Here is a 230,686-nt window from a genome sequence, read left to right as displayed (position 1 = left end):
CGGACGGGAGCTCGCCGAGCAGATGGTCGCCGCGCGGCCGTCCTTGCGGGTCCTGTTCACCTCCGGCTACGCCTACGATTCCCTGCATGCGCAGGGCCGCGCCACGATGGGCGCGCCGCTTCTGAGAAAGCCCTATCGCAAGGCCGAGCTCGCGCGCATGCTGCGCCGCTCTCTCGACACCGCCATCGATGCCGTGGGCGACCCGATCCCGACGCCCTACTCGGTGCAGGCCGATGTCGAGGGTTTTCTGCGCAGGCAGGCGGCTGAAGACAACGGCACGACGCGGTCGCGAAAGTAGGTCTCTCACCGAGAGCGGGATGAGTCTCGGTTGAATCCACGGGCGCCCCAGAACTCGGATCACCTCTCCCGTAGGGAGAGGTCGGATCGGCATCGTAAGATGCGATCCGGGTGAGGGGTTCAGGTCTCACTGAGTGCCGCGGCCCCTCACCCGGATTGCTGCGCAATCCGACCTCTCCCCGTCGGGGAGAGGTGAACCACGGACACCTGCCCAAGCCTCACCACGCTTCAGCTCATCCTTCGCCGCAGCGTTGCCGATGGCGTCTCGCCAAATTTTTCACGGTAGGCGCCGGCCATGCGGCCCAGATGCGTGAAGCCGAGATCGAAGGCGATCGCGGTGATGGAGGCATCGGGCGCGGCTTGCGCGAGCCGGGCGTGCAGGCCAGCGAGGCGCATGTCGAGGAGCATCTCCGAGATCGACACGCCGAAATGACGGCGGAAGCCGAGCTGGAGCGCGCGGATGCCGATCCCGGCGGCACCGGCGAGCTGCGCAAGGTCGAGCGGCTCGCCGGCATTGTCCGCAAGACGGTCGCGCGCTACGCGGAGCGCACGCGGCAGACGCTCGGCTTGCCCCGAGAACGTCCTGATCGCATCCGACAGGCCATGACGCTGGCCATTGAGGAGGTGATCGAGCAGCGCCTCCCGCCAGTCGGCCGTCGCGACAGGTGAAAGCCTGCCGGAGGGACCAAGACGTTCGGCGAGCGTCATCAGCCCGGCAAGGCTGGTCCGCAAGGCCTGCCCGGACGGCGCGTCCAGGTCGATCACGGGATCGAACTCGACCGTGCCTGCCACCCTCCCCGACAAAGCCGCGGCGCGCTGCTCGACCACGCGGCGGTCAAGCAACAGGATCACCTGGGCACAGTCGCTCCACATCATCCGGGTCGGGATCGTCGGCGACAGCAGCGACGCCGTCCGGTCCGGCACGGCATCGAATTCGCCGGCGCCGGCCCGAATGCGGGCGGTGCCCGTGAGCGGGACCTGCACGAGGAAGAAGCGCTCGAGGCAGCCGGGATCGATGCTGACCGATCCGCCATAGGCAACATAGTTGATGGAAAAGCCGTCGAATGCCGCGCAATTGTGCCGGGCGGAGAAGCCGGCCGCCCGCGCCTGTGCCGGCTTGAGATCATGCGGACAGAAGATGCGTCCGATCTGCTCGGCCGCCTCGTCGACATCATCAGTGGCGACGCGGGCGAAGTCCGCAAGCCGTTCTGCTGCGGACGCACTTGCGCTCATTTCCAGCACGGCTGCGGACATCGTCGACCACGCTTCGCCTCACGGAATTGCTTTAAGCCTATAATAGTTCCCCGGACGCGGAAAGGGCCGCTTCGCAAAATCGTCGTGCTGCATGGCAAAAGCTCCATCCGGATTCGTTTAGCGGATAGACAGGCAGCCGGTCGCTGGCCGAAGCTCCATCCTCGCCGGAATCCATGAGGAGCGAGCCATGACTGCACTCGAAAAGGGCATAACCGCTGTCGGCACTGGCTATGGCGGCAAGAGCTGGAACATCCTTGGCCAGGTCTATTTCCCCAAGGCCGTCACCGACTCCACCTTCGCGTTCGAGACCAACAGCGATCCCGGCCAGTTTGTGCCGGTGCACATCCATCCGACCCAGGACGAGTTCATCCTGGTGCAGGAAGGCACGCTTGATCTCAAGCTCGACGGCCAATGGGTCAAGGCCCATGCCGGCGACCTCGTGCGCATGCCGCGCGGCATTCCGCACGGCTATTTCAACAAATCCGACAAGCCGTGCCGCGCGCTGTTCTGGGTCTCGCCGATGCAGAAGCTGGAGGCGCTGTTCAACCAGCTCCACAATCTGACCGACCCAGCCGAAGTCGTGCGCATCTCGGCGCTGCACGAGGTCGACTTCCTGCCGCCCGAGGCCAACGACTAAAGCGCGATCGTCGCGCTTTAGTTGTTGTTTGAGCATGGTCTTTTCGGAAAACCGCTTCACACTTTTCCGGATCATGCTCGAGGCGGCCGCCTCACCGTTCACTTTCATCTGCTTGCAGGTCCGCCGGCCGCGCATCGCGGCCGAGCGTGGCCGCTTGCGCGCGAAACACCCTGATTGCGAGCAATCCCATGGTCAGTCCCAAGCATGTTTGCGTGATCGGCGCCGGAGTCTCCGGTCTTGCCGCCGCAAAGGCATTCTCCACCCGCGGCCACCGCGTCACCATTCTCGAGCGCAGCCCCGATCTCGGCGGCGTCTGGGAGCCGGCGCGTTCCTATCCTGACGTGCAGACCCAGAGCCCGAAGGATCTCTACCGCTACACCGATCGCGCCATGCCGGACGCCTATCCGGAATGGCCGACCGGGCCGCAGGTCCATGCCTATCTCGCCGATTACGCCAGGAGCTTCGGCCTCGACGGCATGCTGCGCCTCGACACCGAGGTCGCCGGCATGGCGCGCCGCGCCGACGGGAAGCCGGGCTGGACGCTCGCGCTGACGAACAAGGACGGCACGACGACGAACGAGGATTTCGATTTCGTCGCGGTCTGCACCGGGCAGTTCAACGAACCGCGCGAGCTGCATTGCCCGGGCGAGGACGGCTTCCTGGCGCAGGGCGGCCAGATCCTGCATTCGTCGAAATACAGCGATCCCGCGCTGGCGAAAGGACGCCGCGTCGTCGTGCTCGGCGGCTCGAAATCGGCGACCGACATCGCGGTGAACGCGGTGAAGTCAGGTGCACGCGAGGTCACCATCGTGATGCGTGAGCCGGTCTGGCGCATCCCTTATTTCATCGGCGGCCTCGTGAACTTCAAGCGCATCCTCTACATCCGCGCGCAGGAGGAGATGTTTCCGGGCTGGGGCATGAGCGCGATGGCGCGGCTCGCACACCGCATCGCAGCGCCGCTGGTCTGGGCGAACTGGCGCGGGCTGGAGAGCCTATTGAAGGCCCAGCTCAAGCTTGGCCGGTGCAAGATGGTGCCGAAAGAGCGGATCGAGGACGGCGTCAACTGCTCGGTGCCGATCGCAACGCCGGGCTTCTATCCGATGGTCGCGGACGGCCGCATCAAGGCGGTGTTCGGCACGTTCGATCATTACGAAGGCGACAGCATCGTGATGAGCGGCGGCGAGCGCATCAGTGCCGACGTCGCGGTGCTCGCGATCGGCTACAAGCTCGGCGTGCCGTTCCTGCCTGCAGCCTATCAACAGAAACTGGTCGACGCCGACGGGCAGTACCGGCTCTATCGGCTGATCGCCAACCCCGATCTGCCGGAGCTCGGTTTCGTCGGCTTCAACTCCTCGTTCTGCACCGTGCTCTGCGCCGACCTCGCCGCCAACTGGCTGGTGCGCTACGCCGACGGCCAGCTCGCCAACCAGCCGACGGCGCAACAGATGCGCGACAACATCGAGATGATGCTGCACTTCAAGCGCGTCGAGCGGCCGGCCGCCGGCGTCTATGGCGGCTTGTGCGTCGCGCCCTATCACTACCGCCATTTCGACGAGCTCATGGCCGATATCGGCGCCAAGAACCAGAGGCGCGGCGGGCTCGCCGGACACTTCCAGCCGCCGGATGCGGATGCCTATGCGAAGTTCCTGGCGACGGCGCCGGATTACCGGGCCACAGCGTAGGGTCGGACAACCCGGGCTGAGCGGGATTTGCAACTCGCCAGTCCGCGCGTTTGATGTTTACGATCCCCATGACCGACGAATCTCCGGCACATGGGAACCCGTCATGGGACTACGATGTCACGCCGCCGCAGCCATGGCGGTGCTTGGGCTGATCCTCACGACGTTTGCGGTCAGCCAGGCACAAACGCTTAACGCAAAGCAATCGGAGGCGCTTGCGACCTACGATCGCGCGCTCGGCGATTTCAAATCCATCCTGGCCGAGCGGCGCCGACAGATCGAGGCGAAGGAGCCGCTGCCGAATTTGCCGGGACAGGCGCTCTATCTGGCACGCGTCGCTGTCATCAGCAGCTACAAGGATCTCACCGACGCCATGCCGTCGCGGATCGGCAAGCCCAACAAGTTCGAGATTCCGCCGGCCTATTTCGATGCCGCGATCGAGCCGCTGGTCGACGAATACGCTGGGCTGTTCGAGATCATGGAGGCGCCGCCCGCCGGCGCGCAGAACTCGCCGACGCCGTTCAAGGACGTCGTCGATCTCGCGGTCGCGATTGCGCGCGCGAAGGGTCTTGCACCTGAACACGCCGAAGCTGCGGGCCGCATCAGCCTCGGGCTGTTCTTTGCGGAGACGAACGGCAAGCAGAACGTCCGCAACGGGCGCTCGAACACCTATATGGGCAGCTTTCAGACCGGCCCCTCCGAAGACCGCAACGGCCGCAGGAAATGGGAGGCGATCAAGGGAGAGATCGCGGCGGCCGATCCCGAATTGAACGCGCGCGACGACAGGGAAGAGGCGCGCGCCCGCGGCACCGATCACCGCTTCAACCACTGGACCAACGTGCGCGACGGCCTGATGAACGCGCATGCGGATGTCTTCCGGGAAATCCCGGGAATCGTGAAAACGCTGCCCGACCCGATCGACCAGATGAAGCTGTTCGAGCTGATCCAGATCGTCCCCACCCCGACGCGGTCCGCGCTCAAATCGGGCGATCTCCTGAACTACCGGGTGTCCAGCCCGACGATCATGAGGCACCTGCGCAACAACAGCATCTTCGCCTTTGGACAGGCCGACAGGTCGCGCAGCTCGGCAAGCTTCCGCGAGATCCTCGCTGCGATGTGGCTGTTCAACCGCAAGTTCGAGCGCGCGATGGCGAAATATGCGGAGATCAGGGCGCACTGAGCGACCGGTTGCAACCTGCCCTGCGCCGCCTGCCCTATTCGGTGCGGATCGGCGAGTCCTTCAGGCCGTTGTTGTCATAGGCCTTGCGCAAGGTGCCGTTCGTCGTGGCTTCCGTCATGAACTTCGTCACGAACGCCAATGCCTGGCTGTGGCCGAGCGGCACGGCGACGGCCGTCACCGTCTTCTTGAACGTCTCGTCCAGCACTTTTGCACCGGGAATCTTCTGCGCCATCTTGTTGAGCTGGTCCCGCGACAGCGCGAAGGCATCGATCTCGCCGCTCTTCAGGAGGCCGAAGATCTCGTCATAGGTCTGATAGCCCGTGACCTCGGCGTTCTTCAGATGCGCGATCGCGCCACGCATGGTGGTGGTGGCGTTGACGGCCGCGACCTTGATGCCGGGCTGGTCGAGCGAGGCGAAATTGGTCACGCTCGAACCAGGTTTGACGATGTAGGTGGCGTCCGCGACCTCGTAGATCGGGCCGAACATCATCCTGCTCTCGCGCTCGGGGTCCTTTGGCAGCCAGGTGACATCCCAGGTGCCTTTGCCCGCCGCGTCGGTGATCTGCCCGGAATTCTGGTGCACGACATATTCGACGGGAACGCCGAGCCGGGCCGCCATCTCCTTGCCGAGGTCCACCGGCACGCCGGCATAGCCGGCCTCCGTCTTGGTCGACCAGAACGCGCCGCCCGCCGGGCTGATTGCGATCGCGACCCGCAGCTTGCCGGTCGGTGCGATCTCGTCCTTCAGGCCATCGGCTAGCGCAGGCATGGCAACCGCCGCTGCAAGGAGGAGGCCGGCAAGGGCCGATTGAAGCGACGTGGGCATGTCATGTTCTCCTCACCTTTTCTTCTTGGCTTCTTCTCTTCGTCCCAGCCGCCTTGCTTCCGTCACACGGCCATTGACGCAATTCTGATCGATCGTGTGCACCGTGAAAAGCGGTTTGTCATGACAAACCTGTCAAAGGCCACACCGCCGTTTGCAGTGCAAGGCCGGTGACTGCCATGGCTATGGTGTTCCACGGCCGGATATTTGTTGGTAGCCTGCCGCACCGACAGACAGCAATCGGGGGCCACCGAATGACGCGCGCGAATCCCGCATCTCTCGCCCATCGCAACGAAGCGTGGAGACATGTCGGACGGGCGCTAGCCGCCGCGAGCGCCGTGATCGCGCTCGCCGGCTGCGAGGACAAGAACGCCTACGTGGCACCGCCGCCGCCCAAGGTGGACGTCGCAACACCGGTGCAGCGCCCGGTGACGCGCTATATCGAAGCCACCGGCAACACCGCCCCGATCAAGAGCGTCGACCTGGTTGCGCGCGTGCAGGGTTTTCTGCAATCGATCGACTATCAGGACGGGACTTTCGTCAAACAAGGGACCCAGCTCTTCACGATCGAGCCGGAGACCTACAAGCTCAAGGTCGAGCAGGCGAAGGCCGCGGAGGTCGGCGCGCAAGCCACGGTCAAGCAGGCCGAAGCCGATTTCAAGCGGCAGGTCGAGCTCGTGCAGCGCCAGGCGGTCTCGCAGTCCACCCTCGACACCTCGACATCGACCCGCGACAACGCTCAGGCCAATCTCCAGCAGGCCCAGGTCAATACGAGGCTCGCCGAGGTCAATTACGGCTACACCAAGGTGAGCGCGCCGTTCGACGGCATCGTCAGCGCCCACATGGTCTCGATCGGCGAGCTCGTCGGCGTCTCCTCCCCGACCCAGCTCGCCACCATCGTCGCGATGGACCCGATCTGGGTGAACTTCACCGTCAACGAGCAGGACGTCCTTCGCATTCGCGCCGAAGCGGCCCGCCGCGGGCTGACCGTCAACGACCTCAAACAGTTGCCGATCCAGGTCGGCCTCCAGACCGAAACCGGCTATCCGCACGAAGGTAAGCTCGACTACGTCTCGCCGACCCTCAATCAATCGACGGGCACGCTGGCGGTCCGCGGCCTCGTCCCCAACGACAAGCGGGTGCTGCTGCCCGGCTATTTCGTCCGCGTCCGCGTACCTTTCGACCAGGAGAAGGACGCGCTCCTCGTTCCCGACACCGCGCTCGGCAGCGACCAGGGCGGCCGCTATCTGCTGGTGGTCAACGGCGACAACGTCGTCGAGCAGCGCAAGGTGCAGATCGGCCCCGTCGACAACGGCCTGCGCGTGATCGAGGGCGGGTTGAAGCCGGAGGACCGCGTCGTGATCGCTGGGCTGCTCCGGGTGATCCCGGGCCAGAAGATCGACCCGCAGGTGACGAAGATCGGACAGCCGCAGGCGTCTGCCAAGTAGGAGCTGCCTGCCATGATCTCCAAATTCTTCATCGAGCGGCCGGTCCTCTCGAACGTCATCGCACTGCTGATGATCCTGATCGGCGGCGTCGCGCTGTTCAACCTCGCGATCGCGCAATATCCCGACGTGGTGCCGCCGACCGTGCAGGTGACCACGCGCTATCCCGGCGCCAGCGCCAAGACGGTGATCGACACCGTGGCGCTGCCGATCGAGCAACAGGTCAACGGCGTCGAGGACATGCTCTACATGCAGTCCTACAGCGGCTCCGACGGCACCTATACGCTGACCGTGACCTTCAAGATCGGCACCGACCTCAACTTCGCGCAGGTGCTGGTGCAGAACCGCGTCTCCAGCGCGCTGTCGCAATTGCCGCAGTCGGTGCAGAACCAGGGCGTCACCGTGCAGAAGCGATCGACCTCGATTCTGCTGTTCGTGACGCTGACCTCGCCGGACTCCCGGTATGACAGCCTGTATCTGAGCAACTACGCCACCATCAACATCCGCGACGAGCTCTCGCGCCTGCCTGGCGTCGGCAACGTCACAGTGTTCGGCGCCGGCCAGTATTCGATGCGGGTCTGGCTCGATCCCAACAAGCTGCAAGTCCGTGGCCTCGTGCCGCAGGACGTCATCAACGCAATCCAGCAGCAGAGCCAGCAGGTCTCGGCCGGCCAGGTCGGCGCGCCGCCGACGCCGCCGGGCCAGGCGTTCCAGTACACGCTCAACGTCAACGGACGGCTCGTCGACACCAGCCAGTTCGAGAACATCATCGTCAAGTCAGGCACCAGCGGCGACGTCACGCGGGTGCGCGACGTCGGCTGGGTCGAACTCGGCGCGCAGACCTACAGCCAGATCTTCTCGCTCAACAAGCAGCCCGCCGTCGGCATCGGCGTGTTCCAGTCGCCCGGCGCCAACGCGCTCCAGGTCGAGCAGGCCGTCGAGAAGAAGATGGCGGAGCTCGCCAAGCGTTTCCCGGAAGGCATCAAATACGACACGCCGTTCGACACCACCAAATTCGTCGAGGCCTCCGTCCACGAGGTCTACATGACGCTGATCGAGGCCGGCCTGCTGGTGCTGGTCGTGATCCTTGTTTTCTTGCAGGACTGGCGCGCGATGCTGGTGCCGGCAACGACCGTGCCGGTCACCATCATCGGCGCCTTCGCCGCGATGGCGGCGCTCGGCTTCACCATCAACATGTCGACGCTGTTCGCGATCGTGCTGGCGATCGGCATCGTCGTCGACGACGCCATCGTGGTGGTGGAAGGCGCCGCGCACAATATCGAGCAAGGCATGAACGGCCACGACGCCGCGATCAAGGCGATGGACCAGCTGTTCGCGCCGATCGTCGGCATCACGCTGGTGCTGATCTCGGTGTTCTTGCCGGCCTCGTTCCTCGCGGGCCTCACGGGCCGCATCTATTCGCAATTCGCGCTGGTGATCGCGGCGACCGCGCTGCTCTCCGCCATCAACGCGGCGACCTTGAAGCCGACGCAATGCGCGCTGTGGCTGCGGCCGGCGGTACCGCCGGAGCAGCGCAACTTCTTCTATCGCGGCTTCAACAGCGTCTATAACCGGGTCGAGCGCGGCTACACACGGCTGATCACCTTCCTGGTCAGGCACGCCACGGTGTCGGTCGCGGTGGCGCTGGTGCTGATCGGAATCGGCGGCTACGGCCTGTCGCGGGTGCCGACCGGCTTCCTGCCGATCGAGGACCAGGGCTATCTGATCGCCGCCATCCAACTGCCCGACGGTGCCTCGCTGGAACGGACCCAGAAGGTGCTCGACCGGGCCAGCGAGATCATCAAGGAGACGCCTGGAGTCCAGCAGGTCATCACCATTGCCGGCATCTCCGCGCTTGACAGCAGCGCAAGCCTTGCCAATGCCGGCGTCGCCTACATCATCCTGAAGGACTGGGAGGCGCGCAAAGGCCCCGGCGAGGATCTGCGCTCGCTGGTCTACGGGCTGAACGACAAGCTCGCTGTCATCATGGAGGCGCGCACCATCGTGCTGCCGCCGCCGCCGATCCAGGGCATCGGCAACGCCGCCGGCTTCTCGATGCAGGTCGAGCTGCGTGACGGCAACAGCGATTTCGCCAAGCTGCAGGCCATCACCGGTGCAATGGTCTCCAATGGCCAGAGCCAGAGCGCGCTGCAGCGCGTCCAGTCCTCGTTCCGCTCGTCGGTGCCGCAATTCAACGTCGAGATCGACCGCGTCAAGACCCAGACCTTGCACGTCACCACCGATCAGGTGTTCTCGGCACTGTCGACCTATCTCGGCTCGTCCTATGTCAACCAGTTCAACAAGTTCGGCCGCGTGTTCCAGGTCTACACGCAAGCCGATCCGGCCTTCCGCGTCACCGAGCGCGACATCGCCAACATGCAGGTGCGCAACTCCAACGGCGACATGATCCCGATCGGCACGGTCGCCACGATCACACCGGCCACCGGCCCGTCGCTGATCAGCCTCTACAACCTCTATCCATCCTCGACAATCATCGGCCTGCCGGCGCAGGGCTACTCCTCCGGCCAGTCGCTGAAGCTGATGGAAGAGATCGCGGACAAGACGCTGCCGCAGGGCACCGGATACGAATGGACCGCGATGTCCTATCAGGAGAAGGCGGTCTCGAACCAGATCTACTGGGTGTTCGGGCTTGCCATGCTGCTGGTCTATCTCGTGCTCGCCGGTCAGTATGAGAGCTGGTACGCGCCGATCTCGGTGATCCTGGCGGTGCCGCTGTCGCTGCTCGGGCCGATGCTGATCCTCAGCGGCCTCAAGATCGACAACAACCTCTATTGCCAGATCGGCCTGATCCTCTTGATCGCGCTGTCGGCCAAGAACGCCATCCTGATCGTGGAGGTCGGGCTCGAGCTGCACGGCCGCGACGGCAAGCCTGTGCTGGAATCCGCCATCGAGGCAGCCCGCGCCCGCTTCCGCCCGATCCTGATGACCTCGTTCGCCTTCATCCTCGGCGTGGTGCCGCTGGTGCTCGCGACCGGCGCCGGCGCCAGCGCCCGCAAGTCGATCGGCATCACCGTGTTCTCCGGCATGCTGGCCTCGACCTGCCTCGCGGTGCTGTTCGTGCCCGCCTTCTTCGTGGTGGTGCAGCGGTTCGAGAACTGGCGGGCGTCGAAGAAGGCGCCGAAGGTGCAGCCGGCCGTGGAGGTGAAGCCTTAGGCCTTCTCCACCGGCGCCTGTCGCGACTCGCCGCTCGACACCAGCAGCACCGAGACCTTCGACTGCCTGAGCACGGCATCGGCGACACCGCCGAAGGAGAGATGGTCGGCCTGGATACGGTCCACGCCCATGACCACGAGATCGACATCGGTGGTGTCGATCTCGCGCAGGATCGCGGCCTCCGGCGCCCGGTTCACCCGCAGCGTCGTGGTGATGTCGACGTCGTAGCGGGCGGCGAGATCGCTGGTTTCCTTCAGGATGCCTGCCTCCTGGCTGAGGCCCCGGGACGTGCCGCGCTGGGTTCCCTTGTCCCTCGTCGTCGCCACATAGATCACGCGGAGCGAGCCTGACGCGGCCTGCGCCAGCGCGACCGCGACCTCGGCGCCGCGCTTGGAGACGCCGCTGCCGGAGACCGGCACGAGAATGTTGAACATGTCGGGCACCGGCTGCTTCAGGTGCTTGCCCTTGGCCGCCACGATCACAAGCGGCCCTTCGAATCCCGCGGCGACCTCCTCGATCTTCCAGTCGAAGCGATCCTTGGTCGCTGCGACCCTGTCGACGCCGACGACCAGGAGATCAAAACCCTTCCGTGCCTCATCGGCAATGGCGTCCCTGAGCTCCGCCCGCCTCGCCCGGGTGATGACGTCGACGCTGCCGGCATCCGGATCGCCGCTTGCGGACACGGCTTCGGCCGCCTTCTTCACCACGGCTTCGTGGCTTTCCTCGTGGTGCCGGCCCTCCTCCTGCTCCTTCGCCCGCTTGCCCACATGCAGCACCGTCATCGGCAAGCCGCGCATGCCGGCGATCAGGCCGGCGATGTGCGCGGCAAAGGTGGCGTTGACGCTCTCGTCCACCGCCAGCAAGGGGCGTTCGAGATTGGCGATGAAACCGCGCTTGTCGAACTCCTCGCGCTCCAGCCGCTCCTTCTCCTCCTTGTTCATCGGCAGCCTTGCCAGTGCCGCGCGCAGCATCGGCGGCATCGCCATCGTCGTCACGATCGCCATGGTCACGATCATGGTGAACAGGTTCTGGCTGAGCACGCCGATCGAGAGGCCGATGGTGGCGATGATGACCTCGGTCGAGCCGCGCGCGTTCATGCCGCTCGCCAGCGCCAGCGACTCCCGATAGTTCAGACCGCCGACGGTGCCGCCGACGAAAGCGCCGCCGAACTTGCCGATGCTGGCGATGACGACGATGAGGCCGGTGAGCATCAGGAGATTGGGATCGCGCAGCACCGAGAGATCGGCGCTGAGACCCGCCAGACCGAAGAACACCGGCATGAAGAAGCTCGAGATCAGGCCGCGCAGGCGCTCGTCGATCTGCCGCGTCAGGATCGGGGACTCGCCGACCAGAATGCCGGCGACGAAGGCACCCAACACGGTGTGGACGCCGATCAGATGCGTGATCAGCGCCATCGCGCACATCAGCAGCAGAATGACGGTAACGACCGCCGCCGCGCTGACCATGTTGTCGTTGGCCCAGCGGATGAGCTGGAACACCAGCTTGCGGCCGATGGTGAAGCTGACGGCGAGGAAGGCGAGCGTGCCCAGCACGGCCTTCGCCACCGAGGCGATATCCAGCGTGCCGTGCGAGGCCAGGCTGAAGATGACGGCGATGATGATCCAGCCGATGGTGTCGTCGATGACGGCGGTCGCGACGATGATCTGGCCGACATTGCGGCGCATGAAGTTCATCTCGCGCACGACCACCGCGACGATCTTCACCGAGGAGATCGACAGCGCCGTGCCCATGAACAGCGAGGCCACAAGACGCGCTTGCGGATCGGGCAGCAGCGCATCAGGCAGAAACTCGCCGAGCGCGAAGCCGCAGGCAAAGGGCACGAGGATGCCGGCGATCGAAATGGCAATCGCGGCCTTGCCGACCTTCCTGACCAGCTTGAGGTCGGTCTCCATGCCCGTGAGTAGCAACAGCAGCAGGATGCCGAACTGGGCGATGCCGTCGATCATCGCCTTCTGCTCGGGCGTCTTGGGAAAGATCGCGTGCTGCGCCTCCGGCCAGATCCAGCCGAGCAGTGACGGCCCCAGGATGATGCCGGCGAGCAATTCGCCGATCACCGAGGGCTGGCCGATCCGCTGCATGATCTCGCCGAGGCCGCGGCCGACCGCGATCAGCAGCACGATCTGCACGACCAGCAGGAATTCGGACGGGCCGGCCGGTTTGCCGCCCTCGGCACCGGCCGCAATGGTCGTGAGGACAAGCGCCGCGGGGACGAGGCCGACCGGTCGGAGCAGGCGCCACTGCATGCAGATGTTTTTTCCCCTTCATCCGCGCCGGCAAAGGCGCCGGCGGCGATGGGAGTAGAACCCGCAGGAGGCGAAGGCAGTTCCCTGCCGTCGCGGCGAGCTCCGGGGGGAGGCTCCAACAAAAAAAACGCGAAAACAACCCCATGCACAGTAGAACGGCATTGACGGCGTTGAGTTTTTTCGGGTGCTCCGACGTTTGACTCGTCGGGCAAGACACCGGCAGAATGGCATCATGGGGGTATGTACGACGCCCCTCCTCGTCCCCCGTCATTGCGAGCGCAGCGAAGCAATCCAGAGTCCCTCCGCGGAGGCAGACTGGATTGCTTCGCTGCGCTCGCAATGACGAGGTTGAAGCAGCTGCGCGCATCTCTTCTGTCATTCCGGGGCGCGCCGACAGGCGCGAGCCCGGAATCCATCGGGCGGCAGAGGCTGCGGGTAAATGGATTCCGGGCTCGTCGCTGCGCGACGCCCCGGAATGACGATGCGGCGCGAGCCGTCCGCCTCACTGCCCTCACACCGCCTGCGGCGTCCGGATCTCGCGCGGCAGGATCAGCGCGGCGGCGATCGCGAGCAGGCAGAGCGCGGCGAAGGCGTGCAGCATGGTGACGAAGCCGCCCTGCTCGTAGAGCCAGGCGACCAGGCCGACAGAGGCACCCGCCGCGGTGAAGCCGACGAAATAGCGCACGGCATAGGCGCGCGAGCGCCATTCTTCCGTGGTGTATTTGCCGACCATGGCGTCGTTGACCGTGACCTGCCCGAACGCGCCCATGACGATGCCGATCGAGACCAGGATCAGCGGCAGATTGGACAGGCTCGCGGCAAGATACAGGAACGGCGCCAGCATGAAGGACAGCGGCAGCGCCACCGTCTTCAGCGAATAGCGGTCGAGCAGCCGGCCGATCGTGTACTGCGTCATCGCGCCGAACACGTAGACACCGGCCGCGATCACCCCGAGCAGCGCCGGGCTCTTGGTGAGGTCGGCAAGCCGCTCCGCGAACAGCTTCGGCAACGCGACGGTGACGGCATTGAACGTGGTCGAGATCGCGATCACGACGATCAACAGCGCCAGGATCACGCGCCACATGTCCTGCTTGGCGACGCGCGCCTGCGCCGCCGCTTGCTTCGAGCCCTTGCGGTCCTCGTGCACGACCATCATCGCAAACGCGATGCCGATCAGGATGGTGACGACGCCGGGAACGATGAAGGCAAAGCGCCAGCCGAGATACTGGCCGATCACGCCGGTGACCAGCGCGGACGAAGCAACGCCGAGATTACCCCAGACGCCATTCAGCCCCATCTCGCGACCGAGCCTGTCGGCATAGGACACGATCATGGCGGTGCCGACGGGATGGTAGATCGAGGCGAAGATACCGATCGCCAGCAGCGCCGCGCCGAGCTGCGCCGGGGTCTGCACGAAGCCGACCGCAATCATGGAGGCACCGATGCCGAGGAAGAAGATCAGCATCATGTGGCGGCGGCTCCAGCGGTCCCCGAGCCAGCCGGTCAGCAGCGAGCCTGCGCCGAAGGCGACGAAGCCCGGCGTCGCATAGGGCAGAAGTTCCGAATAGGCCATGCCGAGCGCCGGGCCCATGATGATCACGGCGGCGGCGAAGATCAGCATCGCATAATGGTCGATGAAATGGCCTGCGTTGACGAAACTGATGACCCGGCTGGGGCTGTTCATACGGAATCCTCTCCTGCTCCGAAATGAGTTATATGTCCTGGGCATGACGAGATGCTGCCAATGACTATCTTGGAAACGCCAATCCTCCGGGAGGTCCGGAGCAATCATCGCTCGCCCGCGGGCGTGCACCTGGTCGCCCGCGATTATCCCAAGGGCATGCGGATCGACCCGCACCTGCATCGCGAGGCGCAGCTGATCTATGCCGCGAAGGGCACGATGCAGGTGACGACACCAGGGGGACGCTGGCTGGTGCCGCCGGACCGGGCCGTCTGGGTGCCGGCCGGGCTCGAGCACGCCCTCGACCTGCTGGCCGATATCGAGATGCGCACGCTGTATTTCGACCTGTCCTGGCTGAAGCGCGAGCAGCGCTATGACGGCCTGACCAAGGAGTTCGTGGTGCGGGTGTCGCCGTTGCTCAATCAGGCGATCCTGGCGCTGTTCGATGCGCGCAACACGGAAGAGCGCACCGAGCTGCTGGTTCGCCTCGTCATGCTGGAATTGCACCAGGCCGAGGATTCCGCGACCTTCGTGCCGCTGCCGCGCGAGCCGCGCTGCCGGCGCGCCGCGATGATCGTGCTCGACGACCCCACCGGCCTGCACGACATCGACACGCTGGCGCGCGAGGTCGGAACCTCCGCGCGCACGCTGTCGCGGCTGTTCTCGACGGAGACGCAGCTGAGCTTCAAGAGCTGGTGCCAGCGCGCGCGGATCGCCGCGGCAATCCAGCGGCTGTCGACGGATGCGAACGTCTCGGTGAAGCAGCTCGCCACCCAGCTCGGCTATGCCAGCGTGCCGGCGTTCTCGGCCGCGTTCCGCCAGGTGACGGGGCGGACGCCGACGGAGTTCGCGGGGAAGGGCTGAGGCAAACGCGCCGTCATCCCGATGGCGACCGAGAGGTCGTCATGCCCGGGCTTGTCCCGGGCATCCCCGTTCTCTGTCCCGCTGGGCAAGGTCGTGGATGGCCGGGACAAGCCCGGCCATGACGATGCGGAAGCTGGAGTGCCTCAAGCTCACACGCGATCGCACCGCCGTTCGCGAGGCATGACAACGTTCCTGGAACGCATGGCACCACGAAACTTGCCAAATTCGCCTGCTTGATTGTGATCGGCTTCAGCCTAAATCCCGTGTAAGCTGCACCGCACAAACCGGTTTCGAAAGGCCCAGATGGCTAACGCCTTCTTCTCCGACCTGCTCGCCACGATCTCCGAGCGCGGCCGCACGCTGCTTCGCCGCGATTCCGCGGACACCAAACAGGACGCCGACGGGCTGATAGCGCTCTGCGGTGCGCTGCTGTCGGGCCGGGGCGAAGCCTCCGGCACAGCCATGGCGCGCGAGGTGCTCGATCTCTACCAGGACCTGGATGCGGCAGGACGCCGCGCCTTCTTCGAGGCGCTGGTGCGTGACTTCGGCCCCGATCGGGAACGCCTGTCCAAGGCGATCGAAAAATGGCGCGCCCAGCCGGCCGACGAGGATGCCAGCGCCCTGCATTTTGCATCGGAGCCGCGGCGGCAGGAGTTGATCCGCCGTCTCAACCGCGCGCCCGGCGGCACCGGCGACCTCGTCAACATGCGCGCGGATTTGCTCGGCATGATGAACGGGCACACCGATCTCGCCGCGCTCGATCGCGACGTCTCGCATCTGCTCTCTTCGTGGTTCAACAGGGGGTTTCTCGTGCTGCGCAGGATCGACTGGTCAACTCCGGCCAACATCCTCGAAAAGATCATCCGCTACGAAGCCGTGCACGAGATCAGCGACTGGGACGATCTGCGCCGCCGCATCGATCCGGTCGACCGCCGCTGCTACGCCTTCTTCCATCCCGCGATGGTGGACGAGCCCCTGATCTTCGTCGAGGTGGCGCTGACCGAAACGATCCCCGGCGCGATCGCGCCGCTGCTCGCGGTCGACCGCCAGCATCTGCCGATCGAGCGCGCGCGCACCGCCGTGTTCTATTCGATCTCCAACACCCAGCGGGGCCTCGGCGGCATCTCCTTCGGCAGCTTCCTGATCAAGCAGGTGGTCGAAGAGCTGCGCCGCGAGCTGCCCAGGCTGGACAATTTCGTGACGCTGTCGCCGGTGCCGGGCTTCATGCAGTGGGTGAAGCAGGACAAGGACCTGCCGCTGTCGGACGAGGACCGCGAGCTGCTGAAGCGCCTCGACGATCCGAAATGGTTCGAGAACCCCGAGACGACCGCACTGCTGCGCGGCGTGATCGAGCCGCTCGCGGCGCACTACTTCCTGAAGGCGCGCACGCCGAAGGGCAAGCTGATCGACTCCGTCGCCCGCTTCCATCTCGGCAACGGCGCACGGCTCGAGCGCATCAACTGGCTCGGCGACCTCTCGCCGAAGGGCGTGCGGGAATCGGCCGGCGTGATGGTCAACTATCTCTACCGCCTCGACGACATCGAGAAGAACCACGAAGCCTACGCCAATGACGGCGAAGTCGTGGCCTCGAGCGCGGTGAAGAAGCTGCTGAAGGGCGAAGGCCGGCGGCTGCTGGACATGCGGTTGTCGTAAGAGGACGTCCAACTCGCGCCACACCGTCATTGCGAGCGCAGCGAAGCAATCCAGACTGCCACCGCGGAAAGGTTCTGGATTGCTTCGCTGCGCTCGCAATGACGGAGAATGTGGCGGCACCTCGCGCCCCTCGACCGACCGTCCGCTGCGGGCTCGGGCGCCCGCAGACGACACTGCCCTCTCCACCGTCATTGCGAGGAGCTCGCGACAAAATTGCGGAGCAATTTTGCGCTGACGCTACGAAGCAATCCAGACCGTCTCCGCGGAAAGATCCTGGATTGCTTCGCTACGCTCGCAATGACGGAGTGTGTGGCGACGACCTGCGCCTGATTGCAGTTCGTCCGATAATCAGATCAGCGTGTCGTACAGATCGATCCACTCCGGATTGACGCTCTCGATGAGCGCGAGCTTCTTTGCCCGGCTGCCACCCTTGATCTGCTTCTCGCGCGTAATCGCGTCGATCATAGTCGCGTGCAGCTCGTACCAGACGAGGAGCTTGCAGGCGTATTTCGACGAGAAGCCCTTTATCAATCCCTCGCGATGCTCGAACGCGCGGCGCGGCGGATTGGACGTGACGCCTGTGTAGATCGTGCCATTGCGGCGGTTGGCGAACATGTAAACACAGGGCTGCTTCATGATCTTGCTCGACTAAGAGAGCTTTCACGATAACACAACCACGAGATGATTGCGAGCAGCGCCTGCGATTGGCGCGATAAAATTGCGAAGCTCTCTCCACCGTCATTGCGAGGAGCCCTCGCGACGAAGCAATCCAGGCTGCCGCCGCGGAGAGATTCTGGATTGCTTCGCTGCGCTCGCAAGGACGGAGAACGTTGCGACAGCTGAGGTCATCACGGCCTACGGATCAAGGCTCTGACATAAGACACTGCTCTCTCCACTGTCATTGCGAGGAGCCCTTGCGACGAAGCAATCCAGGCTGCCGCCGCGGAGAGATTCTGGATTGCTTCGCTGCGCTCGCAATGACGGAGCGTGTTGATGAAGCCGGGCTACTCCGCCAGCGCCTTCATCTCCTTGTAGAGATCCGACTTGCCCTCGAAGCCGATGCCTGAGAGCTCCGGCATGGTGATGTGGCCGTTCTCGACGCGGACGCCGTCGGGGAAGCCGCCATAGGGCTGGAACAGGTCGGGGTAGCTCTCGTTGCCGCCGAGGCCGAGGCCGGCGGCGATGTTGAGCGACATCTGGTGGCCGCCATGGGGGATGCAGCGGCTCGGCGACCAGCCATGGGTCTTCAGCACGTCGAGCGTGCGCTGGTATTCGCACAGGCCATAGGACAGCGCGCAGTCGAATTGCAGCCAGTCGCGGTCCGGGCGCATGCCGCCGTAGCGGATCAGGTTGCGGGCATCCTGGTGGCTGAACAGGTTTTCGCCTGTCGCCATCGGGCCGGGATAGAATTCGGCGAGCGCGGCCTGCAGCGCGTAGTCGAGGGGATCGCCGACCTCCTCGTACCAGAACAGCGGATAATCGCGCAGCATCTTGGCATAGGCGATGCCGGTCTCCAGGTTGAAGCGGCCGTTGGCATCGACCGCGAGCTGCGCGTCCTTGCCGATCTCCTCCAGCACCGCCTCGATGCGCATGCGATCCTCCTCGATCGGCGCGCCGCCGATCTTCATCTTCACGACGTTGTAGCCGCGGTCGAGATAGCCACGCATCTCGCCGCGCAGCATCGAGAGCCCCTTGCCGGGATAGTAGTAGCCGCCGGCGGCATAGACGAACACGCGCGGGTTGGCTTTGACGCCGTGACGTTCGGCGAGCAGGCGGAACAGCGGCTTGCCCGCGATCTTCGCCACCGCATCCCACACCGCCATGTCGATGGTGCCGACCGCGACCGAGCGCTCGCCGTGGCCGCCCGGCTTCTCGTTGATCATCATCGCGGCCCAGACCTTGTCGGGATCGAGATTGTCGCCGGCCTCGTTCAGAAGCTTCTTCGGATCGGCCTCCAGAATGCGCGAGGCGAAGCGCTCGCGGATCAGGCCGCCCTGCCCGTAGCGGCCGTTGGAATTGAAGCCGTAGCCGACGACCCGCTTGCCGTCGCGCACGACGTCAGTGACGACGGCAACGAGGCTCGTCGTCATCCTGGTGAAGTCGATATAGGCGTTGCGGATCGGCGAGGAGATCGGCTTGGTGATCTCGCGGACGTCGACGATGCGGACGGACATGATGGTTCAGCTTTCGGTGGTTATTTTCGTCATTGCGAGCGCAGCGAAGCAATCCAGACTGTCACTGCGGAAATAGTCTGGATTGCTTCGTCGCAAGGGCTCCTCGCAATGACGAGGAGAGAGTGTGCGCGCCGCGCTTACTTCTTATCCCTGAAATACGGCTCCACCGGTCCATGCACCTTGATGGTCAGCGGGTTGCCGTGGCGGTCCTTGGCGTTGCCGGCGGTGACGCGGACCCAGCCTTCGCTGATGCAGTACTCCTCGACATTGGTCTTCTCGATGCCCTTGAAGCGGATGCCGACGTCGCGCGCCAGGATGTCCGCGTTGTAATAGGGGCTGTTCGGATCGACCGACAGGCGGTCCGGAAATTCGTCGCTCATGATTGTCTCGCTCATAACAGGGTCTCGATTTGCTGCCGCAATCCTTCGGGCCGTGCGGTCGGCGCGTAGCGCGCGATCACCCGGCCGGCACGGTCCACCAGGAATTTGGTGAAATTCCATTTGATGGAGGCGCCCAACAGGCCGGATTGCTGGCGTTTCAGGTACTCATACAAGGGATGCGCATTGGCGCCGTTGACGTCGATCTTCTCGAACAGGGGAAAGGTGACGTCGTAATGGGTCGCGCAGAATTCCTGGATCTCGCTCGCCTGCCCCGGCTCCTGCGCGCCGAACTGGTTGCAGGGAAAGCCGAGCACCGCGAAGCCGCGCGGCGAGAGATCGCGGTAGAGATCCTCAAGGCCCCGATATTGCGGCGTGAAGCCGCATTTGCTCGCGGTGTTGACGATCAGGAGCACCTGCCCTTCGAACCGGCGCATGGGCACTTCCTCGCCGAGAAGCGAGTTGGCCTTGAAGTCGTAGATCGCGGACATCGCTAACCCACGGGATCGATCGGCGACGGCGGCACGCCGCCCGCCTCGATCGCTTCGCCGGCGAGCAGACACAGATCCTCGCGGTAACGGCCGGACACGATATGCACGCCGACCGGCGCCTTGCCGACGAGGCCGGTGGAGACGACGAGGCCCGGCAGGCCCATGAAGGGAATCGCGATCTGCGGCAATTGCGCCTCCCAAACGCGCTTGAAGGAGTCGTCGTCCTTGCAGTCGAGATGATCCGGGAACGGCAATTCGCCGGAGACCGGCGTCAGCAGCACGGCGTACGTCTCGAAGAACAGCATCCAGTCGCGGGTCAGCGTGGCGCGGCGGGTCAATGCCTTGGCGTAGCTGGCCTGATCCATTGGCGTGACCCTGCTGCGGTTGCCGCGCAGGCACGCCAGCGCACCGGGATCGCCCTCGCGCTCGGCCATTTCGAGCTGCGCCTCATAGCCGTCGCCGAGCCAAAGCTTGATCTGCCACTCGACCGCTTCGCGCATCGGCGGGGTGTTCTCGATCACATCGACCGTCCACCCCGCACGCTCGAGGCGCTTGCCGGCGTCAGCCACGGCAGCCTTCACCTCCGGAGTGGTCGCAAGGCCGTCCGGGTTGAGGCAGAGCGCGGCGCGCTTCGGCCGCGCGGGGCCTTCCAGCGGTGCCGGCACATACCAGGGGTCGCGGATGTCGCGGGCCGCCATGGCCGCGAGCGAAATCCTGATGTCGTTGACGGTGCGGGCCAGGGGTCCCGACACCGCCATGATCTGCGGGCCGATCGGGCGCTCCGGCAGCGCCGGATTGAAGGCGGGGATGCGGCCGAGGGTCGGGCGCAGGCCGTGCACGCCGCAGGCATAGGCGGGATAGCGGATCGAGCCGGCGATGTCGGTGCCATGGGCGATGTGGCCGATGCCGGCCGCGACCGCCGAGCCGGCGCCACCGGAGGAGCCGCCCGGCGTCAGCGCGGCATCGCGGGGGTTCCTGGTGTCGCCATGGACCAGATTGGTGGTGAACCAGCGATAGGAGAAGGCCGGGCAATTGGTGCGGCCGAGCAGGATGGCGCCCGCCTTCCGAAAGTTGGCGACCACCGGGTTGTCCTCGCGCGCGATCAGGTCGCGCTGGAGTTTCAAGCCGTTGGTGGTGGCAAAGCCCTCCTGGTCGACATTGGCCTTGATGGTGACGGGGACGCCGGCCAGCACGCCGGGGTCCTCGCCCCTGGCAATGGCGGCGTCGACGGCGTCGGCCTGCTTGAGCACGTCCTCCGGCCGGTGATCGATCACGGCGTTAAGCTTTGGATTGACGGCGTCCAGGCGGGCGAGGCCGGCCTTGGCCGCCTCCCTGGCGGACACCTTTTTGGCCTTGACGAGGGTGGCGAGGTCGGCGGCCGACAGGCGCCAGAGATCTTGCATGACTTGCTCCGTATGACCGGCGTCTTTTAGCGCCGGGAACGCGGCAAAGCCATGCGGATTTCGCAGGGGCGAAGGCGCCGTGGGCTCGGATCGCCGTCATTGCGAGCGCAGCGAAGCAATCCAGAATCGTTCCGCGGAGGGACTCTGGATTGCTTCGCTGCGCTCGCAATGACGTGGAGAGAGCGGCGGACCTCTCTAATGCCTGGTCGCGGACTGATCCGGCATGTCCAGCAGCGCCTCGGTGAAGGGAAACTCCAGCACGACCTCGCCGTCGACGTCGGTGACCTCGATGACCGCCTCCAGCAGCGCCGGCTGGGCCCCCTCCGATTTCAGGACCTCCAGGATCATCTGGCGGGCGACCTCCCAGGCACGGTCGGGATTGCGCAGATCCTCGCCGTCGGGATCCACGATCAATTCATCGCCGATGCGGGTGTTGAAGAAATATTTGGGCATCACCGAGATCCAGATTGGGTCGCTGTACCGGATTGAAAGCTGCACTGCACTCACAACTCCTTTATCAGGACAGGGGTCACGACCGAATGCGCCAGGCGCAAGGCAGCACCACCAGGAAGTATTGTTCCGACATCATTTTTACGATTTTTACGGCCGCAATACGCTCTCTTTGCAGCGCAACAATTCCGGCGGCCTACTACTTAGGTCGGGAAAATTTCACTGGCGAACTTTTCCCCCCGCAGTAGTTTAGCCCGTGGGCGGATACGTCCGAATTCACCAAAATCAAAATGGAGAGCCAAATGGCCTGGAAAGCCCCGAAGATCGTCGAAGTGCCCTGCGGCATGGAAATCAACATGTATGTGAGCGCCACCCGCAAGTGAGCGGTTGGTGAGCTTGCGTTCTGCGCAGGTGGTTCTTGCGGTCGAGCACTTTCGGTCACGATGCGTTTCCGGAAGATAGATTTTGTGTTGACCTGAGATCCACCTCGCGACGTTGCCTCCAGGAGACGGATCATGCTTCGCGTCGTCGTCCTGGGCGCCGGGGCCGGCGGCGGAGTGCCGCAATGGAATTGCGGCTGCGAAGGTTGCCGCGCGGCCCGTGCCATCGGTGATGAGCTTCAACGAACTCAGGCCTCGGTCGCCTTCAGCGGCGACGGCGAGCATTGGTTCCTGATCAACGCCTCTCCCGATCTTCGCCAGCAATTGAATGCCACGCCGCAACTGCACCCCAGGGCGGGCGCGCTGCGTCATACGCCGGTCGCGGGCGTGATCCTGACCAATGGCGAGGTGGATGCCGTGGCGGGGCTGCTGTCGATGCGCGAGGGCTCGCCCTTCACGGTCTATGCGCATGAGAAGGTGCTGGCGATCCTCAGCGCCAACAGCATCTTCAACGTGCTGAACGAGAAGACCGTGCGGCGCCAGCCGATCGCCATCAGCGAGACGTTCGAGCCGCGGCTGCCTGACGGTGCGCGGTCCGGAATCGAGGTGCTGCCCTTCGCGGTGCCGGGCAAGTCGGCCTGGTATCTGGAAGGCAAGGCGCATCCGGGCGGCGAGACCGGCGACGGCGATACGCTCGGCCTCAAGATCACCGACAAGACGACCGGCAAGTGCTTCTACTTCATCGCCGCCTGCGCCGAAGTGACCGACGCACTCAAGGCCGAGATCGACGGCGCCGCGCTGGTGTTCTTCGACGGCACGGTCTGGCAGGACGACGAGATGATCAAAGCCGGGCTCGGCCACAAGACCGGCAAGAGCATGGGGCATGTCGCGATGTCCGGCGACGACGGCGCGATCGCGCGGCTGGCCGATCTCGATATCGACAGGAAGCTGTTTCTGCATATCAATAACTCGAATCCGGCGCTGCTGCCCACCTCACCCGAGCGGAAAGCGGCCGAGCAGGCGGGCTGGCAGATACCCGCAGATGGAACGGAGATCGTGCTGTGAATGCCGCATCACTGACTGGAATGACCGCGCTCTCGATCGGCAAGGACATCAGGCTCAACTCGGCCGAGGAGTTGGAAGCGGCGCTGCGCCATATCGGCGCGACCCGCTATCACAGCCTGCATCCGTTCCACAAGCTGCTGCACGGCGGCAAGCTGAACAAGGGCCAGGTGCAGGCCTGGGCGCTGAACCGCTACTATTACCAGAGCACGATCCCGATCAAGGACGCGGTCGTGATCTCGCGCTTCCGCGACCGCGCCACGCGCCTGGAATGGCGCCACCGCATCGAGGACCATGACGGCAATGTCGGCTCCGAAGGCGGCATCGAGCGCTGGCTGAAGTTGACCGAAGGCCTCGGGCTCGACACCGCCTATGTGGAATCCACCGAAGGCATTCTCCCCGCCACGCGCTTCGCGGTGGAGGCCTATGTGCACTATTGCCGCGAGAAGAGCCCGCTGGAGGCGATCGCCTCCTCGCTGACGGAACTGTTCGCGCCGAGCATCCATGAAGAGCGCATCGCCGGCATGTTGCAGCATTACGACTTCGTCAACCCTGATATCATGAGCTACTTCAAGCGCCGCCTCACGCAGGCGCCGCGCGATGCCAATTTTGCGCTCGATTATGTCAGGACGCACGCGAGGACGCCGGAGGAGCGCGCCTCCGTGTGCAATGCGCTGATCTTCAAGACCAACGTGCTGTGGGTGCAGCTGGATGCGCTCCAACACGCCTATGTCGAGGGCCACATTCCGCCGGGCGCTTTCGTGCCCAAAGCGAGCTGAAGAGGAACTGAAATGGCCGGGCCGCGTCATATCAGCGTCAGCGAGACAAGCCGCCCCGTGCTGCCGCGGCATGCCAAGCTGAAATACGACGAGACGCGCAAAGTCTGGGTGATCCTGGCGCCGGAGCGCGTGCTGGCACCGGACGAGATCGCGGTCGAGGTCTTGCAGCTCTGCGATGGCGAGCGTAGCGTCGGCGACGTCTCCGACCAGTTGGCGGCGAAATACGCAGCGCCGCGCGAGGCGATCCTGACCGACGTCATCGTCATGCTCCAGGATCTCGCCGACAAGGGCTTCCTCACCGAGGCCCGGGAGAAGACGTCATGAGCGATGTGCTCGGCAATCCCACCGTTCCGCCCGAGGCAAACGACAGCCTCGCGGTGCTGGAGAAGCAGCGTTCGACGGCAGAGACCTTTGGCATTCCGCTCGCCGTGCTGCTCGAGATCACCCATCGCTGCCCGCTGCAATGTCCCTATTGCTCCAACCCGGTCGAGCTCGACCGCTCGGCTAAGGAGCTGACCACCGAGGAATGGAAGAAGGTGCTGAGCGAGCTCGCCGAGATCGGCGTGCTCCAGGTGCATTTCTCCGGCGGCGAGCCGACGGCACGGAAGGATCTCGTCGAGCTGGTCAAGCATGCCAGCGACGTCGGCCTCTACACCAACCTCATCACTTCGGCTGTGCTGCTGACGCGCGAGAGGCTGAGCGAGCTGGCGGATGCCGGGCTCTGTCACGTGCAGATCAGCTTCCAGGGCGTCGAAGAGGGCCCCGCCGATCGCGTCGCCGGGTACAGAGGCGGCCACCGCAAGAAGCTCGAAGTCGCGAAGTGGACGCGCGAGCTCGATCTGCCGCTCACCGTGAATGCGGTGATGCACCGGCAGAACCTGCACCAGCTCCCTGACATCATCCAGATGTCGATCGATCTCGACGCCGACCGGCTCGAGGTCGCCAACGTGCAATATTACGGCTGGGCGCTGAAGAACCGCGCCGCCTTGATGCCGACGGTGGCGCAGCTCGACGAGTGCACCCGCCTCGTCGAGGACGCACGGGAACGGCTCAAGGGCCGGCTTTCGATCGACTATGTCGTGCCGGACTATTATGCGCTGCGGCCGAAGAAGTGCATGGGCGGCTGGGGCCGGCAGTTCTTCAACATCTCGCCCGCCGGCAAGGTGCTGCCCTGCCACGCCGCCGAGAGCATCACCGGGCTCGACTTCGAATCCGTGCGCTCCAACCACTCGATCGCCTGGATCTGGCAGAACTCCGACGCCTTCAACCGCTATCGCGGCACCGGCTGGATGAAGGAACCGTGCAAGTCCTGCGAATTCCGCGAGATCGATTTCGGCGGCTGCCGCTGCCAGGCCTTCGCGCTGACCGGCGATGCCGCCAACACCGATCCGGCCTGCGCGCTGTCGCCGCTGCACGAGACCATCTTCAAGCAGGCCGAGCGCGAGGCCGAGGGCGGGACCAACCGCTTCCTCTACCGCAACTTTGCCGGTGGCACCCTGGAATCCGAGAATGGCGCCTGACGCCGACGCGGCCAGTTCAGTCAAACGCGCCGATCCCTTTGCGCCGTTGACCTCCGAGATGCTCGACGTCGGCGACGGCCACGAGCTCTATGTCGAGAGCGTCGGCCGCACTGAGGGCATTGCCGCGATCTACCTGCATGGCGGGCCCGGCAGCGGCTGCCAGCCCGATCATCGCCGCCTGTTCGATCCCGAGCGTTTCTGCGCCGTGCTGTTCGACCAGCGCGGCTGCGGCCGCAGCCGTCCCAAGGGCTCGCGCGAGCACAACACCACGGCGCACCTCGTCGCGGACATGGAGAAGATCCGCGAAAAGTTCGGCTTCGAACGCTGGATCGTGGTGGGCGGCTCCTGGGGCGCGACGCTGGCGCTGGCGTATGCAGAGGCGCATCCCGAACGCGTCTCCGGCATCGCGCTGCGCGCGACCTTCCTCGGCACGCGGGCGGAAGTCGAGACGGCGTTCAGCTCGCGCCTGTCGCAGTTCTATCCGGCGCTGCACGAGGATTTTCTCAGCGTGCTGCCGCCTGAGGATCGGGACCGGCCGGTGGACGCCTATTGGCGCCGCATCCTCGATGCCGATCCGGCCGTGCATGGACCGGCGGCGCGGGCCTGGCACGATACCGAGCGCGCCCTGTCCGAGCACAAGCCCGCAAGGACGCGGCTCGACCTCGCCGCGCTGAACGTCTGGCGTACATTGCCGGCGACGCCGTTCATGGAAGCGCATTACTTCGTCAACGACAGCTTCATGACCGCAAACCAGCTGCTGCAGAATGCGGGGAGGCTCGCCGGCATTCCCGGCATCATCGTGCAGGGCCGCTACGATCTGTTGTGTCCTCCTGAGACATCCGAGCGGCTGGCGAAAGTCTGGCCGGGTTCCGAGATGCGCATCGTGGAAGAAGCCGGGCATTCGCTCTATGATGCCGGCGTGAGAGACGCGGTCATGAAGTCGATCGCCGACCTCGCTTCCAAGGCCGCGCGATGAGAGGACAAGAAAAAAAATGCCACTCGCCGGGAAAGGCATGCTGCTGACGTCGATGAATATCGAGGCGGCCGATGAGGCCGATTTCAACCGCTGGTACGACCGCGAGCACCTGGAAGAGCGTGTCGCGATCGAGGGGTTCCTGGAAGCGCGGCGCTATGTCGCGCACGCCGCCAATCCCAGATATCTCTGCCTCTATTCGACCGCGACGCTCGACGTGCTCGACAGCCCCCCTTACAAGGCACGGCTCGCGAGCCCGACCGACTGGTCGCGGCAGACCATGGCGCGTTTCAAGGACATGCTCCGCGCCGTCGCGCGCATCACCATCAGCAACGGCACCGGACGCGGAGCTGCGCTCGGCGTGGTGCGGCTGCGGCCGACGCTCGACAATGCCGCGCCGTGGCGTGATGCACTGCAAGAAAAGCTGGCGCCGGAAAATCGCAACGGCATCATCTCGATGCATCTGCTCGAGAGCGAGCCGGAATTGTCGGGTGCAACGCCCGAGATTCCGGCGGTGCGCAACGAAGGTGCATGCGACTGGTTCGTGCTGATCGACGGCACGCATGTCGGCGCGGTCTCGGCCGTCATTGCCGAACGCTTCACCGGCCCCGCCGCATCGCCCTTCCCGCTTCCCGTCTCCGTCGGCACCTACAGCCTGATGTGGGACCTCGCGAAGAGCGATATCGCGCGCGGCTAGCGCGCACTGAGATTCGGCTCGGGCTTCACCTCTCCCCGGCGGGGAGAGGTCGGATTGCGCAGCAATCCGGGTGAGGGGCCGCAGCATTCGGTCAGACTGTAACCCCTCACCCGGATCGCATCTTTTCGATGCGATCCGACCTCTCCCTACGGGAGAGGTGAAGCCTCGGCTCGCATCGATACAACTAAACTCCATTCGAACTTCAGGACACTCGCACGCACCGCAGCATGTTGCACCGCCGCATTGTTGCGCGCGGCCGTTAATGCTGTGCGCGCGCAGCTCCCATGAAAGCGGGTGATCACCCAAATTTGCCGTTGTACTTCAGACCGGTTCTAATAAGCTAACTCAATGACGTCATTCAGAAACCAGATCGACGCGCGTTAGCGTTCGCCAAGCTCAAGAAAAGGCCGCGGGGTCTTTGGGCCTGCGCGGACAGGGTAGGAATGAAACCGACCGATATCGCGGCCCCCGACTACTTTCACAAAGTGGTCGATTGCCAGTGGGCCTGTCCTGCGCACACCCCGGTTCCCGAATACATCCGACTGATCGCACAAGGCCGCTACAGCGACGCCTACATGATCAATTGGCAATCGAACGTGTTTCCCGGAATTCTGGGACGCACCTGCGATCGTCCATGCGAGCCGGCGTGCCGCCGTGGACGCGTCGAGGAAACACCGGTCGCGATCTGCCGCCTCAAGCGCGTCGCAGCCGACTTCAAGGACGACATCAAGCACCGCCTGCCGAAGCCCTCGCCGAAGAACGGCAAGCGCGTCGCGCTGGTCGGCGGCGGTCCGGCCTCGCTGACGGTGGCGCGCGATCTGGCGCCGCTCGGCTATCACTGCACCGTGTTCGACGGCGATCCGGAGGCCGGCGGCATGATGCGCTCGCAGATCCCGAAGTTCCGCCTGCCCAATTCGGTGATCGACGAGGAGACCGGCTACATCCTGGGTCTCGGCGTCGACTTCAAGGGCGGTCACCGCATCGAGAGCATGAAGGCGCTGCTCGCGGAGAAATACGACGCGATCTTCGTCGGCTCCGGCGCGCCGCGCGGCCGCGAGCTCGACATTCCCGGCCGGAAAGAGGCCGCCGCCAACGTCCATATCGGCATCGACTGGCTGTCGTCGGTGTCGTTCGGCCACACCGACAAGATCGGCAAGCGCGTGATCGTGCTCGGCGGCGGCAACACCGCGATGGATTGCTGCCGCACGGCGCGCCGCCTCGGCGGCGAGGACGTCAAGGTGATCGTTCGCTCCGGCTTCGAGGAGATGAAGGCCTCGCCCTGGGAGAAGGAGGACGCCATCCACGAGGACATCCCGATCCTCAACTTCCTGGTCCCCGTCGCCTTCATCCACGCAGACGGCAAGCTCACCGGCATCACCTTCCAGAAGGTGAAGGCCGAATACGACGCCAAGGGCCGCCGCAACCTGGTGCCCTCGGGCGAGCCGGACCAGACCTTCGAATGCGACGACGTGCTGGTCGCGGTCGGCCAGGAGAACGCCTTTCCCTGGATCGAGCAGGACTGCGGCATCGAGTTCGACAAATGGCACATGCCCAAGGTCGATCCGAACACCTTCGTCTCGACCAACCCCAAGGTCTTCTTCGGCGGCGACGCCGCTTTCGGCCCGAAGAACATCATCTGGGCGGTGGCGCAGGGTCATGACGCCGCGCTGTCGATCCACAAGCTGCTGTCGGGCGAGGACATCACCGAGCGGCCGCTGCCTGAGGTGCATGTCTCCTCGCAGAAGATGGGCATCCACGAATGGAGCTATGACAACGACATCTCCGTCGACAAGCGCTTCAAGGTGCCGCATCGCGACAAGGTGATCGCGCTGAAGGACATCCGCACCGAGGTCGAGCTCGGCTACGACGTCAAGCTCGCGCTCGGCGAAGCCCATCGCTGCCTGAACTGCGACGTGCAGACGGTGTTCTCGACCTCGCTCTGCATCGAATGCGACGCCTGCGTCGACATCTGTCCGATGGACTGCATCACCTTCACGGAGAATGGCGAGGAAGCCGACCTGCGCCAGCGCCTGAAGGCGCCGTCGCTGCGTCCGGACCAGGACCTTTACGTGTCCTCCGATCTCAAGACCGGGCGCGTGATGGTGAAGGACGAGGATGTCTGCCTGCATTGCGGGCTGTGCGCCGAGCGTTGTCCCACCGGAGCCTGGGACATGCAGAAGTATTTGATCGATATGACTCACGCAGGTTCAGCATGTCCGACAAAAAGCCGATCAGCAGCGTAAACGACTTCGTCGTCCGCTTCGCCAACGTCAACGGATCGGGCTCGGCCAGCGCCAACGAGATGTTCGCGCGCGCGATCCTGCGCCATGGCGTGCCGGTGTCCCCGCGCAACATCTTCCCCTCCAACATCCAGGGCCTGCCGACCTGGTACGAGGTGCGGGTGACGGAAGCCGGCCATCTCGGCGCCCGCGGCGGCGTCGACATGATGGTGGCGATGAACCCGCAGACTTGGGACAAGGACGTCGCCGGCATCGAGCCCGGCGGCTACCTGTTCTACGATTCCACCAAGCCGATGCCGTCGACGAAATTCCGCGACGACATCACCGTGATCGGCGTGCCGCTCACCGCGATCACCAACTCGACCTACACCGATCCGCGCCAGCGCCAGCTGTTCAAGAACATCATCTATCTCGGCGCGCTGTCCGCGCTGCTCGACATGGACGCGAAGCTGATCGAGCAGCTGATCGGCGAGCAGTACAAGGGCAAGGAGAAGCTGCTCTCCTCCAACGTCCATGCGCTGCATCTCGGTCGCGACTGGGCGCTTCAGAACCTGAAATGCCCGATCGGGCTGCGGGTGAAGAAGTCCGACAAGGTCGGCGACAGCATCTTCATCGAGGGCAACAGCGCCGCCGCGCTCGGCGCCGTCTATGGCGGCGCCACCGTGTGCGCCTGGTATCCGATCACGCCGTCCTCGTCGGTGGCGGAAGCCTTCACCGCCCATTGCAAGAAGTACCGGCACGATCCTGAGACGGGCAAGGCGAAATACGCCATCGTGCAGGGCGAGGACGAGCTTGCCTCGATCGGCATCGTGATCGGCGCGTCCTGGAACGGCGCCCGCGCCTTCACCGCGACCTCCGGCCCCGGCATCTCCTTGATGACCGAGTTCATCGGCCTGTCATATTTTGCCGAGATCCCGGCCGTGATCATGAACATCCAGCGCGCCGGCCCCTCGACGGGCATGCCGACCCGCACCCAGCAATGCGACATCATCGCCTGCGCCTATGCCTCGCATGGCGACACCAAGCATGTGCTGCTGTTCCCGGAAGATCCGGCGGAGGCCTTCGAGTTCGCAGCCGCCGCCTTCGATCTCGCCGAGCGGCTCCAGACCACGATCTTCCTGATGCTCGACCTCGACATCGGCATGAACCACCGTCTCTGCCGTCCGCTGAAGTGGGACGATGCCCGGCAGTATGACCGCGGCAAGATCATGACCGCGGAGATGCTGGAGGAAGGCCGCGACTTCGGCCGCTATCTCGACGTCGACGGCGACGGCATCCCCTACCGCACCTATCCCGGCACGCATCCGACCAAGGGCTCCTACTTTACCCGCGGCACCTCGCGCGACCGCTATGCGCGCTACTCCGAGGAAGGCCCGGTCTATGCCGACAACATGCAGCGCCTGGTGCGCAAGTTCGAGACGGCGCAGGACCTCGTGCCGCGGCCGCTCCAGGCCAACGCGGAGCGGCCGACCAAATATGGCGTGATCTATTTCGGCTCGACCTCGCCGGCGATGGACGAGGCGATCGGCCTGCTGGAAGCGCGCGGCCACCAGCTCGATCGCCTGCGCATCCGCGCCTTCCCGTTCCATTCGAGCGTGGCGAGCTTCCTCGCCGAGCACGATTTCGTCTATGTGGTCGAGCAGAACCGCGACAGCCAGCTCCGCCAGCTCATCGTCAACGAGAACGGCATCGACCCGGTGCGGCTCGTGCCGATCGTGCATTATGACGGCTCGCCGATCACCGCCCGTTTCATCGCAAAAGCCATTGGCGACCACCAGGATCACCTCAAGGTGACCCCGCTCCGCAAGGCCGTGTCATGATTTGCGCGTCGCTCTCTCCGTCGTCATGTCCGGGCATAGCCGTCCGAAGGACGGCGTCGCTTCCGCTCGCCTATGCCCGGGCATCCACGCCTTTCTTCTTCCTGGCCAAGACGTGGATGGCCGGGTCAAGCCCGGCCATGACGGGCTTGGGATCGCAGGTGCTGTCATGACCTATATTGCCAAGCCGAAATTCCATCATCCGGGCCTCAAGAAGAACGAGCTCGGCTACACGCATCGCGACTACGAGGGCAAGATCTCGACGCTGTGCGCCGGCTGCGGCCACGATTCGATCACGGCCTCGATCATCGAGGCCTGCTACGAGCTGTCGATCGAGCCGCACCGGGTGGCGAAGATCTCCGGCATCGGCTGCTCGTCGAAGACGCCGGACTATTTCCTCGGCAATTCGCACGGCTTCAACTCCGTGCACGGCCGCATGCCCTCGGTGCTGACCGGGGCCAACCTCGCCAACCGCGACCTGATCTATCTCGGCGTGTCCGGCGACGGCGATTCCGCCTCGATCGGCTTCGGCCAGTTCGCGCATTCGATCCGGCGCGGCGTCAACATGACCTATATCGTCGAGAACAATGGCGTCTACGGCCTCACCAAGGGACAGTTCTCGGCGACCGCCGACCGCGGCTCGAAGTCCAAGAAGGGCGTGACCAACACCGACAACGCCATCGACCTCGTCGCGATCGCGCTGCAACTGGGCGCTACCTTCGTGGCGCGCTCGTTCTCCGGCGACAAGACCCAGCTCGTGCCGCTGATCGCGGCTGCGATCGGCCACAAGGGCGCATCCTTCATCGACGTCATCAGCCCCTGCATCGCCTTCAACAACCATGCCGGCTCGACCAAGAGCTTCGACTATGTCCGCGAGCACAACGACGCGGTGAACCGGCTCGACGTGCTGGTCGGCCGCGATCCGATCGCCGTCGACTACGCGCCGGGCACGGTGCAATTGGTCGAGCAGCATGACGGCAGCAAGATCGCGCTGCGCAAGATCGACGCGGACTACGATCCGCATGACCGGCTCGGCGCCCAGACCTTCCTCGCGAGGCACGCCGCCAAGGGGCAGATCGTCACCGGCCTGCTCTATGTCGACCCTGATGCGGAAGACCTGCACGCGCATCTCAACACGGTCGAGACGCCGCTCAACACCCTGGAAGCGGACACGCTCTGCCCGGGCTCGGCGGCGCTGGACAAGTTCAACGCCAGCCTGCGGTGATCACTTGCCGCGCTGAGGCGGCGTCCTGACGCGCACGGTGATCTTCTCCGACACGACGGGCGGCTCGAACGGATAGTGCTTCGCGTCGCCCAGCACCAGTTGAAGGGTATGGGTCCCGGGCGGAAGCTCGAGAAATGTTTCGGTCTGCCCTGCCCCGAAATGCAGATGCGACTTGTCCTGCGGGATCGGCTCCTTCGGATCGATGGGGTCGCTGACGTCGACCAGCAAATGATGATGGCCGGCGTTCTGGTAGTCGTCGCCGGCATGCGTCACGCCCATGTTGCGCAAGCCGAACCGGACCAGGAAACCGGCGCGCACCTTTTGCCCGTCATACGGGGTGATGAAATAGACCTTTGCGTCCTTTGGAGCAGCCTTACCCTGCGAGAAGGCCACGCCCGGGAGCAATGCGAGCACCGCCGACAACGCCACGCAGCGAAGGATTTGCATCAAATCTACTCCTGCACTCAAGGACTGAGCGCGACACGGAACCCATGCGTCGGATAACGAACGTTGGTATCGTAGCCGTCGCGGTTGGATGGCCGCACGTATCTCGAATCGTTCTTCCAGGAGCCCGAGCGCAGGACGTGCGAACTGCAGTCCCCACCGCCCCATGCCGAACCGTCATTGGGCGCGCCCTGATAAGTCCTGTGCCAGCAATCGGCGACCCACTGATCGACGCCGCCGCCCATGTCGTAGAGTCCAAATGGATTGGGTTTGAAGCTACCGACTTTCGCCGGCTGCTCGGCGGCTGCGTCACCGCAATCCTTGCACCCGGCCACGCCCGGCTGGAGCTTGTCGCCCCACCAATATTTGGTCTGCGTTCCGCCGCGCGCCGCATATTCCCATTCCGCTTCGCTCGGAAGCCGGTACGGCTTCTTCGTCGCCTGCGCGAGCCAGCCCGCATATTGCTGTGCATCGGCCCAGCTCACATTCGTGACGGGGGCGTCGTCCTTCCCGATCGCTGTAAAGCCACACGCCCTTGCAGCGGCGCATTCGTTCCACTGCTGCACCGTCACAGGGTATTTGCCGATCGAGAATGGCTTGATCGCGACCTGGTGAACAGGGCGTTCGGTCGGATCATCATTGCTTCCCATCGTGAAGCTGCCGCCGCGAATGGCGATCATGTCGGGCTCGCTGGCGGGCGTCGGCGATTGGCTGGGCGTCGGTGCCGGCGGCGCAGGTGAAGCCAACGAGGGCGACGGTTGCGGCGTCGGCACGGCCGCTTCGCGCGCCGGGGGCTGCTGGGCAGGAGATGCGACCGGAGAGACGGTCGGCGTGGCGGCCTGCTCGCTTCCCTTGCCGGGCGGCTGCGCCAGAAGATACCAGAGCACGCCGGCGGCGCTGACCAGCAATGTCAAGCCGAGGAGAAAGATCAAGGTATTCTCGCGCCGGCCCCGCGTCCCGCCGACGGCATCTGCGTCGGGCAGCACGCGATAGATGCGTACGGGATCGGTGATGTTCTTCACCTTGCGGTCGCCAAGGGCCTCGTAGCCGCACACCACCTTGTGCTTGATCTGCTCGTAGATCGCGCCCGAGATGTAGACCTGACCGGGCTCGGCAATGCCCTCGATACGCGTGGCGATGTTGACGCCATCGCCGTAAACGTCGTCCGGCTCGATGATGACATCACCGAGATTGACGCCAATTCGGTACTCGATCCGGGAAGCCTTCGGAAGCGAGGCATTGCGGCCGATGAGATTCTGCTGGATGACGATGCTGCAACGAACGGCCTCAACAGGGCTGTCGAAAATCGCGATGAAGCCATCGCCCGTCGTCTTCACCAGGTTTCCATGGTGCTCGACGATGCTGGGTTCGACGAGGTCCCGCTCGATCCGCTTGACGCGGACATGCGTGCCTTCCTCGTCGGCCTGCATCAAGCGGCTGTAGGAAGCGATGTCACCGACAATGATTGCTGCGAGACGACGAGGCATTGCGCCGTGCGAAGGCGGCTCGTTCTGATTCCCGGATCTGAAGTTGCGAATTTCGCCCATTGCGCGGGGACTCCACAAACTTGCACAGGCAGCCCCAGCCTACGACTTCGAGAAGCAGTCGTCTGTGAAGGCTATCACACTGACAAACTGGAACAATGTCGAAGGAGTCGTCGACATCGAGTTCCAGGGAGCGAGGACCTTGAACCCTTCTGGTCCAACCAGCGACTAAAGCACCGCTCGGAACATCCAAGCCACGCGGTGCTTCTCTCTCAGGGCGACGAAGTCCGCCACTGGTTCAGCCAAGACACATCGGGCTTTAATGGACAGGCTCGGGCTCAGCTGCGGCGCGACCCGAATATGCCAACCGGCCGGCCGTCCAGTATTGCTTGCAGGTCTCGAACAGCGTTTCGCCGTCCATGGTCAGACCGCCCGTGACGAGCACGCCGTCCGCGCCAATGGGCTTGTTCAGCAGCGACAAGACGCGCTTCAGAAAGCCGCCTTCGAACCGCTCGGCAAGAAGAGGATCGACCTGAAGAACGACGATCTTCTGGCTGCGATACCGAAAGATCGATATGTCCCTCACCGATCTCCACGAGATGGTGTCATCGGCGATCCTGGTGTCGCGAATGCCGATACGGGTGATGAAGAGGACCGGCTCCCTGGCGGAGATCAACGTCCAGAGCGTCTTGCAGGTGGCCAGGCCGAAAAACACGATGCCGAAATAGCTGAGCGCGATCTGGATCGTGGCGATGTCCTTGCCATAGTGCCAGCTGAATGCGAGCGCGCCGCACAGCAGCGTCGCCAGCAGGCCGGCTCCCAGCAACTGGAACAGCCGCGCAAGGGAATAGCCGATCGCAAGGTTGGGCAAGTTCTGACTTATGGACATTTTGACCGCCACCAGTCATCTGCAACAACCAGGGGTTTACCAACACCCCTCCTTCCAAATTGTTAAAGCGGGAACCTTGCGCGAGGCTGCCCGCAAGGTGTGCGGCCAGGAACGCTTGAACGCAACGCTTTCCGCCCGCGACTAACCGCCAATCGGCCCTGATCGTCCCGCCGCGGGCCGTCAACGGTTCACGCGTTCGGTGCGATCATGAAGCTTGCCCTCATCCTGCCGCCTGCCCTTGCCGCATTCACCGGCGTCGCCCACGCCGATGAGGCCGATAAAGTCCGGGAAACCACGAAAGCCGAAGCCGACGCCTTCACGGCCCGTATCTATGCGGGGGCGCCGGGCGACAAGGCCTATGTCTGCTTCGTTCGTCGCTATGATGCCGAACATCTGGCGCGGCATCCCAAGCAGAAGGTCGCGTCGATGAAGCTGCTGATGTCCGCGGAGACCGACAAGGAGGACAAGCAGCTTCACAATTCCTTCCGCCTGGGCTTCCGCTATCGCCATCGCAGCGGCGATTTCGACTCCAGCGGGTCGTGTGGCAGCCACGCGGTGCTTCTCACTCAGGGCGACGAGGTGCGCCTCGGCTGCGGCGTCGACTGCGAAGGCGGCGGTATCGAAGTGGCGCTGTCCAAGGACAACAAGTCCGCCATCATTCGGCTCGAACAGGTCAGGGTCTGGCAGAACAACAAGCCGGATGACGAGGCCGAGCAATCGCTGGTCGCCGGCGCCGACGACAAGATTTTCCGCCTCGACCGCACCGACAACAGCGAGTGCGCCTCGCTGGTGACCGACCGCAAGGAACTCGCCGCGCTCCGCCACAGGTGATATGTGTCCGGCAACATCAGGCGCAGCCGAGGGAGATCGCCATGAACCGCCGGAACATCCTGTGGAGCACCGTCTCGGCCCTGGGCGCGGCGTTTGGCGCCTCCGGCGCCAAGGCTGCGACGGAAGCCGGCACAGGCAACAAGCTCAAGGTGGTCTATCATCTCAGCGACGCCGAGAAGGTCAATTTCGTGCTCGGCAACATCCAGAACCACATCGACGGCGTCGGCGGTCCTGATCACGTCACGATCGCGCTGGTGATCCACGGACCCGCGCTGAAGGCGTTTCACGGGGCGCAGGCCAACCCCGATGTCAGCAAGCGCGTCGGCGAGTTCTCCAAGGACGGCGTCGAGCTCGCCGCCTGCGGCAATACGATGAAGGCGCAGAACGTCACGCTGACGGATCTGCTGCCGGGCTTCGTCAGCGCGGAGAAAGGCGGCGTGGTCCGCCTGGCCGAGCTGCAATCGCAGGGCTATCTCTATCTGCGGCCTTGAGGCACTGCGGTTGTGGCGAAAGAGCTGCGCCCCTCTCCCGCTTGCGGGGGAGGGCTGGGGTGGGGTGTCTCCGCGTCGAGAACCCCCCAAGAGGTGAAAGCCCTCACCCGGCGCATTGCGCCGACCTCTCCCGCAAGCAAGCGAGAGAGGTTAAGCCCGCAAGCCGCTTGACTTATCCATAACTCTGCGGTTATGAGTACATCCATAACTGAATGGTTATGGAAATCGCATGTCCGCCGCCCACGATGTCCTGTTCAGGACGCTCGCCGATCCGACCCGGCGGGCGATCTTCGAGCGATTGTGCCGCGAGGGCGAGCAGACGGTCGGGGCACTGACGGCGCGGTCCGGCGTTTCCCAGCCGGCGGTCTCGAAACATCTCGGCGCGCTGAAGCAGGCCGGCCTCGTGCGCGACCGCCACGAGGGACGCCAGACTCATTACAGCGCGCAGCCCGGTGCGCTCAATCCGCTGGTCGACTGGACCAGCCAGATGGCCGGGTTCTGGCAGAACCGGCTCGACGCACTCGACGATCTCCTGAAGAGGATGGACCAATGAACGAACCCGCGGCTGAGACCCGCTCCGCCGTCATCGAGCGCGAATTTGCCTTTCCGGCCGAGCGGATCTGGCGCGCGCTGACACAGCCGCATCTGATCGAGGAATGGCTGATGAAGAACGACTTCAAGCCGTCGGTCGGCCATCGCTTCAATCTTCGCGGCGAATGGGGCGGCGTGCTGGACTGCGAGGTGCTCACCATCGAGCCGCAGAAGACGCTCGCCTACACCTGGAATTTCGCGCATGAGGACGCGGCATTCGACTTGCGAAGCGTCGTCACCTTCACGCTGACACCGACAAGTGCAGGCACGCATCTGCGCGTCGAGCAGGCGGGCTTCAGCCCGACGCAGAAACAGGCCTATGGCGGCGCGCATGCCGGCTGGAAGCAGTTTCTCACCAAGCTGGACGAGCTGCTGGCGCGGCCGGATTGAGCCCGGCGGCGCGCATCCATTCCGATCATTTCAGAGGAGGTCTCGTTGAACATGTGGATTCGACAAATCCATCGCTGGCTGTCCATCGCCTTCACACTCGCCGTCATCGCGAACATCGTCGCGATGACCATGCAGATCCAGGCGGTGTGGATCGGCTTCCTGGCGCTCGTCCCGCTGATCCCGCTGCTTGCGACCGGGCTGTACTTGTTTGCGCTGCCCTATCTTGACCGGCGCAGCGGCATGCAGCGCGAGGCGAGGTCATGAAGAAGGCGGTCGCGGTGAAGAAGACCAGCACGAAGGACACGGACGGGGCGTCGGCGTCCAAATTGATCGACGGCAGGATCAAGGAGCTCGGCGACTGGCGCGGCGAGATGCTCGGGCGGATTCGCGCCCTGATCAAGGACGCCGACCCCGACGTGGTCGAGGAATGGAAGTGGCGCGGCGTTCCCGTGTGGGAGCACGACGGCATCATCTGCACCGGCGAGACCTACAAGGCCGTCGTGAAGCTGACCTTTGCCAAGGGGGCGGCGCTGGACGACCCGGCCGGCCTGTTCAATTCCAGCCTCGACGGCAATGTGCGGCGCGCGATCGACATCCGCGAAGGCGAGAAAATCAACGAGAAAGCGCTGAAGGCGCTCATCCGCGCGGCCGTGGCCCTGAATACGTCCAAGGCCAGGAAGCCGGCCAAGCGTTCGACTTAGGTACGATGGCCACGCCCCAGTAGACGAGAGCACTTTAAGTCGACGTAAATTCCTGGTGGCCGCCAGAGCAAGCGCGACGACCGCGCCGCGGTCTCCTCAGAGGCTCAGCAGCATCTCTGCCTGTCGAAATTGGCGCCGCGCACGCCGTCCTCATCCTGAGGGCCCGCCAAAGGCGGGTGTCTCGAAGGATGGGCCGCGGGCGAGCTATTCGCCACGTTGATGCTCAAGAGTTACCGGCGGCCTCAGGCCGCTGCCGGGATCGGGCGCGGGCTCACGACATATTCGCGCAGGACCTTGTCGTTGGCATCGACCTCGATCAGCGCGACGTCGTAGGTCCAGAGGTCCGCGAGATGCTGGAGCACCCGCTTGGCGTCGGTCTCGTTGAGCTGTGCGCCCTTGATGACGTGGTGATGCAGGATCAGCCGGCGGTCGCCGGAGAGATCGACGTCGACCACCTCGATATTGGCGTCGATGTAGCCGACATCGTGCTGCCGCGCCAGCTCGCGCCGCACGCGGCGGAAGCCGCGCTCGTCGTGGATGGCATCGACGCGGATGCCGGCACGCTCCTCGGGGTCGTCGTGCAGATGGAACATGCGCAGCTGCCGCATCAGCTTCGGGCTCAGGAACTGGCCGATGAAGCTCTCGTCGCGGTAGTTGGCCCAGACGTCGCGCAGCACGCCCATCACGTCGTTCTTGCCGGCGATGTCAGGGAACCATTCGCGGTCCTCGTCCGACGGGCTGGTGACGATGCGCTCGATGTCCTGCATCATGGCGAAGCCGAGCGCATAGGGATTGAAGCCGGAGAAGCGCGGATCGTCGAATTCGGGCTGGAACACCACATTGGTGTGCGATCCCAGGAATTCGAGGAAGTTGCCGTCGGTGATGCGGCCCTGCTGGTGCAGCTTGGTCATGATGCGATAGTGGACGTAGGTCGCCGTCCCCTCGTTCATCACCTTGGTCTGGCTCTGCGGATAGAAATATTGCGCAATGTGGCGGACGATGCGCAGCAATTCGCGCTGCCAGGGTGCCAGCCGCGGCGCGCTCTTCTCCAGGAAGTAGAGCAGGTTTTCCTGCGGCAGGCCGAGCAGCTTGCGGCGCCGCTCGACGCTGAGCGCGGAGCGGCTCTTGCTCTTCCCTGCCGGCACGGTGCGCCAGAGGTCGTTGAAGACCTCTTCCTCGTGCTGGCGGCGGCGCCCCGCCCGCTTCTCCTCGGCGCGCAGGTCGAGCTTCTTCTTGCCCGGGTAGCGGTCGATGCCGTGCGACATCAGCGCGTGCGCGGCATCGAGCGTACGCTCGACCTCGGCGCGGCCGTAGCGCTCCTCGCATTGCATGACGTAGTTCTTGGCGAAATCGAGATAGTCCAGGATGCCGTCGGCGTCGGTCCACTGCTTGAACAGATAGTTGTTCTTGAAGAAGTGATTGTGGCCGAAGGCGGCGTGCGCGATCACCAGCGTCTGCATCGTCGCCGTGTTCTCCTCCATCAGGTAGGAGATGCAGGGCGAGGAGTTGATCACGATCTCATAGGCGAGGCCCATCAGGCCCTTGCGGTAGGACGCCTCGTGATAGGCGAAGTGCTTGCCGAAGGACCAGTGCTTGTAGAACAGGGGCATGCCGACCGACGAGTAGGCATCCAGCATCTGCTCGGCGGTGATGACCTCGATCTGGTTCGGATAGACGTCGAGACCGAGATCGTTCGTCGCCACCTCCTCGCAAGCGTCGGTAATGCGCTGCAAGGTGTGGAAATCCCAATCCGCGCCTTCGAACAATCTTTCCGTCATGGAGCGGCTTTCTCCTGAGAGGTTTCGCGGCGCTGGAACAGGTCGTGGAACACCGGAAAGATCTCGCTGCGCTCGCTGACCTTGCGCATCGAGAGCGATGCGCCGCTGTTGCGCAGGCGCTCATACAGGGTCCAGAGCGAGGAGTCGGAGAGATCGAAGGCGCTGCCGCCGGACTCCCCGACTTCGAGATAGGCAAAGAACTGGCAGATCGGGAGGATCTTGTCGGTCAGCAGCATGCCGGTGAGCTCGCCGTCGGAATAGGAATTGTCGCCGTCGGAAGCCTGGGCGGCATAGATGTTCCAGTCCGACGGATTGAAGCGCTCGCGCACGATATCGTGCATCGCCTGGAGCGCGCTGGAGACCAGCGTGCCGCCCGAAGCCGGACCGTAGAAGAAGGTCTGCTCGTCGACCTCCTCGGCGCGGTCGGTGTGGCGGATGAAGACGATCTCGACATGCTTGTAGCGGCGCTTCAAGAACACATAGAGCAGCATGTAGAACCGCTTGGCGAGATCCTTCATGTGCTCGGACATCGAGCCGGAGACGTCCATCAGGCAGAACATCACGGCCTGCGCGACCGGCTTGGGCACCGTCTCGAAGCGGCGATAGCGGATGTCCAGCGGATCGATGAAGGGAATGCGCTTGGACTTCGCTTTCAGTCTTTCGAGCAGAGCGAGAAGTTCCGTGCGCTCATCCTCATCGGTGGACGCAGCGATCGCGGCTTCCAGCTCCTCGATCTCCTCCTTACGGGGGCGCTTGAGCGCGATACGGCGCGCAAGCGCGAGCCGGACAGTCCGGCTGACCGATATGTTGGCGGGCGAACCGGACGTGGTGTAGCCGGCGCGCTGGATGCCCTCGCTCTCGGTTTGCGCGATCTTGCGCTTGGCGAGATCGGGCAGCTCGAGATCGTCGAGAAAGAGATCGACGAATTCGTCGCGGCTGAGCACGAAGCGGAAGGCGTCCTCGCTGTCGCCCTCGCCGGGACCGGAATCCTTGGCGCTGCCCTGGCCGGAGCGCTGGAGATAATCGCCCTCGACGAACTTCTTGTTCCCGGGCAGCACCATGTCCCGCGTTCCGCCTTCACGGCGGAAACGCGGCTCGTGCATGCCGTCGAGCGGGATCGTGACCTCACCACCCTCCAGGACGTCCTTGATGTCGCGTTCCTGCGAGGTCTTCTTGACGGCGCCCTGCACCAGGGATTTGGCCCGACGCAAGAACCGCTGGCGGTTCTCAAGACTCTTGCCGCCTGGATTCAGGCGCCTGTCAATAATGTGAATGGCCACTTTCTCATCCGCCTCAACCGGCTTGCTTCACACGCATGTACCATTCGACCAGTCGGCGAACCTGACGCTCGGTGTAGCCGCGCTCCACCATGCGTGCGACGAACTCGCCGTGCTTCTTCTCCGTCTCGCCGTCCTTCTTCGACCCGAACGAGATGACCGGAAGCAGGTCCTCGACCTGGGAGAATATCCGCTTTTCGATCACATCGCGAATCTTCTCGTAGGAGGTCCAGGCCGGATTCTTGCCGGCATTCTGTGCTCTGGCCCGTAACGAGAACTTGACCACCTCGTTCCGGAAATCCTTCGGGTTGGCGATGCCGGCCGGCTTCTCGATCTTGGTCAGCTCCTGATTTAAGAGCTCGCGATCGAGCAACTGGCCGGTGTCGGGATCCTTGAAGTCCTGGTCCTCGATCCAGGCGTCGGCGTAGTCGACGTAGCGGTCGAACAGATTCTGGCCGTAATCCGAGTAGGACTCGAGATAAGCCTTCTGGATCTCGTTGCCGATGAACTCGGCATAGCGCGGCGCCAGATCCGCCTTGATGAATTCGAGGTAGCGCTTCTCGACTTCCTCGGGCAGCTGCTCGCGGCGAATCGACTGCTCCAGCGCGTACATCAGATGCACGGCGTCGGCGGCGACCTCCTGCGGATCGTGGTTGAAGGTCGCAGCCAGGATCTTGAAGGCGAAGCGGGTGGAGACGCCATCCATGCCCTCGTCGACACCGGCAGCATCGCGATATTCCTGGACGCTGCGCGCCTTGGGATCGGATTCCTTCAGGCTCTCGCCATCATACACCCGCATCTTGCCAAACAGCGTGGAATTCTCGTGCTTGCGCAGCCGCGACATCACTGAGAACCGTGCCATCGTTTCCAGCGTCGACGGCGCGCAAGGTGCCGAGGCAAGCTCGGAGCCCTGGATCAGCTTTTCATAGATCTTCTGCTCTTCGGTGACCCGCAGGACATAGGGCACCTTGATCACGCAGATGCGGTCGATGAAGGCCTCGTTGTTCTTGTTGGCCTTGAAGCTCGACCACTCCGCCTCGTTGGAGTGCGCGAGGATGATGCCGGTGAAGGGAATCGCACCGATGTTCTCGGTGCCAATGTAGTTGCCCTCCTGCGTCGCGGTCAGCAGCGGGTGCAACATCTTGATCGGGGCCTTGAACATCTCGACGAACTCGAGGATGCCCTGGTTGGCGCGGTTGAGACCGCCCGAATAGCTGTAGGCGTCGGGATCGTTCTGGGCGTAGGTCTCGAGCTTGCGGATGTCGACCTTGCCGACCAGCGACGAGATGTCCTGGTTGTTCTCGTCACCGGGCTCGGTCTTGGCGATCGCGATCTGGCGCAGCCGTGACGGCTGGATCTTGGCGACGCGGAATTGCGAGATGTCGCCGCCGAAGGCTTCGAGCCGCTTGTAGCACCACGGGCTCATCAACCCGGTGAGACGCCGGCGCGGAATGCCGTACTTCTCCTCCAGCATCGGCCCGAGCTGATCGGGATCGAACAGGCTGAGCGGGCTCTCGAACACGGGCGAGAGTTCGTCGCCGGCCTTGAGCACGTAGATCGGCTGCACTTCCATCAGCGACTTCAGCCGCTCGGCCAGCGAGGATTTGCCGCCACCGACCGGGCCAAGCAGATAGAGGATCTGCTTGCGCTCTTCGAGGCCTTGCGCGGCGTGACGGAAGAAACCGACGATGCGCTCGATGGTTTCTTCCATGCCGTAGAAGCCAGCAAAGGCCGGATAGGTGCGGATGGTGCGGTTCAAAAAAATACGGCCAAGGCGGGAATCCTTGGCCGTGTCAATCGTCTGGGGTTCGCCGATCGCTGCTAGCAGTCGTTCGGCCGCGTTCGCGTATTTCATGGGATCGCTTCGACACGATTCCAGATATTCCGCCATCGACATGTCGTGCTGGCTTCTCGCCTCGAACGACCGAGCGAAAGCGTTGAACAGAGAATCGTTGTACATGATCCCTCTCCGCGTGAGTTCCGCTACAAGCTGAAACGAAAGCAGTTACCGGACCGTTCCTCAGGCCATTTCGAATCAGCGTGAGCACATGACGATCATTGGACACCCGGGGGCCGACTCCACGCAACGCACAACGTAGGCAACCAGGTGAGTTACGAACAGGCACCTGCCTGTTATTTATGCGAATCTATGTATATTTTCGCTCATTTCCAGCAAATGTCACTCGGCCGCAACATCCGGGCATTACCGGGGATCAAGCCTATCCGGCGGTGCAGCATAGCCGTCAGCCGGCGGCAGCTTTGTGACGCTTGTACGGCCAAGCCTTGTGAGACCGAACCTGAGTCTGGCGCACCTTGATCGCGGTCCCGCCGCAATGCGGTGCGTGAGTAGCTGGCAGCATGACAGTCACGGCAGGCGCGCAGCAATGTGTCAAAATCGGTCGCCAGCCCGTCGGGGCGAATGACGATGCGGTCGTCCTGCGCGCCGCGCGACGTCGATCGGATCCCGGCGCGGATACGGGCGAGCTGCCGCTGCAAGGCCCGCGTCGGCGCCGGCAAGATCATCCTGTGGCCGCGCCGCTCCCCGGTCGAAACCTCCGCAATCGACTCCCGCAGCAGAAATTCATTGCCGATGCGACGATCGCGAATGCCATGGGGGGTGACGATCACCACCGGCCCGCGTTCGGCGGGGAGCATCCAGATCAGCCGGCTTGTGACCAGGCCGAACAGCGCGACGCCGGCATAGCCGACCGTCGTGTCGTAGTCGCCGAGGCCGTCCCACCAGTCGAAGGCAAGGCTGGCGCTGAGCAGGGTCATCGCAAAGCCCGACGCGACCAGCAGCCGCAGATACGTCGCGCATGGGTTGGTTTCGAGATCGTGGGCCGCGTCGATGCTTACGGCCGGCGCGACCGATTGCGGACCGCCGGCAACGGCGAGCGGTGGGCCGTCGGGATGCGCGTGCATGCTTTCCCCCAGCATGGTCATTCGCAACCGGGCGGCGAAGCATCTGGCGGATCGGAATCCGCTGATGGCACTCTTGTGCAGCGGCCGGCAGACGTTACGCAACAAGACCTCGGCCGAACCTCTCCGGCCAACGACTTTTCACGCAACAAAGCCACAGCCGCCTGGATCGCCATGATCGCGACGGAGTTACACCGAGGGTATGACGCCTATACCCTTGATTGGTTCCCTCCCGGGAGCATGTTAGCTAGAGGATAGCGCGTCAGGACCGGCGCGGAAACCCCTCGCCCGCAGGCTTGGAGATAAATAAGCATCATGAATCCCGTCAAAGAACTGGAAAAGCACGGACAGGCCGTCTGGCTGGACTTCCTGGCCCGTGGCTTCATCGCCAAGGGCGACCTCAAGCGGCTGATCGACACCGACGGCGTCAAGGGCGTCACCTCCAATCCGTCGATCTTCGAGAAGGCGATCGGCAGTTCGGACGAGTACGACGCTCCGATCGGCAAGGCGCTGAAGCGCGGCGACCGGAGCGTGGCCGACCTGTTCGAAACCGTCGCGGTGGAGGACATCCAGAATGCCGCCGACGTGCTGCGCCCGGTCTATGACCGCCTCAAGGGGGGCGACGGCTATGTCAGCCTGGAGGTCTCGCCCTATCTCGCGATGGACACCGCCGGCACGGTCGCCGAGGCGCGGCGGCTCTGGAAGGACGTCAACCGCAAGAATCTGATGGTGAAGGTGCCGGCGACACCGGAAGGCCTGCCGGCGATTGAGACGCTCATCGGCGAGGGCATCAGCATCAACATCACGCTACTGTTCTCCAGGGACGTCTACCTCCAGGTCGCGGAGGCCTACCTCGCCGGTCTCGAAAAGTACGTCGCCGGCGGCGGCGATCCGTCGCATGTCGCGAGCGTCGCGAGCTTCTTCGTCAGCCGCATCGATTCGGTGGTCGACAAGCAGCTCGACGAGAAGATCGCGCGCGCCAACGATCCCAGCGAGAAGGAACGGCTCGCCGCGCTCAAGGGCAAGGTCGCCATCGCCAACGCCAAGGTCGCCTACCAGGATTACAAGCGCCTGTTCTCCGGTCCCCGCTGGGAGAAGCTCGCCGCCAGGGGCGCCAAGCCGCAGCGCATGCTGTGGGCCTCGACCGGCACCAAGAACAAGGATTACAGCGACGTCCTCTATGTCGAGGAGCTGATCGGCCCCGACACCATCAACACCGTGCCGCCGGCGACGCTGGATGCGTTCCGCGACCACGGCAAGCCGCGCGACAGCCTGGAAGAGAATGTCGACGAGGCAAGGCGCGTGCTGGAAGAGCTGGAGCGCTCCGGCGTCTCGCTCGACGCGATCACCGAAGAGCTGGTCAAGGACGGCGTCAAGCTGTTCGCCGACGCCGCTGACAAGCTCTACGGCGCCGTCGCCCACAAGCGCGCCACCGTGCTCGGGCCCGCGCTCGACCGCCAGCAGCTCTCGCTCGGCGACGGGCTCGGCAAGGCGGTGGCCAAGAGCACCGAGGAATGGCGGGCGTCGGCCAAGATCCGCAGGCTGTGGCAGCGCGACAAGTCGGTCTGGACCGGGGCCGACGAGGACAAATGGCTCGGCTGGCTCGACAGCGCCGCCAAGGCCGACGTCGCCGACTACGAGGACTATGCCAGCCGCGTGAAGGGCCAGAAATTCTCCGATGCGGTCGTGCTCGGCATGGGCGGATCGAGCCTCGGGCCCGAGGTGCTGGCCGAGACCTTTGCGCGAAAGTCAGGCTTCCCGAAGCTGCATGTGCTCGATTCCACCGATCCCACCCAGGTGCGGGCGATGGAAGCGAAGATCGACATCGCCAACACGGTGTTCATCGTGTCCAGCAAGTCCGGCGGCACCACCGAGCCGAACGCGATGAAGGACTATTTCCACGAGCGTGTCGCGCAAGCCGTCGGGCCGAAGGTGAAGACCGGCCATCGCTTCATCGCGGTGACCGATCCCGGCTCGTCGCTGGAGAAGTCGGCCAAGAAGTTGAACTACGCCCGCATCTTCCATGGCGAGCCCTCGATCGGCGGCCGCTATTCGGTGCTCTCGCCGTTCGGCCTGGTGCCGGCGGCGACCGCGGGCGTCGACGTCAAGACCTTCGTCAAGCATGCGCTTGCGATGGCCCGCTCCTGCGGGCCGGACGTGCCGCCAAGTGAGAATCCCGGCGTGCAGCTCGGCCTTGCCATGGGCCTCGCCGGCCTCGAAGGCCGCGACAAGGTGACGATCCTGTCGTCGAAGAAGATCGCCGATTTCGGCGCCTGGGCCGAGCAGCTGATCGCGGAATCGACCGGCAAGGAAGGCAAGGGCCTGATCCCGATCGACGGCGAGCCGCTGGGCGACCCCGCGGCTTACGGCAACGACCGCTTCTTCATCGACATCCGCACCGAAGGCGAGGCGGACGCCGCCCATGACGAGAAGCTTGCCGCGATCGAAGCGGCCGGCCATCCCGTGGTGCGCATCGTCATGAAGTCGATCGACCATCTCGGCCAGGAGTTCTTCCGCTTCGAGATGGCAACGGCGGTGGCAGGCAGCATCCTCGGCATCAACCCGTTCGACCAGCCGGACGTGGAAGCGGCCAAGATCAAGACCCGCGAGCTCACCGCGTCGTTCGAGAAGACCGGCGCGCTGCCGGCGGAGCAGCCGGTGGTCAGCACCGACGAGGCCGATCTCTACACCGACGAGGCCAACGCCACGGCGCTGCGCGCCGCCGGCGCCAACGGCGACCTCACCTCTTGGCTGAAGGCGCATCTGTCCCGCTCCAATCATGGCGACTATGTCGCCCTGCTCGGCTACATCGCGCGCGACAAGACCACCATCGACGCACTTCAGGCGATGCGGCTCGAAGTGCGCGAGAAACGCCATGTCGCGACCTGCGCCGAGTTCGGGCCGCGCTTCCTGCACTCCACGGGGCAAGCCTACAAGGGCGGGCCGGACAGCGGCGTGTTCCTCCAGATCACCGCCGACGATGCCAAGGACCTGGCCGTGCCGGGCCAGAAGGCCAGCTTCGGCGTGATCAAGGCGGCGCAGGCGCGCGGCGATTTCGACGTGCTCACCGAGCGCGGGCGGCGCGCATTGCGCGTCCACCTGAAGGGCGGGCTCAAGAAAGGTCTCGCGGCGCTCAATGCGGCGCTTAACGACGCGCTGAATTAAGGGAATTTCTCAGATGCAACTCGGCATGATCGGCCTCGGCCGGATGGGCGGCAACATCGTTCGCCGGCTGATGCGCCACGGCCATTCGACCGTGGTCTATGACAAGGACGCCAAGGCCGTCGCCGGCCTTGCCGCAGACGGCGCGGTAGGCTCGGCGACGCTGGAGGAGTTCGTCGCGAAGCTCGAGCGGCCGCGCACCGCCTGGGTGATGCTGCCTGCGGGGCGCATCACCGAGACGACGATCGACACGATCGCGGGCGTGATGCAGGAAGGCGACGTCATCATCGACGGCGGCAACACCTTCTGGCAGGACGACGTCCGCCGCGCCAAGGCGCTGAAGGCGCGCGGCATCCACTATGTCGACGTCGGCACCTCTGGCGGCGTCTGGGGTCTCGACCGCGGCTATTGCATGATGATCGGCGGCGAGAAGCAGGTGGTCGACCGGCTCGATCCGATCTTCGCCGCGCTCGCGCCCGGTGCCGGCGACATTCCGCGCACGGAGGGACGTGAGGGGCGCGATCCCCGCATCGAGCAGGGCTACATCCACGCCGGCCCCGTCGGCGCCGGCCACTTCGTCAAGATGATCCACAACGGCATCGAATACGGCCTGATGCAGGCCTATGCCGAAGGGTTCGACATCCTCAAGAACGCCAACATCGATGCCTTGCCGGCGGATCATCGCTACGATTTCGACCTCGCCGACATTGCCGAGGTGTGGCGGCGCGGCAGCGTGATCCCGTCCTGGCTGCTCGACCTCACCTCGACCGCGCTCGCCGACAGCCCGGCATTGGCGGAATATTCCGGCTTCGTCGAGGATTCCGGCGAAGGCCGCTGGACCGTGAATGCGGCGATCGACGAGGCGGTGCCGGCCGAGGTCCTGACCGCGGCGCTCTACACACGTTTCCGTTCCCGCAAGGAACACACCTTTGCCGAAAAAATTCTTTCCGCGATGCGCGCGGGTTTCGGCGGCCACAAGGAGCCGAAGCAGCCGGGCGCTTCGAAGCCCAAGTAAGAGCAACAACGCGAAGGCCAATTGTTCGTGACAAAAGACCCGCAAGCCAAGCGCAAGCCGGAAAATTGCGCCTTCGTTATCTTTGGTGTCACCGGTGACCTCACTCATCGCCTTGTGATGCCCTCGCTGTACAATCTCGCCGCCGAGCACCTGTTACCGGAAAAGTTCTGTGTCGTCGGCGTGGCCCGCAAGGGCCAGTCGGATGACGAGCTGCGCGACAGCCTGTTGAAGGGCCTGCGCCAGTTCGCGACGCGGCCCGTGGACGACGATATCGCCCAGAAGCTGCTGCAATGCCTAACCTTCGTCGAAGCTGACCCGAAGGACCCGCCGTCCTTCGACCGCCTGCGCGAGCATCTGGATTCGCTGGAATGCGCGCAGGACACCGGCGGCAACCGGCTGTTCTATCTGGCAACGCCGCCCGCCGCGTTCGCGCCGACCGCGCGCGAGCTCGGCCGCACCGGTATGATGAAGGAGAACGGCGCCTGGCGGCGCCTCGTGATCGAAAAACCGTTCGGCACCGACCTCGCTTCGGCACGCGCGCTGAATGCCGAGCTGCTGAAGATCATGGACGAGCACCAGATCTACCGGATCGATCACTATCTCGGCAAGGAGACGGTGCAGAACATCCTGGTGCTGCGTTTTGCCAACGGCATGTTCGAGCCGATCTGGAATCGCAACCACATCGACCACATCCAGATCACGGTGGAGGAGAAGCTCGGCGTCGGCCATCGCGGCGGCTTCTACGACGCCACCGGCGCGCTGCGCGACATGGTGCCGAACCACCTGTTCCAGTTGATGTCGCTGGTCGCGATGGAGCCGCCTGCCCGGTTCGACGCGCATTCCGTACGCTCCGAGAAGGCCGACGTGCTGACGTCGATCCAGCAGCCAAGCCGGGAAGAGGCGCTGAAGAATTCGGTCCGCGCGCAATATCTGGCAGGCCGCATTGGCGACGACGAGATCACGGACTATCGCAAGGCCGCGGACGTCAAGCCCGGCAGCACCACCGAGACCTTTGTCGCCCTCAAGCTGATGATCGACAATTGGCGCTGGGCCGGCGTGCCGTTTTACTTGCGCACCGGCAAGGCGCTCGGCCACAAGCGCACCGAAGTCGCCATCAAGTTCAAGCAGGCGCCGCTGTCGATGTTTTCGGGCACGGACGTCGACCGCCTGTCGCAGAATTTCCTCACCATCGGCATTGCACCGACCGAGACCATCGAGCTGCAGTTCAATGCCAAGATCCCGGGGCCGAGCATCACCATCGACGGCGTCGAGATGAAGTTCCGCTACGGCGACTATTTCCGCGTCGATCCCTCGACCGGCTACGAGACGCTGATCTACGACTGCATGATCGGCGACAACATCCTGTTCCAGCGCGCCGACGGCATCGAGGCGGGATGGCAGGCGGTGCAGCCGTTCCTGGACGCCTGGAAGAGCGAGGGCACCAACGGCATCGAGACCTATGAAGCCGGCAGCGACGGCCCCGCCTGCGCCGACGAACTGCTCCGGCGCGACGGACGAAGCTGGCGGAAGTTTTCGTGATGGCGGCGGCCGGCCAGCCGGAGCTGATCGTCGCAGCCGACGCCGGGGCCCTTGCGCAAGCCGCGGCCGAACGGGTGATGGCGCGGATTGCGGCCAACGCGGGGCGAATCGCGATCTGCCTCACCGGCGGCTCCAGCCCGAAGAAGCTCTATCAGCTGCTCGGCGGCGATGCCTGGCGCGGAAAAATCCCGTGGGATCGCGTGCACTGGTTCATCGGCGACGAGCGCTTCGTGCCTGAGAGCGATCCCCTCAACAACATGGCGGTCGCGCGCGCGATCTTTCTCGATCGCAACGCGCCGTCCGGTCACATCCACCCGATCCCGACCGCGGCCGAAAGCCCGGACCAAAGCGCCGAGACCTATGCGCGCGAGCTGCAAGCCTTCTACGGTTCGGAAAGCCTTGATCCGGCCCGGCCGCTGTTCGACCTGGTTCTGATGGGCGCCGGCCCGGACGGTCACACCGCTTCGCTGTTTCCCGGCTCTCCCGAAATCGAGGAAATGCAGCGTTGGGTCGTCGGGGTGCCCAAGGCCAATGTGGCCCCCTTCGTGCCGCGGGTGTCGCTCACCCTGCCCGTCCTTGCGTCCTGCCGCGAAATGCTGTTCGAGATTGCGGGACATGACAAGCAGCCGATCTTGACGCGCCTCCTCAATGGCGAGACTCTGCCGGCTGTACGCGCGCGCTCGAATGGTGAGACCGTCTGGCTGGTCGACCAGGCCGCGCTTCCGGAGGAAATTCGTGGCGGGCGTTGAAGCTCCTTGTGCGTTGATCGTGATGGGCGTGTCGGGCTCGGGCAAGAGCACGGTTGCGGAGGCGCTCGGCGAGCGGCTCGGCTGGCGCTTCGAGGACGGCGACAGCTTTCATCCCGCCAGCAATGTCGAGAAGATGCGGGCCGGCCACCCGCTTACCGACGAGGACCGCTGGCCATGGCTCAACGCTATCGCCGACGAGATCGCGCGGGTCTGCGAAAAGGGCGAGCACGTCATCATCGCCTGCTCGGCGCTGAAGCACACCTATCGGGACGTGCTGCTGCGGGGGCGCGACGACGTCCGCTTCGTCTTCCTGAAGGGCACGAAGGAGCTGATCGCCGAACGGCTCGCGCACCGCAAGGGCCATTTCATGCCGCCCGAGCTGCTGACCAGCCAGTTCAACACGCTGGAAGCCCCGGAGGCGAGCGAGCACGTCATCACCGTCTCGATCGACGAAACCGTCGAGGCGATCGTGGACGGTGTCGTGCGGCAATTGAAACTGGGCGGCGCAATACCCAAGGTCATGAAAACCTAAGGCCGTGAAACCCAAGGTCCTGCCATGACGCAAATCTCTCTCGTGGTGTCCGACGTCGACGGCACGCTGCTGACCAAGGACAAGACGCTGACCGACCGCGCGAGGTTCGCGGTGCAGCGGCTGCACCAGGCCGGCATCGGCTTCACCATCACCTCCAGCCGTCCCGCCATCGGCATGCGCTTCCTGATCGAGCCGCTGGCGCTGTGGCTGCCAGTCGGCCCGTTCAACGGCTCCTCGATCGTCGACCCCGAGATGAAGCCGGTCGAGCAGCACCTCATCCCCGCAGCCGCCGCCGAACGGTGCTTGCAGATCCTCCGGGAGTTCGGCGCCGACATCTGGCTGTTCACCACCGACAAATGGCTGATCGACAACCCCAGCGGCAAATACGTCGCCCATGAGCAGCATACGATCCGCTCCGACCCGACCATCGTGACGGATTTCTCGCCGTACCTTGCGAGCGCCTGCAAGATCGTCGGCGCCAGCGCCGACGCCGCCGGGCTCGAGCGTTGCGAGAAGGCGATGCAGGAGGCGCTCGGCAGCGCGGCGACCGCGGTGCGCTCGCAGACCTATTATCTCGACATCACCCCGCCCGGCTTCAACAAGGGCACCTTCGTCGAGGCCATGGCGAGGCGCCTCGACATTACGACCGACGCGGTCGCCACCATCGGCGACATGCAGAACGACCTCGCGATGTTCCGCGTCAGCGGCGTCTCGATCGCCATGGGTAATGCCACGGACAACGTCAAGGACCAGGCCACCCACGTTACCGCAACCAACGAGCAGGACGGTTTTGCCGAGGCGATGGAGATGATTTTGAAATGGAATGGGGTTGGCTAGGGCTTGATGGCCTCAAATATCTCCGCCGGTCGAGGTTCACCTCTCCCCGACGGGGAGAGGTCGGATTGCGAAGCAATCCGGGTGAGGGGCCGCCGCATCCAGTAAGACTGTGACCCCTCACCCGGATCGCATCTTCGATGCGATCCGACCTCTCCCTACGGGAGAGGTGAAGTGCGTTCCTCGCTGCATCGGTGCAATATCCATTCGTTGCGCCTTACTTCGACCGCTGCACCGCCGGCTTCTCACTCTCCTGCCTTGCCGCCGACAGATTGTGCGCGGTGTTGATCAGCGCGATGTGGGTCAGCGCCTGCGGGAAATTGCCGGTCTGGCGACCCGCCACGGCGTCGTATTCCTCGGCCAACAGCCCGACGTCGTTGGCAAGGGCGGCCACACGGTCGAACAGCGCCTGCGCCATGCCGAGATTGCCTGACAGCACATGGGCATCGGCGAGCCAGAGGCTGCAGGCCAGGAACGCGCCCTCGATCGGCTGCTTTTCCCCGGACACCTCGCGCGGATCGTGCCGCAGCACGAAGCCGTCGCGCATGATGTGCTTCTCGACGGCCGCGATGGTGCCGCGGATGCGCGGGTCCTCCGCCGGCAGGAAGCCGACCGCCGGCAGCAGCAGCACGCTGGCGTCGAGCAGCTTTGAGCCGTAGGACGCGACGAAGGCGTTTTCCTCCGCGTCGAAACCATTGTTGCAGACGTCGCGATGAATGGCCTCGCGCAGCGCGCGCCAATGCAGCAGCGGCGCCTTGAAGCCGAAGGTCTCGGCGCTCTTGATGCCGCGGTCGAAGGCGACCCAGGTCATCACCTTGGAGAAGACGTAGTGCTTCGGCTCGCCGCGCCGCTCCCAGATGCCGTGGTCGGGCCGGTCCCAGACCTCGGCGAGATGATTGAGCACCGCGCATTCCAGCGCCCAGGTTGCCTCGTCATCGAGCTTGAGCCTGGCCATGCGCGACTGGTGGAATGCGTCGATCAGCTCGCCGTAGACGTCGAGCTGGAGCTGAGCATGCGCGGCATTGCCGACGCGGACCGGCTGGGCGCCCTCATAGCCGTCGAGCCAGCCCGCCTCCCATTCCAAGAGCCGGCGCTGGCCCCAGATGCCGTACATGATCTGCATGTTCGCCGGCGAGCCGGCGGCGGCGCGCAAGAGCCAATTGTGCCAGGCCAAGGCTTCCTCGGTGTAGCCCGAATTCATCAGCGCCAGCAGCGTGAAGGTGGCATCGCGCAGCCAGCAGAAGCGGTAGTCCCAGTTCCTGCTGCCGCCGAGCTTCTCGGGCAACGAGGTCGTGGGCGCCGCGACGATGCCGCCGGTCGGGCCGAAGGTCAGCGCCTTCAGCGTGATCAGCGAGCGCATGATGAGATCTTGATACTCGCCGTCCCGCGTGCAGCGGCTGCACCAGTCCTGCCAGAATTTTTCGGTCTCCTGGAGCGCGATCTCCGGATCGATCGGCTCGGGCGGATCGAGGTGCGAGGGGCCGTAGGTCAGCACGAACGGCACCGTCTCGCCGGCCTTCACCTCGAATTCGGCAACCGTCGTCAGGTCCTCGCCGCGGGTCTCGACCGGCGTGCGCAGCACCGTCATGTCCTGGCCGGCGACCGCCAGCAGCGAGCCGTCCTTGCAGCGGCGCACCCAGGGAATATCAATGCCAAAGCCGAAGCGGATCACGAGCTCCATCCGCAGCTTCACCGTGCCGCTGACGCCGCGCACCAGCCGCACGATGTCGGACGCCTTGCCGCGCGGCGGCATGAAGTCGATCAAGGCGACGGTGCCGCTCCTGGTCTCAAACAGCGTTTCGAGGATGAGGGTATGACCGAGATAGCGGCGCGAGATGCCGGTGACGTCTTCGGCCGGCGCGACCAGCCAGCGGCCGTTCTTGCGCGTGCCGACGATCGCGGCAAAACAGGCATCTGAATCGAAGGCGGGCCAGCACAGCCAGTCGATCGAGCCGTTGCGCCCGACCAGCGCCGCGGTCTCGCAGTCGCCGATCAGCGCATAGTCCTCGATCCTCTGAGACAATGTTGTACGAGCCTTGAAAAATCCCGGCTCCTCAACTCCCGCCGAGCAACGAACGTTCCCGCGTCGCGGCCTTCAAGGCCACGAGATCGACCCGGGATGCGATCTTGTCGAGCGCAACAGGAAGCCGCTGACGCCAGTTCGGATGCTCGTCGATCGTGCCGGGAATGTTGGGCTGGTCGATCACGCCGAGCAGGTCCTCGAGCGACACCGCGAGCAGCCGCGAGGGTGTACGCGACAGGAAGGCGAGCACCGAATAGAGATCGTTGGCGTTGATGCCGTTCTGGCGCAGTATCTCATCGAGCATGCCGAGCGCGTGCCAGCGGGCCTTGTCGTCCTCGCCGGGATCGAGCCCGAGCGACAGCTTCATCTTGAGATCGCTGAAGGAGCGCCAACCCGCATAGGTGCACAGGTCGTGCGTGTTCAGCGTCACCAGCGCGTTCGGCCGGTAATAGTCGATGTTGCGGAAGTGGCCGGCATCGTCGCGCTCGAACATCATGACGAGGTAGGACCAGATGCCGAAATCCTGCATGGTCTCGCGGAAACCTTCCGGCACCGTGCCGAGGTCCTCGCCGATCACGATGCATTTATGGGCCGTGCTCTCGCGCGCTACCGCGCCCAGCAGCGCCTCGAACGGCATCTGCACATAGGCGCCGTTGTCGGGCTTGAAGCCGCGCGGCACGAGATAAAGCCGCTTCAGCCCGAGCACGTGATCGATCCGGATGGCGCCGGCATGGCGCATCGAGGCAGCCAGCATGTCGGCGAACGGCACGAAGGATTGCGCTTCTAAGCCGCCGGCGTTGAATCCGGCCAGGCCCCAGTCCTGGCCGACCGTATTGAGCACGTCGGGCGGCGCGCCGACGGCGAGATGGCGGGAAATCGCCGTCTGCTCGTTCCAGGCATCGAAGCCGTTGGACTGCACGCCGACGGCAACGTCGAGATAGAGACCGACGCGCATGCCGAGCTGGCCGGCCAGCTCCTTGGCCGCATGCAACTGGCTATCGGCGGTCCATTGCACGAATTCGACGAACTCGACTTCGCGCTTGTCAGGCCCGTTGCGCAGCTCGGCGCATTTTGTCGCGTCCGGCTGCCGCCACTCCGGCGGCCATTCCCACCACGGCCCGGTGAAGCGATGCCGCAGCACCTCGAAGCAGGCAAAACGGGACAACAGCGGCGCGCGATCCGCGCGGAAGGCGTCGAACTGATTGCGGCGGACACCGCTCGCGCTTGTCACGAAACTGTTGAAGGCAGCGCGCAAGGCCAGCCATTTCAGCGCGGCCATATCCGCATATGGCACACGATCGCCTTCGCGCAGCCGCGCGGCGGTCGCAGCCGCGTCGGGGACGAGGTCAGCTGCAAATTCCGGGATGGCCTCGACGTCGATGTAGAGCGGATTGAGAAACAGCCGGCTGTTCGGCGAATAGGGGCTGCAATCGGCCGGGTGGTCGTCGAACAACACGTGCAGCGGATTGAGGCCGACGCCGTCGGCCCCCAGCTGTTTTGCGAGCCGAACGAGGTCGGCGAGGTCGGTGAAATCGCCGATGCCCCAGTTGCGGTCCGACCGGACGCTGTAGAGCTGCACGGCGAGCAGCCAGCCGCGGTCGAAATCACCACCGAAGGCGCGTTCGGGCGCCACGATCATCGGCACCTCTTCGGTCACGCCTTCGGCATCGGTCAACGTCAAGCGGTGATAGCCGAGCGGCAGGCCGGCGGGCCAGGCGATGACAGGCTCGCGTGTCTCGCCTCGCGCGATCACATTGCCGTTGCCGGCGATCTTCCATTGCAGCGGCGGCGCGCCGGCGGTCGCCAATTCCGTCCGCGGATGCCCCAGGGCGCGAACCACCACCGGCCCACTGACGAAGCGATAAACCCGCTTCTCCGGCAGGGCGTCGAGGATGGATTTGAGGGCCACGGGATCGGTGACCCGCAGCTTTCCGAGGGCGTCGACGAATTCGGACTGAACACCCTTGATCTGGGCTTGAGCTAAAAGATCCATTCGGCACGCAGCTTGCAGGCCATTGTTTGGGTTTGGCCGGGGGCATTGATTTTAGCGAGGTGGCGGAAGACGTTAGTTAGGGGTAACTCACAAACCGGGCCTGCCGTTCCCAGGGGGAACTAATGACACACAAGCGGCTTTCTATATAGGTATCAAGCGTAGGTTCCCGACAAGGGAAACGGGCCCTGCTTTCTTGTCAATGGCATCACCGTGAACAAGACAATTCAAACTGTCGAGAGTGCCGCAGCCGGCAGCGCTTTCCTCATCGAAGACGTCTATCCCTTGATTGACGGCGGCCGTTTCGCCGTGAAGCGGATCGCGGGCGAGCGCGTCGAGGTGTGGGCCGACATCTACCGCGACGGCGAGGCCGTGATCGGCGCCGCGCTGATCTGGCGTCGCGAGCAGGACCGGGAATGGCGGAGCGAGCCGATGATCCATCACGGCGATGACCGTTGGTCCGGCGCGTTCACGCCCGTCGAGCCCGGCCAATATGTCTACGCCATCGAAGCCTGGACCGACGAGTTCGCGACCTGGTCTCACGCGGTCGCGCGCAAGCAGCTGTCCGGCGCCGATGTCAGCCTCGACGCCATCGAGGGCGCCGGGCTCCTGACCAAGGCGCATGGCGCGCGGCAAGGCGCCGCGGCGGTGATCGTCAGACAATGCGAGGACTATCTTCAGACCGGCGAAGTCACCCCGCTGCTTTCAACCGAGCTCGGCAACGCCATGGCCGAGAGCCAGTCGCGACCCGACCTCACCCGCTCGCCGCCCTTCCCGCTGATCGCGGACCGCGGCGAGGCACGCTTTGGCGCCTGGTATCAGATGATGCCGCGCAGCCAGAGCCGGATCCCCGGCCGGCACGGCACGCTACGCGACTGCATCGCGCGCGTGCCCGATATCGCCGCGATGGGCTTTGACGTGCTCTACTTCACGCCGGTCCACCCGATCGGGCATGACAGGCGCAAGGGCCGCAACAACTCACCGGTCGCCACCGAGGGCGAACCCGGCTCGCCCTATGCGATCGGCGCCGCCGAGGGCGGACACGACGCGCTGCATCCCGAGCTCGGCACCATCGAGGATTTCCGCGCGCTGGTTGCGACCTGCCTGGAATATGGCCTCGAGCTCGCGCTCGATTTCGCCGTGCAATGCGCGCCGGACCATCCCTGGCTGACGCAGCATCCGGAATGGTTCAAGTGGCGGCCCGACCGTTCGGTGCGGACGGCGGATGGCCCCTATTCGGACATCGTCATCCCCGATTTCGCCTCCGTCGACCGGGCCGGGCTGTGGAATGCGTTCCGCGACGCCATGCTGTTCTGGATCGACCATGGTGTCACCATGTTCGCCATCGACAATCACGACACCGCGCCGCTTCCGTTCTGGGAGTGGCTGATCCGCGACATCCGCCGCCGGCATCCCGAGGTGATCCTGTTCTCCAAGACATTTGCACGACCGAAGCTGATGAAAGGCCTCGCCAAGCTCGGCTTCGCGCAGTCCTTCACCTATTTCCCCTGGCGCACCTCAAGGTGGGAGCTGGAGCAATATCTCGGCGAGCTGACGCGTTATCCCGAGCGCGACTTCTATCGCCCGAACCTGTTCGTGAACACGCCCGACCTGCTGCCCTATCATCTCCAGAGCGGCGAAGCCTGGGCCTTCAAGTCGCGGCTCGCGCTGGCCGCGACGCTGTCGGGCAATTACGGAATCTATAGCGGCTTTGAATTGCTCGAGCACGAAGCCGTCCCCGGCCACGAGGAATATCTCGATTCCGAGAAGTACCAGATCAAGCAGCGCGACTGGGACAAGCAAGGCAACATCAAGCCTTACATCACCGGGCTCAACCGCATCCGCAACGACAATGCGGCGCTCCAGCAGACGGCGAACTTGCGGTTTCTCGGCATCGAGGACGGCGAGACAATCGCCTTCGTCAAGGAAGCGACCGACCCGGCCAACACCGTCGTCGCCGCCATCGCACTCTCGCGCCATGTGCGCGAATTCTGGTTGCCGCTCGGCGACCTCACCATCGACGTCGGCGGCGAGCGCCGCCACGTCACTGCACTCGAAAACCTCCTCACCGGCGAACAGTCCCGCATCGAATGGGGCGGGATCAGGTTGCGTATCGATCCCGACCGCGATCCGGCGCTGCTGTTCCGCTGCCTGGCGTAAGGGCTCAACGCCATGAATGTTCTGTCCTCCGTCGACACCAAGAAGGCCGATGCTGCCGAGATCGTGGATGAGCTCTGGTACAAGGACGCCGTCATCTACCAGCTCCACGTCAAGGCGTTTGCGGACAGCAACCATGACGGCATCGGCGACTTCGCCGGCCTGACCGAGAAGCTGCCCTATCTCCAGGAGCTCGGCGTCACCGCGCTGTGGCTGCTGCCGTTCTATCCTTCGCCCGGGCGCGACGACGGCTACGACATCGCGGACTACGGCTCGGTCAATCCCGATTTCGGGACGATGAAGGACTTCAAGCGCTTCATCCAGGAAGCGCAGAAGCGCGGCTTGCGCGTCATCACCGAGCTCGTCGTCAACCACACCTCGGACCAGCACAAATGGTTCAAGCGTGCGCGCCGCAGCCATCCGGGCTCGAGCGCCCGCAACTGGTATGTCTGGAGCGACACCGACCAGAAATACCAGGGCACGCGCATCATCTTCACCGACACGGAGAAGTCGAACTGGACCTGGGATCACGAGGCCGGCGCCTTCTACTGGCACCGCTTCTTCTCGCACCAGCCGGACCTCAATTTCGACAATCCGCGCGTGGTCAGCGCCCTCATCCAGGTGATGAAGCGCTGGCTGGACGCCGGCGTCGACGGCTTCCGGCTGGATGCCATTCCCTATCTCTGCGAGCGCGAGGGCACCTCGAACGAGAACCTCCCGGAGACGCATGCGATCATCAAGCGCCTGCGCCAGGAATTGGATTCCTACTCCAAGGGCAAGCTGCTGCTGGCCGAGGCCAATCAATGGCCGGAGGACGTGCAGGAATATTTCGGCCGTGGCGACGAGTGCCACATGGCCTACCACTTCCCGCTGATGCCGCGCATCTACATGGCGATCGCGCAGGAGGACCGCTTCCCGATCACCGACATCCTGCGCCAGACGCCGGACATTCCGGCAAGCTGCCAATGGGCGCTGTTCCTGCGCAACCACGACGAGCTGACGCTGGAAATGGTCACCGACGTCGAGCGCGACTATCTCTGGACCACCTACGCCAACGACCCGCGCGCCCGCATCAATGTCGGCATCCGCCGGCGCCTCGCGCCGCTGATGGACAACGACCGCCGCAAGATCGAGCTGATGAACTCGCTCCTGCTGTCGTTCCCCGGCACGCCGATCATCTATTACGGCGACGAGATCGGCATGGGCGACAACATCTATCTCGGCGACCGCAACGGCGTGCGCACGCCGATGCAATGGAGCCCGGACCGCAACGGCGGCTTCTCGCGCTGCGACCCGGCCCGTCTCTATGCGCCGCTGATCATGGATCCGGTCTACGGCTATGAATCGGTGAACGTGGAGGCGCAGTCGCGCAGCCTGTCGTCGCTGCTCAGCGCCACCAAGCGGCTGATCTCGGTGCGCAAGTCGACGCTCGCCTTCGGCCGCGGCACCATGACCTTCATCCGCCCCGCCAACCGCGCCGTGCTGGCCTATGTCCGGCAATATCGCGACGAGGTGATCCTCTGCGTTGCCAACCTCTCGCGGGCAGCGCAGGCGACCGAGCTCGATCTGTCGCCGTGGAAGGACCGCATCCCGCAGGAGATGCTCGGCCGCACCCGCTTCCCGGCGATCGGCGAGCTGCCCTACATGATCACGCTGGGGCCGTACGGCTTCTACTGGTTCCAGCTCATGGAGCGCGACAAGTCCGCGCCGGTGACGCCGCGCGCCGTGCCGGAATTCGAAACACTGGTGGTGCCGGTCAACTCGACCTGGGTGTCGCTCGCCCGCGAGCGCGGCGTGTTCGAGCGCGACGTGCTGCCGGGATTCTTGTCGCGGACGCGGTGGTATCCCGAACACAATCCCAAGCACATCAAGCCGACGCTGACCTCGGCGGTGCCGTTCTGCGACATCGGCGACAACCGGCCCTGGATCGCGTTCTTCGAAGCGACACAGCACGACGTCGCCACGCGCTATGTCGTGCCGATGCAGATCGAGTGGGTGCGCTTCGACCGCGAGCGCTTCAATCCGAAGGCGCTCGCCGCCGTGCGCCAGGGTGCGCGCGAAGGCACGCTGCTCGACGTCGCGACCGATCAGATCTTCATCGGCCTGTTCCTGCGCAACCTGTCGCAGAACCTGGTGGTGGAAGAGAACAATCTGCGGCTCGAGTTCAAGGCGACCAGCCGGTTCGCCGATTATACCATCAAGGAGCCCGAACGCATCCGCGCGATCGAGCAGTCGAACAGCACCGCGCTGGTCGACAACCAATACGTCGCCAAGATCTATCGCCAGCTCGAAGGAGGCACCAATCCCGAGATCGAGATCGGCCACTACCTCACCGAGATCGCCCGCTTTGCCAATACGCCGGCGCTGCTCGGCAGCGTCGAACTGGTCGAGGGCGATCAGCGCAGCGCATTCGGCGTACTGCACGCCTATGTCGAGAACCAGGGCGACGGCTGGGCGGTGACCACGGGCTATCTCGACCGCTATATCGACGAGCAGCGCGTCTTGTCGGCGGGCGAAGCGCCGCGCGAGACCCAGGAGCAGGCGCCCTACCTGCACTTCATCGCGCAGATCGGCCGGCGCCTCGCCGAGCTGCATGTCGCGCTGGCCGCGGCAACGCCCGATGAACTCGCTCCGGAGCCCATCGGCTCCGCCCACGTCAAGCACTGGGTCTCCGACCTCAAGGCACGCGCCGAGCGGGTTTTCGAGCGACTGGCCGACAGCCGCGACGGCCTGCGGGAAGCGGACCGGCCGCTGATCGACCAGCTCACGGCAGTGCGCCCGAGCCTGCCCGACCGCCTGAATGCGCTCTTGCCATCCGACATCGACGGGTTGAACATCCGTCATCATGGCGACTTCCGGCTCGGGCAAATTCTGATCGTGAAGGACGATATTTTCATCATCGACTTCGACGGCGATCCGCGTCTGCCGCTGGCCGACAAGCGGCGCAAGGCGCCCGCCGCCCGCGACGTCGCCGGCCTGATCCGCTCGATCGATCTTTCGGTTAACGCGGCGCTTGACCGAGCCCTTTCAGGAGGTACCGACGAGCAGAGCCGGCTTGTAGCCGCGCTCGGCGAATGGCGCGCGCGCGCCGCCACCACCTTCCTGTCCGCCTATCGCGAGACCATGACCGATCGGCGGCTGTGGCCGGAAGCTCCGCAGTCCGCGGAAGGCCTGTTAACGTTTTTCCTGCTTGATCAAGCGTTCGACGAAGTAGAGTACGAGCTGTCCCACCGGCCTGAGGGGCTCCATGCGCCGCTGACCGGACTGCTTCGCATTCTGTCCAATGCCGAGAGCGAAGCCCATGCCTAAACTACCAGCCGAGGCCTACGCGATCATCGAGGGCCGCCACTCCGACCCCTTCCACTATCTCGGGCTGCATCCCGAGGGCGGCAAGAGCGTGGTGCGCGCGTTTCTGCCCGAGGCCTCCAATGTCGAGGCGGTCGGCGAGCACGGCGAGGTCGCTCGGCTCGACCGTGTCCACGACGCAGGCCTGTTCGTCGGCGCCTTGCCGAACGGCTCGAAGCACTACCAGCTGCGCGCCAAATTCGGCGACAGCGTCGTCGAGTTCGAGGACGCCTACCGCTTTCCGCCGATCCTGACCGATTTCGACCTCTATCTGCTCGGCGAAGGCACCCATCAGCGCCTCTACGACAAGCTCGGCGCGCATCCGATGCGGCTCGAAGGCATCGACGGCATCGGCTTCGTCGTGCTGGCGCCGAATGCGCGTCGCGTGTCGGTGGTCGGCGACTTCAATTTCTGGGACGGTCGGCGCCATCCCATGCGGGTGCGCGGTGCCGGCTATTGGGAATTGTTCATTCCGCATGCGAAGAACGGCGATCACTACAAGTTCGAGGTCATCGGTCCGCATGGCCATCTGCTGCCGCTGAAATCCGATCCGCTGGCGTTTGCGAGCGAGGTGCGGCCGAAGACGGCCTCCATCGTGTTCGACGAGGCGCACCTGCCGCGTCCGCGCCCGGCGCCTGATGGCATCAATGCGCTGTCGGCGCCGATGTCGATCTACGAGGTCCATCTCGGCTCGTGGCGGCGCAAGGGCGATAATGAATGGCTCACCTACCGTGAGCTGGCCGAGCAGCTGCCGGCCTATGCCCGCGACATGGGGTTTACCCATCTCGAATTCCTCCCCGTCAGCGAGCACCCGTTCGACGGCTCCTGGGGCTATCAGCCGACCGGCCTCTATGCACCGACCAGCCGGTTCGGCACGCCGGAGGATTTTGCCGCGCTGGTCGACGCCTGCCATCGCGAAGGCGTCGCCGTGCTGCTCGACTGGGTGCCCGGTCACTTCCCGGACGATCCGCACGGGCTCGGCAGCTTCGACGGCACCTCGCTCTACGAGCATGCCAACCCGCTCCAGGGCCGGCACCTCGACTGGGGCACGCTGATCTACAATTACGGCCGCACCGAAGTGACGAACTTCCTGGTGTCGAACGCGCTGTTCTGGCTGGAGCGCTACGCGATCGACGGCCTGCGTGTCGATGCCGTCGCGTCCATGCTCTATCTCGACTACAGCCGTCCGCCCGGCGCCTGGATTCCGAACCAGTATGGCGGACGGGAGAACATCGAGGCGATCGCGTTCCTGCGCCGCTTCAACACCGAACTGTTCGCCCGCTTTCCGCAGGCGACCACGGCGGCAGAAGAATCCACGGCGTGGCCGCAGGTCTCGCGCCCGGTCGAATTCGGCGGGCTCGGCTTCGGCTACAAGTGGAACATGGGCTGGATGCACGACACGCTGAACTACATCAGCAAGGATCCAATTCACCGCAAGCATCATCACGGCGAGATCCTGTTCGGCCTGCACTATGCCTTCTCGGAAAATTTCATCCTGCCGCTGTCGCATGACGAGGTCGTGCACGGCAAGCGCTCGATCCTCGGCCGCATGCCCGGCGACGAATGGCAGCGCTTTGCGAATCTGCGCGCCTATTACAGCTTCATGTTCGGCCATCCCGGCAAGAAGCTGCTGTTCATGGGCGCCGAGATCGCGCAAAGCCGCGAATGGAATCACGACCAGTCACTCGACTGGCACCTGCTCGAATACAAGTATCATTCCGGCATCCAGGCGCTGATCCGCGATCTCAACCGGCTCTATCGCGCGGTGCCGGCGCTGCACCAGATGGACTGCGACCAGGCCGGTTTCGAATGGCTGATCACCGATGACGCCAACCGCAACGTGTTCGCCTGGCTGCGCAAGGGGATCGACGAGCACGCGCGCTGTCTGGTGATCGTCAACTTCTCCCCCAACGTCTATCGCAACTATCGCGTTCGCGTGCCCTTTGCCGGCAAGTGGAAAGAGGTGTTCAACTCGGACTCCGCCCATTATGGCGGCAGCAATGTCGGGAACATCGGCGAGGTTCATGCCGTTGGCGGCAAGACGCCCGAACTCCGCCTCACCATCCCGCCGCTCGCCGCGATCTTCCTCGTTCCGGAAAGCTGACCGATGCGCCTGACTGCTGGATCGCCCGCACGCCTCGGCGCAAGCTGGGACGGACGCGGCACCAACTTCGCGCTGTTCTCGGCCAACGCACAGAAGGTCGAGCTCTGCCTGTTCGACACGCAGGGCCGCCGCGAGCTCGAGCGCATCGAATTGCCGGAAAGGACCGAGGACGTCTGGCACGGCTATCTCAACGACGTCTCGCCGGGCCAGCTCTATGGCTATCGCGTGCACGGGCCCTACGAGCCCGAGCACGGCCACCGCTTCAACGCCAACAAGCTGCTGCTCGATCCCTATGCCAAGCGGCTCGCCGGACGGCTGGTCTGGAGCGATGCGCATTTCGCCTACCGCACCGGCAGCCCGCGCGAGGACCTGTCCTTCGACCGGCGCGACAATGCGCGCGGCATGCCCAAGGCCGTCGTGGTCGACGAGACCTTCAACTGGGGCCGGCGCGAGATCCGCCCCAACATCGCCTGGGAAGACACCATCATCTACGAGGCGCACGTCAAGGGCCTGACGCAGAAGCGCGACGACGTCCCGCCGAATTTGCGCGGCACCTATGGCGGCCTATCCTCGCCGGCGATGATCGAGCATCTGAAGAGGCTCGGCGTCACCACGATCGAGCTGCTGCCGATCCACAGCTTCGTCGACGACCGCATATTGGTCGAGAAGAAGCTCGCCAATTACTGGGGCTACAACACGCTGTCCTTCTTCGCACCCGAGGCGCGCTACGCCCAGGACAACGCGCTCGACTCCTTCCGCACCACGGTCGCGCGCCTGCATGATGCCGGCATCGAGGTGATGCTCGACGTCGTCTACAATCACACCGCCGAGGGCAACCACCTCGGCCCGACGCTGTGCTATCGCGGCATCGACAACGCCTCCTATTACTGGCTGAACCGCGAGAACCCGCGCTATTACGACGATTTCACCGGCTGCGGCTCGTCGGTGAACCTCACCCGTCCGCGCGTGCTGCAAATGGTGATGGATTCCTTGCGCTACTGGGTCGAAGTCTGTCATGTCGACGGCTTCCGCTTCGATCTCGCCACCACGCTCGCACGCGGGCCGAATGGTTTTGATCGCGGCATCTCGTTCCTGACCGCGATCCGGCAGGATCCGGTGCTGGCAGCCGTCAAGCTCGTCGCCGAGCCCTGGGACCTCGGCCTCGGCGGCTACCAGGTCGGCGCGTTCCCCTCGCAATGGTCGGAGTGGAACGACCGCTATCGCAGCGCCATGCGCCGCTATTGGAGCGGCGAAGGCAGCCTGATCGGCGACATCTCCAGCCGCATGACGGCATCATCCGACCTGTTCAACCACGACGGCCGGCGGCCGCGCGCCAGCATCAACCACATCACCGTGCATGACGGTTTCACGCTGGCCGACCTCTTCAGCTACAACGAGAAGCACAACGAAGCCAATGGCGAGGACAATCGCGACGGCTCCAACGACAACCACAGCAACAATTGCGGTGTCGAAGGGCCGACCGACGATCCCGGGATTCTCGGCTTGCGCCGCCAGCTTCGCAAGAACGTGCTCGCCTGCCTGATGCTGGCACAGGGCGTTCCCCTGCTTCTCGCCGGCGACGAGGTCGGCAATTCGCAATCCGGCAACAACAACGCCTATTGCCAGGACAACGAGGTCGGCTGGGTCGGCTGGGGCAATCTCGGCAAGGACGGCGACGACATGGTCGATTTCGTCGCCGATCTCGCCGACATCCGCCGCCGCTTCTCGCAGCTTCGCAGCCATCGCTGGCTCGACGGCCGCCCCAAGGACGGCCTGTCTTACGGCGCATTGTGGCTGACGCCCGCCGGAGAGGAGATGACGGAGAACGACTGGAAATTCCCGGAAGGGCGGTTCCTCTCCTATGTGATGGGGCCGATGGAACCGGGCGGGGCCGCGATCTTTATCGTACTGAACGCCGCCCCCGAAGAAATCGCATTCAAATTGCCCAAGATGACCGAATACAAGAGCTGGCAGCAGATCCTCAACACGACCGATGCCAAGCTGAACACGATCGACTTCCCGCCAGGGAGCGACAGCAAGGCGCCGCCGCGCTCCGTGCTCGCCTTCGCGGGGGCGCTATGAGGCCATCCTTCGGCGCGAGGCCGACGAAGGACGGCGTGTCGTTCCGCCTGTGGGCTCCCGGCGCACGACGCGTCGATCTCCTGCTCGACCGAAGGCACGCGATGCAGCGCCGGCAGGACGGCTGGTATGTGGCTGAGATCGCCGGCCTGACCGCCGGCAGTCCCTACAAGTTCAGGATCGACGACGAGATCGACGTGCCCGATCCGGCCTCCGCCTTCCAGCCCGAGGACGTGTTCGGCCCGAGCGAGGTGATCGATCATGACGCCTTCGCCTGGCGCGCGCGCGACTGGCGTGGCCGTCCATGGGAAGAGACGGTGCTGATCGAGAGCCATGTCGGCACCTTCACGCGGGAGGGCACCTACCGCGCCATGATCGACAGGCTCGATCATCTCACAGCAACCGGCATCACGGCGCTTGAACTGATGCCGCTGGCCGATTTCGCCGGCCGCCGTGGCTGGGGCTATGACGGCGTGTTGTGGTATGCGCCCGACAGCGCCTATGGCCGTCCCGAGGACCTGAAGACGCTGATCGACGAGGCGCATCTGCGCGGGCTGATGGTGTTTCTCGACGTCGTCTACAATCATTTCGGCCCCGAAGGGAATTACCTCGGCCGCTATGCACCGAGCTTCTTCACCGACGCGCACACGCCCTGGGGCAGCGCCATCGACTATCGCGTGCCGCAGGCGCGGGCCTTTGCGGTCGAGAATGCGCTGTCCTGGCTCAGCGACTATCGTTTCGACGGCCTGCGGCTCGATGCCGCCAACCACATCATGGCAATGCCCGGCGAGCAGTCGATGCTGCAAGACCTCAGCGTCGCCGCCGGCGAGCTGGCCAAGGCCACGGGACGGCACATCCACCTCGTGCTGGAGAACGGCGACAACCGCGCCAGCCTGCTCGACGCCGCGCAGGAGCCGCCGAACGGCAAATATCGCGCGCAATGGAACGACGACTATCACCACGTCTGGCATGTGATGCTCACCGGCGAGCTCGCCGGTTATTACGCCGACTACCAGACGCCGCGGATGGATCTCGCACGCGCGCTCGCCTCGGGCTTCGTCTACCAGGGCGAGATCTCGGAGTTCTGGGGCAAGAAGCCGCGCGGCGAGCCGAGCCGCGAGCTGCCGCCGGCGACCTTCGTCAACTTCCTGCAAAACCACGACCAGATCGGCAACCGTCCGCTCGGCGACCGGCTCGAGAGCCTGGCATCACCGCGGCAGATCGAAGCCGCGCTCGCGGTCACGCTGCTGGCGCCGATGGTGCCGATGCTGTTTCAGGGCGAGGAATGGGGCTCGAAGGTCCCCTTCCCGTTCTTTTGCGACTTCCAGGGCGGGCTGGCCGACACCGTGCGCAAGGGACGCAGGCAGGAATATGCCTGGGCCTACGAGAAATACGGCGACGGGGTGCCCGACCCGCTGGATCCGGCAACACCATTGTCAGCCGTGCTCGATTGGAGCGACCGCACGCCGGAGCAGGATGCACGACTTGAGCTGGTGCGTGACCTGCTCGCGCTCCGCCGCAAGGAGATCATGCCGCGGCTGGCCGGCGCGAGCTTCGGCGACGCCGAGGCGGCCGATAGCGGCCTGCTCCGTGCGCATTGGCGCATGGGCGACGGCACGACGCTGCGCCTCGTCGCCAATCTCTCGGATCACGAGATCATGTCCACCGACAGCGCGGGCACGCCGATCTGGGGCGGCGCGGCCGGCGATCGGCTTCCGCCCTGGTCGGTGGTCTGGCGCCTCGGAGGTTGACATGCCTCCGGCCATTCCTCTCGCGACCTACCGGCTTCAGCTCACCGCCGATTTCGACTTCGACAAGGCTGCCGCGGTGGTGCCTTATCTCAAATCGCTCGGAATCACGCACCTCTATACCTCGCCGGTGATGAAGGCGCGCAAGGGCTCGACGCACGGCTACGACACCGTCGATCACAGCCAGTTCAATCCGGAGCTCGGCGGCGAGGCCGGCTTTGCGCGGCTGAGCGAGGCTCTCAGGCAGAACGACCTCGGCCTCATCATCGACTTCGTGCCGAACCATGTCGGCGTGCATTTTGCCGACAATCCCTGGTGGCTGGACGTGCTGGAATGGGGACCGACCTCGCCGCACGCGGTCGCCTTCGATATCGACTGGGATCTGCTGCCCCACCGCGCCCGCGGCGGCGTGCTGCTGCCGATCCTCGGTTCGTCCTATGGCGAGGCGCTGGAGCGCGGCGACATCGAGCTGCGCTACGATGCCGGGGAAGGCAGCCTGTCTGCCTGGTATTTCGAGCACCGCCTCCCGATCGCCCCGGAGCGCTATGGCGAAATGCTGCGGATTTTCGTGAAGGAAGCCGATGCCGCCGAGACGGAGGCCGGCAAGCGCCTGCTTTCGCTCGCGGCGCGCTACACCGGGCTGCGCCGCCCCAACCGCAAGGAAGCCCCTGGCTTCAAGGCGGAGCTGAAGGAGATTGCGGGCGCGGCCGACATCATCGCGCGCGGTCTCTCCGCCTATCGTGCGGCCAAGGATCGTCCGGCGCAGACGCTGGCGCTGCATCATCTGCTGGAACGGCAGCACTACAAGCTCGGCCACTGGCGGCTCGCCTCCAGCGACATCAACTACCGCCGCTTCTTCGACGTCAACGGGCTCGCCGGACTGCGTGTCGAGGACCCCGGCACATTCGCTGCCACGCACCGGCTGGTGAAACAGCTCGTTGCCGACGGCAAGCTGCACGGCATCCGTCTCGATCACATCGACGGCCTGCGCGATCCCGCCCAGTACTGCCAGCGGCTGCGCCGGCTGGTGCGCGACGCACAAGGAAACACCAAGCCGTTCTACACCGTGATCGAAAAGATCCTGTGCGAGCACGAGCGCCTGCCGCATTTCGCCGGCGTCCAGGGCACCACCGGCTATGAGTGGATGAACGTCATCACGCAAGTGCTGGTCGACGCCAAGGGGCTGGAAGCGCTGGACGAGACCTGGCGGCAAGTCAGCAATCGCCCACCGCGGCTTGCACCTTACGTCAAGGAGGCCAAGCGGCGGGTGCTGGAGACGCTGCTCACCAGCGAATTCATCGTGCTGACGCGCCTGCTCGCGCGCATCGCCAACGGGCATTACTCGACCCGCGACTTCTCGGCCGACAGCCTGCGGCAGGCGCTCGAGCTCTACGTGCTGCATTTCCCGGTCTATCGCACCTATCTCACGACAAGCGCGCCAGCCGCGCACGATCGCAAGCTGATCGACGACACCATCGTGCGTGCCCGTGCAGAGTGGTTCGCCGCCGACGAGGGCATTTTCGACTTCCTGCGCGATGCCCTGACCATGGACCTGCTCAAGCCAGGCCGGCCCCCGCACAGCGCCCCACGCGTGCGCCGCTTCGCGCTGAAGGTGCAGCAGTTCACCGGGCCGGTGATGGCGAAATCGCTGGAGGACACCGCGTTCTACCAATTCCACCGGCTGCTTGCGCTGAACGAGGTCGGCGGCGATCCCGCGAGCACCGGCCTCGCCATTCCCGCCTTCCACGAGGCCATGCGAGCGCGCGCCAGGGAGTGGCCGCAGGGGATGACGGCAAGCGCCACCCACGACACCAAGCGCGGCGAGGACGCCCGCGCCAGGATCGCAGCGATCAGCGAAATTCCCGGCGAATGGACCAGCGCGGTTTCACGCTGGAAAGTGCTGAACGCGCCGCACCTCGCGCTCCACGGCAATCTGCGCGCGCCATCGGCGACATTCGAATACATGCTCTACCAGACCCTGCTTGGCGCCTGGCCGCTCCAGGAGGCGATCGATGCTGGTTTCGTCGAGCGTATCCAGGCCTACGCGCTGAAGGCCGCGCGCGAGGGCAAGGAAGAGACGAGCTGGCTCAATCCCCACGAGATCTACGAGACCGGACTACGAGACTTCGTCGCGAAGATCCTCGATCCTGCGCAGTCGGGCGAATTCCTGGAGGCGCTGCAAACCCTGGCGCGCCGCGTCGCACTGCTCGGCGCGTTGAACTCGCTGAGCCAGCTCACCCTCAAGGCAACGCTGCCGGGCATCCCGGACTTCTACCAGGGCACCGAATTCTGGGATCTGTCGCTGGTCGATCCCGACAACCGCCGTCCGGTGGATTTTTCCGGGCGGGATACGGCGCTGGGTTCGCTATCCGGTCCGGACTGGAGCAGCCTGATCAAGGCCTGGCCGGATGGCCGCATCAAGCTGGCCTGGACGCGGCACCTCCTCAAGCTGCGCAACGAGCTCGCCGGCGTTTTTGCGCAAGGCGACTACCAGTCGCTGGAGGTCCATGGCGCGCACGCCGATCATGTGATCGCTTTCGCCCGTCGCCGCGACCGCACTGCGGCAATTGTGGTGGTTGGGCGGCTGTTCGCGCCATTCACGCAAGGCGGCCGGGAATGGCCCGCACTCGAAGGTTTTGACGCCACCATCGACATCACCGGCTACACCGCGCCGGGACTTGCGGGCAACGAACTGCCGGTCGTGCAGGCTTTCCGCGATTTTCCTGCGGCCGTCATCGAGGCCCGCACAGCGGGCGCCATCAGGTCTGCGCGGCAGCGCGTGCGCGCCTGAAAATCACTTTCCCTCGTCCTTGGTCAGCAGCAACTGCCCGCGCTTGCGGATGGTCGCCTGCGCCATCTCGGCAAAGCGCTGCAACAGCCAGGGCAGCACGACTTGCACCTTGACCTGGTCGTCGGCGACGTCGACCTGGCCGGTGGCAATCTGCCCGAGCGCGCGGATGCGAAAACTCATGCTGTCGCCGCTCCAGCGCTCCTCCTCGACCTGAATCACGGGAATGCTCGCCGCCGCGCGGCCAAGCCCGGTCTTGAGACGGCGCACCGCCTCCTCGCGGCCGAGACGATGCGGAATTGAAACGACAAGCGGTGCTGACATGGCCTTGCCCTGCGCTGATTGACTCTCGCTTCATCATGCCGGCCCGAGCGGCAAAGGTTCCAAGCGGGTCGGACCCATAGCCACGTTTCACAACTGGAACTTTAAAACCTGCGGCAAGTTGCCATCGCATCACGGGACAGGTGCAAGCGACCCTTTCGACAAAGGGCCGGAGGAGATTAGCATGTCTATCGGTACGATTATTCTGATCATTTTGGTCATCGCGCTGCTCGGCGGCTTCAGCGGCATCGGCGGCGGACCGTTCTACGGCACCGGTTATTACGGCGGCGGCGGCCTCGGGCTCGTCATCGTCATTCTGCTGATCCTGCTGCTGCTGGGACGGATCTAGCCAAGTCGGTCATTCCGGGGCGCGCGCAAGCGCGAACCCGGAATCTCGCGCCGCAAACCTCTGGATTCCGGGTCTGCGCTTCGCGCAGCCCGGAATGACGCTTACAGGAGCGACTACTTCATCTTCCCCGCGAGCTTCTTCATCGCGGCCTTGATCGACGCGGCCGCATCGTCATAGCCCTCCCATGCTTTCGAGCGCGCCAGCAGGCCTGGCACCGTCCGCACCGTATACCGCCTCGGATCGAGATCGCCCGTCACCTGCGCCCAGGTTACCGGCATCGACACGGTCGCGCCGTCGCGGGCGCGGGGCGATAGCGGCGCCACCGCCGTCGACAGGCGGTCATTGCGCAGGTAATCGAGAAAGATCTTTCCGTTGCGCAGCTTCTTGGACATGTTGAGCAGATAGCGCTCGGGATCGTCATCCGCCATCCACTGGCAGACACCTTGCGCGAACGCCTTGGCCTCCTTCCAGCTCACCTTGTCGCGCGCGCCGTGGTGCAGCGGCACCACCACGTGAATGCCCTTGCCGCCGGTGGTCTTGCAGAAGCTCTCCATGCCGACGTCAGTGAGCCGCTGCCGCATCTCCTTGGCCGCCTCGACGACGTCGGCGAAATCGACATCCGGCGCGGGGTCGAGATCGAATACCAACCGGCCCGGCGTGTCATAGGCATCAGGCGCGCAATTCCAGGGATGCAGCTCGAGGCCGCCGATCTGCGCGACCGCGGCAAGTCCCTCGACGCGATCGATCTGCAAATACGGCTTGCGATCGCCGGAAACCTTGGCGAGCTCGAGCAGGTTCGAGGTGCCCTGCATGGCATGGCGCTGGAAGAATGTCTCGCCGCCGATGCCGTCGGGCGCGCGCAGGATCGAGCAGGGGCGGCCTTTCAGGTGCGCGATCATCCAGCCGCCGACCGCCTCGAAATAGCGCGCCAGATCAAGCTTCGTAACTCCCTCGCCGTCGCCGCCATCCGGCCACAGCTCCTTGTCCGGCTTCGAGATCGTGACGCCCATGACCTCGGCGGCGCCGGCATCTTTCTTCTTTGCGGGCTTCACCGGAGCGCGCTTTCCGGCGGAAGGCCTGGCGAGCTCGGTATCGGCGGGCGTTTCCGCCTCGACCTCCTCGGCCGGCTTGTCCTGCCGCAGCCCCTTGAAAGCGGCCTGACGAATGTTGCCGTCGGCGGTGAAGCCGGCGAACTCGATTTCGGCGACGAGTTCAGGCTTCAGCCAGTGCACGTCCCGCGTCTTCTTCGGCGCGTTCTTGCCGCCGAACGGGTTGTCGTTCGACGCCGCCTCCTTCAGGAGCGGCATGATGCGCTTGACCTTGTCGGCGCCGAAACCGGTGCCGACGATGCCGACGAAGACGAGGTGATCGCCGCGATACACGCCGGCCATCAGCGAGCGGAATTTTCCCGCCGTCGTCTTCCAGCCGCCGATCACGACCTCATGGCCGGCCCGGCATTTTGCCTTGGTCCAGCTCTCCGTCCGTCCCGATCGGTACGGCGCGTCCAGCTTCTTCGACACCACGCCTTCAAGCTCGAGCTTGCAGGCCGATTGCAGCACGGCGTCGCCGCCGCTCTCGAAATGCTCGACATAGCGGATCTGGCTCGATTTCCGCTTGCGCTGCTCCAGCAGTTCCTTAAGCCGCGCCTTGCGCTCCCCGAGCGGAAGGCGACGATAGTCGCGGCCTTCAGCGAACAGGAGATCGAAGGCAAAGAAGATCAGGTCCTCGGTCTTGCCATCCGACAGCGCGGCCTGGAGCGAGGAGAAGTTCGGCGCGCCGTTGTGGTCGAGCGCGACGATCTCGCCGTCGATCATGGCCTCCGGCAGCGCGTTCGCCTCCTTCGCGATGGAGGCGAACTTGTCGGTCCAGTCGAGACCCTTGCGAGTCTTCAGCGTCGCCTTGCCGCCCTCGATGCGAAGCTGCACGCGGTAGCCGTCGAACTTGATCTCGTGGCACCAGGCGTCGCCGGCCGGCGGACGCTCGACCGGCGTGCAGAGCTGCGGCGCGACGAAATCCGGCATCTCCGAGACCGTTTTGGCATTCGTCGCGGTCGTGGCTCTCTTCCTTGGCGCCTTGCCGGCCTTCAACGCCGCGCGTGGCGCCGGCGCGACGGTCCGCCCCTTCGTCTCCTCGACGCGGTTGGACTGCCACACCGCATCGGCCTTGCTCTTGGCACCCTTCGCCAGCATGAACGGCTTTGGCGCGCGGCCCTTGCCTTCGGCGATCTGCGCCATTGCGCGGCCAGAGGCGACCGACTTGTCCTCGGCAAGGATGTCTTCGCCCTCGCTTGCATATTCGTCGCGATGCTTGATCAGCAGCCAGTTGGTGCGCTTGCCGCCATCGCGATCGTTGCGCATGCGGACCAGCACCCAGCTTCCGTGCAGCTTTTCGCCGTGCAGCGTGAACTTCAGGTCGCCCTTCTTGAAGCCGCGCTCGGGGTCCTCGGCCTCCCAGGTGCCGCGGTCCCACAGCATGACCGTGCCGCCGCCATATTGGCCTTCCGGAATGGTTCCTTCGAAATCGCCATAGTCGAGCGGATGGTCCTCGACCTCGACCGCCAGCCGCTTGTCATGCGGATCGAGCGAGGGCCCCTTCGTCACCGCCCAGGACTTGAACACGCCATCGAACTCGAGCCGGAAATCGTAGTGCAGCCGGGTGGCATCGTGCTTCTGGATCACGAAGCGTCGCTGCTTCGAGGAGGCTACCGCCGCCTCGCCGGAGGGCTCAGGGGTCTTCTCGAAGTCCCGCTTCTGTCGATAGGTGGAGAGTTTTCGCAGCACGACCGGTCCCGCATCTCTTTCGGCTTCAAGCCTATCACGGCAAAAGTCCCACCCGGAACCAAAACCCGACGGGCCGGTTGGAGTTCCAAAATGCCTTGAAAACGCTGGAGAATGGAATGGCCCCCCGCGCCTATTGGAAGGGAACGTTGAAGCTGTCGCTGGTCAGTTGCCCGGTCGTGCTCTATCCCGCAACGACCGCCGCCGAGAAGACCCGGTTTCACATGATCAACCGCGAGACCGGCAATCGCCTCAAGCAGCAAATGATCGATTCGGAAACCGGCGACGTCGTCGAGGATGGCGAGAAGGTCCGCGGCTACGAGCTGCGCAAGGGCAAATATGTCGAGGTCGAGAAGGAAGAGCTCGAGGCGGTCCAGATCGAGAGCAACCACACCATCGACATCGAGAGCTTCGTCCCCCGGGACGAGATCGACAGGCGCTACCTCAACCACCCCTATTACGTCGCCCCTGACGGCAAGGCCGCGCTCGACGCCTTCGCCGTGATCCGCGATGCCATGAAGGACGAGGAACGCGTGGCGCTCGCAAAAATCGTGCTTACCAACCGCGAGCACATCATCGCGATCGAGCCGCTCGGCAAGGGTCTGCTCGGCACCACGCTGCGCTACCCTTATGAGCTCCGCGACGAGGACCAGTTCTTCGACGACATCAAGAGCCCGAAGATCACCAAGGACATGGTCGAGCTCGCCGGTCACATCCTGCACACCAAGGCTGCGCATTTCGATCCGAGCAAGTTCAAGGACGAGTACGAGACCGCGCTGAAGGCCCTGGTGAAGCGGAAGGCGGGCGGCAAGACAATCGAGCTGCCGGAGCCGGAGGAGCGGCCGAGCAATGTCGTCAGCCTGATGGATGCGCTGAAGCAGAGCCTGAAGGGGCGCGGCGGGAAAAAGACGGCGGCGAAGTCCCATGCGCGCCGAGCGACGGGACGACAACGAGCCGCCAGGAAGACGCACCGGTCGCCGGCGCGGCATCGCAAGGCGGGCTGACTTTGCTCCGTCGTTGCGAGCGTAGCGAAGCAATCCAGAATCCCTCCGCGGAGATAATCTGGATTGCTTCGCTGCGCTCGCAATGACGATGCGGAAACAGGCTCGCGCCACAACCTCAGTCGCCATGGCCGGGCTTGACCCGGGTATCCACGTCTCTCCTCGCGAGCGGAAGCGCGTGGATGGCCGGGTCAAGCCCGGCCATGACGAGTGTAGCTCAAGCCAGCGCTCGATGCTGACGACGCGACCGCCTAATCCCCCGCCTTCAGCCGGTACCCGATCCCCGTCTCCGTCAGTACATATTGCGGACGTTCCGGATCGGCTTCGATCTTCTGGCGGAGCTGGCGGACATAGACGCGCAGATATTGCGCATCGGTCAGCTCGTCCCAGAGCTCCTTGAGCAGGAAGCGGTGGGTCAGCACCTTGCCGGCGTGCTGGACCAGCACGCGCAGGAGATCGTACTCCTTCGGCGACAGCTTGACCTCGCGCTCGCCGACCTTGACGATGCGGCGGACGAGATCGACGGAGAGATCGCCGGTGCGAAACACCGGGCGCTCGCCCTGGACCTGGAGCTGGTGCCGCAGCGCGGCGCGCAGGCGCGCCAGGAGTTCGTCCATGCCGAACGGCTTGGTCAGGTAGTCGTCGGCGCCGAGATCGAGCGCCTGCACCTTGCCCGCTTCGTCGCCCCGGCTCGACAGCACCACGATCGGCACAGCCTCGTTGCGGGCCCGGATGGTGCGGAGCAGCTCGTGCCCCTGGATGTCGGGCAGGCCGAGATCGAGGATGATCAGGGCAGGCTCCTCAGTGAGCTTCTCCAGCGCAATCTTGCCGTTTGACGCTTCCAGTATCTCATAGCCCTGCGTCGTCAGCCCCATCCGCAGCAATTTGCGGATCGGTGGTTCGTCGTCGATGACCAGAACCTTGATCGGGGCGGCACTCATGCGGCGGTATCCAATGCGTGGGTCTGCGCCGGAACGGGCAGACGGATGGTGATGACCGCGCCGCTCCGGTCGCTGCGGTTGGCGGCCGAGATCGTGCCATGCATTGCCTCGACGAAGCCACGGGAAATGGCGAGCCCGAGCCCGGTGCCGGGACGGACGTGATCGCCCTTCTGCACGCGATAGAACTTGTCGAACACGCTCTCGACCTCGTCCGGCGGAATACCGCTGCCCTCGTCAGCGATTTGGAGCACCACTTGATCTCGCTCGCGCTGGCTCTTGATGGAGATAGTCGTCTCTGCCGGCGAATACTTCGCGGCGTTGTCGAGGAGGTTGAACAGCACCTGCTCGAACAGCACCGCGTCGAGCTGGAGCATCGGCAGATCGGCGGCCAACACCAGCTCCACCTTGTGTGCGGTGAGGATCTTGGCTGCCCGACGGAGCGCGCTGCCGACGATCTCGCCGAGATCGTGCAGCGCCGTGTTGGGCACGATGGCGCCGGATTCGAGTTTCGTCATGTCGAGCAGATTGGCGATGAAACGGTTGAGCCGCTCGGATTCGTCGATCACGGTCGCCAGCAGGTCGCGCTTCTCGGTGTCGGACAAGGCGCCGGCCAGATCACGCATGGTGGAGGCCGCCCCCAACACGGAGGCGAGCGGCGTCTTCAGATCATGCGAGATCGAGGTCAGCAGCGCCGAGCGCAATCGCTCGGACTCGACGGTGCGCTTGACGCGGTCCATGTCCTCGACCAGCAGCACGCGCTCGATCGCGAGCGCGCCCTGGTCGACCAGCGCATCCAGCAGCCGGCGCTGGTCCGGCGTCAGCAGCGGCCCGGTGCGGTCGTTGTCGATGCCGATCACGCCGATCGGGCCGCGCCCGGTGCGCATCGGCAGGAACAGCCGCTTCGCGCCCGGCAGCGTGTCCGAGCCGCGGCCGGCCGGGCGATCGTTGCTCCAGGCCCAGTTGGCGGCGGCAAGGTCCGCCTGATCGAGCTGGTCCTCCGGCGGATAGCCGGACTTCACCGTCAGCAGCCCGTCCTCCGGCAGCAGCAGCACCACACGGACCTTCAGCATCAGCGCGATCTGATAGGCGGTCGCCCACAAGACGTCGTCGAGCGTTGCCGTGCCGGCGAGCTTCCGGCTGAACGCATAGAGCTGCTCGGTGGTCCTGATGCGGCCGATCGCGGCATCGGCCTGCGTCCGCACGCGTGCGGCGACGTTGGAAACGATCATCGCCACCACCATGAACAGCACGAAGGCGGCGACGTTGGTCGGGTCGGTGATCGTGAAGGTGTAGATCGGCGGCAGGAAGAAGAAATTATAAGACAGCGAGGCCGCGACGGTGGCAAGCAGCGATGGCCAAAGGCCATAGCGGACCGCGACCGCCACCACCGCCGTGAGCAGCACGAGGTCAACGTTCTCGATGCCGAACCGGGGCTGGATCAGCTCGGCGGCGCCGAGACCGATCAGCACGATGCCGAGCGCCTTCAGATACGGCAGCGGGACGAACGGCTCCGTCCGCGCCGCGGTCTGCACCGCGGTCTTGGGCGCCGCCTCACCAGGCACATCGTCGCCGGCGATGACATGAACCGTGATATTGCCGGCACGGCGCACCAGGTCATGCACGACGGAGCCACGCGTGATCTCGAACCAGCGCGAGCGCGTCGACTTGCCGATCACGATCTGGGTGACGTTGTTGCCTTGTGCGAAATTGACGACGTCGTCGGCGATGCGCCGGCCGACGGCGGGAATGGTCAAGGCTTCGCCACCGAGCGATTCCGCAAGCCGCAGCGTGTCCGCGAGCCGGTCCCGCTCGTCGTCGGACAATTGCAGGGAGCGCCGGGTCTCGATCGAGATCGCGGTGAACGGCGCATGCAGACGGTCGGCGAGCCGCTTGGTGTAACGCACGAGCCCGGCGGCGCGCGGGTCCTCGCTGACGCAGACGAGAATGCGCTCGCCCGCGGCCCAGGGGCCGGCGATGGCGTTCGCCTGCATGTGGGTGAGGAGCTGCTCGTCGACCCGTTCGGCAGTGCGGCGCAGCGCCAGTTCGCGCAGCGCGGTGAGATTGCCCGGCGAGAAGTAATGCTCCAGCGCCCGCTCGGCCTGCTTCGGGACGTAGACCTTGCCCTCCCTCAGCCGCTGGATCAGATCGTCGGGCGTGAGGTCGATCAGCTCGATCGCATCGGCGCGGTCGAAGATCGAATCCGGCACCGTCTCGCGCACCCGGACATGGGTGATCTGGGCGACGACGTCGTTCAGGCTTTCGATATGCTGGATGTTGACGGCGGTGTAGACGTCGATGCCGTGGGAGAGCAGCTCTTCGACGTCGAGATAGCGCTTGGGATGCCGGCTGCCGGCGGCGTTGGTGTGGGCGAGCTCGTCGACCAGCGCGATTTGCGGCCGTCGTGCGATCACGGCGTCGAGGTCCATCTCCTCGATCGTCTGGCCGCGGTAGTCGAGCCTCTTGCGCGGGACGACTTCGAGCCCCCGCACCAGCACCTCGGTTTCGGCACGGCCGTGGGTCTCGACGAAGCCGACCACGACGTCGATGCCGGCCTTGCGCTTGGCATGGGCGCTTTGCAGCATCTCGTAGGTCTTGCCGACGCCGGGGGCGGCGCCGACGAAAATCTTCAGCTTGCCGCTCGCGCTTTCCTCCCGGCGCGCTGTTTCCAGCAGCGCCTCGGGGGACGGACGTTGTTCGGGATCGCGGCGCTCTCGGACCATCAGGGCGGCTTGTTCATCCGTTGCATTCTCCGCCAGTCACTTCGCCTCTCCCCGCTTGCGGGGAGAGGAAGAAGAAGGCTTCGCCCACAACTATAATCATCCTGATGCCGCGAGCCTAGACCGCTACTTCGCGGCTGAGCGGTCGAGCGCGAGGTTCAACGCCAATACGTTAACGCGCGGTTCGCCAAGCAGGCCGAGCAGACGGCCCTGGACGCTGGAAGCCACAAGCTGCTTCACCGCGTCTTCCGGCAGATTCCGGGCCTTGGCAACGCGCGGCACCTGGAATTGCGCGGCCTCCGGCGAGATATCCGGGTCGAGGCCGCTGGCCGAGGTCGTGACGAGGTCGACCGGCACGGCCGCATTCGGATTCTCGCCCCTGAGCTTGTCCACGTCTTCCTTGAGCCGGTCGGCCAGCGCCTTGCTGGCCGGGCCGAGGTTGGAGCCGCCCGAGTTGGCGGCGTTGTAGGGCGCAGACACCGTCTTGGTCGAATCATTCGGGTCCGGCGCCAGCGTCGCCGAGGGGCGGCCGTGGAAGTACTTGTCCTCCTTGAACTCCTGCCCGATCAGGGCGGAGCCGACCACCTTGCCGTCCTTCTCGATCAGGCTGCCCTGCGCCTGCGCGGGGAAGATCGCGCCGGCAATGGCGGTCATGGCGAGCGGATAGGCCAGACCCGTGATGGCGGTGAGCACCAGCAAGAGGACGATGGCGGGGCGGATTTCTCTGAGCATGTTAAATCTCCAGTTATTTCGTCATTGCGAGCGAAGCGAAGCAATCCAGGGTCTTTCCGCGGAGGCAGTCTGGATTGCTTCGTCGCTTCGCTCCTCGCAATGACGTGGTTAGGCCAGGTGCAAGGCGACGACGACGAGGTCGATCGCCTTGATGCAGATGAACGGAATGACGATGCCGCCAAAGCCGTAGACCAGCAGGTTACGGCGGAGCAGTGCGCCGGCCCCGACCGCGCGGTAGGCGACGCCCTTCAGCGCGAGCGGGATCAGCGCGATGATAACAAGCGCGTTGAAGATGATCGCCGACAGGATGGCGCTCTGCGGGCTCGACAGGTTCATGACGTTGAGCACGTTGAGCTGCGGGTAGAACGCCAAAAACATCGCCGGGATGATCGCAAAGTATTTTGCGACGTCGTTGGCGATCGAGAAGGTCGTCAGTGCGCCGCGCGTCATCAGGAGCTGCTTGCCGATCTCGACAACCTCGATCAGCTTGGTCGGATTGGAGTCGAGGTCGACCATGTTGCCGGCCTCGCGGGCCGCCTGGGTGCCGGTGTTCATGGCGACGCCGACGTCGGCCTGCGCAAGCGCCGGCGCGTCATTGGTGCCGTCGCCGCACATCGCCACCAGCTTGCCCTTGGCCTGCTCGTCACGGATCAGCTTGAGCTTGTCCTCGGGGGTTGCCTGGGCCAGGAAGTCGTCGACGCCGGCCTCCGCCGCGATCGCCGCCGCCGTCATCGGATTGTCGCCGGTGATCATGATGGTGCGGATGCCCATGCGGCGCAGCTCGGCAAAACGCTCGCGGATGCCGCCCTTGACGATGTCCTTGAGCTGGATGACGCCGAGCAGCCTGCCGTCCCTGGCAACCGCAAGCGGAGTACCGCCCGCCTTGGCAATGTCGTCCGCAATGGTCTGGACCTCGCGTCCGAGATCCGACAACGCCGCCGGCTGGATGGCTCGGGCCGTGTTGCCGGAAGCAACCGCCAGCGGCGCACCGCCGCCGACGTAGTTGAGCATGGCATCGACCGCACCCTTGCGCACCGACGAGCCGCCGGCATTGACGCCGCTCATACGGGTCTGCGCCGTGAACGGGATGAAGGTCGCGCCGAGCTCGGCCATGTCGCGGCCGCGAATGCCATACTTCTCCTTCGCCAGCACGACGATGGAACGGCCCTCCGGCGTCTCATCGGCGAGCGAGGCGAGCTGGGCCGCGTCCGCCAGCTCCTGCTCGGTCACGCCGCGCACCGGACGGAACGCGGTCGCCTGGCGATTGCCGAGCGTAATCGTGCCCGTCTTGTCGAGCAGCAGCGTGTCGACGTCGCCGGCCGCCTCGACGGCGCGGCCCGACATCGCCAGCACGTTGAAGCGGACCAGGCGATCCATGCCGGCAATGCCGATCGCCGACAGCAGCGCACCGATCGTGGTCGGGATCAACGTCACGAACAGCGCGACCAGTACGATCACCGAGATCGAGCCGCCGGCATAAGCCGCATAGCTCGGAATGGTGACGGTGGCGAACACGAAGATGATGGTGAGGCCGGCAAGCAGGATGTTGAGCGCGATTTCGTTCGGCGTCTTCTGCCGCTCGGCGCCCTCGACCAGCTTGATCATGCGGTCGATGAAGGTCGAGCCCTGCGCGGCGGTGATGCGGACGCGGATCCAGTCGGACAGCACCTGCGTGCCGCCGGTGACCGCCGAGCGGTCACCGCCGGACTCGCGAATGACGGGCGCGGATTCGCCGGTGATGGCGGCCTCGTTGACGGAGGCAACGCCCTCGATCACCTCGCCGTCGGAGGGAATGGTGTCCCCCGCTTCGACCAGCACGATGTCGCCGACCTTCAGGCTGGTGCCCGGAACCAGCTTGAAGGCCTGGCCGGTGCCGGTGAGCAGCTTGGCCTGGCTCTCGGTACGGGTCTTGCGCAGCGACTCGGCCTGCGCCTTGCCCCGGCCTTCGGCGACCGCTTCGGCGAAGTTCGCGAACAGCACGGTGAACCAGAGCCAGAGGATGATCTGGAAGGTGAAGCCGAGATTCGCGCCACCCGTGACGAGGTCGCGCAGGAAGATCACGGTGGTGAGCGCGGCCACGACCTCGACCACGAACATCACGGGGTTCTTCACCATCAGCCGCGGGTCGAGCTTGGTGAAGGAGGCGCGGATCGCGGGCACCACGATCTTGGGATCGAGCATCGCCGACACGGCAGCACGTTTTTGCAGTTTCATCGTATCCATGGAGGTCACTCCAAACCAATCGGAAGATTGTCGATCAGAAGACTTGGCCGGCGTTCATCGCGAGGTGCTCGACGATGGGGCCGAGGGCGAGGGCTGGGAAGAACGTCAAGCCGCCGATGATCAGGATGACGCCGACGACGAGGCCGACGAACAGCCCGCCCGTAGTCGGGAAAGTGCCCGCCGACGGAGGGATCGATTTCTTGGCTGCCAGCGAGCCCGCGATCGCCATCGCCGGGACGATCATGAAGAAGCGGCCGACGAACATCGCGCTTGCCAGCGTGAGGTTGTAGAAGAAGGTGTTGCCGGTCAGACCCGCGAAGGCGGACCCGTTGTTGCCGGTCGCCGACGTGAAGGCATAGAGCACCTCGGTGAAACCGTGCGGGCCGGCATTCGCCATGGAGGCGACCGCCGCCGGATAGACCACGCCGACCGCGGTCCAGCCGAGGATCATCAGCGGCAACACCAGGATGGCCAGCATCGCCATCTTGACCTCGCGCGCCTCGATCTTCTTGCCGACATATTCCGGCGTGCGGCCGACCATGAGTCCCGCGACGAAGATCGCCAGGATGACGAACAGCAGCATCCCGTACATGCCCGCGCCGACCCCGCCGACGATGATTTCGCCGAGCTCGATGTTGATCAGGGGGATCATGCCACCGAGCGCGGTAAAGCTGTCATGCATGGCATTGACCGCACCGCAGGAGGCGGCTGTCGTGATCACCGCGAACAGCGCGGACGCGACGATGCCGAAGCGGACTTCCTTGCCTTCCATGTTGCCGCCGGTCAGGCCCAGCGCCTGGAGCGTCGAGGTGCCGCTCGCTTCCGCCCAATAAGTGATGGCGACGCCCGCGACGAACAGCACGCCCATCACGGCGAGGATCGCCCAGCCCTGGCGCTGGTTGCCGACCATGCGGCCGAACACGTTGGTGAGCGCGGCCCCGAGCGCGAAGATCGACAGCATCTGCACGAAGTTCGACAGCGCCGTCGGGTTCTCGAAGGGATGCGCGGCGTTGGCGTTGAAGAAGCCGCCGCCATTGGTGCCGAGCATCTTGATCGCGACCTGCGAGGCGACCGGGCCGACCGCGATGGTCTGCTTGGCGCCCTCGAGCGTCGTGGCCTCAATATAGTCGCCGAGCGTCTGCGGGATGCCCTGCCAGACCAGGAACAGCGTGTAGACGACGCAGATCGGCAGCAACACGTAGAGGGTACAGCGCGTCACGTCGACCCAGAAATTGCCGACCGTGCGCACCGAGGCGCGCGAGAAGCCGCGGATCAACGCGACCGCCAGCGCAATGCCGGTTGCCGCCGACAGGAAGTTCTGGTGCGTCAGGCCGAGCATCTGCACGAGATAAGACAGCGTGCTCTCGCCGCCGTAGTTCTGCCAGTTGGTGTTGGTGATGAAGGAGATCGCGGTATTGAAGGAGAGATCCTCGGCGACCGCCGCCTGTCCGGCCGGATTGAAGGGCAGCACGGCCTGGAGCCGCATCACGCCGTAGATGATCAGGAAGCCGCCGACATGGAACAGCAGCATGGCAACCGTGTAGGTCAGCCAATGCTGCTCGCGCCTCTCATCGACGCCGGAGATCCAATAGATCCCGGCTTCGATCGGACGCAGCACCGGTGACAGAAGCGTCCGCTCGCCGTTGAACACGCGCGTCATGTACCAGCCGAGCGGCTTGGTCAGCGCGACGATGATCGCGCAGAAAAGAATGATCTGGAGCCAACCGATCACAGTCATGGCATTAACCCTTCAGGCTTTGTGTCCGGCGCAACAGCGGCAGGAGCAGCGCGAGCAGGCCCGCGACGAGCGCAGCGTCGGCCAGCAGCAATTCGACAAGCAGCAGCACGGGTCAGAACCGCTCGGGCCGCAGCAGCGCGTAGGTGAGATACATCAGCAGGCCGAACGAGACGGCACCGGCGAGCGCATAATCGAAGATCATGGTGTGCTCCGTCACAGCCGTTCGCAGGCGTAGGTGTAGCCGATCGCAAGCGCGAAGAAGCCGAAGCCCAGCGCCAGCATCAGAATGTCCATCATGGGAATTCTCCTCGTTGCGCCCTTGTTTCCGGCGCAACCGCTTCTCAGACCTCCGGCGGGCGCGGGCGAGGAAACACAACGGATTTCCGCGGCGCCAGCCGGAACTTTTGACCGTGCTGAAGTGCCAGCACGGGCATAGGTTTTCGAGATGAGGGCTATGGCGAAGTTATAGGAATCTCATAAAGGGCGAGGAGACTCTGATGACGCGGCGCTCGCGAAGCGATTCTCACCGTCGTCCCGGACAAGCGCGCCCAAAGCGCGCGCCGATCCGGGCCCCATAACCACAGGGAGGAGTTGTCGTGCGGGCAAGTGACCACGAGTCTTCGCCAAACCTCTCCCTGTGGTTATGGGTCCCGGCCTTCGCCGGGACGACGGCGGAGGGGGCGTCACGCATTGCGTCCCCGCCCCCCGCACACTTATGAAATCCCTATATCTCCCGCCCCCTCCTCATCTCGTTTTCAAATGCCGCTTTGGCCATCTTGGAGACGCCGGCCGACTGACCGACGCCAACTCCAGGAGGCCTGACATGACCGCCGCTCTCCGACGCCTCGACCCACCTTCCCTCAGCCAGCGACTTCGCGCGGCACCGGCGATGACACGGCCGCTGATGCACGACGTCATCGATCACGCCTGCCGGCGCATCCCCTCGCTCGGCCAGAACGAACGCACCACGCGCATCATGCGCCTGATCGACGCTGAGGCCTGGGCCGACGCGGCGCTGGCGCTGATCGAGCTCGAGCTGCCGCTATGGCAGGTCCGCCGCATCGCCTATGACGAAGGCGAATGGCATTGTGCGCTCTCGCGCGAGCGTGAGCTGCCGGACTGGCTGGACGCTGCGGTCGAGGCACGCCACGCCGACCTTGCGCTGGCCTTGCTGTCGGCCTTCGTCGAGGTCCGGGCATTGGCCGTGGACGTGTCGCGGCCGAGCGTTCCCTCCGTTCGTCCCGTGCCGGATCCGCTTTACGAGCCGCTCGGCTGCGACAATTCCGGCTAGAGCAGCCTGACGGGTTCACACCTTGTCGCAAGCTCCGGACATGCCGCACAAGCTGAGCCCGGCGCGCGTGATCGCACGCTTCGCCGTCCGCATCGCGCTGCTCGCCGCCTTTGCCGCATTCGGTAGCGTCGGTTTCGGCCCAAGCCTTGCCGTTCTGCTCTGGATGTCGATCATCCTGTGCGCGCTCGCCGGCCTCGTCAGGCGCGAACCGCTATTCGGCGCTACCCTCAATCATTGGGACGAAGCCGCTGCATTCGGTGCGCTGTTCGCGCTGGTCCACATTGCCAATGATGTGACCTGAGCAGTCGGCTTTATGACCTTCCTATGAGATCGCCGCGCACCCGCCCTCGAAATCATATTCGCGAGACGGGATATTGAGCGCGCAGGCAGGGACATGCATCCCGCGCCGGCGTCGTTCAGAAGGAATACAGCCGTGAAACTCGTCGAACCTCCCTCGTGCACCTCCACCTCAACCATCGTCCTCATCGGCCGCAACCACCGGGGACAATGGGTCGCGCAGGAGCAGAACGGCCTCTATGGCGGCCTGTTCGTCAGCCGCGCCCAGGCCGTCAAATATGCGCTGTAATCTCCAACATCGCCCCCGATCTGTGCCGCACGATCTTCTCGCAGGTCAGGCAAGGCCGCTTGCAATCGGCACGTTACCTGCACAGGCGCCTCATCCCGCTCATCACCTGTCTCTCCAAGGACAGCCCGGCGGCGCTCAAGAGCGCGCTGAGCGTGCTGGGCCTGACGTCGCCGGCGACGAGGCTGCCGATCGTGCCGCTGGACGCAGCCGTGCAGCGGGAGGTGGTACGCGCCTTCGCCGCGATCGCCGACGAGGAGCTGATCGACCGCGTCGGCGCCTGACGTCTCGCGCAGTCGTTCGGATCTCGAATGCCGCCATCAGTCGAAGACCATCGGAGGCTTCTCGGCGCCTGGCAGCTGGCGATCCTGCGCTTTGCCGTGACGCTGAGCGACTCCGACAGGCACAATGTCGCCGCACTCGCGGTTGAACTCGATCGTCTCGGCGGCCGACGCAGCGGCGAGGACTCGCTGCACTTCTTCCGGCGCACCAGTTCCCATCTCTGCGCGGCCATCGACGGCCGGCAGCAAGACGCGGAGGCGACTTTGGACTGCTTCTGCAAGCAGATCGACCAACCACGGCTGCGGCTCGCTTTCGCGGCCGCCGTCGGGCTGGCGCGTTCGAAACCTGCGCGATCCAAACCGCAACCGAAACGCGACCAAAACCTCTTCAGAGGACTGCAGGCACGACCGGCGTCTTTATGACATTCCTATGCGGCGGCCTCGGCGATCATCTCGCAATCCTACCCAGCGATGGCCATCATGGAAGACAGATTGGAGCGGCCCCCGCGCCGCACCACAGACAAGGACTTCCAGGATGTCGATGCTGACACATAGCCTTGATCGGCCCTTTGATGGAACCGAACGGCTGCGGATCACGAAGGAGCGCAAGGCCCAGCTCAAGCGCCTGGCGCTCCGTGCACTGGCCGTGCTCTCGATGGGCAGCGTGCTCACTGCGCTCATCGCGCTGAGGACGGCAATCTATGTCTGGCATCTCCACGCCTGACCGGCGGGGCGGACATCATGACTTTGCAGATGTGTAAGGAGGCCGCCATGGCCGCAATCGCCCTTCAAGCCGTCCACCGCCGACCGACATCGGCGGCCGGAAGCGATCCTGTCACGGCGCTCAGGCCACTCGATCCGGACGTCGTCAGCGCCTCGATTCCGGCTTTCTTCATCGGTCGCAACAAGGCCGGGCTCTGGGTCGCGCGCGAGGCACGTGGACGCGTCGGCGGCCTGTTCCTGTTCAAGAGCTTGGCGGTGGATTTCGCCAACCGTCAGAGCGCGCCGGCGCGGTGCGCGCTGGTGTTTCCTGCCGAGACCTTCGAGCTCGACATCGAGAACCGCGGCAATCCCCTGATCGTGCTGGCGGGGGGAGCGAGGCAGCTTCTTGCGCGCGTGACCACGAGGCGGCGGACATGATCGAACTCAAGATCGCGATCCTGGTTGCGTTGATGGGTGCATTGCTGCTCGGCATGCGCATCGGCGCCGCGCCCGCCCCGGACAAGTAGCGTGCAGCTCCTCAAGGGAAATCTCGAGCACGCGGTCACCACGACCATCCTGACCATGACGCTGAGCCTGGTCTGGGGCGCGATCCTGACGATCGTGATCACGCTCGTCGCGCGGGGACTCGGCGTCTAGGCTCACCTCTCCGCTTCCGCCTCGATCAGGCGTGCCAGTTCCGCCGCCGTGACCTCGATCGGCCGGCCGCTGCGTTCGACGCGCGCCTGGATCAGCGCGCCCTGGAGCGCCGAGGTGCAGAGCACGGCAAGTGTCTCCGCCCGCGGCCTGGCAAACCCGTCCGCAATCAGCTTGTCACGAAGCAGCGCGATCCGCGCCGCATAGGCTTTGCGGCCGGCCTCAGATACCGCGCGCTCGCGCGGCGCCAGCTCGAGCAGGACGGTCGTGATCGGGCAGCCGTTGCGAAAGCCGGAGCCCTGCATCCACCCCGCCAGCAGCCGCGCATGGGCGCGCAGGAGTTCGCCGGCCGAGCCGCACTCGTCCGCGAGCTTCGCCACGGTTGCCGCCACGCGATGCCCCGCTTCCTCGACCGCCGCCACCGCGATCGAGGATTTTCCATCTGGAAAGTAGTGATAAAGCGACCCCTTCGGCGCGCCGCTGACGTCCACGATGTCGTTCAGGCCGGTGCGGGCAAAGCCCTGGCGGCGGAACAGCGTCACCGCCGCATTGATGATGGGCTGGCGGTGTTTTGGCACGGCCGGCATGGCGCCGTCCTCCGATCAGAAATTATATTGATTGGTCTACATCAGCCTCCGACAGTCAAGGCGTGACAATGACCGGGAGAGGCAAATGCCAAAGGCAGTGAGCTACGAGTTGAAGGACGGCGTCGCGCGGATCGAGCTCGACGACGGCAAGGTCAACGTGATGTCAGCCGCCATGCTGGGCGAGATCGGAGCCGCCTTCGACCGCGCCGAGACCGAAGCGGGGATCGTGGTGCTGCGCTCGACGCGGCCGGGCATCTTCTCCGCCGGCTTCGACCTGAAGGTGTTCGCCTCGGGCGATGCCGCCGGGAGCCTCGAGATGGTCCGGGCCGGTGCGGAGCTTGCGCTGCGGCTGATGTCGTTTCCGCATCCGACCGTCGGCGTGATGGAGGGCCATGCCTTTCCGATGGGGACGTTCCTGCTGCTCGCCTGCGACGTCAGGCTGGGCGCGCGGGGGCCGCATCGCATGGGCTTGAACGAGGTCGCGATCGGCATTGCGCCGCCGACCTTCGCCATCGAGCTCGCGCGCAGCCGCCTGCATCCGGCCTGGCTCAGCCGCACCACCACGCTGGGCGAAATGTACGAGCCCGAGGAGGCGCTGACGGCGGGTTTTCTCGATCGCGTGGTTGAGCCTGAGGCCATCGACAACGCCCTCGAGGGGATCATCGCGGCATTGCGCGCGATCCACAAGCCGTCGCATGCGACCGCGAAGAAGCGCCTGCGCCAGCCAGCCATGGATGCCATGCGGACGGCCATCGAACGTGAATTGACCATGGCTGCCTACGAGGCGAGCAGCCGTGCCCGCAAGGAGGTCGCGATGCCGGCTTGAGGCCACGTATCACGCGGAAAATACCCGGCCGATCTGGCGCAATTTCACGGAACCGTGTAGAGCGGTTTCATGAGCACAAGCAGCGTCAATGTCGTCGCCCACCCTCTGGTCCAGCACAAGCTCTCCCTGATGCGGGAGAAGGACCGCTCGACCAAGAGCTTTCGCGAGATCCTGAACGAGATCGGGATGCTGCTCGGCTATGAGGTGACGCGCGACCTGCCGCTGGAGCTGGTCGAGATCGAGACGCCGATCGCATCGATGCTGGCGCCGAAGATCGCCGGCAAGAAGCTCACGCTGGCGCCGATCCTGCGCGCCGGCGTCGGCTTCCTCGACGGCATGCTGGCGCTGATGCCCTCGGCGCGCATCGCCCATATCGGGCTCTACCGCGACCCCGAAACATTGCAGGCCGTGGAATATTACTTCAAGGCGCCGCAGGACCTGTCCGACCGCACCGTGATCCTGATGGACCCGATGTTGGCGACCGGCAACTCGGCCTGCGCCGGCGCATCCCTCCTCAAGAACCGCGGCGCCCGCGACATCCGTTTCGTCTGCCTCCTGGCCGCGCCCGAGGGCATCGCGCAGTTCCAGCGCGAGCATCCCGACGTGCCGATCTGGACCGCCGCAATCGACGAGCGGCTCAACGACCATGGCTACATCGTGCCGGGCCTGGGCGATGCCGGCGACCGGATGTTCGGCACCAAGTAGACAGTTTTGCGCGATCGGGTTACTCCGGGCGCCATGAGCTCCAACGAATTTTCGCTGCAATCGCTGATCTGCACCGAGGCCTCCGCCGATCCCGCCTTCGTGTTCGACGGCACGCCGGTCTCGCGCGCGGAATTCTCGGCAAAGATCGAGCAGACCGCGGCCTGGCTTGCTGCGCAGGGTGTCGGCAAGGGCGACGTCGTCGCGGTCTGGCTGGTCAACCGGATCGAATGGGTCGCGCTGCTGTTTGCCGCCGCCCGCCTCGGCGCGATCGTCGCCGCCGTCAATACGCGCTACCGTAGCGCGGAGGTCGCCCATCTGCTCCGCTTGTCCGGTGCCAGGCTGATGGTGGTCGAGGCAGCGTTCCGCACAATCGATTTTAGCGCTATCCTGGCTGATATCGCCAAGGACGAGGTGCCCGCGCTGCGACAGCTTGCGGTGGTCGGCGCGGACGCGATCCCGGCGCACTGGCCCTGTGTGCGGTTCGATGCGTTCGACAAGCCCTATCCGCCGGCCCCGCCCGCGCAGGGTGACGTCGACCTGCCCGTGCTGCTCTACACCACGTCAGGCACGACCAGGGGGCCAAAGCTGGTCGCGCATTCGCAGCGAACGCTGGCCGCGCACGCCGCCTCCGTCGCCACGGCGCTGAAACTCTCGCCGCAACGTCATGCGCTGCTGGCCATGCTGCCGTTCTGCGGCACTTTCGGCATGACGAGCCTGCTCGGCTTCATCGCAGCGGGCGCGACCATCCATGTGCTCGACGCTTTCGAGGCCGCGCCGGCGCTGAAGATCCTCGGCGACCATGAGATCACGCACGCCTTCGGCTCCGACGAGATGTTCCGCCGCATCCTCGCCCTCACCGACCTGGCCCGTCCCTTCCCCCGTGCCGAGGTGTTCGGCTTCGCCGCGTTCCAGCCCGGCTGGCGCGAGCTTGCCGCGGAGGCCGAAGCGCGCGGCATGCCGCTGCACGGCCTCTACGGTTCGAGCGAGGTACAGGCCCTGTTCTCGATCGCCCGCGCCAGCAACGCCTTCACTGACCGGATCGAGGGCGGCGGCTGGCCGATGTCGCCGGAAGCCAAGGTCCGCGTGCGCGACACCGAGACCGGCGAACTCGCGGCCCCCGGCGTTTCCGGCGAGATCGAGATCAGTGCACCGTCACGCTTCCTCGGCTACTTCAATAATCCCGACGCGACGCGCGATGCGATCACCGCGGACGGCTTTTTCCGCACCGGCGATATCGGCCGGCTGCGCGGCGACGGCTCCTTCGTCTACGAGACCCGCGCGGGCGACGCCATGCGGCTCGGCGGCTTCCTTGTCGCGCCCGGCGAGATCGAGGACGAGCTCAAGTCGTGCACAGGTGTTGCCGATGCCCAGGTCGTCGCGGTCAATCTGAAGGGAAACGCCCGCTGCGTCGCCTTCGTGATCCCCGCAGGAGAGCCGCCGCAGCAGGAAGCGCTGATCGCGCGCCTGCGCGAGCGGCTTGCCGGCTATAAGGTCCCGGCGCGGATCTATGTCGTGGAGGCCTTCCCCGTCACCGACAGCGCCAACGGGGTCAAGATCCAGCGCGCCCGGCTTCGGGCCATGGCAATGGAACGCATCGCCGCCGAATGAACCGACCCTATTTCAGATAGCTCGCAAGATTCAGGCTGAGGATCTTGCCGAGCGCCGAATAGGACGCGGTGAGTTGCGACTCGTAGGTCGAGAGCTCCGCCGTAATGGCGGCGACGTCGACGCTGGTGAGGTCGCTCGACAGCGTCTCGGCATAGCTCTTGTAGTCGCTCTGGCGGGCGCTCGCCGTCTCGATCGAGGACGCTGCGCTGGAAAGCTTCGCCTGCACGGCCGCCGTGTCGTCGAGCGCCGCGCTGGCAAGATCGAGCGCGCTGGAGATGTCCGCGGACGACAGCGAGGTGCTGTTGGCCACGAATTTCAGCACGCGCATCACCTCCTCGAACGCTGAATTGTCGGCGGTGACACCATAGGAGACGGTTTCACCGGCGGCGACGCGGACCGAGGCGATCTCGTCGTCGCCCTCGTAGTAGCCGGTGTCCGCCGTGGTGAGGGACCCCGTCCCCGACGAAAAGCTCGTGAGATCGACCGGCGCCGTGTCCGTCTTGCCGCCGGCAAAGACATATTGGCCGTCATACTGCGTGTTCATGATCGACCCCATCTCCTCCAGCATCTGCTGGGCGGAGGTGATCACCGAGTTCGTCTCGGTCGAGCTTCCGGTCGAGGCGGCGCTGAGCTGGAAACGAAGTTGAGTGATGATGTCGGTCATCGAACCGACCGCCGAATACATCACCTGCACCTTGCTGTCGGCGAGCGTCGCGGCATCGATATAGGATTGCGCGCGCGTCACCGAGACCTGGAGGTTGACGACGTGCTGGGCGTCCGAACCGTAGCCGCCGAGATCGCTCGAGACGATGCCCGACGATTCCTGGACCTGTTTCTCGGCCATGACCGCCTGCACGCGCAGCGCGTCGGAGATCATCTTGCTCGACTGCGCGAAGGTCGCGACCCGCATCGCCACCATGCCCTATTGCCCTCCTATGTCGACTGCACGGCGGAGAGCAGCGCCGAATACATCGAGTTGATGGCCTGGATCAGCGCGGAAGCTGCCGAATATTTGTTCTGAAGCGTGCTGAGCTTCGCCGATTCCTCGTCCAGGTTGACGCCCGACTGCGACGACAGCGAGTTCGCATAGGTCGACTGTGCGGTCTCCTTGGCGGTGTAGTTGGTGGAGGCCTGTGACGACTTGCTCGCGACATCGGACACGATGGCCGAGGCGTAATCGGCGAAGGAGCCGGTGGTGGCGGCGAGCCCACCGGTGGAGGAAAATGTCCGGGACTCCGTCAAGGCGTCGTAGAAGGCATTGACGACGGTGGCGGACCCCGACGACAGCACCGTGCTGCCGACCGTCAGGCTCGACGATGAGTCCAGCGTCGCGAGCTGAAGCTCGTTGGTTCCGGACAGGATCTTGCTGTTGACCGCGATATCCGACGCGCTCGTCCCCGTCACCAGATCGTTGAGACCGAAATACTCCGAAAACCCTTCGCCGGAGCTTCCCACCGAGCTGGTCATCTCGTTGATGGCAACGCCGTTGCCGGAGCCGGTCGCCGTGATCGAGAGATGGCCGTCGGAATCGACCGATGCGGAGAGTCCGGAGATGCCGTTGATTGCGGTGACGAGATCGCCGACCGTGGAATAGGACGAGAGGTCGAGATCGCCGTAGGAGACCAGATTGCCGCTCTGGTCGGTGGCGGCGATGCGCACCGTGCCGGTGGCGGAGAGCGCCGTGCTGCTGGTGACGGCAGTCGTACCGGTCAGGCTCGTTGGCGCCGGCACCGAAGAGGCGCTGTTCGAGACGCTGTTCATCGCCGAGGCGAGCTGCTGTGCGAGCTGGTCGAGCTGGGACTGCGCCGCCGGCAGGGTCTTGTCACGCAGCGTGACGAGCGCGCCGATGTCGCCGCCTGATATCTGGGAGGTGATATCGACGCCGTTTACCGTGATCGCGCTGAAGCCGCTCGACGACGAGCCGGCGGTGTAGGTCGTCGACGCCGTCACCTTGGCCGCGGCGGTATAGCTGATCGTGTGGGCGGAACTGTCGACCAGCGCCTGGCCTGTGGTATAGATCTGGAGATCGCCGTTCGACGCCGTGAAATAGCTGATGTTCATCTTGGAGGCGACGTCCTGGAGCGCGGTGTTGCGCTGGTCCTCCAGGTCGGCGGTCGACTGGCCGGCCGCCGCCGTCTGCTTGATCGCGGCGTTGAGATCCGCGATCTGCTCCAGATCCGCATTCACGTCGTCGATCGAGGACGAGATGTCCTGGTCGGCGTCGCTGCGGAGCTTCTGGATGCCGCTCGATGTCTCCCGCAACTGGCTCGCGACGTCGTCGAGCGCGCTGACGACGTTGGATTGCAGCGATGCGCTGCTCGGCGTGCTCGCCAGCGACGACAGTGCCGATTCCAGCGAGGCGATGCTGTTCGCGAGCGAGGTTCCTGTTGAGCTGCCGTCGCTGCTGCTGGTCGTGCCGTAGAGCTTTTCAAGCGAGGTCAGATAGGTGTTGGTCGTATCGGCCGATCCGAGGTCGGAGGTCGCCCCGACCAGCGACTTCAACAGCAGCTTGTCGACGCTCGAGCTGATGCCGGTCACGGTGACGCCGGTGCCGACACCGTTGGTGACGCTGCTCGACTGGTTCGCGGTCTTCGCCGTGTAGCCCGTCGTGTCGGCGTTCGAGATGTTCGACGACGTCACGCTGATCTGCACCGACGTGGCCGACAGCCCGCTGAAGGCGATCGATCGTGCGATATTGAGTGACACGGCGGGACCCTCGAATCGTCAGGCGCTGCGGCTGGTGCCGCTGGAGACGGGGCGCGCGGCGACCCGGCCGGAGGCGCCGTAGGGCGACACCGCCGCGATCTGCTCGCGGATCGCCTGCATGACGGCCTCGATCCGGCGGTTGCTGGCCTCGATCGCCGCGCGCAGGCGCACCAGATTTTCGTCCATCGCCGCGCGCAGCTTCAGGATCCGCTCCATGAGCTGCTCGCGCAGGATCCGGTCCGGTACGTTCAGGCTGGTCGCGCCCCCCGCGCACTCGGCAACTGTCCGTTCGAACATCTCCGCCAGACGATTCTTCTCGTCGACCTGCTTCAGGCGCGAGGCCGGCAGGCCCTTGGCGAGCTCCACATTCTCCTCGGCGACCAGCGCGGTCAGGACGTCGATGAGCGCGATCAGCGACTTGATCCGCGTGTCGCCATTTGCGGCGCTCGTCCTCGTGGCTTGGGCTACAGTCATGGTCATCGCCTTCTTCTAGTTATGCCGTTTGCCGCGGCTCGCCTGCGCGTTGCGCAGGTAAGCGGCGATCGCAGTCGTCCTGACGGTTGCCTGCCTCATTTCGCCCTCGACCTCCGCGCATTCCCGCAACAGGCCGAGGCGGGCCGTCTCGACGTCATCGATCAGTGCGAGCAATTGCTTGCGGTCGCGGCCCTTGAGGGTCGCGGCCCGCGCCACCAGCCGTCGCAGCCGACGCAGCAGCGCCTCTCCGACAGCCTTGGACTCTTCACTGCGCACCACTCACCTCATCGCCGAGATCAGGGTGTCGTACATCTTGTTGACGGTCGAGATGACCTGGGACGCAGCCGAATAGGCCTGCTGCGCCGAGATCATGCTCGAGAACTGGCTGGAGGTGTCGGTGGTCGAGGATTCCAGCTCGCTGCCGTAGATCGTGCCCGCGCCGTTCTCGCCGGAGGCCTGCAGCGCGGCGTTGCCCGACGTCACGGTCGCCGAATAGATCCCGTCGCTGGAGGCGGCGAGCCCGTTGGGATCGGCGAAGGTCGCCACCGCGATTTTGTAGATCGCGATGGTCTGACCGTTGGAATAGGTCGCGTCGACCACGCCGTCGTCGCCGATCGAGATGCTGGACAGCTTGCCGTAGGACAAACCATCCGAGTCGATGCTGGTGACGTTGACCGACGGCGTGGTCTCGCCGGACGCGTATTGCGTCAGACCGTCGGTCTTGCCGGCGGTGCCGAGATCCATGGTGATGGTGCTGTCGGCCGCACCGTCGGTCCAGCCGATGATCGAGACCGTTGCCGGGTCCGGGTTGGTGCTGGCCAGCGAGCCGTCGCTGTTGAAGGTGATGTCGATCGTGCCTGAGGCCGTACCCGTCGCGGTCGTCGTGTCCGAGGCCGAGGTCGGGTTGGCGAAGCTCGCGCTCCAGGTGTTGGTGCCGGTCTTGGACCAGGTGATCTGCATCGAATTCGCGGCGCCAAGCGAATCGTAGACGGTCATCGAGCTGGTATAGGTGTCGCCGGTCGCGGCGTCCGACGGCAGATTGGCGGCGACCGTGGTCTTGGTCGTGGCGCTGCCGCTGGTCGAGGCAACCTGGGTGTTGATGGCCTCGAGATTGCTCGCGGATTCGTTGCCGACAACTTTGCCGTCCGCGTCGGTGCGCCAGCCCTCGAGATAATAGCCGTTGTTCTGGAGATAGCCGGCATTGTCGGTGGTGAAGGCGCCGTTCCGGGTGTAGGCGGTGGTGCCGCCCGACTTGGCGTCGGTCACAACGAAGAAGCCGGAGCCCTGGATCGCGACGTCGGTGGCGTTGGAGGTCGCAGCCAGCAGGCCCTGCTGGGTGATGTTGGCGCGGCCCGAGACGGTGACGCCGCCCGAGGCATAAGAGGTCGTGTTGCTCGACGCCGTCACGAGCGCGTCGAACATCCCGGACGTCGTCTTGTAGGCGGTCGTGTCGGAATTGGCGATGTTGTCGCTGATCATCGACAGGGACTGGCTCTGCGCACTGAGCGCCGAGATCGCCGAGGATAATGCACCGCTGAGACTCATGATGAAACTCCGGAAGAAATCAGGATGTGACGCCGATGATGTTGGCGGCGCTGACGGAAATGCCGTTCACGGTAAGCGAGGGTGTCGAGGTCGAGGTGTCGATGCCGGTCACCGTGCCGGTGACGGTCGTGTAGTTGAGGACCGAATTGCCGATGGAATTCGTCGCGGTCACCGAGATCGTGTACTGACCGCCGTCGGAGAGCTGGTTTCCGCTGGAGTCCTTGCCGTCCCAGGTGAAGCTGTTCGATCCGGCATTGCCGGTCCCGGTGCCGGTCCACACTGTGTTGCCCGAGGAGTCCTGAATGCTGATCGAGACGTCGGAGGCGGCCGAGGACAGCGAGTAGCCGAAGGTCGCCGAGCCGTTGCTCAGTGTCGAGGTGTCCGTCTTCGCCTCGACGGTGTGGCCGATGTAGTTCACGGAATTCAGCGTCACGAGGCTGGAGAACGAGCTCGCAAGCGAATTGAGATTGGAGTTGATCGACTGCTGGGAGGTGAAATTCGCGTAGGAGGTGAGCTGATTGACGAGGTCGGTGGTCGAGGTCGCATCCAGCGGATTCTGGTTCTGGAGCTCGCTGACGAGCAGGCTCAGGAAATCGCTGGATGTCAGCGTCGAATTGGACGACGTGCTCGACGACGACGATGTCGTCGTGGTGGCGGTCGACGCAGAACTCGTTGCGGAAACGGTCATCAGAAACTCCGGCTTCCCCGCGCCGCCGGCGACGAGATGTCGGTCGGCGGCGCTTGAAATCTGTGTGCTGATGAAACGGGTGGGCGCGCGGATTCAGGCGGGGATTCACGCGCGCGAAAACGGCTTTCGACACGGCAAGATCTGCCGTGCGCGCTCTAGGTGATGCGATGGTCTCGAGTTGATCTGCTGCGGTGATCGAGCCCCGCTCCGAGACGTCGTCATGCCCGGGCTTGCCGTCTTCGCTAGAGCTTCGCCGGCCCACTACCGAGTAGCCCGGCGAAGCCTTTTGCCGAAGCCGGGTCCCGGGCATCCACGTTCTTTGTAGCGCGAAGCAAGACGTGGATGGCCGGGACAAGCCCGGCCATGACGATGTGGAAGCTTCATCGCCCCAAGCGCGATCGGAATATGCGAGGGTTGAAAAGGAAGCCCTTCAGCTCTCCGCCGTCTCGCCTTCCGTGCGCGGCTCGGCGGTGTCGCCTTTCATTTTCGCAGCGGCGGCGGCGATGCGGTCGGCGAGGCCTTTGGGAGCACGGACCGGGGGCGCGGCGAGCGCCTGGCGCAAGATGCGCGCCTCTTCCAGCAGGGCTTGCGCGGCCGACGAGTGCGCCAGCAGCTCCTCGGCGGGCACGCGCCGATCGTCGGGCCAGAGGGAGAGATCCTCGCCCAGCCGGTCGATCAGTTCCTCAAACTCGGTGACGTCCATCGCCCGCCGGTCTCGCCTCGGTCAGGCCGTCATAAAGCATTGCGGGCGACGCGGAAACTGGATTTCAGCGGCTTCGGGCGCCAAAAGCGCCCGCAGCACTACGGAAATCGGCCAAGACGACGGCGCCGCAACGCCCCTCCCCGCATTGCGGAGGAACAGGCCGCTTCAGCCCGTGCGGGCCGAATCGGCCGGCCCGGCCTTGCTGCTCCGCAACGTGGCATCGACGGACTCCCAGGCCTCCCGCAGCTCGGTCAGCCCGGCGATGATCCGCCGAAAACTCTCGCGGGCATGCGGCCGGCCGTAAGCCTTGAGGCTCGCCAGGATCAAAGCGTTGTAGGTCTGGAACATCTGTTCCGCCACCGCCCCGCCCCTGGTGAAATCGAGATTGTGGCTCAGCCCGCGCAGGATCGCGGTCGCCTTCATCAGGTGCTCGTGCCCCTCCTCGAAGCGCCGTCCCTCCTGGGCGTTCAGCGACTTCTGGAGGAAGGTGATCGTGCCGCCAAGCAGCATCGAGACCGCCTTGAGCGGCGGCACGCGCGTTGCCGTTCCCCGATAGGCCTGGTTGGCCATGTACGCCATCGGATTGTTCATCATCAGTCACTCGAGCTGGAATTGAGCAGGGCCTTGAGATAATCGAGCGTGCTGTTGGCGCTCTCGATCGCCGCCTGGTATTTCGCGTATTGCGTCTCGAGCTGCGACTGCAGCGTCGACGCCGCGCTGTTGATGTCATCCACCCTCTGCTGGAGCTCGTCGTCGCGGTTCGTCAGACTGGTAATCTGCGTTTGCAGTGCGCCGGTCGACGACGAGTAGTCCTTCGCGATCTGATAGAGCTGGGTTGCAATGCCCGAGGTCGACGTCACCGTGATCGATTGCGAGGTCGAGCCGCTATAGGTGAAGGCCATGCCGGCATAGATCGAGCCGGAAGCGCCGATGATCGTGGTGCCGCTGATCGTGAACAGCGACGAGTCGCCGCCGACCGACGCCGAGGTGAGGTTGCCGTCGGAATCGACCGCCAGATCCAGGGTGAAGGATTGCGGCAACGTTCCGGTATTGACGACGCTGAGCTGGCTCGACGACGTCGTGGTCTGCGCCGACAACAGCTTGGTGACGCCGCTCAGATTCGTGCTCAGGATGTCCGACAGCGTGCTGGTATCCAGCTCAAGTTCATTGCTTTCGTTGAAGGACAGGCCGAGATCGGCCATGGTCATGCCGCCCACGGTCGTGTTCAGGGCATTCTGGAGCGCATCCATGATGTTGCGCATGGTTCCGTCGCCGAACAGCACCGCGCTCGAGTCCGCGGTGCCGTCGGTCGTGGTCGCTTGCTGGGCGATCACCTCGTCGCGGAAGGCGTTGTAGTTGGTGACGAACGTCTCCAGCGTCGATTCGATCTGGCTGGTGTCGGTCTCGATACTGATATTCAGCGTCGCTCCGTCCGGCGTCTCCTGGAGCAGGCTGAAGGTGACCCCGCTCAGGATGTCCGAGATGTCGTTGGTGTCGCGGGTCATCGCGATGCCGTCGAGCGTGAATTCGGCGGCCTGCGCCTCCTGGAGCACGTCGGTGAAGCTCCCCGAACTGTCGGTCACGCCGAGCTTGTTCAGGATATCGTCGCCGGACGTGCTCGAATAAGTGATGTCGGCGGCATCCTCCGTGCCCGTCAGCACCATCTGGAACGAAGTGCTGGAGACCTGCACGATCGAGGCCTGGACGTTGGTCGTCGAGGTCTGGGCATTGATGGCATCGACGACGTCCTGAAGCGACATCGTGCTGGTGATGGTGATATCGGACGTGGTGCCGCCCTCCAGACCGATGGAAAACGTGCCGGAGTATCCGAGCTCGTCAGTCTGGCTCGATTGCGAGGTGCCGGAAACCTTTTGCGCGGCGGCGAGCTGACTGATCGTCAGCGTGTGGTCGCCGGTCGCGGCCCCGCTCTTGAGCGTCATGGAGAGCGCCGACGAGGCGCTCACGTCGCCGGTGGAACTGATGCTCGCCGCACGCGTCGCAAATGCGCTGGTGGACAGCGAGTTGACCACCGCGGTCGAAAGCGACGCCAACGCCGAATACAGCGTCTTCAGATCGCTCTGCAGCGTTTGATAGGCCGAGATCTTGGCCTCATTGTTCGTAATCGTGGTCGAGATCGTGTCCGCCTGCGCGGTCTTCGCGTCGACGGCGGATTGGATCAGCGCCGTCCAGTCGATGCTGCTCGAATTGGTGGTTCCACTCGTCGTGACCGACACGCCCGAGGAGCTCGTCGTACTTGTGCTGCTGGTGCTCGAACTGACGCTGGTCACTTTGCTCGGCCGTCCCTGACAGAGAGGGCCGGGCCGGCATCATGCCGGCCCGGTCAGTTGATCATCAGCCCAGCAGCTTGAGCAGGTACTGCGGCATCTGGTTGGCGGCGGCAAGCGCCGACACGGCAGCTTGGGTCTTCACCTCGGCCGAAGACAGCTTGGACTGCTCGGCGGCGATATCCACGTCCTTGATCGCGGAGTTTGCCGACTGGAGATTTTGCGTCTGGGTCGAGATCGAATCCGACGAGAAGTTGAACCGCGATTCCTGGGCGCCGATCGAGGCGCGCGCGGCGGAGACCGTGTCGATCGCGGTATCGAGGGCGTCGAGCGCCGATGTCGCACCGGACTGGGTGCTGACGTCGAGCGAGGTGACGGCGAGCGAGGACGCCGTCAGGCTGGTCAGCGTGATGGTGATCGTGTCGGAGCCGTCCGAGCCGACCAGCACGGACACGCCGGACGAGAACACGCTGGATCCGTCGAGCAGGCTCTGGCTGGAGTAGCGGGTGCCGGTCGCGATCGAGTCGATTTCGGAGTTGAGCTGCGAGAATTCCGACTGGATATAGGCGCGGCTGGAGTCGGTCGTGGTGCCCGAAGCGGATTCGGAGGCCAGCGACTTCATGCGCGCGAGAATGTCGGAGATGTTCGAGGCGCCGCCGTCGGCGGTCTGGAGGATCGCGGTGGCCTGCGAGGCGTTGGTCGCAGCCTGCTGGAGCGTGGTGACGTCCGAGGAAATGCGCGTCGAGATCGCAAGACCCGCGGCGTCGTCGGATGCCGAGGTGATGCGCGAGCCGCTCGACAGCTTCGAGAGCGAGCTGCTCTCCTGCGCGGAGTTGATGTTGAGATAGCGGACCGCCGCGTTGGCAGCGCTATTGGTATTGATTGCAGGCATTGGAAGCTCCTGTGCTGATGGGCAAGCGTGCCGCATCGTGGAAATCGACTTACGACGACGCGGACCGCAGCCCCGTCCGTTCGCTCAAACGGCGGAGCGCAGGCAGATCAGGCGCGAAAATTTTCGTGAGGCGATTTTTATGGTTAGCAGTCGGTAAACGCGGTGCGGATGTCGCGCTCGTGCTTGCGCAGGAGCTGGCGAAGCTGCTGGCGGCCGCGCTTGAGCAGCGACTCCACCGCGGCCACCGTGGTGTCCATCACCTGGGCGATCTCGCCGTTGCTCATGTTCTCGTGGTACGACAGGATCACCGCGATGCGCTGCTGCTCGGGCAGGCGCTGCATCGCGAGCTCCAGCATGCCGTTCAGCTCGTTGCGCTCGATGATTTCGACGGCGCCAGGCTGACCGTCGGCGACTTCCGGCACCGTCTCGACATTCTCGTTGCGCGGCTTGCGGCGCAGGTCGATGCAGCGGTTGGAGATGACGCGATAGAGCCAGGTCGAGAATTTGGCGCGGCCGTGCTGCCAGCGCCCGCGATGGCTCCAGATCTTGAGCATGGTGTCCTGCACCACGTCCTCGGCGTCCGCGGCGTTGCCGACGATGCGCAGCGCGATCGCGTAGGCGCGATCGATGTGACGCTCGACCAGCATGCGGAACGCGACTTCGTCGCCGGTCGCGAGCCTGTCCAGGAGTTCGCTGTCCTCGTCGAAGACGACATCGGCGGTATCAGGGGTGCTGTCCGGCGCGAGCGGCACCGACGGCATCACCGGCACGATTGCATCGACTGGCGCCGTCGTCGTGATCTCGGCCTCGGCGGGAGCCCAGACATCAGCAGCGTAACTCATCCCGCAACCTCCAACCCGCAATGCCGGCGGCGCACATGCCACACGGCTTCCAGGCGTTGAACGCGGGGCGAAAACAATCCAGGCGGAGAATTTTTGTTATTTTTCAAGATGTTAGCCGGTATCTTTTGCCGAGTATCGGGCAATAATTGCCGACTGCGCGCAACACGCGCGCGTCAAGCCTGCAATCATCACATCGTCTCGCGCCATGACGGATCATCCATCCTGAACAGATGTCGCTGAGAGAAAACGCTGACATTACGCGGCACTAGGTGACCAAACGCGACACGCGCGCAGCGCATCAAGAAGCGATTGTTTCCGAGTGTGAATGAACGCGAGACGACTTCCGCACTCGGCAATTTTTTCCGAATCACCTTTTTCGAACCTAACGATTTTTTTGAATCTGTCAGTCGCGACGAGTGCGATTTTGAATCGCGCATGAACTTTTTTCGCACGTGTGGCGCCTGACCTCGCGCGTACGCACGTTAATCGCTCTGATTGGCGGGGAATCTTGGCATGACGATCGCAACGGCCGGCGCAGAGCGCCGCGCGCAAATTGTTTCTGCCTGGTCGTTCGATGTTTTCGATACATTTCTGCTCCGAGCCTGCACGACGCCAGATGGCGTATTTGAAAGGACTTACGAGCTATCGGGCATTTCAAGAACTTGTCCGAATGTTTCTGCGAGTTTCGTTCAGCATCGCATTCAGGCCGAAGCGCGAGCGCGCAGGACCGCGAAGGACAAGCGCGGCACGAGCGAAGTTCACATCGACGAGGTCTATTCCTATTTTCCGTTCAACCTGTTCGGTCTCACGCGCCGCGATCTGAGTCTCCTGGTCGAATCAGAGTTCGCCGCGGAGATCGAGCTCTGCCGCGCCAATCCAGACATGTTTCGGCAATATATGGACATGAACCGCGCCGGCCACCGCGTCGGATTCATCTCCGACACCTATTGGGATTCCGACCGGCTGGCACGACTGCTGCGGGCCTGCCGCCCCGGACTGACCTGGGACTTTCTCTACGCCTCCTGCGACCACGGCAGCGGCAAGAGCGAGGCGCTGTTCGCAAAATACCTCGCTGACGAGGGCATCGATCCCAGCGCCTCCTTTCACGTCGGCGACAATGACAAGGCCGACATCAAGGGGGCCAAGCGCCACGGCATTCGCCCACGTTACTATCCGCAGGCCACGGCCCAGCTCGCCTCGAAATTTCGGCGCGAGACCGCGCTGTTCGAGCTGCTGTGCCAGGGCGCGCCGTCGCGGCTCGACCACGGCGCGCGCACCTTGCGGCGCATGGTCGCCGCGCGCAGCGCCGAGAGGTCGCCGGCCTTCCACCTGGGTGTCACGGTGCTCGGGCCGGTGCTGACGGCATTCGACGCCTTCGTCGCAAGGCGGTGCGAAGAGGTCGCAGGTCCCGGCAGGAAGGTTGCTCTCGGCTTCCTCGGCCGCGACGGCTTCCTGTCGCACCGGATCTGCCAGGACCTGCACGGTATGTCGTCGGCCTATGTCGAGATCAACCGCCGCGTCAGCCTGATCGCCTCGGCCGACACGATCCAGCCGCTCGTCGATCTCCTCAGCAAGGTCTTCAAGATCGACGCACCGACCTTCCGCGACATGGTGAAGATCATGCCGCCGAAGGTCGCGGCGTTCTTTGCCGGCTGTCGCGGCGGTATCGCCTCCGGCGAAGAGCTCGCAGAAGCGCTTCCCGGACTGATGGATCCGGCTGAAATCGTCGCGCTCGCCGCAGGCCTGCGGGCCCGGCTGCTCGTCTATCTCCGCCACGCCATCCCCGGCTTCGACGACTGTACCGACCTCGTGCTGGCCGATCTCGGCTATTCCGGCAGCGTGCAGAAGGCGCTGCGACGAGTCTTCGACCTGGAAGGCATCGATATCCGCCTCCACGGCGCCTATCTGATGTCGCTCGACGACGCCTTCGACGATCTCGCCGAGCAGGACAGCGCGAAGGGTTTTGTCTCCGACCTCGTGGTCACGCCGCATGTCAAGCGCATGCTGATCCGCAACGTGGCATTGCTGGAGCAGGCCTGCTGCTCCTCCGATGGCTCGGTGCGCGATTACGACGGCCGCGCAGTGCTGCGCGAGGTCAATCCGCGTCCCGCGGAGCAAATGGCGCTTGCCGCGGAGATCCAGGCCGGCGCGCTTGCCTTCGCGCAGAGCGCGGACGACGTCGCGCGCGACTATGGCCTCGATCCCTATGCCGCGCCCGAGGTCGCGGCGCGCTGGTGTGCAGCGACGCTGGCGCGGCTACTGCTGCTGCCCGACGATGACGAGCTGGCGCTGCTCGGCACGTTGAAGCACGACGTCAATCTCGGTACCGACGCGCTCGCGCCGCTGCTCGACGAACGGTTCGTGCGCGACCAGATCACCGCCCGCGGCCTCTCAGCCGCCTGCACCGCGGCCGCACCGCCGATGTGGCTCGCCGGCAGCTTTGCCGGCCTGTCACCCTCCTACGGCTATCTCTATGTCCTGTTCGGCGCCAACCGCTTGCCTGCCGACGTCTTTGAGGAACGGCCCTGTCGCCCGGTTCAGGTCGGCCTGTTCCGCGCGGGCGGCGATGCGGCGCTGGAGAGCGTGACCGTCCATCGCACCGGGCTCGGCGAGCTGCGCCTGCGCATTCCGCTGTCGCGCACCATGGGCATCGCCATGATCGCGCTGCCGCTGGCGAAATTCGCGCCCGAGGGCCTTCTTCACGGCGTCACTATGCAGCAGGGGGACGACGTACGCGATGCCGCCGAGAGCCAGGACGTCGTCGGCATCGCGGCCGAAAGGCTGGTCTATGCCGGGATACGGCAGAGCGGCGACCACTATTGCGCCGAGAGCGACGATGGCTGCCTGCTGATCCAGGTCGCCCCGATGACAGACGATGTCGCGGTCTACTCCGTCGCAATCACGCCGCTCGGCGCCGGCCCCAAATAGTGCGCCTGATCGCGCCGCTCGGGACGTTGAAGTCCAGGGGCTGGTGACGTGAGGGGCACGGAATTGACGGACGGGACGCACGCGAACCTTGATCGGCTGCTGCAATCCGGCGGCGTGAGGCTCGGCCGGGCCCAGCGCGACCGCCTGGGCTGGCTGGTCAACCAGTATGGCGCGCCGACGCTCGACGACGTCAGCGAAGGCCGGCGGAACGGTGTCATCATCCTCAAGGAACCGCCGAGCGGGGCTGTGGCCGAGCTGTTCTACCGCTCGCTCAATCCCGGCTGCGCCGTCGTCATTCCCTTCAGCGAGAATCCCGGCTTCGATTTCCTCAAGTCCAAGCTGACCGAGTTCGGCACCGTCGGCCCCTGCGGCGCGGACGGTCCGCACGAGATGTGGTGGGGCGGCATCGGCTGGTCGAAGTTCCTCACCGCGGCCGATACCTCGACCCTCCGGCCGCGGATCGTCTCCTGCTATCCGCGCGGCGGCGACGAGGCCGCGTCCCTCCGCCTCCGTCAGTCCCTCGAACGCTTGCGGCTCGATTGCCATATCGAACCGATCGAAACCCAGCTCGGCGACCGCATCCTCTGCTTCGAGAAGGCGGAGTTCATGATGCGGATGTGGAACAAGTATCGCGAGCCCCTGCTGTTCGTCGAGGCTGACGCCGTGCTGCGCGAGGCACCACTGCTGCCGTCGTTCCTCGGCTGCGACGTCGCCCTTCACAAGTGGAATCGCTGGGAGATGTCGGCGCGCACGCTCTATCTCGGCCGCACCAAGGGGGCAGAGATGCTCCTGGGCGTCTGGCAGCAACTCGCCGCGTCCTATCCCGCGATCTGGGAGGGCTATCTGCTCGACCAGGCCTGGAGCCTGACCTCGTCACAGGTGCCGCTCGACACCGTATGGCTGCCGCGCTCCTATCACGCGCTGAAGGGCGATCTCGGCGCAATGCGGGCCACGATCCTGCACGACCAGCAGACCACGACGCTGGAGCTTGGCCCCGATCCCGGCTTTGCTGGCGTCGTGCGCACCGCCCGTCGCGCCGGCCGCACCGGCGCCCGCGACGCCTTCATGGTGATGACCTCGAAAGCCGAGACCGGCAACGGCATTGCCGTGATCCTGCGCGACATCTCGGCCAGCGACGCGGGCGCGGTTGCCGCAACGGTGGAAGCCGTGACCGGCGCCTATGCCGCCGATTGCGGCGGCTACGGCCGGCTCGAGCTGTCGCTCTGCGCCTGGCAGGACGACGTCGGCGCCGCGCGCGAGGCCGCAGCGCAGGCCCGCTACCGCATCCTGGAAATCGCGCCGGGACAGCGCATCGCCAACGATTTCTTTGCCGCCCACGCCCCCGACGATGCGGTCATGACCGCGCGCCACCTCTTCCCCTGACGGACGATACATCATGCTCAAGACCATCATCCTGCTCACCGACACCGTGCAACAGCAGCAACCGCTCGCCAATCTGCTCCGCGAGCACAATCGCGAACTCACCTTCTGCTCGGCGCTGCGCGCATCGGACCTCAGCGCGATCGAACCGGACGTGCTGAGCGAAGCACGGCTGGTGTCCTTTGCCGCCGACGTCGCTGTCCCCGAAAAGTTCCTGCTCCGGCTCGGCTATGGTGCCTACAAGTTCTATGCCGCGCCGACGCAATATCCGGGTCTGCCGCCGGCGCCCGACGAGAGCGATGACGATCCGCGCTGCTACTCCGTGATCGCGCAGTCGATGACGATCTGGCCCGACTTCAAGAAGGTGGTTGGCCTCGAAACCGTGACGATCCCGGACGGCACCGTTCCTGCCGAGCGCGAGCGGCTGGTGTTCTCCCGCCTCGCACACCTGTTCTGGCAGATGTCGGGCATGATCGCCGGCGAGGCGGCGGACCTGCCCGGGATCATCGGATCCAGCGAAAGCCAGCGCCCGACGCTCGCTATGATGAACTGAGCTAGCGCGCGGGCCTGCGAAGCTGCGCCGAAAGCGCGTCGCGGTGCCCAGGTGCTGCGATCGCGATCATGCGGCGCGCGCGCTCGCCAAGGCCGCAGCCACGCAGCTCCGCAACGCCCCATTCGGTGACGATGGCATCGACATCGGCGCGAGGTGTCGTCACGGTCTCGACGTCAGCGACGATCCGGCTGGTCCCGTCGGAGGCCGTCGCCGGCAGCGCGATGATCGCCCTTCCGCCGAAAGAGGCGTTGGCGCCGCGCACGAAATCGAGCTGCCCGCCGATCGCGCCGATCGCGACGCCATTCAGCGTCTCGGAATTGACGGAGCCGTCGAGCCCGACCTGAAGCGCCGAATTGATCGCGACCAGCCGGTTGATCCGCGCCAGCACGTTCTGGCCATGCGTGTAGGACGCCGGCCGCACCGCCACCGCCTTGTTCTGATGCACGAAGCGATAGAGCCGCTGGGTCCCGATCACCTGGTTGGTGACGGTGATGCCGGCATCGATGCCCTTCTCCGCATTCGTCACCGCGCCGCGCTCGATCAGGTCGACGACGGCATCGTTGATCAGGCCGGAATGGATGCCGAGATTGCGCGCATGCGACTGCGAGGACAGGATCGCATCCGGAATACGGCCGACGCCGAACTGGAGCGTGCTGCCGTCGATGATCAGACCTGCCGCATGCGCGGCAATGCGCCGTGAAACGTCATCGAGCGGCGTCGAGGCCAATTCAACCGGCGGCCTGCGGGCCGCCACCCGAACATGGATCGGTACGTCCTTCGGCCATTCCGCGCCGAACGTGAATGGCGCATCCGGATTGATCTCGGCGATGACGAGGCGCGCGCCGCGCGCGGCATCGATGACGTAGTCGTTGGAGAGGCTGGCGCTGAGCCGCCCTTCCAGCTCCGCAAGCTGCACCAGAACAACATCGGCTTGATGGCGGCGCGCGGCAAAGTCGGCGCAAAAAGCGCTGTAATTGCTCGGGATCACGTCGAGCCGCCCCGCTTTCGCGAGCCGCCGCGAATTGCCGATCACGCCATAGCTCCGGAACGACACATGTCCCGCGCACGATGCCGAAAACGTCTCCGAGAACACTGGCCCGATCATCATGCGGAAAGGCGGAAGATGTGCCGCCTGCGCCATCAACGCTTCGGTCAGGGTGACCGGCTCCGCCGTCGCCTGTCCGCATACGACGAGATCGCCGGTCCGGATCAGGTCCGAAAAGTCGATCGTCGGCGTGTCCTCGGACATCGCTGCCTCAGTCCATCGGCGTGAGGCGCGTGGAGGACTCGGCGAGGAGCGTCCGCAGCTCCGTCTTCACGATCTTGCCATAGCTGTTCTTGGGCAGCTCGGCGGTGACGTAATAGTGCTTCGGCCGCTTGAAGCGGGCGATCCAGGCGTTGCACATCTGGTCGAGCTCGTCGCGCGTGACCGCCTTGCCCGCGACGGGCACGACGACGGCCACAACCTCCTCGCCCCATTCCGGATGCGGCCGGCCGATCACCGAGACCTCGGCGACGGCCTCATGCCGCAGCAGCACCTCCTCGACCTCGCGCGGATAGATATTGGTGCCGCCGGAGATGATGACGTCCTTGGACCGGTCCTTCAACGTGAGGAAGCCATCCGCATCGAACGCGCCCATGTCACCGGTGTAGAGCCAGCCGTCGCGCAGCGTGTTGGCGGTGGCCTCCGGATTCTGCCAGTAACCGGACATCACGGTATCGCCGCGCACGATGATCTCGCCGATCTCGTCGGCCGCAACGTCCCGCCCCGTCTCATCCACGGTGCGGACCTGCACCACGCCCTGCGCAATGCCGACCGAGGCGAGGCGCTCCTCGTGGCGCGGATGGCCGGTGTCGGCATGCATGGATTTCGGCAGGTAAGTGATGGTCATCGGCGTCTCGCCCTGACCGTAGATCTGCGCGAGCTTTGGCCCGAACACGGCAAGTGCCGCCTTGCAATCGGCGACATACATCGGGCCGCCGCCATAGATGATGGTCTTGAGCCCCGGTGCGGCCGCGCCGGAGGCCTCCGCCGCGACCGTCAGGCGCCGCACCATGGTCGGCGCGGCGAAGAAGGAGATGCCGTCGCGTTTGGCCGTCAGCTCCAGAATCTCGTCGGGCTCGAAGCGGCCGCTCTCCGGAATGATCTGCGCGCCCATGCCGAGCACATGCGGCACCATGTAGAGGCCGGAGCCGTGCGACATCGGTGCGGCGTGCAGCAGCGCCTCGCCCGGCACGATCGGATTGATCTCGGCCAGATAGTTCAGCGCCATGGCGAGCAGGTTGCGATGGCTCAGCACGGCGCCCTTGGGCCGGCCGGTGGTGCCGCTGGTGTAGAAGATCCAGGCGGGATCGGTGATCGCGACGTCGGCGATGGCGATGCCTTCCGCCTTCTCCAGGCCGCGATGCTCGGCCGAGCCGATCTCGACGATGCGCGGCTTGGCTGCACCGAGCGCCAGGGCTTCCGAAGCAACGCTTGCCATGTCCTCGGTCACGAACACCACGGCAGCGCCCGAATTGTCGAGGATGAACGCGACCTCGCGCGGATGCAGTTTTGCGTTGATGGGAACCGCAACCAGCCCGGCATGCCAGCAGGCATAGAGACAGGCGACATAATCAGGCACGTTCTTCATCAGCAGCGCGACTCGGTCGCCCCTGGCGAGGCCAAAGCGCTGTTGCAGCGACGCGGCCAGCGAGGCCACAGTTGCGGCGAGCCGGCCGTAATCGGCGACCGGCGTCAATCCCTTGAACAACGCCGGCGCGGATGCGTCGGCCTTGGCGGCACGCAGGAGATGATGAGCAAGGTTCATGGCGATCCTGCCAAATGGTCCGCGCGCGAAGACTAGTACGACTTCGCCAGTCCAAGCACCTTTTCCGCGATGAAGCTGAGCGCGAGCTGCGGGCTGACCGGGGCGATGCGCGGGATCAGGACTTCGCGCAGATAACGCTCGACGTGGAACTCCTTGGCATAGCCGAAACCGCCATGGGTCATCACCGCCTGCTCGCAGGCCGAGAAGCCGGCCTCGCCCGCCAGATATTTCGCGGCATTGGCCGCGGCGCCGCAGGGCATGCCCTTGTCGTATTGCCAGGCTGCCGACATCACCATCAACCAGGCCGCCTCGAGCTCGACCCAGTTCACCGCGAGCGGATGCTGGATGCCCTGGTTCTTGCCGATCGGGCGGTTGAAGACGACACGGGTCTTGGCGTATTCGGTCGCGCGCGCCAGCGCGAGCTTGCCGAGGCCGACGGCTTCCGCCGCGATCAGGATGCGCTCGGGGTTCATGCCTTCGAGGATGTACTGGAAGCCCTTGCCCTCTTCGCCGATGCGGTCCTCCATCGGGATCTCGAAATCCTCGAAGAACAGCTCGTTGGAATCGACGACCTTGCGGCCCATCTTCTCGATCTCGTGGACCTTGATCTTCTTGCGGTCGAAGTCGGTGTAGAACAGGCTGAGGCCGTGGGTGGGCGAGCGCACCTCTTCCAGCGGCGTGGTGCGCGCCAGCAGCAATATCTTGTGCGCGACCTGCGCGGTCGAAATCCACACCTTCTGGCCGTTGACGATGTAGCGGTCGTTCTTCGCCACGGCGCGGGTCTTGAGCTGGGTGGTGTTGAGGCCGGTATTGGGCTCGGTGACGGCGAAGCAGGCCTTCTCGCGGCCCTCGACCATCGGCGGCAGCATGCGCTTGCGCTGCTCCTCGGTGCCGAACACGACGACGGGATTGAGCCCGAACACGTTGATGTGCACGGCCGAGGCGCCCGACATGCCGGCGCCGGATTCGGCGATGGTGCGCATCATGATCGCGGCTTCGGTGATGCCGAGCCCTGAGCCGCCATAGGCCTCCGGCACGCAGATGCCGAGCCAGCCGGCGTCGGCCAGCGCCTTGTGGAAATCGTGCGGGAAGCCGCCGTCGTGGTCCTTCTTCAGCCAGTAGGCATCGGGAAAGTCTTCACAGATCTTGGCGATGGCGTCGCGAATGGCTTCCTGCTGATCGGTGAGCGCGAAATCCATGTTCTTGATCTCCTTATTGGGAGCAGCAATGGCTCCGATCCTAGCGCCCCATCTGCGAGGGCAGCCAGAGAATGATGCTCGGAAACGCCACCAGGATCGCGATCACGATCAGGTGCGCGATGAAATGCGGGAAAGTGCCGTGGAACACCTCTGCCACCGGCCGCTTGGCATAGCGGGCGACGATGAAGCAGTTCAGCCCGACCGGCGGCGTGATCATGCCGACCTCGGCGGTGACGATCTTGATCACGCCGAACCAGATCGGATCGAAGCCGAGCGTCTTGATCAGCGGCAGCACGATCGGCACGGTCAGCACCAGGATCGCGATCTGGTCCATGAACGAGCCGAGCACGATGTAGCCGCAAAGGATCAGCGTGATGATCACCCAGCGCGAGGTCGGCAAACTGCCGATCCAGGCGACGAGGTCCTGCGTGACGTGGGTGAGCGTGAAGAAATAGCCGAAGATCGAGGCGCCGACGAGGATCATGATGATCATGCAGGTGCCGTGGCAGGCCCGCAGCAGCGTCCGGTAGAGCGATGACGGCGTGATCTTGCCCTTGACGATCGCGAGCAGGAAGGCGCCGAACGCGCCGAAGGCGGAAGCCTCCGTCGGCGTGGCGACGCCGAGATAGATCGTGCCCGTCACGATCGAGAACAGCACCACCATCGGCGAGACTTGCCACAACAGCGCGAATTTTTCGCGCCACGGCACTGATTTCGCGGCGGGCGCGCGCGAAGGATCCTGCCAGACCAGGAAGTAGATCGTGGCCATGATGGTGATGGTGACGAGGATCGCGGGGATGATGCCGCTGATCAGGAGCTTGCCGATGTTCACCTCGGCGAGCAGGCCGAAGATGACGAGCGCGACGCTGGTCGGCAGCAGCATCGACAGCGTGCCTGATATCGCGACCACGCCGGCGGCCATCTTGGGCTCATAGCCCTGGCGGATCATCGCTGGCAAGCTGGTCGAGGACAGCGTCGCAGCCGAGGCGGTCGAGGTGCCGCAGATCGCGCCAAAACCTGCGCCGGCAAGTGTCGTCGCCATGCCGAGCCCGCCGGGAATGCGCCCGACCCAGGCCGACGCCGTCTTGAACAGATCGTCCGCGACGCCCGACAGCAGCACGAGGTCCGCCATCAGCAGGAACATCGGGATGGTGATCAGCTCGTAGGACGAGACAGTCGACAGCGGCGCGGTTTGCAGGATGCCGAACAATGTGCCCCATCCGCCGACCATCACGAGGCCGACCGAACCGGAGAAGGCCATGGCGAAGCCGACGGGCGTGCCGAGTGCCAGCAGGCCGAACAGCAGGGCGAGAACGATGAAAGGTGTCATGGATCCCTGCCGTTACTCAAAGCTTCGCGTTTCGCCGACGCCGGTCACCGGCGGCAGCGGATAGAGGTCGCGCCCGCTGACGAGGCTCAGCACATTGCCGGCGAGCTGGAGCGCCAGCCGCAGCACCAGCACGCCGCAGCCGAACGGCACCAGCGCGGCCGATATCCAGGTCGGCCAGGCGATCGCTCCGGCCAGCACGTCGTGCTGCTCGTAGTTCTCGAGCGCACGCTCGAACCCGACCTTGCAGATCAGGACGAACACGAACAGGCCGGCAAGCGCGGTGATAATCTCGGACAGTCGCCGTCCCGCCGGCGAGAAGCGCGACAGGAGGATATCGACGCCGACATGTGCATGCTCGCGCAAGCCGTCCGACAGCGTGAAGAAGAACACGCCGGCCAGAAGGTAGAGCCCGATCAGATCATAGGTGAAGGCAAACGGACGGTTCAGCGCGTAGCGCATGAACACGTCGGTCACCACCAGCAGCATGATCACGAAGAGGAACACCACCGCGATCACCGTCAGCGCGCGCTCCAGCGCGCCGAGCACATCTCCCGCCCGCTTGATCACCTCCAGCGCCTCCCTCTTTGATGTCGGATTACTTCGTGCCGCCGGCGCCGAGCAGACCTTCGAATTCCTTCAGCGCGGCAGAAGCCTGCTTGCCGCGGCTATCGAGACCCGCCGCCCATTCCTGGCCGACGCCCTTGAGCTTGTCCTTCATCTCGGTACGGGTGGCTTCCGGCAACGGATCGAAGCTTACGCCCTCATCCTGGAGATGCTTCCTGGTGGTCTCCGTTTCCTTGTCGACCTGGGCGCAGGCGGCCGGCTCGATCGCGTCGGAGGCTTCGTTCATCGCCTTCTTCACGTCATCAGGCAGCTTGTCCCAGACCGACTGGTTGATGGAATAGGCGACGATGAAGCTGCCGAAGCTGACGCCTTCGGTCGCGTGCTTGACCAGCTTGTCCAGACCATAGGCCACGACGCTTTCCATCGGGAACAGCAGGCCGTCCATGGTGCCGCGCGACAGCGATTCATACGCATCGGGCGCTGCCATGCGCACCGGCACGGCATTGAGCGCGCGCAACGTCAGATCCTGCGCACCGCCCGTGGTCCGCAGCTTCAGGCCTTGCATATCCTTCGGCGTCTCGACCTTGGTCTTTGCGGTCCACACCTGATAGGGCGGCAGCACCACGGCCATCAGCAGCCTGATCTTGTTGGGCGCATATTCCTGCTTGGCCAAAATGCCTTCGCGCGCGGTCTTCCAATAGGCGATTGTGCCCTGGCAGCTCGTCTCAAAAGCCCCCGGCAACTGCGCGACTTCCGACAGCGGCATCTTGTCGGAGACGTAGGACGGCCCGATGTAGCCGATGTCGACCACGCCGGACTGGGTCAACCGCAACATATCGGCGGCCTTGCCGATCTGCTGGTTCGGATAATAGGTGAAGGTTACCGCGCCATTGGTGCGCTTGGTGACGTCGTCCATCCAGGGCTTGAGCAGCAGGCGGACCAGATAGTGGCCGGCGGGGAAGCTATCGGCGACCTTCAGCTCCAGCGCCTGCGCCGGCAGCGTCGAGACCGGCAACGAGAGCGCGAACGCCGCGGCGGCCCAGACCTTGTTCTTCTTCATCTGCTTCTCCTTGACGCGTCCCCAAGCCGGAGGCGGCAGCCTGCCGCTGCCACCCGTCCGGCCCTCACTCCACTTCTCTTGCTTGAGGAAAATGTACATATACGTGAATTTAAATGTCAATTATATGAACTAAGCATAGGCCCATGCATCGCAGCTCAGGTTGATCGAATTGACACCCCAAGTTTATGAATTCTAACTCCACAAATATGAATACACCCAACGAGGCCCCATGGGACCGCTCGCCGGCTTCACCATTCTCGACCTGACCTCCGTCCTGATGGGCCCGTATGGCACCCAGGTGCTGGCGGACATGGGCGCCGAAATCATCAAGGTCGAAAGCCCCGAGGGTGACATCGTCCGCCAGATCGGTCCCGGCCGCACGCCCGGCATGGGCGGGATGTTTCTCAACGCCAATCGCGGCAAGCGCAGCATCGTCCTCGACCTCAAGAAAAAGGAAGGCCGCGACACGCTGCTGCGGCTGGCCAGGCGCGCCAACGCGCTCGTCTATAATGTGCGCCCGCAGGCCATGGCGCGGCTCGGCCTCGACTACGAAACGCTGGCTGCGGTCAATCCCGCCCTCGTCTATGTCGGCGCCTTCGGCTACGGCCAGTCCGGCCCCTACGCCGCAAAGCCCGCCTACGACGATCTGATCCAGGGCGCCGCGGCCATTCCGACGCTGCTCGCGGCCGCCGGCGACGGCACGCCGCGCTACGTCCCTGTGACCATCGCCGACCGCATCGTCGGGCTGATGATGGTCAACGCCATCATGGGCGGGCTGATGCACCAGCAGCGTACCGGCCAAGGCCAGCGCATCGACGTGCCGATGTTCGAGTCGATGACCGAGTTCGTGCTGATCGATCATCTTGGCGGTCTCACCTACGATCCTCCGCTCGACCATGGCGGCTATGTCCGCCTGCTCTCGCGCTATCGAAAACCGTACAAGACTAGCGACGGCTATCTCTGCGTCCTCATCTACAACGACAAGCACTGGCGCAGCTTCTTCGAGGCGATCGGCCGGCCGGAATTCCTGCAGCAGCCGCGCTTCGCCAACCACGCCGCGCGCACCGAGCATATCGACGAAATCTATGAGGAGATCGGTCATATCTTCCTCACCCGTACCACTGCGGAATGGCGCGAGCTGCTGGAGCGCGCGGACATTCCGGTGATGCCGATGCACACCCTGGAGACGATTCTGGACGATCCGCATCTCAACGCGATCGACTTCTTCAGGACGGTGGATCACCCCGTGGAAGGCCGCATCCGCCAGATGCGGGTGCCTTCGACCTGGAGTGTAACCCAGCCGGAGCCGGCCGGCCCGGCGCCGACGCTCGGCCAGCATGGCCGCGACATCTTGTGCGAAGCCGGCTTCTCGACCGAGGAGATCGAACGGCTCGCAGAGCAGAAAGCAGTTCACCTGGCAGCGCCGCCTTAAGCGCGGTGCGGGCCAAAGTCGCAACGACAGGGAGGAAATCGCGATGGCCGGACTTTATTTCGAGGACTTTTCCGTGGGCCAGGAGTTCAGGCATCCGCTGACCCGGACCGTCACGGAAATGGACAACACCATGTTCAGCCTGCTGACGCTCAACCCGCAACCGCTGCACATCGACGCGCATTTCGCCGAAAAGACCGAGTTCGGCCAGCGCATTTTCAACAGCCTTTACACCCTCGGCATTATGATCGGCATGACGGTCTATGATACGACCATGGGCACCACCGTCGCCAATCTCGGCATGACCGACGTCACCTTTCCGAAGCCGGTCTTCCATGGCGACACCTTGCGGGCGACGACGAAGGTGCTTTCGTTGCGGGAATCCAAATCGCGCCCGAAGGCGGGCATCGTCGAGTTCGAGCACCACGCCCTGAACCAGAACGACGAGATCGTCGGGAAATGCCGCCGCATGGCGATGATGCACAAGAGGCCGGTCTGATGCGTTCGATGCTGTTCGTGCCGGGGGATTCCCCGCGCAAATTCGAGAAAGCGAGCGAAGGCAAGGCCGACGCGCTGATCATCGATCTCGAGGATTCCGTCGTCGCCGAGAAGAAGGCGGAGGCGCGTGGGTTGACGCTCGCGATGCTGAAGGCGCGCAGCAAGCCGCATCAGCTCTATGTCCGCGTCAACGCGCTCGACACCGGCATGACGCTCGCCGATCTCGCCGCGGTGATGCCAGGCAGGCCCGACGGCATCGTGCTGCCGAAATCGCAAGGCGGCGACGACGTGCGGCAGGTCGCGACCTGGCTGGAAGCACTTGAGGCGGCGGCCGGCATCACGGTCGGCGCAACCCGCATCGTCTGCGTCGCGACGGAGACCGCCGGCTCGATCTTCGGGCTCGGCAGCTACAAGGGCTGCTCCCCTCGCCTCGCCGGCCTGATGTGGGGCGCGGAGGATCTTTCCGCCTCTTTGGGTGCCACAGAGAAGTCCTCGGGCGGCGTGTTCCACAGTCCCTACCGCCTCGCGCGCGATCTCTGCCTGATGGCAGCCGCCGCGGCCGAGGTCGCGCCGATCGACACCGTCTATACCGACATCGACAATTTGGCCGGCCTCGAGCAGGAAACGCGTGCGGCGCGGCGCGACGGGTTTTCGGCGAAGGCGCTGATTCACCCCAAGCATGTCGATGTCGTCAACGCGGCGTTCGAGCCGACGGAAGCCGAGCGTATCTGGGCGGAGAAGGTGATCGCGGCGTTCGCGGGCAATCCCGATTCCGGCACGCTGCGGCTCGACGGCCAGATGATCGACAAGCCGCATCTTCGCGCGGCGAAGAAGATCCTCGGCCAGCCGTAGATCAAGGGCAACGCGTCGCGACAGACGGGACCGGATCATGATCGTTCGCCAAGCCGCAAACGTCCTGGAGATCATGGAATTCTTCGCCCAGACGAGGAAGCCGGCGACGCTTGCGGAGATCGCCGATCATTTCGGCTGGCCGCGCTCGTCGACCTTCAACCTGCTCGCGACGCTCTCTGAGAAGGGCTATCTCTATGAGCCGCGACCGCGCGCCGGCTTCTATCCGACCCCGCGCTGGCTGGCGATGGCGCGGATGATCTCGGAGGTCGAGCCGCTGCCGCCCTGGACGCATACGCTGATTGCCGACCTCTCGGCCGAGACCGGCGAGACTGCGTCGATCGTGGCGCCTGCGGGCGTGATGGCCGTGTTCATCGACGTCGTCGAATCCCAGGCAGCGATCCGCTATTTCGCCACCATCGGCCACCGCGTGCCGATCCACGCGACCGCGAGCGGCCGCGCGCTGCTGTTGCAATATTCGCAGGAGGAGCGCGACTCCGTCTATCGCAAGATCGAGTTCAAGCAGTACGGTCCATCAACGCCGATCAGCATCGAGGCGGTGGAAGCCGAGCTGCGCAACTCGATCGAGCGCGGCTACTGCCAGAGCTTCGGCGACTACAGCCGCGATCTCGCCGGCGCTGCGATTCCACTCCCGATCGGCGACCGCAGGCTCTCCGTCGTCGTCGCCGGCCCTGAGTTCCGGATCGGGCCGAAGGTGGCCGAGGTGGCGGCGCTGATCGCGCGGACGGTCGACCGGCTGCGGCCGAAGACCACCGCGGCCTAAAGCCGAAGCTTCATTCGAATCCCTGAATGGGCGGCGCCGAAGTCTGCGCCGGCGCAGCGGGAGCAGCTTCAACAGGCTGCACCGCAGGCGCGGCTTGAGCCGGCGGATTGCCGGCCGCTCTCATTTGGCCGTTGGCATTCATCGCCTCACGTGCGCGCGGCGGAGCGCCGGTGGCGGCTGCGCGATACGCCTCGCGGCGCGGCGGCTGCCGATGCCTCGCCGAGCGTGAATCTCTCACGCCCCAGGACCGGGCGATTGCAGGTCCGGCGGTATAACCCACCACCGCGCCCGCGACGGCACCGATCGGCCCCAGCACAACCGCGCCTGAGACCGCTCCCAGCGCCGCAGCACCGGCGCGCTCTTGCGCGGCGGCGCTTGCAGGCACGCCAGCCAGCAGAACGACGGCAGTGATCAAAGCTTTGTTCATCGGAGCGTCTCCCTCACGGGAGATCACTCTTACTGAAATATGGCTGCAGAACGTTTGTTCGTTGCCAAACACGGGGCAATCGCCGATGGAACTCCGGCAATTCAAAGGCCGCCACCTTCAAATCGTGGCCCAGCGGAGGTCGCTCGGCACAACTACGGCGCGACCTTGTCGCTGGTAAAACCGTTACCGTCGAGCGCGCGACGCACCGTGCCGTCCGCCTTGGCTTCATCGAGGAAATGCGCGGTGATGATAATTCTTGGTCAGCGACGGATAGGGATGGTCGGCGACCTCGCCGACCGCGACGTTCTGGATCGCGTCCGTCGGTTTCTGGAAGAAGAACGGCGGCTCGCGGTTCGGATCCGAGCCGCGCTCGATCGCATGCGCCGCATAGTTGCGCCCGATGCAATAGATGCGGCGAACCTGGAACACTTGGGTCTCGCCGACGATCGGGATCGCGACCATCGGCACCGGGAAGATCGGCTTCGGTCCGGCCTGCGCTGCGGCCGGCGCAACTTCCGCGACGGAAGCGGCGGCTGCCGCCGCAGCAGTTGCGAGCACCTCGCGTCGCGTTGGTGAGGTCTTCTCCATGTTATTTGCTCCCTTTCGACTTCCTTGGGCAGCTTCAAGTGCGCCGATCCCGCTGATAATCGATATTCCGTATACCAGCAACGCTGGGCGGACACGACGCGGCAGCCTCTTATGCGGGACCAGGCAGCCGTGCAGCGTTGCATCCGCAGCCGGCTCACGGCTCCCTAGCATGGAACTTGCATAAATTCTGGGCGACATGGACGCCGCATGAACCTCATCAGTCTCGATATCCGCATGCTCCGGTCGCTGATCTCCGTGGTCGAGACCGGCAGCATCACCGAGACCGCGCGACGGCTGGGCCGCACCCAGCCGGCGATCACCCTGCAATTGCAGCGGCTGGAGGAATTGACCGGCAAGCAGCTGTTCGAACATGCCGGCCGCCGGCTGACGCTGACCGACGACGGCACAACGGTTCTCACCTACGCCAAATCCATCCTGAGACTGCACGACGAATTGATTTCGCAGCTGGCGTCGCAGGAGATCGAAGGCCAGGTGGTGCTCGGCACGCCCGATCTCTATGCGGCGTTCATGCTGCCCTCGATCCTCAGCGTGTTCCGAAAGTCCTTCCCGCGTGTGCAGGTCGAGCTCAATTGCGCGCTGTCGACGCCGCTGGTCGGCCTCGTCAAGCGCGGCGATGTCGACATTGCGCTGGTCACCCGCATGAACGATTTCACCGGCGGCCAGGTGGTGCGGCGCGAGCAGCTGGTCTGGATGACCGGCGAGCAATCCGCCGCGCACCAGGAACGCCCGATCCCGCTGGCGCTCTTGCCACCCGGCAACATCTATCGCGACTACGCCATCGACACGCTTGAACGGGCAAGCCTGCGCTGGCGCATCGCCTGTGTCAGCGAAAGCGTCGGCGGCCTGCAAGCCGCAGCCTTTGCCGGCATGGCCGTCACCGTGCTCGGCCGCAGCGCGCTGGTGCCTGCGATGCGCGAGATCGGTCCCAACGAGGGCCTGCCACCGCTACCGAAGATCGAGCTGCTGCTCTACAAATCCAGCGGCGCCACCTCGAAGGCGGCCACGGCGCTGCACGACTATCTCGCGCATTATCTGCGTCTCGACGAAGAGCTCAGCGGCCGCGGCGCGCCGATTGAGCTTTCCTGAAGTGTATCGCAGAGGTGGTCAAAAATACTCCGAAGCCGACCTCAACCGCATCCGACCCATCATGCGGCAGGCCGGACATTGCTCAGCGCCTGCGTTGACCTCCGCTTTTGACCCATTTCACAAGTAGGCCCTAGTCCAGCAGCGGCCCGGTGTGCTTTGATGCGTGGAGCAGGAACCGAGACGCAAGGGTAGCCTGATGTACATATTCATTCGAAAATACACCAAGGTTCGTTCGGTCGCGGATGCTGCCCGCCGCGCCAAAAGCGGCGTCGGTCAGATCCTGAGGGAGTCGCGCGGCTTCAGATCTTATTATGTGCTGGATGGGGGCGAAGGGGTTGGTGTCGCCGTGATGATATTTGAGGACCGCGAATGTGCCAATGCGGCGAACGATAAGGTGATGGAGTTCGTTCAGGCAAGCTTGCACGACCTCGATCTTGGGGATCCCGAAATCATCGCCGGAGAAGTTTTGGTGAATATAGACTCTGCTGCGTAGATGTTCGCAAGGCGCCTCACGCCTTGACGTGCGCCAGGCTCTGCTCGCGCAACGCCAGCTGTGGCCAGAACTTTGCCCAGGGCTGCGCCGCTTCGAACGCCGCGGCGATGCGGAAGATTGTCGGCTCGTCGAGCCAGGGCGCCACGATCTGAATGCCGATCGGCAGGCCGTCACGATCAAAACCGCAGGGCAGCGTCGCCGCCGGAAGGCCGGCGAGATTGATCGGCCAGGTGAAGGGCGACCAACCGAGATGCGGATCGACCTTGCTGCCGTCGATCGTGCCGACACCGATCTGGCCGGCCTCGAACGCGGTCACCGCAACCGTCGGTGTCACCAGCGCATCAACGCGCTCGAACAGCTTCACGAAAGCACCACGCGCCTGGCCACGACGATAGCCAGCCTCAATGTAGTCCGTGCCGCTATAATGCCGGCCGGCGCTGACAACGTCGCGATAATCGGCTTCGGAGCTTGCGAGATCGGCCGTGGTCTTGGTCGCAACCGCCGCCGCCTGCTCGGTAAACGCGATCGGCTTCAGCGTGTGTTCCAAGATGCCGGGATCGAGGCCCGGACCATCCATGGTGACCTGCGCGCCGCAGGAGTCGAGAATGGCGAGCGCCTTGTTGAACGCTGCGCGCACGTCGGGGCTGACCGCGGCATAGCCGAGATCGACACTGGCGCCGATGCGAATGCCGTTCAACGGCGCGGCGTTGGTGTCGAAGCGCCGCGGCGATACCGGCAGGCTCGCGGGATCGCGCAGATCGTAAGCAGCGATGATCTCCAGCGTCAGCGCAGCATCCGCAACCGTGCGCGTAATCGGTCCGGTATGGGCGAGCGAAGCCCAGGATGGCGGTGAGAAGCCGGGCGAACGCGGCACCAGGCCGAAGGTCGGCTTCAGCCCGAACACGCCGCAGAACGACGAGGGCACGCGGATCGAACCGACGCCGTCGGTGCCGATCGCGATCGGTCCGCAGCCGGCGGCAACGCCCGCCGCAGCGCCGCCACTCGATCCGCCGCTGGTGCGACCAGGATTCCAGGGATTACGCGTGGTGCCGGTAACGGGACTATCCGCTGTGAGCTTGTAGCCGGACTCGCAGGTCGTGGTCTTGCAGGTGATGATCGCACCGGATGCCCTCAGCGCCGAGACGACCGCGGCATCGACCTCGGGCACGAACGTCTTGTTCATCGGCGAGCCGGCATAGGCCGGCACGCCTGCGACGAAGACGAGATCCTTGATCGTGACCGGTACACCAGCGAGCGCCCCCTTGGCCTCGCCCGCACGCATCTCCCTGGTGAGACGGTCGGCATCCGCCCTCGCCTGCTCGTACATCGGCGTCACCACCGCGTTGCAGGCCTCGCTCGTCGCTTGAAGCGCGGCGATGGTGTCATCGACGACATCGCGCGGGGTGAACGCCTTGCGCCGGTAGCCGGCCATGATCTCGGTTGCAGAAAGCGCGCCAAGGCCAGTCGGCGCCGGCGGGAAGGCCGTTCGGCCGGAACCATCAGTCATCATCAACCCTAAGGAGCTAGCTGAGCGCCGCGTCGACGGCGCGCTTGGCCATGACCGTGACGAGATGCGCCCGGTAATCGGCTTCGGCATGGATGTCGGAGGTGAGACCGTCGGTGTCGATCTTGATCGCCGCGATTGCGGATGGATCAAAATTCTCCGATAGCGCCGCCTCCATCGGCGGCACCCGGAACACGCCTGGCCCAGCGCCGGTGACGGCGACGCGGACACCATCGGCGAATTTCGCGACGAACACGCCGACCAGCGCATAGCGTGACGCCGGTGCCTTGAATTTTGCGTAACCCGCCTTGAGCGGTACCGGGAAGCGGATCGCTGTGATGATCTCGCCGGGTTCAAGCGCCGTCTCGAACAGACCAAGGAAGAATTTGTCTGCTGCGATCTCGCGCGCGCTGGTGACAATGGTGGCACCGAGGCCAAGAACGCCAGCCGGATAGTCGGCCGCCGGATCGTTGTTGGCGACCGATCCACCGATCGTGCCGCGGCTGCGCACGGCGGGATCGCCGATCATCGAAGCCAGCGCCGCGAGCCCAGGAATTCTTGTCTGCACCAGCTTCGAGGCAGCGACGACCGCATGCGGCGTCATCGCGCCGATGGTGATGGTCGCACCATCGTCGGTGATACCCTTGAGGCTTCCGAGCTTCGACAGATCGACCAGCGCGACGGGGCTGGCCAGACGCTGCTTCAGCGTCGGGATCAGCGTCATGCCGCCGGCGACGACCTTGCTGTCCTCGATCGAGGTCAACAGTTTTGCCGCCTCGGGGATCTGGGCAGGTTGATGATAGGCAAACGGTTTCATTGTTGTCCTCCCTATTCCGCGGCGACCGGCAGCGACGCGTTCTGAAGCAGGCGCCAGATCCGGTTCGGCGTCGCCGGCATGTCGACATGGGTGACGCCAAGATGCGACAGCGCATCGACCACCGCATTGATGACGGCGGCCGGCGAGCCGATGGTGCCGACCTCGCCGCAGCCCTTCACGCCCATCGGCGTGTGCGTGCAGAGCGTAGAGTGGGTCGCGACCTTCATCATCGGCAGATGATCGGCCCGCGGCATGCAGTAGTCCATCAGCGAGCCCGACAGCAGCTGGCCCGAGCCTTCGTCGTAGACCGCGTTCTCGAACAGCGCCTGGCCGACACCCTGCACGATGCCGCCGTGCAACTGGCCTTCCACGATCATCGGGTTGATGACCGTGCCGACGTCGTCCACCGCCGTATAGTTCACGAGAGTCACCGTGCCCGTCTCCGGATCGACCTCGACCTCGGCGATGTGGCAGCCGCCGGGATAGGTGAAGTTGACGGGATCGTAATAAGCCTGCTCCTCCAGCCCCGGCTCCAGCACTTCGAGCGGATAATTGTGCGGCACATAGGCCGCGCCCGCGATCTCCTCGAATGTCTTGGCGCGGTCCGTGCCTGCGACCGAGAACTTGCCGGCCTCAAACTGGATATCCACCTCGGCGGCCTCGAGCAGATGAGCAGCGATCTTCTTGCCCTTGGCGATCACCTTGTCCGTCGCCTTGGACAGCGCGGCGCCCCCGACCACCAGGGAGCGCGAGCCGTAAGTGCCCATGCCGAACTGCACGCGATCGGTGTCGCCGAACACGATGTCGACATTCTCGAAGGCGACGCCGAGCTTGTCCGAGACGATCTGCGCGAACGTCGTCTCGTGGCCCTGGCCGTGATTGTGCGTGCCGATCATGACCGTCACCTGGCCGGTCGGATGCACGCGCACCGTGGCGCTCTCATAGAGACCGCCGCGCGCGCCTAGCCGTCCCGCGAAGCGCGAGGGCGCAAGGCCGCAGGCCTCGACATAGGTCGAGTAGCCGAGCCCGCGGAACTTGCCCTTGCGCGCCGATTCCGACTTGCGGATGCCAAAGTTCTTGACGTCGGCTGCGACCAGCGCACCGTCGAGGCAGCCCATCGGATCGCCGGAATCGTACTGCACCAGAACCGGCGTCTGATACGGATAGGCCTCCTTCGGGATCATGTTGCGGCGGCGGATCTCGACGCGATCGATCCCCATCTCGCTGGCAGCGACATCGACGATACGCTCCAGCACAAAGGTCGCCTCGGGCCGGCCTGCGCCGCGATAGGCGTCAACAGGCACGGTGTTGGTGAAGACCACCTTCACGTTGCAGTAGATCGCGGGCGTGGTGTAGACGCCGCCGAGCAAGGGGCCGTAGAGGTTGGTCGGGATGTTCGGCCCGAAGGTCGAGAGATAGCCGCCCATATTGGCCAGCGTGTTGACGCGGAAGGCCAGAAACTTTCCGGTTTCGTCCAGTGCGAGCTCGGCCTCGGTGACGTGATCGCGGCCGTGGCGGTCGGAGACGTAGCCCTCCGAGCGGCTCGCCACCCATTTGATCGGCCGCATCACGCGCTTGGCGGCCCAGGTGATGACGGCCTCTTCGCCGTAGTGGAACTGCTTGACGCCAAAGCCGCCGCCGACATCGGGCGCCACCACGCGCAGCTTGTGCTGCGGAATGTTCAGCACCAGCGCGCCCATCAGGAAGCGCACGACGTGCGGAAACTGACTGGTGGTCCACAGCGTGAACCGATCGGTGCCCGGCTCGTATTCGGCGATCGCCGCCCGCGGCTCCATCGGATTGCCGATCAGGCGGTTGTTGACGAGGCTGAGCTTTGCGACATGCGCCGCCTTCCGGAACGCGGTTTCGACCGCGGTCTTGTCGCCGAGCTCCCAATCGCAGCAGATATTGTTCGGCACGTCGTCGAACAGTTGCGGCGCACCGGGCCGCACCGCTTCAAGCACGCCGACGACCGAAGGCAGCACCTCGTAATCGATCTTCAAAAGCTCCGCCGCCGCATTGGCCTGTTCCGGCGTCTCGGCTATGACGAAGGCGACCATGTCGCCGACGAAACGCACCTTGTCCTGCGCGAGCATCGGAAATGGCGGCTCTTTCATGGGGACGCCCTTGGCGTCCGTGATGCCCCAACCGCAGGGCAGCGAGCCAAGTCCATCGTCGGCGACGTCATCCCCGGTCAGGACCGCAATGACACCCGACGAGGCGAGCGCTGCGGTCTTGTCGATGCCGCGCAGGACCGCGTGGCCATGCGGCGAGCGCACGAATACACCGGCGGTCATGCCGGGTCGCTTGATGTCGGAGACGTAATTGCCGCGTCCGGTCAAGAAGCGCAGGTCCTCCTTGCGCTTCGGTGAGGCGCCGATCCCGATCACATTGCCCATGGTCACTCTCCCTTGGCGACGTTCATGGCGGCAGCGCCGGCCATAACCGAGACGACGATGTTCTGGTATCCGGTGCAGCGGCAGATGTTGCCTTCGAGGCCGTGGCGGACGTCAGCCTCCGTCAGGTCCGGCTTCTCGGTGGCCAGTGCTACCGCAGTCATCAGCATGCCCGGCGTGCAGAAGCCACATTGCAGGCCGTGATGCTCGCGAAATGCCTCCTGCATGGGATGCATCCGGTTCGAACCGGGGGCGCCTTGCAGACCCTCGATGGTGAGCAGCGTCGCGCCGTCAAGGGCAGGCGCCAGCAGCGTGCAGCTCTTCACGGGAAGCCCGTTGAGGTGCACCACGCAGGCGCCGCACTGACTGGTATCGCAGCCGATATGGGTGCCGGTGAGGTTGAGCTGCTCGCGCAGGAGCTCGGCGACGAGCGTCGCCGGTTCGACGTCCACGATGGTGGGCCGGCCGTTGAGTGTGAAGGATATCTGCACGGTCATACTCCTGTGCGCGACGGGTCTCTAGGCGAGTGGAAGGGCGCTGCCGGTGGCCCATGTGGCCATCACGACATCGCCGACGGTGAAGGGATCCGCGAAGAAGGTCTTTTCCGGCACATAGGCCACGAACTCGTCGTCCGGCACGGTGTCGAGCATGACCTTGACAAAGTAGCCCTGGTATTCGATCGCGAGCACCCTGCTCGGCAGCGACGTGGTGCAGCCCGGCGGCAAGTCCTTGCCGGGTCGAACCAGCGCGACGTCGTCGCGGCGCACGGCGATATCGACCTTGTCACCAACACTGACAGTGGATCGTGCTTGAAGTGGCACCTCGATGCCATCAGGCGCGGCCTGGGCCAGCGTAAAGCTCGCACCGTTGACCTTTTCGACCCGTCCCGACAGCACGTTCTGTCCGCCCATGAATTCGGCGACATAGCGATCATGGGGGTGAGCGTAGACGTCGCGGGCGGCGCCTGCCTGCTTGATCTTGCCCTGCTCCATCACCACCACAAGATCGGCGAGCGCGATCGCCTCGAGCTGGGTATGGGTGACGTGGATGAAGGTGATGCCGAGTTCCTGCTGCATCCGCCTGAGCTCCTGGCGCATCTGCACGCGAAGCTGCTCGTCGAGCGCCGAAAGCGGCTCATCGAGCAGCAACACCCGCGGCTCGGTGATCGCGGCGCGCGCGAGCGCCACACGCTGCTGCTGGCCGCCGGAGAGCTGCGCCGGCAGGCGGTCGGCGAACTGCGTCAGCCGCACCTTCTCGATCATGGCATCCGCGGCACGCAGGCGGTCGGCCTTGGACATGCCGCGCACGCGCAGCGCAAAGGCGATGTTCTCGCGTACCGTGAGGTGCGGGAACAGCGCGTAGGATTGGAACATCATCGCGGTGCGCCGCTGCACCGGCGCGAGGCCAACGACATTCTGCCCGCCGATCACGATCTCACCTGCGGTCGGGTCTTCATGCCCGGCGATCATCCGCAAGATCGTGGTCTTGCCGCAACCGGAGGGACCGATGAAGCAGCAATAGGCGCCGTCGGCAATCTTGAGGTTGACGCCGTCGACCACGTAGGTCGCGCCGTCAAAGCTCTTGCAGACACCTGCCAGTTCGATATCGCCGCGATCGCTCTTCATTCCAAACTCAACCTTTTGCGCTGCTGCTGCGTTTCTTCTGGATCAACACGATGCTGCCGAGGCTTGCACCGATCACGACGAAGGAGACCACGGTCGTCACCGTGCCGAGCGCGTAAAGTGAGGGCGAAGTGACGTTCAGCGTCATGCTCCAGATTTCCAGCGGCAGCGTGTTCAACGAACCCGTCGTCTGCAGGCTGCGTGCGAACTCGTCGTAAGACAGCGTGAAACCGAACAGCGCGACCGCGACGAGGCCAGGCGCGAGCACCGGAATCATCACCAGCCGGACCGACTGCCAGCGGCTGGCCCCCAAGTCGTAGGCCGCCTCCTCCCAGACATGGTTGAAGCGCGACATCACAGCGAACATCACGAGCACGCCGAACGGCAGCGTCCAGGACAGCTGCGCGCCGAGCGCCGAGGTGTACCAGCTCGCGTTCAGCCCGAGCGCCTGGAACAGGAGCCCGGTACCGAGGCCGAGCACGAGGCCGGGCGCAACCAGGCTGCCGATCATCATGTAGAAGACGATGGTGTCGCCGCGAAAACGCTTGCGGAAGCCGAGGCCGGCCAGGAACGAGACCACCACCGTGATGATGGTGACGATGACCGCCAGCTTGATCGAACGGTCGAACGAGCCCTTGACGTCGCCGGTGCGCACCTGGGTGAAGAGATCGACGAACCAGTGCAGCGAGTGGCCCTTCATCGGAAACACAAGCCCACCCCGGATATCCTGGAACGACAGGATATAGATGCAGAACATCGGACCGTAGAGTGCGATCACGTAAAACGCGAACAGCGTCGCAAGGACATAAAACGTCCAGGCCCGCTGCCCGCGACTCGGCGCAATCGCCCTGGTCGTCGCGGGAGCGACCGTCTCGGGCATGTCGGCAAGAACAGCGCTCATTGCGTAATCTCCTGCCTGATGTCCACGGTGCGCAGGATCAGGGAGACGATCGCGACCAGCACCAGCGTCAGCAGCACGGCGCTCGCCGCGGCGGTCGGGTATTGCAGCACGCCGACGTCCTCGTAGAACGCGCTGACCACCGAGGCCGAGCCGCCGCCGGACATCACCTTGACCACGAAGAAGTCGCCCATCACGATCGACACCACGAAGATGGTACCGAGCGCGATGCCGCTCTTGGACATCGGCACGACAATCAGGCGCATGATGTCGAATCGGCTGGCGCCCGCGTCGATCGCGGCCTCGATCAGCTTCTTGTCGATCCGCGCCATGGAATTGAAGATCGGCACGATCATGAAGATCGTGAGCTGGTGGACATAGGCGATGACCACCGCGAGGTCGGAGAACAACAGCACCTCCAGCGGCTGGCGAATCACGCCCAGCGCCAGCAGCGCCTGATTGATCAGGCCTTCCTTGCCGAGCAGTGGAATCCACGAAATCATCCGGATGATGTTCGAGGTCCAGAACGGCACCGTGCACAGCAGGAATAGGCCGATCGCCAGCAACTGGTTACGGACGTGGAACACCAGGAAGTAAGCGACGAAGAAGCCGATGATCAGGGTGAAGATCCAGGTCAGCACCGTGAACTTGATGGTCGCCAGATACAGCTTCAGCGTCAGCGCCGAATGCAGCACCTCGACATAGCTTGCGAGTGTGAAGCCCGGCGTCAGCCCCCCGAAGCCGTCGGTCGCGAAGAAGCTCGCGGCCAGCACCACCAGGATCGGCGCCACGAAGAACGGCACGAGCACCAGGACCAGCGGCGAGACATAGAGCCAGCCGGCGAGATTTGCGCGTGACGGAGTTTGAGCTGGGCTCGAACTTGGCTGCATGTCGGCCTCGAAGTCGGTCTCTCGCACCGGCGCGGTTCACGCGCCGGCGCTCTTGTTACGTCAGGGAAAGCAGGTTTCAGGCCACCTTGAAGTCGTTCCAGCGCTTGTTCATGTAGGCGGCTTCGTCCATCAGCGTGTTCCAGCACGAGATGTTCTTGACGCGGTCGAGGAACGAGCCGCCGTCGCGCTTGGTGCCGGCCTTCTCCATGGGCACGCCATAGGGATCGTTGACCACCTCAGGCGCGGGCTGGCCCTCGTACCAGAACGCCCATTCGGCAGGGGTGAGGAATTTCTTCGCGGTCGACGGCACCGGGCTGTAATAGCCGTAGCGTGCGACGAAGCCGCCCTGCCAGCCCGACAGATACCAGTTGAGATATTCGTAGGCCGCATCGAGCTTCTTGCCGGAGAGATGCTTCATCAGGCCCATGCCGTTGCACCAGCCGCGATAGCCTTCCTTGCCGTTCTTGACGTTGACCGGCGCATAGACGCAGGGAATCTCCTTCACGCGGACCGCAGCGACCGCCGGCGACCACATCGACTGGATGACCACTTCGCCCGCCGCCATGAGCTGCACCGACTGGTCGAAGGTAGTCCAGGTCGCGCGGAACTGGCCCTGCTTCTTCAGCTCGATCAGCTTGTTGCAGGTGAAGTCGATCTCCTCTTTCGTCATGTTGCCTTTGTTGCCGTACTTGATCAGGCCCGCGCTTTCGAAGCAGAGCGCGGCGTCCATGATGCCGATCGCGGGCACGTCGAGGATCGCAGCCTTGCCCTTGAACTTCGGGTCGATCAGGTCCTTCCACTCGGTGACTTCATGGCCGACGAGATCGGGGCGATAGCCGATGGAGTCGGCGTTGTAGACCTGGGGCAGGAAGGTCGCCCATTCGGTGACGCCGTCGTGCAGGTCGGTCGAGTCGGGCTTGGAGATGTACATGGCCTCGTAGGGCGAGATGCCCTGGCGCGGGATCTTGTGGCCGTCGATCTCGCCCTTGGTGAAGATCGGCAGGATGTTGTCGAATTCCTTGATCTTCTTGACCTCGATGCCCTGGATCACGGCGCGCTTGGCGGCGAGCTTGGCCTGCCAGCCCTCGAGATCGGCAATATCGACCGTATTAGGCTGGCTTATGAAGCGATTGATCGCAGCGGAGGTGTCGAGGTTCTGCATCGTCACCTTGAAGCCGAGATCCTTGGCGGCCTGGTCGCCGATCGCCTTCACCACCGAGTAGGAGACGCCGACATGGCGCAGTTCGATGTCCTTGATCTCCTGCGCCCAGATGGTCGGGAAGCCGCGGATCGCGTCCGATCCTGCGGCGGCACCGGCGACCGCTGCCGCCCCCTTCAACAGCGTGCGGCGGCTCAGCTTTTTCTGCCGTACGTCCCTGGTCTCCGACGGATCGGCCGCGGATGTTCCCTTGTCCCTGTCAAGCATGGCAACCCTCGTTGGCTACAATGAACGCTCGCACCGGTCGCCATTGACCGGCTGCGGATGTGATCAGTTGCGCGTGAGGCTATGGGCGGGATTTTGCGAAGTAAAATTGGAAGTAAAAATTCGCGATATAAGGGGGGCTAATGGTTCGGGCGGCTGCATTTGCTTTTGGCAGCACGCATAAGAAGGCGTCAGGACGTGCATACAAGACGGCGAACGCAACGCGGCGGACATTTTCATGCAGCACGTGTGACAGGGCTTGCGCTGCTCGCTGCCGGAACATCGTGCGCGGCGCACGCCGGCGCCGTGTCGATCGCACCTGCGGGGCTGCAAGCGATCGGTATCATCGATCCCCGCTTTCAGTCCTACAACATCGAGATGGTGGAGGTGACCGGCGGGAGGTTCTGGAAGCCTTATCCGCAAGCGATGCGCGCGCCGGCCGACAAGGATCGCTACAGCTACAGACCTCCAATCGATCTCGGAAACACGCGTCTGCGCAAGCTCGCGGTGGCGTTGTCGCCGGCGTATCTGCGCGTGAGCGGCACCTGGGCCAATGCGACGTTCTTCGCCGACACCGAGAGTGCGCCGGCCGCGCCGCCATCGGGATTCAACGCGGTGCTAAGCCGCGCACAGTGGCGCGGCGTCGTCGACTTTGCGCGCGCGGTCGATGCGGAGATCGTCACCTCCTTTGCCATCAGCCCGGGCAGCCGCGATGCGGATGGCCTCTGGAGGCCGGATCAGGCGCAACGCCTGATCGACTATACGCGTTCGCTGAGCGGCCACATCGCCGCCGCCGAATTCATGAACGAGCCGACGCTCGCGGCAACGAACGGTGCGCCGCCTGGATACGATGCGAAGGCTTATGTCCGCGATGTCGGGATCTTTCACGAGTGGATACTACGCGCCGGGCCGGAGACGCTGATCGTCGGGCCAGGCTCGGTCGGCGACACAGCTTCCGCCAGCGGGTCCGGCCTCCGCACGCGCGACCTGCTCGCCGGCTCAGGCTCCGGTGTCGATCGCTTCTCCTATCATCACTACAACACGATCTCGCCGCGCTGCGGCGGCCGCGATGAACCCGCACGCGCGCTGTCCGAAGAATGGCTCGCCCGAACCGATTCCGCGCTATCGACTTACAAATCGCTGCGCGACGAATTCGCGCCGGACAAGCCGATCTGGCTGACGGAAACCGCGGACGCCGCTTGCGGCGGCAACCGCTGGGACAAGACTTTCCTCGATACGTTCCGCTATCTCGACCAGCTCGGACGCCTTGCCAAGGCTGGCGTTCAGGTGGTGATGCACAACACGCTGGCTGCGAGCGATTACGGATTGCTGGACGAGAAGACGTTCCGCCCGCGGCCCAATTATTGGGGCGCGCTGCTCTGGCATCGGTTGATGGGTACGACGGTGCTCGACGCAGGCGCAGCGATGGCGCCCGGCCTCCATGTCTACGCGCACTGTCATCCGTCGATGCGCGGCGCCGTGACCGTGCTCGCGATCAATATCTCGCGCAGCGCAGCGCGCACGATCGTGTTGCCGCTGCCCGCCGAGCGCTACACCTTGCAGGCCGCAAGGCTGGAAGGTGAAACCGTGCAACTGAACGGCAAGACGCTCGCGCTGACCGACGAGGATGGGCTGCCGCACCTCGCCGGGCGCACTACCGCGGCCGGCGCAGTGCACCTTGCACCTGAGACCGTCACTTTCCTCGCCATTCCGGGCGCCGCGAACGCCGCCTGCCGATGACGGCGCTTAATATTTGAGCGCGTCGCGCGCCGTCTCCGGCGCCATCAGGGTCGCTATGATCGTGATGATCGACAGCGCGATGATGTAGACCGACACCGCCCAATAGGAGCCGGCCCATGCGAGCAGCGCGGTTGCAATCAACGGCGAGAAGCCGCCGCTGAGCGCGGCCGCGACGTTGGCACCAAGCGATGCGCCGCTGTAGCGCACCTGGGTGCGGAACAGCTCCGGCATGAACGCGGCCTTCGGCCCGAACAGCAGCGCATGCGTCAGCGTCATCGTGACGACGAGCGCGAACGTGATCAGCGCCGGATCCCTGGTATCGAGGAACCAGAACAGCGGAAACGCCAGCGCCACCGAGAACACACCGCCGGCGAGATACAGCGCCTTGCGGCCGAAGATGTCGGACAGCCAGCCCGCAAGCGGCAGCGTGGCGAATTCGACGATCGCGGCATAGACCACCGCATCCAGGATCACCTGGCGCGGTAGGCCGAGCTTTGTCGTGGCGTAGACCACGGTGAAGACGGTGAGGAGGTAGGCGAGCCCGACTTCCGAAACCGTGATGCCGACCGCCAGCAGGAAGCTGCGCCAGTCGCGGCGCAGCACTTCCCACACCGGCTGCGCCAGCACCTCCTTGCGCTCGACCACCTCCTTGAAATGCGGCGTCTCCGCAAGCTTGAGCCGCACGATAAAGCCGACGCCGACGAGCACAATGCTGATCAGGAACGGCACGCGCCAGCCCCAGCTCAGGAAGTCGGCCTCAGGCAGCTTCGTCATCAGGGCGAAGATGCCGGTGGACGCAGCAACGCCGACAGGAAAGCCGATCTGCACCAGGCTGCCGTAGAAGCCGCGGCGATTGCCGGCATGTTCGATCACCATGACGACCGCGCCGCTCCATTCGCCGCCGAGCCCGATGCCCTGGACGAAGCGCAGGATGATGAGCAGGATCGGCGCCCACACGCCGATCTGGCTGTAGGTCGGCAGGCAGCCGATGAGGAAGGTGCCGAGCCCCATCGCGATCATGGTCGCGACCAGCATGGTCTTGCGGCCGAGCCGGTCGCCATAATGCCCGATGATCGCGCCACCGATCGGCCGTGCCACGAAGCCGACCGCATAGGTCGAGAACGCCGCGAGCGTACCGACGAAGGGATCGAAGCTCGGAAAGAACAGCTTGTTCAGCACCAGCGCCGCCGCCGTGCCGTAGATCAGGAAGTCGTACCACTCGATCGCGGTGCCGAGCGCGCTCGCCCACACCACATGCGCCGTCGTCGATCTCTCCGTCGCGCCGGAGACCCCCGTTGCTGCCGTCATGCCATGCCCCAAAGATTCCTGGGCGGCATCATGGCCAATCACGATGGCGGTTGCAACCTGCGGGGGTGTTGCTGCCGGTGATGACCACAGCGGGAAATGGTGGCGCGCAACTGTTTCAGCACCGTCATTGCGAGGAGCTCGCGACAAAATTGCGTAGCAATTTTGCGCTGATGCGACGAAGCAATCCAGACTGTCTTCGCGGAGAAAGTCTGGATTGCTTCGCTGCGCTCGCAATGACGGGTTTTGAAGCAGTTGCGGTTCCCGTCGTCCGCCAGCACAGCGGAACTTTCTGGGCTTTAATTCGCCATTGACAAACTCATTCGCTAATATCTAACTTATCGCCAACTTATGACCTGCCGCGCCAAGCGGCCCATAAAGAGAGGGAACGACGATGAGAGGGTTCTTGGCCTGCGCCATGCTCGCGGCCATGATTTCGGCTGCCGTGACGTCAACCGCGACCGCGCAGGTCTCCGACGATGCGGTGCGGATCGGCGTGCTGACGGATCTGTCGAGCTGGGGCCGTGACAACAGCGGGCCGGGGTCGGTCGAAGCCGCGAAAATGGCGGTCGAGGAATTCGGGCCGACCGTGCTCGGCAAGCCGATCGAGATCATCAGCGCCGACCACCAGATGAAGACCGACGTCGGCGTGCAGATCGTGCGCGGCTGGTTCGACAACGGCAAGGTCGACGCCGTGGTCGACATCCCCAATTCCGGCATTGCGATCGCCGTCCACAACATGGTGCGCGAGCGGGGCAAGATCGCCCTGCTCTCCGGTCCCGGCGCGAGCTCGCTGACGGACGAGCTGTGCAGCCCGAACACCGTGCATTTCACGTACGACACTTACGCCCTGTCGAAGGTGACCGCCTCCGCCGTGATCAAGGAGGGTGGAAAATCCTGGTACTTCATCACCGCCGACTACGCCTTCGGCCAGCAGCTCGAGAAGGACGCCACGCGCTTCATCAACGAGATGGGCGGCAAGGTGCTTGGTGGCGTGAAGCACCCGACCAATACCGCGGACTTCTCGTCCTTCGCCCTCCAGGCACAGAGCTCGAAATCCGACGTCGTCGCCTTCGCCAACGCCGGCCAGGACACGGACAACGCCATCAAGCAGTCCGGCGAGTTCGGCCTGGTCCAGGGCGGCCAGAAGCTCGTCGGCCTGTTGATGTTCGACACCGACGTGCACGCAATCGGCCTCAAGGCCGCGCAGGGCACCTACATGACCACGGCCGCGTACTGGAACATGGACGAGGCAACCCGCTCCTGGTCGAAGAAGTTCTACGAGCGCACCAAGGTGATGCCGACCATGATCCACACCGGCGTCTACGGCTCGGTGCTGCATTACCTGAAAGGCATCAAGGCGGCCGGCACCGACGATCCCGCCAAGGTGATGGCCAGGATGCGCGAGCTGCCGATCGAGGATATCTTCGTCCATGGCGGCAAGTTGCGCGAGGACGGCCGCGTCATCCGCGACATGTATCTGGCCAAGGTGAAGTCGCCCGAGCAGTCCAAGGAACCCTGGGACTACCTGGAGATCATCAAGACGGTGAAGGGCGAGGACGCCTTCCGTCCGGTCTCCGAGTCCAAATGTCCGCTGCTGAAGAAGTGAGGCCCGCATGACCGACAACGAGCGCAACGCAGTTGAGACTTACGAGTGCGATGTGCTCGTCGCCGGATCGGGCGCCTCCGGCATGTCGGCCGCGATCACCGCGCGCTATCGCGGCCTCGACGTGCTGATCGTCGAGAAGGAGCCGCGTTTCGGTGGCACCACCGCCCGTTCCGGCGGCTGGCTCTGGATCCCCGGCACCTCGCTGGCGAAGGCCTACGGCATCGTGGAGACCCCGGAACAGGCCCGCACATATCTGCGGCACGAGGCCGGCAATAATTTCGACGCCGCGCGCGTCGATGCGTTCCTGAGCGCCGGTCCCGAGGCGGTGGATTTCTTCACCTCCAAGACCGCCCTGCGCTTCGACATGCCGCTGGTGTTCCCGGACTATCACGCCGAAGCGCCCGGCGGCACGCAAGGCGGCCGCTCCATGGTGACGCGCCCGTTCGACGGCCGCGAGCTCGGCGAGCAGATCAAGACCCTCGGCATGCCGCTGCCGGAGCTCACTGTGTTCGGCATGATGTTGGGCTCCGGCAAGGAGATCATCCATTTCATGCGGGTGACGAAATCGCTGGCCTCCGCGGTCTATGTCGCAAAGCGCCTGTCGCGGCATCTGATGGACGTGCTGCGCTACGGCCGCGGCATGACGCTGACCAATGGCAATGCGCTAGCGGGACGGCTGGCGAAATCAGCGCTCGATCTCAAGATTCCGATGTGGCTGTCTTCTCCCGTGCGCGAGCTGACGGTCGAGAGTGGCATTGTCACCGGCGCCGTCGTCACCCGCAACGGGCGAGATATACGCATTCGCGCAAGGCAAGGCGTCGTGCTCGCCTGCGGCGGCTTTCCGCATGACGTCGAACGCCGCAGGAAAATGTTTCCGCATGCGCCGACCGGCAACGAGCACTATTCGCCGGGCCCCACCGGCAACACCGGCGACGGCTTGCGCCTTGCGGAAAGCGCCGGCGGACACGTCGAGGACCGTCTGCCGAATGCCGCGGCCTGGGTCCCGGTGTCGCTCACCACGCGGAAGGACGGCTCAAAGGGCGTGATGCCGCATTTCATCGACCGCGCCAAGCCCGGCGTAATCGCGGTGATGCGCGACGGCAGGCGGTTTGCCAATGAAGGCAATTCCTACCACGACTTCGTCCAGGCCATGGTCAAGGCGGCGAAACCCGGCGAGGAGATCGCGGCGTACCTCGTCTGCGATCACAAGACGCTGCGGAAGTACGGCCTCGGCTGCGTGCCGCCCTTCCCGATGCCAACGGGCCGTCACCTCAAGACCGGCTACCTCATGCGCGGCGACACGCTCGAAGCGCTCGCGGCCAGAGCTGGCATCGATGCCACGACCTTCGCCGAGACCGTCAAGCAGTTCAACGCGACGGCGCCGCTGGGGCACGATGCCGCTTTCGGCAAGGGCTCGAAGGCCTACAACCGCTACCAGGGCGATGCGCTGCACGGCCCCAATCCTTGCGTGGCCCCGATCGAGAATGGCCCGTTCTACGCCATCAAGATGGTCATCGGCGACCTCGGCACCTATGCCGGCATCGTCACCGATGAGAACGCGCGCGCGCTCGACGCCGAAGGCCAGGTCATTCCCGGGCTCTACGCCGCCGGCAACGACATGGCGAGCATCATGGGCGGCAATTATCCCGGCGCCGGCATCACCCTTGGGCCGGCGCTGACCTTCGGCTACATTGCCGGCCGTCATCTTGCCGACAGCGCCGCCAAGCGCAACGCGGCGTAAGCATACGCCAGGAGGCGCATGAAGAGAGAAAGCCGCGGCATCCAATCGATCGAGGTCGGCGGAGAACTGCTTCGCGCCCTCGCCCGCAGCGGCGAGCCGATGATGCTGCGCGATCTCGCGCGCGAGGCCGGCATGACGCCGGCCAAGGCGCATCCCTATCTCGCCAGTTTCTCGCGCATCGGGCTGATCGAGCAGGACGAGACCACCGGCCGCTACGAGATCGGCGCGCTGGCGCTGGAGCTCGGCCTCATCAGCCTGCGCCGCCTCTCCGGCGTGCGCATCGCCGGACCGAAGATCGCGGCGCTTGCGAGCCAGATCGGCCACGCGGTCTCGCTGGCCGTCTGGGGCACGCATGGTCCGACCGTGGTGCAGCTCGAAGAGCCGGGCCAGCCGGTGCACATCGTGATGCGGGCCGGCTCGGTGATGGCGCTGCTGGAGACCGCGACCGGCCGCGCCTTTGCGGCCTTCCTGCCGGAGAAGACGATCAATGCCGCGCTCGAAAGCGGCCTCGACCGTCACGGCGTCGGCTACAATCCGAAGCGGGCGGTGAAAGGCGCGAAGGTCGCCGACATGCTCGCTGAAGTCCGCAAGCACGGCCTCGCCCGCGCGCTCGGCGATCCCCTGCCCGGCGTCAATGCGTTCTCGGCACCGGTGTTCGATCACGCCGGCCATGTCGCGCTGGTCATCACCGCGATGGGACCGGAAGGCACGTTCGATGCGCGCTGGGACAGCCCGATCGCGCATGCCTTGCGCGACTGCGCCGGCGCGATCTCGAAGCGGCTCGGCTACGGGATCACGGTTGCGGCGGAGTGAGGCCTCGCGGCCCGACACAAACACCGCTGTCATGCCCCGCGAAGGCGGGGCATCCAGTACGCCGCGGCCTATCGATTCAATCACGACCGTCTCGGAGTACTGGATCGCCCGCCTTCGCGGGCGATGACAGCCAGTGTGAGGCGACTTCGCCCCCTACTTCTCCTTCACCGGCACCGTGTAGTTCAGGATCAGCCGGCCGCCATCCGGATAGATCGTCTGCCCCGTGATATAGGACGCATCGTCGCTGGCGAGGAACGCAACGACGGAGGCAACCTCGCTCGGCTCACCGCCGCGGCCGGCTGGCGTGCGTGACATCACGGTCTTGCGGGCATCCTCTGAGGTGTAGATGGAAGACGCCACCATGTCGGTCAGGATGGTGCCCGGCCCGACCGCCACGACGCGGATGTTGTGCGGGGCCAGCGCGACGGCAGCAACGGAAGTAAGCTGCTTCATGCCGCCCTTGGAGATGGCATAGGTCGCAAGCGTCGGGATCGCCAGCAGCGCATTGACCGAGGACATGTTGATGATGACCCCGCCGCCGCTGCCTTGCGCGATCATCTGCTTCGCCGCCGCTTGCACGCCGAAGAACGCGCCTTTCAGATTGATGGCGATGATGTCGTCAAAATCCTGCTCGGAGATATCAAGGATGTTCTGGTTGCGGGCGACGCCGGCATTGTTGACCATGATGTCGAGCCGCCCGAACTCTTTCACGGCGGTCGCAACGAGCTGGTCGACATCGGCACGCTTGGCGACGTCGCCGGGGACGGTGCGCAAGGCATCCGGCCGCCCAAGCTCGGCACCCGTCGCGGCGAGACCCTCGGCATCGACGTCCGAGATGACGACCTTGACGCCGTCGTCCAGGAGTCTCTTTGCGCAGGCCTTGCCGATGCCGCGCGCCGCGCCGGTGATGGCGGCGACCTTGCCGGATAGTTTCATCGTCTCACTCCAGAGTAGCTGCTTAGGCAGCAGGCTATCGCCGGATGAGATACCCGGCTCAGGCCGCTGCAAATCCGAGATGAGCACGGAACCGGTTCTTGATAAAGACGGCATCGCGCGAGGGCAGCGAGCGCGGCGGATTTTCCGCCAGAACCTTGATGACGAAGAGCCGAGGCCCCTCGCCCGGGGCAGCGATCTGCGCTGCGAGACGTTCCACCTCGGCGATCGTCCGCGCGATTCCGGTCGCGGCAAATCCGCAGGCCGTGGCAATCGCGGTGAGATCGACGCCGCGCCCGGTATGGCTTGCCTGCATCCCGGTCTCGCCGAAATGCTGATTGTCGATCACCACGATGTCGAGATTGCGCGGACGCGCGACGCCGATGGTGGCGAGACCGCCGAGGCCCATCAATTGCTCGCCGTCCCCGGTCAAGGCGAGGACGCGCGTGCCGGGCTGCGCCTGCGCCAGTCCAAGCCCGATCAGCGCGGCGCCGCCCATGGCGCCCCAGAGATAGAAATTGCCGTCGTGGTCGCCGACGGAATGAAGATCATAGGTCGGGGAGCCAAGGCCGGCGACGACCAGCGTGTCCTTGCGGTTCCTAAGAAGCGCGGCGACGGCGGCACGGCGATCGAGTTGAGACATATTGGACATCGACATCACCACTTCTTCTTGCCGATCAGGCGCTGCCCGATCAGCACTGCGATCTGCTGGTCGGCTTCATAGGCAAGCGCTGCGGCCGATTCGACCGTCTCGACCAGATCTTCCGGCGTCTCTGCGCGCATCACCTTCAGGCCGATCGCCTCCAGCGAGGGCTGCGTCGCCCGGCTCATCGGCACCTGCCAGGGATTGAACTCGGCCCATTCGCCGCGCATCGTCACCAGCATCAGGAGCGGAAAGCGGCCGATCGCCGAGAGCGAGAGCATGTTGATGCAATTTCCGACCCCGCTCGACTGCATCAGCAGCACGCTGCGCTGGCCGCCGAGCCAGGCGCCCGCGGCAATGGCGATGCCCTCCTCTTCCGTCGTCAGCACGTTGGTGGTGACGTCGCGGTCGGCCGAGAACAGGCGGATGAGCTGACTGTGGCCGGCATCCGGCACATAGGACATCTGCCTGACGTCAGCGGCCTTCAGAACGCGATAGAGCTCGCTCGGCCAGTCGTCGCTCGAGCGCGTTTCAAGATTGGGTTGAGGGCTGTGCACCGCGAGGTCTCCGTGAGATTCGGAAGGACGCTAGCGATATTCGCGCGCGAAGGCTCTGACCGTCTGGCACGATCAGATATCGAGGGATTGTATAGCTGCCGAGCCGCGAGCCACCGCCAGTCTCGACAGCGTCATGGCCGGGCTCGTCCCGGCCATCCACGCCTTGTCGCGCGGCACAAAGAACGTGGATGCCCGGGACAAGCCCGGGCATGACGACCTCTTGCAAATGTTCAAATACGATGACCCTGCCGCAAGCGGGGCGAGGTGAAGAGAACTTCAATTCGCCGCCGACCTCGCGGCCGGCATGTAGATCTGCGCGTAGCCTTCCTTGATCGCGGACGTGATGCGGTCGAGGCGGCGGTCGATGTGCTTCTCCAGCACGGAGACGCAAGCCTCTTCATTGCGCGCCTTCAATCCTTCGACGACGGCGCGGTGCTCGGCCTGCGTGTTGGAGCGGTTGGCGCGGTCCATGTCGATCCAGCGCACGAAGCGGATGCGGGCGTTGACGTTGCGCAAGACGCGCAGCATCTCGGCGTTGTTCGACATCGCCATCAGCCGCTCGTGAAAGGTCTCATCCAGCTCGACCAGCTCGACCGAGGAACGCTCGCCGGGATCAGGACCGGTCGCTTCGAGGAATTTCAAGAGCGCGTCGATGTCTTCATCTTTGGCACGCTTGACAGCGAGGCGGACCGAGGCGACCTCGATCGACTTGCGCAGCTCGTAGAGATCGAAGATCTCGTGCGCGTCGAGCTCGCGGCAGAAGAAGCCCTTGCCCGGCGTGAAGCGCAGGAAGCCTTCGGTGTTGAGACGGTTGAGCGCCTCGCGCAGCGGCGTACGGCTGACGCCGAGACGTTTTGCCAGCTCGCCTTCGTTGAGTCGTTCGCCCGGCTTGAACTCGTAGCTCACGGCCATCGCCTTGAGCTGTTCATAGACGCGATCGACGATACTATCGGAAGCCAGTTCCACGGTGCTCTTCATCAGCTGCATTCATGCCCGAACACAGCCCAATATACCGGGGCTGTGAAGATGATTGCAATGCAAAGGACAGCTTGGCAGCGTTTGTTCAGAGCTTTGCGACACCCGGAATCAGGCAAAGACGCGCGGGCGCAGTCCAGCATGAAACCAGGTGATCATGGAATAGATATCATAGACCGGCAGCCCGACCTCGGCCTGCAAGGCTGCCGCATAGGGCGGCATGTTGGTGCATTCGAGCACGATCGCCCCAACGTCGGGGTTCTTTGCGACGAGCAGCTTGCCCGCCTCGACCACGTCGCGCTCGGCCAAGCCGACGTCCATGTCGTCCTTCTCGGCCTTGATCAGGACGCGGAAGAATTCCTTGCCGTTCTCGGTGCCGACCAGCGGCGTGTCGAGCGGCACGCCGGCGCCTTCGAGATGGGCCGGCGTCAGGGTCGAGCCCGACACCGTGACGAGGCCGACGCGCTTGCCGGGCGGCAAGGTCGCCTGCACCCACGGCACCTGCATCAGCGATGAGGTGGCAACCGGCACGCCGACGGCCGCCGCGATCTCTCTCTGAAACAGCGAGAGGAAACCGCAATTGGTGGTGATGGCTTCCGCACCAAGCCGCACCAGATCCTTCGCCGCATCGATGAAGTCAGGCAGCAGGCCGGCCGCGCCCTTCAGCACCACCTTCTCCGGCGAGGCGCCGCTCACCACGCGATAGAGCACGGGGAATGGCCAGGTCGTGCCGTTGCCCATGTCGCCGGGAATGCGGGGAAAGCGCGCTTCCAGCATCAGGATGCCGAGCGGCGCGCCGTAGATGGCCTTGCCGCCACGGGCGATGCGGGAGGACGAGCTGGCAGAAGTGGTCATGGTGCGACCTCAGAGGAAGCGGGTGGGCGAAAACGGCGCGAGCGGAATCTCGGGCTGCTTGCCGCTCAGAAGCTGGGCGACGAGACGGCCGGTGCGGGCCGAACCGACCAGACCGACATGGCCGTGGCCGAAAGCATAGACGATGTCGCGCGAGACGCGCGCGTAACCGATGCAGGGACGTCCGTCCGGCATGCTGGGCCGATGACCGAACCAGGTCTTGATGCGCGAGGCCGGAATGTCCTTTGGCAGCTTTGGGAACATGCTGAAGAGATGATCGCGCAAGATCTCGGCGCGCTTCCAGTTCGGCGCGGCCTCGAGGCCGGCGATCTCGACGGTGCCGGCGGCACGCAGGCCCTTGTCGGTCCAGTTCACCACCATCTTGGCATCCGATGCCATCATCGAGCTGCGCGGACCCGATTCCGGATTCTCGATCATGACGTGATAACCGCGCTCGGTTTCGAGCGGCAGCGGATCGCCGACGGACGCGGTGATCTGCTTCGATCGGGCGCCGGCGGCGACCACCGCAGCATCGCAGGCAATCTCACCAGTCTCGGTGAGAACAGCGACGAGCTTGTCGCCGGAAAGCTTCAGCCCCGTCGCCTTGGCGCGCACGAGCTTCGCACCATTTGCCAGCGCGTGATTGGCCAGCGCAGCAACGTAAGCGCCGGGATCGCGGCAGCGGCCGGCCTCTTCTACCACCACGCCAAAGGTGTAGCGCGGATGCAGGTCCGGCTCGCGTTGCCGCATCTCGTCGGCATTGAGCTCCAGCCACTCGACGCCAACGCGCTTGCGCAGGCGCCAGCCGAGATCGTTGTCAAAGTTGCCGCGCGACGGGAAGACATGCATCACGCCGTTGCGCTCGACCAGTTCGCCGACACCGGCTTCTTCCGCAAGCTTCCGGTGCAGCAGCGGTGCATCCTTCAGGAGATCGCGCAGCGCGAAGGCGGTCTTCTCGACGCGCGCTTCGGTCCAGCCCGAGAGCAGGTACTTGATCAGCCAGGGCAAGGCCTTCGGCAAGTACGACCAGCGGATCGCGAGCGGGCCGAGCGGGTCCATCAGATAGCCCGGCACCTTCTTCCAGATGCCAGGCTCGGCCGGCGGGATCACCGAATGCGAGGAGAGCCAGCCGGCATTGCCGTAGCTCGCCGCCTGTTCGCCACCGGGCTCGCCCGCGTCGATCAACGTGACGCGGTGGCCCTCGCGCAGCGCCTCGATGGCGCTGATCACGCCGACCGCGCCGGCTCCGATGATGGCGACGTGACGGCCTTCGGGCATCGCTTATGCCTTTACCGACGGCACAAAATCCTTGCCGACCGAGATCGCGCGCGGATCGATGATGCAGTGGAGGATCGACGGCTTGCCCGACGCAAGTGCGCGCTCGAACGCCGGCGCAAACTCCTCGGTGCGCTCGACACGTTCGCCATGGCCGCCGAACGCCTTGGCGTACATCGCAAAGTCCGGGTTCTTGAGCTGGGTGCCGACGACGCGGCCGGGATAGTCGCGCTCCTGGTGCATGCGGATGGTGCCATATTGCGAATTGTCGACGACGATGACGACGAGCGGCGCGTCGTACTGCACGGCGGTCGCGAATTCCTGGCCGTTCATCAGGAAGCAGCCGTCGCCGGCAAAGGCAACGACGGTGCGATCCGGATATTGGCGTTTCGCGAGCACAGCCGCCGGCACGCCGTACCCCATCGAGCCCGAGGTCGGCGCGAGCTGGGACGCAAAACTGTGGAAGCGATGGTGGCGATGAATCCAGCCGGCATAATTGCCGGCGCCGTTGCAGACGATCGCGTCCTTCGGCAGCCGGTCGCGCAGCCAGGTCATGACCTGGCCGTACTGGAACGTGCCCGGCAGTTCGCGCGCCTTCTCGGTCCAGGCGAGGTAATCGGCATGCGCCTTGGCGGCCTCGCCCTTCCAGGCCACAGCGCCGGAGGGCTTCAGCGTCTCGACGGCGGCGGCGAACGCCGCGGGTGTCGCCTGGATCGCCAGCGCCGGCTGGTAGACGCGGCCGAGCTCTTCCGAGCCCGGATGCACATGGATCAGCTTCTGCTGCGGGGTGGGAATGTCGAGCAGCGTGTAGGACGAGGACGGCATCTCCGACATGCGGCCGCCGATGAGCAGAACGACATCGGCGCCGTCGATGCGCGCCTTCAGGCCCGGGCTCGGCCCGATGCCGAGATCGCCGGCATAATGCGAATGGTCGGCGTCGATCAGCGAGGCCCGGCGGAACGAGGTCGCCACCGGCAGGTCGAACCGCTCGGCAAAGCGCGCGATGCTCTTGGTCGCCTCATCGGTCCAGCGCGAGCCGCCGAGAATGACGAGCGGCGCCTTGGCACTCGCGAGCATGGCGCCGACGCGCTCGATATCCGATGGCGCGGGCCAGCTCACCGCCGGCTCGATGCGCATGGCATCGGCGACAGCGGCGGTCTCGGTCAGCATGTTCTCCGGCAGCGAGATCACCACGGGACCCGGACGGCCCTGCATGGCGACGCGGAAGGCGCGCGCGACCAGCTCCGGAATGCGGTCGGGGCGGTCGATCTCGACCGCCCATTTCGTCATGGTGCCGAACACCGCCTTGTAGTCGAGCTCCTGGAACGCCTCGCGCTCGCGCATGCCGGTGTCGACCTGGCCGACGAACAGGATCATCGGCGTCGAATCCTGCATCGCAATGTGGACGCCATGGCTGGCATTGGTCGCGCCGGGGCCGCGGGTGACGAAGCAGACGCCCGGCCGGCCCGTGAGCTTGCCATAGGCTTCCGCCATCATCGCGGCGCCGCCCTCGGCGCGGCAGATCATGACGTCGATCGGGCTGTCGTGCAGCGCGTCGAGCGCGGCCAGATAGCTCTCGCCCGGCACACAGGTGACGCGCTCGACGCCCTGGGCGACGAGCTGATCGATCAGGATCTGGCCCCCGGTGCGGGTGTTACGAATGGTCATGACGGCTCCCTGCAGGCTTTGGCGATGCGCTGGAGCGCCTCGCGAAAATTTCGTTCGGAGGTGGCGTAGGACAGGCCAACGGGAGGTGCAAGATCGAAAGGCTTCTCGCTCCCTGCGCAGGCGTCATGCCCGCCCCTGCTGTTTGCACTACCGCCCATTCGCCATGATGCGGCGGCAATGATCGAGCGCCGCGCCAATCAGGTTGTCGCTCGCCTCCGGCGTGCGGAACGCCGAATGCGCCGATAGCGTCACGTTCGGCAGCTTGGTCAGCGGATGGCCCGGGGGCAGCGGCTCGACGGTGAAGACGTCGAGGCCGGCATGGGCGATGTGGCCCGAGCGCAGTGCATCACACATCGCGTCCTCGTCGACCACGGCGCCGCGCGCGGTGTTGATCAGGATGGCGCCGGGGCGCATCTGCGCGATGCGCTCGCGCGACAGAAACCCCTTGGTGTCGTCGTTGAGGAGCAGATGCAGCGAGACGACGTGGCTGTCCGCGAGAAGCTTCTCCAGCGAGACGAATTCGACGCCGGCATGCATCTTCGGCGATCTGTTCCAGGCAATCACCTTCATGCCGCAGCCAAGCGCCATGCGCGCGGCTTCCGCCGCGATGCCGCCGAAGCCGATCAGGCCGAGCGTCTTGCCGGTGAGCTGCAGCGCGTCGCGGCGCAGCCAATTGCCCTCACGCATGCCGCGATCCATCTCGCCGAAGCTCTTTGCCGAGGCCCACATCAGGGCGATCGCGCATTCGGCGACGGCCGTGTCGCCGTAGCCCTTGATGGTGTGGACGGAGATGCCGCGCTGGCCAAGATCTTCCGGATTCATGTAGCTGCGCGCGCCGGTGCCGAGGAAGACGACGTGCTTCAAGGCAGGACATTTCGCGGCAATCGCCGTCGGCACCGCGGTATGGTCGACGATCATGATCTCGACGCCGTCAAGAAGGCCAGGCAGGTCGTCGGGAGTGATCGCGGGGTTGCGGTTGATGCCGATCGGAAGGCTGTCCGTACGCAGCAATTTCTCGGTGACCGCGGCAAGGGTGTCATTGGCATCGACGAAGAGCGCGCGCACGGGGCCTGTCTTTCCTGTCCAGTTCGAAATACCGTATTGCATTTTAAACTGAATACAGAAATAGTCCAGACGCCGGGTTCGAATGTCCAGAAGCGTCTGTCCAGGAGAACTGCCATGAATCGCAGGGATGCACTCACCACTGTCGCCCTCGCCGGAGCTGCGATCGCCGCAACCGGTTCGGCCAGGGCCGACACCGCGCCGGGCTCGACGCTCGAGCGGATCAAGAAGAGCGGCGTGCTGCGGATCGCCGTCATCGCCGGCCAGGATCCCTATTTCCACAAGGACCTCGCCACCAATCAATGGTCGGGCGCCTGCATCGACATGGCGAACGACATCGCCGCCAAGCTCGGTGCCAAGGTCGAGACGCTGGAATCGACCTGGGGCAACCAGATCCTGGATCTCCAGGCCGAGAAGATCGACCTTGCCTTCGCCGTGAACCCGACACCGGAGCGCTCACTGGTCATCGACTTTTCCACGCCCATCCTGGTGCACTCCTTCACCGTCATCACCAAGAAGGGTTTTGCCAAGCCGCAAACCTGGGCCGAGCTGAACAAGCCCGAGGTCAAGATCGCCGTCGACATCGGCTCGACCCACGAGACGATCGCGCGCCGCTATTGCCCCAAGGCGACGATCCTCGGCTTCAAGGAGCGCAACGAGGCGATCCTCGCCGTCGCGACCGGGCGCGCGGACTGCAACATTTCACTGGCGGTGCTTTCGGTCGCGACCTTGAAGAAGAATCCGACGCTCGGTGAGCTCGCGGTGCCGCGTCCGCTGCTCACGCTGCCGACCAACATGGGCATCCGCGCCGAAAGCGACCGGCGCTACAAGGACTTCCTCAGTGCCTTGGCCGACTACAACCGCTCGCTGGGCCAGACCCGCGAATGGATGCTGAAGGGCTTCGAAGCCGTAGGTCTCGGCGCGGACGACATTCCCGGCGAAGTGCAGTTCTGACGGCCAATCCACGATGGATGTCTGGGAGTTCGCGGCGCTCAAGCCGTACCGGAGCCCGCGTCGGCTTCATGAATGATGGCGTCATGGACGAGATCGACACGCCGGAGGAGACGATCCGCCAGCCGCGCAGCGAGCCGCTGAAGTCCTTCCTCAGCCGGTTTCACGAAACGCATTAGACTGCCGACCACGACCATCCCGAATCGGTGGGAAGAACCATGAAACTCCGCGGCGGCTTCACGAATTACGGCGAGACGATCGGCATCCTGATGCTCGATACCCGCTTCCCGCGCCCGCGCGGCGACATCGGCAACGCGCTCTCCTACGACTTCCCGGTGCGCTACAAGATCGTGCGCGGCGCGCACGCCACAAGGATCATGGGCGACCAGCCCGATCCGACCCTGATCGAGCCGTTCATCGCCGCGGCCCGCGAACTGGAAGCCGACGGCGTCAAAGCGATCACGACGACCTGCGGCTTCCTCGCGCCGTTCCAGAAGCAGCTCGCGGCTGCCGTGAACATCCCGGTCTTCACCTCGAGCCTGATCCAGGCGCCGCTGATCCATGCCATGCTGCCGCCCGGCAAGGTCATCGGCATCTTCACCGAACGCGGCCACCACATGAACGAAGGGCACTTCCGCGGCGTGGCTGGTCGCCGGACGAGATCGCGGTTCAGATCCAGGGCATGAAGCCCGATGCGCAGTTTCCCGCAACCTACATTCTCGGCCGCGAGGAGCTCGACACCGACGTCCTGCGCGCCGAGATGATCGAGATGACGCAAGCCTTCATGGCGTCCTGCAAGAACCCCGGCGCGATCCTGTTCGAGTGCACCAACATGTGCCCGTTCTCAAGCGACGTCGCCGAGGTGTCGGGCCTTCCGGTGTTCGACATCAACACGCTGATCAATTTCTTCTACCGCGCAGCCCATCCCGTGCCGTTCCTGCGCTGAACTTGTCGGGACGGCGCCGCGCCACGTTCAATCCCGCGAGACCCGCGGCGTTGACGGCGTGACGTTCGCCGGCGTGTGGAATTCGAGGCGCGCGCGGTTCTCCTCGCGCACGCCGCTATCGTCGCCGAACTCGACATAGTTTTGCGTCGCCTCAGCCCATTGCGGCCATGGCGTCGCCGGTGTGCCCGGGTTTCCCGTGCGCGCGAAAGCGACGAGCGTGTCCATCATGCGCTCGGACAGCGCGCGGTCGAACTCGGTCCAGACCCGCGTGGTACGAAACTTGTTGAAGGCATCCTGGGTGCCGAACCAATAGGGCACGTCGGAGGTGTGATAAGCACCGATCTTCCGCGGACTGTCGAAGAACTCGACGCCGGGCGCGAACGGATGCACACGCGAGAACATGTACATGTAGAACGGCGCCTTGCCGGTCTTCGTTTGCGCGACGGCCCAGTTGCGCGTGCCGATCTCGACCAGCCCCTCGCGCGCGGCGAGCAGGCCCATGGCTTTCGCCTCGTCGTCGGTCTTGGCGGGATAGAGCGCGAGGAAGCGGTCGGCCTGGTCGCCATAGAGTTTTCGCGCAGCAGCGATGTAGGCTTCGAGCGTTCCGGCGGTGCGCAAATCATTCGAGCTCTCGTCGCGCGTGAAGCCTGCGACGGTGGCGACATCGTTCTGCTTTCCGGTGGCGAAGATGTTCGGAACGGTGTCGGGCAGGACGTAGCCATCGACATCCGGCGTCACCGCGATCGTGCCGGCGCAGCCGAGCTGGCAGTCCTTCTGAATTGCAAGAATCTTGTCGGCCTGGATCAACCGCATCTCGGCGAGCGAGGACGCGCCGAGCGCCGACTGCACCTCGAGGCCGATCTTCTCGGCGGCCGGCAACGCCGGGAAGTTGAAGCGGTTGTCGAACATGCTGAGACTCATCGCGAAACCGCGATGGAACAGGCCCTTTGCCAGCGGGCTGGCCTCGAGCGCGGACACCGACATCGCGCCGGCCGACTGCCCGGTGATGGTGACGTTGTCAGGGTCGCCGCCGAACTCTGCGACATTGCGCTTGACCCATTGCAGAGCCGCGACCTGGTCCATCAGGCCGTAATTGCCGGAGGCGTGGTGCGGCGATTCCGCGGTCAGCTCGGGATGGGCGAGATTGCCCAAGATTCCGACGCGATAGTTGAAGCTGACGAAGATCGTGCCTTTCTTCGCGATGTTCTCGCCGTCATACATCGCCATGCCGCTGGAGCCGAGCGTGAAGCCGCCGCCATAGATCCAGACCACGACAGGCAGCTTCGCGCCCGGCCTCGCATCGGCGCTCGCCCAGATGTTCAGATAGAGGCAGTTCTCGCTTGTCGCCTCCTCGCCGAAATAATGATTGAGATTGTGCCGGCGCAGCACCTGGATGCACTCCGGTGCGAGCCGGTCGGCGTGATAGACTCCTTTCCACGCCTCGACCTTCTGTGGCGCACGCCAGCGGAGATCGCCGAGCGGTGGCGCGGCATAGGGAATGCCGAAATAGGCCTTCACGCCCGACGGCATCACCTTGCCCGAGACGGCGCCGCTGTCGATGCTGACGGGATCGCCGGGGACTGGCGTCGCGACGATCTGCGCCGGCACTGGCGAGGCCGCCAGCATCGCAAACATGCCGAGCAGCGAGACGATCGAAAGGGCAGAGCGCCGCCGAGCGCGCCCGGCATTCGTGTTCAACCTGCTCATCCGGCCTCCCTCATCTTCTTGTCGTTGGTGCTCGCGCTGAGCTCCGCCCAAAGGCGGAAGCGCACGCCTTCATTCAGAGGCACAATATGAAACGGCTGAGCGAAAATCGCGAGAGGCTCCTTAGCCAGCTCGAACCGTGGCCAGGCTTCCGCAACGTCAGGCACACCGGTCGTGACGAAGCGCAGCAAGTTTGCCTGAAACCGCGCGGCGACATCGATGTCACCAGGCGTCATCGGCCCGCCCTTTCGTTTCAGGATCGGACGATCGATGAAGTCAGGCAGATGCGCCCAGAGGCAGGCGTTGTCGGCGCCATGGGTCGGCCCCAGCGAGAGGAATGGCTCCAGCGTGGGGCGATGGTCGAACCGGCTCAGCCACACCGCGCCGCCAGCTGCGGCATGAAGCCGTGCAAGATCGGCCATGGGGCGATGCCAGAACGCATCCGACAGCAGCGCCTCGTACGGATCCTCGTCGATGCGCGCCGTGGCACGGTAACAGGCCAGCAGACGTTGCCAACCGGCATCGCCGAATGCGGCGCGCACTTGCCGTTCGGTGGTGCGGATCATCGCCGCCGGCGGCGTGCTCTTCAGGAACATCACCATCTCGTCGCGGCAGGAGCCGAGCCAGAGCGGAATGTCGCGCAAGGTCCCGTCGGCGAAGACATCACGCGGCTCGCGCGGGATCACGATGCCGTCGAGCACCGGGCCGAACACGGTGCCTGACTCGGTCTCGTCCGCAAGCCTGCGACTGACGCGCTCCACCGCCGCGAAGAGCTTTGGCAGCGGCAAAGAGGCAATCGCAGTTGGATCGTGCGCCAATTCGAGCTCGTCGAGCACGCGGCGTGCGACGTCGTCGGCATGATCGTCGCTCATGATGGTCCGCCCGGGCGCGCTGAGCGCGAGCGCGCGAATGAACTTGCCTTTGGCCTGCGGCAAGGTGGCGAGCGCGATCACCATGGAGGCGCCGGCCGACTGGCCGGACAGCGTGATCGCGTCCGGATCGCCGCCGAAATTCGCGATGTTGGCGCGCACCCAGTCGAGCGCGGCGAGCGCGTCCGACGTCGCAAGATTGTTCGCCTCGCCGCGCCCGTGGCGATGCAGTTGCAGGAAGCCGAGCGGCCCGAGCCGGTAGTTGATGGTGACGATCACCGCCGGACCGCGCGCCGCGAGGAATGCGCCGTCGTAGTCGGCGCCGCCGCCGGTGACGAAGGCGCCGCCATGGATGAAGACCAGCACCGGCAGAGGCCGATCGGCCTCTGCCGGCGTCCAGATGTTCAGGCTGAGACAGGCTGTCTCGTCCGCATGATCGAGATGGCCCGGCTGCGGCGCATAAGCACCGTAGTCCGTGCATCGACGCGGCTCCGTCCACGCTTTCGGCGGCCTTGCCTTGGCAAAGCGCGGCGCGGTTGCGAACGGCACGCCCTTGAAGGCACGCATACCGGCCTGCGCGGTGCCGATGACGGGGCCACTCGTGGTCTGAACTGCGCTGGTCAGCATGCGTGCCTCGTCTTCACTCAAGCGCGCCGCTTGCCGAGATCGGCGATGTCGACGGTGTGGGTTTCGCGCGCCGTCGCCGCGGCCGCTGCCGAGATCACGCAGCAACAGGCGACGAAGATCGCGACGGGGACCCAGCCGTTCGGCCCCTCGCCGACCAGGCTCGCGCTCACCAGCGGCGTAAAGCCGGCGGCGAGAAAGCCAAGCTGCGTGCCGATCGCGGTGCCGGAATAGCGCACGCGCGCCTCGAACATCTCGGCGTAGAACGACGGCCAGATCGCGTTCGGCGCGGCGTAGACGATGCCGGACAGGATCATCGCGGCGGCGAAGATCGCGATCGTGTTGCCTGACGTCACCAGCATGAAGTACGGGAACAGCAGCACCGCGCAGCCGAGCACGCCGCCGATGAACACCGGCTTGCGGCCGATCTTGTCGGCGAGCAAGGCCCATAGCGGCTGGGTGACCAGCGCCGTGACATTGCCGAGCACGCCGGCCCACAGCATGGTCGGGCGCGCGACGCCGAACTTGCTGGTGGCATAGCCGAGCGCGAACACGGCGGTCATCGTGCTCACGGTCGCGATCAGCGCGCAGACGATGACGCGCAGCACATCCGGCCAGTAGTCGCGCAGCAGGGCGACGACGGGGAAGCGCGCAACATGCGCCTTGTCCTTGATGTCTTCGAACACAGGCGTTTCCGGCATGGTCCGCCGCACCAGATAGGCGACGACCAGCACGACGAACGAGAGCAGGAACGGAATGCGCCAGCCCCAGCTCAGCAATTGATCCTCGGGCATGCTCGACACCGGGATGAACACGAGCGTCGCCAGGATCGCGCCGGCCTGGGTGCCACTGAGGGTCCAGCTCGTGAAGAAGGCGCGGTTGGAGTTGGCCGAATGCTCCAGCGTCAGCGAGTTGGCGCCGCTCTGCTCGCCGGCGGCGGAGAGGCCCTGCAACAGGCGCAGCAGCGTCAGGATGACGGGCGCGGCATTGCCGATTGCCTTGGCATCCGGCAACAGGCCGATCGCAAGCGTCGAGCCGCCCATCAACACCAGCGTGAACAGCAGCACCGTCTTGCGACCGATGCGATCGCCGAAATGGCCGAGGATGACAGCGCCGACCGGCCGCGCGATGTAGCCGATGCCGAAGCTCAGGAGCGCGAGCAGCGTTCCGGTCGAGGGATCGACATTGGCGAAGAACACTCTTGGAAAGATCAGCGCCGCCGCCGTGCCGTAGATGAAGAAGTCGTAGTATTCGAGCATGCTGCCGACGAAGCTGACGAGCGCGGCGCGCTTCGGCAGCTTGCCCGGCGTGGCCTCCGCTGCTGTTGGCGCGTGCAGTGATGCGGTTGACGTCAACGTCATTGCAAGTCCTCCCCATGTGTCCGGTGCGGCTCGCGTCAGGCAGTCCGCCCGCGCGTTTTCTGGTTCTGATTGCCGCAACCTTGGTTTGAGGCGATAATGTACGAACTAGTACGTTTATGCAATACGCATTGGATCAAGGCCCCGACGGGTGAAATTTGCCTTCACCTTCAAGGTGATCCGTGGAAACTGGCGGGAGAAACAGTGATGCTCGAGCGCATGCCGCCCCCATCGAAGCGCACCAACGACCCCGAGCGCACCAAGCGCGACATCCTCGAAGTGGCGATGGCCGAATTCGCCTCGGAGGGCTATTCCGGCGCCCGCGTCGATGCGATCGCGGCGCGAACGCGCACGTCGAAGCGGATGATCTATTACTATTTCGGCGGCAAGGAACAGCTCTACCTGGCGGTGCTGGAGGAAGCCTATCGCAGCATCCGCGCGCTGGAGGACCAGCTCGACATCGAAAGCTGCGATGCGCGCGAGGGCTTGCGCCGGCTGATCGAGGCGACCTTCGACCATGACGAGCGCAATCCGAACTTCATCCGCCTCGTCTCGATCGAGAACATCCACCACGGCAAGCACCTCAAGCAGAACCTGCAACTCCGCCAGCTCAACGCCAGCGTGATCGCGACGCTCGACGGCATCCTCAGGCGCGGCCGCGCCGAAGGCGCCTTCCGCGACGACGTCGACGCCATCGACCTGCACCTGGCCATCAGCTCCTACTGCTTCTTCCGCGTCGCCAACCGCCACACCTTCGGCGCCCTGTTCGACCGCGACCTCAGCGAGCCCAGGGTGCTGGCGAAGAGCCGGACGCAGATCGTGGAGATGATTTTGGCGTGGCTGGGGACGAAGGCCTAGCGACCGCCACACACGCGCTGTCATGCCCCGGCTTGACCGGGGCATCCAGTACGCCGCAGCCTATCGAGGAATCACTACGTCTCTGGAATACTGGATCACCCGCCTTCGCGGGTGATGACACCGAGAGCGGAGCAGCAGCCCCCTCACCCACTCCTCTTCTGCCGTGTGCTCGCCAGCAGCACCAGCATGAAGGAGGCCGCCGTCATCAGCGTCGAGATCGCGGCGATCGTCGGGTCGATCTCGTCGCGGAGCGCGGTGAACATGCGCTTGGTCAGCGGCTGGTACTGGCCGCCGGAGATGAACAGCGCGACGATGGTCTCGTCCATCGCCGAGATGAAGGCGAAGATGCCTCCGGCGACCACGCTGGACTTGATCTGCGGCAGCGTCACCGCGAAGAAGCTGCGCAGGCGGTTCATGCCGAGGCTGCGCGCCACCATCTCCTGCGCCGGATCGAAGCTCTGGAGCCCCGCGAGCACGGAAATGAGGACATATGGCAGGCCCAGCATCACGTTCGCCAGCACGAGGCCCGGCAGGGTCGCGACCAGGCCGACCTTGGCATAGACGAAGAAGATGCCGACGGCGGTAATGATGATCGGCACCACCAGCGGCAGCAGCAGCGCCATGTGGATGATCCGCATGATGCGCAGCTTCGACTGGCTGATGGCGTAGGCGGCGGCAACCCCGAGCGGCGTCGCGATGACCACGGTGAAAAACGCGACCGTCAGCGTCACCCGCGTCGCCTGCATCCAGGCCGGGTTGGCGAAATATTGCTGGTACCAGCGCAGCGAGAAGGACGGCGGCGGGAAGGTCAGGAAGCGCGCGCTGGAGAAGGAGATCGGCGCGATGATCAGCACCGGCAGGATCAGATAGACCAGCACCAGCGCGCTGATCACGTAGAGGACGATCCGGGCGGGGGACAATCGCGTCATTTCTGCCCCAACACGCGATCGAGCGAAATGAAGCGGCTGACGACGAGGAAGATCACGAGCACGCTGACGAGCAGCACCACCGCGACCGCACTGGCCGCGCCGAACTGGTTGTAGAGCTCGACATTGCGGCTCACCAGCATCGACACCATCACCGTGCGGCCGCCGCCGAGCAATTCCGGCGTGATGTAGAAGCCGAGGCAGAGCACGAACACCATGGTGCAGCCCGCGAGCACGCCCGGCAGCGACAGCGGCAGGAAGACGCGGACGAAGGTCAGCGACGGGCTGGCCCCCAGGCTGGCGCCGGCCTGCATCAGGTCGCCTGGAATCTTCTGCATGGTGGCGTAGAGCGGCAGCACCATGAACGGCAGCAGGATGTGCACGGTCGCCACCACCGTGCCGAACGTGTTGTGCACCAGTGCGAGCGGCTCGGAGATCACATCGAGGTAACGCAAAAGCTGGTTGATCACGCCGGTGCGCTGGAGCAGCGCCAGCCACGCATAGGCGCGGACCAGCACGCTGGTCCAGAACGGCAGCACGACCAGCGACAGGATGAGGATGCTCCAGCCTTTCGGCACGGCGTTGGCGAGGTACGCCACGGGATAGCCCAGCAGCAGCGCGATCAATGTGACCGCGAGGCTGATCTCGAAGGTCAGCGCAAAGCTGCGCCAGTAGATGTCTTCGGTGAAGACGCGGCGATAATTCTCCAGCGTGAAGCCGTCATGGTAGATCGACTGCCAGGCGAGCCAGCCGACCGGCAGCACGATCAGAGCCAGGATCACCAGCAGCGCCGGCGACACCAATGCCAGCATCAGGCCGTGCTCGCGGCGTTGATGCTTTTGGGAGGGATCTGGCACTGTTATCGTCAACGCTGCCTCGCTTCGCTTAGCTCTTCGTCTACTTCTGCATGAACGATGCCCAGCGCTTCTCGGCCGCTTCGCCGGCCGGCGACGACCACCAGGCATAGGACATCAGCGCCTGCTTGGCCGCATTGGCGGGCTCGCTCGGCAATTGCGCCGCGCGCTCGGCCTTGATCACGTTGGTCTCGAACGCCTTGGGATTGCCCGGACCGTAGTCGATATGCAGCGGCAGATTGGCCTGGTGCACGGGATCGACGGCCTCGTTGAGGAACTTCACCGCCGTCTCGAGATTGGGCGCACCCTTGAGGATGCAGAGCGAGGTGCTCTGAAGGATGCCCTGGTTGTAGGTGAAGGACACCTTTGCGCCTTCCTTGGCAACCGCGCTGACGCGGCCGTTCCAGGCCATCTCCATGTCGACTTCGCCGTCGTTGAGGAGCTGCGCCGACTGCGCGCCCGATGTCCACCATACCGTGATGTGCGGCTTGATCTCCTCAAGTTTCTTGAAGGCGCGATCGACGTCGAGCGGGTAGAGCTTATCGGGCGCGACGCCGTCGGCCATCAGCGCGGCTTCGAGCGTGGCGATGGGGTGATTACGCAGCGCGCGGCGGCCGGGGAATTTCTTGACGTCCCAGAAATCGACCCAGCTGTTCGGCGCGTCCTTCGGGAACGTCTTCTGGCTGTAGGCGAGCACGCTCGAATAGAACTCGTAGGACACCGAATAGGGACTGCGATAGGCCTCCGGCATCGCCGCGGCGTTCGGGATCTTCGAGAAGTCGAGCTTCTCGATCAGCCCCTGCTCGCCGCCGCGCAGGCAATAGCCCGTCGGCGTGTCGACGACATCCCAGATCGGCTTGCCGCTGCCGACCTGGGTCTTGATCGCGGGCCAGGCATCGGGAATGGAGTCCTGGTTGATGGTGATGCCGAGCTTCTTGGCGGAGGGATCAAGGATCGCCACCGTCTGCGCCTGCTGATAGGCGCCGCCTTGCGAGACGAAGGTGATCTGCTCGGCCGCGCTGGCCGCCGTGCCGCTAAACGCGATCGCGCCCAACAGGGCGTAGCCCAATCCAGAAGTCCGTTTCGTCGTCATCCTCGCCTCCTCCATCGCCAAAGAGATCTCACTGACCGATCGCATCGAGAAACTGATACCAGCCGGCGACCATGCGCACGGCGGGCTCGCGCAGCGGATAGAATGGAATCGCCCTCATCCGCTGCGCATCGAGCAGGCCGACGTCGGGCGCCTCGCCGCGCACGAAGGCGGCGAGGTAGCGCCCCATCAGGCTCGACATCGCAACGCCGGCGCCGTTGTAGCCCATCGAGAACAGCGTTCGGTCGTCGAGCCGGCCGATATGCGGCACCGAGTCCAGCGTCATGGCGACGAGGCCCGACCATTTGTAGGCGAGCGGCAGGTCGGCGAGATCAGGGAAGATGCCGACCATCGCCTTGCGCAAGGCGTCGAACGCGGCTTCGGAGTCCTCTTTGCCGAACGCGCCGCGGCCACCAAAAATGACGCGGTTGTCGACCATGCGGAACCAGCGCATCATGCGCTTGGTTTCGGTGTAGGTGCGCCCGGTCGGCATCAATTTTCCGGCGAGATTGCGCGGCAGTTTTTCCGTTGCGACCATGGCGCTGCGGAACGGGATCAGCGTGCGCTGCATGTGCGCGGTCGCGCTGGTGAGATCAGAATAGCTGTTGGTGGCGATGATGGCCTGCTTCGCGCGCACGGCGCCATTCGGCGTCTCCGCGACGATGCCGCCCTGCTCTCGCCTCAGCTTGAGCACCGGCGTCTCCTGGAAAATCGGGACACCGCGGCGTGCCACGCCATCGGCGAGGCCGCGCAGATAGTTCAGCGGATGAATGCCGCCAGAGCCGGGATTGAGCACGCCGCCGACGAAGACGTCCGAGCCGGTCTCCTCGCGCACCCCGCGCTTGTCGAGGATGCGGACCTCCACATCGCCCATCTCGCGCGTCATCCAGTTGGCTTCGTCGATCGCGGCCCTCAAGGTCGTCTCGTTGTGCGCGGCCTTGACCTGGCCGGCGCGCGTCAACGCGGCGCTGGCGATGCCGAACTCGGACACCAGCTCCTCGACGATGTCAGTGGATTCATGCGCGATCTCGTACATGCGCCGCGCCATGGCGCGGCCGTACGCGGCGTCGATCTCGCGAAACGACAGGCGGAACTTTGCGGTGATCACCCCGCCATTACGTCCGCTCGCGCCCCAGCCGGGGCGGTTGGCCTCGAGCACGACAGGGGCAAGCCCGCTCTTGGCGATGTGGTGAGCTGCGGAGAGGCCCGTATAGCCCGCACCGATGATCACCACGTCCGCCTGCAGCTCGCCCGACAGGACCGGAAACGCGCGCGCCGATTCCGCCGTGGCTTCCCACAGCGAATTGGCCGATGGCAGCGCGCTCCAGTCCCGTGTCATGCCGCCGCTCATGTGTTACGCCGCCGGGCCGATCGCCGCGTCGGCGAGTGCCTTCAGGGTCGGGAAATGGAAGTCCGGCTTGGTCAGCGTCTCCACCGCCGGCGTGCCGCCGAAGCCCGCGATGCCCTGGCGGCGCTCGATCCAGCACACCTTGTAGCCGAGCTTCCGCGCGATCCCGATGTCGTGGTACTGGCTCTGCGCGACGTGGAGGATGTCGGACTGCTTGTAGCCGAAGGCGGACTGGCGGCCCTTGTTGTAGGCGAAGAATTCCGGGTTCGGCTTGGCAACGCCCGTGTCATCCGCGCAGACGGTGTCGTCGAAGGGATTGCCGAGCGCGTGCGCGTAACAGGACAGCGCGACGCGGTCGGCATTGGTCATCGCCACCAGGCGGAATTTCGTACGCAGGCGCTTGAGCGCCTCGACCGAGTCCGCGAACGGCCCCCAGCGCAGCACCGAGAGCTGGAAGACGTCGCAGGACGCATCGTCAGAAGGCAATCCGAGCTCCTTGGCGAGATGGCGATAGACGTGGAACATCGCCTCGCTGGAGCGCTCGTAGTGCTTGTCGCGGCCGCGCTTGTAGGACTCGAAGATCTTGTCGTCGCTGAGCTCGGCCGGCGACTTGCCCGAGATTTTGCGTACCGCGGAAAGCACGCCGGTCTCGAAATCGATCAAGGTGCCGACGACGTCGAAGGTGAGGACCTTGAAATTGCTGAACGCGGCTTGGGACGACATTTTGGTCTCTTCTCTCGGTTGGACTAGACTGGATTCAGTCCCCCACCCTGGGGACGACGATGGTGTCCTCGGGATGAAGGGTGACGGTGAGGTTGCCGCCAAGCGGCGGGATGCGGCTGTAGGCCTGGTGGTAGCTCGGCTGGCGCAGGCTGAGCGCGATGCCGCCTTCAAGCGCCAGAAAAATGCGCAGGCTTTCGCCCTGGTAGACGATGTCGGTGACGGTGCCGCTGAGCCGGTTGCAAGCGGCATCCTGCGCGCCGTCGTCGATCAGCAGCTTCTCGCTGTGCACGGCCAGCATCAGGGCATCGCCGTCGGGAATGGCGCGGGCACTGCGCAACAGGGCGTTGCCGAGCGCGACGCGGGAGGCATCGACGCGGCGGACCGGCAACATCGTCGCCTCGCCGATGAAGCTTGCAACGAAGGAATCGGCGGGATGGTCGTGCAGGCGCGCCGGCTCGTCGATCTGGATCAACCGGCCGTCCTTCATCACGGCGACGCGGTCGCTCATGGTCAGCGCCTCGCGCTGGTCATGGGTGACGTAGATGATGGTGGCACCGATGCGCCGGTGCAGCGCGCGCAGCTCGATCTGCATGGATTCGCGGAGCTGCTTGTCGAGCGCGGAGAGCGGCTCGTCCATCAGGATCAGCCGCGGCTCGAAGATCATGGCGCGTGCGAGCGCCACGCGCTGGCGCTGGCCGCCGGAGAGCTGCGCGATGCCGCGCTCCTCGTAGCCGGCAAGGCCGACCATCGCCAGCGCGGCGCGCACCTTGTCGGGCCAGCTCGCCTTCGGCAGGTGGCGCGCGCGCAAGGGGAACGCGACGTTCTCGCCGACGCTCATATGCGGGAACAGCGCGTAGTTCTGGAACACGACGCCGATGTCGCGCTTGTGCGGCGGCATGTAAGTGACGTCGCGGCCGCCGAACAGGATGGTGCCTGACGACGGCAGGATGAAGCCGCCCAAAATGCCGAGCAGCGTGGTCTTGCCGGAACCGGACGGGCCGAGCAGCGAGACGAACTCACCGGCGCCGACATTGAGGGACACGTCGTCGAGGGCGCGAACCACGCCGTAGGCCTTGCTGGCGGACCTGATCTCGACGCTTTCCGCTCGCTTGTCCAACGATCGACCTCGCCATGTCCCTAGCTGGCATGCCTCACTGCACGCCATAAGCCTGCTTTATAGACAGAATTCTTGAGCACTCACGATCGAAGCGTGCGGCGCACCATCTCTTCTCTCGCAAGCCCTGTCTTTAGGCTGCCACGCCAATGACACCAGACTTGGCAAAACTCGGCAATTGCCAAATTCTCACCCAGCTCATAACATGGCGTTATGCCCGAGCTGCGCCGGATGCTGCCCTCCAGTAACGCCCTGTTCGTCTTCGACGCAGCGGCGCGCAATGGCAGCTTCACGGCTGCCGCCGCCGAATTGAACGTCACGCAACCGGCGGTGAGCCGGATGCTCGGACAGTTCGAGGAGCATCTCGGCGTCCGCCTGTTCGATCGCACGGCTGGCCGCGCGGTGCTCACCGAGGAAGGCGAGCTCTTGTATCGCCGCGTGCTCGAAGGCTTTCGCAGCATCGAGAGCGGACTCGTCGAGATCGAGCGGCGGCGCAAGGGCACCGAGACGGTGACGCTGTCGGTGTCCTCCGCCTTCACCACGCACTGGCTGATGCCGCGCATCGACAAGCTGCAGAAGCAATTTCCCCAGGTCGATCTGCGCTTCCAGCTGATCTCCGGCGCGCTGCGCGGGCCGGTGGAGAATGTCGATCTCGGCATGCGCTTCCGCGACCGCGACGAGCCGTCATCCGGCGGCACGCTGGTGATGAAGGAAGTGATGCTGCCGATGTGCAGCCCTGCCTATCTCGGCGCGACCGATCCCGCCGAGGGCAACACCATCATCCGCCTCGCCGAGACGCCCGGCGACTGGGCCGCGGATTACGCATCGCTTCTCACCGGGCGCCGCGGCGCGGCCAAGGCGCTGAGCTTCACCGACTATGCCGTCGTGATGCAGGCCGCGCTGCTCGGCCAGGGGATCGCGCTCGGCTGGCTGACGGTGGCCTCGCACTGGCTCTTGACCGGCGCGCTGGTGCCGGCCTCCGATACGCTCACCACCACGCGCCGCATCTGCGAATTCCTGCCGCCGCGCAACAGGCCGATGCGCCCCATCGCCACTGAAATCCGCGACTGGATCATCGCGCAGATGCGAAGCGAGATCGCGGCGATCGACAAGCTCTATCCGAAGCTGGGTGCAATGGAGGCGTGCTATTGAGCGGTGAAACGACAATCGCGCTTGAACATTCGCAATAGGTCGTCATGCCCGGGCTTGTCCCGGGCATCCACGTTCTTCGTGCCGCGGGCCAAGGCGTGGATGGCCGGGACAAGCCCGGCCATGACGCTGTAGCAACGTCAGCGCTTCCAACGAGATTGCGCCGCCCCTTGCGAGGGCATCACGCCTTCAACGATGCTCGATCGCCCTGATCGCGCCGCGGAGCTCGGCGAGGCCGCGCAGGCGGCCGATCGCGGTATAGCCGGGGTTGGTACGCTTGGCGGCAGCGAGATCGTCGAGCATGCGGTGGCCGTGATCGGGACGGAAGACGATCTGTTTGTCGGGCGCGCGGCGCGCGTTCTCCTTCAGCAGCGCCTTCAGCACCGCGACCATGTCGACATCACCGTCGAGATGGTCGGATTCGTAGAACGACAGGCCGTCGGCCTCGCGTTTGGTCGCACGCAGATGCGCAAACGCAATGCGCGGGCCGAAGCGCTCGGCCATATCAGGCAGGTTGTTCTCGGCGCGCACGCCGAGCGAGCCCGTGCACAGGCAGATGCCGTTGGCCTTCGACGGCACCGCGTCGAACAGCGCCTGGTAGTCGTCGGCGGTCGAGGCGACGCGCGGCAGGCCGAACAACGGACGTGGCGGATCGTCCGGATGCAGGGTCAGCGACACGCCGAGCTGCTCGGCAACGGGTGCGACCCGGCCCAGGAATTCGGCGAGATGCTGCCGCAGGATCGTTGGCGTGATGTCGCGATACTGCTCTAGCCGGTCGCGGAATTGCGGGATCGTCATCGGCTCGGTGGTCGAGCCGGGCAGCGCGCTGGCGATGACCATGACGAGATAGTCGATGTCGGCCTGGCTCATCTGGTCGAACAGCTTCTTGGCGCGCGCCTGCTGCTCTGGCGAATATTCCTGCGCGGCGGCCGGCCGCTTCAGGATGTGCAGCTCGAACGCTGCAAAGCGGTCCTGATCGAAGCGCATGGCGCGGGCGCCGTTCGGCAATTCCCATTCCAGATCGGTGCGGCACCAGTCCACCACGGGCATGAAATTGTAGCAGATGATCTTGATGCCGGAAGCAGCCACCGCCTCCAGGCTCGCGATCCACGCGTCGATGGACTTCGTCGCTTTGCCGCCAAGACGCTTGACATCGTCGGGGATCGGAATCGATTCCACCACCGACCAGGTCAGCTGCGAGCGACCGGGTTGGCCGTGCTCGATGAAGTTCTTGCGCTCCTCGACCGCCTTGCGCGTCCAGGCTTCCCCGATCGGCACCTGATGCAGCGCCGAGACGATATCGCTCGCGCCGGCCTGCCTGACGTCATCGAGCGAGACCGGATCATCCGGCCCGTACCAGCGCCATCCCTCTAGCATCATGGGTCTCTCCGATCAGTTCGCGGTCAGCACGACCTTGACGCTCTGCGAGCGGTCGAGCGCCAGCCGCAGCGCATCGGGCGCGGTCGAGAGCGGCCGCTCGGCGGTGACGAGCGACAGCACGTCGACGCTGCCGGCGCCGATCAGTTCCACCGCCGCCATGAACTCGAAGCCGAAGCGGAACGAGCCGCGCAGGTCGATCTCCTTCGCCATCACGGCGTTCGACGGGGTCGGGATCTGGCCGCCCGGCAGATTGCCGATCTGCACCACGACGCCGCCGCGCCTGACGATGCCGATCGCACTGGCAAGGCCGGCGGCCGTGCCCGAGACTTCGAACGCGACGTCGTAGGGGCGCGACGCGGCCTGCGCCTTCAGGCCCTCTTCCCCACCCGATACGTTCTCGACGTGAGAGGCGCCGAGCCGGGTCGCAAAGGCGAGCGGCGCCGGGGCGATGTCAGCCACCGTGACGTCGGCCATGCCGGCACGGTGCGCGGCGAGCATGGTCAGAAGCCCGATCGGGCCGGCGCCAAAGATGATGCCGCGCTTGCCCTCGATATTGCCGGCGCGCGCCACAGCGTGCAGGCAGACCGCGAGCGGCTCGGCGAGCGCTGCCGCCTGATAGGACACATGGTCGGGGATCTTCACGCACTGCGCGGGGATCGCGTCGAAGTAATTGGCAAAGCCGCCCTGCATGTGCGGCGTCTTCGACGCCGAGCCCATGAAATAGATGTTTTCGCAGAGGTTCGGCCGGCCCTCGCGGCAGGCGACGCAATCGCCGCACCAGCGCGACGGATTGACGGCGACGCGGTCGCCGACCTTCAGATTGGCTGCGGAACCCGAGATCTCCACGACCTCGCCGGAGATCTCATGTCCCAGCACCAGCGGCGACTTCACCACGAAATCGCCGGTCCGCGCGTGGCGGAAGTAATGCATGTCCGAGCCGCAGATGCCGCCGGCGCCGAAGCGGATGCGCACCATGCCTGACGCGAGCTTGTCGAGCGGATGCTCGATCATGCGCAGATCTTCGGGGCCGAACAGGGTTGCGGCGAGAGCAGTGGAGGTCATTTGGAAAGTCCCATGTATTTAGGCAGCCAGAGGGTCAGTTCGGGGATGTAGGTGATCGCGATCAGCGCGAGCATCAGCGGCACCAGCCAGGGCAGGATCGCCACCGTCGTGCGCTCGACCGAGAGCTTGGCCACGCGGGCGAGCACGAACAGCACCATCCCGAGCGGCGGATGCAGCAGGCCGATCATCAGGTTCAGCGTCATGATGAGGCCGAAATGAATGGGATCGATGCCGAGCTTGAGCACGATCGGCAACAGGATCGGCACCAGAATGGTGATCGCCGCCGTGGTGTCGATGAAGCAGCCGACGAACAGGATCAGGACGTTGGCAAGCGCCAGGAACACCCATTTGTTGTGGGTGATGCTGAGCATCCAGTCCGAGAGCATCTGGGCTGCCTGCGACACCGTCAGCAGCCAGGCGAAGATCGACGCAGCTGTCACGATGAACAGCACCGAGGCCGTGGTCTCGATGGTGTCGAAAGTCGCCTTCGCCACCGTCTTCAGCGTCATGGTGCGGTAGCGCACGAGCCCGAGGAACAGCGACCATATCACGGCGGCGACCGCAGCTTCGGTCGGCGTGAACCAGCCCAGCGTCATGCCGCCGATCAGGATCACCGGCGCCATCAGCGCCATCACCGCCGAGAAGTCGAAGTACCAGTCGATCGCGAGCAGCGCGCCGAGCCCGATGACGACCGCCATGTTGGTCGACATGCCGGCAACCACCATCAGCCAGATCGCGAGCGGGAAAGCGAGCACGATGGCGATCTCGAGCCCGGCCGAACCGAGCTGCGGCCAGGAGAACGGCGTATCGCTGCCCCATTTGTTCTTGTGCGCGAAATAGGTGACGGTGGCCATCATCAGAAGCGTCATGACGATGCCGGGAATGACGCCGCCCAGAAACAGCGCGCCGATCGAGACGTTCGCCATCATGCCGTAGATCACAAAGGGCAGCGACGGCGGGATGATCGGGCCGAGCGTCGCGGACGCCGCGGTGACGCCGACCGAGAACTCGGTGGAGTAGCCGTGGTCCTTCATCGCCTTGATCTCGATGGTGCCAAGACCGGCGGCGTCCGCGATCGCGGTGCCGGACATCCCGGAGAAGATCACCGAGCCGATGATGTTGACGTGACCGAGGCCGCCGCGCATCCAGCCGACCAACGCGACCGCGAACTTGTAGATGCGGCCGGTCACCCCGGCGATGTTCATGAGGTTGCCGGCCAGGATGAAGAACGGCACGGCGAGCAGCGGAAAGCTCTCGACGCCGGCGATCATGCGCTGCGCCAGCGTCACATCGGGCGTCACGCCGCTGACCAGGATGTAGAGCAGCGACGACGCGGCCATGGCGATCGCCACGGGAACGCCGAGCAGCATCAGAACGAGAAAGCCACCAAGCAACAGCAGCATGACCTTACCCTTCAAAACCGTCGTAGGCGCCGGGACATTCGAGGATCGAATAGCCCTGTCGCAAATGTTGCAGCGCCACCTGTACCGAGCGCACGAACATCAACACGAAGCCGGCCAGCACGGCGTAATAGACGTAGTCCTTGGGAAGATTGATGGTGGTCATGGACTCGTCGCCGATGATCTGGATGTAGACCCAGACCAGCTTGATGGCGTAGCCGAAGAAGGCGATCCGGATCAGGTCGATGACCGTCGACAGCGTGCGCGCCACGAGATGCGGTAGATAGCGGTAGATGAGATCGACCTGGATGTGCCGCGACAGCCTTACGCACATCGAGGCGCCGATGAAGACCACGCCGATCAGGCAGTAGGTCGCGATCTCCTCGGTCCACGCATAGCTGTCGTTGAGGACGTAGCGGGTGAAGAACTGGAGGAAGACGGCGAGCGCCATCACCCAGAAGATCGCCAGCGCCACCCAGTCCTCGAAAGCGTAGATGCCGAGATCGACCTTCGGCGTCGCCTCCTCCTCGAAGGTGTGGGCGATCTCGTCCGCGGTGATCTGCCGGTGTATTTCGGCGGTCGACATGGGGGTGCTCCTAGGGACCTGAACGTCGTTCCGGGGCGACGCGTCAGCGTCGAACCCGGAACCTCGAGATTCTCAGGTGCGCAATTGCGCACCGTAGTTCGGTCCTACGGACCGCCCGGGATGACAGTCGTTGTTATTTCACCGCCTGAATCCGTTCCCAATCCGCCTTGCGATAGCCAAACGTCTCGAACGCGACGTTCTTCAGCACGGTGTCGCGGAACTCGTTCTTGTCGACCTCGGTCACGGTCAGGCCCTTCTCCTTGAAGAAGGCGACCAGCTTGGCTTCGTTCTGCTTGATCTCCACGGTCGCCTTGGCGGCGGCCTCCTGAGCCACGTCGGTGAAGATCTTCTTGTCCTCGTCGCTCAGCTTCTTCCAGAGCGCGCCCGCCACCACCGTGTTGAGGTGGTCGACGATGTGGCCGGTCAGCACGATGTGCTTCTGCACCTCGTAGAACTTCTTGGCCTCGATCGTGGTCAGCGGATTCTCCTGCGCCTCGACGGTGCCGTTCTGCAGCGCGAGATAGACTTCGGCGAACGCGATCGGCGCGGTGTTGGCGCCGCAGGCGCGCGGCATCGCCAGATAGGCCGGAACGTCGGGCACGCGCATCTTCAGGCCCTTGAGGTCGGCGCAGCTCTTGATCGGCTTGTTCGACGAGGTCTGGCGCACGCCGTAATAGGTCACGGCGACGATGTGGTGGCCGCTCTTGTCCTCATAACCCTTGGCGAGCTCTTTGAAGATGTCGCTCTTGGTGTAGGCCAGGAGATGATCGGCATCGCGGAAAGTGTAGGGATAGTAGGTCACGCCGATCGGCGGGAAGCTCTTGGCCGCGAAGCTCGAGCCGGAGATGATGATGTCGACCGAGCCGAGCGAGAGGCCCTGGTTGATGTCGGCTTCCTTGCCGAGCTGGGACGCCGGATAGACATCGACCGCATAGCGTCCGTTGGTGCGCTTGCCGATCTCCTGCGCGGCCCAGACCGAAGCGGTATGGAACGGCTCAGAGGTCTCGTAGACATGGGCCCATTTGAGCTTGGTCTGCGCCATGCCGGCATGGGTCGTCGCACACATCGCCGCGGCCGAGACCGCGAGCATCATCGTCATCTTCTTCAACACTGACTTTTCCTCCATCGTTCAAGTCTGCTTCTTGTTTGCCCGCCTCCAAGAGGGATGCGGGCCGCCCAATCTCATCGCCGCCGCACGCTGCCGCTCTTGGCCTGTTCTTTGGCTTGTTTCTTGGCCTGCTTCTTCGGGGCCCGTTCTGGTTTTGCCGGCGTTGCCGGAGATCGTGCCGTCCGACCGCGTGCCGAGGACGATCCTGCCGCGGTCTCGGCGCCAAAATTCTGCGCAAAGCGCGCCTGCGAGCGCGCCAGATGATTGCGCATCGCCTCGCGCGCGGCGTCCGGATCATGCGCGGCGATCGCGTCGCGCACGGCGCGATGTTCGTCGAGCGCGGTGCGCCACGTGCCCGGGTTCTCAAAATAATGCGCAAGCTGAGCGAAATAGGGATTGAGGCGCTGGTCGAACAGCTCGCCGACCACGCGCACCAGAACGGCATTGCCAAGACTTCCGGCGATCGCGACATGGAACGCGCGGTCGTGGACCATCGAGGCTTCGCCGGGATGCTCGACATTCTCCATCGCGAGAAGGGACGCGTCGATGCGGGCGAGATCGTCCTTGGTCGCGACGCGCGCGGCCTGCTCGGCGATCGCGCTTTCCAGGAATTCGCGGGCGCGCAGGAGCTCGAACGGACCCTCGATGACGGAGGCGGTTGCGGGTGCCGCAACGGCGGCGGGCTCGATCACATAGATGCCGGACCCGACGCGGATGCGGAGGCGGCCTTCGACCTCGAGCGCGATCAGGGCTTCGCGCACCGTCGGCCGCGACACCTTGAGCTGTTCGGCGAGCTCGCGCTCGGTCGGCAAGCGGCTGCCGACCGCGTACTCGCCGCTGTCGATCAGGCTTCGCAATTGATCGGCGACCTGGCGATAGAGCCGTCTCGCCTCCACAGCTTCCAGCGGCACGCTGGCCTCCCCGAAAGGGTCCCGCAGGGAAGCATCGCCCCGGCGGCCCGCCAATTTTTGGAAAATTGGTCTTACCAATTGACCGGAGCATTGACCGAGCACGGGCGCCATGTCAAGCAGCGCCAAAGCAAAGGGGAGACGTCCATGCGCCTTAATTCAACGCGCCTTGGCCGCGCCAGTCTCGACCGGCTGCCACCTGGCATCCGCCGCCCGGCCTATGACCGTTCGCGTGTCACGCCCGGCATCGTGCATCTCGGCCTCGGGGCCTTTCATCGCGCACATCAGGCCGTCGTCATCGACGATTGCCTTGCCACCGGGGCCGCATCCTGGGGCATCGTCGGCGCGAGCCTGCGCAGTCCTGATACGCGCGACGCCCTCGCCCCGCAGGATCATCTCTATACAGTCGCCGTACGTGCTGCCGAAGGCACCGAGCACCGCGTCATCGGCGCACTGCTCGACAGCGTCGTCGCACGCGAGAACCCGGCGCGGCTGATCGAGCGGATGGCCGATCCCGCCATTCGCATCGTCTCGCTTACCGTCACCGAGAAAGGCTATTGCCACACGCCGCAGACCGGCGATCTCGACGAGCGGCACCCGGACGTCGTGCACGATCTGAACAATTTTGACGCGCCGCGCTCGGCGCCCGGCTTCATCGTGGCTGCACTGGCGCGCCGCCGGGCGCAGGGGCTTGCGCCCTTCACCGTGCTGTGCTGCGACAACCTTGCCGCCAACGGCCACACCGTGCAACGGATCGTGACGCAGTTCGCCGCGCTGCGCTCGAAGGATCTCGGCAAGTGGATCGCGGATACCGCAGCCTTTCCCTCGACCATGGTCGACCGCATCGTGCCGGAGACGACGGATGCCGACCGCGATGCGGTGTCATCGGCGCTGGGCTTTCGCGACGCCTGGCCCGTGATGACCGAGCCCTTCACGCAATGGGTGGTCGAGGACCGCTTCCCGGCGGGCCGGCCCGATCTTGCCGCCGCGGGCGTCGAGCTCGTCACCGACGTCAAGCCGTTCGAGCTGATGAAGCTGCGGCTGCTCAACGCCAGCCATTCCGCGCTCGCCTATCTCGGCTATCTCGCCGGCTACGAGACCATTGCCCACACCATGCAGGATCCGCATTTCGCGCGTCTCGCCGCGCAGGTGATGGAAGAGGCCGCGGTGACCCTGACGATGCCGGCGAGCACCGACCTTGCCGCCTATCGCGCCTCGTTGCTCAAGCGCTTTGCCAATCCGGCGCTGCATCATCGCACCTGGCAGATCGCGATGGACGGCTCGCAAAAGCTGCCGCAGCGCCTGCTCGGCGCGATGCGGGATCGCCTCGCCAAGAACCTGCCGGTCGCAACCCATGCGCTGGCGGTCGCCGGCTGGATGCGCTACGTCACCGCCCGCGACGAGCAGGGCCGCGCCATCGACGTGCGCGATCCGCTGGCCGGCGAGCTCGCGGCGCTGGCGCGCGAGGCGGGTCCCGTCGCCGAACGGCTCGCGCCCGCACTGCTCGGGGTCGAGAAGGTGTTCGGGCCGCTGGGTGCCGAGCCGCGCCTGCGCGAGGCCGTGACCGCGGCGCTCGGCCGTCTCTATAAGGATGGCGCGCGGCGGGCGGTGGAGACGCACGTTTCCGCGTGACGGCAATCCCGGACGTCGATGCTGCACTGCGGTCAAAATCGACGGAAGTCGCGCTTGATTTTTGCCTGTCCTTGGCCCACCCGAGAGCCATGGCAAAGGACAGCAAGGTCATCGCCGCGAACGCGGCCTTCTACGCCGCCTTTTCGTCGGGCGATTTCGCCGGCATGGAACGGATGTGGGCGGATGACGACGCCATTTCCTGCATCCACCCCGGCTGGCCGGCGATCATCGGGCGGGCCACCGTGATCGGGAGCTGGCGCGACATCCTGCAAAATCCGGAGCGGCCGCAGATCGTCTGCGCCGAACCGCAGGCCATCGTCGACGGCGACAGCGCGCGCGTGCTCTGCATCGAGATCGTCGACGGCACCGCTTTGGCCGCTGCCAACCATTTTCGCCGCGTCGGCGACGACTGGCGCCTGGTTCACCATCAGTCGAGCCCGATTGCGCAGATTGTCGAGCAGGCTGAAGACGATAGAACGAGTCACCGCGTCCACTGAAGGCGGCAGACACGCCGGCCCATTCTACTGTGCATGGGGTTGTTTTTCAGTTTTTTAGTTGGCGACCTCATCCCAGCCCCGACAGATCGTCCAGCACGACCCGCGCCGCCCTGAAATCATCGTCCCGGAAGAACATGCTGCGCGTGATCAGAACCGGGATGTTTGCCCGCGACGCCGCGATCAGGCCGTTGGCGGAATCCTCGATCGCGACGCAGTCGGAAGCCTCCAGCTTCAGCCGCGCCAGGACTTCGAGATAGACATCCGGCGCAGGCTTCTTGCAGCGGACGTCGTCACCGGCAACGATCGCATCGAAATCCGCGGTCCAGCGCATCCCCAGCGCCCGCGACAGCAGCGCATCGATGTTGCCGTGTGAGGTGGTGGTCGCGATCGCAAGCCGCTGGCCGCGCGCCTTCGCCGCGGTGAGAAGGTCCGTCACGCCCGGCCGCAGCGGGCAACAGCCCGTCTCGATCAGTTCGGCGTAATGCGCGGTCTTGACGCGGTGGAGTTCGGCGATGTCGGCATCTGACAATGGCGGCGCGATCTCTTGCCTTCCATGGTAAGCGCGAATGCGCTCCTTGCCGCCTGTCACCCGCAGCAGGTCCTTGTAGACGGCGCGGTCCCAATGCCAGTCGAGACCGTGGCGAACAAAGGCGCGGTTGAAGGCCTGCCGATGCAGTTCCTCCGTCTCGGCAAGGGTGCCATCGACATCGAAGATCAGCGCGGCCGCGCGCCGGATCAGTTCGCTGGCCTCAGTTGGCTCAATGGTGGCCGCTTCCGCCTGCATGATCGACCCTTCCCGCATGACGCCTCCGTGACGTGCGATCATCGCCTGCACTGGCAGGCGCGTAAAATTGCAATATCTTTTGCCGGACCCAAAAATCCCTTATGAGCGGGGGCGCGCCGGGGCGCGAACGGGAACTCCGACCTGCACGGGAGAGACATGCGGCTCTTCATTCTAGGCTTCGGCTACAGCGCCAGGCATTTCGTCCGCAGATTCGGCGGCGCCTTCTCGCACATCGCCGGCACGGTGCGCGATCCCGCGAAACGGGACGACCTTGCAGGCATCGAGGTGCATCCGTTTTCCGGGAGCCGTCCGGCCCGCGAGACGGCTGAACGTATCAGCGACGCCGATGTCCTTCTGGTATCGGTCCCGCCCGGCAGCGGCGGTGATCCCGCAATCGCGGCCTTCGCGGACGTGCTGGCGGCGGGCCGTCAGCGCAAGATCATCTACCTGTCCACGATCGGCGTATATGGCGATCACGCCGGTGCCTGGGTGGACGAAAGCACGCCGCCGCAGGCCGCCCTCGACCGCACACGCATGCGGCTCGCAGCGGAGCAGGCCTGGACGGATATGGGGCGGGGCGATGTCGCGATCCTGCGGCTTGCAGGCATCTACGGTCCCGGCCGCAACGCGCTGGTGACGCTGCGCACCGGAACGGCCCGGCGCATCATCAAGACCGGACAGATCTTCAACCGCATCCACGCCGACGACATCGCAAGCGCGATCATGGCCGCGGTTCATCACCAGGGCAGCGGCACCTGGAACGTCTGCGACGACGAGCCCGCACCGCCGCAGGACGTGATCGCCTATGCCGCGCAGCTCATGGGCGTTGCGCCGCCGCCTGAAGAGGCGTTCGAGACTGCCGAGATGTCCGCGATGGCGCGCAGCTTCTATGCCAGCAGCGCCCGTGTCTCCAACGCGAAATTGAAGCGCGAGCTCGGTGTCGCGCTGGCCCATCCGACCTACCGGCACGGCCTGGATGCGCTGTGGCACGCCGGCGAAGGACGATAGGTTCGGCTATCTCCGGCGCGCCCCAGACATGCCCTGCCCGCGCTTGACTTCGCTCCGGTGCGGTCGTGATCTGCGCATTCAGCGGGCCACTGCATAACGAGCTCGCCCTTGGGAGGATACAATGAAGAAGACGATCGCCATGATCGCGGCGGCGGCTGCCGTCATCACGTTCGGTGCGGCGCGCGCCGCACCGCTGCCCGAAGCCAACCCTGATGACGCCGGTTTCTCGAAACAGGGCCTTGCGCGGCTCGACAGTTTCTTCGCGCGCGAGATTGCCGCAAAGCGTGTGCCGGGTGCAGTCGTCGCGGTGGCGCGGGACGGCAAGCTCGTGCACTACAAGGCCTACGGCATGCTCGATCCGGACAAGGGCACGCCGATGCCTGTTGACGCGATCTTCGCGCTGGCCTCGATGACCAAGCCGATGGCAGCGGTCGCCGGCCTGACGCTGATGGAGCAGGGCCGGCTGCCGCTCCAGGCCAGGCTGTCCGATTACTATCCCGGCTTTGCCGACATGAAGGTCGGCGTGCCCCAGGCCGACGGCTCGCTCAAGCTCGAGCCACAGGCCTCGCCGATCTTCATCCACGATCTCTACCGGCATACGTCCGGATTGATGTATGGCGGCCGCCCGGACAGTTCGAGCCCGGTGGCGCGGCAATACCCTGACGGCGTCGCGCCGGCGATCGAAGGCGAGACCCAGGCCTTCATCGAGCGCATCACAAAGCTGCCGCTGGCGCATCAGCCCTCGACCGAGTTCGAATACGGCTTTTCGATCGACGTGCTCGGCGCCGTCGTGGAGAAGGTGAGCGAGCAGCGGCTCGGCGACTATCTCGCCGCCAATGTGTGGCAGCCGCTCGGCATGAAGGACGCGACCTTCCACCCGACCGACGCGCAGCGCCCTCGCCTCGCGCGCCCGTTCGCCAACGATCCGCTGACGGGGAAGCCGCAAGCCATCAAGCTGCTAGACACGCCGACCAGGTTCGACTGCGGCGGCGCCTGTTCGTTCGCGACGGTCGGCGACTACATCCGCTTCGGGCAGATGCTGCTCAACGGTGGCGAGCTCGACGGCCAGCGCATCCTCGGCCCGAAGACCGTGCATCACATGACGACCAACCATCTCGGCCCGGAGATCAAGAACAACGTGGCGAACGTCGAACCGCATCGCGCCGGCTTCGGCTTTGGCCTCGCGGTTGCGGTCCGCACCAGCGAAGGGCTGTCGTCGGTCCCCGGCAATCCCGGCGAGTTCACCTGGAACGGCGCGTTCGGGACGCAGTTCTTCTGCGATCCCAAGGAGCGTCTCGTCGTGGTGGTGGGAACGGCGGCGCCCGGGGAGCTCCGGAAATACTATCGCGAGCAGGTCCAAGACATCGTCTATGGCGCGATGGTGAAGTGACGTCAGCGCACTTTGATAGAGAAAGGGCGGCCGATCGGCCGCCCTTAGAATCCAGCGTCAGCTCAGGACGCCATTTTTCTTGAACCAGGCCTCGGCCTGCTTCCAGGCATCTTCCGCGGCGTCCTTGCGGTAGCTGCCGCGGTAGTCGGCATGGAAGCCGTGCGGCGCTTCGGGGTAGATCTTGAATTCAGCCGTCTTCTTGTTCTGCTCGAGCGCCGCCTTGAGCTGCTCGACCTGCGCAACGGGAATGCCGGTATCGGCGCCGCCATAGAGGCCGAGCACCGGCGCCTTCATCTCGGGTGCAAGCTGGAGCGGACTCTTCGGCCACAGCGGATTGGCGGGGTCGACCACCGTTCCATAGAAGGCGACACCCGCCTTGAGAGTGCCGCCGTGAGCGGCATACTCCCAGACGGTGCGCCCGCCCCGGCAGAAGCCGATGATGCCGAGCTTCGCAGTGTCGCCGCCCTGCGATCCCGCCCACGCCACCGTCGCATCGAGATCGGACAGCAGCTCGGCATCCGGCTTGGCATTCACGACCGGCAGCAGGTCCTTGATGTCGGTGATCTTGGTCAGGTCGGCGCCCTTGCGGAAGTAATAATCGGGCGCGACCGCGAATGCGCCGAGCTTGGCCAGGCGCCGCGTCACGTCCTTGATGTATTCGTGCAGGCCGAAGATCTCCATCGCCACGATGATCACCGGCGCCTTGGTGTTGCCGGCGGGGCGGGCGAAATAGGCAGGCATCTCCCCGGAGCCAACCTTGATCCTGGCGTCGCCGGCCTGGAGGCCGCTGGTGTCCGTCGTGATCACCTCGGCGCGGACTGGACCTGCCGCAAGCGTGTAGCCGGCGGCGACGGCCGCGGTGGCGCTCATGAATCCGCGGCGCGAGACCGGGGCAACTTTCGTCAGCCCGACGACGTCGGACGTCATGGTGGTTTCGAAGCTCATCGATCTGTCCCTTCCTGCTGCCCGTGGTGGTATCCCCGAGGGCGACGCATTCGCCAATAGTTGCCGGGGAAACGCAAATCACCAGCCTGCGAGCATACGGTCTTCAGGCTTGTCCCTGACGCTGCTCCCCCGTGCCCCGCATGAGCTGGATCGAGATGATGCCGCGGGCCGGCAATCGTCCGCGCGCAAGGCCACGCGCAAGCTTCCCGGATTTGATCGTGTGCCCGATTTAACCGCGTGGCTGCGCTGCGGCGCAACATCCATTAACCGAAAACGGGGGTTCTTCCGCCGCACCTCTCGCGGTCAGAAGTTGCCGACGCTCCGCCCCCTCGCCACTTCGAGACGCTTCGCCGCAACAAATGGGCTCCATGGTGGCCGCAACGACACATCATGTTGCCGGGATGTTGCGCACTATCGGAATCCCGCACGCGAGCCGCCGTCATTTGACTGAAATTTTCAGAAGAGTTGAGTCGCGCGGTTTACTCGAACTTTCTTTGTGACGCTCTAGTTCCACGGCCGGAAGTTCCATCTCCGGAAACGGAGAGCCCCTCTTCCAAGTGCGCCCCGCCGTCCGGGCCAAGGATCGCCCGAGAGTTTCATTCTCGTCCACCCAGATTGCGCTACCCGAAGGCTCAATTGAATAAAGCTTTATCCGACCTGGAAGTGAAATGAATCTGGCTCGCGAATCGATTGAACTGTTGGAGCAGGTCGCACGAATCCTCTGGTTCGAAGGCACCAAGCACGGCCTGCGCGACCGCGAGTGGATGGCGCTGCGCTTCCTCTCCCGCGCCAACCGGTTCTCCCGCACACCCTCGGCGCTCGCGAGCTACGTCGGCACCACGCGCGGCACCGCCTCGTTCATCATCGGTGAGCTCGAGCGGCTCGGCTATCTCGAACGAAAGCGCTCGGCCAAGGACAAGCGGTCGGTGATGCTGAGCGTCACGCAGCAGGGCAAGAAGTTCCTGGCGCGCGACCCCGTCAGCGTTCTCGTCGAGGCGATTGCCGTCCTCGACGACGAGGCCAAGATCCGCTTTCGCGACGCGCTCCGCCACGTGCTGGACCAGTCGGACGCGGCCGAGCAGCGGCACCATACCGACATCTGCAAGCGCTGCATCTTCCTCCGGGAAGATCGCACCACGGCGGACGGCAAGACGACGGTCGAGTTCAGCTGCCGCCTGTTTCGCGCGCCGATCGCGGAGCCGGAGGTCGATCTGCTATGCACCAGCTTCGAGCATCACCGCCAATAGAAGGCGCCGTCGATCAGGGCGTTGCCTTGCGCGACGAATAGATCACGCCCCCGCTGGATTCGACCACCAGGCGCCCGTTCTCGTTCCGGATCTCCTCGATGCGGCCAAGGCCGGGCACCTGCTGCCCCAGCACGGCCTCGATGACGCCGTTCGGGCTTTGCAGGATCGCAATCCCCTCATAGGCCTGGCGCACCGACCAGCCCTTGACCACCTTCCGCGGCACTGATGCGCGCTCGGAGGGAGGCACCGAGCCCGTGACCTCGGGCGCGGCGAGCGAAGCCATCATCGGCGCGGCCTGCGGCGACGGCTGCGATTGCGCCAAAGTCGGCGCCGGAGCCTGGGCCTGCGCCTGGGCGAGCTTGTCGAGCTTTACCGTCGAGGACGAGCTCACCCGCTCGATGCGGTCCAGATTCTCGGCAAACCTGCCGAAGCGATCATTGGTCGCCTTGCTCGATTGGTCGACCGCGGTGCGCAGGCCGTCGAGATTTTCGGACACGCCCGACACCTGCTTGCGCAGCTGGGCGACCGTCTCGCGCAGATTCCTGATCTCCGTATTGGCCGCGACATTGTTCTGGGCGGGCTGTGTGGTGAGATAGGCGATCACGCCGGTGCAGGCGCAGACCACCAGCACGGCGGCGACCGCCAACGTCGCGAGTGGCGCGACCCATGTCGGACGGGGCGGCGGCGGCTTGGCCACGATCATGGCCGGCTTGATCACGACCGGCGCAGGCTTGGGTATCGCCATCTTGTCGAGGCGCGCCTTGGCGCGAATGCGCTTCAGCCCCTCGAGCGCCTCTTTCGCCAACGCTTCGTCGCTCGCCGCAGCCGACGCACGCTTTGCGCTCGCGGCGGGCTTGGCCGTTTGCGTCGCGTTGTCCTTTGTATTGGCTGGCTTCGCCGCCGCGGAAACGTCAGCAGTCTCGTTGGGACGAGCTTTTCCATCGGACAACATGCAAGAATGCTCCGTTCGGTTCGATCTATCGAACGACGAATTTATTTGTCGAAGCTTGCCCGAGACGTGCGCATCGAAAACTTTTCATCGCGCCCGACGCGACGTCCCATGAGTCGAAAGCGTCACGCACGTGGCGAGAGTGCGACTCGAAAGACACACCCTCGCCAAGATTTCGCCAAGCTGGAGTCGCCTCGCCGTACATGAGTCGAATTGTCGCATGTGGAAAAACGGTGGAGAGAGTCAATCCGGGGTTGAAAACCCCTCCATGCGCCTACCCCGCAACACTACCCAAAATAGCTGTGATTATACGGGGATGCGGAACTATAGAACCGGCACGGTGCAAAACTAGTTCGGAATCCAAATCAACTGATGCGATTGAATATATCAAGAAACAACTCGAAACAAAACAACAGCATCAAACACACTTAGCAATCGCTTTGTTGCGCGCGCTTGATCGGAAATCGGCAATTGTTACGGTCCTACTCAAGTGATTCTCGCCAGTTGGCGAGGAGATCGGCAAAGTTCGGTAGCGTTCGGACGCGATAAGCAACTTGGCGCAACTGTTCTAGGTCGCTGTCTCAATCCGCTCCGCGAGGTGATCCGCAAGACACCCGCCGGGCCTCACGCAGTAAGCGTTCAGTATCGAGTCGAAGTAACAGGCCCGCGGAAAACGCAGGCACTGAATGCGTAGGGCTGCCCGCGAATATCCAAACCATAACAACGGTTCGCGGGATGGAAATATCGTCAAACAGCATGGTCGCCGAGCCGGGCATCACAACAACCCACCGGCCGCGACAAGTGCGAAACAGGGGCGAAAGACTGATGTATATTATCGTTGATGATCGCGAGAGCGTCACGAACAGCTATGTCGGAGGGCTCGTTCGCGAAGGCGTATCGTCGATCGGCTTCTCCTCCGGAGAATTCTGGGACTGGCTGCAATCTGCGAGTGAATCGGACCTGGCAGCGGTCGACGCCTTCCTCCTCGGGGATTGCGATGCCCGCGGAAGCCTGCCGCGGGCGATGCGCAAGCGCTCCTCGGCTCCCATCATCGCCATGAGCGGCCAGAAGATGCTCAAGAACACGCTGGAGCTGTTCGAATCGGGCGTCGACGACGTCGTGTACGTGCCGATTCACCTGCGCGAGATACTCGCCCGAACGGCCGCGATCGCGCGCCGCCGGGTGGGCGAGCTACCGAGACCCTGCGAGACCAGGATCCAGGTCTTCTTCAATGGACGCGACCCCGAGATCGCGGGCCACGCCCTCACCCTGCCCCGCCGCGAATTGCGCATTCTCGAATATATGGTCAGCAACCACGGCAAGTGGATCACCAAGACGCAGATCTTCAACGCGGTCTACGGCATCTTCGAGTCGACCTTCGACGAGAGCGTGATCGAGAGCCACGTCAGCAAACTGCGCAAGAAGCTCCGCGACCGCCTCGGCTTCGACGCAATCGTGGCCCGGCGCTACGTCGGATACCGCCTCAACATCCCCGCCGGCGAGACCGTCGACGTACCGATGCAGGATCTCGACGAGGTCGGTATCCTCCTCAACAGGGCGCATGCCGTCCCGGCGGCCTATCCAGCCGGAAACTGACGCGGCAGAGCGCTGCCGCGAAAACGACAACGGCCTCTGCGGAGCACCTTCGCAGAGGCCGTTGCACTTTCAGTGGCGGAGACGGCAGAACGCAGGCCTCGCGGCGCGAGGCGCCGCCATACCAAAGCGCGACGCGATCAGGCGCGCGCCTTGGATTCCTGGTCGAGCATGGTCCTCCCGGAAAGCCGCTTCGCGCTTGTCCGGACCGTGCTCTAGGGCTTCTGCTGGAATTCTTCCTTCGAGACGTAGTTGAAGTCCTCGACCAGGACGTCCTGGACGACGTCGGCCTGCATCCGCTCGTTGACGCGCTGCTTGATGCCCGTCGTGAGGATGGAGAGGTCGTAACGGGCGAGCTTCCTGAAATCGAGGCGGTCGTCGGCATAGATCCTGCGGAAGGCCTCGTCGACGACGAACGGCTCCGGCGGAACGTTGAGCTGGTGCATGGTCCGCGCCTCCACGGTGTAGACGAAGCGCGCGACGATGTAGCCCTGCACACTGCCGTTCTCGACCATGGGCACGCTCAGCGCCCGCGTCTTCTGGTATTGGAGCCCGTCGAGATATGCGTCCTTTGCCGGCAGCAGGCTGCCGTTTTCCTTCCAATAGGCCACGGCGTAGCTCGTGCCTGCCGTGAGGATGCAGACCCAGAGTCCGGCAAGCACGAGTCTGATCATTTTCCGTCCTGCGCTGCGCGACCGGTGTAGGTGCCGTCCGAATCGGCCTCCCTGATCGCCTTGACGATGATGGTCGCGACCTCGCGCACCGCGTCGTAGTGCATTTCGAGGATGGAACGATTCCGCTCGAGCTTCTCGCGCAACCGCTGGATCTCTTCGGTGATCTCGGCCTCGCTGCCGAGATGCATCCGCGCCCGCATCAGGCGGACGAACTCGAGCATGCTCCGGCTCTTGCGGGCGCTGAAGTCGTCGAAATCGATCTTCTTGCCCGTAGCGAGCGCAACCGTCTCCTCCTCGACGATACCCTCGAGCCGGCGGATCGCCGCCAGAAGGCCGCGCACCTCGTCCGCTCTCGCCGCCTCGGTGCCGTCGACCACCGCCTCGCCGCCGACATTCGGCAGCAGCACGGGCAACAGCGCATCGCCCGATGCTGCTTCGACCGTCATCGCCCCGGTATCCACGACCGGCTGCTCCATCACCAGGGCCGCCGCGCCTTCTTGTGCCTGCATTGAAAATTCACCCCTCAACTTCTGTCGCCCATTCCCGGATCATCATCCGGCCTTGCCCGTCACGTCCGGTCCCGCCGGATGCGCGCCGGCCAGCTGTCTCGCAATGCCGATGCCCTTGCCCTTGGCGAGCTGGTTGCCGAGCTGTTCCGCCAGCATCGACTTCCAGACGCTGCCGGCGGTCCCCTTGCCGAAGACTTCCTCGGATTCCTTCGGCAGCATCGTCTCGACGAAGGTCTGGAGGATGAACGCCTCGAACTTCCGATAGACGTCGCCGGACGCCGGCGCCTTGATCACCTGCACCGGCGCCCCATTCACCGCACCCGACTGCGCTTCGGAAACCTGCGCCGCGGATTGGTCGGCACTCGCCGCTGCGGCCTTGCCGGCCTCCGCGTCCATCGTGGCGGCGAAATCGGCGTCCGACGATTTCAGCGCATCGAGCTTGGCGGTCGCCGCGCGTTGCGTCACGGGGTCGGCGGCCTCGAGAACGTCGAGGACGAGGTCGGGTGTCGCTGTCACGATCATGTCTTGTTCCGGCTGGCTGGCCGTGGCGTCCACTCGCGCACGGTGAGGCTTGTTCCCGTCATCTCCTCGAGCGAGCGCTTTTCCGCCTCGCGAAGCTTGTCCGCGAGTGCCGCCTTGGCGACTTCCTCGAGCTGTTTCACACGCCGGCTCTCCGCACGAACCTGGTCGAGCTGCCGCGAAGCCTGCTCTTTCACGGCGCGCGCACCGACGCTCGTCCTGTTGAGGCGCCGCGCGATCGACTCGCTCGACGACCCCGCCGGCGGCTTCCCCTCGTTCAGCGCCCCGACCAGCCATTCCTGCTCGTCCTGCAAGCTGCGCTCCTGCTGCCGCAAGTGTACGAGCTGCCATTCGGACAGCCGGAGCTGGAGCTTCACGAGAGAGACCATCCGACCGAGCTTGTCTGCGCGCGACCTCATGACGGTCATTCCGCCAGCCAGGACGAGACGCCGAGCATGAATTGCGTCAAGAGCTCGTCGCTGGTGAGGTAGAGCAGCAGGAAGCCGCCGAACAGCACGAAGGGCACGGAGATGAAGTAGACGGGAATCGCCGGCGTCAGCTTGTTGATCAGGCCGACCGCCAAATTGACGATGACCGAATAGACGATGAACGGGCTGGTGATCCGCAGCGTCAGCACGAACGCTTCCGACAGGCGGCCGACGAGCTGGTCGAGCGCCATGCTGCCGCCGAGCCTGTCGCCGGGATGCCAGACGTCGTAGGAGTTCATCAGCCCGCGCAGCACCTGCCAGTGCTGGTCGGTCATGAAGAACAGCGTGGTGACGGACGCCATGATCAGCGGCACCAGGGCCGGCGCCGGATCGGTGTCGCCGATCGGCGTGCCCGGGATGTTGCTCAGCCCGATCGCACTGGCCATCACGGTCGCCATGGTCTGGAGCGCGAGGAAGAACACGCGCCCGCCGAGGCCGATGACGCTTCCGACCAGGATCTCGGAGCCGATCAGGAGTGCCAGCGTCAGCGGCGCCGCGTTGTCCGTCAGAGGTTTCAGGACCGCGATCAGGATCGGCGTCAATGCAAACGTCGTGACAAGCGCGATGAACAGGCGGACCTGGGCGGGAACGTTGACGCTGGAATAGCCGGGCACGAACATCAGGCAGGCACCGATGCGGCAAAACACGATGAACGTCACCAACACGCTGTCGGCGAGGTTGCTGATCACGATATGGCTCCGAGCGCCCTGATCTCGGCGCTGCGCGCCACCTCCACATGCGACAGGACCGGCAGTGTCGGGAACACCCGTTCCAGGATCATCCGGACATAGGGACGGGCTTCCGGGGTCACCGCCAGCACCACGCTGGTGCCGTTCTCGGTGAACTTGCGGATCGCGGCGCTGGCTTCCGTCGCGAACTGCTCGATCAGGCGCGGATCGGCGTCAAATTCGACGACGTCCCCCTTGGGGTCGCGCTTCAGGCTCTGGTGGAAGGCGAGATCCCAGCGATTGCCGAGGCGGACCACGTTGAGCACTCCGTTGTCGGAGAGGTCGCCGCAGATCTGCTGGGCAAGACGCGTGCGGACATGTTCTGCGACCTGTTCGGAGCGCCGCACATGGGGCGCGATCTCGGCGATCGCCTCGAGGATCAGATGAAGATTGCGGATCGACACGCGCTCGGCCAGCAGGATCTTCAGGATCGACAGCAGGCCCGAATAGGAGATCTGTGACGGGCAGAGATCCTCGATCAGGCGCTTATATTCGGGATCGAGCCGGTCGAGTAGCGCGCGCATGTCCTTGTAGGACAGGAGCTGGGCGAGGTTCGCCCTGATCACCTCGCTCAGATGCGTGAGCAGCACCGACAGATTGTCGACCGGCTTGCAGCCCTGCCGCCTGACTTCGTCGGTGAAGGCTTCCGTCACCCACAGCGCCTTCATGCCGAAGGCGGGTTCGATCACCTCCTCGCCGGGCACGTCCGGCTTACCGTCCTTGTCGACCAACACCAGCACCTCGCCGAGCCTGAGCTCGCCATGCGCGACGCGGGTGTCGTGGATCCGGATCTGGTATCCCTTGGGATCGATCGACAGGTTGTCGGTGAGCTTGATCTCGGGAACGACGAAGCCGTACTGCTTGGCAAACTTCTTGCGGATCTTGGCCACGCGATGGGCAAGCTCGGTGCGCGAGCCCAACAGATGGACCGAAAGGTGGCCGCCGAGCGCCAGCTCGATCTCCGCGGTCTTGAGCGATTCCTTGACGGATTCCTTGGCCTCGGCCTGGGTGCGTTCGTCGGCCTTGCGCGCATCCTCTTTCCGCTCCCGCGCCGCCTGCCGCCTGGGCAGCGTGTAACCGACGAAGGCCATGACGCCGCCGAGCAGCACGAATGGCGCCATCGGCAGCCCCGGCATGAGGGCGAGCACGAACATCATCAATGCGGCGGCCGACACGGCGCGCGGATAGCCGCTGAGCTGCCGCAGCACGGCCTGCTCCGCCGAGCCCCTGGTGCCGCCCTTGGAGACCAGCAGGCCCGCCGACAGCGACACGATCAGCGCCGGCATCTGCGACACCAGACCGTCGCCGACGGAGAGCTTCGTATAGACGTCGGCGGCGCGCGACAGCGTCAGCCCGTGATGGGTGACGCCGATGATGATGCCGCCGAAGATGTTGATCGCGGTGATGATCAGGCCGGCGATGGCATCGCCGCGGACGAACTTCGAGGCACCGTCCATGGCGCCGAAGAATGCGCTCTCCTCTTCGAGCTCGCGGCGCCGGCGCTGGGCTTCCTTGTCATCGATGAGGCCCGCCGACAGGTCCGCGTCGATCGCCATCTGCTTGCCGGGGATGGCGTCCAGGGTGAAGCGGGCGCCGACTTCCGCGATACGGGTCGCGCCCTTGGTGATCACCACGAAATTCACCGTGACCAGGATCGCGAAGATGATCAGGCCGATGACGAAGTCGCCGCCCATGACGAATTTCGAGAAGCCGGCGACGACGTGGCCCGCGGCCTGCTCGCCCTCCCCGCCGCGCGACAGGATCAGGCGGGTGGTCGCGACGTTGAGCGCCAGCCGCAGGATCGTTGCGATCAGCAGCACGGTCGGGAAGGCGGAGAAGTCGAGCGGCCGCTGGATCCACAGCGCGACCATCAGGATCAGCGCCGACAGCGCGATCGAGAAGGCGAGGCCGAGATCGATCAGGATCGGCGGTATCGGCAGGAACAGGATCGTGAGCATGGCCACGATGCCGCCCGCAAAAAAGGCATCCGCCCCGAGTCGTCGCGGGTTTGGCAGGCTAGCAGCTAACGTATCGGCCATGGGTCACCGGCAGAGGGTCCGCCCGGTAATCTGCCGCGTAAAGCTTACGCGAGGGTGGTGGCCGGGGCCTCGCGGCTCAGAAGCCGCGCTCGATATGCGAATAGACCATCTCGGTGAAGGTGGAGAGATGCGCACCGATGAAGGAGCCGGAGATGGCGACGACCACGAGAATGACGATGATCTTCGGAACGAAGGTCAGCGTGACCTCCTGGATCTGGGTCAAGGCCTGGATCAGTGCAATGATGGTGCCGACCAGCATCGCCGCCCCGACAGCAGGCCCGGAGGCGACGATGATGGTCCAGATCGCCGCCTGGACGATGTCAAGGGCGTCCCGCTCGTTCATGACTGGCTGATCGTGAGCCCTGGCCCGACCGCGACTTTCGTGCCGTTCTCGAGGGTCGCGACGGAACCGTCGCTGTTGATGGAGATCGACTTGACCTTGCCGGAGAAGGTCGCACCGGTCGAGTCGGTGAAGCTGACGGTCTTTCCGATCAGCCCGTCGGCCTGCGACAGCGATTGCGAAGACAGCAGCGCATCCAGCTTGGTGTTGGTCTGCATGGCCTGCTCGACCGTCGAGAGCTGGGCGAACTGGCTCATATATTGCGAGGTATCCATCGGATTGGTCGGATCCTGGTTCTTCATCTCGGCGACGAGAAGCTGAAGAAAGGTATTGTAGTCGACGCTGTTGCTCGACGTGGACGTCGTAGAGCTGGTCGAACTGGACGACGTGCTGGTGCTGTCGGTCGCGCTGGTGACGTTCATGTAGCCTCTCCGCTGTCAGGCAGCCTCGAATGGGATGTTGGTGGCGACGCCGGCCAGGATGGCCTGCTCCACCGGGAACAGCGCCCGGATCCGCTTGAGCGCCTCGAAGTAACGGGTTGCCACGACCATCTCGTCGATCGCGACAAGCCCTTCCAGCATCTCGCGGCTTTCGCACACCGCGACCAGGGCCGCGTGGTGCTGGCCGTAGAGCGCCGCGGCATCGCGGACATCGGTCGGGTTCATCAGCATGAGCTGGACGATGAAATAGAGCTGCCGCATCGCCGTGGTGGCGTCGGAGGCCTGCATGATCTGCCCTTCGAGCAGAAACATCACGTCGTTGACGAGCTCGACGGAGACCTTGCGGTCCACGCGCAGCACTGCCCCGTTGATGTAGATCCGTTCGCCCGCCCGCAAGGAGATCTTCATTAAAGAGCGTCTCGGATCAGGCGGTTGATTTCGATGAGCTGCGTCACGTCGCTCGACCTCTCTTCGCGAAGGCGATCCGCCTCCTTGACGACCCACAAGCCAATCGAGATGATGTCGGCGCGCAGCTTGTCCGGGAGTCCGTTTTCCGGGTGCGCGAGATCCTCGATGAAGATCGTCCACAGCCGGCGCACATAGAGCAGGCTCTCGACCAGATCCTCGAAACTGAAGCGCCCCTTCTGGATCCGCTCGAGCCGGTCGATGCCGAGGCTGAGCGCCTGTCGCTCGCGGCCTCTGGCCTCATAGCCGCTCTCGTCAACGACCGCTTCATAGGCTTCAAACGTCATGCGGACCACTCTGCGCAGGAAACTGGATAACAAGACAAAGGGTGCGAACCTTGCAAATGAGCTTGGCTCAGAGGTAGTTGATGAGGCTGATCTTCTGGAGCTGCGAGGTCAGCGCCAGCGCCGTCTGGATCTGGGTCTGCAGGGTGTTGACCCGGACCGCGGCTTCCGCCGGATCGACCTTCTCCATACCGACGATCTGATTGTTGAGAATGTCCTGCTGCGCCTTGAGCTTGTCGGTTGCGGAGGTGAGCCGCTGCTGGACCGTGCCGACGCTGCCGCCGAGCGTAGCAAGATCCGTGATGGCGTTACCAACGAGGCCGATGGCCTTGTCAACGACGACCTGGAACGTCTCTTGGCTCAGTTTCGCGTTCCCGAGATCCGCCATCATGGTGTAGGCTTCGGCGAGCCTGCGGAAGCCGGTCTGGTTGGCGCTAACGGACGTATCGGCGATCTCGGTCGTGGAAATACGGCTTTGCATGACCTGGTCGGTGGCCGATGACCAGTTGGTGTTCCAGGCCGGGCTCGCGAACTCTGCGTCGAAGGTGGTGTTGAGAAAGGTCTGCATCTGGGCCGGGGTAATGCTGCTGACGCTCGCTGAGGATTGCGAGAAGCCGAAGGCCGCAAGGAAATCGGCGTCGACCTGGTTCTTGCTGGCCGAGCCCGCGGTGTAGGCCGTGATCGGCGTGTTCTGCGTGTTGATGCCCGAGAAAAGATACGAGCCGTTGTAGGAGACGTTCAGCGCGCCGATCAGATCCTGGAGGTTGGAGGACGCAGGCGGCAGAATGACCCGCCCGCCGCCGTCGGTGCTGCGGGCCGCGATCAGGTCCTTGAGGAAGTCCGTTGCGGTCGTGGTGAGCTGGGTGATCCGGTTTTGCGTCGTGTCGAGGCGTCCCGAGACGAGCCCGTTGGTATCGACGAGCTGATCGGCGAAGCTCCAGTCCGCCCGCAGGGTGAGGTCGCCTCCCGTCGTGGCACCAAGCTCGAGGCCAACATCGGCGAAGCGGCTGGTGGTGGCCTCCTTCGACGCCTTGCTCAGCGCAGCCTGGTTGTTCGTGATCGAGGACCTCAACGACGACGACAGCATCAAGGTCGAGATGTAGTTCGCGCTCATCATGGCTTAATTCCCCACGGCGGCCAGCAGGCTCTGCAACATTTCGTCGACGGTCGAGATGATCTTCGACGAGGCCGAATAGGTGCGCTCGACCTGAAGCATCAAGGACATCTCGTCGTCCATGTTGACGCCGCTGACGTTGGACAGCGCCGCGGTGCTGCGGTCGAGCAGCGTTTTCTGGTAGGTGACGTTGGAGTCCGCGGTCTTGCGCTGGTTTTCGATCCAGCTCGTCGACGACGACGCGAAGTCGATCAAGCTGCCACTCGGCTTGCCTTGCGTGGTTGCATCGAACGGCTGCGACGCATCCATGCCGCCGATGAGCTGCTGCAACCGGGTCGAGTAGCCGCCGTTCCCGGCGGTGTTGTATTGGTATGCAACGTTACCGCTGATCGCGCCGTCGCGCAGCAGATTTGGGTTGCCGCCCTGTGCCGGATCGACCGATGCCGCGACACTGATCAGCCCGGCCAGGCCGACCGAGACGGTGGCGCTCGCCGGCATCGCCGGCGCGCCGGGATAAGTGAAGAGGCCGGGCACGTCCGGCAGCGCCGCGGCGGACTGATCACTCTCCCTGAATGTATTGATCAGGCCGCGCGCGATTTCGTCGAGCTGACTCTGATAGGTGACCGCGTCCTGGTCGCGCAGCTGAGCGAGGCCCGCGAGCTTGCCCGACTTCAGCGGCATCACGGAATTGGCGCCGGTCACCGGCACGCCGTCGATATAGACCGCATTGCCCGTGGTGCCGGCCGTGTAGACGTTGGTCGCCGTGAAGCTGACCGTTCGCGCCGTCTTGTCGAACAGCACGACGCCGCTGTCGGTGTAGAGCGCCGCGTCGCCGTTAGGTCGGAGCGACATGGAGACGCCGAGCTCCTGCGACAACTGCGAGACAATGCTGTCGCGCTGATCGAGATAGTCGGTGATGTCGTCGCCGGAGATCGTCCCTTTCACGATCTCGGTGTTCACGGTCTGGAACTGGGAGAGCAGCTGATTGATGTTTTGAACCGACGTTTTCATGTCGGCATCCGCGCCCTCACGAACCGACTGAACGGTCAGGGTCGCCTGATTGAGCGCGGTCGCCATGTCCTTGGCGGACGTGACCGCCGCCTGCGCCAGCGTAGTATTGTCCGGAGCGTTGGCATATTGCTGGAGCGCCTGCTTCAGCGCATTGAGCTGCGCCGTCGGCGACTGGTCGAGCTCCGGATCGTCCACCGTGGCAGATGCAATCTTCTGGAGCCCGTCATAGATCGCGTTCTGCTTGGCCGACGACGAGGTCGCGACCAAGACGTTGTTGTAGAGACCCGAGCTGGCGGCACGCTGGATCGCCGCCACATAGACGCCGGCCCCGGGGAGATTGTCCAGCACGGCGATCTTGCGCGAATAGCCGGCGGTGCCGGCGCCGGCGATGTTGCGCGAGATGGTCGACGACTGGATGCCCGACGCCATGAGCGAAGCGCGGGCGGAGTCGAGAGCGGCGGTAAGGGACATGATTTGCTCTGGCCCGGGATGAGCGCTTGAGGATTCAGCGCTTCAGGTTGACGACGACGTCCAGAAGGTCGGAGCCGGTCTGGAACGTTTTCGAGTTCGCCGTGAAGCCGCGCTGCGCCTCGATCATCCCGGTGAGCTCGTCCGCGAGATCGACGTTGGAATCTTCCAGGGCGCTGGACTGGATCGTACCGAGCCCGCCGGTGCCGGCATTCGCGGCCTGCGCATTGCCGGAATTCATGTTGGTCGAAAAGACGTTGCCTGGCTCAGGCGTCAGATTGTCCGGGCTCGCGACGTCGGCGAGCATGATCGTGTAGAGCGTCAGTTGCTGCCCGTTCTTGAGGGTGGCTGTCACGTGACCCGCCTCGTCGACATTGACCTTGTCGATGGCCGCGGGAACGCTGCCATTGACGGTGGCCTTGAAGCTGAAGTCGGTGCCGACCTGCGTCATGTTCGACAGGTCCATGGTCAGTGCCGCGCCGCCGGGGACGGTTACGGTGAGACCCGTCGGGCTCGCGGCGGCCAGCGCACCTTTTCCGGTCGCCGTGGTATCGAAGGTGAAAGTGGTGGCGGCAGCGAGCGAGGTAGCCGTCGCGGAGTCATAGACCTGAACCTGCCAGGTGTCCGAGCCGGCCGCCGTCGCAGTGTGGGACATATAGACGTCAAGCGTAACGGCCTGGCCGATATTGTTGTAGGCCACGATCGAGCTTTTGGATGAATATGACGCCGGACCCGGCGGACCGGCAATGACAGCCGCTGTCGGATCCAGATTGCCGGTCGTGAGCGTTCCCGCCGTCGACGGCACGGGCACCTGCGAGACCTGCGCGACGTTCACGATCTGCATTCCCGCGAGGCTGTTCTGCGAGAAATTGGTCACGAGGCCGGGCTGTCCCAGAAGGTAGAAGCCCGCCGCGTTGACCAGATTGCCCTGGGCGTCCGGTACGAACGAGCCGGCTCGCGTCAGAAACTGCTCCGTATTGTTGGCGTTCGACACCACGAAGAAGCCGTTGCCCTGGACGGCGAGGTCCGTGGTCGACGTGGTGAACTGCGTATGTCCCTGGTCGCTGATGGCGTAGCGAACGGTCGTCTCGACGGCGCCGGAATCGTAATTGCCCGAACCGCTCTTCAGGATCAGCGAGGAGAATTCGGTGGAGGCCCGCTTGTAACCGGTCGTGTTGACGTTCGCGATGTTGTCCGAGACCGTCGACAGCTTGTTGGACTGTGCAGACATGCCCGAAACGCCGGTGCGCATAACACCATACAGGCTCATAAATTGGGCTCCTTTGGTAGGTTGCAACTACAATGAGGGTTCTTGCTTGCGCGGGGCTGATGATCGGGAACCATGCACAACTTCATGTTGTCAGGTTGTCTTCGGCTGACAGAAGGAGCGTGCCTTGTCGGTCCACGCGCCGAAGCCGCTCGAGACGAGATGGGCGACGATGTGACAGACATAGCGCTTCTGCGCCGGCTGGTTGTTCGGGCCTGCGTTGTAGCGGGCGACCGCCATGGTCCAGCTTCCCTCGCGCTGCTTCAGTTCTTTCAGGAAGCGCGCGGCGTAGTCGACGTTCCGGGCAGGATCGAACATCACCCGCACCGAGGCGAACTTGTCGCCGTGATAATAGTGGTTGATCTGCATGCAGCCGAGGTCGATCAGTTTGATGCCCTTGCTTCGCATCGCCTCGAAATTCGCGATCGCATCGTTCATGTCCTTGGCGAACACGGTCTGGCCGTCGGCGCCGAGCGCGTAAGGATGGAGCGCGCCGCGCCGTCCGGTCTCGGTGAGGCCGACCGCATAGAGAATGCCGAGCGGAATCCCGTGCTGCTGGGCCGCGCGCGCCATCTCGCGCTCGCAGGGGCGCGCGCTGTCGGCGGCCGCCTCGGCGGCGCCCGCGTTACAGATAAACAGGGCCGCGACGAATCTGCGGCGCCACGTCCTGGTCATGACGCGTCTCCTGGTTGGACTGGCGCTCCTGCCGGGCCTGTCTCGCATCGCCGTCCGATTGTCCCGACGACGTGCCGGCGCCGTCGAACGAGCCTTGCGACTGTGACGAGGGCTGTTGCTGGCCCGAGAGCTGCGGCTGCGACTGGCCGGAGCCGCTCTGGAATCCGTCCAGCGAGCCGTGCTGGACGGGGGCGACGTCGGCGACGTAGCCGGCCGACTGCATCAGCTCGCGGATCGAGTCGCGCTGCTGGTCCAGCATCTGGCTCGTGTCCTTGCGTTCGGCCGCGAGATGGATGGAGACCTCCGAGCCGACGAGGCGGAGGCGCACGGTGACATTGCCGAGCGCCGGTGGCTCGAGGTTGACGGTCAGAATCTTGAGCGGCTGGTCCGGCGCATTGGTCTGGGACGTCGCGAGATCGGGTGCCACGGACGCCGCCGGTGCCGAGGATTCCTTCAGCTCGGCGACCACCGCGTTGGCGACCTGTTGCGGCGCGTTGAACTGCGCCGGGGGCAGGTGGGTCTCCTGCTGGACCACGGTGACCTTGGTCGCCTCGGGCAATGCGTCCCGGGCCGAAGCCTTGACGGCGCGTTCGACATTGGCCGTGACGGCCTCGAAGCCCGGCGCCGCGGGCATAGCCTTTGACGAACTCTCGTTGCCCTGCGGCGCGGTTGCCGCCGCCTGCGCAGCCGCGGCCTGTGAGCGCGTGCCTGTCGGGCCGGCAGAGGGCGGCGCGGAATCGGCGGTGGCGACCTTCGCCATGCCCGTAGCCTGAACCTCGCCCTTTGTCGTGGAGGAGCGCTCGTCGCGCGCCGACGCGTCCTTCCTGTCTCCCGCCGGTGACTGCACCTGCAGCTTCACGGCCGGCACGGCGGCGAGCTCCTGTCCGACGATCGCAGGAATGCTCGGCCGGCTCGAAACGTCCGCCTTCGCGGCCTGGTCGACCGGATTTTGCGTCTCCGACGACTGGTCGGTCTTCTGGTCGGACGACTTGTGACTGGACTTGGTCTCGTCGGCCGCCTCGGTGCGTTCGTGCACCGCCTCGTCCTCCCCGGCCGGATGCACCAGGTGCGTGCGCAGCGTTCCGGCCTTCACGGTCGTATCGCCGCCCTCATCTTTGAGCGCCCGCTTGGCCAGGTTCGAGACGGTGTGGAGCAGATCGTTGAACGACGAATCCGCCTGCGATTTCGTTCCGGCGCTCTTCGTCGAGCGCGACGTCCCGCGCATATTGAGGCTCTCGGCGAGCCCCGAAAAAACCTGTCCGGCGGTTCCGCTGAGCTTGGTCATGGGCGGCGATCCCTGGTGAGAAGTTCGAGTTCGCCGAGCTCCTTCCGCGCACGCGCGAGAGTCGCCGTCGATGCGGCGAGATCGAGACGCGCCGGCGTGGCCGGAGGCTTGTCGGCGGTGGCGGCAGGTCCGCCCGCGAACGGTTTGTGGACATCGAGCGCGAGCTGGACCGTTGCATTCAGCAGGGGAACGTCGCGCTCGGGCAGCTTCGACCGGTCGAGCGCCTTCAGCTCGGCGAGACCGCCGTCATATTCGTCGATGAGCACCCGCGAGGCGCCACGGAAGAAATGTGCACGCTCGCGCTCCGCCGAGGCATCGGCGCTGAGCGCCAGCGCCCGCTCGCCGGCGAGCCGGGTCACGGCCATCCGTCCACGGACCATGGCACTGCGCGCGATGACGAGATAGAGCTTGAGGCGGCTACTGCGATCGATCTGCTCCAGCATGGTGACGATGCGCGCAAAGCGGCGCTCGTCGAGGGCGAGGCTCGATTGCGTCAGGCCCGTGGAGAAGCGCTGCCAGAAATCGCCGGCATAGATCGAGTTGCGGTAATGGCGGATATAGGCCAGCGTCAGGAACTCGAACTTGTCGAAATCCTCGGCCTGCCCGACCAGCAGGATCTCGCGCCGCAGCGCCGCCTCCTCCACCAGCGTGCCGGGCAGGAGCAGGCGCGCGTCGTCCAGACGCTCGATCGCGAGCGAGGCCTCGGTGCGTGCGAACAGCGCGCCCTGGACCAGCGCGACCTGTCCGCCCAGACCCGACGGAATCGTCCTGGGCTTGACGTCCTTGAGCAGCTCGCGCGCTTCGTCCTGGCGGCCCTCGACATAGGCGAGCGCGCCGTCGAACAGCCGTCCGTCGACGTTCATCTTGTCGCGCGGCAGCTTGCGGACCAGTTGCGGGGCGCCGCCGCTGAGCAGATAGATGACGACGGCCTGGCTGTTCTGCGGATTGCTCCACACGCTCGCATCGGCGGCGAGAAATTTCTCGCCGATCTGCCGGATCAGCGCGATGTGGCCGCCATGCGCCGCGGTGTCGCCGTTGGCGATGCCGTCCTGCACGGCCTGCAATGCGCGCACGAGCTCATAGGGTTCGCCCGATGTCGACGCCGGAGCCGGCGCCGGATCGGCCAGCGCGCGTGCCGCCGCGAACGGCAGCAGCACCAGCAGGGCGGCACGGAGGAGCGGCCTGATCAAGGGCGCTTCTCCCTGATTAGGATCTCGATCCGGCGGTTCTGCGCGGCCGCCGGGTCGTTCGGAAGTTTCGGCCGCCGGTCGGCGTAGCCTTCGACATGCTCGATCCGCTGCGCATCGACGCCGGAGCGGACCAGCATGTAATAGGCCATCTGCGCACGCGCGGTCGACAGCCGCCAATTGTCGTAAGTTTCCGACTTGTACGGCCGATTGTCGGTATGGCCGCGGACGATGATCATGCCCTGGCGTTTCATCAGCAGCGGCCCGATCTTGTCGATCACGCGGATGAGCTCGGGCCGCGGTTCGGCCGAGCCGACCGCGAACATGCCGAAGCTCGCATCGTCGGTCAGGCTGACCAGCAGACCTTCCTCGACCTGACGCACCTCGGCGACCGGTCCCGCACCCGCCTTGATGTCCGACAGCGCATCCGCGATCGCGGACTGAAGCTGCTTGACGGTCGGCTGCTGCGTTTGCGCGGCGTCGCGCGGTTCGGAATCCTTCGACGTATCGCCGGGACGCCCTTGCGCAGCGGCGCTGGCCTGAGCACCCGGCTGCGCGTTCGCCTGCGCGCTGCCGTCGCGCGAAGTCGGCGACGGCGCAGGCCCCGGCGGCAGCAGGGGCGACAGGCTTGCGGACGACGCATCGGCGTTCGGCGCCACGCTTCCGCCGGCATCATCCGCTTTGGCTCGGCGCGCCTGCGGCTCGCCCTGGCCCGTCCCGGTCGCGTTGTCGCGCGCGGACGCATTCGGCTTGGGCTCGCTCTCGATGAAGCGATCCGAATCCTTGGACGCCTGCGGCGCCAGCTTCCAATAGCCGGGATCAAAGGGATCGCGGTAGGCGTCGCCGCCCTTGAAGCCATCCTCTTCCGCGGACGTCAGCGCGCCGGCGCGGCGCTGGCCCGAGGCCTGGTTCGCGCTATTGGCGATCTCGGCAAGCGTCGCATAGGGATCGCGGAACAGCACCTTCTCTTCGTAGAAGGGCGGTTTCTCGGCGGTCGGGGAGTCACCGCGCCGCTCCTCGCTCGGCCCAGCCGGTTGACGCTTGCCGTCCTGGCCATCGAACGAAGTCGGCTCCTTCTTGGAGAGATCCTTGAGACCCTTCGGGGCTGGTGCGTTCTCCGCGAGCTTGATCGGGTTGAAATAGCTCGCAACCACCTGCTTCTGGTCCTGGTTGAGCGCGTTGAGCAGCCACATGACCAGAAAGAACGCCATCATCGCGGTCATGAAGTCCGCATAGGCGATCTTCCATACCCCACCGTGATGCGCCTCCTCGGCGAAGGCGCTGCGCCGGCGGACGATCACGAGCTCTTGCTTGACCTCCTCCATGGCGGGCTACCGGCGCGCCTCGTTCAGGCGCTCGCTCCAGGCCGCGATCTTCGTCTCGATCACGGTCTGGTCGGCTACGACGCGGACCTCGAAAGTCTCGGCGGCCTCGTACTCGATACCCGTTCGCCGGGCCTTCTCGAGCTGCGTCTTCACCAGGTCAAGCAATTCGCTCGGTCCGGTGATCTTGAACACCGGCACCGGCGAATTGCCGGTCAGCGCCGCGATGTGTTCGACCAGCGACCCGATCGCCTTGTCGCGGACCGCATCGGCGAGGAACGGCAGCAATATTCGGGCAACGGAGCTCGCAATGTTGGTCTCGATCTCGCGGCAAGCCGTCTCGAAACCGCTCACGATCGCGACCGCCTGCTGGTCGGACCATTTGGCCCGCTCCTCGCCGAGCCGGATCGCGCTGCGCACCCGTTCCTCGGCAACCCTGGCATCGCCTTCCGCAACGCCGGCGGCATGGCCGCGCCGATAGGCATCGTCCAGCAGATTGACCGGCGGGGCTTCCGTCGCGGGCGCCGGAGGCGGCGACTGAAGCTGCGGCTGCGAATGGGCCGGAGGCTGCGGTTGAGGTTGCGGCTCGCGCCGGACCTCCTTCTGCCTGGTCAGCACGTCCGCGATCTTGGGCGGCGGAGGCGGCGGCGGCGACTTGACCCGGCCGTTCGCGTCGAACTGCGTCAGGAGTTTTCCGATTGCCGCGTTCATGCCGCCTCCTCGCGTCGCATCCAGTCTTTAAGGATCGCTGCTGCCTGCATCTGATCGAGCCGGACGATCTGCTCCAGCCGCTTCTGCGGCGTGCGCTGCATCTTGCCTTCGAGGTCCTCGACGAGGTTGAGCTCGGGGTCCTGACTCTCGGCCAATGCGAGGGCCGTGGCAGCTTCGAGCTCGGCAGCCTCCGCCGCCTCGGTCTGCTCCTGCGCCGCGCGGTGGGTCAGAATGCCGTTGACCGCGGGGCGAAGGCCGAACCAGACCAGCATCGACGCCACGGCCAGGATCGTCACCGCGTTGATGACGCTGCCGAGCTGCTTGTTGATCATCTCGACGAAGCTGATCGGCGGCACCGGCGCGAGCTCGCGCGAGCCTTCGATGAAGTCGACGGCCGTGACCTGGATCTGGTCGCCGCGCTGCTTGTCCAGTCCGCCGGCGGTCGCCGCGAGCTGGCTGATCTCGGCGAGCTTGCTGTCGACGATGGCCTGGTTGCTCTTGTCGCCGAGATCGGCGACGAGGCGCGCGCGGTTGACCAGCACGGCGATGAAGAGCTTCTTGACCGAATAGCCGTCGCTCACCGTCGTCGTGGTCTTGGACGACACCTCGAAGTTGGTGACGTCCTCGCGGCGGGTCTTGTCTTCGCTGGAGTTCTTGGTACCGCCGCCGTTGACCTGCTGGTCGGGAAGGTTCTGCTGCACCGTGGTCGGCGTCGAACGGTCCGCGTTCTGCGACGACTCCTTCTCGCGCACGTTACGGACGGAACGCTCGGCGCGGCTCTCGGGATCGTAGACGGTCTCGTTGACCTGCCGCTTGTCGGTGGAGAGCTGCGGCGCGACGCTGACCTCGAAATTGTCGAGGCCCAGATACGGCGTCAGCGCCTTGCGGATGTTCTCCTGCACCATCCCGCCGACCGTCTTCTGGAGGCTCGCCATCTTGGTCGGGGCAGCGGTGGCTTCGTCCTCCTCGGCCAGCAGCATCGAACCGTCGGCGTCCAGCACCGTCACCTTGTCACGGCTCATGCCGGGGATGGCGGCCGCGACGAGATGACGGATCGACTGCGCCGTGCGCGCCTCGATCGCGCCGTCGGTGCGCAGCACGACCGAGGCCGAAGGCGGCTGTTGCGTCGCGCGGAACGAGCCGCGCACCGGCATCACGATATGCACCCGCGCCGCCTTCACACCCTTCATCAACTGCACCGTGCGCGCGATCTCGCCTTCGAGCGCGCGCAGCTTCGTGACTTCCTGCATGAACGAGGTCAGGCCGAGCGAGCCGATCTTGTCGAACAGCTCGTAGCCGGAATTGGCGCTGGTCGGCAGCCCCTTCTCGGCGAGCAGCATCCGCGCCTGCATGGTCTGGCTCGGGCGCACCGAGACCGCGTCTCCGGCCGTATTGACGTCGAAGGCAATATTCTGCTCGCGCAGCGCCGCGCCCATGCGCGTCACGTCTTCGCGGGAGAGGCCGGTATAGAGCGTTTCGAATTCAGGCCGGCTCAGATAATAGGCGCCGCCGACGACGGTAACGAGAACGGCAAAGCCGATCAGTCCCAAGGCCATCAGGCGTCGCGGCCCAAGCTCCAGCAGATTGTTGAGCAGTTGCTGTATCTGCGCACGACTGAGCATATGACCTCGTACCAATGCGAACATATGGGACACTCCGCTGCCAACCTTGTCTGAAGGTTGCGCGAGAACGCGAATGTGTCGGTTCGCAGGCGAGGCGTTGCAATTTTACAGGAGACCGAGTGACGCAATCGCGCGTATCGGCAACAGGTGCACGGCCGGACGCATCGCAGCGCGATCGGCTACGGCGTGTTGCTTGAAATCTGGCGTCAGGAGATCGATTGCGGGCACGTCGTGTGCCGCCATATCCGCCGTTCATGGCGGAGACCGTGCTCCCGAGGGAGCACGGTCGTTTTCGAAGCCGCGACTTAGCGGAACAGCGTCAGGATGCTCTGGCTGTTCTGGTTGGCGATCGAGAGCGCCTGCACACCGAGCTGCTGCTGGGTCTGTAGCGCCTGCAGTCGCGTCGATTCCGCATTCATGTCGGCGTCGACGAGCTGGCCGACACCGCGGTCGACGGAGTCCATCAAGGTCTTGACGAATTCCGTGTTGGTCGCGATGCGGTTCTTGACGGCACCGAGATTGGCGGCGGCCGATGCCACCGAGTTGATCGCGGTGGTGACCTGCGTGATGTAGCTATTGAGCGTGGTCTGGTCAGTCGCCGAGTCGGTGAGCGCGCTGATGCTGATCGTGTCGATCGCCGCAGCGGTTGAGCCGGTGCCGACCACCGTATCCAGGATGCCGGTCTTGGTTGCGCCGCCGGTGGTGTAGAGCGCGTAATTGGCGGTCGTCACGGTGATGGAGCCGATGGTGGGCGTACCGCCGACACGCGAGTACGACGACACGAGGTTGAAGCTCGTCGGCGTGGCCGTGGACGAGGTCGAGGTGTCGATGCTCAGCCAGTTGATTCCGTTGAACGTCGCCGAGCCGGCCTTGAGCTTCATGTCCTGCTGGATCTGGGTGATGTCAGCCTGGATCTTGGTGCGGTCGATGCCGGCGGTCTTGGCTTCGACAAGCAGCGCCTGGAGCTTGGTCAGGCCGGAGCTGCTATCGCCGATGACCGAGGTCAGGGCGGTATATTCGGTGTCGACGGTCGCGGCCGACAGACCGAGCGAGTCGGAGACCGCAGAGAGCGCGGCGTTGTCGGAGCGCATCGACGTCGCGATCGACCAATAGGCGGCGTTGTCCGAAGCGGTCGAGACGCGCTGGCCGGTCGAGATCCGGTTCTGCGTGGTCGCGAGCTGCGTGCTGACGTTGCGGAGGGTCTGCAGCGCGGTCATTGCAGACGAGTTGGTAAGCAGACTTGAACCCATTTTGATGTCCCTTTGAAGATTGAATTGAGTTTTGGGGACATACCGGGCTTGCACCGGTACGACAGGGCGGCGTCATGCCTTTGGGCCGCGGAAATGCGGGTGAGGGGCCCAACCTGTCGTAGCGGAGAGGTTACCCGCCGAAGCTTGTGCGAGGCTTGTGGCTCTGTGACCCGGCTGCAACAGCTCGGCAGGATCATGGCGTGGACGCGGCGTCACGCCAGACATGAAAAGGGCCGCGCTTCACGAGAAGCGCGGCCCCCCGGATGAGTTGAGGTTTAGCGGAACAGCGACAGGATGCTCTGGCTGCTGTTGTTGGCGATCGAGAGCGCCTGCACACCGAGCTGCTGCTGGACCTGGAGGGCCGCCAGGCGGGTGGACTCCTGGTTCATGTCGGCGTCGACGAGCTGGCCGATACCGCGGTCCACGGAGTCCATCAGGGACTTGACGAATTCCGTGTTGGTCGAGATGCGGTTCTTGACGGCACCGAGATTGGCGGCGGCCGATGCCACCGAGTTGATTGCGGTGGTGACCTGCGCGATGTAGCCATCGAGCGTGGTCTGATCAGCCGCCGAGTCGGTCAGCGCGCCGATGCTGATCGTGTCGATCGACGCAGCGGTCGAGCCGGTGCCGGTCACCGTGTCCAGGATGCCGGTCTTGGTTGCGCCGCCGGTGGTATAGAGCGCGTAATTGGCGGTCGTCACCGTGATGGAGCCGATGGTGGGCGTACCGCCGACGCGCGAGTACGACGACACGAGGTTGAAGCTCGTCGGCGTGGCCGTGGACGAGGTCGAGGTGTCGATGCTCAGCCAGTTGATGCCGTTGAAGGTCGCCGCACCGGCTGTAGACTTCAGCTGCTGCTGGATCTGCGTGACGTCTGCCTGGATCTTGGTGCGATCCACACCGGCGGTCTTGGCTTCGACCAGCAGTGCCTGGAGCTTGGTCAGACCGGAGGTGCTATCGCCGATAGCCGTGTTCAGAGCGGTGTATTCGGTGTCGACGGTCGCGGCCGACAGACCGAGCGAGTCGGAGACCGCCGAGAGCGCGGCGTTGTCGGAGCGCATCGACGTCGCGATCGACCAGTAGGCGGCGTTGTCCGAAGCGGTCGAGACGCGCTGGCCGGTCGAGATGCGGTTCTGCGTGGTGGAGAGCTGCGAGCTGACAGACCGGAGGGTCTGGAGCGCGGTCATGGCGGTCGAGTTCGTAAGCAGGCTTGACATTGCGAATGTCCCTATATGTACGCGTTACATTTCACGAGGGGACATACCGGGCTTGCACCGGTACGGAGGGGCGGCATCATGCCTTTGGACTGATGTGGGTGGGGTCCAACCCGCCGTGACGCATTGCTAGCACGTCGAATCTTGCGCCGAGATTAAGATCGGCTTGAATTTCGCAGCAATATCAGATGGTTAACATTACCCTCCGCTAACCATAGACCAGCACTTCTCGCTAACCATAACCGGCCGGCCGGCAATCGCGGCTCTTACGAGAACGACCGTACCAGTCCGGAGGCCAGCAGATTCCAGCCGTCGATCAGCACGAAGAACAGCATCTTGAACGGCAGCGCGAGGATCGTCGGCGGCATCATCATCATGCCCATCGACATGGTCAGCGTCGCCACGATCATGTCGATGACGAGGAACGGCAGCATGATGAGGAATCCGATCTCGAACGAACGCCTGAGCTCGGAGATCATGAAGGCCGGAATGATGACGCGCAAATCGATGCGCTTGTCGTCGAACTTCTTGCGGAAGCTCTCCGCGGCGAGCGCCTCGAAGGTCTGGAGATCCTTGTCGCGGACATGCGCCAGCATGAACTCGCGGAACGGATCGGTGATCTTCAGATAAGCCTCTTCCTCCGAGATCTCGTTCTTCATGAGAGGCTGGACGCCGGTCTCCCAGGCGCGGTCGAAGGTCGGCGCCATCACGTAGAACGTCATGAATAGCGCGAGGCTGACCAGCACCAGATTGGCTGGCGTGGTCTGGAGGCCGAGGCCGGAGCGCAGGAACGACAGCGCCACCGCAAACCGCGTGAAGCTCGTCACCATGATGAGTAGTCCCGGCGCCACCGACAGCACCGTGATCAGCGCCATCAGCTGGATGATGCGGCCGCTGGTCGAGCCGTTTCCGGGCGGCAGCAGCGAGTTGAGGTCCGGAATCTGGGCGAACGCCATCTCGGACGGCACCGCCAGAATCAACGCGAGCAGCAGGACTCTCAATTTCACTGGATCACCAACGTCTCAATGATCAATTCGCGCACCTTGCCCGATGAGCGGACATTGGCGCGTTCGGCGAGGTCGTCGCGCAGATGCTGGAGCCCGCGCGATCCCTCGAACTGCGTGACCGAGGCCGACCGCAGATAGGTGACGATGTCTTCGCTGATATGGGCGGCCAGGATGCCGGCGTCCTCGTCGCTCATGCTCTCGGTCACCATGGAGGCCTCGACACGGGCCCAGTTGTTGGCGGGCGCGCCGAGATTGGTCACGATCGGGGACAGTTTTCGAAGCCGCGCGCTGCCGGTGTAGCTCGACGCAAGCGGCGGCGGCGTGGCGCTCTTCTTCGCGTCGGCGACGCGCTCGGCGGCCGCAAACAGATGCAGGCCGGCAAGGGCACCGGCACCGATCGCGACCAGGGTCAGCGCCACGATGGCGGCAATCAGGCGCATCACGTCCCCTGCCCTCGCGACGCGGCCCGGCCGGCGCGAACCTCAGAACGGTGCCACGGCGTCATAGATCCGATGTCCCCATCCAGGCTGCTGCACGTCCGACAGATTTCCGCGACCACCATAGGATACACGCGCCTCCGCGATCTTCTCGTAGGAGATCGTGTTGGTGCGCGAGATATCGCGCGGACGCACGATGCCGCCGACATTGAGCACGCGCATCTCGGTGTTGACCTTGAATTCCTGCGAGCCGCTGATCATCATATTGCCGTTCGGCAACACGTCGGTGACGATGGCGGCGATGGACAGCTTGATGTCCTCGGTGCGGTCGATCTGGCCGTTGCCCTTGATCTGGGTGTTGGTGCTGAGGTTGGCGGTGGTCTGGCCCTTGTCGGCCCATCCTGCGACGTCCATCAGCCAGTCGAGCCCGAACTTGATCTGCGAATCGCGCGAGCGGCCGGTCTTGTTGTCGAGCTTGGCCTTGTCCTGCATCGAGATGATCACCGTCACGACGTCGCCGGTGCGCCTGGCACGGGGATCGCGGTAGAGATCGGTGCCGTCGTCCCAGGTTGAGCGATAGCTGACCGGCGTGCGCATGCGCGGCGTCACCGGGATCGGGTCGGCCTGCGTCCTCAGGCCGCTCCCGACCGGCGACAATCGCGGACCGGTCAGGACTTCCGCCGGATCACCGACGCATCCGGCAAGCATCAAGAGCGGCAGGATGAGGATCAGATTCTTCATCTATTTGGTCTTTCCGTCATCCACGCGGCGCATTCCGCCGAGCAGGTCGGCGAGGTGCGCGGCGCGCGCCGTATCCATCTCGTTGAAGATCGCGCTCGAGCTCCTCGGGCTGAGCTTGGCGAGCACGGCGGCGGCGGTCTCGTCCGCCATGCCGGCGATCTGGGTGGCGGCAGCATCCGGCTTCATGCGCGAGTAGATCTCGACGACCTGCGCCTCGGCCTTCTTCAGGAAGTCGTCGCGCAGCGCCATCCACTTCTCGTATTCGGCGCGTTTGGCCTCGACCTCGGCGATCCGCTCGCGGAGCTGGGTCTCGGCCTTCTCCAGCTCCTTGAGCTGCCAGGCCAATCTCGCATCCACGGCGGGATCAGCCACGTTGCTGCAGAACAGGGCGATCTCGTTGTCCGCGGCCGCAGCGGCCTGCGGCGGTGCGGGCTTTGGCGGCGCCGTGACACTGCCGGACTTGGCCGGACGTACGGGCGCGGGTGCAGGCGCTGGCGCCGCTGCCGGTGCAGCCGTCTCGGAAGCCGGCACCGCACCGGTGATCGCCGGTCCGCCATCTTCGGCCGCCCACGCGGTCGCCCGGATGGACGCGTTGTCGCCCGGGATCGGCGTGCGCGGCTTCTGCGGTCCGGGTGCGCGGGCGCGCGCGAAGGAGAGCAGGTTGAGCGGCTTCGACGACTTGGCCTCGTCCAGCGCCAGCACGGGCGAGGCGCCCGCGAGCGCCGCGGCCGCGACCAGGAGGAGGAGTTTGGCTTTGTGATCCAGCTTCAGCATCGGGCCGCGTGCGATTCTCGGTCGAGACCTCAGCATTGAGCGACCAAGCTTGCACGACGCTTATGCATCATTGGACGATGACATCGGCCTGGAGCGCACCGGCCGTCTTGATCGCCTGGAGGATCGCGATGATGCCTGATGGCTTGAGGCCGATCTGGTTCAGCCCGCGCACCAGGCGCTGGAGATCGACGCCGCTCAGGATCGCCACCTGCGATCCGGCCTCGTTGGCCTCGACCACGGTCTGCGGAACGACCACCGTCTGCCCGCGCGAGAACGGCGCCGGCTGCGACACCACGGGCATCTCCGTGACGCGGACCGTCAGATTGCCGTGCGTCACCGCAACCGTCGATATCCGCACGTCCCGTCCGATCACCACCGTGCCGGTGCGCTCGTTGATCACCACCCGCGCCGGCGTGTCCGGCTCGACCGTCAGCTCGCCGATTTCGGCGAGGAAGCGGACCGGACCGATATGGCGCGGCTTCGACAAGACGATGGTGCGGTAGTCGCGCTCGAAGGCGATCTGCGCGCGATAGCGGCCGCCGGCGTAGCGGTTGATCGCGTCGAGGATGCGCGTTGCCGTGACGAAGTCCGGGTTCTTGAGCTCCAGCACCAGGAATTCCATCTCGTGGAGGCTTCCCTGCACCTCTCGCTCGACCAGCGCGCCGTTCGGAATGCGGCCCGCGGTCGGGGTGCCCTGGCTGACGTTCTGCGCCTGGCCTCCCACGCTGTAGCCGGCGACCGTGACCGCGCCTTGTGCCACCGCATAGACCGCGCCGTCCGCCGCGCGCAGCGAGGTCATCACCAGCGTGCCGCCGAGCAGCGAGGTCGCATCGCCGAGCGACGACACCGTCACGTCCATCCGCTCGCCCGCCCCGATCGAAGGTTGCAGGTCCGCGGTCACCATCACGGCCGCGACGTTGCGCGTGCGCAGGGTGGTCGGACGCGCGGGGTTGGTGGTGCTCGTGGTCTCGTTCCTGACATTGATGCCCATGTTCTCGAGCATCGATTGCAGGGACTGCTCCGTGAACGGAGCATTGCGAAGCGTGTCGCCGGTGCCGTTCAGACCGATGACGAGGCCGTAGCCGACGATCTGGTTTTCGCGCAGTCCCTTGATGTCCGCGATGTCCTTGATGCGGACGGCGGCCTGGGCGCTGGCGGCGGAAACGATAAGGACGAGCGCAAGCAGGAGCCTGGTCATGATCCGTCCACGACCTTGACGGTGCCGTCCGGCTGGACGACGCCCCTGATGATCACGCCGGTGTCGGTGTTTCGCACAGGGATCAGCGCGCCGGCGGCGCCGGATTGCATCGCCGAGCCGTAGGTGACGATCGACAGGCCGCTGTCTTCGACGACGACCTTGACCATGGCGCCGCGGGCGACGGTCCAGGGATCTTCCACCGAGTTGGTCGGGATGGGCTGGCCCGGCAGCAGTGCGCGCCGGGCCATGCGGCCGACCAGGACCTGTCGTCCTTCGATGAACATGGCGACGCCGAGCAGGTTCGGCGCGAAGGCGCGCTCCGTGATCATGTCGTCCCGGATCAGCTCGCCGGCGCGGATCGACACGGCCGGCACGGGAAGCCGCTTCTCCTCGGCCGCAGCGACGCGCGCCGAGACGAGAACCAGCAGCACGGCGGCCAACCCGCGCACGATCAGGCCCACCCTGTTCAACATGGACACACCGGAACTAGCGAAGGCCCTTCGATACGGTCGAGGCCATTTCATCCGAGGCCTGGATGACCTTGGCATTCATTTCGTAGGCGCGCTGCGCCGATATCAGCTCGGTGATTTCCTTGACGGGATCGACGTTCGAGGCCTCGAGGTATTTCTGGTTGATCTTGCCGTAGCCGGCATCGCCCGGCAGTCCGACGACCGGCGTGCCGGACGCCGTGGTCTCGCGATAGAGATTACTGCCCAGCGGCTCGAGGCCCGCCTCGTTGGCGAAGTTGGCGAGGTTGAGCTGACCGATCTGACGCGCGTTGACTTCGGTGTCCAGCTTGGCGAACACCTGTCCGGTCTGGTTGACCGTGACCTCGACCGTCCCCTGCGGGATCGTGATCGCGGGATCCAGCAGGTAGCCGTCGGTGGTGACGAGCTGGCTGTTGGCATTGGTGTTGAACGAACCCGCGCGGGTGTATTGCACCTCGTTGTTCGGGCCCAGCACCTGGAACCAGCCGCGGCCGTTGATCGCGAGGTCGTAGGGATTGCCGGTCTGGGTGAGTGCGCCCTGGATGTGCAGCTTGCGGATCGCCGCCGACTTGACGCCGAGGCCGAGATTGGCGCCTTCCGGGATCGGCGACGAGCCGTTGACGTTCGCGACGCCCTGCATGCGGTCCATCTGGTAGAACAGATCGGTGAACTCCGCGCGTGCCCGCTTGTACGACGTCGAGTTGATGTTGGCGATGTTGTTGGCGATGACTTCGATATTGGTCTGCTGGGCATTCATGCCCGTGGCCGCAATGGCAAGCGATTTCACAATGTGACTCCTTCAGATCAAATCGACATACGAACGACTTCTTGGTAGGCCTGCACGACCTTGTCGCGAACCGCGACCGCCGTCTGCAAGGCCTGCTCGGCCGACATCAGCGCCTCGACGACGCGCCGCGTCGATTCCTTGCCCTGCATCGCCGAGATCGACGCCGCCTCGCCCGCCTTCAGCGTGCCGATCGCGTCCGTCGTCACCTGCTTCATCACCGAATCGAAGCCGACGTCGCCGCCGGACTGGATCGCGGTCGGCGCCGCGGGCGAGATCGCCTGCGTCTCGGTTGCGCGGCTCGCCGCCTGGCCTGCGGAGATCGCCGTGGACGAAATTGCCTCAAGCATTGTCAGCTCCTCAGAAGGTCGATGGTCATGCCCAGCATCGACCTCACCTGTTTCACGACCTGGAGATTGGCCTCATAGGACCGGTTGACTTCCCGCATGTCGGCCATCTCGATCATCATGTTGACGTTCGGCAGCTTGACGTAGCCGGACTTGTCGGCGGCGGGATGCCCCGGATCGTACTCGACGCGGTACGGCGTGGTGTCGACGCCGACCTCCTTGACTTTCGCGAGCTGCGCGCCCGAGGCGCGGTCAAGCGCGGCGTCGAAGGTGATCGTCTTGCGCTGATACGGATCGGCGCCGGCGGTCCGCCCCGTCGACGTCGCGTTGGCGAGGTTTTCCGAGACGATGCGCATGCGCGTCGACTGCGCTTCGAGCCCCGAACTCGCGACCGTCAGGGAGGCGCTCAGTGAGTCCAGCATGTCAATTCACCTCAGGTCTTCGTGCTCGACAGCAGCATGCGGTGGAACGACCGCACGACCGCCGAGTTCATCGAGTAGTCGCGGTTGACGTCGCTACCCTTGATCATTTCCTGCTCGAGGCTGACGGAATTGCCGGAGTGGACCACTTCCCAGCTGTCCTTCTTGGCGGTCGCACGCGTGTCGGTCTCGGCCGGGGAAAGCTGCATGTGCGTCGGCGACGTCGTCGCGAGCCGGACCGGCATTCCGTCGAGCACCTTGTTGAACGGCTCGACGTCGCGCGCCTTGAAGCCCGGCGTATTGGCGTTGGCGACATTGGTGGCGATGGTCGACTGACGAAGCTCGAGCCAGCGTGCCTGCGATGATGCGAGTTCGAAGAGATAAAGCGGTCCCACGGCAGTCCCATTCTGGTCCATTCGGGAAGAAGCTTAGGGCTGCAAGCTTTCCCCAGGCTGATGGACGAGACGCCGTCCTCGGAAATCTACTGGACCTTCTCGGGCCGCGTCGTCTGCTTCGACTGGAGGAAGTAGATGATCTCCGCGACGGGCCGGAAGAACTCGGCCGGAATCACCTGATCGACCTGAACGGCTTCGTAGAGCGCGCGCGCCAGCGCCTTGTTCTCGATCACGGGGATTCTGTTCTGCTCGGCGACTTCGCGGATCTTCAGCGCGATCACGTCCATGCCCTTGGCCACCACGAGCGGTGCCGGGTTTTCCTCGCGGTTGTAGCGCAGCGCGATCGCAAAGTGCGTCGGGTTCGCGATCACCAGCGTCGCGCGCGATGCGGAGGAGATCATCCGCTGTCGCGAGCGGTCGCGCGCCAGCGAGCGCAGGCGCGCCTTGATCAGCGGGTCGCCTTCGGTCTGCTTGTGCTCGTCCTTGATTTCCTGCCGGGTCATGCGCAGCTGACGCCGCCAGTGGAAGCGCGCCCAGGCGAGATCGATCGCGACCAGGACGATGGTCGCGATGCAGATCGCCGAGACGATCCGCATCGCGATGTTGAGAATCATCTCCGGCAGCGCGACCGGATCGGTGTACATCGCCTCGAACGCCCTTGCTTCGGACGAGCGCAGCACGAAGGCGACGACGGCGGTCACCGAGGCGAGCTTGAACAGCGACTTGGCGAACTCGACGAAGCCCTGCGTTCCGAACAGCCGGTTCCAGCCGCTGATCGGGGAGATTCGCGAAAGGTCCGGCATGATGCGCTGGAGCACCAGGCTGGGCGCGTTTTGCAGCAGCGACGATGCCAGCCCGAACACGAGCAGGACGACCACCAGCGGCACCAGGAATCGCAGCGCCTCGAGTCCCACTACGGTGAGGAGGTTCTGCGCGTCCGCCCCGGTGCCGAGCGGGAAGCCCTCGGGATCGTCGAGGAGGTTCTTCAGGGTCGGCGTCAATTGCTGCACGCCCTGACCGATCAGGAACATCTGGATCACCATCAGCGCCGCCATCGACGCGAAGATGGAAGCCTCCCGAGAGACCGGAATTTTGCCCTCTTCGAGCGCATCGCGGACTTTCTTCTCGGTCGGCTCTTCTGTCTTGCTCTCCTGATCGGATGTTTCTGCCATGCCCGTTCAGCGGTCAGCGGAAGACCAGCTCATCCTCCTGCTCGGGGTTGAGCTCGATTTCGCCCTTCTCCGCGAGGTCGAGCGCGAGATCGGTGATCACGCGCCGCGCCTCCAGCACGTCGCGCTGGTTCGACGGCTCGCCGATGGCGAGCTCGTGCTCGACGACGCGGCGGACGCGCGATGCGACCGAGGACAGGATCAGCTCGCGGAAGTTCTTGTCGGTCCCCTTCAGTGCGACGACGATGCGATCGGTCGGCACCTGATCAAAGATCATGGTGCGCGCCTTCGGCGTCAGGTGGATCACGTCGTCGAAGGTGAACAGCAGCTCCTTCAGCACTTCGGCCGATTTCGGCCGCTTCTCCGACAGGCTCTTCAGCATGTCCTCGATGTGGCCGCGCTCCATCTTGTTGATGATGTCGGCGACGCGGGCATAGGTGTCCGCGCCGAGGTTGCGGGCGAAGTTCAGCGTCAGATCCTCGTGCAACGTCTTCTCGAGGACCCTCATGGCATCGTCGGCAATCGGCTTGAGGCTGAGCACGCGCCGCATCAGCTCGTTGCGCAGGCTCGATGGCAACTGGCTCATGACCTTGGCCGCACAGGCCGGCTTGACCTTGGACAGGATGAGCGCCGCGGTCTGCGGATGCTCCTTGGAGAGGTAGCTCGCGAGCGAGTTTTCCGACACGGACGAGACGCGGTCCCACACCGACCGGCTCGAATTGCCAAGCAGGTCCGACATGATCTGCGAGACCTGGTCGGCGGGAAGCACGTCGCCAAGCACGGCCTCGAGGCCGCCGAGCGTGCCGAGAATGTTGGCGCCCATCGAGAACTGCTGGGCGAACTCCTCGACGATCGCCTCCAGCTCCTGCGCGGTGATCGGCCGCAGCTCGGCCGCGGCCTTGGTCACGATGCGGATATCCTGCGGCTCGAACTGCGCGAGCACGCTCGCGGCCGCCTGCCGGCCCATGGCCAGCAGGAGCGCCGCGACCTTTTCCGTTCCGCCCAGCGTGGCAACGCCTCGCTGCTTGATGGGAGCGATGCCGACCTGTGCCGCCATGGTCAGGTATCACCCTGCCCCAGCGGTCCAACGATCTCCGTGAGCGAGACACCGAAGCGGGAATTGTCCTCTTCGACGACGACCACCTCGCCGCGGGCGACGATACGGCCGTTGACGACGACGTCGACGGGCTCGCCGACCCGATGATCGAGCGGAACCACCGCGCCGCGCCCGAGCTTCATCAGGTTCGCCACCGGGATGGTCGCCGAACCCAGCACCACCTGCATGGTGACGGGAATGCGCAGGATGGCATCGACATTGGCGAACTTGCCGCTCTCCTCCGCCGTGCGCGCGGCGATCTCGGCCAGCCGCTCCAGCGGAGACGTCTCGGTCTCTCCCGATGCAGATGCAGACTCATAGTCGAAGGATTGCGCCATTTGGTATCGCCTCTTGGTATTTCCGCTCCCGGAGCGCCGCGGCGTTCCGGTCGTATCTGGTTCGCCGGCCTCGGCTTCAATGCTTGTTCACGTCGGCGCCGCCCGCGGTCGCTGCGGACGCAAGTCCGCTCCTGGCGTCGAGTGCCGCGATCGCCTCATTGGCCTGGTCGATTTTCGTGCTCAGCACGTTGGCAAGCCGTCCGAGATTTGCGGTCGAATCATGCGCCGCGGTGATGACCGTGTCGAAGGCGCCCGCCGTCTCGTGGACGATGGTCGAGAATTCGCCCTGGTAGCTGCGCAACCGCGCCAGCTCGCGGTGCATCCGCGTCACCCGCATGCTGGTGAAGGCGAGCGCAATCAGCAGCACCGCATCAACGAGATAGGATATCATCGACGAACTCCCGTTTCTGATCCACGGGATCTGCCACCTGCATGGCGTAATAGCCATCGAGCTGGCCGATCTGACACCAGAACAGCACCTGGTTGTTGCTTTCGAGACGGGCCAGCGTGCGCGGCGTGGCTTCGAGCTCGAGCACCTGCCCGACCTGGAACTTCACGACGTCGCCGAGGGTCACCATCTTCTCGTCGAGCACCGCGCTCAACGTCACTTCGGTGCGGTGGACCTCGCTCTCCATCTGCTCGCGCCAGCGCGGATCGGACGCACGGCCGTCGCTGACGACGACATGGGCGAGCTTCTGGCGCAGCGGGTTGAGCGCGGAGTGCGGAATGATGAGGAACATCTGACCGCCGCGATAGAGCGCCTGCAACATGATGTTCGCGCAGATCGACATGTTGCCGCTCCGCCCGATCGCCAGCGAGGCCATCGCGGTTTCGACCCGCTCGACACGGAAGGTGACGTTGGAGGTGCCGGCGAAGGCGGATTGCAGCGCCTTGGCGAAGCGATCGAACAGGGCCTGGACCAGGCGGATCTCGATGTTCGAGAACGAGCGCTCGACGTCGAGCGGCGGTTCGGCGCCATCGGAGCCGAACATCGCCTCGACCATCGTGAACACGAAGTCGCGGTCGAGCATGATGATGATGCGGGAGTCCCACTGCTCGGCATAGAGCACGGCCGCGACCGCGTTGGCTTCGTAGTCCTTGATGATATCGCCGACCCGATCATTGGTGATGCCGTTGACCGAGAAATAGCAGGGCGTCCCCGCCATCGGCTGGAGGCTGTCGGTGCAGGATGCCGCCATGCGATCGAAGATCACATTGAGCATCGGCATGCGTTCGATCGATATGCCGGCAGCGTCCAGCAGGTAGTTCGGCAACTGCTTCCGCTGATCGATTTCGACGTCTTCCATCGTCATGCGCGCGCCGCCTTCGGTTCAGCGTCGGCCACGACGGCTTTCGGACCCGCGATCGTCTCGTTCTCGACGACGTCGATCGAGGGACGCTCGCTGCTCGAGATCATCTTGCGGCCGTGCTCGACCGCGATCTGCGGCATGGCGCCGTTCATGAATGCCAGCAGCGTCTGCTTGACGATGATGTAGGGCCGGCACTTCTTCTCGCGCGTCATCTTGATCTTGATCGCGAAGGGCGAAATGATGCCGTAGGACAGGAAGATGCCGGCGAAGGTGCCGACCAGGGCGGCGCCGATGAAGCCGCCCAGCAGCTTCGGCGACTGGTCGAGCGCGCCCATCGCCTTGATGACGCCGAGCACCGCGGCGACGATGCCGAGCGCCGGCAGCGCCTCGGAGACCGTCACCAGCGAATGGTAGGGCGCCAGCTTGCCCTTCACGATGGTGTGGATCTCCTCGTCCATCAATGCTTCGATCTCGTGCGTGCGCGCATTGCCCATGATGATGAGACGGACATAGTCGCAGATGAACTGGAGCAGCGACGGGTCACCGAGCACGCTCGGGAACGCCTTGAAGATCTCGGAGGACGCGGGATCGTCGATATGCGCCTCGACCTCGTTGCGGCCCTTGCCCCGCAGCTCGCGCATCAGGGCATGCAGCGCCCCGAGCAGGTCGAGATAGTAGCGCTGACCCGGCACCGCGCCGGTGATGGCCTGCATGCAGGCCACCCCGGTATCCACGACCGTCTTCCACGGATTGGCCACGATGAAGGTGCCCACCGCGGTGCCCATGATGATCACGAACTCCCACGGCTGCATGAGCACGGCCAGATGCCCGCCCATGGCGGCAAATCCGCCGAGCAGCGCCGCCACCGTGATGAAAATCCCCACGAAACTGAGCAACGCGCAACTCCATCGCCGATCCCACCGGGAATATCTAGTCGGCGACGCTTGCGCGAAGCTGGCTTCCCGCATCGCCAGCCCCACGCAAGCAATTCGCGGCAGCTTGGGACGATGTCGCAATTGCGGCCAAAGGGGCGCGGGTCATGCTATCCACCATCGCGGACTACACCAGATTGACCCAGGACCTGGGCAAGTCGATGACGCAGGTCGCGAAGCAGCCGGATGTCAGCCGCGAGACCGATTACTTCCTCAGCCATATCGGCAACGTGAAGACGATCGACGACTTCCTGAAGGACTATCGCCTCTACACCTATGCCATGAAGGCCTATGGCCTCAGCGACATGGCCTACGCCAAGGCATTCATGCGCAAGGTTCTGACCGAGGGGGTCACGGACAAGGACGCCTTCGCCAACAAGCTCACCGACACCCGTTACCGGGAATTCGCCACCGCCTTCAATTTCGCCGCCCTCGGCGCCAACGCGACCTCGACCACCGCAGCCACGACCGGCACGGCCACCCAATACGTCACGCAGACGATGGAGCAGAAGGCCGGCGACCAGAACGAGGGCCTGCGGCTGGCGCTCTATTTCACCCGCAAGGCATCCACGATCACGAATGCCTACCAGATCCTCGCCGACAAGGCGCTGACCCAGGTGGTCCAGACCGCGATGGGCTGGTCGTCGACGATCAGCTCGTCCGACATCGACGCCCAGGCCAAGATGATCACGGACAAGATCGACCTCACCGATTTCCACGACCCGACCAAGGTCACCAAATTCGTGCAGCGCTTCGCGTCAATGTGGGATGCGACCCAGGCCCAGAGCGACAACGCGACCAACCCCGCGCTGGTCCTGATCGGCGGCGCGGCGACGTCGGCCAGCCTGGATACCGACATGCTCACGACACTTCAGAACATCAAGTTCAACAGGTAAGTCATGCAGTCCGCTCTCTATGTGGGATTGTCGGCGCAGGTCGCCCTCGAAAAGCGCCTCCAGACGATCGCCAACAACGTCGCCAACGTCAACACGGCGGCGTTCCGCACCGACGTCGTGAAGTTCGAGACCGTGCTGTCCAAGGCCGGCGCGACCCCGGTCGCCTTCTCCTCGCCCGGCGACAACATCATCTCGCGCGAGACCGGCAGCATCACCGAGAGCGGCAATCCGCTCGACGTCGCCGTGGTCGGACAGGGCTGGCTCGCCTTCGCCGGCCCGAACGGCACCGTCTATACGCGTGACGGCCGCCTCCAGATCGCCGCCAACGGCGACCTTCAGACGGTGGCCGGCTTCCCCGTCATCGATGCCGGCGGCGCGCAGATCACGCTCGACCCGAACGGCGGGCCGGTCTCGATCGCACGCAGCGGCGCGATCACCCAGGACAACAACGAGATCGGCACCATCGGCCTGTTCAACATTCCCGCCGATGCCAATCTCGAGCGCTACGGCAATTCGGGCGTCACGCCCGATCGGCCCGCGACCGCCATCGCCGATTTCTCCCGCGACGGCTTCAAGCAAGGCTATGTCGAGGGTTCCGGCGCCAATCCGATGATGGAATTGACGAAGCTGATGGCGGCCTCGCGCGCCTTCGACGGCACCAATTCGATGATCGAGGGCACCGAGAGCTCGCTCCAGAACGCAATCCGGACGCTGGGCGAGCCCGGCAAGTAGAGTGCGCCTCGCGCGCAATGAGGGTGGACGGTTTCCTTGAATGCTCTTCGGCAACTCGAGTGGGCTCTGCTGGAGCTTCAGCAGAGCACTCCCCTGGCAAGCGTCAGCGGCGCGATCTCCGAGATCGCGCCGACGCATTTCCGTGTCTCCGGCCTGTCGCGCTTCGTCAGGCTCGGTGAACTCATCGGCGTCAACTCCGGCGGCAAGCCGCAGATCGGCGAGGTGGTGCGGATCGACAGCGAGGGCATCATCGCCAAGCCGTTCGACCGGCAATTTGCCGGTGGCCTCGGCTCCGTCGCCTACCGGATGCCGCCACTGTCTTTCGCGCCCGATCCGAGCTGGAAGGGCCGCGTCATCAACGCGCTCGGCGCCCCGCTGGACGGACAGGGCCCGCTGACGCCGGGATCGCGCGCCGTCTCGGCGGAGGCCGAGGCGCCCTCGGCCATGAAGCGCGCGCGCGTCCACAAGCCGCTGCGCACCGGCGTGCGCGTCATCGACCTGTTCGCCCCGATCTGCGCCGGCCAGCGTGTCGGCATCTTTGCCGGCTCCGGCGTCGGCAAATCGACGTTGCTGGCGATGCTCGCCCGCAGCCAGGGCTTCGACACCGTCGTGCTGGCGCTCGTCGGCGAACGCGGCCGCGAGGTGCGCGAATTCATCGAGGACGTGCTGGGCGCCAACCGCAATCGTGCGGTCACCATCGTATCGACGGGCGACGAAAGCCCGATGATGCGGCGCCTGGCGCCGAAGACGGCCATGGCGGTCGCCGAATATTTCCGCGATCGGGGCGAATCGGTCCTGCTGGTGGTCGATTCGATCACCCGTTTCGCCCACGCCGCCCGTGAGGTCGCGCTCGCCGCCGGCGAGCCCGCGGTCGCGCGCGGCTACGCGCCGACGGTCTTCACCGACCTGCCGCGCCTTCTGGAGCGCGCCGGCCCCGGCGAGGAGGGATCCGGAACCATCACCGGGATCTTCTCCGTGCTGGTCGACGGTGACGATCACAACGAGCCGATCGCCGACACCATCCGCAGCACACTCGACGGGCACATCGTGCTCTCCAGGCACATCGCCGACCAGGCGCGCTATCCGGCCGTGGACGTTCTGGCCTCGGTCTCCCGCCTCGCCCACAACGTCTGGGACCCCGAAGAGCGCGAATTGGTGAGCAAGCTGCGCACCATGATCGCCAAATACGAGGACACGCGCGATCTTCGCCTGATGGGCGGATACCAGTCGGGACGTGATTCGGGCCTCGACCAGGCGATCGACCTGGTTCCGAGGATCTACAGCGCCATGCGGCAAGACGCATCGGCTCAGCCGAGCGCCGATCCGTTCCGCGAGCTGAGGGACATGCTCAAGGGCGACTAGCAGGTGAGGCGGCGCACGAGGCGCCCACGATCTCGCCCTGCTCATTATTTCAACAGTCGATCCGCGCTTGCAGTCACGCTGCCGGCGCATGCACACCCATCGCCGCCGCCGTGATCTGTCGTGAGCGCATCAACCGTTCGGATGGATCATCGGGCGGCCGCGACTGAGGGATGACTCCGCGACCGTGACCGCAACAACCGCCGCGTGTAATCCCTGCAAGTTCCCTCGGCGATTCTCCGGACTCATCGCACAAGTTGTGGATGACTCATCAACGCATATCACCCTTGTCATGCACAGGCTTCGATCAACTTGCATCAACGACGGACAACAACATGCCCTGCAATTAAACCGTCGTATAGTTGCGGGCATGCTGCTCACGGGACAACGTATTGCGTTCACTATCATGTGTCCCTAAGAGCGAGATTGTCTTGAACGTTACATTCACCAGCAACGACATCCAGTCTCCGAGAGTGTCTCTACTTGATTTTGTTGATAAGCTCATTCATCGTTTCGGTGGAATATCAAGAAACGTCTTCTTGTGACTTGTACTCAGGGGCTTCGGTTGAACAATTCCGGTCCATCGTCCGTTCGTGACGGCAACTCGGGCTCCCGTGCGACGACGACGCGATTGGCATGCCATCGGCGACGCGGCCTCCCGCTCCGGACGACGCGACGCACGCCGGTCCAGGTCGGGCGCGTTGCAGTCCGTGCCTTCGCGCAGGAATCGGCCACGACCTGCTCATCGGACATCTCCGGAGGTCTGACGTCTTCCGAAGCATTCGCGAACCACGGCGCAAGGCGGCTTCGGGACGCCGCAAACGAAGTTCCGGGGACGAGGTAAAATCCATGCCATTGGCACGAGAAGCCGTCGAGCTGCTGGTCCAGGCGGCGAGGGCTTGGTATTTCGAAGGCAATCAGCATGGATTGCGCGATCGGGAATGGATGGCGCTGCGCTTTCTCGATCGCGCCAACAGGTTTTCGCGCACACCGTCCGCGCTCGCCGGCTTCATCGGCGCCACCAGGGCGACTGCATCGCAGATCGTGAAGACGCTGGAGAGCAAGTCCTTCCTGGTGCGAAAGCCCTCGCACGAGGACAAGCGTTCCGTGGTGCTCCAAGTCACCGCGCAGGGCGAGAAGTGCCTGAGCCAGCACGACCCGATCAACCACGTGTTGAATGCGGTCACGGCGCTCGGAACCGACGAGTGCATCAGGCTGCGCGACTCGCTGCGGGAGATCCTCAATCACCTCGACGCAGCTCACCAACGGCTCGACGCCAGCATCTGCCGGGACTGCATGTTTCTCGCCGAACGCAGCCCTGGCATCGGTCCGGCCGCCGGGAAGGGACGCGCAACCGCCGAATTCATGTGCCGGCTGTATCGCGCCCCCGTCACGCTCGAGGAGACCGAGCTGCTCTGCACCAGTTTCGAGCGCACCCGCGACCGCCCGAAGATCGAGGAGCATCTCGACCGCGCGCGCGTGGCGAGCCAGGGGTGAGGCGAACGCCCGCAGCCTGAGCGCAACGTCCGCACGGATCGCGCGGCCAAAGCTTGCGGAAGATTTCGCGGCGCTCGCGATGACGGCACCATCAGCTCCGTCATCCTGAGGTGCGCGCTTTGCGGCGCAACCGCGCCGCAGAGCAAGCCTCGAAGGGCGACGGTGAGAGATAAGCGCCCGTAGTTTCCACATCGTCATTGCGAGCCAACGGGGGTCCGCGCAAAGCGCGGCCGCGTTGGCTCGCAATGACGGAGCAAGGTGAACCGTCGTCATCTTCTGGCACGCTTCTCAACTCGCAGACACACCTTCACAGCCTCGCGGCGGATTTCGCCCGAGCTTTGCTTCATCGCTCCACCCTCTTTAACCAAGAGGGCGCAGGGAAGGCCGGGTGCCGGCTGGCACCCACGGTCCGCTGTGCGCGTGTAGCGCATGAAAAGATGCACAGCGGCATACAGGTGCAGCCAAAACACTCGGCCTTCCCTGCGCAGTGGTTGGACGGCTTATGCCGTGCTCTCCCGGGAGCCGAGTTCCTTCTGGCCTCCCTCACCCCGCGAATTGGCGATGCCGTCCGCCCGGTTGGGCTCGCGTGCACCTCCGCGAAAGGCTTGACCGTAGCAACGACGGCCAGGACCACACGGTTTTGCCGTACGCGCATTCGCTGACCGCCACAGGGTTCTCCGGCCTTGTCGACGTAGCCGGAAAAATGCTGGCGAGACGAACTTTCAGCGCCGCTCATCCGCACGCGGTTTCGGGCTCACAGGGACTACCCGCCCTGCCCGCACCATGTCGTGCCGACGCTGCCGCGTCCACCGCAACCCGGCTCGCGAACGTGACGACACAAGATCGCCCCTCGAGGTGAGCCGGGATGGGCGACACATACGACAAATCCGAATTTCGGTAAAGTGGAATATTTTTGCGCGCGTGGGTTGACAGGCCGCGCGGGTGTTTTGCCCGTCGGGCTACGAGGCTTCGACGCGTCGCTCCGGATCATAGAGGGAATGTGTGGTCGCCTTGTATGCATTATCCCAGTTGCCATCGCCGGGCACTTCGCTTTACATGCCGCCAACTCGCCCTCGGATGACGGCCGAGGCTCAAAAATCCGCAAAAATTGTCAAAGGGACGAAGCATGGCGCGCAATATTCTGATTCTTGGGGCTTCCTACGGCTCCCTGCTGGGCACGAAGCTGCTGATGGCGGGGCACAATGTCACCCTGGTCTGCCGCGCCAAGACCGCTGAGCTGATCAACCGTGACGGTACCGAGGTGCGCATCAAGTTGCGCGACGAGGCGGTGCACCGGGCAATCTTCTCGCGCGACCTGCCCGGCAAGCTCGACGCGGTGACGCCGGCCGATGTCGACGTCTCCCGTTACGACATGGTCGGCCTTGCGATGCAGGAGCCGCAATACACCAACCACACGGTGCGCGTGCTCATGGTCAAGATCGCCGCGGCGAAGCTGCCGTGCCTGTCGATCATGAACATGCCGCCGCTGCCCTATCTGAAGCGGATTCCGGCGCTCGCAGGCATGGATCTCGAGGAGGCCTACACCAATGCGCAGGTGTGGGAGCGGTTCGAGCCGGGGCTGGTGACGCTGTGCTCGCCCGACCCGCAGGCCTTCCGCCCGCCGGAGGAAGCCGCGAACGTGCTTCATGTCGGCCTGCCCACCAACTTCAAGGCGTCGGTCTTCGCCGACGACAAGCACAACAAGGTGCTGCGCGAGCTCGAAGCCGACATCGACGCGGTGACGCTCGACGGCCTCGACGTGCCGGTGAAGCTGAAAGTGTTCTCGTCCCTGTTCGTGCCGCTGGCGAAATGGTCGATGCTGCTGACCGGCAACTATCGCTGCATCACGCCGCACGAGCCGCAGTCGATCCGCGACGCCGTGCACGGCGATCTCAAGCGCTCGCAGACGATCTACGATCATGTCGACGCGATCGCCCGCCGCCTCGGCGCCGATCCGCAGGACCAGGTGCCGTTCGCGAAATACGCCAGGGCGGCCGAAAGCCTGCTCAAGCCGTCGTCGGCCGCGCGCGCGGTGGCCAGCGGCGCGCCCTTCATCGAGCGCGTCGACCTGCTGGTGAAGCTGATCTCGCATCAGCTCGGCGTGCCCAACCCCGAGATCGACCGCACGGTCGAGACCGTGGACCAGAAGCTGAACGAGAAGATCGTGCAGGGCGGATCGGGCGCGCAGTAGCGGCGCGCCGCTTCTGTCGCGATCGCGCGGCCTCGGCGCTTACGCGCTCAGGAATGATTGAAGCCAGATCAGGCCGGTCACGGCGACGAGCGTGACCGCGCCGGTCCGCGTGATGATCTCGGGGTGGCCGAGACGACGGGCGCCGCGGCCGAGCGTTGCGCCGAACGCAATCCACGCAGCTCCCGCGGTGACGATCTGAAGCGCGATCGTTCCGAGCCAGGGCAGGAGCTCGAACAGCCGGCCTGAAGCGGCAGGAGCAGGAAGGCGAACACCATCGCCTTCGGATTCAGCAGCGTGGTGATCAGCACCTGGCGGAACGTCACCACGGCGCCGCCGCGCAGCTCGCGCGCGTTGACGCGCCAGAGCATGACGGCAAGGCCCAGGATGTAGACACTGACCGCCACGCGAAGCACGACGGCAGCAACCGGAATGCCGCTCACGACGGGACCGAGCGCCAGCCGCAGCAGCGCGATCGCCGCGAGATAGCCGAACAGCTCGGCTGCGAGCAGATGGAGCGACCGCGAGATCCCGATCCCCGCCCCCGACGTCGCGAGCAAGGTGTTGGTCGGTCCCGGCATGGCGAGGAGGAAGCAGGTCGCCGTGAAGAAGGTCAGGAAGTTCATGCACCCAGCTAACAGGTCTCGGGGTCACGGACCTTGATCTGTGTCATTCCACGCGGGGGGGCCGCGGGATCGCCTCAGTTCTGACCGCGGCGAACGCTGCCTTGGCCGCATGGAAACGACGCATGTCCAGTCCATGCCGCAGCAACGACGCACCGCAATCCCGGCAACGGATGACCGCGGCCGGAACGGTTCCCGGTCACGCCTGAACTCCGCCGTGGGCAACAGAGCATGATTCGCGCTGCGGCGCTCGACGCGCCGCGGCCGGGTTGATAAGCCCCTGTCCGCGAATGATGGGGACTTGAGTCGGGACATGACGGTTGCGATCGAGATGGGGCAGACCACGGCGGGCGCCGCGGCGGCCATGGACCTCGAGGAACTGCTGGCGACCCGCCTCCTGGTGCAGGGCAATTCGGGCTCCGGCAAGTCGCATCTGCTGCGGCGGCTGCTGGAGCAGAGCGCGCCCTGGGTGCAGCAGGCCATCATCGACCCCGAGGGCGATTTCGTCACGCTGGCCGAGCGCTTCGGCCATCTCGTGATCGAGGCCGAGGATCACACCGAGCGCGGCCTTCAGGTCGCCGGTGAGCGAGCGCGGCTGCATCGCGTTTCCACCGTGCTCAATCTCGAAGGCCTCGACGCCGAGAACCAGATGCGGCGCGCCGCCGCGTTCCTCGGCGGCCTGTTCGACGTCGATCGCGACCATTGGTATCCGATGCTGGTGGTGGTGGACGAGGCGCAGCTGTTCGCGCCGGCAGTCGCCGGCGAGGTGTCGGACGAGGCGCGAAAACTGTCGCTGGGCGCCATGACCAATCTGATGTGCCGCGGCCGCAAGCGCGGGCTCGCCGGCATCATCGCGACCCAGCGGCTGGCAAAGCTCGCCAAGAACGTCGCGGCGGAAGCCTCCAACTTCCTGATGGGCCGGACCTTCCTCGACATCGACATGGCGCGCGCCGCCGACCTGCTCGGCATGGAGCGGCGGCAGGCGGAAGCCTTTCGCGATCTCGAGCGTGGACAGTTCATGGCGCTGGGACCTGCGCTGTCGCGGCGTCCGCTGCGCCTGAACATCGGCCCGACCGATACCCACGCGCGCAACTCCACGCCGCGGCTGATGCCGATGCCGGACTCCGCGCTCGAGGATATGCGCGCCGTGATCCTGGCCGCGCCGCCGCCCGACGCCAGCCGGCCGCAGCGCCGCCCCGCGCCGGATCTGCTCGAACAGCTCCGCGCCGCGAAAGCGGCCGCCACGCCGGAGATCCGGCCTGAAGTGGTCGAGGTTCAGGTCAGCGCCGAGGAGCTCGCGGAGCGGCGCGAACGCGTGGACCGGACCCTGCGTGCCGTGCTCGCCGAGCCCGATGCCGGCTTCCGCGCCGTCGGCGTGCTCTATCAGGAGTTTGTGGTCCGCTGCCGCATCGAGGGCCTCGGCGCGGCGGTGCCTGACCTCAACGAATTCCGCCGCATGCTGACGCGCGCGCGCGCCGGGCTTGGCGCCGAGCATGCCGAGGACGACGCCTGGCAGGACGTGTCGCTGCGCGCCTCGATCCTGCCCGACGACATGCAGGGCGTGTTCATGATGATCGCGCGTGCCGCGAAGGAAGGCTGGCCCTGCCCGGGCGATGCCGCGATCGCCCGCGCCTATGGCTCGCATTCGCTGCGTCGCGCGCAGCGCCTGCTCAGCTACATGGAGGAGCAGGGTCTCATCGTCTGCCAGCTCGACGGCGGCGGACGCAGGATCGTGACGCTGGTGGAGCTGGCCTGGGCGACCGCGCCCGGCGATCCCAACGGCGACGATCTGCCGGCGGAGCCGGCGCAGAGCGCGGCTTCGGCCTGATCGCTAGGCCGCCTCGGCACCACCGAGATAGGCGTCGCGCACCCGCGGATCGTCCTTCAGCGCCCGCGCGGGACCGGAGAGCACGATCTTGCCGGTCTGGAGCACATAGGCCTCGTGCGCGATCTCGAGCGCAAGGCTGGCGTTCTGCTCGACCATGAACACGGACACGCCCTCCTGGTTGATGGTGCGGATCAGCTCCAGCACGCGATCGACATAGAGCGGCGACAGGCCCATGGTCGGCTCGTCCATCACGATCATCCTGGGACGGCTCATCAGCGCGCGCGCCATCGCCACCATCTGCTGCTCGCCGCCGGACAAGGAGCCTGCGCGCTGCGACAGCCGCTGGCCGAGCTTCGGAAACAGCGTCAGCATCTTGTCGAGATCCTGTGCCACCGCATCGCGGTCGTTGCGCACGAAGGCGCCCATCAGGATGTTCTCGCGGACGGTCATGTCCGCAAACAACCGCCGCGCCTCCGGCACCGAGCCGATGCCGCGGCGGACGATCTGCGGCGTGGTCAGCCCGATCAGCGAGGCGCCGTCGAACGTCACGTCACCGGAACGCGGTTTGACGAGGCCGAGGATGATCTTCATCGTCGTGGACTTGCCGCTGGCATTGCCGCCGAGCAGGCAGACGATGTGGCCGCGCGCGACCTTGATCGACAGATCGAAATGCACCTGCGCCTGGCCGTAGAAGGTGTTGACGTTGGTCAAAGCGAGCAGCGGCTCGGGTACGTTGGTCGTCATGCCGCGCTCTCCTGCTCAGCCGTCCCCAGGCCGTGACCGAGATAGGCCTCGATCACCTTGGGATCCTTGCGCACCTCTTCGCCCGGCCCTTCCGCGATCTTCTTGCCCTCGTCCATGACGATGACGCGGTCGGAGAGGCGCATCACCATCTCCAGCTTGTGCTCGATCAACAGGATCGTCAGCCCTTCCGCCTTCAGCTCGGCGACGAGGGCCTGCATCTCCGCGGTCTCGGTCGGGTTCATGCCGGCGGTCGGCTCGTCGAGCAGCAACAGGCGCGGCTTCAAGGCGAGCGCACGCGCGATCTCGACGCGGCGGCGGTTGGCATAGGAGAGACTGTAGGCCGGCTGGTCGATCCGCGGCAGCAGCCGCTCGCCGAAGCGGGCGAGGATGGCTTTCACTTCCTCGCGCAGCCGCTCTTCCTCGGCCTTGACGCTGGCGGGACGCAGCAGCGCCAGGCCCAATTCGAGCAGCGGGCCGATCACCGGCACCGCGGGCTTCACCGCACGCAGCCGCGTGTGCGCGCCGATCAGGACGTTGTCCATGACGCTGAGATTGCCGAAGACGCGGCCGAGCTGGAAGGTACGCGCAATGCCTTCGGCCGCCAGCCGTTCCGGCGAGAGGCCGGTGATGTCCTGCCCTTCGAAGCGGACCACGCCGGCGTCGGGCCGGTCGAGCCCGGTCACGAGGTTGAACAACGTCGTCTTGCCGGCGCCGTTCGGGCCGATGATGCTGACGAGCGCGCCCCTGGCGAGGTCGAGATCGATGGCGTCGACCGCGGTGAGGCCGCCGAAGCGCCGCGTCAGCCCGCGCAGCGACAGCATGGATGCGTGCTGCTCTGCCATCACATCGTCCCCAGCAGGCCCTGCGGCCTGAACCGCACCAGCAGCAGCAGCACGATGCCGTAGATCAGGATGCGGTACTCCGCCGCGATCCGGAACAGTTCGGGCAGACCGACCAGCGCCACCGATCCGACGATGGCGCCGACGACGTTCCCCAAGCCACCGAGGATGACGACGGTCAGCGCCAGGATGGATTGCTGCGTGTTGAAGGTCTCGTGGTTGATGTAGGAATAGAGATGCGCGGCGATGCCGCCGCTGACGCCGGCGGCAAACCCGCCGAAGATGAAGGCCAGCGACTTGTAGCGGTTCAGGCTGAGGCCATAGGCGCGCGCGGCGATGTCGTCATCGCGAATGGCGCGGAAGCTGCGGCCGAGATGCGAGCCGAGCAGGCGCGCCTGGAGCAGCGCCAGCACGATCATGACCGCGAGGCTGAACCAGTAGATCGACGTCGGACTGATCAGGTCGTAGCCGAACATCGACAGCGGCGGGATGCCGGAGATGCCGATCGGGCCGCGCGTGACGCTCTCCCAGTTCAGGATCACCAGCGACACGATCTCGCCGATGGCGAGCGTCGCGATCGACACATAGTGCCCGCGCAGGCGGAACGACGGCGAGATCAATGCGGTGCCGAGCGCGGCGCTCATCAGGCCGCCGCCGATGATGGCGAGGCCGACCGGGACGGCGAAGCTCAGCGACAGCAGTGCCGACGTATAGGCGCCGATCGCCAGCAGCGCCGCGTGTCCGAGCGAGACCTGGCCGATCGTGCCTGCAACGAGCGTGAGGCTGAGCGCGAGCATGCCGAGCAGCCAGGCGTTGATCAGGGTCTGGAGCACGTAGAAGGACACCGGGAACAGCGGCAGGATCGCAAAGGCAGCGGCCGCGACCAGCAGCGCCCAGCCTGGAATGCGCACCGGCCGGCTCGGCGCGATGAAGGTGCCCGTGAGCGGCTCGGGTGGTGCCTGGCGCGCGCTGGCGAACAGGCCGTTCGGCCGCAACACCAGCACGACGACGAGCAGCAGGAACGCGAACAGGTTGCGATAGCTGGTGCCGAACACGGCGACGCCGTAGCTCTCCACCAGTCCCAGCAGCAGGCTGCCGATCACCGCGCCCGGCACGTTGCCAGCGCCGCCGACGACTTCGGCGACGACGCCCTTGAGCGTCGCCTGAAGGCTCATCGCGGTGTCGATCTGGTTGTAGTACATGCCGACCAGCATGCCGGAGACGCCGCCAAGCGCAGCGGCAATGCCGAACACCGCCTGATTGACGCGGTTGACGTCGACGCCCATCTGCATCGCCGCGTCGCGGTCCTGCGCGGTGGCGCGCACCGCCCAGCCGAGCTTGCTGTAGCGCAGGAACACGAACAGCAGCAGCGCGCTGGTGATGCCGACGCCGGCGATGAGCAGATCGAGCGGCCCGATCGTGCCGCCACCGATCTGGAAGCGGACGTCCGGCAACTGGCTCGGCAGCGCGCGCGGATTCGGCGAGAAGGTCAGCATCACCAGCTGATCGAGCACGAAGCTGATGCCGATGGTCGCGAGCAACGGCGCGATGCGCACCGAGTTCTGGAGCGGACGCAGGCCGAACCGCTCGATGATCAGCCCGACCAGCGCGGCCGCCACCGCGACCACGATGATGGTGAGCGGCAGCGGCGTATGCAGCTGCACCACCGCCACCCAGCCGATATAGGCGCCGACCAGATAGATCGATCCTTGCGCAAAGTTAATCAGCCGGCTGACGCCGAAGATCAGCGCGAGCCCGACCGCAACGAGGGCGTACACATTACCGACGATCAGCCCGTTGATCGTGTAGTCGAGCCAGGAAGACACGCAGCGTTCCTAATGAATGGAGAAGGGCCGGAGCGACCACTCCGGCCATCATGTCAGGTCGGCTTGCCGTCCCAAAGCGCGAACTGCCCCTTGCGCACGACCAGCTCGGCATTCATGGCGCCCTTGACGCGGCGGCTCTCGACGTCGAACGTCGCGGTCCCGAAGATCACGCTCGAGACATCCTTCACTTTCGCGAAGGCGTCGCGGATGGTGCGGCGATCGGTGCCGCCGATCTTCACGACCGCGGCTGCCATGTGCATCGCGTCATAGGAATAGGCGTTGAAGGCGTCGGGCTCCTGCCCGTTGTACTTGGCCTTGAAGCCTGTGATGAACTTCTTCACCTCGGGCCGTGGATCCTGGGGGAAATAGCGCGTGCCGAGATGGACGTCCTCGACCGCCTCGCCGCCGAGCTCCAGGAATTTCGGCGAGTAGACCGAGCTTGCCGCGCAGATCGTCTGCTTGAGGCCAACCTGACGCGCCTGGCGCGCGATCAACGCACCGTCGGAATAATAGGAAATCAGGATCAGCCCGTCCGGATTGGCATCGCGCACGCGCACCAGCGTGGAGCGGAAGTCGCGCTCCTCCGCGATATAGCCCTCGGTCACCGCGATTTCGGCCCCATACTCCTTCGCCGCCTTGACGAAATAGTCGCGGCTGGTGCGGCCCCAATCGGTGTTGAGGTGGAGTATCGCGAGCTTCTTGAGACCGAGGCGCTTGACGGCATAGGCCGCCAGCAGCGGCTGCTCGTCGGCCTGGCTGACGGACGTGCTCCACATGAAGTCACCGCCCTTGGTGAAATCGGGATGCGAATTGGTGAAGCCGAACTGCACGAGGCCGCCGCGCTGATAGATCGGGGATGCCGCCATCGAGGCGGGGCTGGAGAAATCGCCGAGCTCCATGACGATCCGGGGATCGGAGACGAACTTCTGGGCAATGGCCACCGACTGGCGCGGATCGCTCTGGCTGTCCTCGAATTGATAGGCGAGCTTGCGGCCGTTGATGCCGCCGGCCGCCTGGATCTCGTCAAGCGCGAGATCAAAGCCCTGCTTCCACTGCGTGCCATATTGTGCGTTCGGCCCGGTCAGGGGGCCGCTGACGCCGAGCAGGATCGGTTCGGACGACTGCGCAAACGCGCTGCGCGAGAAGGCCGCTCCCGCCATCATGGCGGCGAGCGAGCCCTTGACCAGGGTACGGCGATCGATGTTGCTCATCTACGGCTCCATCCACTCAGGTGTTGAAAACAAGTGGCAATTCTTGTGCCAGTGAAGCTGCTTATTTCGAGGGCTCGCCGAGCGACAGCATTAGCCGGTTCGCCCAGTTGAAGAACGAGGCGCCGTTGATGACGTCGACGATCTCGGCATCGTCGAGACCGGCGCGGCGCAGCTCCTCGACATTGTCGGGCCCGAACGCGATCGGCGTCGCGGCCAGCGCCACCGACGCCTTGACCACGGCATTCCAGCGCTCGCCGAGATCGGCCTTGACGCCTTCGTCGAGCAGCCGCTGCACGTCGTCGCGGCGCTTGGAATAGGTGCTGGCAAATCGCGCATGCACGGAAGCACAATAGATGCAGCCGTTATAGCGCGAGGTCGCGGCGGCGGCGAGCTCGCGCTCGGCGCGCGGCAGGCCGTCTGCGACGTTGTAGAAGATGTCCTTGTCGGTCTTGGTGCGGGCTTCCAGCACCTCGGGATCGCGCACCAGCAGGCGGAAATATTCCGACTTGGCGCGGGCGCGATCGACGAGGCCGGCGAAGTGCCGCTCGGTCAACTCCGCCTCGGGCAACGGGTCGATCCACGACACCCAGCCGAGCTCGTCCTGGGTGAAGACGACGGGCGGATTGACGGTGTTTGCAGCGCTCATGATTGCGATCTCCTTACGCGCCAGCCGCGGCGTTTGCAGTGCGCCCAAGCGAGGCGCCGAGCACGCGGAGGCCTGTGACGACGCGCACCTGGAACGACAGGAACGCAACGAGCTGGGAGAAGGTGACGATGCCGGTAGTCGACCAGCCGGCGGCGAGCAGCGCCTTCATGTCGGCGGACGCGGCATCGCGCGGCCGGAACACCAGCAGATGCGCATGCTCGAGCGCCGCAACGAGCCGAGGACCGAGGCCGGGCTTGCGCTCTGCGCTGACGCGGTAGATCAGACCGGCCTTGTTCTCCGCCGATAACGGTCCGGCCGGAAAGGCGCCGTACGGGCCCGAGGTTTCGCCCCGCGCGATTTCGGCCTCGATCGCCTCAATCAGGCGCGCGCCTTCGGCGGTCGCGGCGAGCTTCGCCCGATAGAAGGCCGCAACAGTGGGTTCGCGGTGAAGACCGATCACGAACAGCGCGACCGCGGCGCGCTCGACGAGCGAACAATCGCTGGCGTCGATCGGCTCGAATAGCGAGAGATAGCTCTTCTGCGCATTCTCGCGCGCCTGCACGCGCTTGCCGCGGATGCCGTCCAGGGTCGACCCCGGTTCGATCCCGGCGAGCATGTCGATGATATCCTTCGTAGCCATCATTCAGCCTCGTACAACGCGATCATGTTCATTCCGACTATTGTTTGAGCGTGCGCTAACGCGGCCCTTCGGGTCCGGATCATGCTTTAAACCGCCAGCGCCACGTTGGCCGCCGCCGTCCGGGCCCAGCCCAGCGCCGGCGCGACCTTGTCCGCGACCAGCTCGATCGAGCGCAGGATATAGGGGTGCGGGGCATCGACCGAATGCGCCTGAAAGACCAGATCGGTCACCCGCTCCAGCGTCGCGTCGGCACGCAGCGAGGCGATGACCGCTTCGGCGGCGCCGACATGGGTGTCGAACGCGGTGATCATCTCCTCCAGCGTCTCGCCCGGGGGAAGGTGGCCGCCCTTCATGAATTGCGGCAACGCGCGCCGCAATCCAATGTCGGCAAGGCGCATCGCCTCACGATGGTCGTCGGCAACGAAGACGCTGCGCGAGGCCATGATGCGCGGCTCGCATCCCGGCGGCAGCGCTTCGAGATAGGCGTCGATGATCGGGTTCTGGATCTCGGCCAGCGTTGCGCGCGGCGCCTCCTTGGCCCGCGGCTGCGTGCGCGAGAGCAGGAGGCCGTCGCCCGCCTTGCCAGCGCGGGCGCCGCCGGCGACCGAGAATGTCGCCTGCCAGATCCGGCCGTCCAATTGGGGCCGCAGCGGATAGAGCGTATCGCCGCCGGTGAGCGGCTTGCCGGCGAGCGCGGTGCGGACGACCTCGAGATTGCGCGCAAAGATCTCGTTGCGCTGGGCGCCGTCGAGACCGAAGGCGGCAAAGGCCGACGGATTGCCGCCGGTGCCGACGCCGAGCTCGAACCGGCCGTCGCAGAGCAGGTCGAGCACCGCGGCGTCCTCCGCCACCCTCACCGCGTTCTCCAGCGGCAGGGTGACGATGCCGGTGCCGAGGCGAATGCGCGAGGTCTGCGCGGCGACGTAACCCAGGAAGGTGAAGGGCGACGGCAGGCCGCCCTCGCGCTCGTGAAAATGGTGCTGCGCGATCCACGCGGAATCGAGCCCGGCCTTCTCGGCGCGCACGATCTGCTCGGCCGCGAAGCGATAGCGGTCCGCCGGCGGCGCCTCGTCGAGAAGCCGCGTGAAGAAGCCCAGTCTTTTCAGATTTGCGAACCGTTTCATGCCAACCGCGCCCAACATTGCAACAGCCCGCATGATGTCCGCTGCCGCAGCGCGAGGCAAGCAGCCGCCGCGCAGGGCTGCCACCCCGGAGCCATCCATTCCTGCCGAAGATACGACGCCGGCTGCCTACCAGCTGGGCAGCACTGCCCCCTTGAACTTGGTCAGGACGAACTCCTTCACCTCAGGCGTGTGATAGCTGTCCACCAGCACCTTGACCCAGGGCTTGTCCTTGTCGGCGGTGCGAACCGCGATCAGGTTGACATAGGGTCCCTTCGGATCCTCGCGCAGGATCGGATCCTTGACCGGATCGAGGCCCGCCTGGGTTGCATAGTTGGTGTTGATCGCGGCTGCGTCGACATCGTCGAGCGCGCGCGGGGCCTGCGCGGCGTCGACCTCGATGAACTTCAGCTTCTTGGGATTCTCGGTGATGTCGAGCACCGTGGGCTTGAAGCCCGTGCCATCCTTCAGCTTGATCACGCCCTTGTCGCGCAGGAGCAGCAGCACGCGGCCGCCATTGGTCGGATCGTTCGGGATCGAGACCTTGCCGCCCTCCGGAATATCGGCGAAGGCCTTGTGCTTCTTCGAATAGACGCCGATCGGGAAGTTCACGGTCAGGCCGACGGCCTCGATCTTGTAGCCGCGGTCGGCTTTCTGGTTGTCCAGATACGGCTGGTTCTGGAACGAATTGGCCTGGATCTCGCCGGCATCGAGCGCGGCGTTCGGCACGACATAATCGGAGAACTCGAGCAGCTGGATATCGAGCCCCTGCCTGGCGGCGATCGGCGTCACCGCCTCGAGGATCTGCGCGTGCGGCCCCGGTGTCACGCCGATCTTGATGGTCTCGGCGCTAGCTGCGGCCGACCATGCGGCGAGCACGGTCGAGAGGATCAGGGCGGAACGAAACGACATCTTGGTCTCCGTAGGTCTGCGACAATGATTGGAGCCGTATTCGCTTCTCCGTAGGACGAAATCAATGAAATGGAAATCCATATTGGCAGCCTGGGCGGGCGAGCCTTTCTCCATTCGGCACCAAACAGGAAACGAATTCGCGACGCCCGACGGCGCTACAGTTGCTGATCAACGCGCGACTGCTGTCGGTGCTGGCGGTTGGCGTTGCCAGCATCAGGCGAGGCAGGCCTATTCGGACCGCCAGGTCGACGGCGACAGCATGACCAGGGCACAGATCGCGGCATAAGCGGCGAGCGCCACAGCGACCATGGTGGCGAGCCCCGCCATGCCCGCGCCAAAGCTTGCCACCGCGATCCAGCCGCCGCCGGCGGCGATCAGGATCCGCGCGATCGAGGAGGCGAGCGGTCCCATGGCGCGCCCGGTGCCTTGGGCCGCGAAGGACGCGACGAAGCCGAAGCCGAGCGCGGCATAGGCCGGCGCCACGATGCGCAAATAGGTCATGCCTTCGCTCACCACCTCGGCATCGTGGCTGAAGAGATTGAGCCAGGCGGTCGGGAAGATCGCGACCAGCAGGCCGATCGTCCCGGTCATGACCATGCCGACGATGCCGCTGATCCAGCCGATCCGGCGCGCCCGCGCGGTCTGGCCCGCGCCCATGTTGACGCCGACCATGGTCAGGGTCGCCGTGCTGATGCCGAACAGCAGCGGGATCATGATGTAGTCGAGCCGCGAGGCGATGCCGTAGCCGGCGAGCGCCGAGGTGCCGAACAAGCCGACCGCGCCGGTGACGAGGATGACGGTGAGGTTGGTCAGCACCGCATTGAAGGCGGTTGGGATGCCGACCTTCAGCATGTCGCCGAAGATTTTTGGGCGCAGCGGCACGATGTGCAGCGTCAGGCCGGTCGCACCCGAGGCCATGTAGCGCAGCAGGAACAGCATGGCCGCGCCATAATAGAGGCCGAAGGCGACGCCGGCGCCGCCGATGCCGAGCCGCGGGATCGGCCCGAGGCCGAAGATCAGCGCCGGCGAGACCGGAATGGTCACGATCGCGCCGACCAGCGTCACCAGCGCGGGTACCTTGACATTGCCCGAACCACGCAGTGCCGCTGCCTGGAGATTGACGATCCACGCCGGAATGGCACCCGCGAACAGATAGTTGGAATAGGTGGTGGCCGCAGCGAGCGCATCGCCCTGGCCGCCGAGGGTACGGTAGAGCCACGGGCCGCCGAGGATCACGCCGAGCGTGAACACGCCGCCGGCGAGGATGGCGAGCACGACGGCATGAAACAGCGCCGCCTCGGCGTCATCACGGCGCCCCGCCCCGACCGCGCGCGCCACCGAGGACGCAACGCCGCTGCCGAACCCGCCGTTCGACATCATGGTCATCAGCATGAAGATCGGGAACACCAGCGCGGCACCCGCCAGCGCATCGGTGCCGAGGAACCCGACATAATAGGCCTCCGCAATGTTCACCGCGGTCTGCGCCACCAGCACGGTCACGGTCGGCGCGGCGAGCTTGAGCAGCGTGGGGAGGATCGGCGCGGTCAGCAGCGCCGCTCGCCTCTGCTCAGCCGCGCTTGGGGCAACGACGACGCTTGGCGCAACCGCCTGGCGAAGCGGAGCCGCGGCATGGGCCACGACTTGCGCGCCGGACAGGCCCGGGGCGGCGGCATCCTCGACTGACATGAATATCATCCTCGCGTGCCTGCCGGACCGCCGCCGATTGGCTGCCCATTGCATTACGATCATAATGTATTATTATGATCATAATTCAATAGCCCGCTCCTCACGATTTCGTTGGCCGGGGTGGGCATCCCAAGGAGGCGCGATTGGCGCGGTACGACAAGGGACACCGGGATGCGACACGGCAGCACATCGTCGACGTCGCCTCGGCGCAGTTTCGCGAGAGCGGCATCGCCGCCGTGGGTCTCGCCGGCATCATGTCCGAGGCCGGCCTGACCAACGGCGCCTTCTACACACATTTTGAATCCAAGGAGGATCTGGTGCGCGCGGTGCTGCTGGATGCGCTGGAGCGGCGCGAGCAGCGGCACAAGGACAATCTCGAAAACGGCATCGCGCTGGAGACCACGATCCGCGACTACCTCTCCCCGCGTCACCGCGACCACGCAGCGACCGGTTGCCCGACCGCGGCGCTCGCGTCCGAGATCGCGCGGCATCCCAAGGCGACGCGCGATGCCTTCACCGGAAAGATGTCCGACATCATCATGCTGATGGCGGCGCAGATGCCGGATAGTTCGGCTGCGGAGCGTCGGCGACGGGCGATTTCGGTCTATGCGACCATGGTCGGCGCGCTGCAATTGTCACGGGCCGTGAGCGACAGGCAATTGTCGGAGGAGATTCTGGAGAATGCGGTGAAGGCCGCGCTCACGCTCGCGAATGGGCAGTGATGCATTCGAGATCTTCAGCGATCCAACTGTGGCCATTTGTCGGCCGCCGCAATGAATCTCTTGACGGAGCAACACTACGAAACTTGATGCGTTTGCCCCGGCCGGGTTAGCGTTGCTTGCGGCCTTACAACTTCCCCAAGTTCGTTTAGCTCGCACTGGATCGCCGCCTGGATGTTTCAGGCGGCGGTCCAGTACTGCCGCCGAGCGACATCGGCTAGATGATGCCACCTTGCCGAAGTGCATCGATCGCGGCTGCGTCATAGCCGAGCTCCGCGAGGACACGATCGGTATGCTCGCCAAGCGTCGGCGGACGGCTCGCGATGTCACCCGGCGTTTCCGACAGCCGCACGGCGGCTCGCGCCACCGGCGCGGGTTTCGGCAAGCCGGGGTAATCGACGTCCTGCATGAAGCCTGCGGCGCGAATGTGCGGATGATCCAGCGCCTGTTGCGGGCTGAGCACGGGCCCGGTCGGAATCATGGCCTTGCCCAGCGTGTCGACGGCCTCCTGCGTGGTGCGCTCGGCGCACCAGCGCGCCATCCGCTCGCTGATGACGGGGCCGTTGTTGCCGCGGCTGATGTCGTCGGCAAAGCGCGGATCGTTCAGCCACTGGTCCTCCTCGCCCATCAGCTTCGCCCAGCGCTTGAACAACGGATGACCGGTGACCTGGCACAGCACCCAGCCGTCGCTGGTGCGGTAGATGTCGGCCGGCGCTGCGGTCTGGCCGAGATTGCCCGATGGAACGCGGTTGACGTTGATGACGGCCTGTTCGATCAGCGTGGCATTGGTGAAGGACAGAGCGGTGGCCAGCAGCGCGCCCTCGACGATCTGCCCGCGCCCGGATTTCGCACGTTCCATCAGCGCGGCGAGCGTCCCGAACGCGCAGTGCAGCGCGGTTCCGAAATCGACCCAGTTGACCGCGGCGCGGTAGGGCGGATCGCCGGCGCCGGTCATGTACACCGAACCCGACATGACCTGGCCGACACCGTCGAAGCCGACGCGGTCGGACCAGGGCCCCGGCCCGCCGAATGCGGTTGCCGTCGTCAGGATGATGTCGGGCTTGATCGCCCTGAGCGAGTCGTAATCGAGCTTCATCGCGCGCAGCGTCTGCGGCGGCAGGTTGGCGACGACCACGTCCGCCGTCGCAACCAGGCGGCGCATCACCTCCTGCCCCTTCGGCTTCATCGGATCGAGCGTGATGCACTTCTTGTTGCGGTTGATCTGGAGGAACAGCGCGCCTTCGCCGCCCTCGCCGACCGGCGCCACGAAGCGATCCTCGCTGCCGTCGCGCTTTTCAACGCGAATGACCTCGGCGCCGAACTCGGCCAGCAAGGTCGCGCAATAGGGCCCTGCGATATAGCGTCCGAAATCGAGGACGCGCACGCCTTCCAGAACTCCCCCCATCGACCCTTTCCTTGATGTCTTCCCGCCAGATTACAGGGACTGGTTGCCGGGGCAAGGTGGCTGACAGCATGCCTCTCTCTCAGCAGATGTGATCGCCCGACGGTTCAACTGGCTGATGTTCTGCTCTACTATGGCTCGTCCGTCCCACACCCAGAGCCGCAGCCATGCCGCAACAATTCGATCGATCCGCTGAAGATCTCGGCAACGCGATCCATTTCGAGCACGTCAACATCCAGGTCCCGGATCAGCGCCTGGCGACGTTATTCTACGTCACGGGACTTGGGCTCACCCGCGATCCCTATCTGATGGTGTCCGACACCAACATGTGGATCAACGTCGGGCGGAGCCAGTTTCACCTGCCGAGCGGCAGGCCACAGGTGCTGCGCGGGCATACCAGCCTCGTCATCGAGGGACGCGAGGCGCTGCTGGCGCGATTGGCATCGGTCGCCAGGAAGCTCGAGGGCACGGCGTTCACGTTCGCCGAGCACAATGACCATGTCGAGGCCGTTTGTCCGTGGGGCAACCGCATGCGCGTCCATGAACCGGACGCTACGCGCTTCGGGCGCATCACGCTCGGCATCCCCTATGTCGAATTCGAGGTGCCGGTCGGAACGGCGCCGGCGATTTGCGCCTTCTATCCTGGCATCATGGGCATGCCCGCCGAGTTGCGGAATGGCGACGGCACGGTTGCGGCGGTGAAGACGGGCCGCGATCAGCATCTGCTGTTTCGCGAGACCGATCGGCCGCAACCCGACTATGACGGGCATCATGTGCAGATGTACATCACCGACTTCTCCGGCCCGTACCGCAAGCTGCTCGCACGCGACCTGATCTCCCGCGAGGACAATCAATACCAGTACCGGTTCTGCGACATCGTCGATCTCGACAACGGCAAGAAGCTGTTCACTGTCGAGCACGAGGTGCGCAGCGCGACCCATCCGATGTTCATGCGGCCGATGGTCAATCGCAATCCTGCCGTCACCAACCGGAATTACGCCTTCGACCATGATCAAACGTCCTGGGCAATGGGACCGGACCATTACGACGGATAGGATGCCGCAAATTCGGCGAACGCAGCGTCGTGCGTCTAGACCACCTCGGTCGCATCGACGCTGCGGAGCACATCCGGCGTGCGCCGCCGGCCGCCGGCAGACATGCGGCGATAGGTCACGACCGAGATCAGCCAGGCGAGCGCGAACAGCGCGATCACGGCGAAGCCGAAATTGGCCAGCGAGTCGTTGACGGCCTCGACCAGCGCCCACACGCCGCCGGACAGGCCGAGCCGGTCGCTGATGAGCCCCAGCGCCTCGATGCCGCCGATGAACAGCGCGACCGCGACCGAGGCGCCGGTGATCGTGAGGTTGTACCAGAGCTTGCGATAGGGATCGACGAACGCCCAGCGATAGGCGCTCACCATCAGCGCGGAATCGGCGGTGTCGACCAGCGCCATGCCGGCGGCGAACAAAGCGGGGAACACCAGCACATGCGCGAGCGAGACGCCGCGCGCGGCTTCGGTAGCGGAAATGCCGAGCAGGCCGATCTCGGTCGCGGTGTCGAAGCCGAGCCCGAACAGCAGGCCGAGCGGGTACATGTGCCAGGGCTTTGCGACCAGGCGGAACATCGGACCGAGCAAGCGCGTCAGCAATCCGCGATGAGCGAGCAGCGCATCGAGCTGCGCGGCGTCGTGGACGCCCTGCTCGCGCACTTCGCGCAAAGTTCGCCACAGACCGGCGAAGATGGCGAGATTGATCGCCGCAATCACGAGCAGGAACAGCGCCGACACCGAGGTGCCGATCAGGGAGCCGATCTCCTTGAGCAGGCTGTCGCCGCCGAGGCTGACGACGCCGAGCGCGAGCAGCGTGGTGGCGACCACAACGACGGTGGAATGGCCGAGCGCGAAATAGAGGCCGACGCTTCGCGGCGTATCGCCCGCCTGCATCAGCTTGCGCACGACGTTGTCGATCGCGGCGATGTGGTCGGCATCGACGGCATGGCGCAGGCCGAACACCCAGGCGAGCAGCGCGGTCGCCATCACCGCGGGCCGGTCGGCAAACAGCGTGAAAGCCCAGGCCCATGCGGCGACGTTGGCGGCGATCAGCCCGCCGAACAGGACGATCGAACCGGGCTCGAACGCTTGCCTCGCGACGTGACCTGACCGATCCATGCCCCCTCCAAGTATGACGTTTGTATCAATCCATCATACTCTCCAGCAAGAGCCGGGCCACGTTCGGGGGAGGCAGCCGGCCGCCCGGTCGGCGCTGGTGAAGGCACTGGTTTTGTGGAGGTTTCGTATCGGGAGCGCTGGCGCAGAACACGCATCTTGTGGAAATCAACTATCCACGATCGGCAACACGCGGTCACCACGAAACGGAGCAAACGCCGCAAATACGTGAGACCGACTCAGACCCAGGAGTCCATCCGCCGGCGAACTGCACCACTGCACCAACGGTGCGGTGGGCGATAGTCTGCCGCTCATCGGCGGAACTTGGCCGGACCGTCCATTTCCCGGATCCCGAACTCGAACATTATGTTCCTCTCGTGGTTTGCTGACGGCGTGAAGTCCCTGTCGGCTCCTTTCCCGTCCATCAGATGCTACTCTGCGGACGGATGTCGCACGATGGATGGCTTGCGCAACTGGATCGCGTCCGACCAGCCACTCGCTTTCCTGTTTCGACGGTCCGCAAGCGGCGCGGAGCATCGACCTGTCAAACAGCGGACACGCCTTTCCGTTCTCGCGGCGCAATTCGCCCGAGCTTTGCTTCATGTCTCCACCCTCTTGAACCAAGAGGGCGCAGGGAAGGCCGGGTGCTGACCTAGCACCCGCGGTCCGCTGCGCGAAAGGCACACGCAGGAAGAACCGCACAGCAGCATACAGGTGTAGCCAATCACTCGGCCTTCCCTGCGCAGTGGTTGGACGGCTTATGCCGTGCTCTCCCGGGAGCCGAGTTCGTTCTGGCCTCCCTCGCCTTCCCGGAATTCACCGGCACCGCGCCGGTTGACGCGACTGCCGCCTCCGCAAGAGCTTGACCGTAGCAACGACGGCCAGGACCACACGGTTTTGCCGTACGCACGGCTCGCCATTTCGCCGCGGTTTTTCCAGCCCTGTCGACGGAGCCGGAAACTTACAGGCGAGACGAACCTGACAGCGCCGCTCATCCAGCACGAAGTTTTGGGCTCACGGAGAGCAATCCGCCCTGCCCTTAACCTCTCGCGCCCGACGCTGCCGCGTCCACCGCAAGCCCGGCTCGCGAAACGTGACGACACAAGATCGCCCCTCAAGGATGAGCCAGGATGGGCGAGACATACGACATTTCCCGAATTTCGGTAAAGTGGAATATTTTTGTGGGAAGGGGTTGACGGGGTGGCGGGTGCGGCCGTCTGTCGTCGTATGGCGATAGGAAAAGCGCGTCGGAATTCGGTTCGAGTGAGGGGCCGCCCGCGAGAATATGGCGGGCGGCTTTGTCATTAGCCCCAGTGCGCTGGTTCTGCTCGCCGGCCAGTTTCCGACAATCAGTATTTCGCAGCGATTGGGCCACCGAAGCGGTAGTTCACGCGAACGACGCCGATGTCGACGTCCTGACCGATCCGGGCGGATCCGGCAAAAGCGCCCGGCGCAAGGCCAATAACCCCAGTGCCGTAGAAGTTCACATCACGATCGCCCAGGAACAGATGGTCGTATTCCACGCCGACCGACCAGTTCGAGGCGAAGCCAAATTCGAGGCCGGCCCCCACTCCACCGCCCCAGCGGGTTTCGTTTCCGTCGACGATGGTCAGCCCGGTCGGAATATCGAACACTCGGTACTTGTCGTTGACGACCGCGGCACCGCCCTTCACGTAGAGCAGCACGTTATTCCACGCATAGCCAACCTGCCCCGTGAACAGACCGAACGCATCGATCTTGGTTTCATCTTGAACGCCCGCGATGGCGATGTTGGTGTTAGATCCCTTGAAATCGGCCCAGTTGCCCTGTGCCTCCACACCGAACACCCAGTTCGCCGACTGCCAGCGGTAACCGATCTGACCGCCGGCCGTGCCGCCGGTCGTATCGTGGCACCCCATGGCAACGGCCGGAACGACGGGAACGCCCCCGGCATTGACCTCATCCCAGCACTTGTGGGCGGAACCGGCGCCGCCATTGATGCCGATGTAGAAGCCGCTCCAGTCATAGATCGGAGCGATCATCGACGGCGGCGCCTTGGCATAGGGCCGCGCCGCCAGATCAGCGGCAAATGCGGGAGCCGCAAGGGCAATAAAGGCAGCGGCGGCGAGCGAGATTTTCTTCATTTTTGATCCGCTTTCGAATCAAGTGCAGCGCCCCCAGTTTGCAACCTAACATTTTCCGCCGAAGATTGTGTCGCGCGAGCGCCACACCGCGGGAGAAACTCAAGCTCGTAGCAACCATTAAGAACGATGTGATCGCCCTCCTGGTCTAGCGTGACACCGTGCTCACGGCCGTCAAGGATGGCCTGGCG

The 230,686-nt window shown here is 65.0% G+C and carries 214 protein-coding genes and 1 pseudogene (1 of these 215 cut by a window edge); 82 read left to right on the top strand and 133 right to left on the bottom strand.

Features of this window, described 5'->3' with window-relative positions; genetic code table 11:
* Positions 1-298: the 3' portion of an ATP-binding protein gene (locus tag XI09_RS40425; RefSeq protein WP_271571882.1), read on the top strand. Its footprint begins 1,580 nt before the window's first position; only the last 298 of its 1,878 coding nucleotides appear in the window; the start codon falls outside the window, past its left edge; its stop codon occupies positions 296-298.
* Positions 299-525: 227 nt separating this feature from the next.
* Here the strand turns inward: XI09_RS40425 and XI09_RS40420 are convergent, their stop codons facing one another.
* Positions 526-1,551 (bottom strand): AraC family transcriptional regulator, encoded by a 1,026-nt coding sequence (locus XI09_RS40420; RefSeq protein WP_271571881.1) that lies wholly within the window; start codon positions 1,549-1,551, stop codon positions 526-528.
* Between the two features lie 187 nt (positions 1,552-1,738).
* Here XI09_RS40420 and XI09_RS40415 point away from each other — a divergent pair, with 187 nt between their 5' ends.
* From XI09_RS40415 to XI09_RS40405, 3 genes are all read left to right on the top strand, one after another.
* Positions 1,739-2,188 (top strand): cupin domain-containing protein, encoded by a 450-nt coding sequence (locus tag XI09_RS40415; protein ID WP_092184980.1) that lies wholly within the window; start codon positions 1,739-1,741, stop codon positions 2,186-2,188.
* 188 nt (positions 2,189-2,376) lie between these two features.
* Positions 2,377-3,870, top strand: a complete 1,494-nt coding sequence (locus XI09_RS40410) for a flavin-containing monooxygenase (RefSeq protein WP_271571880.1) — start codon at positions 2,377-2,379, stop codon at positions 3,868-3,870.
* A gap of 103 nt (positions 3,871-3,973) precedes the next feature.
* Entirely contained in the window at positions 3,974-5,047 is a 1,074-nt protein-coding gene (locus XI09_RS40405; protein ID WP_271571879.1) for a hypothetical protein, read from the top strand.
* A 34-nt stretch (positions 5,048-5,081) separates the two neighbouring features.
* Here XI09_RS40405 and XI09_RS40400 read toward each other — a convergent pair whose 3' ends face one another.
* Positions 5,082-5,873 carry an ABC transporter substrate-binding protein gene (locus XI09_RS40400; RefSeq protein ID WP_271571878.1) on the bottom strand — a complete coding sequence of 264 codons (792 nt, stop codon included), beginning with the start codon at positions 5,871-5,873 and terminating at the stop codon, positions 5,082-5,084.
* Positions 5,874-6,124: 251 nt separating this feature from the next.
* On the opposite strand from XI09_RS40400, the gene XI09_RS40395 reads away from it, so the two are divergent.
* Positions 6,125-7,318: an efflux RND transporter periplasmic adaptor subunit gene (locus tag XI09_RS40395; RefSeq protein ID WP_271571877.1), complete on the top strand. Its 1,194-nt coding sequence runs from the start codon at positions 6,125-6,127 to the stop codon at positions 7,316-7,318.
* Between the two features lie 12 nt (positions 7,319-7,330).
* On the top strand, positions 7,331-10,489 hold the full coding sequence (locus XI09_RS40390; protein WP_271571876.1) for an efflux RND transporter permease subunit: 3,159 nt from the start codon (positions 7,331-7,333) through the stop codon (positions 10,487-10,489).
* Here the strand turns inward: XI09_RS40390 and XI09_RS40385 are convergent.
* Together XI09_RS40385 and XI09_RS40380 are read right to left on the bottom strand one after the other, a co-directional pair.
* Positions 10,486-12,753, bottom strand: coding sequence for a cation:proton antiporter domain-containing protein (locus XI09_RS40385; RefSeq protein WP_271571875.1), 2,268 nt, complete (start codon positions 12,751-12,753; stop codon positions 10,486-10,488). The genes XI09_RS40390 and XI09_RS40385 overlap by 4 nt on opposite strands.
* Positions 12,754-13,264: 511 nt before the next feature.
* Positions 13,265-14,437, bottom strand: coding sequence for an MFS transporter (locus XI09_RS40380; RefSeq protein ID WP_271571874.1), 1,173 nt, complete (start codon positions 14,435-14,437; stop codon positions 13,265-13,267).
* 60 nt (positions 14,438-14,497) lie between these two features.
* Between XI09_RS40380 and XI09_RS40375 the strand changes: the two genes are divergently transcribed.
* Positions 14,498-15,298 (top strand): AraC family transcriptional regulator, encoded by an 801-nt coding sequence (locus XI09_RS40375; RefSeq protein WP_271571873.1) that lies wholly within the window; start codon positions 14,498-14,500, stop codon positions 15,296-15,298.
* A 303-nt stretch (positions 15,299-15,601) separates the two neighbouring features.
* A complete protein-coding gene (locus tag XI09_RS40370) occupies positions 15,602-16,951 on the top strand; it encodes a malonyl-CoA decarboxylase (protein WP_271571872.1) in 1,350 nt (449 codons plus the stop codon).
* A 348-nt stretch (positions 16,952-17,299) separates the two neighbouring features.
* Here the strand turns inward: XI09_RS40370 and XI09_RS40365 are convergent, their stop codons facing one another.
* The 6 genes from XI09_RS40365 to XI09_RS40340 form a co-directional block, all read right to left on the bottom strand.
* Positions 17,300-17,587 carry a GIY-YIG nuclease family protein gene (locus XI09_RS40365; protein ID WP_271571871.1) on the bottom strand — a complete coding sequence of 96 codons (288 nt, stop codon included), beginning with the start codon at positions 17,585-17,587 and terminating at the stop codon, positions 17,300-17,302.
* A 368-nt stretch (positions 17,588-17,955) separates the two neighbouring features.
* The gene (gene tarD / locus XI09_RS40360; protein WP_271571870.1) at positions 17,956-19,125 is read right to left on the bottom strand and encodes a D(-)-tartrate dehydratase; all 1,170 of its coding nucleotides are present in this window, start codon (positions 19,123-19,125) and stop codon (positions 17,956-17,958) included.
* A gap of 137 nt (positions 19,126-19,262) precedes the next feature.
* Positions 19,263-19,520 carry a DUF3297 family protein gene (locus XI09_RS40355; protein WP_011089470.1) on the bottom strand — a complete coding sequence of 86 codons (258 nt, stop codon included), beginning with the start codon at positions 19,518-19,520 and terminating at the stop codon, positions 19,263-19,265.
* On the bottom strand, positions 19,517-19,993 hold the full coding sequence (locus tag XI09_RS40350; RefSeq protein ID WP_271571869.1) for a glutathione peroxidase: 477 nt from the start codon (positions 19,991-19,993) through the stop codon (positions 19,517-19,519). The genes XI09_RS40355 and XI09_RS40350 overlap by 4 nt, the downstream gene beginning before the upstream one ends.
* 2 nt (positions 19,994-19,995) lie before the next feature.
* Positions 19,996-21,396, bottom strand: coding sequence for an amidase family protein (locus tag XI09_RS40345; protein ID WP_271571868.1), 1,401 nt, complete (start codon positions 21,394-21,396; stop codon positions 19,996-19,998).
* Positions 21,397-21,591: 195 nt separating this feature from the next.
* Positions 21,592-21,849: a DUF6894 family protein gene (locus tag XI09_RS40340; protein ID WP_271571867.1), complete on the bottom strand. Its 258-nt coding sequence runs from the start codon at positions 21,847-21,849 to the stop codon at positions 21,592-21,594.
* 299 nt (positions 21,850-22,148) lie between these two features.
* On the opposite strand from XI09_RS40340, the gene pqqA reads away from it, so the two are divergent.
* The 10 genes from pqqA (at position 22,149) to XI09_RS40290 (ending at position 32,539) form a co-directional block, all read left to right on the top strand.
* On the top strand, positions 22,149-22,229 hold the full coding sequence (gene pqqA / locus XI09_RS40335; protein WP_007595659.1) for a pyrroloquinoline quinone precursor peptide PqqA: 81 nt from the start codon (positions 22,149-22,151) through the stop codon (positions 22,227-22,229).
* A gap of 132 nt (positions 22,230-22,361) precedes the next feature.
* A complete protein-coding gene (gene pqqB / locus XI09_RS40330) occupies positions 22,362-23,291 on the top strand; it encodes a pyrroloquinoline quinone biosynthesis protein PqqB (RefSeq protein ID WP_271571866.1) in 930 nt (309 codons plus the stop codon).
* Positions 23,288-24,067, top strand: coding sequence for a pyrroloquinoline-quinone synthase PqqC (gene pqqC, locus XI09_RS40325; protein WP_271571865.1), 780 nt, complete (start codon positions 23,288-23,290; stop codon positions 24,065-24,067). The genes pqqB and pqqC overlap by 4 nt, the downstream gene beginning before the upstream one ends.
* Before the next feature lie 12 nt (positions 24,068-24,079).
* Positions 24,080-24,391, top strand: coding sequence for a pyrroloquinoline quinone biosynthesis peptide chaperone PqqD (pqqD, locus tag XI09_RS40320; RefSeq protein ID WP_271571864.1), 312 nt, complete (start codon positions 24,080-24,082; stop codon positions 24,389-24,391).
* Complete coding sequence (gene pqqE, locus XI09_RS40315) at positions 24,388-25,587, top strand: pyrroloquinoline quinone biosynthesis protein PqqE (RefSeq protein ID WP_271571863.1); 1,200 nt, start codon at positions 24,388-24,390, stop codon at positions 25,585-25,587. Before pqqD ends, pqqE begins: the two co-directional genes overlap by 4 nt.
* Entirely contained in the window at positions 25,577-26,563 is a 987-nt protein-coding gene (gene pip / locus XI09_RS40310) for a prolyl aminopeptidase (protein ID WP_271571862.1), read from the top strand. Before pqqE ends, pip begins: the two co-directional genes overlap by 11 nt.
* A 16-nt stretch (positions 26,564-26,579) precedes the next feature.
* Positions 26,580-27,257 (top strand): DUF4286 family protein, encoded by a 678-nt coding sequence (locus tag XI09_RS40305; RefSeq protein WP_271571861.1) that lies wholly within the window; start codon positions 26,580-26,582, stop codon positions 27,255-27,257.
* A gap of 443 nt (positions 27,258-27,700) precedes the next feature.
* Positions 27,701-29,500: an FAD-dependent oxidoreductase gene (locus tag XI09_RS40300; protein ID WP_271571860.1), complete on the top strand. Its 1,800-nt coding sequence runs from the start codon at positions 27,701-27,703 to the stop codon at positions 29,498-29,500.
* Positions 29,470-31,317 carry a 2-oxoacid:acceptor oxidoreductase subunit alpha gene (locus XI09_RS40295; protein ID WP_271571859.1) on the top strand — a complete coding sequence of 616 codons (1,848 nt, stop codon included), beginning with the start codon at positions 29,470-29,472 and terminating at the stop codon, positions 31,315-31,317. Before XI09_RS40300 ends, XI09_RS40295 begins: the two co-directional genes overlap by 31 nt.
* A 166-nt stretch (positions 31,318-31,483) precedes the next feature.
* Complete coding sequence (locus XI09_RS40290; RefSeq protein WP_271571858.1) at positions 31,484-32,539, top strand: 2-oxoacid:ferredoxin oxidoreductase subunit beta; 1,056 nt, start codon at positions 31,484-31,486, stop codon at positions 32,537-32,539.
* Here the strand turns inward: XI09_RS40290 and XI09_RS40285 are convergent, their stop codons facing one another.
* From XI09_RS40285 to XI09_RS40275, 3 genes are all read right to left on the bottom strand, one after another.
* A complete protein-coding gene (locus XI09_RS40285) occupies positions 32,540-32,986 on the bottom strand; it encodes a DUF4399 domain-containing protein (RefSeq protein ID WP_271571857.1) in 447 nt (148 codons plus the stop codon).
* 17 nt (positions 32,987-33,003) lie between these two features.
* Positions 33,004-34,530 (bottom strand): SUMF1/EgtB/PvdO family nonheme iron enzyme, encoded by a 1,527-nt coding sequence (locus XI09_RS40280; protein WP_271571856.1) that lies wholly within the window; start codon positions 34,528-34,530, stop codon positions 33,004-33,006.
* 256 nt (positions 34,531-34,786) lie between these two features.
* Entirely contained in the window at positions 34,787-35,356 is a 570-nt protein-coding gene (locus tag XI09_RS40275; protein WP_271571855.1) for an STM3941 family protein, read from the bottom strand.
* A 207-nt stretch (positions 35,357-35,563) separates the two neighbouring features.
* Here XI09_RS40275 and XI09_RS40270 point away from each other — a divergent pair, with 207 nt between their 5' ends.
* From XI09_RS40270 to XI09_RS40245, 6 genes are all read left to right on the top strand, one after another.
* Positions 35,564-36,187 (top strand): hypothetical protein, encoded by a 624-nt coding sequence (locus XI09_RS40270; protein ID WP_271571854.1) that lies wholly within the window; start codon positions 35,564-35,566, stop codon positions 36,185-36,187.
* A 41-nt stretch (positions 36,188-36,228) separates the two neighbouring features.
* Positions 36,229-36,678: a DsrE family protein gene (locus XI09_RS40265; protein WP_271571853.1), complete on the top strand. Its 450-nt coding sequence runs from the start codon at positions 36,229-36,231 to the stop codon at positions 36,676-36,678.
* A 229-nt stretch (positions 36,679-36,907) separates the two neighbouring features.
* A complete protein-coding gene (locus tag XI09_RS40260; protein ID WP_080134163.1) occupies positions 36,908-37,231 on the top strand; it encodes an ArsR/SmtB family transcription factor in 324 nt (107 codons plus the stop codon).
* Positions 37,228-37,659 (top strand): SRPBCC family protein, encoded by a 432-nt coding sequence (locus XI09_RS40255; protein WP_271571852.1) that lies wholly within the window; start codon positions 37,228-37,230, stop codon positions 37,657-37,659. Before XI09_RS40260 ends, XI09_RS40255 begins: the two co-directional genes overlap by 4 nt.
* A gap of 51 nt (positions 37,660-37,710) precedes the next feature.
* Positions 37,711-37,923: a hypothetical protein gene (locus XI09_RS40250; RefSeq protein ID WP_271571851.1), complete on the top strand. Its 213-nt coding sequence runs from the start codon at positions 37,711-37,713 to the stop codon at positions 37,921-37,923.
* Positions 37,920-38,360 (top strand): DUF1801 domain-containing protein, encoded by a 441-nt coding sequence (locus XI09_RS40245; protein WP_271571850.1) that lies wholly within the window; start codon positions 37,920-37,922, stop codon positions 38,358-38,360. Before XI09_RS40250 ends, XI09_RS40245 begins: the two co-directional genes overlap by 4 nt.
* 242 nt (positions 38,361-38,602) lie before the next feature.
* Here the strand turns inward: XI09_RS40245 and XI09_RS40240 are convergent, their stop codons facing one another.
* From XI09_RS40240 to XI09_RS40225, 4 genes are all read right to left on the bottom strand, one after another.
* Entirely contained in the window at positions 38,603-40,138 is a 1,536-nt protein-coding gene (locus XI09_RS40240; protein WP_271571849.1) for a SpoVR family protein, read from the bottom strand.
* Positions 40,135-41,412: a YeaH/YhbH family protein gene (locus XI09_RS40235; protein WP_271571913.1), complete on the bottom strand. Its 1,278-nt coding sequence runs from the start codon at positions 41,410-41,412 to the stop codon at positions 40,135-40,137. The genes XI09_RS40240 and XI09_RS40235 overlap by 4 nt, the downstream gene beginning before the upstream one ends.
* A gap of 19 nt (positions 41,413-41,431) precedes the next feature.
* Positions 41,432-43,375, bottom strand: coding sequence for a PrkA family serine protein kinase (locus XI09_RS40230; RefSeq protein WP_271571848.1), 1,944 nt, complete (start codon positions 43,373-43,375; stop codon positions 41,432-41,434).
* A gap of 203 nt (positions 43,376-43,578) precedes the next feature.
* Complete coding sequence (locus XI09_RS40225) at positions 43,579-44,358, bottom strand: hypothetical protein (RefSeq protein WP_271571912.1); 780 nt, start codon at positions 44,356-44,358, stop codon at positions 43,579-43,581.
* Between the two features lie 291 nt (positions 44,359-44,649).
* On the opposite strand from XI09_RS40225, the gene XI09_RS40220 reads away from it, so the two are divergent.
* The 6 genes from XI09_RS40220 to XI09_RS40195 are packed head-to-tail and all read left to right on the top strand — an operon-like array spanning position 44,650 to position 52,168.
* On the top strand, positions 44,650-47,499 hold the full coding sequence (locus tag XI09_RS40220; RefSeq protein ID WP_271571847.1) for a bifunctional transaldolase/phosoglucose isomerase: 2,850 nt from the start codon (positions 44,650-44,652) through the stop codon (positions 47,497-47,499).
* Between the two features lie 13 nt (positions 47,500-47,512).
* Positions 47,513-48,511 carry a phosphogluconate dehydrogenase (NAD(+)-dependent, decarboxylating) gene (gene gnd, locus XI09_RS40215; protein WP_271571846.1) on the top strand — a complete coding sequence of 333 codons (999 nt, stop codon included), beginning with the start codon at positions 47,513-47,515 and terminating at the stop codon, positions 48,509-48,511.
* Between the two features lie 27 nt (positions 48,512-48,538).
* Positions 48,539-50,050 carry a glucose-6-phosphate dehydrogenase gene (gene zwf / locus XI09_RS40210; protein ID WP_271571911.1) on the top strand — a complete coding sequence of 504 codons (1,512 nt, stop codon included), beginning with the start codon at positions 48,539-48,541 and terminating at the stop codon, positions 50,048-50,050.
* Positions 50,050-50,799 carry a 6-phosphogluconolactonase gene (gene pgl / locus XI09_RS40205; RefSeq protein ID WP_271571910.1) on the top strand — a complete coding sequence of 250 codons (750 nt, stop codon included), beginning with the start codon at positions 50,050-50,052 and terminating at the stop codon, positions 50,797-50,799. Before zwf ends, pgl begins: the two co-directional genes overlap by 1 nt.
* Entirely contained in the window at positions 50,786-51,331 is a 546-nt protein-coding gene (locus XI09_RS40200) for a gluconokinase (protein WP_271571845.1), read from the top strand. Before pgl ends, XI09_RS40200 begins: the two co-directional genes overlap by 14 nt.
* 24 nt (positions 51,332-51,355) lie before the next feature.
* Positions 51,356-52,168 (top strand): HAD family hydrolase, encoded by an 813-nt coding sequence (locus XI09_RS40195; protein ID WP_271571844.1) that lies wholly within the window; start codon positions 51,356-51,358, stop codon positions 52,166-52,168.
* A gap of 214 nt (positions 52,169-52,382) precedes the next feature.
* Here XI09_RS40195 and XI09_RS40190 read toward each other — a convergent pair whose 3' ends face one another.
* Complete coding sequence (locus tag XI09_RS40190; protein WP_271571843.1) at positions 52,383-54,188, bottom strand: glycoside hydrolase family 15 protein; 1,806 nt, start codon at positions 54,186-54,188, stop codon at positions 52,383-52,385.
* 31 nt (positions 54,189-54,219) lie between these two features.
* Complete coding sequence (gene malQ / locus XI09_RS40185) at positions 54,220-56,181, bottom strand: 4-alpha-glucanotransferase (RefSeq protein WP_271571842.1); 1,962 nt, start codon at positions 56,179-56,181, stop codon at positions 54,220-54,222.
* Positions 56,182-56,391: 210 nt separating this feature from the next.
* On the opposite strand from malQ, the gene XI09_RS40180 reads away from it, so the two are divergent.
* Genes XI09_RS40180 through treY form a run of 6 tightly spaced genes read left to right on the top strand, consistent with a single transcriptional unit; the run spans position 56,392 to position 70,402 of the window.
* Positions 56,392-58,338 carry a maltotransferase domain-containing protein gene (locus XI09_RS40180; protein WP_271571841.1) on the top strand — a complete coding sequence of 649 codons (1,947 nt, stop codon included), beginning with the start codon at positions 56,392-56,394 and terminating at the stop codon, positions 58,336-58,338.
* Between the two features lie 12 nt (positions 58,339-58,350).
* On the top strand, positions 58,351-61,644 hold the full coding sequence (gene treS, locus XI09_RS40175) for a maltose alpha-D-glucosyltransferase (RefSeq protein ID WP_271571840.1): 3,294 nt from the start codon (positions 58,351-58,353) through the stop codon (positions 61,642-61,644).
* Positions 61,637-63,784, top strand: coding sequence for a 1,4-alpha-glucan branching protein GlgB (gene glgB / locus XI09_RS40170; RefSeq protein ID WP_271571839.1), 2,148 nt, complete (start codon positions 61,637-61,639; stop codon positions 63,782-63,784). Before treS ends, glgB begins: the two co-directional genes overlap by 8 nt.
* A gap of 3 nt (positions 63,785-63,787) precedes the next feature.
* On the top strand, positions 63,788-65,866 hold the full coding sequence (glgX, locus tag XI09_RS40165; protein WP_271571838.1) for a glycogen debranching protein GlgX: 2,079 nt from the start codon (positions 63,788-63,790) through the stop codon (positions 65,864-65,866).
* On the top strand, positions 65,863-67,614 hold the full coding sequence (gene treZ, locus XI09_RS40160) for a malto-oligosyltrehalose trehalohydrolase (RefSeq protein ID WP_271571837.1): 1,752 nt from the start codon (positions 65,863-65,865) through the stop codon (positions 67,612-67,614). The genes glgX and treZ overlap by 4 nt, the downstream gene beginning before the upstream one ends.
* A 1-nt stretch (position 67,615) precedes the next feature.
* On the top strand, positions 67,616-70,402 hold the full coding sequence (gene treY, locus XI09_RS40155; RefSeq protein ID WP_271571836.1) for a malto-oligosyltrehalose synthase: 2,787 nt from the start codon (positions 67,616-67,618) through the stop codon (positions 70,400-70,402).
* Between the two features lie 3 nt (positions 70,403-70,405).
* Here the strand turns inward: treY and XI09_RS40150 are convergent, their stop codons facing one another.
* Complete coding sequence (locus XI09_RS40150; RefSeq protein ID WP_271571835.1) at positions 70,406-70,723, bottom strand: polyhydroxyalkanoic acid system family protein; 318 nt, start codon at positions 70,721-70,723, stop codon at positions 70,406-70,408.
* 181 nt (positions 70,724-70,904) lie between these two features.
* Here XI09_RS40150 and XI09_RS40145 point away from each other — a divergent pair, with 181 nt between their 5' ends.
* Positions 70,905-71,069, top strand: a complete 165-nt coding sequence (locus XI09_RS40145; protein ID WP_007595743.1) for a DUF3309 family protein — start codon at positions 70,905-70,907, stop codon at positions 71,067-71,069.
* A gap of 113 nt (positions 71,070-71,182) precedes the next feature.
* Here XI09_RS40145 and ligD read toward each other — a convergent pair whose 3' ends face one another.
* On the bottom strand, positions 71,183-73,849 hold the full coding sequence (gene ligD / locus XI09_RS40140) for a DNA ligase D (RefSeq protein WP_271571834.1): 2,667 nt from the start codon (positions 73,847-73,849) through the stop codon (positions 71,183-71,185).
* Between the two features lie 116 nt (positions 73,850-73,965).
* Between ligD and ku the strand changes: the two genes are divergently transcribed.
* Entirely contained in the window at positions 73,966-74,850 is an 885-nt protein-coding gene (gene ku, locus XI09_RS40135; RefSeq protein ID WP_271571833.1) for a non-homologous end joining protein Ku, read from the top strand.
* 248 nt (positions 74,851-75,098) lie between these two features.
* Here ku and XI09_RS40130 read toward each other — a convergent pair whose 3' ends face one another.
* From XI09_RS40130 to XI09_RS40105, 6 genes are all read right to left on the bottom strand, one after another.
* Positions 75,099-75,788, bottom strand: coding sequence for a response regulator (locus tag XI09_RS40130; RefSeq protein ID WP_135175669.1), 690 nt, complete (start codon positions 75,786-75,788; stop codon positions 75,099-75,101).
* A complete protein-coding gene (locus tag XI09_RS40125) occupies positions 75,785-78,508 on the bottom strand; it encodes a sensor histidine kinase (RefSeq protein ID WP_271571832.1) in 2,724 nt (907 codons plus the stop codon). Before XI09_RS40125 ends, XI09_RS40130 begins: the two co-directional genes overlap by 4 nt.
* A 123-nt stretch (positions 78,509-78,631) precedes the next feature.
* Positions 78,632-79,237 (bottom strand): K(+)-transporting ATPase subunit C, encoded by a 606-nt coding sequence (locus XI09_RS40120; RefSeq protein ID WP_271571831.1) that lies wholly within the window; start codon positions 79,235-79,237, stop codon positions 78,632-78,634.
* Positions 79,238-79,345: 108 nt separating this feature from the next.
* Entirely contained in the window at positions 79,346-81,460 is a 2,115-nt protein-coding gene (gene kdpB / locus XI09_RS40115; RefSeq protein ID WP_271571830.1) for a potassium-transporting ATPase subunit KdpB, read from the bottom strand.
* 34 nt (positions 81,461-81,494) lie between these two features.
* On the bottom strand, positions 81,495-83,198 hold the full coding sequence (gene kdpA / locus XI09_RS40110) for a potassium-transporting ATPase subunit KdpA (RefSeq protein ID WP_271571829.1): 1,704 nt from the start codon (positions 83,196-83,198) through the stop codon (positions 81,495-81,497).
* A 112-nt stretch (positions 83,199-83,310) separates the two neighbouring features.
* Entirely contained in the window at positions 83,311-83,400 is a 90-nt protein-coding gene (locus tag XI09_RS40105; protein ID WP_091879689.1) for a K(+)-transporting ATPase subunit F, read from the bottom strand.
* Positions 83,401-84,021: 621 nt separating this feature from the next.
* Between XI09_RS40105 and XI09_RS40100 the strand changes: the two genes are divergently transcribed.
* The 8 genes from XI09_RS40100 to XI09_RS40065 all read left to right on the top strand — a co-directional run bounded on the left by XI09_RS40100 (position 84,022) and on the right by XI09_RS40065 (position 86,712).
* Positions 84,022-84,489, top strand: a complete 468-nt coding sequence (locus XI09_RS40100) for a hypothetical protein (protein ID WP_271571828.1) — start codon at positions 84,022-84,024, stop codon at positions 84,487-84,489.
* Positions 84,490-84,529: 40 nt separating this feature from the next.
* Entirely contained in the window at positions 84,530-84,790 is a 261-nt protein-coding gene (locus XI09_RS40095) for a hypothetical protein (RefSeq protein WP_271571909.1), read from the top strand.
* A 132-nt stretch (positions 84,791-84,922) separates the two neighbouring features.
* On the top strand, positions 84,923-85,075 hold the full coding sequence (locus XI09_RS40090) for a hypothetical protein (RefSeq protein WP_271571915.1): 153 nt from the start codon (positions 84,923-84,925) through the stop codon (positions 85,073-85,075).
* A complete protein-coding gene (locus XI09_RS40085) occupies positions 85,063-85,356 on the top strand; it encodes a dihydrodipicolinate synthase family protein (protein ID WP_271571908.1) in 294 nt (97 codons plus the stop codon). The genes XI09_RS40090 and XI09_RS40085 overlap by 13 nt, the downstream gene beginning before the upstream one ends.
* A 27-nt stretch (positions 85,357-85,383) precedes the next feature.
* On the top strand, positions 85,384-85,776 hold the full coding sequence (locus tag XI09_RS40080; protein ID WP_271571827.1) for a hypothetical protein: 393 nt from the start codon (positions 85,384-85,386) through the stop codon (positions 85,774-85,776).
* Between the two features lie 112 nt (positions 85,777-85,888).
* A complete protein-coding gene (locus XI09_RS40075) occupies positions 85,889-86,077 on the top strand; it encodes a hypothetical protein (protein ID WP_271571826.1) in 189 nt (62 codons plus the stop codon).
* 17 nt (positions 86,078-86,094) lie between these two features.
* Positions 86,095-86,493 carry a hypothetical protein gene (locus XI09_RS40070; RefSeq protein ID WP_271571825.1) on the top strand — a complete coding sequence of 133 codons (399 nt, stop codon included), beginning with the start codon at positions 86,095-86,097 and terminating at the stop codon, positions 86,491-86,493.
* 90 nt (positions 86,494-86,583) lie between these two features.
* Positions 86,584-86,712 carry a hypothetical protein gene (locus tag XI09_RS40065; protein ID WP_256374891.1) on the top strand — a complete coding sequence of 43 codons (129 nt, stop codon included), beginning with the start codon at positions 86,584-86,586 and terminating at the stop codon, positions 86,710-86,712.
* 2 nt (positions 86,713-86,714) lie between these two features.
* Here XI09_RS40065 and XI09_RS40060 read toward each other — a convergent pair whose 3' ends face one another.
* The gene (locus XI09_RS40060; protein ID WP_271571824.1) at positions 86,715-87,296 is read right to left on the bottom strand and encodes a TetR/AcrR family transcriptional regulator; all 582 of its coding nucleotides are present in this window, start codon (positions 87,294-87,296) and stop codon (positions 86,715-86,717) included.
* Positions 87,297-87,381: 85 nt separating this feature from the next.
* Here XI09_RS40060 and XI09_RS40055 point away from each other — a divergent pair, with 85 nt between their 5' ends.
* The 3 genes from XI09_RS40055 to XI09_RS40045 all read left to right on the top strand — a co-directional run bounded on the left by XI09_RS40055 (position 87,382) and on the right by XI09_RS40045 (position 90,435).
* Positions 87,382-88,122: a crotonase/enoyl-CoA hydratase family protein gene (locus XI09_RS40055; protein WP_271571823.1), complete on the top strand. Its 741-nt coding sequence runs from the start codon at positions 87,382-87,384 to the stop codon at positions 88,120-88,122.
* Positions 88,123-88,191: 69 nt separating this feature from the next.
* Complete coding sequence (gene upp / locus XI09_RS40050; protein ID WP_271571822.1) at positions 88,192-88,827, top strand: uracil phosphoribosyltransferase; 636 nt, start codon at positions 88,192-88,194, stop codon at positions 88,825-88,827.
* Between the two features lie 33 nt (positions 88,828-88,860).
* Positions 88,861-90,435 (top strand): AMP-binding protein, encoded by a 1,575-nt coding sequence (locus tag XI09_RS40045; RefSeq protein ID WP_271571821.1) that lies wholly within the window; start codon positions 88,861-88,863, stop codon positions 90,433-90,435.
* A gap of 7 nt (positions 90,436-90,442) precedes the next feature.
* Here the strand turns inward: XI09_RS40045 and XI09_RS40040 are convergent, their stop codons facing one another.
* From XI09_RS40040 to fliD, 9 genes are all read right to left on the bottom strand, one after another.
* Positions 90,443-91,354 carry a flagellin gene (locus tag XI09_RS40040; RefSeq protein WP_271571820.1) on the bottom strand — a complete coding sequence of 304 codons (912 nt, stop codon included), beginning with the start codon at positions 91,352-91,354 and terminating at the stop codon, positions 90,443-90,445.
* A gap of 14 nt (positions 91,355-91,368) precedes the next feature.
* Positions 91,369-93,141, bottom strand: a complete 1,773-nt coding sequence (gene flgK, locus XI09_RS40035) for a flagellar hook-associated protein FlgK (protein WP_271571819.1) — start codon at positions 93,139-93,141, stop codon at positions 91,369-91,371.
* A gap of 18 nt (positions 93,142-93,159) precedes the next feature.
* Positions 93,160-93,615: a flagellar protein FlgN gene (locus XI09_RS40030; RefSeq protein ID WP_442869656.1), complete on the bottom strand. Its 456-nt coding sequence runs from the start codon at positions 93,613-93,615 to the stop codon at positions 93,160-93,162.
* Between the two features lie 15 nt (positions 93,616-93,630).
* Positions 93,631-93,891 carry a hypothetical protein gene (locus tag XI09_RS40025; protein WP_271571817.1) on the bottom strand — a complete coding sequence of 87 codons (261 nt, stop codon included), beginning with the start codon at positions 93,889-93,891 and terminating at the stop codon, positions 93,631-93,633.
* Between the two features lie 3 nt (positions 93,892-93,894).
* Positions 93,895-95,160 (bottom strand): flagellar hook protein FlgE, encoded by a 1,266-nt coding sequence (gene flgE, locus XI09_RS40020; protein ID WP_271571816.1) that lies wholly within the window; start codon positions 95,158-95,160, stop codon positions 93,895-93,897.
* Positions 95,161-95,179: 19 nt separating this feature from the next.
* Positions 95,180-95,848: a flagellar hook assembly protein FlgD gene (locus XI09_RS40015; protein ID WP_271571815.1), complete on the bottom strand. Its 669-nt coding sequence runs from the start codon at positions 95,846-95,848 to the stop codon at positions 95,180-95,182.
* 430 nt (positions 95,849-96,278) lie between these two features.
* Positions 96,279-96,551: a hypothetical protein gene (locus XI09_RS40010; RefSeq protein ID WP_271571814.1), complete on the bottom strand. Its 273-nt coding sequence runs from the start codon at positions 96,549-96,551 to the stop codon at positions 96,279-96,281.
* 165 nt (positions 96,552-96,716) lie between these two features.
* Positions 96,717-97,145, bottom strand: a complete 429-nt coding sequence (locus XI09_RS40005; RefSeq protein WP_271571813.1) for a flagellar export chaperone FliS — start codon at positions 97,143-97,145, stop codon at positions 96,717-96,719.
* Positions 97,145-98,746: a flagellar filament capping protein FliD gene (gene fliD, locus XI09_RS40000; protein ID WP_271571907.1), complete on the bottom strand. Its 1,602-nt coding sequence runs from the start codon at positions 98,744-98,746 to the stop codon at positions 97,145-97,147. Before fliD ends, XI09_RS40005 begins: the two co-directional genes overlap by 1 nt.
* On the opposite strand from fliD, the gene XI09_RS39995 reads away from it, so the two are divergent.
* Entirely contained in the window at positions 98,655-98,858 is a 204-nt protein-coding gene (locus tag XI09_RS39995) for a hypothetical protein (RefSeq protein WP_271571914.1), read from the top strand. The two genes, fliD and XI09_RS39995, sit on opposite strands and share 92 nt — an antisense overlap.
* A 45-nt stretch (positions 98,859-98,903) precedes the next feature.
* Here XI09_RS39995 and XI09_RS39990 read toward each other — a convergent pair whose 3' ends face one another.
* Together XI09_RS39990 and XI09_RS39985 are read right to left on the bottom strand one after the other, a co-directional pair.
* The gene (locus XI09_RS39990) at positions 98,904-99,728 is read right to left on the bottom strand and encodes a flagellin (RefSeq protein WP_092184841.1); all 825 of its coding nucleotides are present in this window, start codon (positions 99,726-99,728) and stop codon (positions 98,904-98,906) included.
* A gap of 143 nt (positions 99,729-99,871) precedes the next feature.
* A complete protein-coding gene (locus XI09_RS39985; protein WP_271571812.1) occupies positions 99,872-100,570 on the bottom strand; it encodes an RNA polymerase sigma factor in 699 nt (232 codons plus the stop codon).
* Positions 100,571-101,083: 513 nt separating this feature from the next.
* Between XI09_RS39985 and XI09_RS39980 the strand changes: the two genes are divergently transcribed.
* From XI09_RS39980 to XI09_RS39970, 3 genes are all read left to right on the top strand, one after another.
* Positions 101,084-103,498 carry a hypothetical protein gene (locus XI09_RS39980; protein WP_271571811.1) on the top strand — a complete coding sequence of 805 codons (2,415 nt, stop codon included), beginning with the start codon at positions 101,084-101,086 and terminating at the stop codon, positions 103,496-103,498.
* Positions 103,499-103,561: 63 nt separating this feature from the next.
* Complete coding sequence (locus XI09_RS39975; RefSeq protein WP_271571810.1) at positions 103,562-104,881, top strand: hypothetical protein; 1,320 nt, start codon at positions 103,562-103,564, stop codon at positions 104,879-104,881.
* A 13-nt stretch (positions 104,882-104,894) separates the two neighbouring features.
* Positions 104,895-105,431, top strand: coding sequence for a hypothetical protein (locus tag XI09_RS39970; RefSeq protein WP_271571809.1), 537 nt, complete (start codon positions 104,895-104,897; stop codon positions 105,429-105,431).
* A gap of 1 nt (position 105,432) precedes the next feature.
* Here XI09_RS39970 and XI09_RS39965 read toward each other — a convergent pair whose 3' ends face one another.
* Genes XI09_RS39965 through XI09_RS39940 form a run of 6 tightly spaced genes read right to left on the bottom strand, consistent with a single transcriptional unit; the run spans position 105,433 to position 112,394 of the window.
* The gene (locus XI09_RS39965) at positions 105,433-106,680 is read right to left on the bottom strand and encodes an acetyl-CoA hydrolase/transferase family protein (RefSeq protein ID WP_271571808.1); all 1,248 of its coding nucleotides are present in this window, start codon (positions 106,678-106,680) and stop codon (positions 105,433-105,435) included.
* Between the two features lie 7 nt (positions 106,681-106,687).
* On the bottom strand, positions 106,688-108,241 hold the full coding sequence (locus tag XI09_RS39960; protein WP_271571807.1) for a class I adenylate-forming enzyme family protein: 1,554 nt from the start codon (positions 108,239-108,241) through the stop codon (positions 106,688-106,690).
* A 32-nt stretch (positions 108,242-108,273) separates the two neighbouring features.
* Positions 108,274-109,440, bottom strand: a complete 1,167-nt coding sequence (locus XI09_RS39955) for an acyl-CoA dehydrogenase family protein (RefSeq protein ID WP_092184827.1) — start codon at positions 109,438-109,440, stop codon at positions 108,274-108,276.
* A 40-nt stretch (positions 109,441-109,480) separates the two neighbouring features.
* Positions 109,481-110,770: a TRAP transporter large permease gene (locus XI09_RS39950; protein WP_271571806.1), complete on the bottom strand. Its 1,290-nt coding sequence runs from the start codon at positions 110,768-110,770 to the stop codon at positions 109,481-109,483.
* 12 nt (positions 110,771-110,782) lie between these two features.
* The gene (locus tag XI09_RS39945; protein WP_271571805.1) at positions 110,783-111,337 is read right to left on the bottom strand and encodes a TRAP transporter small permease; all 555 of its coding nucleotides are present in this window, start codon (positions 111,335-111,337) and stop codon (positions 110,783-110,785) included.
* 28 nt (positions 111,338-111,365) lie between these two features.
* Positions 111,366-112,394, bottom strand: coding sequence for a TRAP transporter substrate-binding protein (locus XI09_RS39940; RefSeq protein WP_271571804.1), 1,029 nt, complete (start codon positions 112,392-112,394; stop codon positions 111,366-111,368).
* 229 nt (positions 112,395-112,623) lie between these two features.
* Between XI09_RS39940 and XI09_RS39935 the strand changes: the two genes are divergently transcribed.
* From XI09_RS39935 to XI09_RS39920, 4 genes are read left to right on the top strand one after another with little or no spacing between them, the layout of a single operon-like run.
* Positions 112,624-113,826: a CaiB/BaiF CoA transferase family protein gene (locus XI09_RS39935; protein WP_271571803.1), complete on the top strand. Its 1,203-nt coding sequence runs from the start codon at positions 112,624-112,626 to the stop codon at positions 113,824-113,826.
* Between the two features lie 37 nt (positions 113,827-113,863).
* A complete protein-coding gene (locus tag XI09_RS39930; protein WP_333939195.1) occupies positions 113,864-114,322 on the top strand; it encodes a MaoC family dehydratase in 459 nt (152 codons plus the stop codon).
* Positions 114,322-115,173, top strand: a complete 852-nt coding sequence (locus XI09_RS39925; protein ID WP_271571802.1) for an HpcH/HpaI aldolase/citrate lyase family protein — start codon at positions 114,322-114,324, stop codon at positions 115,171-115,173. Before XI09_RS39930 ends, XI09_RS39925 begins: the two co-directional genes overlap by 1 nt.
* A gap of 37 nt (positions 115,174-115,210) precedes the next feature.
* A complete protein-coding gene (locus tag XI09_RS39920) occupies positions 115,211-115,954 on the top strand; it encodes an IclR family transcriptional regulator (RefSeq protein WP_271571801.1) in 744 nt (247 codons plus the stop codon).
* Between the two features lie 10 nt (positions 115,955-115,964).
* On the opposite strand, the gene XI09_RS39915 is transcribed toward XI09_RS39920, so the two are convergent.
* Together XI09_RS39915 and XI09_RS39910 are read right to left on the bottom strand one after the other, a co-directional pair.
* Positions 115,965-116,381: a hypothetical protein gene (locus XI09_RS39915; RefSeq protein WP_271571800.1), complete on the bottom strand. Its 417-nt coding sequence runs from the start codon at positions 116,379-116,381 to the stop codon at positions 115,965-115,967.
* A 243-nt stretch (positions 116,382-116,624) separates the two neighbouring features.
* Positions 116,625-116,969: pseudogene (locus tag XI09_RS39910) on the bottom strand (fumarylacetoacetate hydrolase family protein); the annotation flags it as partial.
* A gap of 207 nt (positions 116,970-117,176) precedes the next feature.
* On the opposite strand from XI09_RS39910, the gene XI09_RS39905 reads away from it, so the two are divergent.
* A complete protein-coding gene (locus XI09_RS39905) occupies positions 117,177-118,076 on the top strand; it encodes a LysR substrate-binding domain-containing protein (RefSeq protein WP_092184809.1) in 900 nt (299 codons plus the stop codon).
* A gap of 196 nt (positions 118,077-118,272) precedes the next feature.
* Positions 118,273-118,569, top strand: a complete 297-nt coding sequence (locus tag XI09_RS39900; protein ID WP_271571799.1) for a hypothetical protein — start codon at positions 118,273-118,275, stop codon at positions 118,567-118,569.
* Positions 118,570-118,585: 16 nt separating this feature from the next.
* On the opposite strand, the gene XI09_RS39895 is transcribed toward XI09_RS39900, so the two are convergent.
* The 8 genes from XI09_RS39895 to XI09_RS39860 all read right to left on the bottom strand — a co-directional run bounded on the left by XI09_RS39895 (position 118,586) and on the right by XI09_RS39860 (position 128,122).
* Positions 118,586-120,076, bottom strand: coding sequence for an amidase (locus XI09_RS39895; protein WP_271571798.1), 1,491 nt, complete (start codon positions 120,074-120,076; stop codon positions 118,586-118,588).
* 16 nt (positions 120,077-120,092) lie between these two features.
* Positions 120,093-120,890, bottom strand: coding sequence for an FAD binding domain-containing protein (locus XI09_RS39890; protein ID WP_271571797.1), 798 nt, complete (start codon positions 120,888-120,890; stop codon positions 120,093-120,095).
* Positions 120,891-120,901: 11 nt separating this feature from the next.
* Positions 120,902-123,289 carry a xanthine dehydrogenase family protein molybdopterin-binding subunit gene (locus XI09_RS39885; protein ID WP_271571796.1) on the bottom strand — a complete coding sequence of 796 codons (2,388 nt, stop codon included), beginning with the start codon at positions 123,287-123,289 and terminating at the stop codon, positions 120,902-120,904.
* Positions 123,290-123,291: 2 nt separating this feature from the next.
* Positions 123,292-123,783 carry a (2Fe-2S)-binding protein gene (locus XI09_RS39880; RefSeq protein WP_271571795.1) on the bottom strand — a complete coding sequence of 164 codons (492 nt, stop codon included), beginning with the start codon at positions 123,781-123,783 and terminating at the stop codon, positions 123,292-123,294.
* 21 nt (positions 123,784-123,804) lie between these two features.
* Positions 123,805-124,911 carry an ABC transporter ATP-binding protein gene (locus tag XI09_RS39875; protein ID WP_271571794.1) on the bottom strand — a complete coding sequence of 369 codons (1,107 nt, stop codon included), beginning with the start codon at positions 124,909-124,911 and terminating at the stop codon, positions 123,805-123,807.
* 7 nt (positions 124,912-124,918) lie between these two features.
* Positions 124,919-125,809, bottom strand: coding sequence for an ABC transporter permease (locus XI09_RS39870; RefSeq protein WP_271571793.1), 891 nt, complete (start codon positions 125,807-125,809; stop codon positions 124,919-124,921).
* Positions 125,806-126,696 carry an ABC transporter permease gene (locus XI09_RS39865; RefSeq protein ID WP_271571792.1) on the bottom strand — a complete coding sequence of 297 codons (891 nt, stop codon included), beginning with the start codon at positions 126,694-126,696 and terminating at the stop codon, positions 125,806-125,808. The genes XI09_RS39870 and XI09_RS39865 overlap by 4 nt, the downstream gene beginning before the upstream one ends.
* A gap of 76 nt (positions 126,697-126,772) precedes the next feature.
* Positions 126,773-128,122, bottom strand: coding sequence for an ABC transporter substrate-binding protein (locus XI09_RS39860; protein WP_271571791.1), 1,350 nt, complete (start codon positions 128,120-128,122; stop codon positions 126,773-126,775).
* Between the two features lie 246 nt (positions 128,123-128,368).
* Here XI09_RS39860 and XI09_RS39855 point away from each other — a divergent pair, with 246 nt between their 5' ends.
* Positions 128,369-129,859, top strand: a complete 1,491-nt coding sequence (locus XI09_RS39855; protein ID WP_271571790.1) for a hypothetical protein — start codon at positions 128,369-128,371, stop codon at positions 129,857-129,859.
* 6 nt (positions 129,860-129,865) lie between these two features.
* On the opposite strand, the gene XI09_RS39850 is transcribed toward XI09_RS39855, so the two are convergent.
* Positions 129,866-131,167 (bottom strand): MFS transporter, encoded by a 1,302-nt coding sequence (locus tag XI09_RS39850; protein WP_271571789.1) that lies wholly within the window; start codon positions 131,165-131,167, stop codon positions 129,866-129,868.
* A 391-nt stretch (positions 131,168-131,558) separates the two neighbouring features.
* On the opposite strand from XI09_RS39850, the gene XI09_RS39845 reads away from it, so the two are divergent.
* The 3 genes from XI09_RS39845 to XI09_RS39835 are packed head-to-tail and all read left to right on the top strand — an operon-like array spanning position 131,559 to position 135,327.
* Positions 131,559-132,773 (top strand): ABC transporter substrate-binding protein, encoded by a 1,215-nt coding sequence (locus XI09_RS39845; protein ID WP_271571788.1) that lies wholly within the window; start codon positions 131,559-131,561, stop codon positions 132,771-132,773.
* A 7-nt stretch (positions 132,774-132,780) separates the two neighbouring features.
* Positions 132,781-134,514 carry an FAD-dependent oxidoreductase gene (locus tag XI09_RS39840; protein ID WP_271571787.1) on the top strand — a complete coding sequence of 578 codons (1,734 nt, stop codon included), beginning with the start codon at positions 132,781-132,783 and terminating at the stop codon, positions 134,512-134,514.
* Positions 134,515-134,532: 18 nt separating this feature from the next.
* Positions 134,533-135,327 carry an IclR family transcriptional regulator gene (locus XI09_RS39835; RefSeq protein WP_271571786.1) on the top strand — a complete coding sequence of 265 codons (795 nt, stop codon included), beginning with the start codon at positions 134,533-134,535 and terminating at the stop codon, positions 135,325-135,327.
* 153 nt (positions 135,328-135,480) lie between these two features.
* Here XI09_RS39835 and XI09_RS39830 read toward each other — a convergent pair whose 3' ends face one another.
* The 8 genes from XI09_RS39830 to XI09_RS39795 form a co-directional block, all read right to left on the bottom strand.
* Entirely contained in the window at positions 135,481-136,263 is a 783-nt protein-coding gene (locus tag XI09_RS39830; protein ID WP_271571785.1) for an SDR family NAD(P)-dependent oxidoreductase, read from the bottom strand.
* 58 nt (positions 136,264-136,321) lie between these two features.
* Positions 136,322-136,912: a thiamine pyrophosphate-dependent enzyme gene (locus tag XI09_RS39825; RefSeq protein WP_271571906.1), complete on the bottom strand. Its 591-nt coding sequence runs from the start codon at positions 136,910-136,912 to the stop codon at positions 136,322-136,324.
* A 5-nt stretch (positions 136,913-136,917) separates the two neighbouring features.
* Entirely contained in the window at positions 136,918-137,460 is a 543-nt protein-coding gene (locus XI09_RS39820; RefSeq protein WP_271571784.1) for a thiamine pyrophosphate-binding protein, read from the bottom strand.
* A 276-nt stretch (positions 137,461-137,736) separates the two neighbouring features.
* The gene (locus XI09_RS39815) at positions 137,737-138,438 is read right to left on the bottom strand and encodes a GntR family transcriptional regulator (protein ID WP_271571783.1); all 702 of its coding nucleotides are present in this window, start codon (positions 138,436-138,438) and stop codon (positions 137,737-137,739) included.
* 108 nt (positions 138,439-138,546) lie between these two features.
* Positions 138,547-139,290, bottom strand: coding sequence for an aspartate/glutamate racemase family protein (locus tag XI09_RS39810; RefSeq protein ID WP_271571782.1), 744 nt, complete (start codon positions 139,288-139,290; stop codon positions 138,547-138,549).
* A 9-nt stretch (positions 139,291-139,299) separates the two neighbouring features.
* Positions 139,300-140,565 carry an NAD(P)/FAD-dependent oxidoreductase gene (locus tag XI09_RS39805; RefSeq protein WP_271571781.1) on the bottom strand — a complete coding sequence of 422 codons (1,266 nt, stop codon included), beginning with the start codon at positions 140,563-140,565 and terminating at the stop codon, positions 139,300-139,302.
* A 3-nt stretch (positions 140,566-140,568) separates the two neighbouring features.
* Positions 140,569-142,230 carry a thiamine pyrophosphate-binding protein gene (locus XI09_RS39800; RefSeq protein ID WP_135175704.1) on the bottom strand — a complete coding sequence of 554 codons (1,662 nt, stop codon included), beginning with the start codon at positions 142,228-142,230 and terminating at the stop codon, positions 140,569-140,571.
* A 147-nt stretch (positions 142,231-142,377) separates the two neighbouring features.
* A complete protein-coding gene (locus XI09_RS39795) occupies positions 142,378-143,295 on the bottom strand; it encodes an NAD(P)-dependent oxidoreductase (protein ID WP_271571780.1) in 918 nt (305 codons plus the stop codon).
* A 114-nt stretch (positions 143,296-143,409) separates the two neighbouring features.
* On the opposite strand from XI09_RS39795, the gene XI09_RS39790 reads away from it, so the two are divergent.
* The 3 genes from XI09_RS39790 to XI09_RS39780 all read left to right on the top strand — a co-directional run bounded on the left by XI09_RS39790 (position 143,410) and on the right by XI09_RS39780 (position 145,189).
* Complete coding sequence (locus XI09_RS39790; protein WP_271571779.1) at positions 143,410-144,246, top strand: transporter substrate-binding domain-containing protein; 837 nt, start codon at positions 143,410-143,412, stop codon at positions 144,244-144,246.
* A 215-nt stretch (positions 144,247-144,461) separates the two neighbouring features.
* A complete protein-coding gene (locus XI09_RS39785) occupies positions 144,462-144,929 on the top strand; it encodes a hypothetical protein (RefSeq protein WP_271571778.1) in 468 nt (155 codons plus the stop codon).
* Entirely contained in the window at positions 144,926-145,189 is a 264-nt protein-coding gene (locus XI09_RS39780; protein WP_271571777.1) for a hypothetical protein, read from the top strand. The genes XI09_RS39785 and XI09_RS39780 overlap by 4 nt, the downstream gene beginning before the upstream one ends.
* A 27-nt stretch (positions 145,190-145,216) precedes the next feature.
* Here XI09_RS39780 and XI09_RS39775 read toward each other — a convergent pair whose 3' ends face one another.
* From XI09_RS39775 to XI09_RS39765, 3 genes are read right to left on the bottom strand one after another with little or no spacing between them, the layout of a single operon-like run.
* Positions 145,217-146,896, bottom strand: a complete 1,680-nt coding sequence (locus tag XI09_RS39775) for a carboxylesterase/lipase family protein (protein ID WP_271571776.1) — start codon at positions 146,894-146,896, stop codon at positions 145,217-145,219.
* A complete protein-coding gene (locus tag XI09_RS39770; protein WP_271571775.1) occupies positions 146,893-148,389 on the bottom strand; it encodes a carboxylesterase/lipase family protein in 1,497 nt (498 codons plus the stop codon). Before XI09_RS39770 ends, XI09_RS39775 begins: the two co-directional genes overlap by 4 nt.
* A 17-nt stretch (positions 148,390-148,406) precedes the next feature.
* Positions 148,407-149,747 (bottom strand): MFS transporter, encoded by a 1,341-nt coding sequence (locus XI09_RS39765; RefSeq protein ID WP_271571774.1) that lies wholly within the window; start codon positions 149,745-149,747, stop codon positions 148,407-148,409.
* A 204-nt stretch (positions 149,748-149,951) separates the two neighbouring features.
* Here XI09_RS39765 and XI09_RS39760 point away from each other — a divergent pair, with 204 nt between their 5' ends.
* Entirely contained in the window at positions 149,952-150,602 is a 651-nt protein-coding gene (locus XI09_RS39760; protein ID WP_271571773.1) for a TetR/AcrR family transcriptional regulator, read from the top strand.
* Between the two features lie 143 nt (positions 150,603-150,745).
* Here the strand turns inward: XI09_RS39760 and XI09_RS39755 are convergent, their stop codons facing one another.
* The 6 genes from XI09_RS39755 to XI09_RS39730 form a co-directional block, all read right to left on the bottom strand.
* Complete coding sequence (locus tag XI09_RS39755; RefSeq protein WP_271571772.1) at positions 150,746-151,531, bottom strand: ABC transporter permease; 786 nt, start codon at positions 151,529-151,531, stop codon at positions 150,746-150,748.
* Positions 151,528-152,340 carry an ABC transporter permease gene (locus XI09_RS39750; RefSeq protein WP_271571771.1) on the bottom strand — a complete coding sequence of 271 codons (813 nt, stop codon included), beginning with the start codon at positions 152,338-152,340 and terminating at the stop codon, positions 151,528-151,530. The genes XI09_RS39755 and XI09_RS39750 overlap by 4 nt, the downstream gene beginning before the upstream one ends.
* Before the next feature lie 85 nt (positions 152,341-152,425).
* A complete protein-coding gene (locus XI09_RS39745; RefSeq protein WP_271571770.1) occupies positions 152,426-153,475 on the bottom strand; it encodes an ABC transporter substrate-binding protein in 1,050 nt (349 codons plus the stop codon).
* A gap of 28 nt (positions 153,476-153,503) precedes the next feature.
* Positions 153,504-154,811 carry an NAD(P)/FAD-dependent oxidoreductase gene (locus XI09_RS39740; RefSeq protein ID WP_271571769.1) on the bottom strand — a complete coding sequence of 436 codons (1,308 nt, stop codon included), beginning with the start codon at positions 154,809-154,811 and terminating at the stop codon, positions 153,504-153,506.
* Positions 154,812-154,826: 15 nt separating this feature from the next.
* Positions 154,827-155,543 (bottom strand): HAD family hydrolase, encoded by a 717-nt coding sequence (locus XI09_RS39735; protein WP_271571768.1) that lies wholly within the window; start codon positions 155,541-155,543, stop codon positions 154,827-154,829.
* 34 nt (positions 155,544-155,577) lie between these two features.
* Positions 155,578-156,660, bottom strand: a complete 1,083-nt coding sequence (locus tag XI09_RS39730; RefSeq protein WP_271571767.1) for an ABC transporter ATP-binding protein — start codon at positions 156,658-156,660, stop codon at positions 155,578-155,580.
* A gap of 210 nt (positions 156,661-156,870) precedes the next feature.
* Here XI09_RS39730 and XI09_RS39725 point away from each other — a divergent pair, with 210 nt between their 5' ends.
* Positions 156,871-157,809: a LysR family transcriptional regulator gene (locus XI09_RS39725; RefSeq protein ID WP_271571766.1), complete on the top strand. Its 939-nt coding sequence runs from the start codon at positions 156,871-156,873 to the stop codon at positions 157,807-157,809.
* A gap of 186 nt (positions 157,810-157,995) precedes the next feature.
* On the opposite strand, the gene uxuA is transcribed toward XI09_RS39725, so the two are convergent.
* The 6 genes from uxuA to XI09_RS39695 form a co-directional block, all read right to left on the bottom strand.
* Positions 157,996-159,186: a mannonate dehydratase gene (gene uxuA, locus XI09_RS39720; protein WP_271571765.1), complete on the bottom strand. Its 1,191-nt coding sequence runs from the start codon at positions 159,184-159,186 to the stop codon at positions 157,996-157,998.
* A 12-nt stretch (positions 159,187-159,198) separates the two neighbouring features.
* Positions 159,199-160,248 carry an L-idonate 5-dehydrogenase gene (locus XI09_RS39715; protein WP_271571764.1) on the bottom strand — a complete coding sequence of 350 codons (1,050 nt, stop codon included), beginning with the start codon at positions 160,246-160,248 and terminating at the stop codon, positions 159,199-159,201.
* A complete protein-coding gene (locus XI09_RS39710; RefSeq protein WP_271571763.1) occupies positions 160,245-161,651 on the bottom strand; it encodes a TRAP transporter large permease in 1,407 nt (468 codons plus the stop codon). The genes XI09_RS39715 and XI09_RS39710 overlap by 4 nt, the downstream gene beginning before the upstream one ends.
* A 4-nt stretch (positions 161,652-161,655) precedes the next feature.
* On the bottom strand, positions 161,656-162,234 hold the full coding sequence (locus XI09_RS39705; protein WP_271571762.1) for a TRAP transporter small permease: 579 nt from the start codon (positions 162,232-162,234) through the stop codon (positions 161,656-161,658).
* A 133-nt stretch (positions 162,235-162,367) separates the two neighbouring features.
* The gene (locus tag XI09_RS39700; protein WP_271571905.1) at positions 162,368-163,327 is read right to left on the bottom strand and encodes a sialic acid TRAP transporter substrate-binding protein SiaP; all 960 of its coding nucleotides are present in this window, start codon (positions 163,325-163,327) and stop codon (positions 162,368-162,370) included.
* Between the two features lie 89 nt (positions 163,328-163,416).
* On the bottom strand, positions 163,417-164,253 hold the full coding sequence (locus XI09_RS39695; RefSeq protein ID WP_271571761.1) for a FadR/GntR family transcriptional regulator: 837 nt from the start codon (positions 164,251-164,253) through the stop codon (positions 163,417-163,419).
* A 144-nt stretch (positions 164,254-164,397) separates the two neighbouring features.
* Between XI09_RS39695 and XI09_RS39690 the strand changes: the two genes are divergently transcribed.
* Positions 164,398-165,882, top strand: a complete 1,485-nt coding sequence (locus XI09_RS39690) for a mannitol dehydrogenase family protein (RefSeq protein WP_271571760.1) — start codon at positions 164,398-164,400, stop codon at positions 165,880-165,882.
* Positions 165,883-165,971: 89 nt separating this feature from the next.
* The gene (locus tag XI09_RS39685; RefSeq protein WP_271571759.1) at positions 165,972-166,379 is read left to right on the top strand and encodes a nuclear transport factor 2 family protein; all 408 of its coding nucleotides are present in this window, start codon (positions 165,972-165,974) and stop codon (positions 166,377-166,379) included.
* Between the two features lie 67 nt (positions 166,380-166,446).
* Here the strand turns inward: XI09_RS39685 and XI09_RS39680 are convergent, their stop codons facing one another.
* Positions 166,447-167,163, bottom strand: a complete 717-nt coding sequence (locus XI09_RS39680; RefSeq protein ID WP_271571904.1) for an HAD family hydrolase — start codon at positions 167,161-167,163, stop codon at positions 166,447-166,449.
* A gap of 156 nt (positions 167,164-167,319) precedes the next feature.
* Between XI09_RS39680 and XI09_RS39675 the strand changes: the two genes are divergently transcribed.
* Together XI09_RS39675 and XI09_RS39670 are read left to right on the top strand one after the other, a co-directional pair.
* On the top strand, positions 167,320-168,171 hold the full coding sequence (locus XI09_RS39675) for an SDR family oxidoreductase (protein ID WP_271571758.1): 852 nt from the start codon (positions 167,320-167,322) through the stop codon (positions 168,169-168,171).
* 121 nt (positions 168,172-168,292) lie between these two features.
* Positions 168,293-169,561, top strand: a complete 1,269-nt coding sequence (locus tag XI09_RS39670; RefSeq protein WP_271571757.1) for a serine hydrolase domain-containing protein — start codon at positions 168,293-168,295, stop codon at positions 169,559-169,561.
* 57 nt (positions 169,562-169,618) lie between these two features.
* Here the strand turns inward: XI09_RS39670 and XI09_RS39665 are convergent, their stop codons facing one another.
* On the bottom strand, positions 169,619-170,506 hold the full coding sequence (locus XI09_RS39665; protein WP_271571756.1) for a dienelactone hydrolase family protein: 888 nt from the start codon (positions 170,504-170,506) through the stop codon (positions 169,619-169,621).
* A gap of 668 nt (positions 170,507-171,174) precedes the next feature.
* Between XI09_RS39665 and XI09_RS39660 the strand changes: the two genes are divergently transcribed.
* Entirely contained in the window at positions 171,175-171,753 is a 579-nt protein-coding gene (locus tag XI09_RS39660; RefSeq protein WP_135175722.1) for a MarR family winged helix-turn-helix transcriptional regulator, read from the top strand.
* Positions 171,754-171,766: 13 nt separating this feature from the next.
* On the opposite strand, the gene XI09_RS39655 is transcribed toward XI09_RS39660, so the two are convergent.
* Positions 171,767-172,705 carry a hypothetical protein gene (locus XI09_RS39655; protein WP_271571755.1) on the bottom strand — a complete coding sequence of 313 codons (939 nt, stop codon included), beginning with the start codon at positions 172,703-172,705 and terminating at the stop codon, positions 171,767-171,769.
* 822 nt (positions 172,706-173,527) lie between these two features.
* Here XI09_RS39655 and XI09_RS39650 point away from each other — a divergent pair.
* Positions 173,528-174,298 (top strand): response regulator transcription factor, encoded by a 771-nt coding sequence (locus tag XI09_RS39650; RefSeq protein ID WP_271571903.1) that lies wholly within the window; start codon positions 173,528-173,530, stop codon positions 174,296-174,298.
* Between the two features lie 212 nt (positions 174,299-174,510).
* Here the strand turns inward: XI09_RS39650 and XI09_RS39645 are convergent, their stop codons facing one another.
* The 37 genes from XI09_RS39645 to motA all read right to left on the bottom strand — a co-directional run bounded on the left by XI09_RS39645 (position 174,511) and on the right by motA (position 205,306).
* Positions 174,511-174,969, bottom strand: coding sequence for a hypothetical protein (locus tag XI09_RS39645; RefSeq protein ID WP_092184699.1), 459 nt, complete (start codon positions 174,967-174,969; stop codon positions 174,511-174,513).
* Positions 174,966-175,478: a flagellar biosynthesis protein FlgN gene (locus XI09_RS39640; protein WP_271571754.1), complete on the bottom strand. Its 513-nt coding sequence runs from the start codon at positions 175,476-175,478 to the stop codon at positions 174,966-174,968. The genes XI09_RS39645 and XI09_RS39640 overlap by 4 nt, the downstream gene beginning before the upstream one ends.
* A gap of 42 nt (positions 175,479-175,520) precedes the next feature.
* The gene (locus XI09_RS39635; protein WP_271571753.1) at positions 175,521-176,000 is read right to left on the bottom strand and encodes a rod-binding protein; all 480 of its coding nucleotides are present in this window, start codon (positions 175,998-176,000) and stop codon (positions 175,521-175,523) included.
* Positions 175,997-176,416 (bottom strand): hypothetical protein, encoded by a 420-nt coding sequence (locus tag XI09_RS39630; RefSeq protein ID WP_271571752.1) that lies wholly within the window; start codon positions 176,414-176,416, stop codon positions 175,997-175,999. Before XI09_RS39630 ends, XI09_RS39635 begins: the two co-directional genes overlap by 4 nt.
* Before the next feature lie 5 nt (positions 176,417-176,421).
* Entirely contained in the window at positions 176,422-177,174 is a 753-nt protein-coding gene (gene fliR, locus XI09_RS39625) for a flagellar biosynthesis protein FliR (protein WP_271571751.1), read from the bottom strand.
* Positions 177,171-179,252, bottom strand: a complete 2,082-nt coding sequence (flhA, locus tag XI09_RS39620) for a flagellar biosynthesis protein FlhA (protein ID WP_271571750.1) — start codon at positions 179,250-179,252, stop codon at positions 177,171-177,173. The genes fliR and flhA overlap by 4 nt, the downstream gene beginning before the upstream one ends.
* A 76-nt stretch (positions 179,253-179,328) precedes the next feature.
* Positions 179,329-179,595 carry a flagellar biosynthesis protein FliQ gene (gene fliQ / locus XI09_RS39615; protein WP_008130649.1) on the bottom strand — a complete coding sequence of 89 codons (267 nt, stop codon included), beginning with the start codon at positions 179,593-179,595 and terminating at the stop codon, positions 179,329-179,331.
* Positions 179,592-180,014 carry a flagellar hook assembly protein FlgD gene (flgD, locus tag XI09_RS39610; protein ID WP_271571749.1) on the bottom strand — a complete coding sequence of 141 codons (423 nt, stop codon included), beginning with the start codon at positions 180,012-180,014 and terminating at the stop codon, positions 179,592-179,594. The genes fliQ and flgD overlap by 4 nt, the downstream gene beginning before the upstream one ends.
* Positions 180,015-180,029: 15 nt before the next feature.
* Complete coding sequence (gene flbT / locus XI09_RS39605) at positions 180,030-180,440, bottom strand: flagellar biosynthesis repressor FlbT (protein WP_271571748.1); 411 nt, start codon at positions 180,438-180,440, stop codon at positions 180,030-180,032.
* Entirely contained in the window at positions 180,440-180,784 is a 345-nt protein-coding gene (gene flaF / locus XI09_RS39600; RefSeq protein WP_271571747.1) for a flagellar biosynthesis regulator FlaF, read from the bottom strand. The genes flbT and flaF overlap by 1 nt, the downstream gene beginning before the upstream one ends.
* Positions 180,785-180,851: 67 nt before the next feature.
* Positions 180,852-181,898 carry a flagellar hook-associated family protein gene (locus tag XI09_RS39595; RefSeq protein ID WP_271571746.1) on the bottom strand — a complete coding sequence of 349 codons (1,047 nt, stop codon included), beginning with the start codon at positions 181,896-181,898 and terminating at the stop codon, positions 180,852-180,854.
* 3 nt (positions 181,899-181,901) lie between these two features.
* On the bottom strand, positions 181,902-183,377 hold the full coding sequence (gene flgK / locus XI09_RS39590; protein ID WP_271571745.1) for a flagellar hook-associated protein FlgK: 1,476 nt from the start codon (positions 183,375-183,377) through the stop codon (positions 181,902-181,904).
* A 34-nt stretch (positions 183,378-183,411) separates the two neighbouring features.
* Positions 183,412-184,644, bottom strand: coding sequence for a flagellar hook protein FlgE (locus XI09_RS39585; protein ID WP_271571744.1), 1,233 nt, complete (start codon positions 184,642-184,644; stop codon positions 183,412-183,414).
* Between the two features lie 90 nt (positions 184,645-184,734).
* The gene (locus tag XI09_RS39580) at positions 184,735-185,316 is read right to left on the bottom strand and encodes a transglycosylase SLT domain-containing protein (RefSeq protein WP_271571743.1); all 582 of its coding nucleotides are present in this window, start codon (positions 185,314-185,316) and stop codon (positions 184,735-184,737) included.
* On the bottom strand, positions 185,267-186,601 hold the full coding sequence (gene fliK, locus XI09_RS39575; RefSeq protein ID WP_271571742.1) for a flagellar hook-length control protein FliK: 1,335 nt from the start codon (positions 186,599-186,601) through the stop codon (positions 185,267-185,269). Before fliK ends, XI09_RS39580 begins: the two co-directional genes overlap by 50 nt.
* Positions 186,598-187,791: a chemotaxis protein gene (locus XI09_RS39570; protein ID WP_271571741.1), complete on the bottom strand. Its 1,194-nt coding sequence runs from the start codon at positions 187,789-187,791 to the stop codon at positions 186,598-186,600. The genes fliK and XI09_RS39570 overlap by 4 nt, the downstream gene beginning before the upstream one ends.
* The gene (locus XI09_RS39565) at positions 187,788-189,113 is read right to left on the bottom strand and encodes a MotB family protein (protein WP_271571740.1); all 1,326 of its coding nucleotides are present in this window, start codon (positions 189,111-189,113) and stop codon (positions 187,788-187,790) included. The genes XI09_RS39570 and XI09_RS39565 overlap by 4 nt, the downstream gene beginning before the upstream one ends.
* Before the next feature lie 6 nt (positions 189,114-189,119).
* Positions 189,120-189,821, bottom strand: coding sequence for a hypothetical protein (locus tag XI09_RS39560; RefSeq protein WP_271571739.1), 702 nt, complete (start codon positions 189,819-189,821; stop codon positions 189,120-189,122).
* A complete protein-coding gene (gene fliF / locus XI09_RS39555; protein ID WP_177234168.1) occupies positions 189,818-191,443 on the bottom strand; it encodes a flagellar basal-body MS-ring/collar protein FliF in 1,626 nt (541 codons plus the stop codon). Before fliF ends, XI09_RS39560 begins: the two co-directional genes overlap by 4 nt.
* 305 nt (positions 191,444-191,748) lie before the next feature.
* Positions 191,749-192,693, bottom strand: a complete 945-nt coding sequence (locus tag XI09_RS39550) for a flagellin N-terminal helical domain-containing protein (protein WP_271571738.1) — start codon at positions 192,691-192,693, stop codon at positions 191,749-191,751.
* A gap of 275 nt (positions 192,694-192,968) precedes the next feature.
* Positions 192,969-193,910 carry a flagellin N-terminal helical domain-containing protein gene (locus tag XI09_RS39545; RefSeq protein ID WP_271571737.1) on the bottom strand — a complete coding sequence of 314 codons (942 nt, stop codon included), beginning with the start codon at positions 193,908-193,910 and terminating at the stop codon, positions 192,969-192,971.
* A 263-nt stretch (positions 193,911-194,173) separates the two neighbouring features.
* Entirely contained in the window at positions 194,174-194,914 is a 741-nt protein-coding gene (gene fliP / locus XI09_RS39540; RefSeq protein ID WP_271571736.1) for a flagellar type III secretion system pore protein FliP, read from the bottom strand.
* Entirely contained in the window at positions 194,911-195,354 is a 444-nt protein-coding gene (locus tag XI09_RS39535; RefSeq protein ID WP_271571735.1) for a flagellar basal body-associated FliL family protein, read from the bottom strand. Before XI09_RS39535 ends, fliP begins: the two co-directional genes overlap by 4 nt.
* A gap of 42 nt (positions 195,355-195,396) precedes the next feature.
* Positions 195,397-196,092 carry a flagellar basal body L-ring protein FlgH gene (gene flgH, locus XI09_RS39530; protein ID WP_271571734.1) on the bottom strand — a complete coding sequence of 232 codons (696 nt, stop codon included), beginning with the start codon at positions 196,090-196,092 and terminating at the stop codon, positions 195,397-195,399.
* Positions 196,093-196,866 (bottom strand): hypothetical protein, encoded by a 774-nt coding sequence (locus tag XI09_RS39525; RefSeq protein WP_271571733.1) that lies wholly within the window; start codon positions 196,864-196,866, stop codon positions 196,093-196,095.
* Positions 196,867-196,933: 67 nt separating this feature from the next.
* On the bottom strand, positions 196,934-198,064 hold the full coding sequence (gene flgI, locus XI09_RS39520) for a flagellar basal body P-ring protein FlgI (protein WP_027546111.1): 1,131 nt from the start codon (positions 198,062-198,064) through the stop codon (positions 196,934-196,936).
* Positions 198,061-198,537, bottom strand: coding sequence for a flagellar basal body P-ring formation chaperone FlgA (gene flgA / locus XI09_RS39515; RefSeq protein WP_198033806.1), 477 nt, complete (start codon positions 198,535-198,537; stop codon positions 198,061-198,063). The genes flgI and flgA overlap by 4 nt, the downstream gene beginning before the upstream one ends.
* A gap of 13 nt (positions 198,538-198,550) precedes the next feature.
* Entirely contained in the window at positions 198,551-199,339 is a 789-nt protein-coding gene (gene flgG, locus XI09_RS39510; protein WP_271571732.1) for a flagellar basal-body rod protein FlgG, read from the bottom strand.
* Positions 199,340-199,356: 17 nt separating this feature from the next.
* Positions 199,357-199,686 (bottom strand): flagellar hook-basal body complex protein FliE, encoded by a 330-nt coding sequence (locus tag XI09_RS39505; protein WP_027546109.1) that lies wholly within the window; start codon positions 199,684-199,686, stop codon positions 199,357-199,359.
* A gap of 2 nt (positions 199,687-199,688) precedes the next feature.
* A complete protein-coding gene (gene flgC / locus XI09_RS39500) occupies positions 199,689-200,105 on the bottom strand; it encodes a flagellar basal body rod protein FlgC (RefSeq protein WP_027546108.1) in 417 nt (138 codons plus the stop codon).
* 11 nt (positions 200,106-200,116) lie between these two features.
* Complete coding sequence (gene flgB, locus XI09_RS39495) at positions 200,117-200,518, bottom strand: flagellar basal body rod protein FlgB (RefSeq protein WP_092184647.1); 402 nt, start codon at positions 200,516-200,518, stop codon at positions 200,117-200,119.
* A 65-nt stretch (positions 200,519-200,583) separates the two neighbouring features.
* Positions 200,584-201,669: a flagellar biosynthesis protein FlhB gene (gene flhB, locus XI09_RS39490; RefSeq protein WP_271571731.1), complete on the bottom strand. Its 1,086-nt coding sequence runs from the start codon at positions 201,667-201,669 to the stop codon at positions 200,584-200,586.
* Between the two features lie 13 nt (positions 201,670-201,682).
* A complete protein-coding gene (locus XI09_RS39485) occupies positions 201,683-202,723 on the bottom strand; it encodes a flagellar motor switch protein FliG (RefSeq protein WP_092184643.1) in 1,041 nt (346 codons plus the stop codon).
* A 2-nt stretch (positions 202,724-202,725) separates the two neighbouring features.
* Complete coding sequence (fliN, locus tag XI09_RS39480; RefSeq protein ID WP_092184641.1) at positions 202,726-203,100, bottom strand: flagellar motor switch protein FliN; 375 nt, start codon at positions 203,098-203,100, stop codon at positions 202,726-202,728.
* Between the two features lie 76 nt (positions 203,101-203,176).
* Entirely contained in the window at positions 203,177-203,491 is a 315-nt protein-coding gene (locus XI09_RS39475; RefSeq protein WP_027546104.1) for a hypothetical protein, read from the bottom strand.
* Positions 203,472-204,413 (bottom strand): flagellar motor switch protein FliM, encoded by a 942-nt coding sequence (locus XI09_RS39470; RefSeq protein WP_092184637.1) that lies wholly within the window; start codon positions 204,411-204,413, stop codon positions 203,472-203,474. The genes XI09_RS39475 and XI09_RS39470 overlap by 20 nt, the downstream gene beginning before the upstream one ends.
* On the bottom strand, positions 204,410-205,306 hold the full coding sequence (gene motA, locus XI09_RS39465) for a flagellar motor stator protein MotA (protein WP_028175216.1): 897 nt from the start codon (positions 205,304-205,306) through the stop codon (positions 204,410-204,412). The genes XI09_RS39470 and motA overlap by 4 nt, the downstream gene beginning before the upstream one ends.
* A gap of 143 nt (positions 205,307-205,449) precedes the next feature.
* On the opposite strand from motA, the gene XI09_RS39460 reads away from it, so the two are divergent.
* From XI09_RS39460 to XI09_RS39440, 5 genes are all read left to right on the top strand, one after another.
* Positions 205,450-206,238: a DUF1217 domain-containing protein gene (locus XI09_RS39460; RefSeq protein ID WP_271571730.1), complete on the top strand. Its 789-nt coding sequence runs from the start codon at positions 205,450-205,452 to the stop codon at positions 206,236-206,238.
* 3 nt (positions 206,239-206,241) lie between these two features.
* Entirely contained in the window at positions 206,242-206,970 is a 729-nt protein-coding gene (flgF, locus tag XI09_RS39455) for a flagellar basal-body rod protein FlgF (RefSeq protein WP_135175753.1), read from the top strand.
* A 36-nt stretch (positions 206,971-207,006) separates the two neighbouring features.
* Complete coding sequence (gene fliI / locus XI09_RS39450) at positions 207,007-208,332, top strand: flagellar protein export ATPase FliI (RefSeq protein ID WP_271571729.1); 1,326 nt, start codon at positions 207,007-207,009, stop codon at positions 208,330-208,332.
* 846 nt (positions 208,333-209,178) lie between these two features.
* The gene (locus XI09_RS39445; protein WP_271571728.1) at positions 209,179-209,826 is read left to right on the top strand and encodes a MarR family winged helix-turn-helix transcriptional regulator; all 648 of its coding nucleotides are present in this window, start codon (positions 209,179-209,181) and stop codon (positions 209,824-209,826) included.
* Positions 209,827-210,952: 1,126 nt separating this feature from the next.
* Positions 210,953-212,017 (top strand): ketopantoate reductase family protein, encoded by a 1,065-nt coding sequence (locus XI09_RS39440; protein ID WP_271571727.1) that lies wholly within the window; start codon positions 210,953-210,955, stop codon positions 212,015-212,017.
* Positions 212,018-212,094: 77 nt separating this feature from the next.
* Here XI09_RS39440 and XI09_RS39435 read toward each other — a convergent pair whose 3' ends face one another.
* On the bottom strand, positions 212,095-212,640 hold the full coding sequence (locus XI09_RS39435) for a LysE family translocator (RefSeq protein ID WP_271571726.1): 546 nt from the start codon (positions 212,638-212,640) through the stop codon (positions 212,095-212,097).
* Between the two features lie 310 nt (positions 212,641-212,950).
* Here XI09_RS39435 and XI09_RS39430 point away from each other — a divergent pair, with 310 nt between their 5' ends.
* Complete coding sequence (locus tag XI09_RS39430; RefSeq protein ID WP_271571725.1) at positions 212,951-214,465, top strand: ATP-binding protein; 1,515 nt, start codon at positions 212,951-212,953, stop codon at positions 214,463-214,465.
* Positions 214,466-214,468: 3 nt separating this feature from the next.
* Here the strand turns inward: XI09_RS39430 and XI09_RS39425 are convergent, their stop codons facing one another.
* The 9 genes from XI09_RS39425 to XI09_RS39385 all read right to left on the bottom strand — a co-directional run bounded on the left by XI09_RS39425 (position 214,469) and on the right by XI09_RS39385 (position 224,090).
* Positions 214,469-215,209, bottom strand: a complete 741-nt coding sequence (locus XI09_RS39425) for an ABC transporter ATP-binding protein (protein ID WP_271571724.1) — start codon at positions 215,207-215,209, stop codon at positions 214,469-214,471.
* On the bottom strand, positions 215,206-216,051 hold the full coding sequence (locus XI09_RS39420) for an ABC transporter ATP-binding protein (RefSeq protein ID WP_271571723.1): 846 nt from the start codon (positions 216,049-216,051) through the stop codon (positions 215,206-215,208). Before XI09_RS39420 ends, XI09_RS39425 begins: the two co-directional genes overlap by 4 nt.
* Positions 216,051-217,874, bottom strand: coding sequence for an ABC transporter permease (locus XI09_RS39415; protein ID WP_271571722.1), 1,824 nt, complete (start codon positions 217,872-217,874; stop codon positions 216,051-216,053). Before XI09_RS39415 ends, XI09_RS39420 begins: the two co-directional genes overlap by 1 nt.
* Before the next feature lie 53 nt (positions 217,875-217,927).
* Positions 217,928-219,085 (bottom strand): ABC transporter substrate-binding protein, encoded by a 1,158-nt coding sequence (locus XI09_RS39410; RefSeq protein ID WP_271571721.1) that lies wholly within the window; start codon positions 219,083-219,085, stop codon positions 217,928-217,930.
* A 61-nt stretch (positions 219,086-219,146) separates the two neighbouring features.
* Positions 219,147-219,731, bottom strand: a complete 585-nt coding sequence (locus XI09_RS39405) for an alkylhydroperoxidase domain protein (protein WP_135175761.1) — start codon at positions 219,729-219,731, stop codon at positions 219,147-219,149.
* A 13-nt stretch (positions 219,732-219,744) separates the two neighbouring features.
* Positions 219,745-220,371 carry a CMD domain protein gene (locus tag XI09_RS39400; protein ID WP_271571902.1) on the bottom strand — a complete coding sequence of 209 codons (627 nt, stop codon included), beginning with the start codon at positions 220,369-220,371 and terminating at the stop codon, positions 219,745-219,747.
* 86 nt (positions 220,372-220,457) lie between these two features.
* Positions 220,458-221,495 (bottom strand): putative FMN-dependent luciferase-like monooxygenase, encoded by a 1,038-nt coding sequence (locus XI09_RS39395; protein WP_271571720.1) that lies wholly within the window; start codon positions 221,493-221,495, stop codon positions 220,458-220,460.
* Positions 221,496-221,621: 126 nt separating this feature from the next.
* On the bottom strand, positions 221,622-222,404 hold the full coding sequence (locus XI09_RS39390) for a MetQ/NlpA family ABC transporter substrate-binding protein (protein ID WP_271571719.1): 783 nt from the start codon (positions 222,402-222,404) through the stop codon (positions 221,622-221,624).
* Between the two features lie 228 nt (positions 222,405-222,632).
* The gene (locus XI09_RS39385; protein WP_271571718.1) at positions 222,633-224,090 is read right to left on the bottom strand and encodes an MATE family efflux transporter; all 1,458 of its coding nucleotides are present in this window, start codon (positions 224,088-224,090) and stop codon (positions 222,633-222,635) included.
* A gap of 143 nt (positions 224,091-224,233) precedes the next feature.
* Here XI09_RS39385 and XI09_RS39380 point away from each other — a divergent pair, with 143 nt between their 5' ends.
* On the top strand, positions 224,234-224,812 hold the full coding sequence (locus tag XI09_RS39380; protein ID WP_271571717.1) for a TetR family transcriptional regulator: 579 nt from the start codon (positions 224,234-224,236) through the stop codon (positions 224,810-224,812).
* A 214-nt stretch (positions 224,813-225,026) separates the two neighbouring features.
* Here the strand turns inward: XI09_RS39380 and XI09_RS39375 are convergent, their stop codons facing one another.
* Positions 225,027-226,214 carry a CaiB/BaiF CoA transferase family protein gene (locus XI09_RS39375; RefSeq protein ID WP_271571716.1) on the bottom strand — a complete coding sequence of 396 codons (1,188 nt, stop codon included), beginning with the start codon at positions 226,212-226,214 and terminating at the stop codon, positions 225,027-225,029.
* Between the two features lie 164 nt (positions 226,215-226,378).
* Between XI09_RS39375 and XI09_RS39370 the strand changes: the two genes are divergently transcribed.
* A complete protein-coding gene (locus XI09_RS39370) occupies positions 226,379-227,266 on the top strand; it encodes a VOC family protein (RefSeq protein ID WP_271571715.1) in 888 nt (295 codons plus the stop codon).
* A gap of 35 nt (positions 227,267-227,301) precedes the next feature.
* Here XI09_RS39370 and XI09_RS39365 read toward each other — a convergent pair whose 3' ends face one another.
* The 3 genes from XI09_RS39365 to XI09_RS39355 form a co-directional block, all read right to left on the bottom strand.
* A complete protein-coding gene (locus XI09_RS39365) occupies positions 227,302-228,378 on the bottom strand; it encodes a HoxN/HupN/NixA family nickel/cobalt transporter (protein WP_271571714.1) in 1,077 nt (358 codons plus the stop codon).
* Positions 228,379-229,724: 1,346 nt separating this feature from the next.
* Complete coding sequence (locus XI09_RS39360; RefSeq protein WP_271571713.1) at positions 229,725-230,498, bottom strand: outer membrane protein; 774 nt, start codon at positions 230,496-230,498, stop codon at positions 229,725-229,727.
* The coding region (locus tag XI09_RS39355; protein WP_271571712.1) for a hypothetical protein at positions 230,495-230,686 on the bottom strand (192 nt) is incomplete at its 5' end. The genes XI09_RS39360 and XI09_RS39355, both read right to left, overlap by 4 nt.

The organism is Bradyrhizobium sp. CCBAU 11386, from assembly GCF_028128955.1.
Classification (GTDB): domain Bacteria; phylum Pseudomonadota; class Alphaproteobacteria; order Rhizobiales; family Xanthobacteraceae; genus Bradyrhizobium.
The sequence above is the reverse complement of the archived record's forward strand: the minus strand, read 5'-3'. Positions and strand labels throughout refer to the sequence as shown.

Coding starts and splice junctions, on each gene's coding strand:
- XI09_RS39880 (WP_271571795.1), bottom strand. CDS start 123,783: ATGACCGTGCAGATATCCTTCACACTCAACGGCCGGCCCACCATCGTG.
- XI09_RS39420 (WP_271571723.1), bottom strand. CDS start 216,051: ATGGCAGAGCAGCACGCATCCATGCTGTCGCTGCGCGGGCTGACGCGG.
- XI09_RS39425 (WP_271571724.1), bottom strand. CDS start 215,209: ATGACGACCAACGTACCCGAGCCGCTGCTCGCTTTGACCAACGTCAAC.
- XI09_RS39950 (WP_271571806.1), bottom strand. CDS start 110,770: ATGACACCTTTCATCGTTCTCGCCCTGCTGTTCGGCCTGCTGGCACTC.
- XI09_RS39545 (WP_271571737.1), bottom strand. CDS start 193,910: ATGTCAAGCCTGCTTACGAACTCGACCGCCATGACCGCGCTCCAGACC.
- fliF (WP_177234168.1), bottom strand. CDS start 191,443: ATGCTCAGTCGTGCGCAGATACAGCAACTGCTCAACAATCTGCTGGAG.
- XI09_RS40055 (WP_271571823.1), top strand. CDS start 87,382: ATGCCAAAGGCAGTGAGCTACGAGTTGAAGGACGGCGTCGCGCGGATC.
- XI09_RS39535 (WP_271571735.1), bottom strand. CDS start 195,354: ATGCGCCTGATTGCCGCCATCGTGGCGCTGACCCTGGTCGCGATCGGT.
- XI09_RS39960 (WP_271571807.1), bottom strand. CDS start 108,241: ATGAACCTTGCTCATCATCTCCTGCGTGCCGCCAAGGCCGACGCATCC.
- XI09_RS40095 (WP_271571909.1), top strand. CDS start 84,530: ATGCCGCACAAGCTGAGCCCGGCGCGCGTGATCGCACGCTTCGCCGTC.
- XI09_RS39900 (WP_271571799.1), top strand. CDS start 118,273: ATGTACATATTCATTCGAAAATACACCAAGGTTCGTTCGGTCGCGGAT.
- XI09_RS39845 (WP_271571788.1), top strand. CDS start 131,559: ATGAGAGGGTTCTTGGCCTGCGCCATGCTCGCGGCCATGATTTCGGCT.
- flgD (WP_271571749.1), bottom strand. CDS start 180,014: ATGAACGTCACCAGCGCGACCGACAGCACCAGCACGTCGTCCAGTTCG.
- XI09_RS40270 (WP_271571854.1), top strand. CDS start 35,564: ATGAAGCTTGCCCTCATCCTGCCGCCTGCCCTTGCCGCATTCACCGGC.
- XI09_RS40275 (WP_271571855.1), bottom strand. CDS start 35,356: ATGTCCATAAGTCAGAACTTGCCCAACCTTGCGATCGGCTATTCCCTT.
- XI09_RS40290 (WP_271571858.1), top strand. CDS start 31,484: ATGACCTATATTGCCAAGCCGAAATTCCATCATCCGGGCCTCAAGAAG.
- fliQ (WP_008130649.1), bottom strand. CDS start 179,595: ATGAACGAGCGGGACGCCCTTGACATCGTCCAGGCGGCGATCTGGACC.
- XI09_RS39400 (WP_271571902.1), bottom strand. CDS start 220,371: ATGGCTACGAAGGATATCATCGACATGCTCGCCGGGATCGAACCGGGG.
- XI09_RS39745 (WP_271571770.1), bottom strand. CDS start 153,475: ATGACGACGAAACGGACTTCTGGATTGGGCTACGCCCTGTTGGGCGCG.
- flgI (WP_027546111.1), bottom strand. CDS start 198,064: ATGACCAGGCTCCTGCTTGCGCTCGTCCTTATCGTTTCCGCCGCCAGC.
- pqqB (WP_271571866.1), top strand. CDS start 22,362: ATGCTTCGCGTCGTCGTCCTGGGCGCCGGGGCCGGCGGCGGAGTGCCG.
- XI09_RS39890 (WP_271571797.1), bottom strand. CDS start 120,890: ATGAAACCGTTTGCCTATCATCAACCTGCCCAGATCCCCGAGGCGGCA.
- XI09_RS40305 (WP_271571861.1), top strand. CDS start 26,580: ATGCCACTCGCCGGGAAAGGCATGCTGCTGACGTCGATGAATATCGAG.
- XI09_RS39885 (WP_271571796.1), bottom strand. CDS start 123,289: ATGGGCAATGTGATCGGGATCGGCGCCTCACCGAAGCGCAAGGAGGAC.
- XI09_RS39645 (WP_092184699.1), bottom strand. CDS start 174,969: ATGATCAGACTCGTGCTTGCCGGACTCTGGGTCTGCATCCTCACGGCA.
- XI09_RS40070 (WP_271571825.1), top strand. CDS start 86,095: ATGACTTTGCAGATGTGTAAGGAGGCCGCCATGGCCGCAATCGCCCTT.
- XI09_RS39560 (WP_271571739.1), bottom strand. CDS start 189,821: ATGAACGCGGCAATCGGAAAACTCCTGACGCAGTTCGACGCGAACGGC.
- XI09_RS40220 (WP_271571847.1), top strand. CDS start 44,650: ATGAATCCCGTCAAAGAACTGGAAAAGCACGGACAGGCCGTCTGGCTG.
- XI09_RS39410 (WP_271571721.1), bottom strand. CDS start 219,085: ATGAGCAACATCGATCGCCGTACCCTGGTCAAGGGCTCGCTCGCCGCC.
- flaF (WP_271571747.1), bottom strand. CDS start 180,784: ATGACGTTTGAAGCCTATGAAGCGGTCGTTGACGAGAGCGGCTATGAG.
- XI09_RS39595 (WP_271571746.1), bottom strand. CDS start 181,898: ATGATGAGCGCGAACTACATCTCGACCTTGATGCTGTCGTCGTCGTTG.
- flgC (WP_027546108.1), bottom strand. CDS start 200,105: ATGCTGGACTCACTGAGCGCCTCCCTGACGGTCGCGAGTTCGGGGCTC.
- XI09_RS39505 (WP_027546109.1), bottom strand. CDS start 199,686: ATGCTTGAGGCAATTTCGTCCACGGCGATCTCCGCAGGCCAGGCGGCG.
- XI09_RS39765 (WP_271571774.1), bottom strand. CDS start 149,747: ATGACGTTGACGTCAACCGCATCACTGCACGCGCCAACAGCAGCGGAG.
- XI09_RS39775 (WP_271571776.1), bottom strand. CDS start 146,896: ATGAGCAGGTTGAACACGAATGCCGGGCGCGCTCGGCGGCGCTCTGCC.
- ku (WP_271571833.1), top strand. CDS start 73,966: ATGGCCCCCCGCGCCTATTGGAAGGGAACGTTGAAGCTGTCGCTGGTC.
- XI09_RS39760 (WP_271571773.1), top strand. CDS start 149,952: ATGCTCGAGCGCATGCCGCCCCCATCGAAGCGCACCAACGACCCCGAG.
- XI09_RS40105 (WP_091879689.1), bottom strand. CDS start 83,400: ATGATCTTCGATTATGCGCTCGCCGGTGCCGTCTCGTTCGGCCTGCTG.
- XI09_RS39965 (WP_271571808.1), bottom strand. CDS start 106,680: ATGTCCGAGGACACGCCGACGATCGACTTTTCGGACCTGATCCGGACC.
- XI09_RS39565 (WP_271571740.1), bottom strand. CDS start 189,113: ATGGAGGAGGTCAAGCAAGAGCTCGTGATCGTCCGCCGGCGCAGCGCC.
- XI09_RS39580 (WP_271571743.1), bottom strand. CDS start 185,316: ATGACCAGGACGTGGCGCCGCAGATTCGTCGCGGCCCTGTTTATCTGT.
- XI09_RS40010 (WP_271571814.1), bottom strand. CDS start 96,551: ATGGACGTCACCGAGTTTGAGGAACTGATCGACCGGCTGGGCGAGGAT.
- XI09_RS39830 (WP_271571785.1), bottom strand. CDS start 136,263: ATGAAACTATCCGGCAAGGTCGCCGCCATCACCGGCGCGGCGCGCGGC.
- XI09_RS40265 (WP_271571853.1), top strand. CDS start 36,229: ATGAACCGCCGGAACATCCTGTGGAGCACCGTCTCGGCCCTGGGCGCG.
- XI09_RS39935 (WP_271571803.1), top strand. CDS start 112,624: ATGGGACCGCTCGCCGGCTTCACCATTCTCGACCTGACCTCCGTCCTG.
- XI09_RS40245 (WP_271571850.1), top strand. CDS start 37,920: ATGAAGAAGGCGGTCGCGGTGAAGAAGACCAGCACGAAGGACACGGAC.
- XI09_RS39700 (WP_271571905.1), bottom strand. CDS start 163,327: ATGATGCTCGCGGTCTCGGCCGCGGCGATGTGTGCGACGACCCATGCC.
- XI09_RS39750 (WP_271571771.1), bottom strand. CDS start 152,340: ATGCTGGCATTGGTGTCGCCGGCGCTGCTGGTGATCCTGGCTCTGATC.
- XI09_RS40415 (WP_092184980.1), top strand. CDS start 1,739: ATGACTGCACTCGAAAAGGGCATAACCGCTGTCGGCACTGGCTATGGC.
- XI09_RS40385 (WP_271571875.1), bottom strand. CDS start 12,753: ATGCAGTGGCGCCTGCTCCGACCGGTCGGCCTCGTCCCCGCGGCGCTT.
- XI09_RS39395 (WP_271571720.1), bottom strand. CDS start 221,495: ATGAAACGGTTCGCAAATCTGAAAAGACTGGGCTTCTTCACGCGGCTT.
- XI09_RS39665 (WP_271571756.1), bottom strand. CDS start 170,506: ATGAGCTTCGAAACCACCATGACGTCCGACGTCGTCGGGCTGACGAAA.
- XI09_RS39365 (WP_271571714.1), bottom strand. CDS start 228,378: ATGGATCGGTCAGGTCACGTCGCGAGGCAAGCGTTCGAGCCCGGTTCG.
- XI09_RS39550 (WP_271571738.1), bottom strand. CDS start 192,693: ATGGGTTCAAGTCTGCTTACCAACTCGTCTGCAATGACCGCGCTGCAG.
- XI09_RS39815 (WP_271571783.1), bottom strand. CDS start 138,438: ATGAAGAGCACCGTGGAACTGGCTTCCGATAGTATCGTCGATCGCGTC.
- XI09_RS39850 (WP_271571789.1), bottom strand. CDS start 131,167: ATGACGGCAGCAACGGGGGTCTCCGGCGCGACGGAGAGATCGACGACG.
- XI09_RS39915 (WP_271571800.1), bottom strand. CDS start 116,381: ATGAACAAAGCTTTGATCACTGCCGTCGTTCTGCTGGCTGGCGTGCCT.
- XI09_RS40420 (WP_271571881.1), bottom strand. CDS start 1,551: ATGTCCGCAGCCGTGCTGGAAATGAGCGCAAGTGCGTCCGCAGCAGAA.
- kdpB (WP_271571830.1), bottom strand. CDS start 81,460: ATGGATACGATGAAACTGCAAAAACGTGCTGCCGTGTCGGCGATGCTC.
- flgK (WP_271571745.1), bottom strand. CDS start 183,377: ATGTCCCTTACCGCCGCTCTCGACTCCGCCCGCGCTTCGCTCATGGCG.
- tarD (WP_271571870.1), bottom strand. CDS start 19,125: ATGTCCGTCCGCATCGTCGACGTCCGCGAGATCACCAAGCCGATCTCC.
- XI09_RS40390 (WP_271571876.1), top strand. CDS start 7,331: ATGATCTCCAAATTCTTCATCGAGCGGCCGGTCCTCTCGAACGTCATC.
- XI09_RS40280 (WP_271571856.1), bottom strand. CDS start 34,530: ATGGGCGAAATTCGCAACTTCAGATCCGGGAATCAGAACGAGCCGCCT.
- XI09_RS39390 (WP_271571719.1), bottom strand. CDS start 222,404: ATGTCGTTTCGTTCCGCCCTGATCCTCTCGACCGTGCTCGCCGCATGG.
- pqqE (WP_271571863.1), top strand. CDS start 24,388: ATGAGCGATGTGCTCGGCAATCCCACCGTTCCGCCCGAGGCAAACGAC.
- XI09_RS40130 (WP_135175669.1), bottom strand. CDS start 75,788: ATGAGTGCCGCCCCGATCAAGGTTCTGGTCATCGACGACGAACCACCG.
- XI09_RS40300 (WP_271571860.1), top strand. CDS start 27,701: ATGAAACCGACCGATATCGCGGCCCCCGACTACTTTCACAAAGTGGTC.
- XI09_RS39640 (WP_271571754.1), bottom strand. CDS start 175,478: ATGCAGGCACAAGAAGGCGCGGCGGCCCTGGTGATGGAGCAGCCGGTC.
- XI09_RS39650 (WP_271571903.1), top strand. CDS start 173,528: ATGTATATTATCGTTGATGATCGCGAGAGCGTCACGAACAGCTATGTC.
- treY (WP_271571836.1), top strand. CDS start 67,616: ATGCCTCCGGCCATTCCTCTCGCGACCTACCGGCTTCAGCTCACCGCC.
- XI09_RS40005 (WP_271571813.1), bottom strand. CDS start 97,145: ATGATGAACAATCCGATGGCGTACATGGCCAACCAGGCCTATCGGGGA.
- XI09_RS39725 (WP_271571766.1), top strand. CDS start 156,871: ATGCCCGAGCTGCGCCGGATGCTGCCCTCCAGTAACGCCCTGTTCGTC.
- XI09_RS39630 (WP_271571752.1), bottom strand. CDS start 176,416: ATGAGGTCGCGCGCAGACAAGCTCGGTCGGATGGTCTCTCTCGTGAAG.
- XI09_RS40150 (WP_271571835.1), bottom strand. CDS start 70,723: ATGTCAGCACCGCTTGTCGTTTCAATTCCGCATCGTCTCGGCCGCGAG.
- XI09_RS39430 (WP_271571725.1), top strand. CDS start 212,951: ATGACGGTTGCGATCGAGATGGGGCAGACCACGGCGGGCGCCGCGGCG.
- treS (WP_271571840.1), top strand. CDS start 58,351: ATGAATGTTCTGTCCTCCGTCGACACCAAGAAGGCCGATGCTGCCGAG.
- XI09_RS39770 (WP_271571775.1), bottom strand. CDS start 148,389: ATGCTGACCAGCGCAGTTCAGACCACGAGTGGCCCCGTCATCGGCACC.
- pip (WP_271571862.1), top strand. CDS start 25,577: ATGGCGCCTGACGCCGACGCGGCCAGTTCAGTCAAACGCGCCGATCCC.
- XI09_RS40340 (WP_271571867.1), bottom strand. CDS start 21,849: ATGCCCAAATATTTCTTCAACACCCGCATCGGCGATGAATTGATCGTG.
- XI09_RS39445 (WP_271571728.1), top strand. CDS start 209,179: ATGCCATTGGCACGAGAAGCCGTCGAGCTGCTGGTCCAGGCGGCGAGG.
- XI09_RS39895 (WP_271571798.1), bottom strand. CDS start 120,076: ATGACTGATGGTTCCGGCCGAACGGCCTTCCCGCCGGCGCCGACTGGC.
- XI09_RS39585 (WP_271571744.1), bottom strand. CDS start 184,644: ATGAGCCTGTATGGTGTTATGCGCACCGGCGTTTCGGGCATGTCTGCA.
- XI09_RS39990 (WP_092184841.1), bottom strand. CDS start 99,728: ATGCCTGCAATCAATACCAATAGCGCTGCCAACGCGGCGGTCCGCTAT.
- XI09_RS39485 (WP_092184643.1), bottom strand. CDS start 202,723: ATGGCGGCACAGGTCGGCATCGCTCCCATCAAGCAGCGAGGCGTTGCC.
- pqqD (WP_271571864.1), top strand. CDS start 24,080: ATGGCCGGGCCGCGTCATATCAGCGTCAGCGAGACAAGCCGCCCCGTG.
- XI09_RS40125 (WP_271571832.1), bottom strand. CDS start 78,508: ATGGTCCGAGAGCGCCGCGATCCCGAACAACGTCCGTCCCCCGAGGCG.
- fliK (WP_271571742.1), bottom strand. CDS start 186,601: ATGACCAAGCTCAGCGGAACCGCCGGACAGGTTTTTTCGGGGCTCGCC.
- XI09_RS39740 (WP_271571769.1), bottom strand. CDS start 154,811: ATGACACGGGACTGGAGCGCGCTGCCATCGGCCAATTCGCTGTGGGAA.
- XI09_RS39955 (WP_092184827.1), bottom strand. CDS start 109,440: ATGGATTTCGCGCTCACCGATCAGCAGGAAGCCATTCGCGACGCCATC.
- XI09_RS39865 (WP_271571792.1), bottom strand. CDS start 126,696: ATGCAGCCAAGTTCGAGCCCAGCTCAAACTCCGTCACGCGCAAATCTC.
- pgl (WP_271571910.1), top strand. CDS start 50,050: ATGGCGGCGGCCGGCCAGCCGGAGCTGATCGTCGCAGCCGACGCCGGG.
- XI09_RS40040 (WP_271571820.1), bottom strand. CDS start 91,354: ATGGTGGCGATGCGGGTCGCGACCTTCGCGCAGTCGAGCAAGATGATC.
- XI09_RS39470 (WP_092184637.1), bottom strand. CDS start 204,413: ATGACGATGGAAGACGTCGAAATCGATCAGCGGAAGCAGTTGCCGAAC.
- XI09_RS39920 (WP_271571801.1), top strand. CDS start 115,211: ATGATCGTTCGCCAAGCCGCAAACGTCCTGGAGATCATGGAATTCTTC.
- XI09_RS39800 (WP_135175704.1), bottom strand. CDS start 142,230: ATGACCATTCGTAACACCCGCACCGGGGGCCAGATCCTGATCGATCAG.
- XI09_RS39435 (WP_271571726.1), bottom strand. CDS start 212,640: ATGAACTTCCTGACCTTCTTCACGGCGACCTGCTTCCTCCTCGCCATG.
- XI09_RS39675 (WP_271571758.1), top strand. CDS start 167,320: ATGCGGCTCTTCATTCTAGGCTTCGGCTACAGCGCCAGGCATTTCGTC.
- XI09_RS40370 (WP_271571872.1), top strand. CDS start 15,602: ATGGCTAACGCCTTCTTCTCCGACCTGCTCGCCACGATCTCCGAGCGC.
- XI09_RS39475 (WP_027546104.1), bottom strand. CDS start 203,491: ATGATATCCTATCTCGTTGATGCGGTGCTGCTGATTGCGCTCGCCTTC.
- XI09_RS40295 (WP_271571859.1), top strand. CDS start 29,470: ATGTCCGACAAAAAGCCGATCAGCAGCGTAAACGACTTCGTCGTCCGC.
- XI09_RS39670 (WP_271571757.1), top strand. CDS start 168,293: ATGAAGAAGACGATCGCCATGATCGCGGCGGCGGCTGCCGTCATCACG.
- XI09_RS40405 (WP_271571879.1), top strand. CDS start 3,974: ATGGGACTACGATGTCACGCCGCCGCAGCCATGGCGGTGCTTGGGCTG.
- flhA (WP_271571750.1), bottom strand. CDS start 179,252: ATGGCCGATACGTTAGCTGCTAGCCTGCCAAACCCGCGACGACTCGGG.
- flbT (WP_271571748.1), bottom strand. CDS start 180,440: ATGAAGATCTCCTTGCGGGCGGGCGAACGGATCTACATCAACGGGGCA.
- malQ (WP_271571842.1), bottom strand. CDS start 56,181: ATGGATCTTTTAGCTCAAGCCCAGATCAAGGGTGTTCAGTCCGAATTC.
- XI09_RS39655 (WP_271571755.1), bottom strand. CDS start 172,705: ATGTTGTCCGATGGAAAAGCTCGTCCCAACGAGACTGCTGACGTTTCC.
- XI09_RS39870 (WP_271571793.1), bottom strand. CDS start 125,809: ATGAGCGCTGTTCTTGCCGACATGCCCGAGACGGTCGCTCCCGCGACG.
- XI09_RS39375 (WP_271571716.1), bottom strand. CDS start 226,214: ATGGGGGGAGTTCTGGAAGGCGTGCGCGTCCTCGATTTCGGACGCTAT.
- XI09_RS40350 (WP_271571869.1), bottom strand. CDS start 19,993: ATGTCCGCGATCTACGACTTCAAGGCCAACTCGCTTCTCGGCGAGGAA.
- XI09_RS39840 (WP_271571787.1), top strand. CDS start 132,781: ATGACCGACAACGAGCGCAACGCAGTTGAGACTTACGAGTGCGATGTG.
- XI09_RS39985 (WP_271571812.1), bottom strand. CDS start 100,570: ATGAGTTACGCTGCTGATGTCTGGGCTCCCGCCGAGGCCGAGATCACG.
- XI09_RS40285 (WP_271571857.1), bottom strand. CDS start 32,986: ATGCAAATCCTTCGCTGCGTGGCGTTGTCGGCGGTGCTCGCATTGCTC.
- pqqA (WP_007595659.1), top strand. CDS start 22,149: ATGGCCTGGAAAGCCCCGAAGATCGTCGAAGTGCCCTGCGGCATGGAA.
- XI09_RS39660 (WP_135175722.1), top strand. CDS start 171,175: ATGAATCTGGCTCGCGAATCGATTGAACTGTTGGAGCAGGTCGCACGA.
- XI09_RS39685 (WP_271571759.1), top strand. CDS start 165,972: ATGGCAAAGGACAGCAAGGTCATCGCCGCGAACGCGGCCTTCTACGCC.
- XI09_RS39970 (WP_271571809.1), top strand. CDS start 104,895: ATGCTCAAGACCATCATCCTGCTCACCGACACCGTGCAACAGCAGCAA.
- XI09_RS40100 (WP_271571828.1), top strand. CDS start 84,022: ATGACCGCCGCTCTCCGACGCCTCGACCCACCTTCCCTCAGCCAGCGA.
- XI09_RS39835 (WP_271571786.1), top strand. CDS start 134,533: ATGAAGAGAGAAAGCCGCGGCATCCAATCGATCGAGGTCGGCGGAGAA.
- fliN (WP_092184641.1), bottom strand. CDS start 203,100: ATGGCGCAATCCTTCGACTATGAGTCTGCATCTGCATCGGGAGAGACC.
- XI09_RS40230 (WP_271571848.1), bottom strand. CDS start 43,375: ATGTACAACGATTCTCTGTTCAACGCTTTCGCTCGGTCGTTCGAGGCG.
- XI09_RS39710 (WP_271571763.1), bottom strand. CDS start 161,651: ATGCTGCTGTTGCTTGGTGGCTTTCTCGTTCTGATGCTGCTCGGCGTT.
- XI09_RS39385 (WP_271571718.1), bottom strand. CDS start 224,090: ATGTCAGTCGAGGATGCCGCCGCCCCGGGCCTGTCCGGCGCGCAAGTC.
- XI09_RS39370 (WP_271571715.1), top strand. CDS start 226,379: ATGCCGCAACAATTCGATCGATCCGCTGAAGATCTCGGCAACGCGATC.
- XI09_RS39905 (WP_092184809.1), top strand. CDS start 117,177: ATGAACCTCATCAGTCTCGATATCCGCATGCTCCGGTCGCTGATCTCC.
- kdpA (WP_271571829.1), bottom strand. CDS start 83,198: ATGACTGTGATCGGTTGGCTCCAGATCATTCTTTTCTGCGCGATCATC.
- XI09_RS40400 (WP_271571878.1), bottom strand. CDS start 5,873: ATGCCCACGTCGCTTCAATCGGCCCTTGCCGGCCTCCTCCTTGCAGCG.
- XI09_RS40060 (WP_271571824.1), bottom strand. CDS start 87,296: ATGCCGGCCGTGCCAAAACACCGCCAGCCCATCATCAATGCGGCGGTG.
- XI09_RS39405 (WP_135175761.1), bottom strand. CDS start 219,731: ATGAGCGCTGCAAACACCGTCAATCCGCCCGTCGTCTTCACCCAGGAC.
- XI09_RS39980 (WP_271571811.1), top strand. CDS start 101,084: ATGACGATCGCAACGGCCGGCGCAGAGCGCCGCGCGCAAATTGTTTCT.
- XI09_RS40410 (WP_271571880.1), top strand. CDS start 2,377: ATGGTCAGTCCCAAGCATGTTTGCGTGATCGGCGCCGGAGTCTCCGGT.
- XI09_RS40365 (WP_271571871.1), bottom strand. CDS start 17,587: ATGAAGCAGCCCTGTGTTTACATGTTCGCCAACCGCCGCAATGGCACG.
- XI09_RS40195 (WP_271571844.1), top strand. CDS start 51,356: ATGACGCAAATCTCTCTCGTGGTGTCCGACGTCGACGGCACGCTGCTG.
- flgF (WP_135175753.1), top strand. CDS start 206,242: ATGCAGTCCGCTCTCTATGTGGGATTGTCGGCGCAGGTCGCCCTCGAA.
- XI09_RS40395 (WP_271571877.1), top strand. CDS start 6,125: ATGACGCGCGCGAATCCCGCATCTCTCGCCCATCGCAACGAAGCGTGG.
- XI09_RS39785 (WP_271571778.1), top strand. CDS start 144,462: ATGAAACTCCGCGGCGGCTTCACGAATTACGGCGAGACGATCGGCATC.
- XI09_RS39460 (WP_271571730.1), top strand. CDS start 205,450: ATGCTATCCACCATCGCGGACTACACCAGATTGACCCAGGACCTGGGC.
- XI09_RS39825 (WP_271571906.1), bottom strand. CDS start 136,912: ATGTCCAATATGTCTCAACTCGATCGCCGTGCCGCCGTCGCCGCGCTT.
- XI09_RS40375 (WP_271571873.1), top strand. CDS start 14,498: ATGACTATCTTGGAAACGCCAATCCTCCGGGAGGTCCGGAGCAATCAT.
- XI09_RS40345 (WP_271571868.1), bottom strand. CDS start 21,396: ATGCAAGATCTCTGGCGCCTGTCGGCCGCCGACCTCGCCACCCTCGTC.
- XI09_RS40075 (WP_271571826.1), top strand. CDS start 85,889: ATGTCGATGCTGACACATAGCCTTGATCGGCCCTTTGATGGAACCGAA.
- flgB (WP_092184647.1), bottom strand. CDS start 200,518: ATGGACCAGAATGGGACTGCCGTGGGACCGCTTTATCTCTTCGAACTC.
- XI09_RS40260 (WP_080134163.1), top strand. CDS start 36,908: ATGTCCGCCGCCCACGATGTCCTGTTCAGGACGCTCGCCGATCCGACC.
- XI09_RS39755 (WP_271571772.1), bottom strand. CDS start 151,531: ATGACGCGATTGTCCCCCGCCCGGATCGTCCTCTACGTGATCAGCGCG.
- gnd (WP_271571846.1), top strand. CDS start 47,513: ATGCAACTCGGCATGATCGGCCTCGGCCGGATGGGCGGCAACATCGTT.
- treZ (WP_271571837.1), top strand. CDS start 65,863: ATGAGGCCATCCTTCGGCGCGAGGCCGACGAAGGACGGCGTGTCGTTC.
- XI09_RS39635 (WP_271571753.1), bottom strand. CDS start 176,000: ATGATCGTGACAGCGACACCCGACCTCGTCCTCGACGTTCTCGAGGCC.
- uxuA (WP_271571765.1), bottom strand. CDS start 159,186: ATGATGCTAGAGGGATGGCGCTGGTACGGGCCGGATGATCCGGTCTCG.
- XI09_RS39735 (WP_271571768.1), bottom strand. CDS start 155,543: ATGTCGTCCCAAGCCGCGTTCAGCAATTTCAAGGTCCTCACCTTCGAC.
- XI09_RS39810 (WP_271571782.1), bottom strand. CDS start 139,290: ATGACCACTTCTGCCAGCTCGTCCTCCCGCATCGCCCGTGGCGGCAAG.
- XI09_RS40255 (WP_271571852.1), top strand. CDS start 37,228: ATGAACGAACCCGCGGCTGAGACCCGCTCCGCCGTCATCGAGCGCGAA.
- XI09_RS39860 (WP_271571791.1), bottom strand. CDS start 128,122: ATGCTTGACAGGGACAAGGGAACATCCGCGGCCGATCCGTCGGAGACC.
- XI09_RS39690 (WP_271571760.1), top strand. CDS start 164,398: ATGCGCCTTAATTCAACGCGCCTTGGCCGCGCCAGTCTCGACCGGCTG.
- XI09_RS40355 (WP_011089470.1), bottom strand. CDS start 19,520: ATGAGCGAGACAATCATGAGCGACGAATTTCCGGACCGCCTGTCGGTC.
- XI09_RS39805 (WP_271571781.1), bottom strand. CDS start 140,565: ATGCCCGAAGGCCGTCACGTCGCCATCATCGGAGCCGGCGCGGTCGGC.
- XI09_RS39780 (WP_271571777.1), top strand. CDS start 144,926: ATGAAGCCCGATGCGCAGTTTCCCGCAACCTACATTCTCGGCCGCGAG.
- XI09_RS39680 (WP_271571904.1), bottom strand. CDS start 167,163: ATGCAGGCGGAAGCGGCCACCATTGAGCCAACTGAGGCCAGCGAACTG.
- XI09_RS40250 (WP_271571851.1), top strand. CDS start 37,711: ATGTGGATTCGACAAATCCATCGCTGGCTGTCCATCGCCTTCACACTC.
- XI09_RS39790 (WP_271571779.1), top strand. CDS start 143,410: ATGAATCGCAGGGATGCACTCACCACTGTCGCCCTCGCCGGAGCTGCG.
- XI09_RS40380 (WP_271571874.1), bottom strand. CDS start 14,437: ATGAACAGCCCCAGCCGGGTCATCAGTTTCGTCAACGCAGGCCATTTC.
- flgA (WP_198033806.1), bottom strand. CDS start 198,537: ATGTTGAACAGGGTGGGCCTGATCGTGCGCGGGTTGGCCGCCGTGCTG.
- XI09_RS40145 (WP_007595743.1), top strand. CDS start 70,905: ATGTCTATCGGTACGATTATTCTGATCATTTTGGTCATCGCGCTGCTC.
- XI09_RS39705 (WP_271571762.1), bottom strand. CDS start 162,234: ATGTCGACCGCCGAAATACACCGGCAGATCACCGCGGACGAGATCGCC.
- XI09_RS39940 (WP_271571804.1), bottom strand. CDS start 112,394: ATGAAGAAGAACAAGGTCTGGGCCGCCGCGGCGTTCGCGCTCTCGTTG.
- XI09_RS40030 (WP_442869656.1), bottom strand. CDS start 93,615: ATGACTGTAGCCCAAGCCACGAGGACGAGCGCCGCAAATGGCGACACG.
- flgE (WP_271571816.1), bottom strand. CDS start 95,160: ATGAGTCTCAGCGGTGCATTATCCTCGGCGATCTCGGCGCTCAGTGCG.
- XI09_RS40080 (WP_271571827.1), top strand. CDS start 85,384: ATGCCGCCATCAGTCGAAGACCATCGGAGGCTTCTCGGCGCCTGGCAG.
- XI09_RS39525 (WP_271571733.1), bottom strand. CDS start 196,866: ATGCTGAAGCTGGATCACAAAGCCAAACTCCTCCTCCTGGTCGCGGCC.
- XI09_RS39925 (WP_271571802.1), top strand. CDS start 114,322: ATGCGTTCGATGCTGTTCGTGCCGGGGGATTCCCCGCGCAAATTCGAG.
- flgH (WP_271571734.1), bottom strand. CDS start 196,092: ATGAAGAATCTGATCCTCATCCTGCCGCTCTTGATGCTTGCCGGATGC.
- XI09_RS39440 (WP_271571727.1), top strand. CDS start 210,953: ATGGCGCGCAATATTCTGATTCTTGGGGCTTCCTACGGCTCCCTGCTG.
- XI09_RS39875 (WP_271571794.1), bottom strand. CDS start 124,911: ATGAAGAGCGATCGCGGCGATATCGAACTGGCAGGTGTCTGCAAGAGC.
- upp (WP_271571822.1), top strand. CDS start 88,192: ATGAGCACAAGCAGCGTCAATGTCGTCGCCCACCCTCTGGTCCAGCAC.
- flhB (WP_271571731.1), bottom strand. CDS start 201,669: ATGGCAGAAACATCCGATCAGGAGAGCAAGACAGAAGAGCCGACCGAG.
- XI09_RS40120 (WP_271571831.1), bottom strand. CDS start 79,237: ATGCTCAGAGAAATCCGCCCCGCCATCGTCCTCTTGCTGGTGCTCACC.
- XI09_RS40240 (WP_271571849.1), bottom strand. CDS start 40,138: ATGACGGAAAGATTGTTCGAAGGCGCGGATTGGGATTTCCACACCTTG.
- XI09_RS39715 (WP_271571764.1), bottom strand. CDS start 160,248: ATGACCTCCACTGCTCTCGCCGCAACCCTGTTCGGCCCCGAAGATCTG.
- XI09_RS40225 (WP_271571912.1), bottom strand. CDS start 44,358: ATGACCATGCTGGGGGAAAGCATGCACGCGCATCCCGACGGCCCACCG.
- glgX (WP_271571838.1), top strand. CDS start 63,788: ATGCGCCTGACTGCTGGATCGCCCGCACGCCTCGGCGCAAGCTGGGAC.
- glgB (WP_271571839.1), top strand. CDS start 61,637: ATGCCTAAACTACCAGCCGAGGCCTACGCGATCATCGAGGGCCGCCAC.
- XI09_RS40015 (WP_271571815.1), bottom strand. CDS start 95,848: ATGACCGTTTCCGCAACGAGTTCTGCGTCGACCGCCACCACGACGACA.
- XI09_RS40045 (WP_271571821.1), top strand. CDS start 88,861: ATGAGCTCCAACGAATTTTCGCTGCAATCGCTGATCTGCACCGAGGCC.
- XI09_RS39360 (WP_271571713.1), bottom strand. CDS start 230,498: ATGAAGAAAATCTCGCTCGCCGCCGCTGCCTTTATTGCCCTTGCGGCT.